Origin of the sequence: Pseudomonas sp. S3E12 (assembly GCF_001702295.1) — a bacterium.
Taxonomy (GTDB): domain Bacteria; phylum Pseudomonadota; class Gammaproteobacteria; order Pseudomonadales; family Pseudomonadaceae; genus Aquipseudomonas; species Aquipseudomonas marginalis.
This window is the reverse complement of the sequence record NZ_MBDT01000035.1, coordinates 1-230686: the sequence shown is the minus strand read 5'-3', so window position 1 is coordinate 230686 and position 230686 is coordinate 1. Positions and strand designations below refer to the sequence as shown.

Here is a 230686-nt window from a genome sequence, read left to right as displayed (position 1 = left end):
TTGACCCAGTAAGCCGAATCCAGCAGTTGGACCTTGGCGTCCTTGGGGCGGCCCTTGAGCGAGGTGACCAACTGATGGATGTCATCCGACGCGCAGACGCTTTCCAGCGCACTTTTTTCTGCCCGCGACAGCGACCAGAAATGCTTGCCCAGCGGGATCGTCGGCCGCACGTTGTCGATGCGCTCACGGGCCAGGCTTTTCCAGGTGCGCTCGACGGCGCTGCGCATCCCCGCCTTGACCTGGGACGGACGCGGCGGTACCTCGTCGGGCTTGTCCTTGAACGCCTGTTCATAGCCCACCATCATTTCTTCAAGCATGCGCGCGGTGGTCACGCCCGGCAGGTCCGAACCGCGCGCGGCGGTGGCCAGGGACAGCGCCAGGCGCACCAGGTCGTGGGCCGGGTTGCCGATCACGGCCTGGTCAAGGTCGCGGATATGCATATCGATGCGGCCCTTGTTGTCGCCGGTAGGCCCCAGGTTGCCCGCGTGGCAGTCGCCGCAGATCCAGATCGCCGGGCCTTGAGGCAGACGCCTGCCCATCTGGCTGTGCAGCCACTCGTAGAATTGCACGGTGCTGCCGCGCACATACGCGTGGGCGGAGCGTGCCATCTTCAAATTACGCAGTTGGGTGAGGTGTGGCATGCGAGCGGAGGGGCGCGGTGTTTTCATGGAATAACTCAGTGCAGGTGTAGCGGTAGAACGCCGGCCCCGAGCAAATGTTTCATTATGTTTCAGAAATAAACTCAAACACGCCCACTCTCCTCCAGCAACCACGCCTTGAAGGCCTGCATGGCCGAGGTCTCGGCCCGCGACTGCAGGCGCGTCAGCCAGTAGCTGCCGGTGCTGATGCCGACATCGAAGGGCTGGCGAATCACATCACTCTCCAGTTGCCGCGAGAACATCATCGCCGGCGCCAGCGCCACGCCGCTGCCTTGCAGTGCCGCCTCCATCATCGCCAGCGACGAGTCGAACACGATGCTGCGCGGCACCAGGGTGTCGGCGGGCAGCCCGGCGGCCTGAAGCCACAGGCTCCACTCATCCGCACGGTAGGAGCGCAGCAGCGTGTGTTTCAACAGGTCGGCCGGCGTTTGCAACTGCGCGGCGAGTGACGGCACACACAGTACCGTCAGCGGCGCTTCCAGCAACTCCAGCGCATCCGTGCCGTGCCAGGCACCGGCACCGAAACGGATCGCGTAATCCAGGCCTTCGGCAGCCACGTCGACGCGGTTGTTGTGGGTGGACAGGCGCAGGTCGATGAACGGGTAGCGGCTCTGGAAGTCCGCCAGACGTGGCAGCAGCCAGCCGACGGCAAAGGTGCCGACCGCGCCCACGGTGAGTACCTCGCGGTAATGCCCGCCCTCGAACTGACCCAAGGTGTGGGCAATACGGTCGAACGACTCGCGCACCACCGGCAGCAGGGTTTCGCCCTCGCGGGTGAGCATCAACCCGCGGGGCAGGCGCTTGAACAAGGTGACAGTGAGCTGCGCCTCCAGGCTCTTGACCTGATGGCTGACCGCCGCCTGGGTCACGCATAACTCGATGGCGGCGCGGGTAAAGCTCAAATGCCGGGCGGCCGCTTCGAAGGCGCGCAAGGCGTTCAACGGTAAGTGGGAGCGGAGCATATTGACCCCAATATTTCTAATGACTGCTGCGAGATATCATCGTTTGCCCAGGACCGGCGAACGGCCTACATTTGCCTCGCCCGCGCAGGCCCTTCATTCAATCGATCATTCTCATGGAAGCGTTATCATGCCCCAACATTTACTGTCTGGCGTGCGTAATTTCACCGCCCTCGCGGTGTTTATCGCCGCCGGCAACTGCCTGGCGGCCACCGACCTGCAGGCGGTGGTGGATGCCAATGTAAAACCGCTGATGCAGCAGCAGTCGATTAACGGCCTGGTGGTCGGCGTGGTGCGGGCCGGCAAGGCGCAATACTTTAACTACGGCGTCGCCGCCACCGACACTCGCCAGCCGGTCAGCGAAAACACCCTGTTCGAAGTGGGCTCGGTGAGCAAAACCTTCACCGCGACCCTGGCCGGTTACGCGGTAGCCCGCGGCAAACTCACGCTCTCGGATCCGGCCAGCCATTACCTGCCTGCACTGGGCGGCGGCAAGTTCGACCACATCAGCGTGCTCAACCTCGGCACCTACACCGCCGGCGGCTTGCCCCTGCAATTCCCCGCCAACGCGGATAACAGCCAGCGCATGATCAGCTACTTCCAGCAGTGGCAACCCGACTTCGCCCCTGGCACCCAGCGCCTGTATTCAAACCCGAGCCTGGGGTTGTTCGGCTACCTGGCGGCGCAGAGCCTCAAGCAGCCGTTCGATCAGGCGATGGAAAAGACCCTGTTGCCCGCGCTCGGGCTCAAGCACACCTTCATCAAGGTGCCGCAGAGCCAGATGAGCCTGTACGCCCAAGGCTATGGCAAAGATGGCAAACCGGTACGCGTCGGCCCCGGCGCCCTGGACAGCGAGGCCTACGGCATCAAGACCAGCGCTGCGGACTTGCTGAAGTACGTTGACGCGAACATGCACCCGGCGACGCTGGATAAAACCCTGCAGCAGGCGATCAGCGTGACTCACACGGGCTACTACAGCGTGGACGGCATGACCCAGGGCCTGGGTTGGGAAATGTACCCCTACCCCATCCCGCTCGATAGGTTGATGGCCGGCAACTCCACACCCATGGCAATGGAACCGCACACGGTCAACTGGCTGACCCCGCCCCAGGCGCCCCACGCCGACACCCTGGTGAACAAGACCGGCTCCACCAATGGGTTTGGCGCCTACGTGGCGTACGTGCCGAGCAAGGGAGTGGGCGTGGTGATATTGGCGAACAAGAACTACCCGAATGCCGAACGGGTAAAGGTCGCCCATGCAATCTTGAGTGCGCTGGACCACTAACGATGGAGGGGCCGGTGCGACGATTCGACTGGCCCCCTCCCACCTATTGACCCGCGCTACATCCCCAGCCAATGCGGCAAGGCCAGCGAGATAAACGGCAAGTACGTGACCATGATCAGGAACACCAACAGGATCATCAGCCACGGCAACGCCGCACGAATAGTCTGCCCCAGCGTCAACCCGGTCACCGCCGAGGTCACGAACAGGTTCAGCCCCACCGGTGGGTGCACCAGGCCGATTTCCATATTGACCACCATCACGATGCCCAGGTGAATCGGGTCGATGCCCAGCTTCATGGCGATCGGGAAGAAGATCGGCGCCAGGATCAGCACGATGGCCGAAGGCTCCATGAAACTGCCGGCGATCAGCAGTACCACGTTGACCATGATCAAAAAGCCAATCGGCGTCAGGCCCTCGGACAGCACCCAGGCGGTGATTTCCTGAGGGATCTGCTCGGTGGTCAGCACATGGGCGAAGAGCATGGCATTGGCGATGATAAACATCAGCATGATCGCCAGGCGCCCGGACTCCAGCAGCACCTTGGGGCAGTCGCGCAGCTTCATGTCCTTGTAGACGAACAACGCCACGAACGCCGAGTACACCGCCGCCACCGCCGCCGCTTCGGTGGGGGTGAACATGCCGCTGTAGATGCCGCCGAGGATGATCACCAGCAACAACAGGCCCCAGAAGGCGCGGCGCGCACAGCCCAGCCATTCACGAAACGTCGCCCGTGGCTGGGCCGGCAGCTTCTTGATGCGCGCGACGATGTAGATCGCCACCATCAGCATCAGGCCCAGCAGCAAGCCCGGGATCACCCCGGCCATGAACAGCTTGCCCACCGAGGTTTCCGTCGCCGCCGAGTACACCACCATCACGATCGACGGCGGAATCAGGATGCCCAGGGTGCCGGCGTTGCAGATGATCCCCGCGCCGAATTCCTTCGGATAACCGGAGCGCACCATGCCCGCCACCGCAATCGAACCCACCGCCGCCACCGTCGCCGGGGATGAGCCGGACAGCGCCGCAAACAGCATGCACGCCAACACCGCCGCAATCGCCAGGCCGCCACGGATATGCCCGACACAGGCGTTGGCAAAGTCGATCAGCCGCTGCGCCACGCCGCCGGTGGTCATGAACGCACCAGAGAGCAGGAAGAACGGGATCGCCAGGAAGGTATAGGCGTCGGAGGTTTCGAACAGCTTGATCGCCAGGGAACTGACCGAGTCCGGGCTGAACATCAGGATCGACACCGCGCCCGACAAACCCAGCGCGATGGCAATCGGCACGCCGAGGAACATGAACACGAACAACAACAGGAACAGACAGAGCACGGCCATCAGTGACGCTCCCCATGGCTGCCGGCCAACTTGCTGGCCTCACCGGCCTCGTCGGCCAGCCCCAACCCGACCTGACGGCGGGTAAAGATGCGGTAGAAAATTTCCAGGTAGCGGATAAACACCAGGGCAAAACCGATGGGCACGATGATCACGATGTCACCCACGTCGATGCCGAACTTATCGAGGTCTTCGGCGCCGATATGGGCGGTCATCACCGCGCTGACCCACTTGTAGCTGGCGACCATGAACAGCCCGGCATAGGCCAGGCAACACAGGCAGGCGAGCATGCCCAGCACGCGCTGCACCGGACGCCGGGTCAGCTTGACCAGCGCGTCCACCCCCAGGTGCCCGGCGGTGCGCACCCCATAGGAAATGCCGAAGAAAATCAGCCAGCCGAACATGGCCTTGGTCAGCGCAACGCTCCAGGTCATGTCCTGGGCCCAGGTCATGGTGCCGTCGCCCAGGGCGCTGAAGAAGTTGCTGCTGAAGGCCCACTTGTCGGCCAGGGCAAAGAACAGCGTGTAGATGTTGTTGAGCATGACGTAGACGAATGTCACCAGGGTCATGGCCGCCAGCAGGAAGGCAATAAAGCCTTCCTCCAGGTGCTCCCAGACGCGCCTTAGCGTTTGCATGGCAAAACCTCGCGAAAGCAAAATGAGATGTCAGGGCGGAAACCGGCCTTTACTGGTTGGCGGAATCCGCCGCCTTGATCAGATCAGCCCCGATCTCGCCTTCGAACTTCTGCCATACCGGGCGCATCGCGTCGCGCCACAACTGGCGTTGCTCGGGGGTCAGTTCGATGATTTCGCTGGTCCTGGCCTCGACGATCTTCTGCCTGGCCGACTGGTTCAGGGCTTCGGCCTGTTTGTTCACCTCGACGGTGACCTGCTCCAGGGTGCTGCGGATGTCGGGCGGCAGGCCGTTCCAGAACGTGGCATTGGTGATGACCATGTAGTCGATCAGGCCATGGTTGGATTCGGTGAAGTACTTCTGCACTTCGTTGACCTTCTGGCTTTCATAGTTCGACCAGGTGTTCTCGGTGCCATTCACGGTGCCGGTCTGCAAGCCCTGGTACACCTCGGCAAAGCTCATCTTGCGCGGGTTGGCGCGGATCGCCTTGAACTGTTCCTCCAGCACGCTGGAGGCCTGCACGCGGAATTTCAGGCCACGGGCGTCCTTGGGTTCATGCAGCGCCTTGTTGGCGGAGAGTTGCTTGAGGCCGTTGTGCCAATAGGCCAAGCCGAGGATGTTCTTGTTCTGCATCGAGGTCAGCAGTTGCTTGCCCTCGGCGGCCTGGAAGCGGTCGACGGCGGCCAGGTCGTTGAACAGGAACGGCAGGTCATAGATCTGCACTTGCCGGGTGTATTGCTCGAACTTGGCCAGGGACGGCGCCAGCATCTGCACGTCGCCCAGCAGCAGGGCTTCCATTTCCTTGCCGTCGCCGAACAGTGACGAGTTGGGGTACACCTCGACCTTGACCTTGCCGGGCAAGCGTTCTTCGGCGAGCTTCTTGAACAGCAACGCGCCCTGGCCCTTGGGGGTGTTTTCAGCGACCACGTGGGCGAACTTGATCACGATCGGGTCCGCCGCCTGGGCCAGGCCTGCGGCAAACAAGGTGGCGGCGCAGAACAGGGCCCGAGAAAGCTTGAGCATGGAAATCACCTTCTTATTGTTGTGTTGTAGGGCAAGGTGCCTGATATGACGCGTGTAGTGAATTTCGAATTTTTGATACCTGCGTTCGGCCACGCCGAACACCAACCTCAAGAAAAATGCAGTTCCCCCTCCCACCTTTGATTCGGTTCCGTCAGCTATGACTGTGCGAGCAACCGCTGCGCCCGCAACAAGACCGGCGCATCCACCATCTGCCCATCAATCTGATAAGCCCCCGCCCCATGCGCCCCGGCGTCCACCACACGCTGCGCCCAGGCCAGGTCTGCGGCGCTGGGCGCCAACGCTTCATGGATCACCGCCACCTGCCTGGGATGGATACACAACGCGCCGGCAAAGCCCATTTCATAGGCATGCCGGATCGAACGGCGCAGGCCGTCGGGGTCGTCGATGGCCGGGTGCACGCCATCCAGTGGCGCCACCAGGCCAGCCGCGCGGGAGTGCACGATCAGCGCCAGGCGTGCCTGGTCGAGGGCGAACTGCGCGGCCGGGGAGTTGCTGCTCAGGTTGAGGTCCAGTGCCAGGTCCAGGCCGCCGAATGACAGACGTTCGACCTGCGGCGCCTGGGCGATGTCGGCCAGCGCCAGCAAGCCGCGGGCGCTTTCGATAATCGGCCAGATCAGCTTGCCCGCCGTGGCGACCACCGCCACCTGGGCCGCGCTTTCCACTTTCGGCAGGAGTACACCCGCCACGTTGGCGTAGGCTTTGCAGAACGCCACATCGTCGAAATGCCCGGCATGTTCCGGCGCGTTGATGCGCACCCACACCCGGGCCTGCGGATGAGCTTGCAGAAACGCTGCGAGGTTATCCCGCGCCTGGCGCTTGAGCGGCTCTTCCACCGCGTCTTCGAAATCCACGATCACGGCGTCGGCGCCACTGGCCAGCGCCTTGGCAAAGCGTTCCGGTCGGCTGCCGGGAACAAACAGCGCAGAGCGCACAAGAGGATTTGGCATAACGGACTTCCTTATTAGATAACGCCGCGCGCACGCAGGCTGTCGATGGCATCGCCGGAGTAACCGAGCTGCTCGAGGATGCCCTGGCTGTGCTGCCCCAGCGCCGGCACGGCGTCCATGCGCGGGGTAAACGCCCCGTTGCGCGCCGGCGGCAGCAGCGACGGCAACGGCCCGGCAGGGCTTGCGACTTCACGCCAACTGTCGCGGGCCTTGAGCTGCGGGTGGTCCCACACGCCTTGCATATCGTTGACGCGGGCACTGGCGATCTGCGCGTCCTCCAGGCGCTGGATCACGGCCTCGGCATCCAGTTGGGCAAAGCTGTCGACGATGATCTGGCGCAGCGCCTCGCGGTTGGCCGAGCGCTTGAAGTTGGCGCTGAAGCGCTCATCCGTCGTCAGCCCAGGCGTGAGCAGCACCTTGTCGCAGAACGCCGCCCATTCGCGCTCATTCTGCAAACCGAGCATCACCGTGCCGCCGTCACCGGTGGGAAACGGCCCGTAGGGGTAGATGGTCGAGTGCGCCGCGCCGGCACGTGGGGGTGGAGGCGCACCGTCGAAGGCGTAGTACATCGGGTAGCCCATCCATTCCACCAGGCTTTCGAGCATGCTCACGTCGATGCGGCTGCCCTGCCCCGTCTTGCCGCGCAACAGCAGCGCGGAAAGGATGCCGCTGTAGGCGTACATGCCAGCGGAGATATCGGCGATGGAGCAACCGGCCTTGGCCATCTGCTCGTCACCTGGGCCACCGGTCACCGAGAGAAAGCCGCCCTCGCTCTGGATCAGCAGGTCATAGGCTTTCTTTTTCTCGTAGGGCCCGCCTTCGCCATAGCCGGAAATGTCGCAGACGATCAGCCGTGGAAAGCGTGCATGCAGCGCCTCGAACGACAGGCCCATGCGCGCCGCCGCGCCCGGTGCAAGGTTCTGCACCAGCACATCGGCCTCCGCCAGCAGGCTGTCGAGGATGGCGTCGGCTTCGTCCTGCTTGAGGTCCAGGGTGAGGCTTTCCTTGGAGCGGTTGGTCCACACGAAATGCGAGGCCAGGCCACGCACGCGCTCGTCGTAGCCACGGGCGAAGTCACCGGCACCGGGGCGTTCGATCTTGATCACGCGGGCGCCGAGGTCGGCCAGTTGACGGGTGCAAAAGGGCGCGGCGATCGCGTGTTCCAGGCTGACAACGGTGATGCCGTCCAGCGGTCGTGGGTCAGTCATGACAGTTCCTCAGAGCCAGTGGGCCATGGACGCGGCGTTGCGCACATCCCAGACCTTGGCGATCAATGTGTCGGCCTGGGCCGGTGTACGGGCGCTACTGAACCGGGCGAGGCGCTGGAATTTATCCGCCAGCTCTGCACGGCTCAGGGTGTTGCCCGGGTCGCCCTTGGGCTCGTCGATGGCGCCGTGCAGGGTGCGGCCGTCAACCGTGGTGACGGTGACACGGCCGAGCCAGCGCTGCGGGTAGGCGCCATCAACCTCGGGGTCGAGGGTCATGCTGACCCTGTCGCGAAAGGCGGCGACGGCGGGATCGGTCAACGCCGACTCATGGAACTCGGTGAGCCCGGCCTTGCCATGCACGGCGATCAACCCCAGCACGGTGCCCATGGAGAACTTGGCCTGATGCACGCTGGTCGGCACGCTTACCCGCCCCAGCACATCGATGGCGCCTTGGTGCACACGGGTTTCCACACCGGCGATATCGACGGCATCCAGGCCTTCGCGTTGCATCAACGCCAGCAACGCATCGGCGGCCGGATGGGTATGGCGGCACGACGCATGGAACTTAAACGAGGTCTCCAGCAGCGCCCAACGGCTACCAAGGCCAGCCGACAATTTGCTCGGTTCGGCATCCGTGGACATGCCCGCCGCCAGGCCCTGGTCGCCTTCGAGGATATTGCGCGCACCGGTCAAGCCATCCGCCGTCAGGTACGCGGCGAGCAAACCGTCCGCGGCCGCCTTGGCCGTGTGCAGTTGCTTGGAGTCGGCGGCATCGCGCAGGAACTCCCACAGCCCGGCGGCCTGGGTGCCGGCGCTGCCGAGCAGATGGATGAACTGGTCCTGATTGAAATCCAGCAACTTGCCCACCGCCACGGCCGCCGCCAGGGTGCCCACCGTGGCCGTGGTGTGGAAGATGCGGTAGTGGGAGCGCCCCATGAATTCGCCGATGCGGATTCCGGCTTCATAACCGGCTACCGAGGCCAGCAACAAGTCACGGCCGGATTTACCGAGGTCCTGGGCGGCGGCCAAGGCAGCGGGAAACACCACGGTGGCCGGGTGCAGCACCGAGCTGTTGTGCAGGTCATCCTGTTCCACCAGATGGGACGAGGCGCCGTTGACCAACGCGGCGAAGTACGCGCTGCTGCCGGTGCCATTGACGATCACCTGGGTCGGGCCGCTGCTCGGGCCCATCTTCTGCGCATAGCGCTCGAACAACGGGATCGGGTGCGCGCCCTGGCTGGCCAACGCGGACGCCAGCCAATCCAGGAACAGGTCTTCGGTGCGCGCCAGCACGGGTTCGGGCAATTGCTCGTAGGCCAGGTCGGCCAGGAACCGACACAGGGCTTGGGTATGGCTCATGGGCAGGCCCTCAGAAACTGCGTGGCAGCTCGAGCAGGTGCTCGGCCACGTAGGACAGGATCAGGTTGGTGGAGATCGGCGCCACCTGGTACAGGCGCGTCTCGCGGAATTTGCGCTCGACGTCGTACTCACAGGCAAAGCCAAAGCCGCCGTGGGTCTGCAGGCAGGCATTGGCCGCTTCCCAGGACGCCTTGGCCGCCAGGTACTTGGCCATGTTCGCGCTGGCGCCGGCATTCACACCGCTGTCGTATTCCGCACAGGCGCGCCAGCGCATCAGGTCGGCCGCTTCGACTTCGATATGGGCTTCGGCAATCGGAAACTGCACGCCCTGGTTCTGCCCGATGGGCCGGCCGAACACCACGCGGTCGCGGGCGTAGGCGCTGGCCTTGTCGATAAACCAGCGGCCGTCGCCGATGCATTCGGCAGCGATCAGGGTGCGTTCGGCATTGAGGCCGTCGAGGATGTATTTGAAGCCCTTGCCCTCCTCGCCGATCAAGCTATCGAGGGGCAGTTCAAGGTTGTCGAAGAACAACTCATTGGTCTCGTGGTTGACCATGTTCGCGATGGGCTGCACGGTCAGGCCGTTGCCGATGGCCTCACGCAGATCGACCAGGAAGATCGACATGCCTTCGGACTTTTTCTTCACCTCGGCCAACGGTGTGGTGCGCGCCAGCAGGATCATCAGGTCGGAATGCTGCACCCGCGAGATCCAGACTTTCTGGCCGTTGATCACGTATTTGTCGCCACGCTTGATCGCGGTGGTCTTGATCTTGGTGGTGTCGGTGCCGGTGGTGGGCTCGGTGACGGCCATGGATTGCAGGCGCAATTCGCCACTGGCGAGCTTGGGCAGGTAGAAGCGTTTTTGCGCTTCGCTGCCGTGACGCAACAGGGTGAACATGTTGTACATCTGCCCATGCACGGTGCCGGAGTTACCGCCGCAGCGGTTCACCTCCTCGAGGATCACCGAGGCTTCGGCCAGGCCCAGGCCGGAGCCGCCGTATTCCTCGGGAATCATCGCCGACAGCCAGCCGGCGTCGGTCAGCGCCTTGACGAAGGCTTCGGGGAAGCCCTTTTCTTCGTCGATCCGGCGCCAGTAGGCCGCGTCGAATGCGGCGCACAAGGCGCGCACGCCGTCGCGGATGGCATTGAGTGCTTCGTTGTCATTCGGGTTCATCTCACGGCTCTCCGCCTGTTGTTCTTGGCTTATTCGAAATGCACTTCAGCGGTTTGCGCCAGGCCATCGGTATTCCCGGCCCACAACGCCGCCACTCCGGTTTCACTGATGCGACCGCCCACGTCGAACGGCTGCGGCGCAATCAACGGGCGCACGCCGCGATAGGCAAAGCGGCGCACGCTGGCTTCGGGATGGGCGCGGCAAAACGAGCGCAGGCTCAAGGTCGCGATCAGCGGGCCATGCACCACCAGCCCGGCGTAGCCTTCGGTGCCGGTGACATAGGGGTAGTCGTAGTGAATGCGGTGACCGTTGAAGGTCACGGCGCTGTAGCGAAACAGCAGGGTCGGCGTGGGGTCGATGGTTTCCTGCCACTCACCCTGGGCCGGGGCCTCGCCGCTGCCCGGCTTGGGCGGCGTCGGCTCGCGGTAGACGATGTCCTGTTCTTCGCGGATCGCCAGGCGACCGTCCTGGGCATAGTCGTGGCGCACGGTGACAAACAACAGCGAGCCGCTGCGGCCGGTCTTTTCTTCGACCTGGGTGATGGTCGACACACGGGTTGCCGCCTCGCCGGCCCGCAGCGGGTGCAGGAACTCGATACGCCCGCCCGCCCACATGCGGTTGCGGTTATCCGCCGGCGGCAGGAAGCCGCCACGGGCCGGGTGGCCGTCGCCGCCCAGGGCACTTTCCGGCAGCGGGTCCTGGAAGAAGCACCACTGCCACAGCGGCGGCAGGTCCGCGCCCTGCTCGGGGACGGCTTCGCCAAAGGTGGCGGCAATGCGTTTGAGTAGGTTATGGCTCAGGTGGTCGTGGGCGGTTTCGCTTCGGCCGATCCAGTCAGTGGCGCTCATCAGGTACAGGTCCTCGGGCAGTGAGTGTCTGCCCCGGATCATGCAAGCGCCGGCCCGTTCTGAGAATTTGCATTTCAATAAACCAGCGTTCGGTTATGCTGAACACCGCATTCCAACCCGTACCGTTTGTGGCGAGGGCGCTTGCTCCCGCTGGACTGCGCAGCAGGCCTGGTTTTTTGCGGCCGCTTCGCGCCCCAACGGGAGCAAGCGCCCTCGCCACAGGTCTTCGCAAGCCTGGAGTTTTGCATGCACTTCGACCTGGCCGACCTGCGCCTGTTTATCCATATCGCCGAATCCCCCAGCCTCACCCAGGGCGCCAGGCGCGCGTTCCTCTCGCCGGCCGCCGCGAGTGCGCGGATCAAGGCGCTGGAAGGCCAGCTCGACACGCGCCTGCTGTACCGCGACAGCCGTGGCGTAGAGATCACCCCGGCGGGCGAACGGCTGCTGCACCATGCGCGGTTGATCATGCGCCAGGTGGATTACCTCAAGAGTGAGTTCACCCAATACGGTGTGGATTCCGCCGGGCATATCCGCATCTTCGCCAACACCACGGCGGTCACCGAGTTCCTCCCGGAGGTGCTGGCCGGTTTCCTGTCCCAGCGCCCTGGCGTGACCGTCGACCTGCAGGAGCGCTTATCCCGCGATATCGTGCGCGGCGTGCTGGATGGCACCAGTGACATGGGCATCATCGCCGGCCCCGTGGAGGCGGCCGGTTTGCAGGTGCTGCATTTCAGCACCGACACACTGGTGCTGATGGTGCCCGTCGGCCACGCCCTGGCCGATCAAGCCTCGGTCACCCTGGAACAGACCCTGGCCTATCAGCATATCGGCCTGCATGAAGGCAGCACCTTGCTCAGCTTCCTGCGTGAACACGTCGAGCGGTTGGGCAAGCAGTTGTCGCTGCGTATCCAGGTGTCGAGTTTCGAGGCGATTTGCCGGATGGTCGAAGCGGGCGTGGGCATCGGCATCATCCCCGAGTCCGCCGCCGTACGGCACAGCCGCACCATGCAACTGGTGGCGGTGACGCTGGATGAGCCGTGGGCGATTCGCGAGCGCAGTATTCTGGTCAGGGAGCTTGAGGCACTGCCCGGCACCATACGGGCATTGATTGCCACGTTGATGCCGGAAAGCACCTAAGCTCAGAAGTCACCTTGCCAGAGGAAACCTCCCATGCAGCTTGAAGGATCCTGCCACTGCGGCGCCGTGACGTTCAGCCTCACCAGCGCCCACCCGTACCCTTACCAGCGTTGCTATTGCTCGATCTGCCGCAAGACCCAGGGCGGCGGCGGTTATGCGATCAACCTGGCCGGGGATGCCAATAGCTTGCAAGTGCGCGGGCGCAAACAGATTTCGATCTACCACGCCCGGCTCAAACCCGAGGGCGCCAGCCGTGCCCATACGAGTAGCGCCGAGCGGCATTTCTGTTCGCAGTGTGGCACTGCGCTATGGCTGTTCAGCCCGGAGTGGCCGGAGCTGATCCACCCGTTTGCCTCGGCCATCGACACGCCGTTGCCAGTACCGCCGGCGCATACGCACCTGATGCTGGGCTCGAAGGCGCCGTGGGTCGAAGTCAGCGTGCGCAAAGGCGACCTGCAGTTTGAGGCATACCCCGAAGAATCCATCGCGCAGTGGCATGAACGCCATGGGCTCAGCCGTTAACAGTCTTTGACAGTTTCCCGACAAAGCTCGCAAAGATTGTTGGACGGCCCTTCCCTAGCATTCGAGCATCCAAACAGCCATTCGGGTGCTCCTCATGTTTCGCAGATTGCGCGGTATTCCGCTGCTGGGTTGCCTGCTGGGCAGCCTCGGTTGCCATGGGCAGCCGCCGGCACCGCCGCCCACTCAGAAGGGTGACTACGGCGCGATCATCCGCTACCTGCAAGCGCGCATTCCCCGGGCGATTGCCCAAGAGCATATCGCCGGCCTGTCGATTGCCCTGGTCAATGGCCAGGAGCTGATCTGGGCCCAGGGCTTCGGCCTGGCCGACAAGGCCCGGGGCGTGCCGGTCACGCCCAACACCGCGTTCCGTGCCGGTGGCATTTCCAAGCTGCTCACCGCCACGGCCGCGCTGCAATTGGTGGAACAACAACGGCTGGCGCTGGATGCGCCGATCCAGCAGACCCTGCGCGAGTTTTACGTGCGCTCGCGCTTTCATGACGACCAGGCCGCTGCCGACCGCGCTGTCACCCTGCGGCGTTTACTCAGCCACCAGTCCGGCCTGCCCAGTGAACACCTGCGTGACCTGCGCAGCACCTACGCCATGGGGCAGATGCCGATGCGCGTGTCGGGGGTTTGGCTGAGCAGCCCGCCAGGCTCGCAGGTGGCGTATTCCAACCTCGGTTATGCGCTGGTGGGCGCGGCCATCGAGCGCAGCAGCGGCAAAAGCTTTGAAGCCCAGTTGCAAAACAGCCTGCTCAAGCCGCTGGAAATGAACCAGTCGAGTTTTGTCGGCACCGCCAGCCAGCAGGCGTTCCGCGCCCTGGGCTATACGGACGGCGTTGCCAGTACCGATGCCCCGGTGCGCGACCTCGCCGCCAGCGGCCTGTGGGCCAGCCCGAAAGACCTCGCGCATTACGTGCATATGCTGTTCGCCCAAGGCGTCTACAAAGGCAACCGCGTGCTGGGCAGCGCTTCGATTGACGCGATGTTCACCCAGCAGAACACCGGCAATGCGCTGGACTTCGATTGCCAGATGGGCCTGGGCTGGTTCCTCGCCCCCTGCGGTGACGAACCCGTCGGCCCCGGTATACGCACCTACCAGCACAGCGGTGGCGGCGACGATTTTGCCGCGCAGTTGAGCCTGCTGCCCGACCAGCAACTGGCCGTGATCATCATGGCCAATGACAGCAACGCCGAAGACCTGGTGGCCGGCCTGGCCACCGACACCCTGCGCCTGCTGCTCCAGGCACAAACCGGCCACGCGGTCTGCGCCGACGATTGCCAGGCGCCGAGCCACGGCCTGAAACTGCGCCACGTGCCGGCCGCCATTGACCGCAGGCGCCTGGCCGGCTTCTACGCCACCGCCTGGGGCGTGTTCCGGATCAAGGATGACGATCAGCGGCTGTCGGGCGAGTTGGCCGGCTACACCTTCGAATTGTTGCGCGACGACGATGGCTGGTTGCGCGCGCAGAAGAAAGTGCTCGGCTTCTGGTTCAAGGACCTCGGCGAACTGGGTCGCGTGCAACTGGACGTGATCAGCGTGCAAGGCCGCCAGATGCTCACCGCCCGCAGCCACGGCCAGCGCGTGGCTATCGGTGAGCGCATCGAGCCGCCGCCCTTGCCCTCGGCCTGGGCCGACACCATCGGCACCTATCAAGTGCTCAACACCCATGAGCCGGACGCGCCCCTGAGCGGCATCAGCGTGCGCCTGGAAGACGGCTTCCTGGTGATCCGCGGCCAACTGCATGACGAACCGCTGACCGACTACATCCTGCTGCCCATCGACAACGCCCATGCCGTCCTCGCCGGTAACGGCTACGGCCTGGGCGATACGGTGAGCCGCCAGATCAACGGTCTCAGCGCTTCGGGCTACGCCTTCAAACGCACCCGCTCCCCTCATAACCCCTTGGTTTTCTAACCCCCATATGGAACCCTTTATGCGCTCAACCCCCCTGTACCTGTCGCTCTCCTCACTGTGCCTGCTGGCCGCTGCCGACCGCGCAATTGCCGAAGACTGGCAATACAGCCTCAAGGCCGGCATGGCCAACGTACCCCGCTACAGCGGCAGCGACGAACGCATGACCGCGCCGGTGCTGGGCGGCAAAGTCGTCAGCCCCTGGGGGATATTCCTCGACACCGACAAAGGCCTGGGCTGGGGCTATGAAGGCAACGCCTTGAGCTTCAGCACCTATATCGGTGCCAGCCATTCACGCAAGGACAAGAATCAAAGCCTGCACGCCGGCTCGAAGCGGCTCAAGGGCATGGGCGAGATCAAGGCCCGCCCGCAAGTGGGGGTGAGTGCCAGCTATAACCTGGGTGGCGTGATTGCCGGCGCGACCCTGGAACACGCGCTCAAGGAAGATGACCACAAAGACAGCGGCAAGGCGTTCACCCACCTGGAGCTGAGCCTGGGCACCACGCTCTACGACGGCCGCTACGGATCGGTCGATGCCAGCCTCAACAGTCACTTTGGTGACCGCAATTACCTGCAGACCTGGTACGGCGTGACCACCGGCCAGGCCGCGCAAAGTCGCTTCAAGGCCTACAAGGCCGGTGCGGGCAACATCAGCAATGGCATGAATCTGGTGTGGAGCCTGCCGATCGGCGAGCACACCCAGTTCTCGACCCTGCTGGATGTGCAATACCTGGCGGATGACGCGGGCAAGAGCCCGATTGTGGAGCGGCGCTTGCAGACCTCGGTGATGGGGGTGTTGGAATACACCTTTTGACCGGGTAAGCCCGTCAGAAAATGTGGGAGAGGGCTTGCCCCCTCCCACATTTGCCTCCCACTGTTCTCCGGGTACTTATTCGGCATACGCCCACGTCATGCGAAACGACGCCCCGCCCCACTCCGAATCCATTACGTGCACGTGCCCGCCATGCCACTGCGACACCCGTTGCACCAGCGCCAGGCCGAGGCCGAAGCCGCCGGTGCGGCGGTCGCGACTGGCATCCAGGCGCATGAAGGGCTGGAAGATCCTGGCCCGGCCTTCCTCAGGCACGCCGGGGCCGTCGTCACACACACGCACTTCGTAGCCCTCGCCGAACTTCACCAGCGACACCTCGACCCGGCGCTCGGCATAACGGATGGCATTGCGCAGCAGGTTGATCACGGCGCGGGCCATGAAGCGCGGTTCGATCTGGATAACGTCGACCTCGCAGGTGCGCAGCGACAACTGGATGCCGGCCGCCTCCGCCTCCAGCGCGACGCTGCCGATCACGCTGTCGAGCCAGCTGTGGGCCTCGATGCGCTCGCGGGTGACCTGAGTGGCGCCGCGCTCCAGGCTGGCGTAGGTGAGCAGCTCGGACACCATCTCCTCCAGCTCGCCGAGGTCGGCGTACATATCGGCGATCAATTCGCCCCGCTGGTGCGGGTCGGCCTGTTGCTTGAGTTGGTCGAGTTCGAACGATAACCGTGCAATCGGCGTACGCAGCTCGTGGGACACCGCATTGGTAAGTTCGCGCTGGTTGGCGATCAGGCTTTCGATGCGCTCGGCCATCTGGTTGAAGTGCCCGGCCAGCGCACGCACGGTGGAGCTGCGCGGCAGCAGGATGCGTGAGCCGAGGTCGTTGTCGCCGAAGCGCTGCGCGGCCAGGCGGATATGTTCCAGGTCGCGCCAGTGCGGGCGCACCCAGAAATACAGGACGATGGCCAGGCACAGCCCGAGAAAACCGTAGGCCCACAGGTATAACCATTTGGGCTCTTCCGGCAGCTTGATTTCCAGCAGTTGCGCGCCACCGTCGATGCCCGTGAGAAACTCCATGAAGTCGCCGCGCACCACCAGCAAGCCCTGCTCCAGAAGCTTTTGTTCGCGCTCGGTGAGGGCCTGGGCATCCTTTTGCACCAGCTTCAGGCGCAGGCCGTAGTGGGACTGCAACTCGGCCAGCCGGGCAGCGCGCTGCTCCACGGGCAATGGCCGCAGTTGCTCCACCAAACCGTATGCCGGGCCACGCATGGCTTCGCGGTTGTAGGTCTCGTTGGCTTCGGGGAGCAGTTCGTCGAAGGTGTAGTTGACCAGCCAGATCGCCCCCGCCAGGCCGATCGCCAGAATCACATACAGGCGCAGAAACAGGCGCAGCATCTAGACCTCCCACGCAAACGGATTGAACAGATAACCCTTGCCCCAGATGGTCTTGATGCACACCGGCTCACGGGGGTTGTCGTTGAGCTTGCCGCGCAGCTTGCTGATGTACACGTCGACGCTGCGGTTGAGGCCGTCGAAGGCGATGCCGCGCATGCGGTTGAGAATGTCGTCGCGGGAAAGAATCTTGCCTGCGCTGCTGGCCAGCAACCACAGCAGTTCGAACTCCATGGTGGTGAGGTCGATCTGCTCGTCCCCCAGGCTGACCACCCGGCAACTGCGGTCAATCGCCAAGCGGCCGAACGCGAGGGCGCCGCGCACCGTCGGCTCGGGCGCCTGGCGACGTTGCAGGGCGCGCAGGCGTGCGAGCAGTACCGGCGGCTTGATCGGCTTGATCACATAGTCGTCGGCACCCGACTCCAGGCCGAGAATGTGGTCCAGGTCGTCTTCCTTGGCAGTGAGGATCACAATGGGGGTATCGGACACCGTGCGGATTTCGCGGCACACATGCAGGCCACTCTGGCCCGGCAGCATCAGGTCGAGCACGACGATCTTGGGTTTGAAGTCGAGGAACGCCGCCAGGGCTTCATCGCCACGGTGCACCACGCGGACCTCAAAGCCATGCTGTGACAGAAAATGCGCGATCAGCCCTGCCAGCTTCTCGTCGTCCTCAACGAGCAGGACCTTGCCCAGACCCAGGTTTTCCATAAGTTCTCAGTGTGCAAAGGCGGATTGAAGAGCGGGCATTATAGGTGGCAAGCTGGGCAACTAAAGCAACTGGCCAGTGGGTGCCGACGAAGCTTCATGCTTTTAAGAGTTTTTAACAAATAGCCCGCACTTTTTAACGCCATCCACAGGGAGTTGTATGCGCAAGGATTACCTGGCGTTCTTCGTTTCGCTGTTCCTGTCGAGGCTGGCGGACCAGATTCTGTTGTTTATCGTGCCGCTGATCGTGTTCCAGACCACCCACAGCGTGTCCTGGGCCGGGCTGGCCTTCTTTGTCGAGTCACTGCCGCGCTATCTCGCGTTTCCGGTGTGCGGGGCGTTGTGCGACAAGTATTCGCCGGTGCGCATCCTGCATATCAGCCAGGTTTACCGGGCACTGGCCTGTGTGATGGCGGTGGCGTTGTATGGGATGTTCGACGGTATCTACTGGCTGGTGCTGCTGTCGGCGTTGTGCGGCGTGCTGACGACCCAGGGCATCATGGCCCGCGAAGTGCTGATGCCCCATGTCTTCCAGCAGTACAGCTATGCCAAGACCCTCTCCTACTCGCAGATCGCCGACCAGAGCGGCCTGGTGCTGGGGCCGCTGGTGGCCGCGCTGATGCTGGAGGTGTGGGCCTGGCACTGGGTGGTGCTGGGGATTGCCGGGCTGTTTGTGCTGGCAGACCTGGCGATGCTGGCCTGGCAGCGTAAAACCACGGCAAGCCTGGACACCCATCGGCAGCACCGGGACATCTGGCTGCAACCGCTGCGCATCGCCTTCGGGCATATTCGTAACCTGGCGGAACTGAAGCGGATCATTACCCTGGCGGTCGGTGTGAACCTGATCATCGGGGTGACGCTGGCCACCTCCGCCGCCATGGTCACCGGCCTGTACGCCGCCGACAAGGACACCTATGCCCTGCTGCAGGCAGCCGGCGCGGGGGTGACCATTGCCATCCTGTTTTACCTGGCGCGCGCCGCCCTGCCCTTGAAAGTGCTGGGCGGGCTGTCTTACTCGATGATCGGCGCCGGCGCGTTGATCATGGCGATCAGTCCCAACCTGTGGGCATACACCCTGGGCTTCCTGCTGGTCACCGGCTTCGACAAGATGTTCAACGTGTACCTGCGCAGCACCCGCCAGCGGGTCATTCCGGTGCAGGACTTCGGCAAGACCGTGGGCGTGATCACCTTGCTCAACAACCTGCCCCAGCCGCTGGCAGGCCTGGTGATTGCACTGCTGGCGGCGCCGTTAGGCACGCAAGCGGTGATCCTGCTGCTGACCGGGATCACCGCCTTGATCGGCGTGGCCGTGGCCTCAGGCTGGCACGCCACTGTGAAAGCGGAACTCGATATCGGGTGATTCGATCAGTTCCTGCTCGGCCGCCCTCACCCGCTCGATCACCTGGGCGATGTCCTTGGCGTCGCCGTACTGGTAGGCCAGCTTCAGGTAACCCTGGAAGTGCCGCGCCTCGCTTTTCAGCAGGCCGAAGTAGAACTTGCCGAGTTCTTCGTCCAAATGCGGCACCAGGGCTTCGAAACGCTCGCAACTGCGGGCTTCGATAAAGGCGCCGACCACCAGGGTATCCACCAGCTTGACGGGTTCGTGGCTGCGCACCACCTTGCGCAAACCGGAGGCATAGCGCCCGGCGTGCAGTTGGCGCAACTCGACCTTGCGCTTCTTGATCAGGCGCATGACTTGCTCGTGGTGCACCAGTTCTTCCCGGGCCAGCCGCGACATCATATTGATCAGGTCAACGTGGGCGTGGTACTTGGCGATCAGGCTCAGGGCGGTGCTGGCCGCTTTGAATTCGCAGTTCTTGTGGTCGATCAACAGGGTGTCCTGATCGGCCAGTGCGGCCTGCACCCAGGCGTCGGGGGTTCGGCAACCGAGGAATTCGTGGATTTCGGGCAGGTTCATCGGGCTCACGGGCAAAGGGTCACAAAAGGCCGCCGATTATACCCACCGCGCCGCAGACCACCAGCCACCGGCCTTGATGTGCATCAACATGACGTCTGGCGGGCAGCAACTATAGTTGTTCCACGCCCACCCTTTTGGAGATCCGATCATGCAAGCCATTCGCAGCATCCTGGTGGTCATCGAGCCCGCGCATTCGGAAAGCCTGGCCCTCAAGCGCGCCAAGCTGATCGCCGGGGTCACCGGCGCGCACCTGCACTTGCTGGTCTGCGACAAGAAACACGAGCATTCGGCGCTGTTGAGCCTGCTCAAGGCCGGTTTGCAGGAGGACGGTTACAGCGTGACCACCGAGCAGGCGTGGAATGAAAGCCTGCATGACACCATTATCGACGTGCAGCAGGCCGAAGGCTGTGGGCTGGTGATCAAGCAGCACTTTCCCGACAGCCCGCTCAAAAAGGCGCTGCTGACGCCGGCGGACTGGAAGCTGTTGCGCTTGTGCCCGACGCCGGTGTTGCTGGTCAAGACGTCCACACCGTGGGCGGGCGGGGTGATTCTGGCGGCGATTGATGTGGGCAACAACGACGGAGAACACCGCGAGCTGCATCACGCGATCATCGATCATGGCTTCGACATCGCCAGCCTGGCCAAGGCGCAGTTGCATGTGATCAGCGCCCATCCGTCGCCGATGTTGTCGGCGGCGGACCCGACGTTCCAGCTCAAGGAAACCATCGAGGCGCGTTATCGCGAGCAGTGCAAGGCGTTCCAGGCGGAATTCGATGTGGATGACGCGCACCTGCATGTCGAGGAGGGCCCGGCGGATGTATTGATCCCCCACCTGGCCCACACATTGAAAGCGGCCGTGACCATCATCGGCACCGTGGGGCGCACCGGCATTTCCGGGGCGTTGATCGGTAATACGGCGGAGGTGATCCTGGATGCGGTGGACAGTGATGTACTGGTGCTCAAGCCGCAGACGTTGATGGATCACCTGGAGGAACTGGCGACCAAGGCCTGACGCCGATCCCCCTCCCACATTGGGATGTGTGTTGTCAGTCAGCGAGCGCGTCTCTCAGGAACCCCGGGGCGATATAGCGCTGGTAATGGGCCTCGGAGAGGATAAAGAACTCACGGTCGATGGCATCGCGCAGTTCCGGCAAGGCCCAGTCGCGAAACTCCGGCAACAGCACCATGCCGTACGCCTCCAGGTTATTGATCACCCGCGCGCCGCGGGCAATCAGCTGGTACGCCCAGCAGTACTCGGACTGGTGCGGCACGAAACGGATCTTGCGTTGCTCCAGTTGGCCGCGCAGGGTCTTGGGGTCGAAAATCTCGAGCTTGCCGGCCATCACCTGCACCAACAGTTGCTCCAGCCGCAGCCAGACCGCACGTTTTTCTTCCTCGTTATAGCCATTCCACTGGATCACTTCGTGGTGGAAACGCTTGCAGCCACGGCACACGAGATCGCCGTAGACCGTGGAGCACAGGCCGACGCAAGGGGTCTTGATGGTTTGGTTGGACATGGGCAACGACACGCAAATCAGCGAAACAGTGCGCCATGTTAGCCCTTTGTCTAAGGTTGATCACCCAGCAAACTTGGTGATGCAACTTACCTTTCGAAATTTTTTGCCGTAGAATCATCCGGCCTTGTAAGGCGCCAATAATCCGCTGGAAGCTGTTTTCAAAGCGTCACGAGCACAGTCGTTCCTTCAGAACGGTGTTGGCGATGGTTATTACCCGGTAGGTAATGATCAGCGCCAACCCTCATCAGCTCCGTTCTGCAGGCGTAAAACTTTGAAAGCAGCTTCTGTAAGGAATGCCGGCAGCGCTGGCTTTGCGGCCCAAAAAGCCCCCGAGCGCATGCGTGCCGTTCATTTCTGGATGAGCGTCCCGTGGGACCACTGATGAGGGTAATAACTGTGCTTGAAGCCTACCGCAAACATATCGAAGAGCGTGCAGCACTGGGTATCGTTCCCCAGCCGCTTAATGCCGAACAAACCGCAGGCCTGGTTGAGCTGCTGAAGAATCCTCCGGCTGGCGAAGAAGAATTCCTCGTTGACCTGATCACCAACCGCATTCCACCGGGCGTTGACGAAGCTGCCTACGTCAAGGCCGGTTTCCTGTCTGCCCTGGCCAAGGGCGAAGCCACTTCCCCCCTGATCGACAAGAAACGCGCGGTTGAACTGCTCGGCACCATGCAGGGCGGCTACAACATCGTGACGTTGGTCGAGCTGCTGGACGACGCCGAGCTGGCGCCTGTCGCGGCTGCCCAACTCAAGCACACCCTGCTGATGTTCGATGCGTTCCACGACGTCGCCGAAAAAGCCCGCAACGGCAACGCGCACGCCAAAGCCGTGATCCAGTCCTGGGCTGACGGCGAGTGGTTCCGTAACCGCCCGACCCTGGCCGACAAGATCAGCCTGCGCGTGTTCAAGGTCACCGGCGAAACCAACACCGACGACCTGTCCCCTGCCCCGGACGCCTGGTCTCGCCCTGACATCCCGCTGCACGCCCTGGCCATGTTGAAAATGGCACGTGAAGGCATCGTACCGGACGAGCAAGGCAAGACCGGCCCGATGAAGCAGATCGAAGAAATGCGCGGCCAAGGCTTCCCGATCGCCTACGTCGGTGACGTGGTCGGTACCGGTTCTTCGCGTAAATCCGCGACCAACTCGGTGCTGTGGTTCTTCGGCGACGACGTTCCCTACGTGCCGAACAAGCGCGCTGGCGGCTTCTGCTTCGGCAGCAAGATCGCTCCAATCTTCTACAACACCATGGAAGATGCCGGCGCACTGCCAATCGAGTTCGACGTGACCAACATGAACATGGGCGACGTGATCGACCTGTACCCTCATGCTGGCAAAGTCTGCAAACACGGCACCGACGAAGTCCTGACCACCTTCGAAATGAAGACCCCGGTCCTGCTCGACGAAGTTCGCGCCGGCGGCCGTATCCCGCTGATCATCGGCCGTGGCCTGACCGACAAGGCGCGCGCCGAGCTGGGTCTGGGTCCTACCGACCTGTTCAAACTGCCTGAAGCACCGGTCGACACGGGCAAGGGTTTCACCCTGGCCCAGAAAATGGTCGGCAAGGCGTGCGGCCTGCCGGAAGGCAAAGGCGTTCGTCCAGGTACGTACTGCGAACCGAAGATGACCACCGTGGGTTCCCAGGACACCACCGGTCCGATGACCCGTGACGAACTGAAAGACCTGGCGTGCCTGGGCTTCTCGACCGATCTGGTGATGCAGTCCTTCTGCCACACCGCGGCCTATCCAAAGCCGATCGACGTGACCACCCACCACACCCTGCCTGACTTCATCATGACCCGTGGCGGTGTATCGCTGCGTCCAGGCGACGGCATCATCCACAGCTGGCTGAACCGCATGCTGCTGCCGGATACCGTCGGCACCGGCGGTGACTCCCACACCCGTTTCCCGATGGGCATCTCGTTCCCGGCCGGTTCCGGCCTGGTCGCGTTCGCCGCAGCCACCGGCGTCATGCCGCTGGACATGCCGGAATCGATCCTGGTGCGCTTCAAAGGCAAGATGAAACCTGGCATCACCCTGCGTGACCTGGTTCATGCCATTCCTTACTACGCGATCCAGGCTGGCCTGCTGACCGTAGAGAAGAAAGGCAAGAAAAACGCCTTCTCCGGCCGCATCCTGGAAATCGAAGGCCTGAACGACCTGACGCTGGAGCAGGCTTTCGAGCTCTCCGACGCCTCGGCCGAACGTTCGGCTGCCGGTTGCACCATCAAGCTGTCGAAAGAATCCGTCACCGAGTACCTGAACTCCAACATCACCCTGCTGCGCTGGATGATCGGCGAAGGCTACGGCGATGCCCGTACCCTGGAACGTCGTGCCCAAGCGATGGAAGCCTGGGTCGCCAACCCGGAACTGATGGAAGCCGATGCCGACGCGGAATACGCCGAAATCATCGAGATCGACCTGGCCGAAATCAACGAGCCGATCCTCTGCGCACCGAACGACCCGGACGATGCCCGTCTGCTGTCCAGCGTTGCCGGCGAGAAGATCGACGAAGTGTTCATCGGTTCGTGCATGACCAACATCGGTCACTTCCGTGCTGCTGGTAAGTTGCTGGAGCAGGTCAAGGGTCAGTTGCCAACTCGTCTGTGGCTGTCGCCGCCGACCAAGATGGACGCTCACCAGTTGACCGAAGAAGGCTACTACGGCATCTACGGCAAGGCTGGCGCGCGCATGGAAATGCCGGGCTGCTCGCTGTGCATGGGTAACCAGGCACGTGTAGAGCCGAACTCGACCGTGGTATCGACGTCGACCCGTAACTTCCCGAACCGCCTGGGTGACGGCGCGAACGTCTACCTGGCTTCGGCTGAGCTGGCGGCAGTCGCCTCCACCCTGGGTCGCCTGCCGACCGTCGAAGAGTACATGGGCTACGCAGCGAAACTGGACACCATGGCCAGTGACGTCTACCGCTACCTGAACTTCGACCAGATCGCCGAGTTCCGCAAAATCGCAGCAAGCGCCAACATCCCGGTGATTCAAGCTTAACGGTGTGTTGATGTAAAAGACGCCGCGTATCGCAAGGTACGCGGCGTTTTTTATGCCTGGAATACCAACACATTCAGTTGATCCCTTTGCTACTGACCCACCGCTATCGGGGGCAAGCCCCCTCCCACAGTTTTGACCGCGCCAAGCGACCTTATACCTTCAACCACACCACCGTCTGATCCTGAGAATGAGCTGACTGATGTACACCGATCCAAATGTGGGAGGGGGCTTGCCCCCGATGAGGGAGTGTCAGTTGACGCATCTGCCACTGACCCACCGCCATCGGGAGCAAGCCCCCTCCCACAGTTTCGACCGCGCCAGGCGACCTTATACCTTCAGCTGCGCCACCGTCTGATCCTGGGCCTGAGAATGAGCCGACTGATGTACATCGCTCCAAATGTGGGAGGGGGCTTGCCCCCGATGAGGGAGTGTCAGTTGACGCGTCTGCCACTGACCCACCGCCATCGGGGGCAAGCCCCCTCCCACAGTTTTGACCGCGCCAAGCGACCTTATACCTTCAACCACACCACCGTCTGATCCTGAGAATGAGCTGACTGATGTACACCGATCCAAATGTGGGAGGGGGCTTGCCCCCGATGAGGGAGTGTCAGTTGACGCATCTGCCACTGACCCACTGCTATCTGGAGCAAGCCCCACGCGTCACGCGTTGCCCACCTCAAGCGCCAGCTGCACCGCACCATCAACGCTCAAGCCACTGAGCAGCACATGGGGCGCCAACGCTTCCGGTAGCCCCTGCAACACCTCACGGGCCTCATGCCGCACACGGGCCAGTACCAGGCGCTTGCCCTCCCCGCGCACTTGGGCAAAAAACGCCGCCAGGGCTTCGATGCTGGTGCCGTCCAGGTCCGGGGATTCTTCCAGGCTCAACACCACCGCCTCGACCGGCGACCGGCGCATCAGGCGCAAGGCCGCGCCCAGGATGCGTTCGGCATTGGCAAAAAACAGCGCCTCGCTGGGCCGGACGATCAAGACCCCCGGCACGGCCAGGGCATCGGCATGGTGCTGGCGGTCGACAAAGTCATGGCTGTCACCCAGGCGCCCCAGTACCTGGATGTCGGCTGACGACATCTGGCGCAGCATCAACATCACGCTGATCGCGACCGCCACCAGCAAACCATCCAGCACACCGAGCACCAGCACTGCCGTTACGGCACAGATCACCAGCACGCGATCGCGCCGCCACAGGAAATAACGCCCCAGCGGCTGCACGCTCAAGCCTCGTCCCAGGGCATAGATGACGACGGCGGCCAGCACCGGCTCCGGCGTGAGCGCGACATAGGGCAGCACTGTCAGCACAATCAGCAAGATCACCAGCGCCGCGACAATCCCCGCCAGGCGCGAATAGGCGCCGGCCGCCTCGTTGGCCGACGTCGCCGAATACCCGGCACCGGCCGGCATGCCGTGGAACAACCCGGAAACCAGGTTGGCCGCGCCCAGCGCCAGCAGATCCCGGTTGGATGACACGCGGTCGCCATGCTTGAGCGCGAACGAACTGATAGAACCGTAGGACTCCGCGTACAGGATCATCACCAGCGCAAACGCCAATTCCCCCAGGCGCAGCCAGTCGGCAAACGGCAGCACCGGCAAATGCCCCAGCTCCAGGCGCAGGTCGATCATACCGATCTGCGCCACCCCGTAGGCCTGCAGGTCCAGGTACTGCCCGGCAACGATGCCGAGTACCACGACCACCAGGCCACCGGGCAGGCGCGGGAGGCGTGCGCACAGCCACAACACCAGCAACGCCAGCGCCGCCACCAGTGCCGCAGGCCAGTTCCAGCGCGGCAGCTGCTCCAGCAACTGCGGCAGAAAACGGATCAGGTTGTTATCGGTCAGGTGCACACCCACCACACCGGCCAATTGCTTGAGGATGATGGTCAGCGCCAGGCCGAAGGCGAAGCCACGCAATACCGGTTTGGCGATAAACGAGGTGACGCCGCCGAGCTTGAACAGTCCGGCCAACAGGAAAAACACCCCGGTGAGCAACACCAGCCCGAAGGCCAGGGAAAGCCTCAGCGCCGGCTCGTCACCCGCCAGGCTGGCCGTGGCCGCCGCCAACACGGCTGCCGACGACGAGGTGGCCGAGACAATCGCAAAACGGCTGCTGCCGAACAGGCCGTAGCACACCAGCCCGGCAAACAAGGCGATCACCCCGGCCTGGGGCGGCAGCGCGGCAATACTGGAATAGGCCACGGCCTCCGGCAGCAGCAAACCGGCAATGGATAAGCCGGCCAACAGGTCTTGGATGCGGTTCGACGGTACGGCAACGGGTGCATCGGTTTCAGTCTTCAATCGGCCCAACCCATCCTGGCAAAAAGCGTGGGTAAGCTTAGCCCTCATTGGTCGGCGACGGTTGCGCCGCGTCAGCTTTTGCGCAGGCAAAAAAAAGCCGATTCGCGGTGTGCGCGAATCGGCTTGCGGGCGTGAGCCCCGGGGTCAGGACAGCAGCGAGTAAATCAATGCGGTAATCGCCACCAGGCCCACCGCCGTGACAAACACGTTGGACGCCTGCCCACGGTACCTGGCCATGGCCGGCACCTTGCGGATCGCGTACATCGGCATCAGGAACAGGATCGACGCAATGATCGGCCCGCCCAGGGTCTCGATCATGCCAAGGATGCTGGGGTTCAGCGTGGCAACGATCCAGCACACCACCAGCATGAAGGCGGCGGTCATGCGGTCCAGGGTCTTGGCGGCCGGGCGGCGACCGCTTTTGAGCACCAGGCCCTTGAGGCCTTCGCTGGCGCCGATGTAGTGGCCCAGGAACGACTTGGCAATCGCCACGAACGCGATCAACGGCGCGGCAAACGCGATGGTCGGGTTGTTGAAGTGATTGGCCAGGTACGACAGGATCGACAGGTTCTGCTGTTTGGCTTCAGCCAGTTGCGCCGGCGACAGGGTCAGCACGCAACTGAACACGAAGAACAGCACCATCACCACCATCAACAGGTGCGCGCGGGACAGGATCTGCGAACTGCGCTCATCGGCGTGTTCGCCGTACTGGCGCTTCTGGTCGACCGCAAACGCCGAGATGATCGGCGAGTGGTTGAACGAAAACACCATCACCGGAATCGCCAGCCACAAGGTGTTGAGCAACGCCGACGGCGCCGGCACCACACTGGCGGTGCTGAGGATGCCGCCGTTCCAATGGGGGATCAGGTACACCGCGAGGAACAGCAAGGCGACGATAAACGGGTACACCATCAGGCTCATGGCCTTGACGATCACCTGTTCACCGCAACGCACCACCGCCAGCAGGCCGAGGATCAGCACAAACGCCAGCAACGCCCGTGGCGGCGGCATGATGTGCAACTGGTGCTCCATGAAGCTGCTGACCGTGTTAGTCAGGGCCACGCTGTAGATCAGCAGGATCGGGAAGATCGCGAAGAAGTACAGCAGCGTGATCAACGCACCGGCCTTGACGCCGAAATGCTCTTCGACCACATCAGTGATGTCGGAACCCGCACGACCGGAGAGTACGAAACGGGTCAGGCCTCGGTGGGCAAAGAACGTCATCGGGAACGCCAGCACCGCCAGGATCACCAAGGGCCAGAAGCCGCCCAGGCCGGCGTTGATCGGCAGGAACAAGGTGCCGGCGCCAATGGCGGTGCCGAACAGGCCAAGCATCCAGGTGGTGTCCTGGCGGCTCCAGCTTGAGAGGGTTGCAGGTGTCGTTGCATAGCGTTCGTCGACGCTATTGGCCTGATCATTCATCCGGTCGGATCTCCGCATTTACACGGCCGGGACGAGTCAGAAAAACCTGACAGGCAGCGCCCCGACCATAGAAGGGGCCGGATTGTCCGGGATTCTCGTGAATAAGCAAAGACTTAGCTGAGGAACGGTTATGCGGTGCAGAGGCTCAAGCGCGGCCCTGGGCAGTGGTTTCGGGGAGCTGCCGCGGGTTTCTCGAGTGGCTGCCAGGCGCCCTTGACGAGCGCGATCGGGGATTCTAACCAATAGACTTCCCATACTTTTAGAGAAGTCGCCTACAGCAAAACCAGAAACGCCTCATATCTAAATAAAAGTTTAACCACAACACCCTTGCAATTGTTACACAACCCTACATAGCCATTGAGCATTCGCCAAAAACCAACCTAACATCGCCCCGCTCCACTCGAAGAACAACATGCTTATTTAAAATAACAAGGATTCCAATATGCGAAGACTCACTGTTGTTTTTGCTGGTTTGTTGATAACGGGCCTACTCTGCTCGTCTGAAAGTTACGCCAGTCAAACCGCGTCTGAACCTGACGCTCAAGCACTGGCTTCCTCGCCTCAATGGCTGACCACCAAGGTTTATATCGAAGGCGAGCCGGACACCGACGTCAAGGCCAGCTACCCCGGCGTGGTCGGCATATCGATGTGGGACCCGCAGCGCAATCGCTATGAGTTCTTCTACACCGATACCGGCCGCTCGAAACACGCCGATGGCGGCGGCGGTTACTTCCTGGTCACCGGCGATAAAAAGACCCATATCCTGGTCCCTGACGTTGGCCCGACCAGAACCATTGTCAGAAGGCTCGAAAAACTCGACAGCAGCGAATTCACTTATTCCCGCGAAGTGCCGCGCGATATGGTCAGCAGTAACCCGCCCGTTCGAATTTATGTGGTACACGCCCCCTACACCGGCCCCATAAAGACAGTCATGTCGAACTGATTAAACATTCATGTTTAGTGATAAAACCGAATAATAAACAAGGCACCCGACAATGAATATGCGCAAACTGTTAATACCCGCACTGCTGGCCGCGACACTGTTACCCGGTGTAGCGACTGCGCAAACTTCAACAGCCCTTCCTGCAAAAAACGCTGCTGCCACAGCGGACAACGCCGTCATGTTGACCGTATTTCTTAAACACGATCAATCACGCCCGTTGAGCGAATTGAAACAACAACTGGCCAAGCAGGAATTTCACAAGGTGTTCCCGCCTGCCGGGGTGGAAGTGCTGAGTTGGAACATCACCATGGGTATCGGGCAGGTCGTCGTGCTGCGCCTGCCGGCGTCGCGCCTGGCGGAAGTCAACCTGGCGATCGAAAACACCGCATGGGGGGTCTACACCACGGAATTCTTCCCCACCTACAATTTCATGCCTATCGCTCAGGCCGAGCAGGAAAAGGCACGACGTAGCCCCCCGCAGTGATCTTCTGCTGGCAGCAGCGCCCCTGTTACGGCTGGGTCGCAACTTTTTCGGCACCTGATGCATTTGACAGCCTCGCCCCTGTCCCAGCATGATCGAGGCATGACCTTTTTCCAGCAGCTCCTCACCCGCACCACCACCACGACCGCTCCAGGCGGGTCGTGCGGTTGCCGTGGGTGCTCGAGCTAAACACCACCCAGATTCAACCCAAGGCCCCGCCAGCAATGGACGGGGCCTTTTTATTGCTCCGTCGACTGGCACTCACAAGGAGCAATACCATGGCTGATGCCCTGTTGATCATCGATATGCAAACCGGCTTGTACGATGGCCCCGACAAACCCTTTGAACGGGAGCGCGTGCTGGGCACCATCAACTCGTTGATCGGCCGCGCCCGTGAAGCCGGCGCGCCGATCCTGGTCGCCCGCCATACCGGCCCGGCGGGCTCGCCGATAGCTGCAGGCAGCCCGAATTGGCAACTGTGGCAAGGGCTGCACATAGACGAGACTCACGACCATCTGTTCGACAAAACCCGCCCCAGTTGCTTCCTGGGTACCGACCTGGCCCGACGACTGCGCGCCCTGGAGGTTAATCAACTGGTGATCGTCGGGATGAAAACCCAGTACTGCATCGACACCACCTGCCGCGTGGCGGTAGAGCTGGGCTTCTCGGTGATCGTGCCTGAAGACGCCCATACCTGCATGGACACCCCGGCGCTGAAGGCCGAGGCGATCATCGCGCATCACAATGCCACGCTGGCGGGGGCGTTTGGGCTGAGTGGGAAAGCGGCTGACGTCCGGTTCTGACCGGTACAGACGGTAGGAGCAAGCGTGCTTGCGCCTGCAGTCGTAGATTTTTTCTACCCGAGCAAAACGCGCCCTCCCGCAAATCCCGCATACTGATGCCCTCAAACCCTTCAGGAAGAGCCTTCCGATGACCACCACTGTTCTGGTTCTGGTTGAAACCATCAATGAATACCTGCAAATCATCGAGAGCAACGACTTTCATGTGATCCTGGCGCCCACACCCAGCGAGCGCGCCCAGGCGATCAAGACCCATGGCGGGCAGATCAAGGCCGTACTGACCCGTGGCCCGTTGGGCCTGTATGCCGAAGAAATCGCGGCCCTGCCGCTGCTGGAGATCATCTGCGTGATCGGCGCCGGTTATGAGCATGTCGACCTGCAGGCGGCGAGCAATCGGGGCATCGTGGTCACCAATGGCGCCGGGGTGAATGCGCCATCGGTGGCCGACCACGCCATGGCGCTGCTGTTGTCGCTGGTGCGCGGCATTCCCCAGACGGACGCAGCGGTACGCCGCAGCGAATGGCCCAAGGTCATGCGCCCGTCCCTGGGCGGCAAGCAATTGGGCATACTCGGGCTCGGCGCGGTGGGCCTGGAAATCGCCAAGCGCGCGGCCCTCGGCTTTGGCATGGAAGTGAGCTATCACAACCGCCAGCCGCGCGATGATGTGGACTACACCTACTGCGCCACGGCCGTGGAGCTGGCGCGCAGCTCGGATTTCCTGATCCTGGCCACGCCCGGCGGCGCCGGCACGCGCCACTTGATCGACCGCCACGCCCTGGACGCCCTCGGCCCGAACGGTTACCTGGTGAATATCGGCCGTGGCAGCGTGGTGGTCACCGCCGACCTGGTCACCGCCCTTGAACAACGCCGTATCGGGGGCGCGGCGCTGGACGTGTTCGACGATGAACCCAAGGTGCCGGATGCCCTCAAGCGCTTGAGCAATACCGTGCTCACGTCCCACGTGGCCGGCCTGTCTCCCGAGGCCGCCCACGACACCGTGCAGCGCGTGGCCGACAACCTGGTGGAATACTTTGCCGGCCGTCCGGTGCTCACCCCGGTTGTATTGCCCGCGCCCGAAAAATGACCGATCAGGCAGGCTGATCACCCTTCAACACGCTAACCTATTAAGCCGCCCCGACCTTGTCGCTGGGCGGTGGTGCGCATTAGATTAGGAAATAGTCCGACGCCTTTAGAATAAGCAGAAGGGATAAGCATGGCGCTTAACGACCAATCGACCCAGATTCGCCCAGGCGAAGAACTTGATGCCAACCTGATCGATCCCTACCTCAAGGCCCATATCCCTGGCCTGAGCGGCACGCCCACGATCAGCCAGTTCCCCGGCGGTGCATCCAACCTCACCTACCTGCTGGAATACCCCGGCCAGGAATTCGTGCTGCGCCGCCCGCCCTTTGGCCACAAGGCCAAGTCCGCCCACGACATGGGCCGCGAATACCGCATTCTCAACCAGCTCAAGGATGGCTTCCCGTATTGCCCCAAGGCCTATGTGCACTGCACCGACGTGTCGGTGATCGGCGCCGAGTTCTATGTGATGGAACGGGTCAACGGCATCATCCTGCGTTCCGACCTGCCCGCCGAACTGGGCCTGGATGCCACCCGGACCGAGGCGTTGTGCAAAAGCTTTATCGACAAGTTCGTCGAACTGCACCAGGTCGACTACCGCGCCTGCGGCCTGGCCGACCTGGGCAAGCCTGAGGGTTATGTGGCACGCCAGATTGGTGGCTGGAGCGACCGCTACGAAAAGGCTCTGACCCCCGACGCCCCCAACTGGGAAAAGGTACGTGCCTGGCTCAACGACAAGATGCCCGCCGACCATCCCACCTCGAGCATCGTGCATAACGACTACCGCTTCGATAACGTGATCCTCGACCCGCATAACCCGATGCAGATCATCGGCGTGCTGGATTGGGAACTGACCACCCTCGGCGACCCGCTGATGGACCTGGGCAACACCCTCGCCTACTGGATCGAAGCCGACGACCCGGCGCCGGTGCAACTGATGCGCCGCCAGCCGAGCAATGCCCCCGGCATGCTCACCCGCCGCCAGTTCGTGGATTACTACGCTGAGCGCGCCGGGATCCAGATCGACAATTTCGACTTCTACTACACCTACGGCCTGTTCCGCCTGGCCGGCATCGTGCAGCAGATCTACTACCGCTTCTTCCACGGCCAGACCCAGGACAAACGCTTTGCGCAGTTCATCCACATGAACAAGCTGCTGGAGCAGATGAGCCTGAATGTCATCGGTAAATCAGCCCTCTAAGGAATCGCTAATGTCCAAGACCCACCTGTTCGACCTCGACGGCAAGATTGCCTTTGTGTCCGGCGCCAGCCGTGGCATCGGTGAAGCCATCGCCAAGCTGCTGGCCCAGCAAGGCGCCCATGTGATCGTCTCGAGCCGCAAGCTCGAAGGCTGCCAGCATGTGGCGGACGCGATCATCGCCGACGGCGGCAAAGCCACGGCGATTGCCTGCCATATCGGTGAAATGGAGCAGATTACCCAGGTGTTTGCCGGCATCCGCGAGCAGTTCGGCCGCCTGGATATCCTGGTCAACAATGCCGCGACCAACCCGCAGTTCTGCAACGTGCTGGACACCGACCTCGGCGCCTTCCAGAAGACCGTTGACGTCAACATTCGCGGCTACTTCTTCATGTCGGTGGAAGCCGGCAAGCTGATGCGCGAGAACGGTGGCGGCAGCATCATCAACGTGGCGTCGATCAACGGCATTTCGCCAGGCGTGTTCCAGGGCATCTACTCGGTGACCAAGGCCGCCGTGATCAACATGACCAAGGTGTTCGCCAAGGAATGCGCCGAGTTCGGCATTCGTTGCAACGCCCTGTTGCCGGGCCTGACCGACACCAAGTTCGCCTCGGCGCTGGTGAAGAACGACGCGATCCTGAAAATAGCCCTGGCGCAGATCCCGCTCAAGCGCGTGGCCGACCCGAGCGAGATGGCCGGTGCGGTGCTGTACCTGGCCAGCGATGCGTCGAGCTACACCACCGGTGTGTCGCTGAATGTGGATGGCGGCTTCCTGTCCTGAACACGTGCCTGGGAGCAAGGGCGCTTGCTCCCAGGCATACCAGCACGGCTAGAAGTCCACGGGGCTCATGTCAATCTTGAACATGACAAGTTTGCCGTCCTTGGACGTCGCGCCTAATAACTTGAATAACTGGCCACGCCACAACGCGTCGGAAACGCGCCTGGCCGCCGGCGTATCGGGCTGGGATAACGCCAGCACTTGCCGCACCCAACTGTCGGTCATTTGACGTGAGCTTGTCGTCCCTCCCAGGCTGACGTTGGCAAGCTCGCCGGCGGAGGTATGACTGACATGCTTGGCTTCCAGAATGTAGATATCGCCTGCCGGGCCTTCAAACACCCGATCAAAGCCATTCTGTCCGCCTCCGTAGGTTCCGCCGGGAAGTACCGTATAGCCATCTTCCGTCAACCGGGCCTCATACATCGCTTCGTTCACTTCGCCCTTGCGCTTGTTGTCCCGGGCAGCGTCTTTTTCCCGCCACGTCTCAAGTAACGCCTCTTCGGCCAACGACCGTCTTCTATCGGGATAGTGCAGTTGCATGGTGCGGCTGATACGCGCCACATTGAAGTTTCCGTCTTTTGAGCACCTGACCGTGCCCAAACCTTGAAACCCATCGTATATCGGCATCCCCGGAGGCAATGGGCGGCGGTTTTCCAAGGCGCTGCAGATGGAAGCCAGACAGTCATACGGATAACCATTGCGCCAGATATAGGCATCGATCAGCCGGCCTTTTTGCGCGGTTGGCGCACTGCGGACAGTCGGCTCGCAAAACCCGACTATTTGCCGCAAGTAGCCCTGCATGTAGTGATAAACCCGCTGGTCGATACTGCTGTTGCGCAGATCGACTGCCCCCACACGCCCGGCATAACCTTTGATATTCCGCGCCGCTTGAAAAAGATTCGAGAGTTGATCCACTGCCAGCATCGGCACCCAGCTATCGGGCGCGCCCCCCATTTCAATAAAAATCCCTGCCCCGCCATGACCGCCTGCGTCCATCACCTTCCAACGCAGCCTTGCACTATCGAAGCTCACGGGGCAAAAACCTGTGTCCGCCGGCAAATAATGTCGGTTGTCGTTTAACCTGAACAGGCCTTCCGGTTCGATACGCCCGGCGTTTACCAGATTGCCTCCCGCCCCCACAGCAAACAGATGGGGTAGCGCATTCGGCACGGCACCTGATGGGTTGCCATAATTGGCCTCCATAAAATATTGCTCAGCCCCGATCATGAAGGCTCTCTTGCCCGGGAACGCCAGGGTGTTGGTGGGGGCCGGGCTCACCGGCAACGTGTAGAGCCCCAGGTCCCATACCGGATCAATACGCTGGGTCGCCGACAAGCTCACACTGCTCAGTGGGGCGGTCAGCGAGGAAGACGAAGCACTGTGGCTCAGTGACGACGCCGATGAGCTATGACTCAGGCTCGGGGAAGACGAGGACGAACTGGCCGCAGAGTGACTGCGCCAAGTGTTCGTCTGCGGCACCCGGTACAGTGCCGGGCCTTGTGGCAAGCGCGAATCCGGCGGTCTTTCACGCCATTCCCCGGTCTGCGGATCGCGCACCGCCAGAACGGTGGTGCCGTCGTCCAGGTTCAGGTAAGTGCGCGAATCATATTCACGCAACCCCGTAGCGGGATCAGGCGCCGGTATGGGGTCACCGAGGGCGGCGAAAATGGCATCTCGGGTGACCGCGGAAGGCGTGGGCAGATCGGTCATGCTCTGATAAGTCGCGCTCGGAACCGCTGCGGATGGTGTGTTGCGCACAGGTATCGCTTCAGGCGGCAGGGGCCCGCCGGCAAAATCAACCACAGGAAACGCAGTACGCGCACTGGGTGCCGCACCGCTGGGACGATCGACCGGACGCCCTGTAACCGGTGGCACGGAAGGGGAAGTAAATTGCTTCATAGAATGTCCTTGGACTATGTTGTTCAGCCACCCGTCAGAACCACCTCGGCTGCTGATGGGTTCAGGTTGAAACAGCCAGCTCCTCACTGGATAGCCGCCGATGCCTGTCAGCCTCCAGCCTCCAGCAATCCGCCATGACGTCGTAGTAAACGGTACCTTTTGTCCCATCGGCCATGCCGATGCCGGTCACGTTGATGGTTGGCGTAAACACGGAGGCTCTTTGCCGATGGTGACGCAAGGACTTCAACAGTTGCGCAATCGAACTATTGCCCGAGGCAGCGACCCTGGCCAGGTACACCTTGCCAAGGTCCAGCCTGACGTCGAAACGCCCGCCGTCCTTTGAATGAATCCGGATGTTTTCCAAGGGAACGTCGGGGTCGTCATACCAGGGGACCCGAATCGACACGCTGCCCACCTTGATGTGACCGGGGCTGACAACAATGCTGTCGAGCTGAATATCTTCCGCCAGCGCTGTACAAAAGAAGTCCCAGGTCGATGCATCGGACTCTTTACTCAGCGCCTGCGGTGTTGACAGCTCAACGATCGCCCATGACGTCAGATAGATTTCGTACATCCCGCCCCGTCCGCATAACACACAGGTTGCCAGGTGAGGGGCCGCGCCCAGGTGCACCCGTTGTGAGTGAGCGGTCAGATTCAGGCTTTTAGGCCTGCGCGGCCTCAAGAACGGGTAATGACCGTACCTCAGGTTCAGCGAAGCCATTGCGTCCTTGATTTTGTAACCCGGGCTGGCGAAATCACTGACGTAAGACTGCACCGGCGGTAATAGCCGGTACGAAACACCGTCGCGCATCACCACGACAAATTCAGCCTTCAACTTCAAGGCTGACGCCTGTAATGAACCGCCCACGCTCGTCCACGTCGCTGAGGGTTGCGCTGCGTATTCGTCCAGATACAGCGTGCGGCCATCAGCCCACTCAAACTTTATCTTCGCACCCGTGTAATCCAGGTAGTCGAAGTGGCTCTGGCGTCGCGTGGCCACATGATAGGTCGTATACACCCCTGCCAATTCTTGACTGTCATAGTCCACATACACACAGCATCGGCCCTGCTCCTGGCTTGCATGCGCATCAATGGCCGTCATCCCGTGGCCGCGGCTGACAAAGTAGCTGGACGTGCCTGCCGCCAAGGCAACCGACTGACCGGGTCCCAGAATAATCGGGGAGATCCTGGGCCCGGGAGGCGCCAGCACTTCCATGCTCACCTGCGGCTCCCCGGTCGGGTCCAACGTTTCAGGCAACAAGGGCGCTATTCGATAGCCGTCCTGGGTGAGAAAGCTGAAAAGCGCGTTGGCCAGGTGGCGTTTACCCTCTCGTAGCGTGTAGACATTTTCGATCCCGACACAAGGGCCCGGCAGTTCACCGTCCAGCCCCAGGGTAGACGCCACCTTCAGAGCGTTGCCCGAGATCCACCAGCGTTGAATCCGGCTGAAGGGCCAGTTGAGCATGATGAGGCTGCGCTGCTGGCCGTCCTCTTCGATAACCACGTCCTTGGCGCTCTCAAGAATCTCGAAGTAATCGGCACCTGGCCCGCCATTCACCCTGGCGCTGCCCCGCTGTATCAACAACAGGTCGTCTCCGGCCATTGCGTGGGCCTGGTCGTACTCCCCCTTCAGGACAATACGGTTGGCCTCGTTACTGCCGGTAATCACGCTGGAAGCGCCGGCAAGGGACGCAACATTTTCAATGCTCCACAACCCCATGCACTTGAGACCGTCGCGGCCATTGTCGGTCATCAACGTCACGCTGCCCGCCCCCAGGTTGACGTTGAAGCCTGCTGCACGCGGCCCCGGCGTCTCGCCGAGAAAGCTCAGGGTGTCAGCCCCGGTACCGCCCACCAACACCGAGATCGGCACCCGCCCTTCTGCGCCAGAAAAAGTATCCGGCGGTACCTCGAACATGAACTCGTCGTCCTGACTGCCGCCCACCAGGTGCTTGCGACCACCGCCATAGCGAAAGTGGTTCGGGCGATTCGGCACGCCCAACACCGAGTCATCCCCGCCACCCAGCAGCCAGAGCACACCTTTTTCGGGTCCCTTCGCCCCCCAGGTGGCCTCGGGCAATAGATCGACGGCCCCCTCCTTGCTCGCGTCGAAGTAGTCATCCACCTCATGGATGACCGGTTCACGCACCAGCGTGTGAGGGGACTCACCCGCCTGCTCATCCCATTGATGTTTCCAGTGCCGTATCGTCTGCAGGCGGACCTCGAACCTGCCATTGACGATGGCCTGCACACTGTTCTTCATCTCTGCGCCAAGCAATGCCCGGGCTTGGGCCTTGAGGCTTTCTGCGTAGGCAGTGCGCGCGCGGCTGGTCTTGTAGCGCTCGAGTACGCTGTCATCCAACTCCACACCGGCAAACGCGAACCAGCCAGTGCGCAGGCGCTCAAGGGTGCTCAGCTCGATGTAATCATCGATCTCATCCACCACTCGACACGCGGCATAAATCCGCGCGCCGACAATCAGCACCGCTGCGGCGATAAGGCCCACGGGCCCGGCCGCGCCGAAGCCCGCCAACGCCGAGACGCCCAGTGCAAGACTGAGGGTTGCGCTGACGAGACTGAAACCGGCCTCGACATAGAGATCCTGTGCCTGTTTACCTTCTGCTTTCAACGCTTTTGAAAGCGCAATGACCGCCTGGGCAATGTCAAAAGGCACGGTCAATACCGAGGCGATCAATCCGGCACCACGGCGCAGCAGCAACCCCGCGCGTGATGCGCAGAACCCGCGATAAACCGTATGGCCGGCGCTCATCATTTTCTGGCCGATACGCTCCAACGCCAACTCCAGGCCGAGGGACGCCACTTCTGCGGAAAAGGCGCCGCCCTCGAACAACAGCTCGCCCGTATCCCCCGTTCTGAGCGCTTCGCCTATGCCTCGAATGGCGCTGTAAAAACCGTAGAGCTGCAGCCCGGCTCCCAAGGTTTGCGCACTCCCGCTCCTGAGCTTATCGGCCCAGCCGGGCAGGTTTTCCATGGCACTCACGTCGTTGAGGTTGACGCTCTGTATCCGCCGCAGCAGTCGATCGAGTTTGACAATCGCCCCGTCCGAAGCATCCGGCGGGCTCAACATGACGGGCGCCCACTCCGAACGCAATGACGCCAGTTCAAACAGTGCGGTGGTGGCCTGGTCACAGCTTTCACCGCTGGCGGACGTCAGATACGCCTTAAGGTGCACGGCAGAAAACGTGATCTGATCGATCAATGCCTGATCAGCTTCCTTGACGCGATACCGCTCCACATCAAGTTCCCCGCCCTCCAGGCGCGCGCCCATGTTATCCAGGGCCATGCGGCCAACCGAGATTTCACCGATACCCATCGGCCCCCATGCTGCGTCCAGATCCATCAAGGTCTGTTGACGCAGCGGTAAGACCGACGCGCCGTCGTCCTGCAACTCTTCCATTACGGCACTCCAGTCACTGACGAAGCACGCTTCGTCGTTATCAACGCGAACACCCTGTGCGCGCACTGCGTCGATACTGAAGTGTTGAGGCATGAACCTGGGGTGCATAGGTAGAGCGCTGGTGAATATCCCGCTCAAGCATTCGGCGGTTGCTGGCGAAAACTCACCGCCAGGCGGTTCCAGGCACTGATGCTGGAGACCGCCATGGTCAGGTCCACCAGTTCCTGTTCGCTGAATTCCTCGCGCACGGCGCTGAAGAGTTCGTCCGAAACACTGGAAGTCGGCAGCATCGCCACCGATTCGCACCAGGCCAATGCCGCCTTCTCCCGCCGCGTAAAGAACGGCGAGTCACGCCATACGCACAGCGCGAACAAGCGTCGCTCCGTTTCGCCGCGCTGACGCGCCGCCATCGAATGCATATCGGTGCAAAAACCGCAGTGGTTGAGCTGCGAAACGCGGATCTTGATGAGTTCCAGCAACGGCCGCTCGATGGACAGGCCAAAGGTGTTCGCCTCCAGCAGCAACATGCCCTTGAGCGCTTGCGGTGACGCAGTGTAGTAGTCCAGACGGGATTCCATGGGCAGTTCTCGGGGGCAATGACCGTTCAGCCTAGAACTCTCACGGTGTAAGCCCTATAGCCAATCCGACGGTTTACCCAGGGACCATTTTGAGCGCGCCCCGCGAGCGAGTAACCTTGGCGCAGAGCGAAGACCCCGGGATGAAACATGGAACTGCACGTCGTCATCAATGGCCGCAAGGATCTGGCCGAACAGCTGTACCAGCAGTTGCGCGAGGCCATTGGCTCCGGGCGCCTGGCCGCCGGCGCGCAACTGCCGCCCAGCCGCTTGCTGGCCGAACAACTGGGGGTATCCCGCAAGACCGTATCCGACACCTACGCGACCCTGACCTACGAAGGCCTGCTGGTCGGCAAGACCGGCCGCGGCACCTTCGTCAACGCCCGTACGCCGCAGACCGAGCGCCTGCAAACCGCTACCGACCTGGCCTGCGCCGCCAACCTGGCGAAGTGGCAGTCACTGCCCTCGCCCATGCGCCACCCCACTCGCGACAGCACGTTGCGCTACGAATTTATCGGCGGCGCCACCAGCCGCAACCAGTTCCCCCAGGATGAATGGCGGCGCTGCACCCAGGACGCGTTGCGGCGCATCGCCCGGGACAGTGGATTCTACAGCCAGCCGGAAGGGTTGCCGGCCCTGCGCAGCGCCATCGCCGGGCATATCGCGTTTTCCCGTGGGGTCCAATGCCGCGACAGCGACATCGTGGTCACCAACGGCGCGCAGCAGGCCCTGGACCTCATCGCCCGCGTGGTGCTGGAACCGGGCAGCATCGTCGCCATGGAAGACCCCGGCTACAGCCCTGCGCGCCAGTTATTCATGGCGATGGGCGCGCGGGTCATCGGTGTTCCCGTCGATGAGCAAGGCATCCAGGTCGACCGGATCCCCGATGGCGCACGGCTGATCTACGTCACGCCCTCCCACCAGTTCCCCCTTGGCATGCCCATGAGCCTGCTACGTCGGAAAGCGCTGCTGGCGCGGGCCTTCGAGCTGGGTGCAATCATCATCGAGGACGACTACGACAGCGAGTTCCGCTACAAAGGCCGGCCCACCGACTCGCTGCAAAGCATGGACAGCCGTGGCGTGGTCACCTACGTCGGCACCTTCTCCAAAACCTTGTTGCCCGAACTGCGCCTGGGTTATGCGGTGCTGCCGCCGGCGATCTACGGCGCGGTGCTCAAGGCCAAGCAATTGACCGACCAGCACAGCTCCACGTTGCCGCAATGGGCGCTGGCCAAGTTCATCAGCGAAGGTTATTTGCTCAAGCATATTCGCCGCTGCCACACCGTGTACGCCGGGCGCCGCGAGCGCATTTTGCAGCGCCTGGCGGGCGACCTGTCGCCGTGGTTCGAAGCGGTGCCCACCGTCGCCGGGTTCCATATGGCGGCGTTGTGCAAAGTACCGGTGAATATCCCGTTGCTGATGGCATTGGCGCGCCAGGTGGAAGTCGGCCTGTACCCGCTGGACGTGTTCTTCCACGACACGCCGGTGCGTTCGGGCCTGATCATCGGGTTTGGGGCCATCGAGACCCTCGATATCGACCCGGCGCTGGACAAGGTGCGCGATATTCTCCAGCAGATTGGCTAGGGGGTTTTCCGAGGGATTGGTCATTGGTCCTGGCGCGTCGAGGCTCTAGCCTGTGCGCTGACACCTGACCTCGGAGACCATCGCCATGCCCGACCGTGCCTTCAACACTGTTCATGTCCGCGCAACTGCCGGGCGCTCCAGGGAACTGGGCGAGCGCCTGCGACAGATCGCCGAGCTCGTGCGCACCACCCCAGGCTGCCTCGATTACGCCGTACAGCGCAGCCCGGTGGATCCCGACCTCTGGACCGTCAATGGCTGCTGGGCCGGTGCCGAACCGCTCAACGCACACTTCGGGCTGCCAGCCCTGCAAGGCTTTATCGAGCTGGCCTCGGCAAACCTGGCGAGCCGCCTTGCGTTCGACCATTGATGGGATTGGCCTCCTGGTGCTGACCCCTCTTCCACACCAATCAGCCTCATCACCAATCAGCAGCATGGGTGAACCCCCCTCCCACCGTCAGCGGCTCACGGGCGCTTGAACTGGCGGCGCAGTTCTTCGATCTTTGGGCGGCACACACACCCATCAAGGTGATCATTGACCATCCCCATCGCCTGCATCAGCGCATACATCGTGGTCGGCCCGACGAACGTCCAGCCGCGTTTCTTCAAGGCCTTGGACAGGCGCACCGAGGCCGGCGAGGTGGGATTGCCCGTCCAGTAAGCCAGGTCCACCACTGCCGGGCGCTCTTCAGGGCCGGGTTCGAACGCCCACAACCACTGCGCCAGCGAGCCGGTTTCAGCCACCAGCTCGCACGCCCGGCGGGCGTTGTTGATGGTGGAAACGATCTTCGCCCGATTACGCACGATGCCCGGGTCCTGCATCAACCGCGCGATATCCGCCTCGCCGTACTGCGCCACCCGGCGAAAATCAAAACCGTCGAATGCAGCCCTGAACTGCTCGCGCTTGCGCAGGATGGTGATCCAGGCCATGCCGGCCTGGAAGCCTTCCAGGCAGATCTTCTCGTACAGCTGAACATCATCCGCCACCGGTACGCCCCACTCGTGGTCGTGATAACAGAGGTATTCCGGCGCGGCCGTGCGCCAGGTGCAGTGGGTCAGCCCGGTGTCGTCAGTGGTCAGTCCTGGTTTAGCCATCCATCACCTCATGTGCCAGGCCGCGGATGATAAGCGAAAAAATTTGCGCCCCGCCAACCGCTCAAGCATCAACCTTCGCGACCAACTGGTCAGACCGGGACCTGCCAACCGCCGAATTTTTACTTGTGATTTCAAAAATACCTGGCCTAGACTGGCGACGCACTGGACTTACCGGTATGACCACAAAAATTAAGCCCTGGAACCACCAGGGCACCGAATAGAGATCCCTCCCATGCTCAGATGGTGCTCGCGTTCGATTTTCCTGCAAGTCGTGATTGGCCTGATGCTCGGCATTGTGTGCGGCCTGGCCCTTCCCGAATTCTCCTCGCAACTCAAACCCCTGGGTGACGGCTTTATCAAGCTGATCAAGATGCTGATCGGCCTGATCGTGTTCTGCGTGGTGGTCAGTGGTATTTCCGGGGCCGGCGACTTGAAGAAGGTCGGGCGCATCGGCCTCAAGTCGGTGATCTACTTTGAAGTGCTCACCACCATCGCCCTGGTGATCGGCCTGGTCATGGCCTTCAGCACCGGGATCGGCACCGGCGCCAATATCCATCTGGAACAGCTCTCCTCCGCCGGCCTCAATGAACTGGCCGACAAGGGCCAGCACATCAAGGGCACCAGCCAGTTCCTGATGGACCTGATCCCCAACTCGGTGATCGGCGCCTTTGCCGACAACAATGTCCTGCAAGTGCTGCTGTTTTCGGTGCTGTTCGGCAGCGCCTTGAACCTGGTGGGCGAAGCGGCCTCCGGTATCACTCGGCTGATCAATGAACTGAGCCATGTGATTTTCCGCATCATGGGCATGATCGTGCGCCTGGCGCCCATCGGCGTGTTTGGTGCGATCGCCTTCACCACCAGTACCTACGGGCTGGACTCCCTGCAACACCTGGGCAGCCTGGTGGGCCTGTTCTACCTGACCTGCCTTGCCTTCGTCGCGCTGATCCTCGGCGTGGTAATGCGCCTGTCGGGCCTGCGCATGCTGCCGCTGCTCAAGTACCTGCGTGAAGAACTGCTGATCGTGATGGGCACCGCTTCCTCCGACGCGGTGCTGCCGCAGGTCATGCGCAAACTCGAACACCTGGGCATCGGCAGCTCCACCGTCGGCCTGGTGATTCCCACCGGGTACTCGTTCAACCTCGACGGTTTCTCGATCTACCTGACCCTGGCCATCGTGTTTATCGCCAATGCCACCGGCACGCCACTGTCGATGACCGATCTGCTGACCATCCTGCTGGTGTCGCTGATCACCTCCAAGGGCGCCCACGGGATTCCCGGCTCGGCCCTGGTGATCCTGGCGGCGACGCTCACGGCAATCCCGGCGATTCCAGTGGTCGGCCTGGTGCTGGTGTTGGCGGTGGACTGGTTCATGGGTATCGGTCGCGCCTTGACCAACCTGATCGGCAACTGCGTCGCTACCGTGGCCATTGCCCGTTGGGAAAAAGACATCGATATCCAACGCGCCAACAAGGTACTCGACGGCCAGCAAGGCTATGCCTTCCAGGCCAGGAAGCCGGTACCACCGGCGCACCAGGAATTTTAAAACGCTAAACGCTTTCCACTGTAGGAGCGAGCTTGCTCGCGAAGGTCGTCAACGATAACGCGGGCATTCTGGATGCACGCGGTGACTTGAAGTTTTTCGCGAGCAAGCTCGCTCCTACAGTGCAGGGATTATTCATTCTTAAGGAGCGCACGACGTGATCAGCACCTCAACCGTCGTCAATTCAGTCGTAGAAAAACTCCGCGCCGCACTCAAGCAAGGTCAGTGGCGCCGCGGCGAAATGCTCCCGGGCCAGCGCGAACTGGCCGAACAGCTGGGCATCAGCCGCCCCAGCCTGCGCGAAGCGGTGATCGTGCTCGAAACCCTCGGCCTGGTGCGCTCCATGCCCGGTAAAGGTGTGGTCGTGCTGGAAACCAGCGTCAGCGAACCACAATCGAGCGACGCCGTGGCCGATGCCAGCCTCGAAGACATCCTGCAACTGCGCTACACCCTCGAACCCTTTATCGTCGGCCTGGTAGCCCAGTCCATCAGCAGCAAGGAAGTCGGCCAATTGCGCCTGACCCTGATGGACATGCGCGAAGCCCTGGATGCCGGTGACGCCGAAGCCGGCATGAACGCCTACCTCGATTTTCACGAAGAACTGTTCGCGCTCACCGCCAACCCGATCTTCCAGAACGTGGTGCAGCAAACCAGCACCGCCCTCAAGCAAAGCGCCCAGGTACTGCGCAATTCCCCCGAGCACCTGGCGGAACGCCTGCAGGAAAATGAAGCGGTGGTACGCGCCATCCGCAACAAGAACAGCGCCCTGGCCAGTGCCGAGATGCGTCGGCACATCCTCCAGGAAGGCCTGCGCATGGGCATTCACTTGAACATTCCGGACGACCATCTCGGCAACTGATTTTTTGGAGACAGGCCATGACCGCCCACGCCCTGCAACGCGATCCGATCATTCCTGCCCTGCGCCTGGTGGCCGGTAAAAAGCCTTCGGTGGACGACATCTACCCACGGTTGTTCGACGCCATCCTCGAACAGCGCATCGCCCCGTCCAGCCGCTTTACCGAAGAAGGCCTGGGCGAAACCTTTGGCGTCAGCCGCAGCGTGATTCGTCGGGTGCTGGCCAAGTTGTCCCACCAGCAAGTGGTCATCCTGCGCCCCAACCAGCGCGCCCAGGTCGCAGCGCCGGATGCCCAGCAGACGCGGCAGATCCTCGAAGCGCGGCGCATGACCGAAATCACAGTGGTGCAATTGGCCTGCGCCCAGGCCACGCCCACGCAGATACGCCAGCTGCGCGAGCTGATAGCACGGGAACGCGACGGTATGGAACGCAACCAGCGTGGGCCGGCGATTCGGTTGTCCGGGGAGTTTCACCTGCAATTGGCGCAGATGGCGGGCAACGCGCCATTGGCGCAGTTCCTCAACAGCCTGGTGCCGTTGACGTCGCTGATCATTGCCCAATACGAAGCGAAAGCCTGCACGTATTGCGCGTGGCAGGAGCATGTGGCGATTGTGGATGCGATTGAGCAGCGGGATGTGACTGCTGCGGTGGGCTTGATGACCCGGCACCTGGATCACCTGGAAAGCAAATTACTGAAACACCACTGACCTTCAGATAAATGAAGATCCAAATGTGGGAGGGAGCAAGCCCCCCCACATTGGTTTTACCCAGGCATCAAGCCGGTTGCAGCACCGATTGACCACTCAACGCCAGGTCCAACAGTTCACGGTTTGCCACCGCGTACATAGCGTAGTCCGTGCCGACCGCAGCACGGATTTCCACCATCATTGCGACCCAACGATCAGCCATGTCCTTGTGCTGCTCAAGCCACAGGGCCACGCGGGCTTCCATGTCCTGTGGCGCGTCGGCCATTTGCAGGACGGAAATGGTGATCGCCCGCTGCTGCCAATCCACATCGTCGCGGAACGCTTCGCGGGCCTGGGCCTGCCAGTTGTTGGCCACGGGCAGATCGCTGATCTGCTGCAGGTACCACGGCAGGTCCAGGGCGCTGCCGACGGCGAAGTAAGCCTTGGCCACTTCGGCGGCGTCATGCCCAGTCACATCAGCGGCTTCGATGATCGGCAGCAAGGTGTACAGGTGGGTCGTGCCTGCAACCATGCGCGCCAGCAACTCCGGCACGCCAGCTTCGGTGTAGGCCTGGTAGCGGGTCTGCCAGCCTTCGCGGGTCGGACCTTCCAGCAGTTCGTCGAGCTTGAGGCCCAGCGCGGCCAGGTGCGGACCGAAGTGCGCGGTGTCACGGCCGGCGTCCTGCTCGTTGCGACGGCTGCGCAGGAACCAGCGCGTGGCACGACGGCCCAGGCGCATCAGCTCATCCATCAACTGCAATTGCACGTCAGCGGAGACCTGGTGGTCCAGGGCTTCGATCTGGCGGAACCAGTGCGGGAGGTGGAAGATGTCGCGCACGATCACATAGGCGCCGGCCACGTTCGCCGGGCTCATGCCGGTCGACTCCTTGAGTCGCTGCACAAAGGTGATGCCCATGTGGTTGACCAGGTCGTTGGCGATCTGGGTGCTGACGATCTCGCGCTTCAGACGATGGCGACGCATGGCTTCGCCGAACTTGGCCACCAGGCTCGGTGGGAACGCGGTCTCCATGTCGCGGGTCAGGTAGTCGTCATCCGGTACCAGCGACTTGAGCAGCGCTTCCTTGAGGTCGATCTTGCTATAGGAGATCAGCACCGATAGCTCCGGACGGGTCAGGCCCTTGCCGGTGGAAGCGCGCTCGGTGAGCTGCTCCTCGGTCGGCAGGTACTCGATGGCGCGGTCCAGCTTGCCACGGCCTTCCAGGTCGCTCATCAGGCGCTTGTACTCGGCGGCACGCTCGTAGGCACGGCGCGCGGCCAGGGACAGGGCCTGGGTCTGCTTGTAGTTGTTGCCCAACACCAGGCTGCCGACTTCGTCGGTCATGCTCGCCAGCAACTGGTTGCGTTGCTTGTCGGTCATGTCGCCGGCCTGCACCACTTCATTGAGCAGGATCTTGATGTTCACTTCGTGGTCGGAGCAGTCCACGCCACCGGCATTGTCGATGAAGTCGGTGTTGGAACCGCCGCCATTGAGGCCGAATTCCACACGGCCCAGCTGGGTCATGCCGAGGTTACCGCCCTCGCCGACCACCTTGCAGCGCAGCTCGTTGCCATTGACGCGCAGCGCGTCGTTGGCCTTGTCGCCTACATCGGCATGGCTTTCAGTGCTGGCCTTGACATAGGTACCGATACCACCGTTCCACAACAGGTCCACCGGCGCCTTGAGCAAGGCGTTCAGCAGTTCGGTCGGGGTCAGCTTGTCGGCCGAAATGTCGAAGCGTTCCTTCATCTGTGGCGAGATGGCAATGCTCTTCGCGCTGCGCGAGAAGATACCGCCGCCTTCGGACATGATGCTGGTGTCGTAGTCGGTCCAGGCCGAACGCGGCAGCTCGAACATGCGCTGGCGCTCGACGAAGCTGGTGGCCGGGTTCGGGTTCGGGTCGATGAAGATATGCAGGTGGTTGAAGGCCGCGACCAGTTGCAGCTTGTCGGACATCAACAGGCCGTTACCGAACACGTCGCCGGCCATATCGCCGACGCCCACCACGGTGATGCTGTCTTCCTGCACGTTGATGCCGCGCTCACGGAAGTGACGCTGCACACCGACCCACGCGCCCTTGGCGGTGATGCCCATTTTCTTGTGGTCGTAACCGGCGGAACCACCGGAGGCGAACGCGTCGCCCAGCCAGAAGCCGTAGTCGATGGCGATGCCGTTGGCGATGTCGGAGAAGGTCGCGGTGCCCTTGTCCGCTGCCACCACCAGGTACGGGTCATCGTCGTCATGACGCACGACGTTGGCCGGCGGCACCAGGGCGCCGTCCTTGAGGTTGTCGGTGATGTCCAACAGGCCGGAGATGAAGATGCGGTAGCAGGCGATGCCCTCGGCCGCGATCTCGTCACGACTGCCGCCCAGTGGCAGGCGACGCGGCAGGAAGCCGCCCTTGGCGCCCACCGGCACGATCACCGAGTTCTTCACTTGCTGGGCTTTGACCAGGCCGAGCACTTCGGTGCGGAAGTCCTCTTCACGGTCGGACCAGCGCAGGCCGCCACGGGCCACGTTGCCAAAGCGCAGGTGCACGCCTTCGACGCGGGGCGAGTAGACGAAGATTTCAAACTTCGGCACCGGCTTGGGCAGCTCGGGGATCGCGCGCGGGTCGAACTTGAAGCTGAAGTACGACTTGTTCTGGCCGTTGGCGTCGGTCTGGTAGAAGTTGGTGCGCAGGGTGGCCTTGATCAGGTCCAGGTAGCGCCGCAGGATGCGGTCTTCGTTAAGCACCTGGACGTCGTCCAGGGCCGTGAGGATCGCTTGTTCCAGGCGCTGCTGCTTGTCTTCCAGGTCATCGGCGGTGAGCTTGCGCGCCAGGTAGAAGCGGGTCTTGAACAACCGGGTCAACTCGCGGGCGATGTCGGTGTGGTTGTTCAGGGTGCTGGCGATGTAGCCAAGGTCGAAGCCCAGGCGGATCTGCTTCAGGTAACGGGCGTAGGCACGCAGCAGCGCGACGTCGCGCCATGGCAGGCCGGCGGTGAGTACCAGGCGGTTGAACGCATCGTTCTCGGCGTCGCCATGCACGATATGCACGAACGCGTCCTGCAGGGTGTCGTTGAGCTGCTGGATATCCAGGTTCACGCCTTCGGCGGCGATGAACGCGAAATCATGGATCCAGAATTCGCGGCCGTTGGCATGACGCAGGCGGTACGGGAACTCACCCAGCACGCGCAGGCCGAGGTTTTCCAGGATCGGCAATACGTCGGACAGCGCCAGCGGGGTATCCGCGTGGTAAAGCTTGCAATGCAGCTCGCGCTGGCCGGAGACCTGGCCCAGGGGCTGATAGAAGCTCATCACCAGCGGGTTGGCTTCGGTGAGACTGAGCAGGTGCTGCATGTCGACCACGGCCGAATGCGCAGCGAAACGCTCGCGGTAGCCGGCCGGGAAGCCTTTCGGGAAGTCCGCCAGCACGTTGGTGCCGTGGGCTTCGCCGAAGCTTTCCACAACGAGGCTGGAGTAGTCGTCCTGCCAGCTGCGGCAGGCCTGCACCACCTCTTTTTCCAGTTGCAGCGGGTCGATGTCCAGGCGGTTCTTCGGGTCGACCCGCAGAATCAGCTGCACGCGCGCCAGCACGGATTCGGAGAAGAAGGTCCAGAATTCGCAGTCCGAGGCTTTCAGGCGATCCATCAGCACTTGCTGGATCTTCTGGCGCACTTCGGTGGAATAGATGTCGCGCGGCACGTAGGCCAGGCAGTAGCAGAAACGGCCGTACGGGTCTTTGCGCAGGAACACGCGGATCTTGTTGCGTTCCTGGATCTGCACGATCGACATCACGGTGCTGAACAGCTCGTCGACCGGGGTCTGGAACAGGTCGTCACGGGGCAGTACTTCAACCACCTGGGCAAGCTCCTTGCCCAGGTGCGCCTTGGCCTGGAAGCCCGAGCGGCGTTCGATTTCCGCGACCTTGCGGCGGATATACGGGATGACGCGCACGCTTTCGCCGTACACCGACGAGGTGTAGAGGCCCATGAAGCGGCATTCCTTGATCACCTTGCCGTCGGCATCGATCTGGCGGATCGACACGTAGTCCGGATAAGCCGGGCGGTGAACGCGGCTTGGGTGCGCGGCCTTGGCGAACGACAGCACGGTCGGCTCGCGCAGGTACGACACGGCGTAGTCTTCGATGCGCAGGTCGTCGGCGGTCAGGCCGGCGCGCAGCAGTTTGGTCAGACCGAGGAACGAGCCGGCGTCATATTCGATATGACCGCCGTCCGCCTCGTCACGTACCACGAACTCTTCATAGCCGAGGAAGGTGAAGTGGTTGCCCACCAGCCATTCCAGGAAGTTCTTGATCTCGGCTTTTTCTTCGCCGTCGATGCCAAACGGGCTGGCGTCGATACCGTCGAGCAGCTCCTGGACCTTGGCCTTCATCGGTTCGAAATCGGCCACGGCCACGCGCACTTCGCCCAGCACCTGCTCAAGCTCTTTGCTCAGCACGTTGAGTTCGGCGGCGTTGGCGCAGCGGTCGATTTCCAGGTACATCAGCGATTCTTGCTCGATGCCTTCGCCCTGGGTGCCCTTGGGCAGGATTTCCAGCAACTCGCCCTTGCTGCCACGGCGCACGCTGAGCACGGTGGTCTGCAGGGTGTGGATGCTGTAGCCACGGCGGTTCAGCTCGGTGCGTACCGAGTCCACCAGGAATGGCAGGTCATGGTGCAGCACTTCGACCGCGGTGTGGGTCGATTGCCAGCCATGACGTTCGTAATCGGGGTTGTAGACCCGCACTTGCGGTTGGGTGTGATCAAAGCGCTCAAGCAGGCGCCAGGCAGACAGGGTGCAACCGGCCAGGTCGGAAAGGCGACGCTGGGTCAGTTCGTCCAGGGAAATGATGCCGAAGAATTGTTCAGCGAACAGCGCCACTTGTGGCAGTGCCTGTTCACTGATGTGCTGCGCCAGTGCCGCTTGCAGTTGATGCTGGAAGTCGGCCTTGCTGGCTGCGGTGAAGAACGCCATCTGTGGTACTCCGCTTGGGCTTGTTATTGATGGAAGCGTCGCGTGTTATCCCCTGGTGGGGAGACCGTCAGCTCTGTTCGCAGGTAACGAGTTAAGCACCATAAACGAATCAGAGTGACAGGTGGGTGAAGCTGGACAAGACAATGAGGTCACATACAACTTCCATAAGATGCGCACCTTGCCGGGTGACGGTACGACGGGCAGGTCAGGCGCCTGGCACGTGCACATCCGTTGCGCAGCTTAACGAGTGTGGGAAGCCGGGTGCTTGCGGTGCTGCGACATATTCGGTCATCGGTACGCAGGCTTGGGGTTGCGACTTGGGCAACCCGGAATTTCCGGGCAAAAAACCGGCTATTTTCCCACCCCCGAGTACCGAAAATGACCGGTATTGCCCGTCAGGTCATGCGCTGGGTCTGACACAGGAAGCAGCACAAAATTCGCCGCAATGGCACAATTGCCTACGCAACGCCCTACCTCAGACAGGATTCCCCATGCTGCAACTGAAAACCGACGCCCTGATGGCCACCCCGTGCGACGACGAAGAAGACAACATGGCCATGCTCTGCTGCCACGGCAGGAACGGCGAGATGTTCATGCTCACCCGCTACCCCGACGAAGACGAAGTGGAACTGACCTGGGACTACGAGCCGTCGACCCTGGATGGGCTGAAAGTCACCCTCAGCGACACGACATTGCGGATAGAGCTGGCGGCGGGCGATGCCGATGCACTGGGCGGCAAGGACCAATTGGAGATAACCCACGCCACCGCCGCAGCGGAGATGGCAGAAGTGGAACAAACCCTGCAGAACATTCTCAAGGGCACCGGCACTTTCATTCGCACCTGACACCGACAGCCTGAGCCCCTGACCACTCGTCGAGACTGTTATTTCTAACAGTTTCCGGGTCTGGGTTCTGAGCCTTAGCTCAATGGACAAACACTTCATTGACAGGGTATTCGAATGAGATCAATCAACTGCGGCCTTGGTGCGTTGCTGTTTCTGGCGATAACACCGTTACCTTTTTCCGCGAGCGCAGCAGCGCCCGGCTTTACAGACTTGATCGTCAGGATCAAAGCGTCTCCAGATAATCTCAGGCCCCCCAGCGCAGGCCTAAGCGAACTCCAGAAACTGGCGCCCAACCTGATTCCCGCGGTGCCACCCTCCAACTCGCAGACAACTGAAAGCCTGCAAGCCTTGCAACGGCATCGACTGGACCGCTACTTCGTCATCGACACGCGCCACCTTACGCGCCAGCAGGCGCAAGCACTACGCCTTCGAGTCAGGCAGATCCCTGGCGTGGAAACCGCAGAGTTCGAACCCATGATCGGCGATATGCGGGGTGATAACGGTACTCCCATCAAAGCACGGGCCGCCGACGATGTTCCCGATTACACTGACCGCCAGAACTACCTACAGGGGCGAGGCGCGGTCGCGCCCTACATGATCGGCGGGGTGAACGCCATCGAGGCGCGGGGAACCGAAGGTGGCGATGGTCAGGAAATGCGGGTTATTTCCGCCGAAATTGACCACTGGTCCTTCGAGCATGTAGACCTGCCACCGCCCTACACACAACTGCACTCGCCGACCCAACCGGCGCGCGTCGGCGCCCACGACACCGCCAGTGCCGGCATTATTGCATCCAGGGAAAACAGCTTTGGCACCACCGGCATCGTGCCGCATGCACAACTTGGCTACTTACAGTGGGGGGCCGTGCGACTCGGGGAAATGGCCCAGCGCCTGCAAGCCGGGGATGTCATGCAATTAGGCGTGCACTACCTGTACGGTGACAATGATTTCCCAGCCGATGTGTGCACCAAAGATTGCTATATGCCACTTGAAGACGACGACCTGGTGCGCGACACCATTGCGTATCTGACGGAAGAAAAAGGCGTGCACGTAGTGCTGGCAGCGGCCAATGGCAATATCAACCTGGACCACCCTTATTTCGACGGTCGCTACGATCGCAACCTTTTCGATTCAGGTTCCATTTATGCAGGTGCCGTCGACCCGGGGACGGGTTTGAGGGCAACCTTTTCCGAGTATGGCAGCCGCGTCGACCTGTTCAGCTGGGGAGGCAATGTCACCACCACCACCTGGAGCCGTGCCAACCCCACCAAAGGCTATACCCATACGTTCAGTGGCACCTCGTCAGCCAACCCCATCATCGCGGGCGTCGTCGCGTCGTTGCAAGGCGTCGCTCGGGCCAATGGCCTGGGCAATCTCCCACCCAAGGCATTGCGCGCACTCCTGGTCTCTACGGGGTATCCGCAAATCAACGGCAACCACACTGAAATAGGCGTGCAACCGGATCTGGATGCCGCGATCAAAAAAATGCTCGGTGATGGCAATGATCGCCCACCGACGGGGCGCCTTGCCCTCCCCGAATACGCCACCTCGGGCCAAACCTTCAGCGCTCGCGTGTATGCCGAGTCCCCCGCCCAAAAACCGCTGATGTATCGCTGGGAGGCACCAGATTTTATCCCACCGGCGGCGAGCACCGCTTCGTTGTATTTCCTTGCGCCGAATGTGACCGAAGACACCCCTGCCTCCATTACAGTGAAAGTGTCCGATGGCACTCATACCCTCGAGTTGACCGAGCCCATCACTATCACCCCCGCTGAAGCCTCGGGTTCCCCATCAACTGCCGACGGCCAGCGATGATTCAACCCGGGGGGCGTGCCTTCGCCTTCATCCCCCCGTTGCCGGGCGGCGGCGGGGGCAACCCCCGCTGCAATCTGCATAGCCTGCGTAAAAACCCCTTAGTCGCCACCCGGCCAATGCATTAAAGTATGGACCCCCGCTTCAGGTGCGCTGTACAGCACCCGGGCTCTTCTTTCCAGGAACCGTCATCGATGGAACATCGTGAAGCGCTGCTCGCGCTGCGAACCTTTCTTTCTACGCAGATTCTCGGCCAGGAAAAACTCATCGATCGCCTGCTGATCGCCCTGCTCGCCGACGGCCATATGCTGGTGGAAGGCGCGCCGGGCCTGGCCAAGACCAAGGCGATCAAAGAGCTGGCCGAAGGCATCGAAGCGCAGTTCCATCGTATCCAGTTCACCCCCGACCTGTTGCCCGCCGACATCACCGGCACCGAGATCTATCGCCCGGAAACCGGCAGCTTTGTGTTCCAGCAAGGGCCGATCTTCCACAACCTGGTGCTGGCGGACGAGATCAACCGCGCCCCGGCCAAGGTGCAATCTGCGCTGCTGGAGGCCATGGCCGAGCGCCAGGTCAGCGTCGGGCGCAGTACCTACGACCTGTCCCCGTTGTTTCTGGTGATGGCCACGCAAAACCCCATCGAGCAGGAAGGCACCTACCCGCTGCCGGAGGCACAGCTCGACCGTTTCCTGATGCACGTCAAGATCGGCTTCCCCGACGCGGCCGTCGAACGGCGCATCCTGCAACAGGCCCGTGGCGAAGCCCTCAACGGCGAAACCAAGCCCGAGCGCCGCGTCAGCCAGCAGGCGATCTTTGCCGCGCGCAAGGAAATCCTCGGCCTGTACATGGCCGATGCGGTGGAGGAATACCTGGTGCAACTGGTCATGGCCACCCGCACCCCGGCCAAGTTCGATCCCGAGATGGCCGAGTGGATCGCCTACGGCGCCAGCCCCCGTGGCTCCATCGCCCTGGATCGCTGCGCACGCGCCCATGCGTGGCTGGCCGGTCGCGACTTTGTCAGCCCGGAAGACATCCAGGCGGTGCTGTTCGACGTGCTGCGCCATCGCATCATCCTGTCGTTCGAAGCCGAAGCGGCCGGGATTGACCAGGACCGTGTGGTGCAACGCATTCTCGACGTCGTTGCCGTCGCTTGAAGTCGATGAACGCAAGCGATGGGGTGCGCGTCACGCTCAGCGAGCTGATCGAGATGCGCCACCGCGTGCGCGAAGTGCAGCTGTTTTCCACGCCAAGCCAGCGCAGCCCGCTGATCGGCCTGCACCACTCCAAGCTGCGCGGGCGCGGTGTGGACTTCGACCAGGTGCGCGTGTACCAGGCCGGCGACGACGTGCGCACCATCGACTGGCGCGTCACCGCGCGCACCCAGGAGCCGCACACCAAGCTGTTCCACGAAGAACGCGAACGGCCGATTTTCATCATGGTGGAGCAAAGCTGCCGGCTGTTTTTCGGCTCGGGGCAGATGTTCAAGTCAGTGCTCGCCGCTCAAGCCGCCAGCCTGATCGGCTGGGCCGCGTTGGGGCATAACGACCGCGTCGGCGGACTGGTGTTCGGCGACAACGAGCACTACGAAATCAAGCCGCGCCGCAGCAAGCAAAGCCTGCTGCAATTGCTCAACCGCCTGGTGCGCGTCAACCAGAGCCTGGACACCGAAAGCCGCCCGGAGGCCGACGCCCTGGGCATGGCCCTGCGCCGTGGCCGCGAAGTGCTGCGCCCCGGTAGCCTGGTAATCGTGATCTGCGACGAACGTGCCCTCACCGAGGGCGCCGAGCAGCAATTGAGCCTGCTGTCACGCCATTGCGACTTGCTGCTGTTGCCGATTTCCGACCCGCTGGACCACGCGCTCCCTGCCGCCGGGCTGCTGCGTTTTGCGCAGCGTGGGGCGCAATTGGAACTGGATACCCTGAATTTCGATTTGCGCCAGGCCTACAAGGCCCAGGCCGAAGCGCGCATCGCCCGCTGGGAACTGCTCGCGCAGAAACTGCGAATCCTGTTGATGCCCCTGAGCACCCAGAGCGAAATGGTCGAACAACTGCGCGAATACCTCAACCCGCAACGCCCGGTTAAAAAGCAATGAGCAGCCTCGACCAACTGCAACCGCTGATCGCCCCGCCGCCCATCGGCTTCTGGCCGCCCGCGCCGGGCTGGTGGCTGTTGCTGCTGGTCATCCCGCTGCTGGGTTGGGGGTTGTGGTCGCTGCGCCGCTTCTTGCCGACTCGACGCCCCCTGGCCCGCGCCGAACAACCGCTGGACCCACTGCGCATCGCCGCCCTGGCGGAATTGGCGCTGATGCCCAAACCCTACGATGGCGCGCCCGCCGGTGCCTGGCTGCAACAGCTCAATGGCCTGCTCAAGCGCCTGTGCCGCAACGACTATCCCTATAGCCAGAGCCATACCCTCAACGGCCGCAAATGGCTGGCATTCCTCGACAACCGTTGCCCGGCCGCCGGCCTCACGCGCTGGATGGTGCTGGTGGAGGGTGCCTACAAACCCGAATGCAAACTCGACGACAAGGCCATCGCCGGCCTGACCCAAGCGGTCGACACCTGGATTCGCAAACATGTTTGAGTTCGCCTGGCCATGGATCTTCGTCCTGTTGCCCTTGCCCTGGGTGATGCGGTTCATCCTGCCGGCGGCCGACAGCGGCGAGCCCGCCCTTAAAGTCAGCTACCTCGGCGATCTCGAAAGCCTGGCCCGCCGCCGCGCGCGGGTGAACCTGCCGGGCTGGCGCCAACAGGCGCCCTTCGTGGTGCTGTGGCTGCTGCTACTGAGCGCCGCTGCGCGCCCGGAATGGCTGGGCGAACCACTGCCGATTGCCGCCAGCGGCCGCGATTTGCTGGTGGCGGTGGACGTGTCCGGCTCCATGGACTTCCCCGACATGCACTGGCAGGACGAAGACGTCAGCCGCCTGAACCTGGTCAAGCACCTGCTCGGCGACTTCCTTGAAGGCCGCGAAGGCGACCGTGTGGGCCTGATCCTGTTCGGCAGCCAGGCCTACCTCCAGGCGCCGCTGACCTTTGACCGCCGCACCGTGCGCACCTGGCTGGATGAGGCGCGCATCGGCATCGCCGGCAAGAACACCGCCATTGGCGATGCCATAGGCCTGGCGCTGAAACGCCTGCGCCAGCGGCCTGCGCAAAGCCGCGTGCTGATCCTGGTCACCGATGGCGCCAACAACGCCGGGCAGATCAACCCACTGACCGCCGCGCGCCTGGCGGCCGAAGAAGGGGTGAAGATCTACCCCATCGGCATCGGCGCCGACCCCGAGCAAACCGGTTCCCTGGGCATCCTTGGCGTCAACCCGAGCCTGGACCTCGACGAGCCGGCACTCAGGGCGATTGCCGAGGCCACCGGCGGCCAATACTTCCGTGCCCGCGATGGCCAAGAGCTGGAAGCGATCAAGCAGACACTGGACAAACTCGAGCCTGTCGAACAACAACCGACCCAGGCGCGCCCGGCGCTAGCGCTGTACAGCGGACCGCTGGCCCTGGCGCTGATCCTGAGCATGTTGCTGGTGATCCAGGAACGCTGGCCGAACAACGCCCTGCAACGCGGGTTCAACAAACTGTCGAGCAAAGGGATCTTCCTGCAACAGCATCCGGAATGGCGCCAGCGCCTTAAACGCCTGCGTCTGCGGAGGCGTCGATGATCGCCCTGTGGCCACATTGGTTCCGACCCTGGTGGCTGTTGCTGCTGCCGCTGCTTGGCTGGTTGCTGTGGCAACTGTGGCACCGGCAAAAGCGCGCCGGGCGCTGGCAGATGATCCTGCCGCCGGCCTTTCACGCCGTGCTGCTCAGCGGTGGCAACGGGCGCGAAAGCAAATCGCCGTGGGTGTTGCTGGGCCTCGCCTGGCTGTTGGCCGTGCTGGCGTTGCTGGGTCCCAGCTGGCAACGGGTTGAACAAACCAGCCAGAAACCCTCCGACCCGTTGGTGGTACTGCTCGAACTGACCCCGGAAATGCTCGCCACCGACAGCCCGCCCAACCGCCTCGAACAGGCACGGCGCAAACTCTACGACTTGTTGCAGGCGCGCAGCGATGCGCAAACCGCCATCGTCGTCTATGCCGGCAGCGCGCACACCCTGGTGCCGCTGTCGGACGACCTGGCCACCAGCCGCAACCTGCTCGAGGCCCTGCGTCCCTCGATCATGCCGGAGTCCGGCCACCGTGCCGACCTGGCCGTGGAGAAAGCCCTGGACCTGCTCAAGCATGGCGGCCTGGGCCAGGGTCGCCTGCTGCTCGTCGGCTCTTCGCTGTCCAAACAGGAACGCCAGGGCATTCGCCTGCTGCTGCAGGGCAACCAGGCGCCGAGCCTGTCGATCCTGGGCATCGGCAGCCGTGAAGGCACGCCGGTGACCCAGGAAAGCGGCGAATTCCTCAAGGACGAACAAGGCGCGATCCTGGTACCGCGCCTCGACAGCCCGACGCTCAAGGCCTTCGCCAGCGAAATGGGCGGCCGCTACCGGGCCGCACGCCTGGACGATAAAGACCTGCGCCAGCTCGGCGTGCTGGACCCGCCCCAAGCCCTGCGCAACGATGGCCAGTTACTGCACCTCGACACCTGGGCCGACCAGGGTTACTGGCTGCTGCTGCCGCTGTTACTGCTGGCCGCCTGCGCCGGGCGCCGTGGCTGGTTGTTCTTTCTACCGCTGCTGCTGTTGGGCACGCCGCAACCCAGCTATGCCTTTGAATTCCAGGATCTGTGGCTGCGTCCGGACCAGCAAGGCCAATACCTGCTCAAGCAGAAACGCCCCGCCGAGGCCGCCGAGCACTTCCAGGACCCGCAGTGGCAAGGCGTCGCCCTGTACGCGGCCGGCAATTATGCCGAGGCCATCAAGCGGTTTGCCGAGGGCAATGACGCCTATTCCCACTACAATCGCGGCAACGCCCTGGCCAGGTCCGGTGAACTCGAAGCGGCCGTCGACGCCTACGAACAAGCCCTGGAAGCCCAACCCGACCTGCAACCGGCACTGAAAAACAAGGCCCTGGTAGAAGCCCTGATCCAGGAACAGGCAGAACCCGAGCCGCAAACGCCGGCAAAAAACGAGGATGACGAAACCACCCAACCCGGCCAAACTGCGCAACCGGGCGCCACTGGGCAAAATGCCACAGGTGGCGAGCAGTCGTCCCAGGGCCAGGGCGAAGCCGGCAGCGGCGATACCCAGGCCGGCACCCCGCCGCCAGCCGGTGGCAACGACGTGCCGGGCAGCGAGTTGGGCGATGAGCACACCACCACCCCGCCGCTGCTTGCTGCCGACGCCAACCTCGACGGTGAACACCGCCAGGCCCTGGAACAATGGCTGCAGGAGATCCCGGACAATCCCGGCGAACTGCTGCGACGCAAATTCTGGTACGAACAGCAACAGCATCAGGACAAGACTCGATGAGCCGCCGCACCACCCTTCTGCTTCTGCTCGCGTTGTCGGCAGGTCACGCCCAGGCGGCCAGCCTGGTCGCCAGCGTCGACCGCAACCGCCTCAATTCCGGGGAAACGGTGGAACTGACGGTGGAGTCCAGCGATGTCACCCAGTTCGGCAAGCCCGACCTGTCGCCCCTGGATGCGCAGTTCGAAGTCAGCGGCACGCGCCAGCTCAACCAACTCACCACGCTGGGCGGCGATAACCATGCGACCACCCGCTGGATCATTACCCTGCTGCCCAAGCAGAACGGCACGGTGGTGATTCCGCCGCTGCAAGTGGGCGAGTACACAACCCAGCCGATCAGCCTGCAAGTGCTGGAAACCACCAGCCAGGACACCAACGCCGAACTGGCCCCGGTGTTTGTCGAAGCCAACCTCGACCAGACCAGCGTCTATGTCCAGGCCCAGGCACTGTTGACCGTGCGCGTGTATCACTCGGTGTCGCTGTACGACGACAGCAGCTTGACGCCGTTGCAGATCCCCGATGCCCGTGTCGAACAGTTGGGCGAGTCGCGTACCTATGAAAAGGTCATCAACAGCATTCGCCATGGCGTGATCGAAACCCGCTACGCGATCTACCCGCAGCACAGCGGCACCCTGGAGATTCCCTCGCAGACATTCAGCGCCACGCTGGTGGAGTCGCGTCCGCCCCAGGAAAACACACTGCAGGGCACCAAGCCCGGCAAGCTGATCCATGTGAGTTCGGCGGCGCTGCCACTGGCGGTCAAACCCAAGCCCGCGCTGTACCCCGTCGATGCCCCCTGGCTGCCGGCTCGCAGCCTCACGCTCACCGAGAGCTGGAACCCGGAGCCGGAACATGTACAAGTCGGCGACTCTCTGACCCGCAGCCTGACCGTCAAGGCCGAGGGCCTGTCCAGCGCCCAACTGCCGGCCCTGCCCAGCACCGACATCAATGGCCTGCGCCGCTACCCGGACCAGCCGGTGCTCGGCAACCAGACCAGTGACCGTGGCCTGATCGGCAGTCGCGAAGACCGCGAGGCCCTGGTGCCCAACCGTGTCGGCGCCCTGGAACTGCCTGCCGTCGAGGTGGTGTGGTGGAACACCCACGAGGACCACCTGGAGCGCACCAGCCTGCCAGCCCGTAACCTGCAAGTGGCCAACAACCCCAGTCTGACGGTGGACACACCTGCCACGCCGACCATCATCACCGCACCGGACGACAGCCGCCTGTGGCTGTGGCAACTCAGCACACTGCTCCTGGCCTGCACCACCCTGCTGGGCTTCGGCCTGTGGTGGCGTGCCCGCTGGCAACCGGCGGTACTGCGTGCAGCGCAAACCGGCCCGAGCCCACGCACCTTGCTCGACGACCTCAAGCGCGCCACCCAGGCCAACGACCCCCAGGCCACCCGCCAGGCGCTGGATGCCTGGGCGCGGCAACAGCCGGAAACCCTGGCGGATATGGCGGCACGGTTTGTGCCGTTGTCGGATGCATTGGATGGGCTCAATGGCGCGCTGTACAGCGAGAGCGGCCAGTACTGGCTGGGCGAAGACCTGTGGCGCGCGATCAAGGCCATCCCGATGGCTGAGCGTGAGCAGGACCCGGCAACCGATACCACTAGCCTGCCGCCGCTATACCCCAAATAACCTGGATTCAGCCCACGCCACGCAACCCCGTGGGAGCGGGCTTGCCCACGAAGGCGGTCTGTCGGTAAAAATCTGCTGCATGTTGATGTGCATCGCCACGTGTCTGCGTGCGGGCATCGACAGGTGTCTTCCATTCATGACTGCCCACTCGTCGCTACTGTCAATTCTGACAGGTGCTGAATCGCATCTATTTGACGCTAAATCCTGTGTACGACCTGCCGCGCGCACTCGCCAGTACGGGTCATTTCGCTACTCACAGGACGCCTGATCATGGATCAAGAACAGCTCTCCAACCCGCGGCTGCCCGCCGTATGCCCGCCCTTACATCCTGAACCGGGGTCTGACGACATTTTCGACCTGGCCACCCCCGAATACCACGCACCCGTGCCGTTTTCCGAGCTCCCACTTTACATCCCCGGCATGACCACGCCTGTGGTCGGCTTCGACGGTGGGATCAACCTGGCCGCCCTGGACAACCATCGCGACGAGGGTCTGCTGTGCATCCTGTTGCCCTATCTGGACATGACGCAACTGGATTTCATCGAGCTGTTCTACCGCAATGTCATCACGCCCGTGGCGACTCACACGGTGACCAAGGAACAAGCCGACAAGGGCATACAGATCCCGTTGTACATCCCCCGTACGCGGTTTACAGACGGCCCCGTGGAACCGGTTTTTTTCCGGGTTACGCGAGTGCTCGGCGGAACGGAGGAGACTCGCCGCTTCAGGCTCAAAATCGACACTGTAGCGCCTGCCGGGCCGGATCCGATACCTAGCGAGCCGTGGCACTCCAACCTGGGCGCGCCCGAGCCGGATACCGACTTCGTCGATGAAACAGCAGCCGGTCTGGGAGTGAAGGTGGCAATTCCCTTCTACCCCCTCGACATCAACAGGCCCGCCAACACCTACCGCACGGTGCGGGACCGCATTCGCCTGAGCATTGGCGGATTTATCCTCAACCACCGGGTCACCGAAGGCGAGGCAGACGGCCGCGAGCCGATTGTAATCTGGGTGTATGCGGGCACCTGGGCGCAGATCGGCAGCGGCTCCCACGTCTGCGAGTACGAAGTCGTCGATGAGGTGGGTAACTATTCCCCAGGCTGGTCACCGGCGGTGCTGATCGAGGTCGAGCTGGATGACGGCGCCGAACCGCTGCTGCCTGAGTGCTACATCTACGAAGCACCTGCGGACGTCCTTGATGTGGACGAGCAGATGGGGGCAGACGCCACCATCGAAGTCTCCGTTCATCGCTTTGACTATGTGGTCGGCGATCTGATTCGGGTCAGGGCTATTGGCCGCAATGCGCAGGGGGTGAGCGTCACCACCTACTACGAACACCGCGTCACGGTTACCGGGCGCAATGCCCGCATCCCCTTCCCGTTCGAGGATTTTGCGCCACTGGTGGGCGGGCGTGTGCAATTGTCCTATGAGCGCATACGCGCTGGCGTTCCAAACCGGCGCTCGCACACGACTATCGTGCAGGTCACCGGCACACCGATCAACATCAGCTTGCCAGCACCTCGCGTGGACGAGGCGCCGGACGGCGCCACCCTGCCGCCGGAATCGGCATATGTCACCGTAAGAATTGACGAATACACAGGCCAGGACCCTTTCGACCTGGTCACCCTGTTCCTGGTTGGCGTGTATGCCAACGGTTCGCGGTATTACCGCGAGGTTTACAACGCGGCCGGTGAGGGGCCTATCACCTTCCGGTTGGTGAACGGGATCAACGGCGATATCGCCAAACTCGAAGGGGGTACCCTCAGGTTTTCTTATACCGTCACTAACGCCCAAGGAACTCGCCCCTCGCAGGATCTGCTGCTCGATATCGGATTACCCCAGGCCTCGTTGCCTGAACCATTCGTGGAACAGGCACCGCCTCCCGAGTATGTGTTCGATCCAGACCAGTCAAGCGGTGACGCACGCATCCTGGTCCGGGCACACACCGATATACAAGACGGCGACATCATCACCTTGTACTTCGAAGGTAGCGCCAGCGGCGGCAGTGCGCCCCCCATCATCTTCCAGGTATTGCCGCACTGGGTTGGCCGCGACGTGCCATTTACCGTCCAGCGCCAGTATGTTCTGGCCAATCTCAACGGATCGGCGCGTATTTACTACACCCTCACCCGTACGGGTGCACGCACGCGGTTATCCCATCCCGTCGTGATGAAAGTCGGTGCCATGCTGACCTTGGATGTACCTGAAGTGCTGGAAGCCACGAAGACAGGCCCGACGACTGCGCAGATGAATCCGTTGCATATCGATCAAACCGCGGTGTTCACCATCCGCGTGAGGTATGCGCCGATGCTTTATACCGATGACATCACCGTTTTCCTGTTCGGCAAGCCCGGTTTCGCGATACCGGCCATCAAACCGAAGCCGGGCGACCCGTCCTTGGGGTATGTTGATTTCTATGCCTCCGGCAGGAATATCGCAGCTCATCTGGGGCAGGTACTCAGAGTGGGCTATAGCGTCCACCGCCAGGGAGCCCTCACAAACTCCGAGATACTGGGCTTGCGGGTACTGGCGTTTGATGAGCTGACGCCCAATCCACTTCCCTTTCCAAGGATCAACGACATCGCTCCCGGCGGAACGCTGAACCTCAACACCATTGCCGGCGATGCGACCGCCGCCGTGGCCAAGTGGCCCCTGAGTGCGGCGGGCGATTGGGTGTGGCTGACCTGCAGCAGCGCAGGCGTAGATGACTTGAACCTGTTGACGGCACACCCGCTCACATCAACGGAGGCGGCGAATGGGCTGCATAACCTGCCAGTACTGCGCAGTTGGCTGGAGTCGATCCCCAACAACAGTCCCATCCATGTGACGTTCCAGGCAACATTCGATGGCACCCTGGATGCCGAGAGCATCGTCACCTTTCCGATCACGACATACACCGTTGTGCAACGGAGCAAGCTGTCGATGGAATGGCCTTTCACCACTGGCAGCTGGCACGGCTGGAGCCCAGATGGACAATACAGAGACACAAACAACATCGCCAATGAAGGCGTAGGGCTTGGGATTGGCTCATATACCGACGGGCCTTACAACTTTTCCGGGCCGGTCATCGCGTATACCGTCCAGGTACAAGCCAACAAGACCTATGACTTGAGCTTTTCACTGCGCGCCATACGAGCCACGGGCGCAAACGCAACCAATATCTATCTCACCGTCAATGGCAGCGCTATCGGCTCAGCCGTGAACACACAAAGACAAACGACCTGGCGCACCGGTACTGGCGTCTATACTGCGTCGACCACAGGGTCGGTAAGGCTTGGTCTATACAACACGATCGCCAGTGGCGACGGGAATGACTTCTACATCGGGCAAGTCACGATGAAGGAACGGTAACTAACTGAAACAACTGATCGTTCCCAGCTCGCCCGGGAACGATCAGCCCCCTCCTTCAGGTTTACAGGTAAACTCCCTCCTTTTTCACCTTCCCCACGGAGTTCGCCTTGCGTCTGTTTCACACCTCCGACTGGCACCTTGGCCAAAACCTCCACGGCCAGGAACGCGACTTCGAACACGCCTGCTTCCTCGAGTGGCTGCTGCGTCAGATCGCGGCCCAGCAACCCGATGTGCTGTTGATCGCCGGCGATATCTTCGACACGGTCAACCCGCCGCTCAAGGCCCAGGAACGGCTGTACGATTTCATCATCAGCGCCCACGAACAAACCCCCAAGCTGACCATTGTGATGATCGCCGGCAACCACGACTCCGGCTCGCGGATCGAGCTGCCCGCGCCGTTGATGCGGCGCCTGCGCACCCATGCGCTGGGCCGCGTGCTGTGGCTGGACGACGGCCAGCTGGACGCCGAACGCCTGCTGATTCCCCTGCCGGATGCCAAGGGCAAGGTCGCCGCGTGGTGCCTGGCGCTGCCGTTCCTGCGCCCGGCGGAAGTCACCGGTGCCCACCTGGGTGACGACTACCTGCACGGTATCGGCCAGGTCCATGAATGGCTGATCGCGGCGGCCAACGCCAAACGCAAGAAAGGCCAGGCGTTGATTGCCATCAGCCATGCACACATGGCCGGCGGTTCGGTATCGGAAGACTCCGAGCGCAGCCTGATCATCGGCAATGCCGAGGCGCTGCCGGCCAAACTGTTCGATAAAAGTGTCGGCTATGTTGCCCTCGGGCATTTGCACAAGCCGCAAAAGGTCAATGGCGAGGAGCGCATTCGCTACAGCGGCTCGCCGATACCGCTGTCATTTTCCGAAATTGGCTATAAGCACCAGATCCTCGACGTGACGTTCCAGGGGGAACGACTGGTCAGCGTCGAACCGCTGCTGATTCCCCGCTCGGTCAACCTGCAACGCCTGGAAGCCGCGCCCCTGGCCGACATCCTCAAGGCCCTGGCAGAGTTGCCCGACATCGACCTGCTCGCCGAAACCCAGCGTCACCCCTGGCTGGAAGTGCGCGTACGCCTCGACGAGCCGCAACCGGACCTGCGCCAACAGATCGAAACCGCCCTGCAAGGCAAGGCCGTGCGCCTGGTGCGCATCGCCGCCGAATACGCCGGCCAAGGCCGTCGAGACGACAGCAACGAAGACGCACTGATCGAACTCGACCAGCTCACGCCCCAGGAATTGTTCAGCCGTGCCTGGCAGGACAGCTACGGCAGTGAAGTAGATGAACAGACCTTGAAGGATTTCGCCGTGCTGCTCCAGGAAGTGCAACAGGCAGGTGAACAGCCATGAAGATTCTTGCCATCCGCCTGAAAAACCTCGCCTCCCTGGCCGGCCCGTTCGAGATCGACTTTACCGCCGAGCCCCTGGCCAGTGCCGGGCTGTTCGCGATTACCGGGCCGACCGGCGCCGGTAAAAGCACCCTGCTCGATGCCCTGTGCCTGGCGTTGTTTGGCGCCGTGCCACGCCTGGGCGATACCGGCCAGGCCAAGATGCCGGATGCCGACAGCGATATTTCCATCGGCGATCCACGCACCCTGATCCGTCGCGGCACCGGTGGCGGGTATGCCGAGGTGGATTTTGTCGGTGTCAGCGGCCGTCGCTACCGTGCGCGCTGGGAAGCCAATCGCGCCCGCGACAAGGCCAGCGGCAAGTTGCAGAACAGTCGGCAAAGCCTGATCGACCTGGACAGCGACCAACTGCTGGCCAGCCAGAAGACCGAATACAAGACCCAGCTGGAACTGGCCCTGGGCCTGAACTTCGAGCAGTTCACCCGCGCCGTGTTGCTGGCGCAAAGCGAGTTCAGCGCTTTTCTCAAGGCCAACGACAATGAGCGCAGTGAACTGCTGGAAAAGCTCACCGATACAGCGCTGTACACCCAGCTCGGCCGCCGCGCATTCGACAAGGCCAAGGAGGCCAAGGATACGCACAAACACCTGCAGGACCAGGCCACCGGCGTGGTGCCCCTGGCCCCCGAGGCGCGCGCCGAACTGGACCGGCAATTCGACGCGGCCCAGCAACAGCTCAAGACCCAACAGGCCCAACTCAAGCAATTGGAGTTGCAGCACACCTGGCTCAAGGAACTGCGCGAATGGCAGGACCGCCAGCGCAGTGCCACGGAGCAGCTCCAGCGTGCGCAAGCGGAGTGGGACAACCAGGCCACACAGCGCCAGGACCTGAGCCGCCTCGACCAACTGGCGCCGCAGCGCCATCAGTTTGCGCGCAGGGCTGAACTGCTCACCTTGCTGACGCCACTGGCCGCGCAGATTCAGCAGCACACCGAGCAACAGGCTGAACTGCAGACCCGCCAGGCGCAACTGCAACAACAGCAGACCGCCGCCCAGACCGCGCTGGTTGACGCACAGCAGCAACAAACTGCCGCCGCGCCCCTGCTACGCCAAGCCTTCGATGCGCAAAACACCCTCGCCCACCTGACCGAGAGCCTGGGCAAATTTGCGTCTGAAAAACAGTTGGCGCAAACCGCCTGCACTGAAGGTCAAGCCAACTTGAATGGCTTGCTCGACAAGCAAAAACAAGTCGACGAGCGCCTGCAACGCCTCGCCGCCGAACTGGAGCGCAGCAGCGCCCTCGCGCCGTTGGGCGATGCCTGGAACGCCTACCGCGATCGCTTGCAACAGTTGATGCTGATCGGTAATCGCCTGAAAAAAGGCCAGGCCGAACTGCCAGACCTTGAACAGCGTGCTACCAGCGCCGCAGAAAAATTTGCCCAGCAACGCGAAGCCCTCGACCTGCTGTATCAAGAAGCCGGCGCCGAACCCCATGCCGTGGCCGAACAGGTGCAACTGCTGGCCAGCCTGTTGCAGGACAATCGCAAGCAGCAGCGCGCCTTCGAAGACCTGTCACGCCTGTGGGACAGCCAGCAGCAGCTGGAACAGCAAGCCGTTGCCCTCACGCAAAAGCTCGCCGATGCCGCCCGGCAACGCGACCATCTGAACCAGACCGGCCTGCAAACCAAGGCCGAGCTGGCCGTGGCTGAACAGACCCTGACGGTGACCAAGCAACTCTTGGAGCGCCAGCGCCTGGCGCGCAGTGCCAGCGTCGAGGAATTGCGCGAACAATTGCAGGACGGCCAGCCCTGCCCGGTGTGCGGCAGCCATGAACACCCGTACCACCAGCCCGAAGCCCTGCTGCAGAGCCTCGGGCGCCACGACGACAACGAAGAGGCCACGGCGCAGAAAGCGGTCGATACCCTCAAGGAAAAACTCACCGAACTGCGCGGTGAAGTCGGCGGCCTGATCGCCCAGCAAAAAGAATTCCTGCAACAACAGGAACACCTGGTCACCCAACAGCAGGCGCTCCAGCCCAGCCTGGACGCGCACCCACTGGCGGCCTCGCTGTTCAATCAGGACGCAGCCAAACGCAGCCATTGGTTGGCCCAGCAACTCAGCCAACTGAGCCAAAGCATCACCCAGGACGAACAACGCCAGGGCGCCCTGCTCAACCTGCAGCAAAACGCCGGGCGCTTGCAGCAACAACTGCAAGCCGCCCAGGACGCCAGCCAGCAGGCGCGCCAATTGCTGGTGGACCAGCAACGCGAGCTGTCCAACGACCGCGAGCGTCTTGATGAAGAACTCAACGCCTTCGCCAGCCTGCTCCCCGCCGACACCCTGGAAGGCCTGCGCAGCGACCCGGCCGCGACCTTTATGCAGTTGGACCAGCAGGTCAGCCAACGCCTTGAACAACTGGGCCATCAGAAGGATGAGCTGGCCGAGCAGCAGGAACGCCACCAGGCCATCGAGAAAGAGCACACGCACCAGCAGCATCGCCAACAGCAACTCGAGGCCCTGAACCAACAATTTACCGAGCTGGCCGCGCAGCAACAGGCCGCCCAGGAAAAGCTCGGGGCCTTGCTGGGCGAGCACGCCAGCGCCGAACACTGGCAACAACAACTGGAACACGCCGTGGTGCAGGCACGCCAGAGCGAGACGGACGCCAACCAGCAGTTGCAGGACATCCGCAACCAACTGATCCAGTTGGCCGCCGACCTCAAGGCCCAGCAGGAGCGCGAGCACGCTTTCGAAGCCGAACAGCACAGCCTGGATGCCCGCACCACCGAATGGCGCGCCCTGCACCCCGAGCTGGACGACGACGGCCTGGCGCGTCTGCTGGCGTTCGATGACACACACATCGCCACGCTGCGCGAGCATCTGCACAGCAGCGAAAAAGCCGTCGAGCAAGCCAAGGTATTGCTGCAGGAACGCGAACAACGCCTCGCCGAACACCAGGCCCTGCACAACGGCAACCTGGACGCCGAACAACTCGACGGCGCCCTGGCTGCGCTCAATCAACACTTGGCCGACGGCGAAAAACACTGCGCCGAACTGCGCGCGCGTCAGTCCGAAGACCAGCGTCGCCAGGACGCCAACAGTGCCCTGGCCGAACAGATCGCCAAGGCCTATGACGAGTGGCAACGCTGGGCACGCCTCAACGCACTGATCGGCTCGGCCACCGGCGACACCTTCCGCAAGATCGCCCAGGCCTACAACCTCGACCTGCTGGTGCACCACGCCAACGTGCAACTGCGCCAACTGGTGCGCCGCTACCGTCTCAAGCGCGGCGGCAGCATGTTGGGCCTGCTGGTGATGGACACGGAAATGGGCGATGAACTGCGCTCGGTGCATTCGTTGTCCGGCGGCGAGACGTTCCTGGTGTCCCTGGCCTTGGCCCTGGGCCTGGCATCGATGGCCTCCAGCACCTTGAAAATCGAATCGCTGTTTATCGACGAAGGCTTTGGCAGCCTCGACCCCGAGTCCCTGCAATTGGCCATGGACGCCCTCGACGGCTTGCAGGCCCAGGGGCGCAAGGTGGCGGTGATCTCCCACGTGCAGGAAATGCACGAGCGCATCCCGGTGCAGATCCAGGTCAAGCGCCAGGGCAATGGCCTGAGCACCCTGGAGGTCAAGTGAGCTTGGCGCTTCTGTATTCGTTCCGGCGCTGCCCCTATGCGATGCGCGCACGCCTGGCGCTGCGCTACTCGGGGGTGGCGGTGCGGATTGTCGAGGTGAGCCTCAAGGCCAAGCCGGCGGAGATGCTGGCACTGTCGCCCAAGGGCACGGTGCCGGTGCTGGTGGTGGATGGCGCGGTGATCGACGAGAGCCTGGCGATCATGCAATGGGCCTTGACCCGGCACGACCCGGATAACTGGTTATTGCAGGGCGATCCGGCGGTACTTGAGCTGATCGCCGAGAACGATTCAACCTTCAAGCATCACTTGAATCGATACAAGTACCCCGAACGCTATCCCGAGCAGCCGATGGAACACTATCGAGCCGAAGGCGAGGTGTTCTTGCAGAAGCTCGAGGGGTTGCTGGCCCAGCGCGCCTATCTGCTGGCCGACCACCCTGGCCTGGCGGACATGGCGCTGGCGCCGTTTATACGGCAGTTTGCCCACGTGGACCGCGAATGGTTTGCCGGTACGCCGTACAAAGCGTTGCAACGCTGGTTGGAAGAATTCCTGCAATCGCCACTGTTTATCGGCGTGATGGCGAAGGCTTAGCCTTCGATCAGGCTCAACAACCGCTCCCGAGCGATCTCCGGTTCGCCGTCCGTCAATTGCACGGATGACAGGATCGGGGTGGAATAAAGGGCGAGGATAAGTGCGGCGAGTCGAAGTGCCATGCTGTCGATTCCATAAAAGAGCGCGTCAATATTTAAGCGTCAATTTAAACATATGGCAATGCGCCATTACCTCATTTTTACTTCGACAGATGCACAAACGCCAAACCACTCGAACGCGCGTTTACGTTCCAGTGGTTTGGCGTCTGCTTGTGTGCAGGGTCAATCAGCGCTCATTGCTGGGTCTTGTGATCCAGGGCGGCGTAGAAGTTGGCGCTTTGTTGCAGGTATTTCTGGGTGTAGGCGCTGGTGCTGGATTTTTTGCCGCTGACTTCCACGCTCGCGGCGGCAGGCAGGGCCACGGTAGCGGAAACGGCGGAGGCGGCGATGACGGAGAAGAGATTCAAGTTCATGTCGGTAACCCTTATGTTCGTTCGGTTGGGTGGCCGGGGAAGGCCTTGGAACCCAACTTACGCCCGAGGGTTGAACCTTAGAAATGCTTTGAAACAGTAGCCGCTATTAATACAATTAATACTAAGGGTCAGGCCCCGCATGGCGGGGCCTGTGGCTTATTGACGCACCAGGAACTTGAGGTCGCTGGGGGCATCGATCGGCAGTTTCTGCACGGTTTTACCCAGCAGGCCGGTCTTGGGGTCACGTTCGACCACCACGATTTCGTTGCTCTTCTGGTTGGCGATCAGCAGGAACTTGCCGCTCGGATCGAGGCTGAACTCCCGCGGGTGGTCGCCTTCGACGTTGCGGCGCTGCAGCTCCTTGAGGTGGGCGGTGGCCGGGTCCACGCCAAATACGATGATCTGGTTGGCGGTGCCGCGATTGCTCACGTACAGGAACTTGCCATCGCTGGAGGCGTGCAGTGCGGCGCCGGCCTTGTCGGATACCGGTTGGCCGGCGGCGAAGTCCACCAATTGCGTCTGACTGAGCTTGCCATCGGTGTAATCGAAGACCGCGATCTGGGCGCTCATCTCGGTGGTCAGCCAGGCATGCTTGCCATCGGCGCTGAACAACAGGTGACGCGGGCCGCTGCCCGGTGGCAGTGGCACAAAGGCCGGATCGGCCGGGGTCAGCGGCAGCTCGTGGTTGGCCTTGGGGTCGTAGCGATAGGCGAACAGCTTGTCCGCGCCCAGGTCCTGCACAAACACGTACTTGCCATCCGGCGACGACACCACCGAATGCACATGGTTGGAGGCCTGGCGCTCAGGGTTCACGCGACTGGCCGGGTGTGCGCTCAACTGCACCGGTGCCGACAGCTTGCCCTCGGCATCCACCGGCAGCACCGCCAGGCTGCCGCCCGGATCTTCCAGCACCGAATAGTTGGCGACAAACAGGTAGCGCCCATCCGCCGCGACGCTGGAATGGGTCGGCTCGTTGCCCAGGCTCTGCACCTGATTGACCAGGGTGAGCTGATGATTCTTCGGGTCGATGCGGTAGCTGCTGACGCGGCCGACCGGGTCTTGCTGGCCCGGGCCGTTTTCATTGACCACAAACAGGTGCTTCTGGTCTTTGGAGACGGTCAGCCACGAAGGGTTGGCGGACTTCGCCGCCAGTACCGGCTTGCCTTGGAACTGCCCGGTGCGGCTGTCGAATTGCAGGCGATAAATGCCTTCGCTGGAGCCGGCGGTGTAGCTGCCCACCAGCAACTCATAGGTGTCCGCCGGTGCAGCCTGCACCGACATCGCCCCCACACTGCCGGCCATCAGCAGCGGCCAGAATTTACGCATCATCATGCTCGTCTTCCTCGTCGTTATTGTTGCCGGTGAAGGCGGCCATGCACACCAGGCGGTGCTCGCCCGAATCACCGGTGAGGGTCCAGCTTTGCAAGGCATCATCAAAGGTCGCGGCCTGCACCTGTGCCAGGCTGAAGGACCAACGTTTCTCGGCCCGGCCGTCCATGCTCTTGATCAGCAGCTGTTGATCGTCGAGGCTGAAATCAAAGGCATGCAGCCCATCGATTTCGAGCATGTCGCTGGTGTGGAGTTCAGTAAGCAGGGAAGCGGCAGTCATCAGGCTCATTCATCGCTGGAAAAAACGCTGATGATAGGCCAATCCGGCCACGCCGTCGTGTCGCGATAGCGGGCTACCGCACGGCAGCGGCCGGCGCTTGCCATTCTGGGGGCGAACTCCCCCACAGAATGGAATCTCCTATGCCAGACACTTCAAACGCCCCGCCGGCGGGGCCGCTGTACTTCGCACACCGCAGCAACACCCCGGCCCTGGCGGTCGCCCAGCAGTTCGCCACACGCCCGACGTTACGCCAGGTGGTGGAACGGCACCTGCACGAACGCCTGCAGGAACAGTTCCCGGCGCTGCCCCTGGACGTGCCCACCCTCAAGCTGGCCACCCCCAACCAGCGGCGCGGCTGGGACCTCAGGCGCTTGACCGATGTGGTCCTCGAGCACCTGGGCAATGGTACGGCCCTGAACCTGACCCAGGTGGTCGACCAACGCCGCTGCTTCCTGTCCCAGCGCCCGCCCTCGCGCTTGACCTATGAGGCCAATGGTCCCCGCGAGCCGGACATGGCGGTGATCGAACGGCTGATCCTGGACCTGGCCTTCACCCTGCCCATCGCTTTTCAGCAAGCCCTGGCCACCTATTGGAACGGCGCTGCCGACACCGGCACCAGCCGCTGGCAATGGCTTGGCGATCTACTGGCGGACACCCTCAAAAGCAGCGCCAGCCTGCTGCCCGCCGGCACACCTCGGAACATGCTGGACAGCGTGACCCGCCAGCCTGACCGGCGTGAACGCCAGGCCGGGGCCAGTGGTTTGTGCATGCTTACTGCCTGGAAGCCTGTGTGATCCGACACGGCCGTGAAGCCCGCCTGCTGAGCAGCGACCTGCTGTTGGTGCAAGGCCACCAGGCCTTGCTGTGCCAGGCGTCGGGCAGCGTCGAGCCATTCGCCTCACTGGAGGTCTTCACCCAGGCCTGGGGCCAACGCCTGAGCCAGCGGTTGCAGGTCGACAAGGTGGTGGTCAGGCGCTACGAGCCCGATGGCAATCTCTTCGATACCCAGGCCGCCCTGTTGCTCAACCAGCAACTGGATGACCTCGAAGCCATCGCCCTGCCCGCCTCCGACGGCGTGCGCAGCCTGGAGCAGCGTTTTGCCCTGGCGACAGACCCCAGCGCCGTCTTTGTCGCTGCGCCGGCACCCGACCCGACACATCGGGACGCCATCCAGACGGCGTTGCCCGCCTGGCTGCAGAGCGCCAATGCCCAGCAGCGTTTCGCCTATCGCCAAGGGCTGTTGGAACAGGCAGGCTTGCAGCGCCAACAGGCCGGGGCGTCGTTCCTGGACGGGGTCGAGAGCCTGCCGGCCTTTGCCTCCCGCACCCTGCGCGAGCAGATGCGCCGCGACCACCCCGACTCCAGCGTGGAACCGGACAACCTGCGGCTGACTTTCCATGTCCCGGTGGGTGACTTGCACAGCGGCTACCTGGCACCGGTGACCCTGGGCCTGACCGAGCTGGCGATCAAGAACCTCGCCGCCGCGCCGCACGGCCGCATGACCTTGCAGGACACGTCCGGGGCCGCCCTCCCGGCCTGGCTGACCGAGGACTATATCCTCGGGGAAAAAGGCCTGTTCCACAGCACGCCCGGCCTGATCCGCCAAGTGGATATCGGCCGGCGCTACCCGCAACAACTGCGCGACCTGCTGCTGGGCGACAACCCGCAGGTGCGCCGGCGTGAGACGCTGTTCGGCCAGGCGCTGACCGTGCAACTGCCGCACCAGGCCCTGGAATTGGCGATTCGAGGGCAACAGGGCTTCAGCTTCCTGGGGTATCGCTACGTCAAGGCGGTGCTGCACGCCAGCGCGGCGGGGCGCGTGGTCGACACCCTCGACATCGTGATGCGCCCGCTGGCCTTCGCCCGCAAGCCCGCTGCCGTGCCGGATATCGTCGGCAACATGTTTATCATCGAACCCCGTGACATCGACGCCGGGCCGTCGATTCTCTATCGCCCGCTGTACTCTGACGCGTTGCAGCAATTCGCCAGCCGCGCGGCCCTGTTCGACGCCATCGCCCAGCCCGGTGCACTGCAAGACAGCGTGCTGGCCTGGATGAGCGACAAGGCCCGGCCGATCTACAGCCATGGCGGCTTCCGCAGCCCGCATATCCTGCGCTTCGGCCAGGGCGACGACACGGTGCAGTGGCCGGCGCCGCCGCCCGCGCAGTTGGTACAGGAGTTCAATGGCAGCGAAGTCGAGGGTTCCCTGGCGCAATGCCTGGCCACCGGCAACCTGACCCAGTACCTCTACGGCAGCAACGCCCGGGCGCTGGTGGACCTGGCGGACCGCGACGCGGTGTCCAATGCCGAAAGCCGTTGGGCGGTGTTGCTCGAGGGTGGCTGGCTGCTGTTCAACGCCCTGCTGTTGCCGCTGCTGCGCGGGCCGGCGCTGGTTGCAGGCTGGATGGTGCAACTGGCGGTCAGCCTGCGGCACGATATGGCCGCCCTGCACGGCGACGACGCCGCCGCCCGCGAGCTGGCCTGGGTCGACGTGCTGCTCAACATCGGCCTGATCCTGCTGCACATGGCCCCCCGGCAACACCCGACCCTCGAGTTACCCTCGGAGCCCGCCTTGCCGGCCACCCTCGCGGCCCTGCAGCGCCCGCCAGGCCTTGCGCCACTTCCGGTCACCCCAGTGGAACTGGGGCCGGTGGGCCTGCCCGCGGAGCCGCCGGCCGGCGACCGCACCCTGGTTGACTTTGTCCATTCCAACGCCCGCGACGCCAGCCGCCGGCGCCTGCTCGAAGCCCTGCGCGAACTGCATGTGCCATGGCCGGTGCCGGCCCCCGAGCCGCTGGACGCCGGTGTGTTCAAAGGGCTGTACCGCATCGACCAGCAATGGCATGCCTCGGTGGGCGGCCTGCTGTTTCGGGTAAACATCGCAGCGGACCTGGGTGAGGTGTGGCTGATCCATCCGCAAAAACCGCAGCATCCAGGCTTCGTGCTGGTGCGCAATGCCCAGGGCCAATGGGGCCTGGACCTGGGTCTGAAACTGCGCGGCGGCGGGCCGAAAAACCGCCTCAAGGCCAAGCTGGCGCACATCGACCAGCAGCGCACCCAAGCGTCGGAGGAGATCAATCGCATCAGTGATGAGGTCAGCGGCCTGATCAAACGCCTGCAGCCTATCGACCAGGTGCTGGATGCCGCCCGGCAGAAGTTCGAGCAGGCCCATAACGCCTTGGGTTTGGCCCGCACCCGCTTGCGCGGCGCACCTGACGACCCGGCGCGGGTGGCCGAGCACCTCGCCAGCGTCGCCCAGCGCTCCCGGGCCAGGGCCGGGTTCCAGGTGTTTCAGGAGCGCTTCGACGCGGCCGCCGCCGAGTTGCTGCAACAGCGGCGCGCCTTGATCGAGGCCTACGGGCGGATGAAAGCCGTGGACAGCCGCTTCGACTACGAAGGGCAGTGTGTGGAGCAATACCAGTCGATCCTGGCCACCGATGAAATTCGCGTCAGCCAGTTGTCGTCCCTGTACCTGGCCACGTTTGTGTCCGAGCAGGGCGAATCGCTGATCGAGCTGCAAGGCAGCGCCCAGGATGTGCAGGCGCTGCGCTATGTCAACGACCTGCTGGAAACCAACTTTGCCGTGTCCGAGCGCCATGCCCAGGCGATGATTGCCATCGAGGACACCCTGGAGGCGATGGCCGCACGTTTGAAAACCGGCGCGGCCCAGCGCCTGAATTACCTCAACGGGCATCCCAAGCGCCGGTTCTACAACCGCCTCAATGCCACCCTCGAATCCCTGGATGTGCTCACCGAGTTGAGCATCGACCAAACGATCCCGGCCACTACCCCGCAGGAGCACTATTTCCTCGCGCGCCATGAGCACCTGCAATCCTCCCTGTCTGCCCTGGAAGACTCCCACCTGGACCTGCTGACCACCGAAGGTTTCACTACGACCGAACGCAAGGAGGTGCTGACCAACCTGGTCAGGCATTACAACCGGCGCCTGCAGATTTACCAGAGCCTGCTGGAACTCGACTCGCCCCTGGCGCACCCACGCTACATGCCGCTGCTGATCGAGCGGTTGAACACCGTGCGCGACAGCGCCGAGGCCGACCTGGCGGCGCTGCTGCGCGAAGATGAATTCCTGCCGCCGCAACCGGGGGCCTTCAAACCGGTGCGGGTCGCGTCAAGAACCAAACGGGTGTTCAAGTCGCGGGACAAGGGCACCCTGGTGGGTGACCTGGAGCCGGCGCAGCGTGACCAGCCCTTCCCCACCATCGTGACCCGCAACCCCATTACCCAGCAGGTCAGCGGGCGTTTCATGGAGCATCCCAACGAGGGTTGGGTGGAAATTGTCGAGGCCAGGCCCAGCCGCCCCGCCGAGCCATCCCAGGCACCGGCGCTGTCCACACTGCGCGCCCAGGCGCAACGGTTGCAGGAAGAAGTGCCGGCCATCGAGCGCTCCATCGAATTCCAGAAACGCAAACTCAGCGACCCCACGCGTCGCGATGACCTCAACCCGCGTGACTGGCACGACATGCTCGCGCACCAGGCCGAGCGCCTCGACAGGGTCGCGACAGAATTGTCCAGCCACGCGGCCGACAAGCCGGACGTGCTCCAGACCGTCGAGCGCCTGCGCCTGCGCGCCGACGAGTTGCGCAGCCAAGGCCGCCAGCATTGCATCGAAGGCTACAAGGCCCAGCGCCCGCGCCAGGAAAACATCGAGTTCCTGCGCGCCCATGCCGCCGTCGACATCGGCCTGGTCCACGGGCCGCAACGCACCGCCGCCAAGGACTATGTGTCGGAGTTCGCCGTGCGCGAGAAAAACCGCCTCACGGTGCTGTGGTATGCGCACTTTCACTACAGCCAGGCCGACAGCCCGCCGGGCGCTTATACGGCGGCCCATCTCAAGCGCCCCGAACAGCGGTTTGTCACCCTCCGGGACCTGATCGCCCAGGCCGGGGCAGATAACCGAAGCATCGTGCGCGACCTGTACAACCCGATCACGGCACCGCTGGATCAGCGTCTGTTCCTGAGCCTGCTTCCCGCCTGAAACCCCGCTATGCATGGCATCGCATCGCCTGAAAGGATTTTTATGCAACTACCTGACCCTATTGCCCACGCCGTCAGTGCGCGCTTCACCCAGCGCCCGGCGCTGGAAACCGTGATCCGCGAGCAACTCGCCACGGCCATCGGCGACACGTACCCCAGCCTCAGCCTGGACCTGCGCCACACCCGCCTGGCCCGGCCACAACGCCGCGGCTGGCTGCTGCAGCCCTTTATGCCGGTGGTCCACGATGCCCTGGCCAGTGGTGCGCCATTGGATTTCAGCGAGGTCAACGGCTCGCCCTGGTACCTCTCGGACGAGCCGCCCAAACGCCTGAAACTGCCCGGCCTGACCGAGGAAAAACTCGACATGCAGGTCATCGCGAAGCGGGTCGGCGAACTGCCGCAAACGCTGCCCATCGCCCTGCAAAATGCGCTGGCGGCGTATTGGGACACCGGCCCCTGGCACTGGCTGGCCGGCGTCTTGCGGGACACCCTGCGCATCGGCGCCCTGGGCCAGGCCGGCCTGGACCAACCCGCCAGGGAAACCCTGGAACAATTGATCGACTGCCCTGACCGCGAGGCCCGCCTTGCGCGGCATGGCGTGAATGCGGTGTTTGCCTACGCCCTGCAAGCCACCCTCACCCACGCTGAACGCTCGGTCACACGGATGGGGCCGCAGCTGGCATTGATTCGCGCCGTCAACGGCAAGGTCTCGGTGGTGCTGTGTGACCCGCAGCGCACCGCCGAGGTTTTCCCGAGCATGGACGCCCTGATACAGGCCTGTGGGCAGCGACTGAGCCGCCAGTACCAGGTCGACGACATCCTGATTCAACGCTACGAGCCCGATGGCGATATCTTCGAGCACCAGGCGTCGATGATCCTCGATCGCCAGCTCGAAGACCTCGGCAACCTGCGCCTGCCCACCGGCCAGCCGTTCAGTACCTGGCAGGCGCTGTACGCCGAGATCACCGATCCGGGGCGGTTTTTCCGCGACACGCCCGCCGCCCCGCCCCAGGCCCTGGACACCCTGCGCCAGCACCTGCCGGCCTGGCTGCGCGACGCCGACGCCGACGACCAGGCCACGTATCGGCGCTACGCCCTCGCCATGGCCGGCGCCAAACGGCGCGCGGCGGGGCGTACGGCCTTCAGCCAGATCGATGACCTGCGCACCTACACCGTCAAGGCGTTGTTGCAGGCCTTGCAGCAGGATGCCGTGACCCTGGGCAGCTCGGCCCTCGCACCGCCCTCCGTCGGCGCCTTGCACCCCGATGACCTGCAACTGACCTTCACCATCGCCGCCGGCTACCCAGGCACCTCCGGGATCATCCGCCATGAACGCATGAGCTTGACCGACCTGGCCATCGACAACTTGTCCAGCCGCCCCAGCGGCAGCGTGACCCTCACCCACCGTCACGGCCTGCCATTGCCGGCGTGGCTGACCACCGACTACCTGATGGGAGCCGACGGCCCGGTGGCGCGCGTGGACATCGGCCAGCACTACCCGCGCCTGCTGGAAGCCCATTGGCTGGGTGAAAGCCCCGAGGCACGCCAGCGCGAAACCCTGTTCGCCGAACAACAGGCCGTGCAATTGCCGTTGCTGGCCCTCGAATTGGCCCTCAAGCAACAAGCCGGCCTGAGCGCCAAAGGCGTACGCCTGGTGGCTGCATTGATGGAGCCGGACGCCGCCAACCAGAAGGTCGACCAACAGCCGGTGGTGATCCGTCACCTGGCCCTGCTGTCGGCGCCCGGTGCCCATCCGGACACGGTCAGCGCCATGTACCTGATCGAGCCGCAGGACATCGGCGGCGGCCCCCATTTGTTGTATCGCCCGCTGTATGCCGAAGCGCTGCAGGAGTTTGCCAGCCGTGAGGCGCTGCTGGAGGCCATCGCCGAAACCGGGCCGCTGCAGGACAGCGTACTGACCTGGCTGAATGACAGGGCCCGGCCGATCTACGCCAATGGCGGGTTCCGCGAGCCCCACTCATTGCGCTTTGGCCAGGGCGACGAGTTTGCCCCCTTGCACAGGCCGGCCCCGGCCACGCTGGCCGCCGATGGCATCAATGACGAGTTGCAGCAGTGCCTGGTGACCGGGCGCCTGATGACGTACCTGTACAGTGATCACGCCCGGGCCCTGGTCGAACAGGCCAATCGCGAATCGGTGTCCAACAGCGAAAGCCGCTGGCAGGTGCTGCGCGAGGGCAGCAGCCTGTTGTTCGGCAACCTGTTGCTTCCGCTGCTGCGTGGGCCGGCCATGCTGACCGGCTGGCTGTGGGGCCTGATGGCCAGCCTGGGCGAGGACATTCCGGCGCTGGCCTCCGAAGACCCGCAAGCGCGCGAATTGGCCAGCGTCGACCTGCTGCTCAACCTGGGGTTGCTGTTGTTCGAAACCGTGCCCGTAGTCACCCCCGCGTCCCCCGAGCTGGCGGCCGGGCTCAAGGACCAAGCGTTGCCCCCGCCCCTGGCCCCGTGGATCGCCGAGCAGTGGCCGCAACCGCCCCCGCCCGCCATCCGCGAAGGCGCGGTTATCCTGCCCGGTGCGCTGGAGCGGGTGGACAACAGCGTGCTGGACTTGAGTTTTACCCAGGCTCGCCCGCGCCTGACCACGATCCAGCGCCGCCGCCTCGCCAGTTTCAGTACCCCTCGCCCAACGCCCCTGCCCCAGCCGGTGTTGAACGGGCCACGTCGGGGGCTCTACCCCGTCGAAAACAGCTGGTATGCCCTGGTGGAAGACGCGTGGCTGCAGGTTGCCCTGGAGCCAACGGGCGATATCCGTGTGGTGACGCCTGGCGACGCGCCCCAGAGCGGCCCCTACTTGCGCACTGACGGCCACGGGGTGTGGTCGGTTGACACCCGCCTGCGCCTGCGTGGCGGCATGCCGCCCAAACGGATTGCCGCCGAACGCCAGCGCCAGGCACAGCGCATCAGCGAACTGAAGAAGAGCTTCGAACAGTTCGTCCAGGCACAGGTGACCGTGCAGAGTCAGCTCGACGTGATCCTGGCGGTGATGACCAGAACCGCGGAGGACCCACGTTTCACCGAAGCGCAGCAAGCCGACAGTCGTAAACGATTCGATACCGCACTGCTGGAACAGACCCAGGCTTACCAGCAGCAACTGGACAGCCTGCCGGAACGCAGCAGGCTGGGGATTGCCCTGCCGCCCCGGTCGGTGGCGAGCCTGCTGGAAAACATTGTCAACAACGCGCGCAAACATGTGGTGGTGGCCGAAAAAGACCGCGCAGCGCTCTACCGCAACCACCCGCGCTTCACCACCAAGGGAGGCCGCCTGGCCGAAGCGGTGCTGACCGATTTCCCGGCCTACCGCCAGTTCATCCGCGCAATGATTGCCATCAATGAACGCTCGGCGTACTGGCTCGAACTGCGCGATCGCTACCTCGAGCAGTTGTTCAACCTCGGCACCGCCAGCGCGGAAGACTACATTCGCCTGACCGCGGAACGCCCGCAGGAAATCAGCGTGCTGGCCGTCAAGGACCTGCTGATGCGCAACTATGAGCTGATGACCCATAAACAGCCTGATCACCCTTTGGTGGGCGTGCTGATCGATATCCTTGAGCCGCTCCAGGAGCACTTGCGTACCCACAGTGACCTGAACGACCTGGAACTGTCGGCAGAGGAACGCGTCAACGTGCTGGAAAGCCTGGTGGAGCACTATGGTCGGGGGCTGGACTCGTTGCAGGGGGTTGGCATCGTCAACGCCGATGAGTTCGACGGCGACTATTTCGCCAAGCTGGTCAAGTTGGTGGAGGAGCTGTACCAGGAGGCCGCCAGGCAGCTGGCCAGTGAAATCAAGCCGCTTGCCCAACCCGCCCCGCGCCCGAGCCGGCGTAGCCCGACGGCGGTGGGCAGACCGCAGAAAAAGGTCATCCGCACCTCGAAAAAAGGCACTTTTATCGGCGAGGTCAAACCGCTGGGTACGCTAGAAACCGTGGAGGTTCGCTCGGAAGTCACGGGCGAGGTGCTGGGCACCTACTCGCAACGGGGCGAACAATGGATCGAGTTCAAGGAGTCGCCGCCCTCACCCACCGCGCCGACTGCCCGCAGCCTGAGCCTGGTCAGGGGAGAAGCGCGCAAACTGCTGGGCATGCTGGAAGAACACCTGAAACGCGGCGATCAATACAAGAAAATCTCCCGGCATCCAGAAGAGGTCCAGGAGGTGCTGCAGTATGAGTCGGTACGCTACGACAAGTTGGCGACCGAACTGCACCAGGCCATCCAGGCCCAATCGGCCGAGGCCCGCACGCTCGCGGACCAGAACCTGGAGCGTGACATGCGCCAGGCGGCGGCACGCCTGAGTGAGCGCGGCCTGGCCCTGCGTATTCAACTGTGCCTTGAGCTCCCCCCTACCCACGGCAGCCTGGAGTTCCTGATCGAGCAAAAGCGCGCGAACATGGCGCTGCTGGGCGAGCGTATCCAGCTGAGCGGTGAACGAAGGGACTTTGTCCAGGAATATGCGATCAACGACCAGGGTGGCTACCCCTTGTGGTACGCCCACTTCCACTATCCGGCAGCCGACACGCCCAAGCAGGCCTACACCGCCGCCCACCTGAAGACCCGCGAACAGCGCCGGGTCAGTTACTACTCGCAACTGGCCAGGGCCCAAAGCCCACAGGCCGTGGTGGATGTGCATCGCGGCTTGATCGGCAAGGCGCTGGCGCAGCGCTGGTTCCTGCCGCTGGCCCGCTGATAAGACTGTGGCAGGCCCGCTTGTTGTAGCGTGGGGACTTGCCACAATGCCAGGTAGGAGCGGGCTTGCTCGCGAAAAACGCCCAGGCAACGCGTTCATTCTCGATAACCGCGATGGCCCTGAGTGCTTCGCGAGCAAGCTCGCTCCTACCTGGAATTGGGACAAGCCCGCTCGCTGCTCTTTAGCCAGGCTCAGTGGGCAAACAACGAGTTACCCTTCTGCCCCGCCAGCTTCTCGGGCTTGATCAGGAAGCGTGCCAGCGCCGGCAGCAGCCACAGTGCACCGAACATGTTCCACAGCAGCATGAAGGTCAGCATCAGGCCCATGTCGGCCTGGAACTTGATGGCCGAGAAGATCCAGGTGCACACGCCGATCGCCAGGCACAGGCCGGTAAACAGCACGGCTTTACCGGTGGACTTGAGCGTCTGGTAATAGGCTTCCTGCAACGGCAAACCGGCACGCAGGAAACTTTCCAGGCGGCTGTAGATGTAGATGCCGTAGTCCACGCCGATCCCCACGCCCAGGGCCACCACCGGCAGGGTCGCGACCTTGACGCCGATGCCCATGAACGCCATCAGCGCATTGCCCAGCACCGAGGTCAGCACCAGCGGCAGCACGATGCACAGGGTTGCCGCCCAGGAACGGAAGGTGATCATGCACATGGTCGCCACGCACAGGTACACCAGGATCAGGATGGTCAGTTCCGACTCCTTGATCACCTCGTTGGTGGCCGCCTCGATCCCGGCGTTACCGGCGGCGAGGATGAATTCCAGGCCGTCCTTGTTGTTCTCCTTGGCGAAGTCCTGCACCGCATGCACCGCGCGGTCGAGGGTCTCGGCCTTGTGGTCGTTGAGGAACACCAGCACCGGCGCCAGGGAGCAATTGTTGTTGTACAGGCCATCGGCACGGGCGATGGAGTTGTTCAGCACATCAGGGTTACGCGACAGGGTTTCCCACTTGAGGTTGCCTTCGTTCATGCCCTTGATCATCTGCTTGGACACGGTCACCAGCGAGATCGCCGACTGCACGCCCTCGGTGTTCTGCATCTTCCACATCAACTGGTCGATGGGCGCCATGGCTTCATAGCGCGAGCAACCTTCGGCCTTGGTCTTGACCATCACCACCAGCACGTCGGAGCTGGTGGAGTAGTTGCTGATGATGAAGTTGTTGTCTTTGTTGTAGCGCGAGTCCGGGCGCAGCTCCGGCGCGCCCTGGTCGAGGTCGCCGATCTTCAGGTTCTGGCTGTACCAGAGGCCGCCGCCAAAGGCGACCAGCGCGAGCAGGACCGAGACCGGCGCGACTTTGGGGCTGGCGAATTTCGACAGCAGGCGCCAGAACGGATGTTCGCGGTGCGCGTCTTTCTTGCTCCGGGCGATGGCACGCTTGCTGATACCCGCATAGGAAATCGCCACCGGCAGCAGGATCAGGTTGGTGAACACGATCACCGCCACGCCGATGGACGCGCCGATGGCCAGTTCGCGGATCACGCCGATATCGATGATCAGCAGGGTAATGAAACCCACCGCATCCGCCAGGATCGCGATCATCCCCGGCAGGAACAGTTGCCGGAAGGTGCGCCGCGCGGCCGTCAAGGCGTTGTCCGCCTCGCTGGATTGCAGGGCGATACCGTTGATCTTCTGCACACCGTGGGAAATCCCGATGGCGAAGATCAGGAACGGCACCAGCATCGAGTACGGGTCCAGCCCGAAGCCGAAGAAGTGCATCAGGCCGAGTTGCCAGACCACCGCCACCAGGGTGGTGCTCAACACCGCGACGGTGCTGCGCAGGCAGTTGGTGAACCACAGCAATAGAACCAGGGTGATGACGAACGCAACGCCGAAGAACAGCACCACCATCACCAGGCCGTCGATCAGGTCGCCGACCTTCTTGGCGAAGCCGACGATGTGGATCTTGACGTTGGGGTTCTGGGCTTCGAACTTGTCGCGGATCTTGTCTTCGAGTTCATGGGAGAACTTGCGGTAATCCAGGGCCAGCAACTTGCCCTGGTCCTGCGGGTCCGGGTAGGACTCCAGCAGCGGGATGTCGACGATACTCGACTTGAAATCATTAGCCACCAGCCGTCCGACCTGGCCGGACTTGAGCACGTTGTTGCGCAGTTGATCGAGGCTTTGCGTCGAGCCGTTGTAGCTCTGCGGGATCACTTCACCGCCGGCGAAGCCTTCTTCGGTGACTTCGGTCCAGCGTACGCTTGGGCTCCACAGCGATTTAAGGCCCGAGCGGTCGACGCCGGAGATGTAGAACACCTCGTCGTTGATCTGGCGCAGGGTCTCCATGTATTCCTTGGTGAAGATGTCACCGTCCTTGGCCTCCACCGAGATACGCACCGTGTTGCCCAGGTTGGCCAGGTCGTTGCGGTGTTCCATCATCTTTTCGATGAAGGGGTGCTTGAGGGGGATCATCTTTTCAAAGCTGGTGGACGGGCGAATCAACGTCGCCTGCCAGAACAGGAAAATGCTCACCAACAGGCAGATCACGATGACTGCCGGGCGGTTATTGAAGATCAGGCGCTCAAGAAAAGTCGCTTTATCGTTGTGATGACTGCTCATGCGTTCCCCGCCTTCTTATTGTTTTGTCGGTTCGGCGCCAGTGGGTGTGGCGACGCGAACACCACCCTGCCCGACCAGAATCAAGTTGCCGTTGCCTGCTGCCGTGACGGCCGACAATGAAATACGGTCGGGGCGATTGAACACGCTGAAGGTCTGGCCGTCGTCATGGCTGACCACCACGCTGCCGCCATTGCCGACCACCACCAGCGAACCGTCTTCGAGCACGGTGGCCCCCGACAGGCCGAACTCCAGGGCACCGCGTGCGGCATTGAGTTCGACCTGTTCCCAGGTGCTGCCGAAATCCGTGGAGCGGTAAAGATTGCCGCGCAAGCCGTAGGCCAGCAGGGTTTGGGGTTGTGCGGTGCTGATCACGCCAAACAGCGAACCCTCGTAGGGGCCTTCGAGTTTTTCCCAGGTCTGGCCGTCGTCGCTGGAGCGGAACATGCTGCCCTGCTCGCCGACGATAAACAGGCCGGCGTCCTTGATCCGGGCGATGGCGTTGAGGTGGAACTGGTCTTCATTGTCGAGGCGGTCGCTGACGTCTTCCCAGGTCTTGCCGCCGTCGGTGGTTTCGATCAGCGCCCCGTAGGCGCCCACGGCCAGGCCGTGGTGGGCATCGTTGAACCACACATCGAGCAACGGCGCTTCACGCTTGAGGTCTTGATACTGCTGGGTCCAGGTGGCACCGCCGTCGGTGCTGGCGAGGATTTGCGCATCATGGCCGACCGCCCAGCCCTGTTTGTCATCGACGAAATACACCGCCGTGAGCAGTTGCCGGGTGGGGACCTTGGCTTGGGTCCAGGTGCTGCCCTGGTCATCGGAATAGAGGATGTGCCCGCGATCACCGACCGCCACCAGGCGCTTGCCGGCATGCACGACATCGATCATCAGGCCCTTGGCGGCCTTGGGGGATTCAATCGCAAAAGAGGTATCGCTGGCGGCCTGGACGACGGTCGGCATTGCGACAGTCCCAAACAGCGAGAGCGCTGCGGCCAGCAACGCAACCCTGCGTGCGGCGCGTGGGCGGCAAACAACCCAACCCATGACAGGCTCACTCATAGACCTTTCTCCCATTTATTATTGTTAGGTCGTCTCGCCTTCCCGGGCCCTGAAACCTGCAATCTAGAGCGCCTGGAGGAAGCAGGGGCCATCCTATCGGGCTTTCGAATCGTCTGACAATCGGTGCTACGTTATCTTTTGTTAACTGACGGCGTTTGGCCATGCCTGAATAGGCGGGTATTAGTCAGGCTGATTAATGAATTTTTATTCCATCTATTGAAATTTAGGAATTTTTATTCCATTAATAGCCCTCCTGAAAACAATAATCCAAAGGACCACGGCTATGCGTGAACTCGGAATCGGCTTGATCGGCACAGGCTTCATGGGCCGCGCCCACGCCCTGGCATTCAACAATGCCCGGACGGTATTTGAACTGCCGGTACACCTCAAGCTGGCCGCCCTGGCCGATGCCGACACCGAACGCGCCCAGCGCTGTGCCACGGCCTGGGGGTTTGCCCAGGCCCACGGCAACTGGCAGGCGCTGATCGACGACCCCGCCGTGGATGTGGTGGCCATCACCACGCCGAACCACCTGCACTTTCCCATGGCGATGGCGGCCATTGCAGCGGGCAAGGCGGTGTACTGCGAAAAACCCCTGGCGGTCAGCCTGGAGCAGGCCGATGCCATGCGCCAGGCCGCCCGCGAAGCCGGGGTGGTGACGCGGGTCGGCTACAACTACCAGCACAACCCGATGATCGGCCTGGCACGGCAACTGATTGCCGAGGGTGACCTCGGCGACATCATCAGCTTCCAGGGCGAGTTCAGCGAAGACTTCATGGCCGACCCGGCGTCACCGTGGTCGTGGCGCTGTGAAGTGGAGCATGCCGGTGGCGCCCTGGCAGACCTGGGCAGCCACTTGCTGTCGATGGCGCGTTACCTCGTGGGCGATGTGACCGGCGTGTGTGCCGACACCCAGACCGTTCACGCCCAACGCCCGGCCGTCAAAGGCAGCGCCGAGCAGAAAGCCATCGCCGTGGACGACCAGGTGCACGCCCTGCTGCGCTTTGCCAACGGCGCGCGCGGCACGGTGAGCAGCAGTTGGCTCAAGCACGGTTACAAGAACCACCTGAGTTTCGAGATCAGCGGCACCAAGGGCACCTTGGCGTTCGATCAGGAACGCTTGAATGAACTGCGCCTGTGCCGTGTCGGCCAGGACGGTTTCCAGCGTTTGCTGGCAGGTCCTGCCCTGCCCGGCTACGCGGCGTTCAGCCCGGCGGCGGGGCATCAACTGGGGTACAACGAGCTGAAGACCCTGGAGGTGCAGGAGTTGATCATGGCCGTGACGGGGCAAGGCGCGGATGGCACCGACTTTGAAGCGGCGTGGGAGGTGGAGCGGTTGGCGACGGCGATTCGTGTGGCTGCCCAGGAAGAACGCTGGGTCAAAGTGAACTCGCTCTGAAAATGTGGGAGGGGGCTTGCTCCCTCCCACATTTAGATCACCTACACACATTTAAATCAGCGCAAGGCTCGGCGCAGTACTTTACCCACAGTGGTCTTGGGCAACTCGGTACTGCGAAACTCCACATACCTGGGCACCTTGTAACCCGTCAGGTATTCGCGGCAATGGGCGAGGATCTGCTCCTGGGTCAGATTCGGGTCCTTGCGCACCACGATGATCTTGACCTTCTCCCCCGTCACGCCATCTTCCACCCCGATGGCCGCCACTTCACCGACTCCAGGGTGCAGCGCCACCACGTCTTCGATTTCATTGGGGTACACGTTGAAGCCCGAGACCAGGATCATGTCTTTCTTGCGGTCCACCAGGCGGATATAGCCGCGTTCATCCATCACGCCGATGTCACCGGTCGACAACCATCCCTCGGCGTCGAGCACTTCGGCGGTGGCGTCCGGACGTTTCCAGTAGCCCTGCATCACCTGCGGGCCGCGCACCTGCAGTTCGCCTTGCTCGCCGATATCGGCCAGCTCGCCGTCTTCACGCATAAACCGCACCCAGGTCGACGGTAAAGGAACACCGATGCTGCCGGTGAACTCCATTTCGCGCATGCGCGCAATGTCGATCGGGCTGATGCTCACCACCGGCGAGCATTCGGTGAGGCCGTAGCCTTCGATGATCGGCAGCCCGGTGACGTCCTTCCAGCGCTTGGCCACCGCCGTGTGCGTGGCCATGCCGCCGGCGATCACCATGCGCAGGTCGGAGAAGTCCCGGGCGCAGAACTCCTTATTCTCCAGCAAGCCGTTGAACAGCGTATTGACTCCGGCAATGCCATTGAAGCGCTCCTTGCGCAGGATCATCTGCACCCGCTTCACATCCCGCGGGTTGGCGATAAGGATGTTGCGCCCGCCCAGGCACATGAACATCAGGCAGTTCACCGTCAGGGAAAAGATGTGATACAGCGGCAGCAGGGTGACGTTGGTTTCCTGCTTGTCCTGGTCCAGCTGGTCGCCGACCCAGGCCTTGGCCTGCAACAGGTTGGCGATGATATTGCGATGGCTGAGCATCACGCCCTTGGCATCCCCGGTGGTGCCGCCGGTGTATTGCAGGAAGGCCAGGTCGTCGAGGTGCATGTCCACCGGGAAGTGGTTGAGCGCGCGGCCCTGTTTCAGCACCTGGTTGAAACGCACCGAGCCCCTCAGGTTGAACGCCGGCACCTGCTTTTGCACGCGACGCAGGATGAAGTTCATCGCCGCCCCCTTGAAGCTGCCGAGCAGGTCGCCGATGGCGGCCACCACCACGCGCTTGACGCTGCTGCCGGCGATGACTTTTTCCAGGGTGTGGGCGAAGTTTTCGAAGATCACCACGGTTTCGGCGCCGCTGTCCTTGAGCAAGTGCTTGAGCTCATGGGCGGTGTACAACGGGTTGACATTGACCACCACCGCGCCGGCCAGGATCGTGCCCAGCAGGCAGATCGGGTACTGCAGGCAGTTGGGCATCATCAACGCCACGCGGTCGCCCTTCTGTACACCCTGGCCCTGCAGCCAGGCGGCGAACGCAATGCCTTGCACCTGCCAGTCGGCGTAGGTCATCTCGGTGCCGATGCTGACGTAGGCGACCCGCTCGCGAAATTTCTCCAGGTGCTCCAGGAACACCTCGCGCAACGACGGGTAGTCCTCGATACCGGCATCGATGTCCGCCGGGACGCCGGGCAGGTAAGCGTTCAACCAGACCCGTTCGGTGTGTTCCAGGCTGATAGCGTTCATGGCGGTCTCCTTATTGTTGTTTTTGATGGGGCTATTTTTCGACGATAGCGGTAATACCCAGCCCGCCCGCCGCGCAGATGGAAATCAGACCGCGACCGCCGCCCCGCTCGTGAATGGTCTTGGCCAGCGCCGCCAATTGCCGGCCACCGGTGGCGGCAAACGGGTGGCCGCAGCCGAGAGAACCGCCGTTGACGTTCATTTTGGCGCGGTCGATGGCCCCCAGCGGCGCCTCCAGGCCGAGCCGTTCGCGGCAGTAATCGGCGTCTTCCCAGGCCTTGAGCGTGCACAGCACCTGGGCGGCAAACGCTTCGTGGATCTCGAAGAAATCGAAGTCGGCGAAACTCAGCCCTTCGCGCTTGAGCATGCGCGGTACGGCGTAGGCCGGAGCCATCAGCAGGCCTTCGCTGCCGTCGACAAAATTCACCGCCGCCGTCTCGCCCGTGCGCAGGTAGGCCAACACCGGCCAGCCATGGGCCGCCGCCCAGTCTTCGCTGGCCAGCAGCACCACCGAGGCACCATCCGTCAGTGGCGTGGAGTTGCCCGCCGTGAGGGTACCGTGCTGGCGGTCGTAGGCCGGGGACAGGCCGGCGAGTTTCTCCAGGCTGGCGTCGGCGCGCAGGTTGTTGTCCCGCGCCAGGCCGCGATGGGGGCTGATCAGGTCGTCGAAGAAACCGCGCTGATACGCGGCATCCAGGCGCTGGTGGCTGGTGAGGGCCAACTCGTCCTGGGCCAGGCGCTTGATCTGCCAGCGTTGGGCCATGGCTTCGCAATGTTCGCCCATGGACAAGCCGGTACGCGGCTCGCCATTGCGCGGCAACAGCGGCTTGAACAACATCGACGGACGCACCTTCAGCAGTGCCTTCACCTTGTCGCCCATGCCCTTGGCGCGGTTGGCCGCGAGCAAGGTGTGGCGCAGGGATTCATTGATGCCGATGGGCGCGTCGGAGGTGGTGTCGGCGCCACCGGCGATGCCCACGTCGATCTGGCCGAGGGCGATTTTATTCGCCACCAGCAAGGCCGCTTCCAGGCCGGTGCCGCAGGCTTGCTGCACATCGTAGGCCGGGGTCTGCGGGGATAAGGTGGTCGACAGCAGCGATTCACGCGCCAGGTTGAAATCCCGTGAATGCTTGATCACCGCGCCGGCGGCAAACTCGCCCAGGCGCTGGCCGTGCAGGTTGTAACGGTCGACCAGGCCTTGCAGCGCCGCCACCAGCAGGTCCTGGTTGCTGTCGTGGGCGTACACCGTGTTGGAACGGGCAAACGGAATGCGGTTGCCGCCGATGATCGCCACGCGGCGGGTCGGGGCCGGGTTGAAGCTGTAGTCACTCATGTAGGGCTCTCATTCCAGACAAATAGCCCGCGCATATGCGGTTTGTCGCCAGCGAAATTGCGCACTTCGAATTCGCGCCGCGGGCCGCTCACGGGGTGTTGCCACAGGGCGACCTGGCCGGGCAGGAAGATCGGCAGCTTGAAGTCGCAATGGGCTTCGGCCTGATCCAGGCCACCGGGGGGTTGTTGAGCGGCCAATGCGCGGCCAAGGGTCCACATGCCATGGGCAATGGCGCGGCGAAAGCCAAAGAGCCTGGCGCCGATCAGTGAGGTGTGGATCGGGTTGAAGTCCCCCGAGACCTTGGCGAAGCGCCGCCCCAGATCGGCGGGCAACACCCAGCGCTGGGTGCGCAACAGGCCCTCCTCCTGCAACGCCAGCGCGTCTTCCCACGGCTCGCCGACGGGATTTTTCACCTCGCGGCGCAGGTACAGGCTGTCGCTTTCCCACACCAAGGTGCCGTTGCTGTAGGCGCGGGTGGCGATGCTCAGCGCCTGGCCCTTGGCATGGGCCACCCAGCATTCGCAAAAGACTTCCAGGCGCAACGCCTGGCCTTCATGCAGGCGCTGGTGCTGCCGGATGCGGTTGGCCAGGTGCACCATGCCGCTGGCCGGGTACGGAAAACTCGGACGGGTCAGCAGCATCAGGTGCAGCGGGAACGCCAGCACATGGGGGTAGGACAGCGGCACACCCTGTTCGCGGCGAAACCCACAGGCACGGCCATAGGCGGCGATACCGCTGGCGGACAATTCCACCGCCGAGCGCACCAGGCGCTCCTTGGGCAACGGCGGTGCGCCGTCGAGCTTGGGTTTGCGCAGGCCACGCACGCCGTCCAGCAGCAGGCGCGTGCGCGATGGCGGAGGGTCGATGATCTGCGTCACGTAGTCCATGGCTCAGGCTCCCAGCAGGCTTTGGCCGCACACGCGCACGACCTGGCCGTTGACCCCACCCGACGCCGGGTGCGCCAGCCAGGCAATGGTTTCGGCCACATCGATCGGCTGCCCGCCTTGGGACATCGAGTTCATGCGCCGCCCGGCCTCGCGAATCATCAAAGGGATTTTGGCGGTCATCTGGGTCTCGATAAATCCAGGTGCCACCGCATTCACCGTCACCTGTTGCACCGCCGCACGCGGGGCCAGGCCTTGCACCAGGCCGATCACGCCGGCCTTGGAGGTGGCGTAGTTGCTTTGCCCGAGGTTGCCGGCAATACCGGAGATCGACGACACGCACACGATACGCCCACCCGGATTCAGGCCCTGGCTGTCCAACAAGGCATTGCTCAGCTGCAACGGTGCTTCGAGGTTGACCGCCAGCACGCTGCGCCAGGCCGCTTCAGGCATCTTGGCGATGGTCTTGTCGCGGGTGATCCCGGCGTTGTGCACCACCACATCGAAGGCACCGTATTGGTCGACATGGGCATGCAACTGGGCAGCGGCGTCCGCTGCCGTGATGTCCAACGGCAGCGCCGAACCGTCCACACTCGCGGCCGCCTGTTGCAGCGAGTCCTGGGCCTGAGGGACGTCCACGCAGACCACATGGGCGCCCTCGCGGGCCAGGACCTGGACGATGGCCAGGCCAATGCCTCGGGAAGCGCCGGTGACCAGCGCACGTCGGCCGGCGAAGGGTTTGTCCCAATTGACGGCGACCTGCCCATCCACCGGTTTTTCCAGGCGCACCACCTGCCCCGACACATAGGCCGAGCGCCGCGACAGGAAGAAACGCAGGCTGCTGTCCAGTGCGTCTTCCGCTCCCGGCGCCACGTACAGCAACTGCACGGTGATCGCCCGACGCAACTCCTTGGCCAATGAACGCACCAAGCCTTCGAGCGCACGCTGGGCGATGGCCTGGGGCAACTCGGTGCAGTGTTCCGGCGCGGTGCCCAGCACCACAACGCGGCCGTGTTGGCCCAGGCGTCTAGCGTTGGCATGGAAGAACTCATAGAGCTCGTCCAGTTGTTGCAGGCCGGTTATGCCGCTGGCATCGAACACTGCGCCCTGCACCTTGACCGTGGACGGCGCCTTGAGCGTCGCCGGGGTGGCGGTGACCGTGTCGGTGGCGCTGAACACCTGTTGCACCTGCGCAGCCAGGCGCCCTGCCCCGGCGACAATCACCGGGTTGGCCAGGCCTGGCTGGCCGCTGCGATGGCGCTGCAACGGCACGGGCTGGGGCAAGCCTACCACCTGGGCCAGGCGACGGCCCCAGGGGGAATTGACGAACGATAGGTAGCTGTCACTCATATCAGCATTCACTCACAACACATTCTGACCTTGTAAACCCGATCCATGTCGGAGGGGGCAAGCCCTAATGCCAGTCATGTAGGAGCGAGCTTGCTCGCGAAGAAACTCAGGGCCACCACGTTTCTCCAGAATGAACGCGTTGCTTAGACGTTCTTCGCGAGCAAGCTCGCTCCTACATGACTGGCATTGAACCCATCCCCCTCCCACATTGACCGCGTTTGTCCTAGTTGACCGGGGCGTTTTCACCTTGGGCGGTTCGGCGTTTGGGCGCTGGCTCCAACGCCTGCCTGCGCTGCTGCAACGCCTCCAGCAAACCGAAGTCCTGGGGGAAGTCATCCACTTGGATAGCGTGGTCGGCGTATTCCACATAGCGCGCCAGCAAGGCATCTTCGTCGTCGCTGATCAGGTCCAGCGCCCGCGCCTTGACGCGCCAGGCGGTGAAGGCCGTGGCGGCGATCGGCATCGGTTCGAGCAGGCCTTGCCTGATGGCCGGCTTGAGTCGGGCGTCGATCAACTCCACCTGCGGCAACAGGCGGAAGCCCAATTCGCCGTAGGCCAGCTTGTCGATTTCCGGACGTGGAATGTAGGAGTTGGCCAGCAGACGGTCGCGGGTTTCGCCGGGGGTCTGCACCACATCGGCCACCTGGGCCAGCAGGCGATCCGAGGGTTTGTGCAGGGGAATGCCGAACGGGAACGTCAAGCCACGCAGCACCGCCGCCGCCGCGGTGGAGGGGTAGTTGTCCAGCACTTCGGCAAGGGCCTCATGGGCACGCAGCAATGCGTCCTGTGCCGCCCAATGCACCAGCGGCAGGTCTGCCTGGGGCCGGCCGTCATCCTCGAAGCGCTTGAGCACGCAGGACAGGATGTACAGCTGCGACAGAATATCGCCCAAACGCCCGGTGATACTTTCCTTGCGCTTGAGGGCACCGCCCAGCACGCCCATGGAAATATCCGAGATCAGCGCCAGCACCACCGACAGACGATTGGCCTGGCGATAGTAGGACGCCAGCGCCGGGTCGGTCTTGGCCGGTGCGGAAATCAGACGCCCGCCGGTCAGGGCATGCACCGCCGCACGTACGGTGTTGGCCAATACAAAGCTCACATGACCGAACATCGCGCTATCAAAATCTTCCAGCGCCTGGCGCCGGTCCGGGTTGCGCGCCGCTTCCATTTCGCGGAACACATAGGGATGGCAACGAATGAGGCCCTGGCCAAAGATGATCAGGCAGCGCGTCATGATGTTCGCGCCTTCCACCGTGATGGCGATGGGGCTTTGCTGATAGGCACGGGCCAGGAAGTTATTCGGGCCCATGCAGATGCCCTTGCCGGCGACGATGTCCATGCCGTCATTGACGATCATCCGCGCGCGTTCGGTGACGTGGTACTTGGCGATGGCCGAGATCACCGAGGGCTTCTCACCGGCATCCAATGAAGCCACCGAGACCTTGCGCACCGCATCGCAGGCATACAGGTGCCCGGCCATGCGCGCCAGCGGCGCCTGCACCCCTTCGAACTTGCCGATGGGCAAGCCAAACTGTTTGCGCATCGCCGCGTAGGCCGTGGTGCCGCGCACCGCGACCTTGCCCAGGCCGACGTTGGCCGATGGCAGGGAAATCGCGCGGCCGGCGGCCAGGCATTCCATCAGCATGCGCCAGCCGTTGCCGACTTGCTCGCGGCCGCCGATGACCCATTCCAGCGGGATGAACACGTCCTTGCCGGTGGTCGGCCCGTTCTGGAATACGGCGTTGAGCGGCCAGTGCCGGCGACCACTGTTTACGCCGGGATGGGAGGTGGGGATCAGGGCACAGGTGATGCCGAGAGAGCCTTTCGGCCCCAGCAATCCGTCCGGATCTTCCGCGCGAAACGCCAGACCGAGCACCGTGGCGATCGGTCCCAGGGTGATATAGCGCTTGTCCCAGGTCACACGGAAACCCAGTACTTCCTGGCCTTCATGGGTGCCTTTGCAGACGATGCCCACATCGGGAATCGCCCCGGCATCGGAGCCGGCATACGGGCTGGTCAGGGCAAAGCACGGGATGTCTTCGCCCCGGGCCAAGCGTGGCAGGTAGTAATTGCGCTGGGCGTCGGTGCCGTAATGCAGCAGCAGTTCGGCCGGGCCCAGGGAGTTGGGCACCATCACCGAAATCGCCGCCGCCGAGCAGCGCGTCGACAGTTTCATCACCACTTGGGAATGGGCGTAGTGGGAGAAGCCTTTGCCGCCGTACTGCTTGGGAATGATCATGCCAAGGAAGCCGGCGTCCTTGGTGTACTGCCAGCCTTCGGGGGACATGTCCTGCCAGACCTGGGTGGTTTCCCAGTCGTTGGCGATATCGCACAGGGTTTCCACTTCATTGTCGAGAAAGGCTTGCTCCTCGGCGCTCAGGCTCGCCGGGGCCGCTTGCAGCAGGCGCTGCCAATCGGGCTTGCCGCTGAACAGCTCAGCGTCCCACCACACGGTGCCGGACTCGATGGCGGCGCGTTCGGTGTCGGACATCGCCGGCATGATCGTACGAAACAGATTGAGGGCCTTGCCGGTCAACAGCGCGCGGCGCAGCGGTTTGAGGCTCATCAACAACGCCGGCAATACCACCAGCACGGCCGCGACGGTGGCGCCGAAAGCCGCCACCCCATTGAACAGGTAACCCGCTGTCAGCCAGATCAGGCCAGCGCCCAACCACAGGGTGGCGGCAGCTTGTCGATACGCCAGGGCAATCGCGGCTGCGACACCTACCAATAACCAGATAACCATGGGGATACCTCTACTCGATTCAGGGCGTGGTTTACGTGCGAAAGGTCGGATCGACCTGCGGCGTAAAACCACACTACAAACTTGGAAAGACAAATTCAAATTTTGTTTTGAAATTTTTATTTAATGCCTGGGCGAAAAAATAGCGGCTGAATGAATCAGCCTGGAATGCCAATACTCAAGGAACTGTCGACGTGGAATGAGGGTGAAGGCATCAAGATGCGCTTGGTGCCTTTTCCATCACCCTCTATGAAATATCAGAACGCGTAGGTGGCCGACACGCTCACCACATCGCCCGACGACTCCGCCTTGCCATTCAGGCTTGCGCCACCCAGGCGATCGACGTTTTGAGTCTTGAGCTTGACCTCTTGCACGAACTGGTGGGAATAGGCCAGGTCAAGACTGAGGCCCTTGATTGCTTTCACATCGTAACCAGCCCCCAACGACAGGAATGTACGGTCGCCATCCGGGATTCGTGGGTCGCGGGTCGAATTGCGTGTAGGTGTCTGGTCAAGGGCTACACCTGCACGCAAGGTCAACTCATCGGTCAAGCGGTAGTCACCGCCGAGAGAGTACATCCAGGTGTTCTTGTAGTTGTAGGGAATGGACACAATGGTGGTGCCACCGGACTCGAGCGTCAGGTCTTTGAAAGAGGACCACTCAGTCCAGGTCACACTGGCCCCCATCGTGAAGCGATCGTTGAACTGGTGTACCCAGTCCAGGCCGGCCGTGGCAGGAATGTCCAGTTGGACACTGGCATGGGCGCCGTCCGGTGCCAGCTCTAACCCTGGATAAGCGGTATTCACCAACGTACCGCTACCGCCAAACGGACTTGGCTGGGTCATCAGGTTGTAGGAAAACTGATCGGCGTAAATATTATATTTGCCGGTCATCTTGTTCTTGATCTTGGCGTGGTAATTCAAGCCAAGGGTGTCTCGCTCCGTGGGTTTCCAAACAATGCCGGTAAACCAGCCCGCGGAAATGTTGTCGACCTTCACACGCATCAAGGCATTGCCGACATCAGATGGAAAATTGATCCCGCCCAGCACGGAATCGGACACCGCGGCGGCAGACAACAAGTCCACGTTTTGGCTGACGAAGCCCTTGCTGTGTTGCACGATCACGCCACCGCCGATAGAAAATTGATCATTCACCTTAAAGGACAGGGATCCGGTCAATCCTACGGTTTCAATTTTGGTGTCCACTGCAAAGTCGCGCAGTTTCGAGTCCTGATCCCAAGTGGAGCGCATACCTTGCGGCACAACCTGGCTCAGGCCGAAAGCGAACCGATCCCCCAGGGGCATGACCATGAAACCGGTTGGCAACCAGGCAGTGAACCCGCCTTGACCGCCGTCGTTGTTATTCACCGTGGTCGATGCGACGTCGGGAAAACCATTGGCGTCCAAGGGCGTATTGGAAATCGGGTTGCCTGCATAATCAGAGGCGTCACCTTTGTACTTGATCTTGATGCGGGCGTAGTCGACGGTAAATTGCGCCACGTTGTGTTCGACAAACGCCATGGCCGCCGGGTTGTTGTATGCGGAACTGGGATCGTTCTTGAACAACGAGCCACCGGCAAATGCCCGGCCCCAACCGGGTGCACCGTAGGTCGGAGTTGAAAAACCGCCGGCCTGTGCAGGCGCGTTCACCATCGCCCCGCCTATCAGTGCCAGCCCCAGCAAAACCTGCACGTGTTGTTTCTTATTATTCATGCGGCACTCCTTATTGTTATTTCTCTGAGCCGGCCCCACCGGTTCGTTTTGCTTCCGGCAGTTCACAAACTGGCGCCCGATCGAGGCGCCAGTCTTTCAACAGGTGATCAGCCCGGTGTGTCAGTTACCCATCAAGGCACGATGGTAAATGTCGGGCTTGGGGTAACGCTCAGGCTCACCACGGTGCAGCTGCCGCTCAGGGTCTGGTTGGAGGCGGTCAGTACACCACCGCTGTAGCCCACGGTGATGGTGGACGGACCGCAATTGGACGCCGGATACAGAACCGACGCGGCGATGGTGTAACCGACGTTGCTGACCGAGCCCGCAGCGGCACCGGTGGCGGTCAAGGTCCATGGCAGACCGGTGATTTTCGGCAGCGCACAAAGACCACCGCCGGTCACCGCCACACCGGTGATTTTTGCCACACCGCTGGCATCGACGTTCCCGGTAAAAGTTGCGCCGCAGTTAACAGTGGCCTGGAACGACGATGGCGACTTCACCGAAATGGTGCCTGGCGCAGTGAAGCTCGAGTTCACCGGGGTGATGCTATAGGCATTGGCCATCGAAGCAGCACCCATGCAAACAGCCAAAGCAGACAACGATACGAGGGTTTTCAAGCTTTTCATTGTTTTTCCTCACATGTTATGGCGAGTCATTTCGCCAGGGGGTAATGGCCATGAACGAGAGGTCACGGTGAAACTGCAGAACTTCCCTTTCCAGCCAAATTTCAATTCAATTACCGCAGCACGCTATTCAACAACTTTGAAGTTCGGCGGCATCTTGATCGACACCGTCTTGATCTTGCAGTCTTCGCCAATCGGTACATTGGCGGCTTCCAACTTGCCGGTGGCGTTATCCCAGGTGCCATCGGCGGTAGAAGGCCCGCACTTGCCGCCCAGGCCGAAGGCGTGAACATCCACACTGATCTTCGACATGGAACCGCTCCTGGTATCTTTGGCGACCAGGATCCACGGCAAGTTGATGGCTTCGACCCGGCTGCACTTGAGGCCGCCGTCGAATTCGACTTTGTCGACATTGACCGAGGAACCGTCCGCAGCGACCTTGCCGGCCACCTTGATGGTGCAATCGGCGCTGATCAGCGCGCCTTTGGAGAAGCTGATCGGGCCCTGGGCGGTAAAGGCGCTGCCCGCCGGTTCGATACGCGCGGCCTGGGCCTGGTGATAGGCGATCAGGCCCAGCACGGCCAATACGATATGGGTGGTGAACTTGGCAGGTATTTGCATGGTGTACGTCCTTCCCTTTAATTATTGTTGTTCGGGTCAAAGCACTTTCTCGGGGCGATAAAATCCTGCGCGGCAATCAGGCCCCGAGCACACGACAACACTCAGTGTTACTTCAGATCAAAACGGCTTGGCACTGCCGCTGTACTTCTCCAGGTACTTCAAACGCTGTGAAGGTTGAAGATTGGTCAGGGTGATATCCCCGGCATAATGATTAAGCACTCGATGATCCATGCGCCGCCGCCACAAGTACGGTACATACGCCCAGACAATCATGCTCGCGTAACCATAAGGCAGTTGCGGCGACTCATCGAAATGACGCAACGACTGATAACTGCGCGTCGGGTTGGCGTGGTGATCGGAGTGCCGCTGCAGTTGGAACAGAAAGATATTGGTGACAATTCGATTACTGTTCCAGGAGTGCCGAGGCGAACACCGTTCATAACGACCGTTGGGCAACTTCTGGCGTTTAAGGCCGTAGTGCTCCACATAGTTCACCACTTCCAGTAACGAGAAGCCGTAGATGCCCTGGATAACCAGGAACGGAATCACCGCAGCCCCCAGCCAGGCAATCATCGCCCCCCACAACACCACGCTGTACATCCAGGCACTCAGCACAGCGTTTTTCCAATGCCAGGCCGGCAGGCCGAGTTTGCGCAGGCGCTCGCGCTCCAGGTTCCAGGCCGAGCGAGCACTGAACCACACCGAGCGTGGCAGGAAAGCCCAGAAACTCTCACCCAGCCGCGAGCTGGCCGGGTCTTCCGGCGTGGCGACGCGCACGTGATGGCCGCGGTTGTGCTCGGTATAAAAGTGCCCGTAAAACGTCGGCGCCAGGGTGACCTTGGCGAGGAACACTTCCAGGGTATTGGGCTTGTGCCCCAATTCATGGGCCGTGTTGATCGCGATACCGGTGGCAGCCCCCGTGGACATGGCCATTCCCAGGTAGGTAAACCAGCTTGGTTGACCATGCAGTTGCGCACGCTCAGTGATGTAACCGGCGGCGTGGGCCAACCAGCTGGAAGGTTCAAGGTTGGCGGTGGCGTGCAGCAGGCCGCCCCGGATGATCCAGTCGATGCCGCCGGCGGCCAGCCAACCGGTAATCACCACCGACGAGATGACGAACAGCACGCCGGTGTAGACGATCCAGCGGTAGTAGCGTTGGGATTCCAGGTGGTTGACGGCGGATTCGGGCGGGTTGCTGATGTCTTCGCCGAGCAGCCCGTCGATCAGGGGGATCAGGCCAAAGATCACCAGTACACCGACCCACCACAGTTGCTGGATACCAGTGGCAATGGCGAGTGCGCCGGACAACAGAGGGGTGGCCAATGGCAGGATGCCCAACCACCACAGGTGGCGCTTGCCGTCGGTCCAAATGCTTGGCGCTGCCAGAGTCTGGTTCATGGCAGCCTCCTTGGCAGGCAGGCGGTAAACAGGTTCAGGGAGCGCTGGATGCTCCGGGAAATCAACCATGCGATAAAAGACGTTTTTTTCATTTTTATTCGCTCTTAGGCATTTCAAAAATCATTTCAAAATAAATATTGAAATATTTTTTTTAAATAAATAGCGCGGAATCGTTAGGTCGTCAACTACTTTTTCGAGGCCTTTTTTACGTGACTGGACAGTCTGTTTTTCAGCTGTTTGGTCAGGTCTCTAGGGCAGGCATTTGCGACGCTCGACCCGGCGATGAGGGCCACGATTATTTGTTCGCCAAGGCAAAGGGCGGATGCAGGACCGTGGCCGTTTCCACCGGGCGCACGCGCTTGGCCACGTGCAACACGGCCTCGACCACCCGCGCCGTGGCGGTGATCGGCAGCATGTGGCCGCGCCCTTCCACCACTTGCAGCTTGAGGCCGGGCACTTTATCGGCGAGGGCCTGGCCATGCCGGCGAAAGTCCAGCACCTTGTCCCGCGCGCCATAGATCAGGCCGATGGGCAGGGTCAGTTGGGGATAGCGCTTGACCATCCCGGGCAGGCAGTCGTTGACCAGCGCAATCTCGCTGGAGGCAGCGTAAAAGTTGTCGGGGCGCATCCCCAGCAAGCCGCCGCCCCGGGTGGCGAAATCCTCGGGAGCGGCGTCCGGCGCAAACACGCCCTTGACCACCGAACGTCGAGTCAACAGGCCCATGGGCACGGTGAGGGTATTGGCCACAAAGCGTCGCAACCAGGCCGGTCGCACCGCCAGCGACCAGAACACCAGCGGCAACCTGGGTTGGGGATGGGTCAACGGTGCCACCAGCACCAGGCCCGATACAGCCTCAGGATGATCAAGGGCCAGGGCCAGGGAAATCGCCCCGCCGAGGGAATGGCCGAGCACCAAGGGTTTGTCCAGGCCAAGCTGGTTGATGAAGGCCGCGACTTGCCGCGCCTGGGCCGGCAAGTCCGCAGCGGTGCCGGTATGACGCGTGGAATAACCCGACCCGGGACGGTCGAGGGTGATCACCCGAAAGTGCTCACGCAACTGGCCGGACAAGGCATAGGTCAGGTTGCGACTGCTGCCCATCAGCCCGTGGATCATCACCAGCGGTGGTCCCTTGCCCTCTTCCACATAATGAAAGCGCTCGCCATTCACCTCCACGAAGCGCCCGTTGATCGGAACGGCGGCTTCGATGCGCCGTGTCATCCAGGCGCTGAAACTCCATAGCACCGCACTCGCCCCCACCAGCACACCTGCAGCAATCACCCATTGCACAGCCATAGCTCGTCCTCAGCTTCCCTGTGACCGGCGACCTGACCGGAATTGATCAAGGCCTCGGCCAACGTCCACACCCTGGACCTGAACGGCGTGCGTACCACGCTCGTCCGTCGGACAAGTCGCACATAAGGCACAAGGTCCTAGCGTAGGCGCTATTTTCAGGTAGATTATTTAAAATCTTTTTTAAAATAATTAATTCAATTTTTCTTTGCAATGGTGTTCTATCTAAAAGACACAACAAAAACAGGAGCACATCCGATGCCCATGAAGGACCGCCTATGAATGCCCACAGTGATTCCATCGACATCGCCATCATCGGTTCGGGTTTTGCCGGCCTGTGCATGGCGATCAAGCTCAAGGAAGCGGGGTTCACCGACTTCTTTATCGCCGAGCAGGCCGACACCCTCGGCGGCACCTGGCGGGACAACCATTACCCAGGTTGCGCCTGCGATGTGCAGTCCCATGTGTATTCGTTTTCCTTTGCGCCCAACCCGGACTGGACACGTCAGTTCGCGCCGCAAGCGGAAATCCGCGCCTACCTGGAACACTGCGCGGTGCGCTTCGGATTGACGCCCTACCTGCGTTTCGGCATGGGCCTGAAGCGCGCGGTGTTCGATGAACAACTACAACGCTGGCAGTTGAGTTTCAGCGATGGCCGCCACGTCAGTGCGCGGGTGCTGGTGTCGGGCATGGGCGCCCTGGCACGCCCGGCGCTGCCGGAGATTCCGGGGCTGGAAACCTTCAAGGGCAAGCGCTTCCACTCCCAGCAGTGGGATCACGCATACGCCTTGAAAGGCAAGCGCGTGGCGGTGATCGGCACGGGGGCCAGTGCCATCCAGTTCGTGCCGCAGATTGCGCCGCAGGTGGCGCACCTGGATCTGTTCCAGCGCACTCCACCGTGGATCATGCCCAAGCCGGATCGCGGGATTTCAGCGTTCGAACGCTGGCTGTTCAAGCACCTGCCTGTTACCCAGCGCCTGGTGCGTGGCGCCTTCTACTGGGCACTGGAAGGCCGTGTGCTGGGCTTTGCGCTGCATCCGCGGCTGATGAAAATGGTGCAGAAAGTCGCCCTGCGCCACCTTCGCAAACAAGTGCCGCGCCCTTCCCTGCGCAAGGCCCTGACGCCGGACTACACCATCGGCTGCAAGCGTGTGCTGATCTCCAATGACTACTACCCGGCGCTGTCGCGCAGCAATGTCGAGGTGGTGACCGACAAAATCCTGCGTATCGAAGCCGACGGTGTGATCACCGCCGACGGTATCAAGCACCCGGCCGACTGCCTGATTTTCGGCACCGGTTTCCAGGCCACCGACCCGCTGCCCCGGGACTGCATCATCGGTCGCGACGGTGTGGACCTGATGGACACCTGGCGCGACGGTGCACACGCCTATAAGGGCACCACGGTGCCGGGCTATCCCAACCTGTTTCTGATCATCGGGCCCAACACCGGCCTGGGCCATAACTCGATGATCCTGATGATCGAGGCGCAGGTGACCTACATCCTCGACGCGCTCAGGCAGATGCAGCGCCATCGCATCGCCACGGTGGACGTCAAACCGACGGTGGAACAGGCCTACAACCGTCAATTGCAAGACCAACTCAAGCGCACCATCTGGAACACCGGCGGTTGCCAGAGCTGGTACCTGGACCCACGTACCGGCAAGAACACCACCCTGTGGCCCGCTTCGACATGGCGCTTCAAGCGGGTCACCCGGCAGTTCGCACTCAAGGACTATGCGGTCGACCTGTTGCCCCTCGCTGCGCCGCCCCGTCCGGCCACGGCGCCCCACTCCACCGCAGAAGGCAGCCTCTCATGAAGTCATTCAACGGCCGCGTAGCGGCGATTACCGGCGCGGCATCCGGCATGGGCCGTGCATTGGCCCTGGCACTCGCGCGCGAAGGTTGCCACCTGGCACTGGCGGACAAAAACGCCCAGGGCCTGGAGCAGACCCTGGCACTGATCAAGACCTCGACCCTGGCGCCGGTGACAATTACCACCCAGGTGCTGGATGTGTCCGACCGCCCGGCCATGGAGGCTTGGGCGGCGCGCTGCGTGGCCGAGCATGGCCAGGTCAACCTGGTGTTCAACAACGCCGGCGTGGCCCTGTCGAGTACGGTCGAAGGCGTGGACTACGCCGACCTGGAGTGGATCGTCGGCATCAACTTCTGGGGCGTAGTCCACGGCACCAAGGCGTTCCTGCCGCACCTCAAGGCCAGTGGCGACGGCCATGTGATCAACACGTCCAGCGTGTTCGGCCTGTTTGCCCAGCCCGGCATGAGCGGTTACAACGCGACCAAATTCGCCGTGCGCGGCTTTACCGAAGCCCTGCGCCAGGAGCTGGACCTGCAACGCTGCGGCGTCTCGGCCACCTGCGTGCACCCCGGCGGCATCCGCACCGATATCTGCCGCAGCAGCCGCATCGACGCGAACATGACCGGTTTCCTGATCCACAGCGAACAGCAGGCCCGCGCCGACTTCGAAAAACTCTTCATCACCGATGCCGACCAGGCCGCCAAGGTGATCCTGCAAGGCGTGCGCAACAACAAGCGTCGCGTGCTGATTGGCCGCGATGCGTATTTCCTCGACCTGCTCGCCCGTTGCCTGCCGGCCGCCTATCAAGCGCTGGTGGTGCTGGCCACCAAGCGCATGGCCCCCAAGCAACGCAGGCCAGTGTTTGAAACCAACGACAAGCCCCGTCTCTGAACAGGAGCACGAATCATGTTGCCGATCCGCCGCGACCTCCACTTTGCCCTGCCCGCCGAACGCATCACCGACTGGCACGAACAGGGCCCGTTCATCACGCATTTCTTCAATGCCTTGTCGCTGCTGTTCCCCCAGGGCGAGCTGTTTTTCATGGACAGCGTGCGCCACTACCGCCAACGCATCGACGACCCGGCGCTAAAGAAACAGATCCAGGGATTTATCGGCCAGGAGGCCATGCACAGCCGCGAACATGTGGCCTATAACGACCTGATGCAAGCAGCCGGGCTTCCGGCGCACACCCTGGACCGTCGGCTTAAGTTCATCCTCGACCTGCAGAAAAAACATTTCCCGCCCGCCTTCAACCTGGCGATCACCATTGCCCTGGAGCATTACACGGCGATGCTCGCGGAGATCCTGCTGAGCGATCCGTCACGCTTTGGCGATTCGCTCAAGGGTTACCAACAGATGTGGTATTGGCACGCCCTGGAAGAAACCGAACACAAAGCCGTGGCCTTTGATGTGTGGAACACGGTGATCGAGCCTGGCCCCAAACGCTACCTGCTGCGCACGGGCGCCATGCTCACCACCACGGTGTTTTTTTGGCTGGTGGTGCTGGATTTTCATCTGCGTCTGTTGATTGCCGACCGCAAGGCGGGTGGGCATCTCAAAGGCTTCTGGCGCATGTTGAAATTTCTTTATGGCCCCAAGGGCGTCTTCCCACGCATGCTGCGGCCGTGGTTGCACTATTTCAAACCCGGCTTTCACCCCTGGGATCACGACAACCGTGCACGCCTGACGGGTATCGATAGCTTGGTCGAGGAGATCGAACAAACCCAACGCGGCTACTAGCCCTGCGCCATGGCCACCCGTTGGCGCACAAAGCTTTCCAGCTGGTCTCCCGGCAGTGCCTTGCTGAAATACCAGCCCTGGATAATCAGCTCGTCGCCGGTGTTCAAGAAGGCCAACTGCTCGGCGGTCTCCACGCCCTCCACCACCACGCCCAGGTTCAGCGCTTCGCAGAAACGCAGCATGCCAGTCAGGACCTGGGCGCCCTTGGGATCGTGCTGCGCCACCACGAAACTGCGGTCGATCTTGATGAAGTCCACCGGGAACTGGTGCAGGTAACTCAAGGCCGAAAACCCGGTGCCAAAATCATCGATATAGACCTTGGCGCCGATGGCCTGCAACTTCTGGATGTTCTGGCGCGTGGCCGGGATATCACTGACCAGTGCATCTTCGGTGATCTCCACCGACACCTGGCCGTGGGCCTGGGCGAGGATCGCCACCAGGCGCTCGCCGTAGGCGGCGTCGGTCAGGGTGGCGCTGGAAATATTGATCGTCATCGGCAGGGTAAAGCCGAGTTTCTGCCATTTCTGGTACTGGCGAATCGCCTGGGATGCCACCCACATATCCACGTCCGGCATCAACCGCGCCTGGGCCAGCCATTGCAGGAACTCCCAAGGCGAATGCACCGTACCGTGGGCGTCGCGGGCACGCATCAGCGCTTCGCAACCGGTGCACAGCCCGGTGCGGGTCGAGACCTGCGGTTGGTATTCAAGATAGAACTCATAGTCGCTGATCTGCTGGATGCGGCTCAGTTCATTGGCCTGGCGCAACTGGATCCGGTGCGACGCCAGCACGGGGTCAAGCTCGCGCAGCCGACCTTTTTCTTCCAGGCCGTGAAAGGTCATGTCCAGGGACTTGAGGTACACCGTACCGCCTTCGGCGGGCTGGCGATGGATCGCGCGCACATAGGGCGCATACACCAGCGTGCCCAGGCCCAGTAACCCCAGTTGCAGCACCACCGCCGCCAGGTCGCCATGGGTACTGAGGTAGGCATTGAGCAGTATCGGTGCGGTGAACGGTACACTGGCGACCGCCGGCGACACCCAACCCACCTGCACCACCGTCAACGCCACCATGGCATTGACGGCGGGCACTAACAGAAACGGTAGGAACAAGCGCGGGTTGAGAATGATCGGCAAGCCGAACAGCAGCACCTCGCTGACGTTGAACAGCGAGAGCGGCAAACTCGCCATCGCCACCAGGCGCATGGACTGGCTCTTGGAAAACAGCAGGATCGCCAGCAGCAGGCACAACGCACCGCCCGAGCCGCCGATAAAAGCAAAGCTGCCCAGCAGGCCGCTGTTCAATACATACCTGATCGGCTCGCCCGCCGCCGACGCTGCGCTATTGAGCACCACGGCCTGGTCCAGTACATCGAACAGCGGCTGCATGGCGTACACACCGTGGATTCCGAAAAACCACAGCAATGAGTTCATCAGGGTCACGAACAAACCGCTGCCATAGGGCGACTCCAGGGCATCCAGTACCTGAGGCCCCTGAAGCTGCGCCACATACGGAACCTGCAACAGCGAGGACAACACAGCCACGAGCAACAGGGCCGTGATGAGGCCTGGCACCACCATATTGATCGTGCCCCTGAGGTTGTGCCCCACCAGGTCCTCGTTGACCAGGCGGGTCCAACGGAAACGGTGCAGCCAGGCAATGGCCGGCACATTGAGCAACGGTGAGGCGATAGCGATGAACAGCACGAACGTCGCCGAGGCCCGAGGGTATTCGCGCAGGATAAACGTCGCCACCACCACATGGGCCAGGCACAGGAATGCCACCGGCAGTTGTGGCAGGCGGTGCTGGATAGCCAGCATGTAACCGATGGAAGCGGCGACCAGCAGCGGGATCACTGAGCTGATCTGGTTGTGCAGCCCGGCCAGGAATGTCACCACCTGTGGGGCGAAGCCCAGTGCTCGGGCGCACTCGGACAGGATCAGAAACCCTGCCGACACCAGCAGGCAGGGCAGGATCCACAGCAGCCCTTCACGGATCGCACGCAATGACTCGGTACTGGCCAAGGCCGCCAGGCGCTGAGTAAGGAAAAGTTTGAATAGCGTTTGCGCCATGCCCCATCCCTCTGCCATCGCTCTCTGCCCCCAAGGGGCAGGCCCAAAAACCCTTGTCACGCTACACGCCCTGATGCCGTGAGCGAAAGACTTTTGCCACACTACCCGTCATTATTCCAAATCAATTTAGGCCCTTGTGGACGATCGGCGCCCCGACGCCGAGAACCTGCCGAGGGCTCCGATACCGTTCCCTTTCAGGAGTAAACCTTTGACCCCACCTGGCGATAACCACCAGCGCGCCCTGGATAGATTCCTGAGCGAACATCCGGACGTGGCTCTTGAACTCAACACCCTCAACCCGCTTGCGGCCCAAGCCAAGGGCGAAACCCTGGCGCAGTACCGCGATGAACGCCTGCATGAAGCCTTCGAAGCCGAAGCCGAGCGCCAGGGCCTGTTTGCCTGGGAATTGACCCTCAAGCTGACTGCGGACTCCCGCGAAGCCTTTGAGGCCCAGCGTCTTGAAGTGCATAAGGAAGTGGCGCAGATGGCCGGCCTGAGCTGGGCCGAGTACTGTCAATTGCATGACTTGCCCGGCTGAAACCCCAATGGCAGGCACCAGTACCGCCGCCGGCCATCCAGTGCCTCGCGCAACTCGGCGACGGAAACGCTGCGCCGCTGCGGATCCATGGCCAACGCTGAGTGCAGCGCCGACCAGCAATGCCTGGGCAATCGGCGCGGCCGCGGCAGTGGTCGATCGGGCTGGCGCTCACCCAGGCGCTGGCCCTGGGCCAATTCATAGATCACGCAGGCCGCACCATACAAATCGGCGCCCGCTGACAAGCCCCCACCCGCCATCAGTTCCGGCGCTGCATACGCGGGCGTCCAGGCGTTCAAACGGCTGCGGTTCAAGCCCGGCAGCCCGGCTGTCTGCTGCACTTTCGACCGGCCCAGGCCGAAATCGAACAAACGCACTCCCTGCTCACCCACGATGATATTGGCGGGCTTCACATCGCCATGGAGAATGCCCTGCTGGTGGGTGTACGCCAGCGCGTCCAACAGCTGCAAGGCCATGGGCTGCAGTTCCTGCCAGGGCACTCCTTGTGGACATTCCATCAGCAGCCGATCGAGGGTCATGCCGTGCAGCAACTCCATGGTGAAGAATGCCACCTGGTGCAGCGTGTCGACTTCGAAGGAAAACACCCGCACCACATGCTCATGCCGCAAGCGGCGTGTGAGGGCAAACTCGCTGTACAGCAGTACAGGGGCGTCAGGGCACGCGGAAAATGTTTCGTCCAAGCGTTTCAGGGCCACGCTGGAGGCGGGCTCACCGAACGTCTCATGCAGCAGGTCCCGGGCGCGATAGACCACTCCCATGCCGCCTGTGCCCAGCTTGCGTTCAAGCTGATAGCGCCCGGCAAGCAAGTTCGGCGAGCTTGCCTCCTCGCTCATGGCTGGATCACGACGGCCGTAAGGTCATCCCGCGCCGGCCCGCGTAACACGTCGTTGAACAATCGCTCCACCACCCGCCATGGTGTGCCTACGCTCATGGCGCTGCCCAGCTCGCCATGGCTGAGCCCCTGGTACAGGCCGTCGCTGCACAACAAAAATACATCCCCGGGTTGAGTACTGAGCTCCAGTACCTCCAGACTCAGTGCCTGTCGGGCGCCGATCGCACGGGTCAAGGCCCTCGCGCCCGGATAGACCCGAGCCTGTTCCAGGCTCAACTGCTGCGTATCCATCAGTTGCTGCAACACGGTATGGTCACGGGACAGCTGGTACAGCCGCTGCCCGCGCCACAGATAGCAACGGCTGTCGCCCACCCAAATGCAGGCCGCACGCTGGTCTTCGAGCAACAGTGCAACCACGGTACTGCCCATGATGCCCGCCGGACCGTCAGTCGGCGCCTGCCCCAGTTGGCTGTCGAGCCCGCGCAGGCAGCGCCGGACGGCCTCGACACGCTGATCAAAACTGCCCTGATCCGGCAGCGATGCAAGACTGCTGATTACCCATCGGCTGGCCACATCCCCGGCCTGATGGCCTCCCATTCCATCGGCGACCGCCCAGCACCCACGCTGGGGGCAATCGAGGAACGCATCCTCGTTGCGCGAACGCAACTTGCCTTGAACCGTGCGCCCGGCGCTGCGCCAGGTGTGCGCCGTGTTCACAGTTGCTCCGGCAGGCGGAAGGTGCGCCATGCCGCCATCTGGAACGGGCTCGGGTTGCGCTGGCTGGTGAGCAGGTAATTGGCGCGCAGCCCGGCCAGGTCGGCCTTGAGAATGTGCGCATCCCTGCCATTTGCCGGCTCACTCTGCATCAGGTCGAAGAAGCGGAACAACGACCACTCGCCGCTGTTTTTTTCGATCCCCAGCGGTCGCTCGGTACCCCGTTCCAGCACCAGGCTGCTGCGGCTGCCAGGCGTCTCGCCTGGCCAGTGGAAGGCCATAGGCACAATCGGCCCATGACGGTATTCCAAGTGTTGGTCACCCACTCGCAGGATCGCCCGGCTGACGGCTTGATCGAGACTGTAGGGCGCCAAGGTGAATCGAACGGCCCATTCACCCTGTTCCTCGGTGAAAAAGCCTTGCCGAATCATCTGGGCCCTGGCCAGTTGGTCCAACAGCGAGCGCGATATCGGCAGGCTGCGACCGTCCAGGCCCCGCAGTCGATACCGGTTGCCATCAGCGCTGATAAAAGGCCGCAGGTACGTTTCATAAAAGCGCGCCATGGAACCTCGAGGTTTAAAAAACGTCTGGAAATCGCCCAGGGCAACGTCACTGGTAGCATGCGCATTGAACGGGTAGCGACGCTGGATGGCCCTGGCGTAAAAACCATAGAGCTCGCTTTGGTAACGCTGGTTCACGTAGACATAGGTGCCATCGAGCAGATGACGCCAGGCGTGGTCGGCAATGTCTTCGAGCCAGCCCTTGAGCGGCAGCGGCAAGCGGGCGGCGGCATTACGCAGGTTGGCCAGAAGAGGCTGCTGCCCTTCCATGCGCTGCTTGACCCATGTAAACGCTGCCTGCTCCGGGGAACTCTCCCGGCTCAGCGACGACAATTGCAGGTGTAATTCATCGAGCAGCCGCAATGCCTGGGTCAGTTCAGCACCCGGGTTCTGTTCTTCATCAAGTAGCAGGTGCAGTGGTTCGAAGCGGCGCTGCAACGCACGCCGGGCCGTGTCAGGCAGCATCTGGCCCTGTAACGGTTTGACCAACGCACCGGACACCGTTGCACTTGACTCGCCGGCCTGCTGGCTCAGCGCCTCGACCCGATCATGGATCGATAACAGCCGGGTGTTTTCGCGAACCTGCTGCAACAGGCGCATCAACGCCGACTGGGCGGATATCAGGCTCGCCAGTTGGTCGGCGCTGTGCCGCAAACTGTCACTTTCCTGCAGGCGGACACGACCGAGGGCGTCACTCCAGGCATCGGCGTACTCACTCAAATAACGCTGTTCCAGTGCCTGCAGCAACCGGCGCATATCCATGGCGCTGAGGTCGGTACCTTCCCCAAGCACCCAGTTATCCTGGGCAATGGCATTGACCAGCGCAGGGCCCTGCTTTTCGAAATACTGCTGGTACCTTTTGGTGTAGAAACCGGGTATGGGCGGCTCAAGGTTGGCGAACACGCCGCCATCGGCCAGTCGCAGAGGCTCCAGGCTGCGGGCTTGTTCACGCAGTGCACGGTAGACCACCTCTGCCAGCGACTCGCCGCGTAATGCCTGGCGGGCCTGGGCCACCAGTGTATCGTTCAACGGGGCTGCGAACGGTTGCTCCAGTAATCGCCCAAGGTGTTCGTTCAAACGCGTCTGCGTCGAAGTGTCCCCCGCATAACGCGCAGACCAATGGCCTGCCATGTACTCCGCCAACCACGCGTTATCACGCCGTTCGCGCAGGTTGAGCATCAGGTACGCCCGCAAGCTGTCCAGCAACCGCTCGCGCTCGCCAAGGCTGGCCTGCACCTGTTCTTCAAGCAGGGTTGCCACGTGCGGCAGTAACTGATGGCGCAGGCTCTCGTGATAGGCATCGGTCAATAACGGACGACTCACCTGCCCTTGATACAAGCCGGCTCGATCAACCCAGCGGACCTCAGTGACAGGTGGAAACACGCGGGTCGCTGCCAGACGACTGTCCAGCAGCGCCAGCAATGCCCGGCTCTCGTCCGCATCAGCTTGGGCAGGCGCCGGCGTGTTCAGCGCCTGCAACTGCATCAGACGCTGATGATTGAATGAATAACTGTGCCCCCATAACCACCCCGCCATACCGATGACCAGCGCCGTGGCCAGCGCCAGCCCTCCTTGGCGTCGATGCAGGCGGCGGCGCTCGGGGGTATGCAGCCCGGCAAGATCGGCCTCGGCGAAGATCACCCGGCGGAACAAGCCCTGGACAAACTGCGAGCGCGTATCGCCCACGTTCGCACACGTCAGGTAGAACCCTCGCAGGCCATTGATACGCTGATAACGCTGAGCGGAAAAAGCCGTCTCGACAAACAGGCCCAAGCGGTCGCCCAGGCGTGCGACCTGCCGAGGAAAATCCAGCATGCGATCGCGGCGCTCGCCGCTACGCTCCTGATGCAAGCGCGGGATCAGCTCCGCCCCCAGGCGTTGGAGCAGCGCCTCGAAGGCCTCGCGCACCTGGGCAATGTCGGATCCGGACGTGCCCGCCACCAGGTGCCCGCCCAATATGTCTTCCGTGCCGTCGCCCTGCTGCGCATCAAAAAACTCGGCGAACCCTGGCAAACGGTCGGCCCGGGTCAACACCAGATAAACCGGCACATCCACATGCAGCGTCTGCTGGATGTCCTGCAAGCGAGTATGGACATGACGCGCGTGGAGTTCCAGGTCATGCTCATTGCCCCCCCAAAGCGTATCCACCGACAACGTCACCACAACGCCGTTGAGCGGGCGAGCCCGACGGCGCGACCTGAGCAGACCGAGCAGCGTCGACCATCCCGCCGCATCCACCGTACGGTCAGGCTGGTCCAGATAACGTCCGGCAGTCTCCAGCAGCACGGCGTCATCGGCGAAGTACCAGTCGCAGTAGGCCGTTGCACCTGGTATTGGCGACTCGGCCCGATCGAGTGGGAACTGCAATCCATTGGCGGCCAGCAGATGGGTCTTGCCACTGCCTTGCTGGCCGATCAACAGGTACCAGGGCAGCGCATTGCGCCAACGCTCACTGCGCTCACCGTAGCGGCGGGAGGTTTTCAGGGTTTGCAGCGCCTCCTTGAATCGCCCGCGTACCTGACTTTGCTCATCGTGGATCAGCCCCTGGCGCTGATGATGCGCCTGGTGTTCCGGCTGGTTGAGCCGCGTGGCGCGCCGTGCGCCTACCACCACCATTGCCAGTCCCCACAGTAGGAACAGGCCACAGATGGTCAGCAAGCGAGCCGTCGCGCTTTGCCAGAACCGATGGTCATCCACTGCCAGCAATGGTCCGAAAAACCACACCAGCAATGCGCTGGACAGCACCAGCAACAGGCTCCATAACCAAATCTTGCGCAGCAGCGTGCCCGCGCCCTTGAAGAATGCGTTCATTCATTGCTCCCAGCGTTACAAGGGCGTCCGAGCCTGGTCCGACGCCAACGATTGAAAAGGTTGCAGCACCGTCATGCGCTCCGTGCCCAGCACCCAGGCAAACCCTGAGTACATCGCCAGCAAACAGGCCAGTCCAACAGCAATGAGCCACTTGGCACAGAGCATGCGCACCGGCACGGCGCGGACTTTGCCTGCCACCGATGGCGCGGCCATCGAGAGCCGATCGCCCCGCACATGCCTGATCTGCCGGTACAGCGCGTCGCGTACCCCTTCCAGCTGAGCACCTCCCCGCTCCATCACGCGGTATTGGCCTTCGAACCCCAGTGACAGGCACAGGTACATCAGCTCCAGCATGGCCACGTGCTTGACAGGGTCACGGGACAATCGCTCCAGCAGCAGGAAAAACTTCTCGCCGCCAAAGGTTTCGTTGTGAAAGCGACTTAACAGGCTTGACCTGGACCAGTCGCTGCAACGGCCCCACGCGGTGGTGACCACCGCCTCGTCAATGACGCTGCACAGCACATAGCGCGCCGACATCACCTGACCCTCCTCACCCCCCAGGTGCAGGGCGTGCGCTTCAAACGTCGTGATGCCCGAAGACAACCGGTCGTTGAGGGTCTGCAGGCTCTCACGGCCGGAGCTGCCCTTGAGCTGCACCACCTGCGACAACAGGTCCCAAGCCGCCGCCACCAGGATGTTGGGGCCCACAGTCAGACTCTGCGCGCTGTGCAGCCGGGCGGTATAGATCATCCTGTCCTCCAGCTGCTCGAAACGCGGCGGCGATGGGAAATCCGTCACCGCCCCCTGCGCCGGACCGCGTCCCTCGCGATCAAGCAAGACGGTTTTTTCGTCCTGCGGGTATTCACTGTCCATCCTCATAGGGTTCAGTTCCTGATAGCCCAGAAGTTGAGTTCCAGCTCGGTAAACTCGCCGCTGGCATGCAGGGCGAATCCACCTGACTGCTCCAACTGCGCGATGTCCTGGGCGCTGAGCTCGAGCATGAAATAGGTCTTGCCCGCGTGGAACGGAATCTGTCGCGGCGCTACGGGCAACGGTTTGATCCTGATACCGGTGAGATGCAGGTTGACCAACTCGCGGATGCGCTCCACAGGTCCAATCTTGAGATGCGCCGGCAGCCGGTGACGCAGCGTTTCCGAATCACACTGGGCGGTTGCCGCCAGGATGAACGTCGCCGTCCCCAGCAACTTGAGGTCACTCACCGGGCATACCAGCACACCGTACTGACGGGGTTGCAGCGTCAACTCAATGGCATGCTGCTCCAGCACCATCGACAGCACCGCGCGCAGGCGCTCCATCAATCCGCGAAAGCTCGCGCCTTGATCACCATGCTGGTAACGCACCTCCAATTGGGCGCGCTTGCTGTCGGTGGCGAACGTGGCCAATTCCCCAAGGATCGACAGCAGCTCGCGATACAACGTTTCCGGGCGCACCTGGGCCTGGCTCATAAAGTGGCGCAACATCAATTCAGCGCGATTGATCAGTTGCAGCATCAGAAGATCGCCCACCTGCGCACCGGCCGACGCGCCATTACCTTGGATGCGCGCGGCAATCGCGTCTCCACGGCTGGCCAACAGACTGATGACCTCCTTGACGCACGACGACACATACCCGGAACCCTGCAAAAAGATGAACGTCGGCACAAAATCGGTATCCAGTCGCACGCCGCCTTCACGGGTGCAGTCCAGCACCTGAGCGACCTGCAGCTTCACATGGAACGGATCACCGGAATGCTCCCCCAGCATCAGGCGCAGGTCCGGACGCGCACAGCTGATCTGGCAACGGGCATCGACACCGGCATTGGAGTCCCCGATCTCCATTTCACAGGCAACATAGCGCGCCAGGATTTCGTGTTGCTCCGACCTGCGCACTTCAATCTGATTGTCGGTAACCAGCGGCAACGCCAGGTACACGGCTTGCCGACCGACGTTGGCAGGCACTTGCAATACCAGAGGTTCCATCGCGCCATTGAGTTCGAACAGGCTACCGTCCGGCAATAGGCCGCTGGCCTGGTTGACGACCACCTTGCCCAGGTTGAGGTACTGCACATCGATGTCCAGGGTCAGGAACCCCCAGGCGTCGCTGCCCAGCAAGCGCGTTCGGTTGAGCTGCTGATGATAGTAGCGGTCGCTGTGCTGCAAGTGCTGGGGCCGCAGCAACATGCCTTCCTGCCAGATAACGTTATGAATGTGCATCTCAATCCTCCGTCCGACCGGTCTGCGGGGCGGCCATGCGAATACCGTTCTGGTCCAGCATTATTCTGGCCCGCGTCCGTTGCTGGGGGGCAACAGGCAGCACCAGTCGCCATTGCACATGGGGCAGGTCGCGATAGGCCGCCAGTACGCCGACATAGCGGCTTTGGGGCTCGACACTGAGTTTGAGCATCAACCGTTCACCGGGCCGCAGCTCCAGCTCTTCGCTGCTGACCCAGTCCTTGGGCAGGGCCTGCTCGGCCCGTCCATAGAGGCTGAAAAAGTCGGCATTCTCGAATGCCACGGGGTGCCGCAGCGCAAGCAAATGCACCACCACCGGTGAAGGACGGCCATGAAGGTCGGGGTTGACCTCGTCACTGGCCATCAACGCCAGGTCCAGCTTGGTCAAGGTCGAAAAGGGTGAAACGCTGCTGCAGCCGGTCAACATGCCCAGTGCCAGCAGTGTTGATGCAACGGTGGTTAGATACATGAACGTCATCCCGGGTAAGCCGCATGCAGGCTGGAGACCAGGCGCACCTGCTCTTCGTAGGCCTTGCAAAAGTCGTTGCGTAATAATTGATCGCCCAACGACGCCTCGTCGGTCAGCCGTCGGTAATAGCGCTGGTACGCCCGCCAATGAGCGCCATCGGTGAGGAGCCTGGGCGGCTTGCCCTCGCGTTCGAAGCACAGCAGCAGATGACCTGGAGCAAAGGCCGCCAGCGCGCTGCGAACGACGGCACCGCAGGCCACCACCAAGGCCAACTGATGAATCTGCAGGTCCCGGCAGGCGTGGGCCACCGCCCGTTCGGGCGGCAGATGCCCCAACTCACCGTCCCCCAACAGCGCCGTCAAGGCCGCCTGGGCGTCTGGACAATCCACCAAGGGGTTCTGCCGCATAAGCGCCGGGGAGGTCCAACCCAGGTGCACCTCACTGCTCAACTCGTCGCGAGTTCGCAGGCTTTGCTGCAAACCTTCGATGGCTTGCCTGAACAACCCGGCCACCTTGATCGCAAGGGCCTCGCGACCCGACGTATCGAGCGCACCCACCTCCATGCCCAACGCCTCGCCGAACTGCGCCCAGAACGTCTCAGGGACTGCGGATGCAGCCACAACGGGCTGCGCAGGTACTACGTCACTGACAGGCTCAGCCCATTGCGGTACGACCAGGTGGTCCTGGTCCACGGTTCCCGGAGAGAACGCTTGGGCGGTCGATTCCGTCAACGTGTTCAATGCCTCCAGCTCTTGCGACGACTCGCCGCGTCGTTGTTCGCGATCCAGTGCCTGAATCGGGTCCAGCCCCAGGAAAGCATCGTCTGGAATCACCTCGCTCCGCCCGAGCGGCGGTCGTTGATGCTCGATCAGTCGGGCACGAATTTCCAACGCCCCCAGTTGGTATACGTCTGCATCACTGATCTGCCGCGCGTGCCCCTTGCGCAAGCGCTCCAGGCTGCCGGATACGCCGATACCGTTGCTGCTGATATCCGTCAAAAAGTAATGGCCGCCGCGAAAACTGACCAAGCCATGGTGGCTGGATATCAAGCGTGCGGTGTCGGGGATGACCCAGTCACACGCCGTCCCACGGCCGATCACACCGCCGACACCATCAAAGGTTTTACGGGCTGGCGGCTCGCCACTGGCGGAGCACACTTCAAGCACTAACTGCATGGCAAGGCTCCCCTGTTCAATGGCCACGACGGCTCGCCTGGGGGTCACCCAGTGGACGGTAGTCAGCATCGTCAAAGACATAATTGGCGTTACAGCCACCCAGCAAACACAGCACAAGCGCCACGGCTTGCCACGGACGAAGAGGCATCAGGAATCTCCCATGAAAGTAAGGTGTCCACGCATACGCTATTCAGCATTCCTCTCGAACATCGCCAACCGGGATCTTCAAGCGTGCCAGGCGGTAGAGCAGCGTGCGTCGTGCGACACCCAACTCCCGCGCGGTACGGGTACGATTGCCACGGTTCTTGTGCAGGCAATCAATCAGGAACACCCGCTCCACTCGCTCCAGGCGTTGACGCAACGTTGCATCGACAGCATCGTTGGCGGGTGCCGGTGACAGGGGCAGGTGCGCCGGCAGGATCACACCGTCGTCACAGAGCAGTACCGCGCGCTCCACCAGGCATTTGAGTTCTCGCACATTGCCGGGGAAGCCATGGCTGGACAGTTGATCCAACGCCGCACTTGACCAGGCCACCGCTACGCGACCCAGCGCAACGCAGGCCTTTTGCGCAAAATGCCGAGCCAACAGCAACGCATCGCCATCACGCTCACGCAAGGCCGGTAACTCAATGGGAAACTGCGCGAGCCGGTAATACAGGTCCTCGCGAAAGCTGCCCTGGGCGACCATCGCGGGAAGATCACGGTGCGTCGCGGCAATAATGCGTACATCGACCTTATGGGCCGTACTGGCACCCAATGGGCGAATCTCGCCCTCCTGTAAAACCCGCAATAACTTGGCCTGCAACGACAACGGCATATCGCCGATTTCATCGAGTAACAATGTGCCGCCATGAGCGGTGTCGAACAAACCGGTGTAGTTGCGTTCAGCCCCCGTGAACGCCCCCTTGCGATAGCCGAACAGTTCGCTTTCCAGCAACCCTTCGGGAAAGGCTGCACAATTTTGCACCACGAAGGCTTTACCACTGCGTGGGCCGGCGGTATGGATGGCGCGCGCCACCACCTCTTTGCCGGTACCGGTCTCGCCATGCAGCAGCACGGTGTAGGGCGTATTCAGCACCTTGCCGATCAAGCGGCACGTTTCATCCATGGCCTTGCTGTTGCCGATCAATCCGAACCTGGCACAGGATCCCGGCGTGCGACACGTAGGCGGCGTGACATTCACCCCAGGACTCAGACGCTGCATCAGTGCAAGCTGCCTCAAGGCAAAGCTGCCCAGTTGAGTCAATGAGCGGGTGTAGTGCTCCAATTGTTTCGGACGCCGGCTGGCGCACAGCAACACGCCCGCGAGAGTCTTGTGCCGACCGAACAACGGCATGCACGTCAACGATTGCCAAGGCGTCGCCATCGCCGGAAGGAACCGGCTTTCATAGACGCTGTTTTCCAGGTCCTCAAGACTCAAGGCTGTGCGCTGACTGAGCACATACTGCAACAGCTGCTCATGTTGGAAATCCACGCCTGAAGCCAGCTCGCCGGATGGCAGCTCCTCTGGCAAATGCTGGGCAATCAGTGCAAGCCGACCCGTCGCCTCGTCGCGCCAATACAACTGGCTGAGTTCGCACTGGCTCAATTGGGCTACCGCCGCGGCACACAGGTCCGGCAAGGTTGTCGCGTCACCATCGATCCCCAGGCGGGTGAACCAACCCAGCATCGCGTCGGCGTACCCCGAGAGATGGGGCAACCGGTTGAAAGCATCTTCCGTCATTGGCTGACCTCACAGACAGGACAACCGCTGCCATCCAGGCCGGCATGCACCCGGGACAGCGATTCGCCCCCGGCCATGGCCTCCAGCAAACGATCCGTCACCTGCGCCAGCAAGTGTGCGTCGATCCATTGATCGATAGAGCGGGCACCGCTGTCACCGTCAGCGCAACGCTCGGCGACACAGGCAACCAGTTCGGGCGTATAGCTGAAGGTGAGCTTGCGCAGTTGCAGCCTTTGCCCCAGATGTTCCAGCTTGAGCCTTGCCAGGTCATGCAGGACTTCGCCCGTGATCGGGTAATACGGCACGACATGCATTCGCGCCAGTAAGGCAGGCTTGAAGTGCTTGCGCAGCAACGGACGAATGGCTTCTTGCAGGACCGCCTCAGCAGGTCGCCGGTCACCTGCGCATAATTGACCGATGCACTCGCTGCCCAGGTTGGAGGTCATCAGGATCAGCGTGTTGCGAAAATCGATTTCCCGCCCTTCCCCGTCATTGGCCAGTCCCCTGTCGAAAATCTGATAGAACAGGTTCACTACTTCCGGATCAGCCTTCTCGACCTCGTCCAGCAGCACGACCGAATACGGGCGTTGGCGCACGGCCTCCGTCAACACGCCGCCCTCGCCAAAACCGATATAACCGGGTGGAGCGCCAATCAGCCGGGAAAGGGAATGCTTTTCCTGGAACTCCGACATGTTAAGGGTGGTGACAAAACGCCGACCGCCGTACAGCAGGTCACCGAGGGCCAGGGCCGTCTCGGTCTTGCCCACACCACTTGGGCCAACCAGCAGGAATACGCCGACCGGGGCATCCGCCTTATTGAGCCCGGTGGCAGCCGCGCGCAGGTTGCGTTCAAGTATCTGCACGGCGTGCTCCTGACCGAGGATGCGCGAACGCAATGCATCGGCAAAGCCCAACACCCTTTCACTGCTTTCCAGGGCCAGTCGTTCGACAGGAATACCCGTCCAGGCGCTGACGACCTGTGCCACCAGACGTGGACAAACCTCAAGGCCGGCCAATGGCTGGCCGTTTTGTTGCGCGTGCAGTACCTGGCGCTGTTGGGCCAAGGCATGTTCAAGGGTGTCGGTGTTCTGCCCTGCACCACGAGCAGCGTCCAATTGCTGGCGCAGCGCGAGCACCTGCTGCGCCGATGCCCGCTGTTCCAACCAGTGTTGCTCCAGATGTTCACGCTCGCGCTCCACGGTCTCCAGGCGCAGGTTCAACGCGTGCAAGGCCTGCTCGTCCACCGGCAGCCCGGCGTCCCTGTCGCGATTCAACGCCTGGCGCTGTCGCGCGCCTTCCGCCTGCTCGGCGTAAAGGCGTTGCAATGCCTCGGGCGCCGTCTCCCAGCTGGTTCTCATGCGGGCGCAGGCGGTGTCCAGCACATCCACCGCCTTGTCGGGCAACTGCCGCCCAGCCAGGTAGCGCGCGCTCATGTGGGCTGCCGTGACAATGGCATCATCCCGCACATACACGCCATGGCTGCGCTCATACGCCGGAACCAGGCCGCGCAGGATCGAAACCGCCTGTTCAACACTGGGTTCGCCGACCTGCACGGGCTGGAAACGCCGCGCCAATGCCGGGTCTTTTTCGAAGTACTTCTTATATTCCGACCACGTGGTGGCGGCGATGGTACGCAACTCGCCACGGGCCAGGGCGGGCTTGAGCAGATTGGCAGCATCGGACCCACCTGCCTGGGCGCCTGCGCCCACCAGTGTATGCGCCTCGTCGATAAACAGGATCACCGGGGTTGGCGAGGCGTTGACTTCATCGATCACGCCTTTGAGGCGCCGTTCGAATTCCCCCTTGATCCCGGTGCCGGCCTGGAGCAGGCCCATATCCAGGGTCAACACCTGTACGTGTTTGAGCGGCTCCGGCACCTCTGCGCTGGCGATACGCAGGGCAAGCCCTTCAACCACAGCGGTTTTACCCACCCCGGCTTCGCCAACCAGGATTGGATTGTTCTTGCGCCTGCGCACGAGTATGTCGATCAATTGGCGGATTTCGGCATCGCGACAAAACACCGGGTCGATACCGCCCTCCCGGGCCTGGCGGGTCAAGTCATGGGTAAAACGCGCCAGCAACGCATCGCCGCCCGGCACAGGGTCGAGTTCAGGCACCTGGCTCAACAAATAACTGCACACACGCTGTGCATCCAACCGACTCAGTACCGCCTGATAACCACTGTCGGCATGTTGTAACGGGTAACGCAACAGCGCCAGTAACAGAGCGCCGTGATCAACGTCCGCCTGCCGAAGCTCCAGGCGGGCCACCATCAGGGCGTGCTGCAGCCATTGCACCAGGGCCTGGGCAAACACCGGATTACACGAGGCATTCGTGCCAGCTTTGGGGTGCAGGGCCGCCTGCAGTTCGCCTGGCTCGACACCTGCATCCACCAACGCCCTTACCAGAGTACCGTGGGGGTATTCCAGCAGGGTCAACAGCAGGTCCTCCACCAACACTTCCCTGCCGCCGCGGGTCACGCAACGTTCCGCCGAGCGCTCAAGGTCTCGGCGCGCCTGGGGAGTTAATTTCTGGATAAGTTGCTGCAGGTCCACATTCTTCATAATCATTCATCCCTAATCAGCGTTGCTGGCCACAATGACCACACCGTCGGCACACCCATGGGCCAGCCAAGTGGTCCAGCCGAGGCGGCAGACGTTGTGTTCGCCGAGGTGCAACGGCCTAATCTCCTCCTTGAGCAGTACCAGACGCAGGTCATAGGCCAGAGGGTCGCGCACCGTCAGCCGTAGCAATGCGCACAACAACGGGTAGTCCACACCCGTGGGTAGAAACTCATGGAAACGCTGCCAGCCCAGGTCCTGCACATGCACCCTGAACTTGCCGCTGCAGTCGGTGACCCGACAACCCAGCACCTGGTCATGACCGAGCACACTGTTGGTAGCACCCAGCCGATTCTGCTGGGGGACGGCAATGACCACCGAGCGTTCCACCCACTGCTCGACGAACAAGCGGGTGTGCTTGAAGTAGTAACGCAGCACCGTCTCGATCAAGGCTGCCGAATGGGCCCGCAGGCTGAGCAACCCCAGGTAGGGTAATAGCCGTTTGCAGTTCAATTGGGCAGTCGCGCGCAGGTGATGGCCCTTCAACCCGATCAGGGCAAACATCTGCTCGGAAAAGACATCCCGGGCGCCAGCCTGGAAACACGCCCGGTAGCGGTACTTGCGCCAGATCGGCAGCATCAGCCGCTGCAACCGATGATGAAACAGGTCGAGAAAGTCCCGGGTAGCCTGACCTCCCGCACCGTCAACAATCGCCTGCTCGCCATAAAATGCCGGCAATGGCGAACCTGAGCCGCACAGCCCCAGCACGTTGAGGCAAAGACGCGCGCGCAATTGACCGTGTTCAACAAAAAACTCCACCCGTTCAATATCATGACCGGGGAAACCAAGACCTGGGTTGGCTTGAAACTCCAACTGGTCATACAGCGCGTCGTCATCCAGCATCGGATGAGCATCGCGTAAACGCCTGATCACCTGCAAAACCGCCTGGAACAGCGAGTATTCGCGGATGACGCTGGACAGTGCCGTCAAAGCAGGGGCTGCTGGCCCATCCGGGGTGGCCATAGGTACACGTCTCCTTGTGTGCTGATGACTCGCAATTCGTGATAGGTATTAAGGCTGGCGTAAAGCGCGAAGAATTCGTTGAGCACCGACGCGAACACAAACACCTCGCCCTGGCCAAGAAAACCTTGTGGATCAATCGTCAGGTCGATTCGTAAGCCCCTGACCGGCAAGCCACGGTGCAGTCGGTCAACAGCCGAGTGCCTGATGGATCGCATTGCGCCAAGCTTTCGCTCACTGACTTTCTGCGCCTGTCGGTCGTGGTAGCGCGGCAGGTCGTAGGTTTCGAGGATGACCTGCAAGGCATTGATGTCGCTCAATGACAGGTAGTTGAGCGACATGTTGCTGATGAGCCGCCAGAGAAAATCCTGCTCCAGGGGCGGCGAAAAACTCGCGGTCGGCGTGCAGATATTACGAAACGACAACCCTTCCGGTGTCTGCTCGCAAGCCTGGTTGATCTCCCCGATCTGAAGCAGCCGAGGCAGGTCGTGGTTGGTACACGTCAGCTCGACCGACAGGGTTTCCGGGCCAAGCTCCGGTGCATTGGAAAAACCTAGCCAGGTATCGAGGCCCGCGTGCTGTGCCGATGCATGTTGGCGAATGCTGTAGCTGGCGGAGGCCGCCGACAGTGCGTTATCGCTGTCATGCTCGAAGGATTCGAACGGTACGTAGGTCCGATATCCCGACCCGCCGGGACGCCAACCGGTGACACTGTCCACGGAAAATACACAGGCGTTTTCCCGTGAGTATTCCCCCGGTATCACCAGGTATTCGTCCTGCTTGCCGTCCAGGCGGATCGGTACGGCGTCATGTTTGAACAAATTGGCGATGGGCGTGCAGTACAGCTTCACGTTGTCCAGGGTGGGGTGATGGGGCTCACGCCATGGGTTGCGCAGTTTGAAACGCAGCACCACTGCACGCACCTGCTTGAGCAACTCATGGGGCAAACCGTGCAGTACATCCAGCCCCACCACGTCGACAAACAGGTACTTGTCAGGAAAGGCGAAGTACTCCTGCAAATGACGATATCCATGAAAGGTATTCATTGGATACGGAATCAACGCCTGCTCCTCGCTGAATCCCACGGGACGTACCGGGTCGGCGCCCAATCGCAACGAGAGGGGTTGCCCATCCTCGCCAATGACCGGCAGGCCATCGCGGCCCAAAGGTAGCAACTCGATACCCTCGAGATGACGCAACAGGCTCAGGTACAACCCTTGGCCGATGTAGCGGTCACCCGCCAGGTGCAGGCGTAGTTGATCGAACGTCCATTCACTGAAGTTGCCCTCGGCACTCATGCCCAGGCGCAGGCTCAACAGCGCATCTTCACCCTGGACGCTGTAATCCAGGGCGCTCAGTTGCAGCGGCAGGACTTGGGTGGCGTAACAGGTACGGAAGCGGCAACGCTCGCCCTTGACGGCGGCACTTTCGACCGGGGTATCCCGCGCGACCATCACCCCAGGGCCGACGTGCTTCAACGGATCAAACTGCAAGATGCTGAACGCGGGCATCGGCCGCATGTAGTTGGGCCATAGCAAATGCATCAAGGAATGAGTCAGCTCAGGCAGCTCATCATCCAGTTTCTGGCGCAAGCGACCGGTGAGAAACGCGAAGCCCTCCAGCAAACGCTCCACGTCCGGGTCCTGGCCAGGGTCGGCAAGAAACGGCGCGAGCGCAGGGTTGCGTTCAGAGAAACGCCGCCCGAGTTGGCGCAACGCACTCAGCTCGCTCTGGTAATAGCGATTAAAGGACATCCGGCAAAACCTCAACCCGTCCGGGCTCGCAGAGTCGTGCAACGAACACCACAGGCTGCTTGACACCCGCCGCCATCAGCGTGGCCTCAATGGAGAACGCCTGGGCCAGAGGGTCGTGATCGCGCGGCAATGCCGTAACCCGCACCTGCTTCAATCGTGGCTCGTAGGCCCGTATGAATCGCTCTATCAACAAGCGCGACTGGCTTAATGACTCATGCAGGCTCTGGTTCATGTCATTAAGATCGGGCAAGCCGTAGTCCGGTAATGTCTGAACACTGCCCGCACGGATACTGAGCATTTTCCCCAGGTGACTGGCAATGGACGTCACGCCACAGGCATGTACGGCCGCCGGGCGTTCGAGGCGCTCGAAAAGGCTATGTTTGTGGGGCATTCCCTGACCTTCTTTCATTCTTTGTCGAGCTTGCCAACCAGAGACAGGGTGAAGTCCGCCCCCATGTACTTGAAGTGCGGTCGCACACTCAGTTTGACGCGGTACCAGCCAGGCTCGCCCTCTACGTCACTGACAACGATGCGCGCCGCTCGCAACGGGCGCCGCCCACGCACTTCGGCGCTGGGGTTTTCCTGGTCGGCGACGTACTGGCGAATCCACTTGTTGAGCTCCAGCTCGAGGTCTGTGCGCTCTTTCCACGAACCCAGCTGTTCACGCTGCAATACCTTCAGGTAGTGGGCCAGCCGGTTGACAACCATCATGTAGGGCAACTGGGTCCCCAGGCGATAGTTCAGCTCCGCGTCCTTGCCCTCTGCGCTGATGCCGAACTGTTTGGGTTTCTGCACCGAACTGGCGGAAAAAAACGCGGCATTGTCACTGCCCTTGCGCATCGTCAAGGCAATGAAGCCCTCTTGCGCAAGTTCATATTCGCGGCGATCGGACACCAGCACTTCGGTGGGAATCTTGGTTTCGATTTCGCCCATGCTTTGGAAGTGGTGCAACGGCAAGTCTTCCACGGCCCCTCCGCTCTGCGGACCGATGATGTTCGGGCACCAGCGGAACCGCGCGAAGCTTTCGGTCAGGCGTGTGGCGAAGGCATAGGCGGTATTGCCCCACAGGTAATGCTCGTGGCTGCTCACCACGTTTTCCTGGTAGGCAAAGGTCTTGACCGGGCACTCAAGGGGATCATAGGGCGTACGGAGCAGGAAGCGCGGGACGGTCAGGCCGATATAACGCGCATCTTCGCTCTGGCGAAAGCTTTGCCATTTGACAAATTGCGGCCCTTCGAAATGGTCCTTGAGATCCTTGAGGTCAGGCAGTCCTGTGAAGCTTTCCAGCCCGAAGAACGCCGGCCCAGCTGCTGCGATGAAAGGCGCGTGCGCCATGCACGCGACGCTGGCAGCGTATTGCATCAGTTTCACATCGGGCGCGCTGGGGGACAGAAAGTAATTGGCAATGATCGCGCCCACGGGCTGACCACCAAATTGACCGTACTCAGCGCTGTAGACATGTTTGTACAACCCGGATTGAGTCACTTCCGGTGAATCTTCGAAATCCTCCAGCAAATCTTGCCGGGAGACGTTCAACAGTTCGATCTTGATGTTTTCACGAAAATTGGTGCGGTCGACCAGCAATTGCAAACCTTTCCAGGAAGCTTCCAGGGCCTGGAACTCCGGATGGTGCAGGATTTCATCCATTTGCTGGCTGAGCTTCATATCGATCTCGGCAATCATTCGGTCGACCAGGCGCTTCTTGACGGGCTCGCCGTGGTTCTGTGGTTTGATCAACTCCTCGATAAAGGCCGAGACACCCCGCTTGGCAATGGCATAGGCCTCGTCATCCGCACTCAGCAGTGTTTGGGCAATGATGTTGTCGAGGATGCTGTAATCCTCACTGGTGTGTTCCGGTATCGGATTCTGTCGGGTGGTCATGCGGTCAGTGTCCTTTTACTGAAATGTCAGGCGGTGTGGTCGCTCAGCTCCAACTCGGCCAATACCCGGGCGCGGGACTCGTCATCCGCCAGGGCGTGCTCAATGGCTTTGCGAAAGCTTGGTGTATTGCCCAGCGGCCCTTTGAGCGCCATGAGTGCTTCACGCAATGCCATCAGCTTGTGCAATTCGGGTATCTGCTCCACCAGGTTCGCGGGATTGAAGTCCTTCATGGCATTGATCCGCACCTCAATGGCCAGCTCCTCGACTTCAGCACACTCCTGCAGGCGATTGGGTACGTTCAGCGTCAGGCTTAATGCTTGCTTGGCCAGCACTTCATCAAGGGTGTTCTTGTCGATGGCAATGGGCTTGCGGTCTTCAAGCTTGCGTACATCCTCACGCTGGGTGAAGTCACCCAGCACCAGCAGCTTCAACGGCAGTTCAACTTCATCCTGCGCACCGCCGATGGCAGGCTTGAAGGTGATATTGATACGTTCCCTGGGCGCTACCGAACCTTCTTTGGCCATCGTGTTTCTCCTTTTCCAAGTGGCTCGAAAGCCTATTCAAGTACCGCTTCAAGATCGAAGAGGCACAGCCTGCGATGGGTGTCTTCCTTACGCTCGCGTACGGCCTGGTTTTGTGGCAACACGTCACAGCAACGGTGCAGCAACTGGATGACTTGCAAGGCCAACTCCGGCTCCCAGTGCTCCAGGCCCCTGCGTTGCAGCTCGTTGTCGAGGTGTTCGAGCTGGATCTTCGCCAACTCGTGTTTGCCCGCCTGCCCGCACAGGCGCGCCTGGGCAAGTCGCCAATGAAAACGGGCACGATCGCTATGAGCCGCATGCATGCCTTGCTTGAGTTCATGGACGGCCGCCTTGAGCCCGTCCTGGCGCAGCCGCAGCCGTGCCACTTGCAAGGCCACCTCCCAAGGCTCGGCGTCGGCATCCGCCACGGTCGGTGATTCGGGCCATTGCAGATGACGCGCAACCTGCTGCGCGATCCAGTCACGCGTGGGACCGTCGGCAAAAGGAGCGCCATCGTGAAAACGAAACTCGGGCAGGTGGGGCAGGCGCTGCAGCAACAGGGCGAAGTTCACTTCCAGCTCAGTCATGGCCAGGTCGGCCTGCAGGGCTTCCAGGCACTGCCAGACCATGTACAACCCGTCGAACCAGAACAGCGCACCGGCGAGGCTGGCCTCGAGCTCGAGCATCAAGTCGGTGTAATGACCTTGGGCAAGCCGCTCCTGGTAACGCTTGAGCTTGTCGGGTGCAGGCCCGCGCAAGGTGGTGATCCGTTCGCTGTCAGCGTCCGGGTAGCTGACGAGGGTCAGCCAGGTTAGCGCCCGGTTCAGACGCAGCGCGCGCAGGTCGGTGGCGTTCTGGCGTAACCACCAGGCACACAGAGGACGGGCCTGATCCTGTAAGGCGCGCAGCAACTTGTGGGCATCTTTCTCGGTGCTCACCACGACCTCGGCATTCTGCAACAGGGTGGTCACCTGCTTGACCTGCTCCTGCGCGGCAACACCGCCCAGGGTCGCGACCGGAGAATCGCCTTGCGCAGCACGCTCCAACCGCTGGGCCAGTTGCCTGCGAATCGGCAGGAACGGCGACGCGCTATCTTCAAGGCGCTCGACACAACACTCATCGAGACACACCAGATGTTCAAGCACGGATTCGAACAAGGGCTGCTGGTCCTGCAGCGACAGGCTTTGCGCGAAGAGGGGCTCGAGGCGCCCCGCCAGCCAACTGAAGGCTGCGCCACGAGTACGCGGTTTTTCGGGATAGACCGCGGACCAATGATGCACACAGAGATAGCGCAATAACCCAAGGCCGGCCAACAGTCCTGGAAAGGACTTCTGTTGATGCAATGCCCAGGTCAGCCAGACGACAATCCGCAGATCCTTGGATTGTTGACGCAACAGGTATTCACCGGTTTCCAGGACCTTCTGCCAGTCGGTCTGGACGCCCCCATGAATGGATTGCGCCTTGCCCAATTCGAACTCCAGAATTTCATACTCACTTGAATAGCGCATATCGCTGCCGGCAAAACTCGTCAGCGTGCAGGGCGACCGTGCAAGTTCAAGGTAGTCGTTATAAAGTTTTTCTGAATAAGACATTCGGCACAATTACCCAAAACAAAAAAGTCAGAGCATTAATATTTAAACCATCTATCAAATCGCCATCTAACCTTCGCCCCACCGCTGCAAAGTTCGTAAACCTTAGCCATGCAAACAGCATTCAACAAGCAGAGCCCCAACACTTAAGCCGTTTCCTACAACCACCATAATTCGAGGCCTGCGCAGGGTTTTGCGCAGTTAAACCTTCATCTGGCCCCGAGCATCTTTGCCTAGCCCAATACCAACAACCCCAATTCCATGAGCAACTAAATGCGCACTTATGCGCAACGTATTCTGCATATATTCGATTAAATCACCCTCCCCCGAGCAAAAAGCCGCTCCGTTAACCGCTGACGCCAGTGTTTTTATTGAGCCTGATACTTTCGGGCACGCTTCTTGTTAATGAGAGTTGCCCGACCGGCACCATGACCGGTTGGAACAACTCATCAATCAGGCAAGGAAACCCGTCATGCCAACACCCGCGTATCTTTCCATCACCGGTGTCAAACAAGGTTTGATTACGGCAGGCACATTTACCCAGGACTCGGTAGGCAACATTTATCAGGAAGGTCATGAAGACCAGATTCTGGTCCAGGCCTTTGCTCATCAAGTAATCATCCCCCGCGATCCGCAGTCGGGTCAGCCGACAGGCCAGAGGGTCCATAAGCCGCTGATGATCAGCAAGGTCTTCGATAAGTCATCGCCCTTGCTGTTCAGCGCATTGACCAGCGGTGAAGAGGTCAAATGCCGACTGGAGTGGTTCCGCACATCATCGGCCGGCACCCAGGAGCACTACTTCACGATAGAACTGGAGGGCGCGACGCTCGTGGACATCCAGTCCCGCATGCCCAATTGCCAGGACCCGGACAATGCCCACTTCACTCACCTTGAGGATGTGTACTTCACCTATCGCAAGATCGTGTGGACCCACGAAGTGTCGGGCACATCCGGATCGGATGACTGGCGCAGCCCGGTAGCGGGCTAAGTCGGACCTGAGCAGGAACGGGAGCCAGGGACGGCACCGTTTCTGCCAGGCAACTACACCATCGCCAAGGGATGCTTGCGCTTGGGTGCGCCGAACACCCGATCAATGGCATCCAGGTCGTGCTCATCGAGCACCACCTTGGCGGCGGCCGCATTGAGCCGTACATGCTCCGGGGTGACCGCCTTGGGAATGGCGATCACACCGTCCTGGCGCAGCACCCAGGCCAAGGCAACCTGGGCGGGCGTGACCTCGTGGCGGCGGGCGATCTGCTTGAGGGTCTGGCTGGACAGCAACGCCCCACCCTGGGCAATCGGGCAGTACGCCATCAGCGGCAAATGGTGTTGTTGCCACCAGGGCAACAGGTCGAATTCGATCCCGCGCTCTTCGATGTTGTACAGCACCTGATTGGTCGCGCAGGCCGGGGATGCGAGCTCCTGCAGGTCGGCCACATCGAAATTGGAGACACCCCAGCGGCCGATCTTGCCCGCCTCACGCAGGCGCTCGAACGCTTCGACGGTTTCTTCAAGGGGGTACTGGCCGCGCCAATGCAGCAGATACAGATCAATGTAGTCCGTGCCCAGGCGCCGGAGGCTGGCTTCACACGCACGGGGCACGCCCTTTTGGCTGGCGTTGTGCGGGTAGACCTTGCTCACCAGGAACACCTGGTCGCGCCTGCCGCTGATGGCTTCGCCGACGACTTCCTCGGCGCCACCCTCGCCATACATCTCGGCGGTGTCGATGAGGGTCATGCCCTCGTCGATCCCCAGTTGCAATGCCGCGACTTCAGCGCGGCGCCGGTCCGGGTCTTCGCCCATGCGCCAGGTTCCCTGGCCGATGACAGGGACGGGAACGCCCGCCAGATCAATGGTGCGCATGACAACCTCCTGATGAGTTCGCGAATTAACAGTGTGGCATTGACCGGACAAAAGGGTTCAATCGAAGTATGGTTGCCCTTTGCCAAGTCGCCAGGAAGGACCTGCAATGCTGTTTGTCGTGATGCTCGGGGGCAAGCACCCACGGGCAAGAATTGAAGTGCACGATGTGGTGTTCGCCGTAGCAGACACCCTGGAAGGCACCTATCCGCAATTGCGCGAGGGCTGGTTTGGCACCCCCAAGGGGGTGCATATTGATTCGTGGATGGCGGTGGATGGCGTCGACGGCTGGAAAGTCGAACTCAGCCACCTGGCCCCCGCTGCCGACGCCCATCACCTGTACTTCATCAACCTTGGCGGTTATGAAACCAATAGCTTTGGCGAGGCCCACCACTACCTGCTGGTGGTGGCCCGCAACAAACGGGAGGCGACCAGCAAGGGCAAGCAACAGGTGCTGCGCCACTGGTCCCAGGCCCACACCGACGGCGTGATGGATATCGACGACTGCCTGCCCATCGACCTGGTAGACGGCCGCTACCTGCACCTGGTGCAAGGCACCCATCGGCCGATCATTCAGCAGAACGACTATATCGTCTTGAATTGATGGAGGCTTATTCGACCTGACATCAGATAACTCCGACAACGTCAGACGTAACACTGCTTTTGCTTTTGCTTTTGCTGTGGCTGTGGCTGTGGCTTTTGCTCTTGATCTCAGGCGCCCCGTCAAACACGCTGGCCGAACGCAGGCTTGAATCCGTGGGTAACCCGGCAGGACGCCGGGTTAGCCGTCCTGGGCCAGGGATGGCCCATGACGGCGGCCCACGGATTCAAGCCTGCGTTCGGGCACACCGAGCCTAGGCGAGGTGCCGAGTGTTGGGGCGAGGACCTTTTGCTTACTTTTGGGTCCCTCCAAAAGTGAGCCGCTGTAAGAGCGGAACCATAGGTGGCCGTTACCGCAGCAACGGATATGTACTCGGTCTGATCCAACATCCTGGTCGGCTGTCAGGCCGCCATCGGGAGCAAGTCGAATCGTCGCACCGCCCCTCCCACATTTGATCTCCATACATCAGGTAGATACTAGTCTGCTCTGGATCTCACTCCATTACCGCAGCAACCGATATGCACTCGATCTAATCCAACATCCTGGTCGGCTGTCAGGCCGCCATCGGGAGCAAGTCGAATCGTCGCACCGCCCTTCCCACATGTGATCTCTATGCATCAGGTAGATACCAGCCTGCTCTGGGTCTCACTCCATCACGCCAATACCCAAGCTCAGCGCCCCAACCTGACCCCCAGCGGAACTTTGCCAGGAAATAACCGCCTGAATCCGGTACGCTCACCGTTTTTACTCAAGGAGTTAATCCCCATGGCCAAAGCCACCGCCCGTCACATCCTCGTTGCCACCGAAGACAAGTGCAACGAACTCAAGGCCCAAATCGAAGGCGGCGCCGATTTCGCAGAAATCGCCAAAGCCAACTCCAGCTGCCCATCCAGCCGCCAGGGCGGTGACTTGGGTTCGTTCGGTCCAGGCCAGATGGTCAAGGAATTCGACACCGTCGTCTTCAGCGCCCCGGTCAACACCGTGCAAGGCCCGGTAAAAACCCAGTTCGGCTACCACCTGCTGGAAGTCACCAGCCGCCAGGACTGATCCCGTCCGCGCTGCTGCTTGAAACAACGGCCCGCCTCTTGGTGGGCCGTTGTGCATGTGACGACTGGCGACGCTGATGCCGTTAGCGTACAAATCCTTATTCTTCTCCACCCGGCGTTCAAGGCTGACAATGCGATTGGCTTTTTCCAGACTGTTCAGTACCTCCCTGGCCCTGCTGCTGGCCAGCAGCGCCGTGATCGCGGCGCCCCAACCGTCCATGACCGTGTACGGCGAACCGGCCAAGTATCCCGCCGGTTTCAGCCATTTCGACTACGCCAACCCCAACGCCCCCAAGGGCGGCAGCCTGCGGCGCTCGGCGCTGGAGATCGGGCGTTTCGACCATGTGCTGCCGTATATCGACAAAGGCATCGGCGTCTCCCAGGTCGACGGCTGGCTGTATGCGCCCCTGGCCCTGCGTTCCCTGGATGAGCCCTATACGGTGTATGGCCTGGTGGCCGAGAAGATGGAACGCGCGGAGGACGGCCTGTCCCTGCGCTTCTTCCTCAACCCCAAGGCGCGCTTTGCCGATGGCAAGCCGATCACCGCCGAAGACGTGCGCTACAGCTTCAACCTGCTGATGACCCAAGGCAGCCTGCGCTTTCGCACGCTGTTCGCCGACGTCAAGCACGTCGAAGTCGAAGGCCCGCGCCAGGTACGTTTTGATTTCTCCAGCAATGAAAACCGCACCCTGCCCCTGGATGTCGCCACCCTGCCGGTGTTTCCCGAGCACTGGTGGAAAACCCGCGACTTCGCCAACGGCGGTGGCTACGAAGCCCCACTGGGCAGTGGCCCGTACAAGGTCGGCAAGATCGACTCGGGCAGCACCATCACCTTTACCCGCGACCCCGACTGGTGGGGCAAGGATCTGCCCGTCAGCCGCGGCCTGTACAACTTCGATCACCTGAGCCTGGAGTACTTCGGCGACACCGAAGTGGCCCGCCAGGTACTGCGCGGTGGCGCCTACGACTTCAACCGAGAGTTTTCCGCCACCGGCTATTCCATCGGCTACAACGGCCCGGCCCTGGACGATGGCCGCCTGCAACGCGCGCACCTGGCCAAGGACATGCCGCAACCGGCCCAGGGTTATGTGTTCAATGTGCAAAAACCAATGTTCAAGGACCGTCGCGTGCGCCAGGCCCTGGCCATGCTGTGGGACTTCGAATGGGCCAACCGGCAGATGATGCGCAACCTGTACATCCGCCAGCAAAGCTACTTCTCCAACAGCCCGTTGGCCGCCACCCAGCTGCCCACCCCGGAAGAACTGGCGATTCTCGAACCCTTGCGCGGGCAGATTCCCGGCGAGGTATTCACCCAGGTGTTCAAGGCCCCGGTCACCGATGGCAGCGGCATGATCCGCGACAAACAGTTGCAAGCCCTGGCGCTGCTGGAAGAAGCCGGCTGGAAGCCAGACGGCGACAAACTGGTCAACGCCGAGGGCGAGCCGCTGGAGTTCACCTTCCTCAATGCCCAGAACGGCCTGGAGCGCCTGCTGTTGCCGTACAAACGCAACCTCGCACAGATCGGCATTACCTTGAACATCCGCCGCATCGACTCTTCGCAATACGTCAACCGCCTGATGGCTCGCGACTACGACATGATCGTCACCGGCTTCCCGGTCACCACCTCGCCCGGCATGGAGCTGTACAACTACTTCGGCTCGAGCGCCGCATTCGATCCGGGCGCCAACAACTACATGGTGCTCAAGGACCCGGCCGTCGACAGCCTGATCAAGGGCCTGGTCAAGGCCGACACCCAGGCGCAGATGCTTACCTATGCCCATGCCTTGGACCGGGTGCTGCAATGGAATTACCTGTGGATCCCCAATTACTACCCGCCCGGCACCTCCGCCGCGTGGTGGAACCGCTTCGGCCGTCCGGCCATCGAGGCCAGGAATGATGAAGCCCTGGAAACCTGGTGGGAAATCAGCCCTACCCCGCTGACCAATGAACAAATGAATGCCGAGTTGAAAAAACGCGCAGGAGCTCGCTGATGTTTGCCTATATCGTGCGGCGCCTGCTGCTGATCATCCCGACGCTGGTGATCATCCTGCTGGTCAACTTCGTGATCGTCCAGGCTGCCCCCGGCGGGCCGGTGGAACAAGCCATCGCCCACTTGCAGGGCATCGGCAGCGGCGCGGTCGGCGGCTCATCCGGCGACGGTGTCAGCAGCGGCTCCCGTGCCAGCCGTGGCCTGGACCCGAAACTGATCAAGGACATCGAAAAACAATACGGCTTCGACAAGCCCGCGCCGGAACGCCTGTGGCTGATGCTCAAGAGCTACGCCCAGCTGGATTTCGGCAACAGCTTCTTTCGCGGCGCCACCGTGATCGACCTGATCCTGGAAAAAATGCCGGTGACCATTTCCCTCGGCCTGTGGGCCACGCTGATCACCTACCTGGTGTCGATCCCCCTGGGCATTCGCAAGGCGGTGCGCCATGGCAGCAGTTTTGATGTGTGGAGCAGCACCGCCATTGTGATTGGCTACGCGATGCCGGCGTTCCTGTTCGCGATGTTCCTGATCGTGGTGTTCGCCGGAGGCACGTCATTGAACTGGTTCCCGGTGCGCGGGCTGGTCTCGGAAAACTTTGCCGAGCTGAGCACCGTGGGCAAGATCGCCGACTACTTCTGGCACCTGGTGCTGCCGGTCAGCGCGCTGGTAATCGGCGGCTTCGCCACCCTGACCATCCTGACCAAAAACTCGTTCCTCAATGAAATCACGCGCCAGTACGTAGTGACCGCCCGCGCCAAGGGCCTGAGCGAACGGCGGGTGCTGTACGGCCACGTGTTTCGCAACGCCATGCTGCTGGTGATCTCGGGGATTCCCCAGGCGTTCATCAGTGTGTTCTTTGCCGGTTCGCTGTTGATCGAGGTGATTTTTTCCCTCGATGGCCTCGGCCGCATGAGCTACGAAGCGGCCGTGTCCCGGGACTACCCGGTGGTGTTTGGCTCGCTGTTCATCTTCACCTTGTTTGGCCTGCTGATAAAACTGATCGGCGACCTCTGCTACACCCTGGTGGACCCGCGTATCGACTTCGCCGCGAGGAACGCCTGATGCTTAACCTGTCTCCCGTGGCCCGTCGACGTTTCGAACGCTTCAAGAAAAACCGTCGCGGCTGGTGGTCGCTGTGGCTGTTTATCGGGCTGTTTATCCTGACCCTGGGCGGCGAATTGATCGCCAACGACAAGCCCTTGGTACTCAGCTACAAGAACGAGCTGTATTTCCCGGCATTCAAGCGCTACACCGAGCAGCAGTTCGGCGGGCAACTGCCGTTCCAGGCCGATTACCGCAGTGACTACGTGCAAAAGCTGATCAAGCAGGACGGCGGCTGGATGATGTTCCCGCCCATCCCGTTCAGCGACGACACGCCTAACTACGAACTGACCCGCCCGGCCCCCAGCCCGCCCTCGACGGTTAACTGGCTGGGTACCGATGACCAGTCGCGGGATGTGCTGGCGCGGGTGATCTTCGGTGCGCGGGTGTCGATCCTGTTTGCCCTGGCACTCACCGCGATCAGCGCCGCCATCGGCATCGCCGCCGGGGCCTTGCAGGGCTATTACGGCGGCTGGGTGGATCTGCTCGGCCAACGCATCCTTGAAGTGTGGTCCGGGCTGCCGGTGCTGTACCTGCTGATCATCCTGTCGGGGTTTGTCGAGCCGAACTTCTGGTGGTTGCTGGGGATCATGGCGCTGTTTTCCTGGCTGGCCCTGGTGGATGTGGTGCGCGCCGAGTTCCTGCGCGGGCGCAACCTGGAGTACGTCAAGGCCGCACGGGCCCTGGGCCTGAGCGACGGCAAGATCATTCGCCGGCATATCCTGCCCAACGCCATGACCGCCACCTTGAGCTACCTGCCGTTTATCCTCACCGGGGCGATTTCCACCCTGAGCGCCCTGGATTTCCTCGGTTTCGGCATGCCTGCGGGCAGTGCGTCACTGGGCGAGCTGATTGCCCAGGGCAAGCAGAACCTGCAAGCGCCGTGGCTGGGCCTGACGGCGTTTTTCACCTTGGCACTGATCCTGTCGCTGCTGGTCTTTATCGGCGAGGCACTACGTGATGCCTTCGACCCACGCTCATGAGTGACTGCGTATGAACCTGATCGAAATCCGCGACCTCAGCGTCGCCTTCAGCGGCCAGACCGTGGTACGCAACCTGAACCTGGATGTACGCCCCGGCGAGTGCCTGGCGCTGGTGGGTGAGTCCGGCTCCGGCAAGTCGGTGACCGCCCATTCGATTCTGCAACTGCTGCCCGAAGCCGGTACTGAAACCCGTGGCTCCGTGAAATATCGCGGCCAGGAACTGGTCGGCGCCTCGGCGTCGACCTTGCAGAAACTGCGCGGCAACCGCATTGCGATGATCTTCCAGGAGCCAATGACCTCCCTCAACCCGCTGCACAGCATCGAAAAACAGATCGGCGAAACCTTGCTGCTGCACAAGGGCCTGGGCGGCAAGGCGGCGCAGGCGCGCATCCTCGAGTTGCTGCAGTTGGTGGGTATCCAGAAACCCCAGGAACGCCTCAAGGCCTATCCGCACCAACTCTCCGGCGGCCAGCGCCAACGGGTGATGATCGCCATGGCCCTGGCCTGTGAGCCGGAACTGCTGATCGCCGACGAGCCCACCACCGCCCTCGACGTGACCGTGCAGCGCAAGATCCTGCTGCTGCTCAAGTCCCTGCAACACCGCCTGGGCATGTCGCTGCTGCTGATCAGCCATGACCTCAACCTGGTGCGCAGCATTGCCCAGCGGGTGTGCGTGATGCGTGCCGGCGAGATTGTCGAGCAGGCCGACTGCGAGACGTTGTTCACGGCCCCCCAACACCCCTACAGCCGCCTGCTGCTGGACGCCGAGCCGTCCGGCGATGTGCTGTGCAGCGAGCCACGGGAGACCGTACTGGACGTGCACGACCTGAGCGTGCAATTCCCCCTGGGCGGCGGTCTGTTCCGGCGCAAGACCTACCTGTGCGCGGTGGATGGCATCAGCCTCAGCGTGCAGCGCGGCAAGACCCTGGGGATTGTCGGCGAGTCCGGTTCGGGCAAGTCGACCCTCGGCCAGGCGATCCTGCGCCTGCTGGATTCCACCGGCAGCATCCGCTTCCAGGGCGAGGCCCTCGACCCGCTCAACCACAAGCAGATGCGCCCGTGGCGCAAGCAGATGCAAGTGGTCTTCCAGGACCCCTACGGCAGCCTCAGCCCACGCATGTCGGTGCAGCAGATCATCAGCGAAGGCCTGGAGGTGCATGCGCCGTGCAGCCTGGCCGAGCGCGATGCGCAAGTGATCCAGGTGCTCAAGGACGTGGGCCTCGACCCCGCCAGCCGCCATCGCTTCCCCCATGAATTCTCCGGCGGCCAGCGCCAACGCATCGCCATCGCCCGCGCGCTGGTGCTCAAGCCGGCGCTGATGCTGCTGGATGAACCGACCTCGGCACTGGACCGTACGGTGCAGAAGCAGGTCGTAGCGTTGCTGCGTGAATTGCAGGAAAAGTACGGCCTGACCTACCTGTTTATCAGCCATGACCTCGCCGTGGTGCGCGCCATGGCCCATGACATGATCGTGATCAAGGACGGCAAGGTGGTCGAGCGCGGACCGAGCCATGACGTTTTCGAAGCGCCGCAGCATTCCTACACCAAGGAGCTTCTGGCAGCGGCGCACATCCCCTTGTAGGAGCGAGGGGGACGCCTAGTTCTTACTCGCGAAAAACCTGGGGGCGCCGCGTATATTCCGGACACACTGTCATCGTTAACGTTTTTCGCGAGCAAGCTCGCTCCTACAGGATTCTGCACGCATGAGTACCAGCCTCAAGGACTACCAACAGGTTCGCGGCCTGGCGATCCAGTCGCTGTTCGAGATCATCGAGCAGTCCAGCGAAGGCACGGTGATTGTCGACCGCGACGCCAATATCGTCTGGATGAATGAACGCTACGCCAAGCGCTTCGGCCTCAAGAGTGCCGATGAAGCCATCGGACAGCCGTGCGAGCGGGTGATTTCCAACAGCCTGTTGCGCCAGGTAGTGCGCACCGACCGGCCGATTCTGCTGGACATCCAGGACACCCCCAAAGGCCCGTTGGTGGTGATGCGCCTGCCGATCCACAACGATGCCGGTGCCGTGATTGGCGCGATTGGTTTTGCCTTGTTCGATGAACTGCGCAACCTGTCGCCGCTGATCGAACGTTACCTGAGCATGCAGCAGGAACTGGCCTCCACCCGCTCGTTACTGCGCTCACGCCAGAGCAAGTACAACTTCGCGCACTTTATCGGCACCAGCGCCGCCAGCCTGGAAGTCAAACGCCGTGCACGGCGCAGCGCAAGCGCCGAGTCGCCGGTGCTGTTGCTCGGTGAGACTGGCACCGGCAAGGAACTGCTCGCCCAGGCGATCCACGGCGCCTCACCGCGTGCGCACAAAGCCTTTGTCAGCATCAACAGTGCGGCGATTCCCCATGACCTGCTGGAAGCCGAATTCTTCGGCACCGCGCCGGGCGCCTTTACCGGTGCCGATCGCAAGGGCCGCCCGGGCAAGTTCCAGATTGCCCAGGGCGGCACGCTGTTCCTCGATGAAATCGGCGATATGCCGCTGCCGCTGCAAAGCAAGCTGCTGCGGGTGTTGCAGGAAAAGGAATTCGAACCAGTGGGTTCCAACGAAATGCTGCACAGCGATGTGCGGGTGATCGCGGCCACCTCCATGGACCTGGAAGCGGCGATCAAGCGCGGCGAGTTCCGTGCGGACCTGTATTACCGCCTGAACGTATTGCCGATCCAGGTGCCGCCGCTGCGTGAGCGGCTGGAGGACATTCCGGCGCTGAGCGAAGCGATCCTCGAGGAACTGCGCAGCCAGCATGAACTGGACCGCGAAGCCCTGGCGCTGTTGGCACAGCATGCGTGGCCGGGGAACATCCGCGAACTGCGCAACGTGCTGGAGCGCGCGGCGTTGCTGAGCGATGACTTGGTGTTGAACGCTGGGGACATTCGTGCAGCGATTGGCACGGTCAGCCCGGTGACGCGCGGCGCGGTGGACACGGCTGAGGGTGAGACGTTTGCGGCGGCGCGGGAGCGGGTTGATCGGCAGGTGATTGCGGCGGCGCTCGAGGCGTGTGGTGGGAATGTGGTGGAGGCGGCCAGGCGATTGGGGCTGGGTCGGTCGACGTTGTACAAGAAGATGGTAGCACTGGGAATCGCCTAGTCTCAAAATAGAGACAAAATTCTCCATAAAAAGACAACCCATGTGGGAGGGGGCTTGCTCCCGATAGCGGTGCATCAGTCAACACATGTGCTGGCTGATGCACCGCTATCGGGAGCAAGCCCCCTCCCACATTTGATCTTCATTTGTCTCCAAATAGAGACAGGATTCAAAAACACTCCAAAGAAATTAAAAAATATCCATATATTTCAATAACTTGAAAACATGGCACACATCTCGCTATAGCCCTCCCACTGCTTCACCCACAACAATAACAATCCGATGGAGACACACCATGAGTGTGATCATTGCCCTGGCAGCGCTCGCGTTGCTGATGCTGGCTGCCTACCGTGGCTATAGCGTTATCCTGTTTGCCCCCATCGCCGCCCTCGGCGCCGTGCTGCTCACCGACCCCTCCGCCGTCGCCCCTGCCTTTACCGGGGTGTTCATGGAGAAAATGGTCGGCTTTATCAAACTGTATTTCCCGGTGTTCCTGCTCGGTGCGGTGTTCGGCAAGCTGATCGAGCTGTCGGGCTTCTCGCGTTCTATCGTGGCGGCGGCGATCCGTTTGCTCGGCACGCGCCAGGCGATGCTGGTGATCGTGCTGGTCTGCGCCCTGCTCACCTACGGCGGCGTGTCGCTGTTTGTGGTGGTGTTTGCGGTGTACCCGTTTGCGGCAGAGATGTTCCGCCAGAGCAATATCCCCAAGCGCCTGATCCCGGCGACCATCGCCCTCGGTGCATTCTCGTTCACCATGGACGCCCTGCCCGGCACGCCGCAGATCCAGAACATCATCCCCAGCACCTTCTTCAACACCACCGCCTGGGCGGCGCCGTGGCTGGGGCTGATCGGCACGATTTTCGTGTTCTGCGCCGGCATGCTCTACCTGGCACGCCAGCGCAACAAGGCCCAGCGCGCGGGTGAAGGCTACGGCACCGAGCTGCGCAACGAGCCTGAGACCGCCGAGAACATTGCCCTGCCCAACCCGTGGATCGCGCTGTCGCCGCTGATCCTGGTGGGCGTGATGAACCTGCTGTTCACCCACTGGATCCCGCAGTGGTACGGCAAGACCCACAGCCTCAGCCTGCCAGGCATGAGCGCACCGGTGACCACCGAAATCGCCAAGCTCACCGCGATCTGGGCGGTGCAGGCGGCGTTGCTGGTGGGCATCATCATGGTGCTGGTATTTGGCTGGTCGGCGATCAAAAGTAAGCTCGCCGACGGCAGCAAAAGCGCGGTCAGCGGCGCATTGCTGGCGGCGATGAACACCGCTTCCGAATATGGCTTCGGCGCGGTGATCGCTTCGCTGCCGGGCTTCCTGGTGCTGGCGGACTGGCTCAAGGGCATCCCCAACCCGCTGGTCAACGAAGCGATTACCGTGACCCTGCTGGCCGGTATCACCGGCTCCGCGTCCGGTGGCATGAGCATCGCCCTGGCGGCCATGTCCGAGAGCTTTATTGCGGCGGCCCATGCGGCCAATATTCCCCTTGAAGTGCTGCACCGGGTCGCGGCCATGGCCAGCGGCGGCATGGACACCCTGCCCCACAACGGCGCGGTGATCACCCTGCTGGCGGTGACCGGCCTGACCCACCGCGAAGCCTACAAGGACATTTTCGGCATCACGATCATCAAGACCCTCGCGGTGTTCGTGGTGATCGGTACTTTCTACGCCACCGGCATTGTGTGAGGTTTTCATGACGAGATTGAACGGCAAGACCGCCCTGGTCACCGGTTCCACCAGCGGCATCGGCCTGGGTATCGCCCTGAGCCTGGCCAAGGCCGGTGCCAACCTGATCCTCAACGGCTTCGGCGACGCCAGCGCGGTGGTCGCCCAGGTGCAGGCGTTTGGCGGCAAGGTCGGCCACCACCCGGCGGACGTCAGCGACCCGGCGCAGATTGCCGACATGCTGACCTACGCCGAGCGTGAGTTCGGCGGTGTCGACATCCTGGTCAACAACGCCGGCATCCAGCATGTGGCGGCGGTGGAGGACTTCCCGGTGGAACGCTGGGACGCGATCATCGCGATCAACCTGTCCTCGGTGTTCCACAGCACGCGCTTGAGCCTGCCGGGCATGAAGGCCAAGGGCTGGGGGCGTATCGTCAACATCGCCTCGGTGCACGGCCAGGTCGGCTCGGTGGGCAAGGCCGCGTATGTGGCAGCCAAGCACGGCGTGATCGGCTTGACCAAGGTGGTGGGCCTGGAGACCGCCACCAGCAACGTGACCTGCAACGCGATCTGCCCCGGCTGGGTGCTGACGCCGCTGGTGCAGAAGCAGATTGATGATCGCGTGGCCAACGGCGTCGATCCGCAGCAGGCGCAACATGATCTGCTGGCGGAGAAACAGCCGTCCCTGGAGTTCGTGACGCCGTCGCAGCTGGGTGAGCTGGTGCTGTTCTTGTGCAGCGAGGCCGGGGCCCAGGTACGGGGGGCGGCGTGGAACATTGATGGCGGCTGGCTGGCCCAATAAGGCCAGACACATTAGAACTCTATAGTTTGGAAAACCTGCAGAAGAACAAGAGACCGTGCTGATGTCCGAAATCCTCTGGCAACCTTCCCCCGAACGCATCCGCACCACGCGGATGGACCAGTTCCGGCGCTTTATCAATGATCGCCACGGCGTGCAGCTCAGCGACTATCCGGCCCTGCACCAGTGGAGCATCGACCAGCGCCCGGACTTCTGGCAGGCGATCGTCACGTTCTTCGATGTGCAGTTTCGCAGCCCGCCCAGTGCAGTGCTCATCGAAGACGTCGAGATGCCCAGCGCCCAGTGGTTTCCCGGCGCGACCCTGAATTTTGCCGAACACCTGCTGCGCCGACGCGACGATCACCCGGCGGTGGTGGCGATCAGCGAGGACGGCCAGCGCGAACAACTGACCTACGCCGAACTGGCCGCCCACGTCGCCGGCCTGCAGGACAGCCTGCGGGCGGCCGGTGTCGGCAGGGGGGACCGGGTCGCCGCGTGCATGCCCAATACCTGGCAAACCCTGGTCGGTATGCTTGCCACCACCAGCCTGGGCGCGATCTGGTCGTGCTCCTCGCCAGACTTCGGCACCCAAGGCGTCATCGACCGCTTCGGCCAGATCGAGCCCAAGGTGCTGATCACCTGCGCCGGCTACCGCTATGCCGGTAAAACCATCGATCAAAGCGTCAAGCTCAATGAAATCCTCGAACGCCTGCCGTCCCTGGAACAATTGATCATCGTCCCGTATGCACGGCCCCAGGCCTGCGTCGAGGACTATCAGACCCAGGCCCGCGTCGCCCTGTGGAACGACTTCTACCAACCCGGCGGCGCGCCTGAATTCGTCGCGGTGCCGTTCGACCATCCGCTGTATATCCTTTATTCCAGCGGCACCACCGGCGTGCCCAAATGCATCATCCACGGCACCGGCGGCGTGCTGCTCACCCACCTCAAGGAACACGGCCTGCACGCGGATATCTCCCGCGAGGACTGCCTGTTCTACTACACCACCTGCGGCTGGATGATGTGGAACTGGCTGGTTTCGGTGCTGGCCATCGGCGCCACGGCGGTGCTGTATGACGGCTCGCCGTTTCACCCTGGCCCGGAACGCTTGATCGACCTGATCGACGCGGAAAAGATCAGCGTGTTCGGCACCAGCCCCAAATTCCTCGCCACCCTGGAAAAGGCCGGGCTGCAACCGCGCCTGAGCCACGACCTCGGCAGCCTCAAGGGCCTTATTTCCACCGGCTCGCCCTTGTCGCCCCAGAGCTACGACTACGTGTACCGCGAGATCAAGGCCGAGTTGTGCCTGTCCTCGATGTCCGGTGGCACCGATATCGTCTCCTGCTTTGTGATCGGCAATCCGGTGTTGCCGGTGCGGCGCGGGGAAATGCAATGCAAGAGCCTGGCGATGGCCATCGAGGTGTGGGACGACCAGGGCCAACCGTTGGTCGGGGAAAAAGGCGAACTGGTGTGCACCCGGCATTTCCCGGCAATGCCCATCGGCTTGTGGAACGACCCGCACCAGAAGAAGCTGCGCGCCTCGTATTTCAGCCAGTTTCCGGGCGTGTGGGCCCAGGGCGACTACGCCGAGCTACGCCCCAACGGCAGCCTGCTGATTCACGGCCGCTCCGACGCAGTGCTCAACCCCGGCGGCGTGCGCATCGGCACTGCGGAGATTTATCGCCAGGTGGAAAAAGTCCCGCAGGTGCTGGAAAGCCTGGCCATCGGCCAACGCTGGCAGGACGATGTGCGCGTGGTGTTGTTTGTGCGCCTGGATGACGGCATCGAACTGGATGAGGCCCTGGCGCAACAGATCCGCCAGGTGATCCGCGCCAACACCACGCCGCGCCATGTGCCGGCGAAGATCCTCGCCGTCAGCGATATCCCCCGCACCATCAGCGGCAAGATCGTCGAACTGGCGGTGCGCAACGTGGTGCACGGCGAGCCGGTGAAGAATACCGACGCACTGGCCAACCCGCAGGCCCTGGAGCAATTCCGCAACCGCCCCGAACTGGCGGAAAGATGAAAGGTTTCAGCCCTGCCGCACTCATTTGAAGACAAACCCTCAATGCATGCTATTTTTCGAGGGTAGTCACCCATCGGTGTCCCACGGGATAATGGGTGTTGTCATTTTTCAAAGCGTTACGCTCAGGGCTTTTTATGAAGGAAACAACCACCGGCAGCGAAGCCGCTGCATTGATTGCGCGGCTGGACTGGGCGCACAGCCCCCTCGGTGAGGCCAATGATTGGCCGCAAAGCCTGCGCACAGCCGTGGACATTGTCATCCACTCACCGATGCCGATGCTCCTGCTGTGGGGCAGCCAACTCACCCAGCTCTACAACGACGGCTTCGCCCTGCTGGCGGGCAATAAACACCCGGACGCCATGGGCCAGCCGGCGCACCAGACCTGGCCGGAACTCGAAAGCTTCACTGCGCCGATCTACGACGCCGTGCTGACCGGCCAGGTGCGCACCTTCAGCGAGCAGCGTTTTGTCCTGCAACGCAACAATCGCGACACCGAAATCTGGCTGGACCTGACCTACAGCCCGATCCGCGATGAAAGCGCCAATGTGGCCGGCATCCTGGTCACGGCCATCGAAACCAACGAACGGCGCAAGGCCCAGCACAACACCGAACAACGCCTGCAACTGGCCCTGGCCGCCACCGATGCGGTGGGCACCTGGGACTGGGACATTGGCGAAGACCGCTTTATCGCCGACGCGCACTTCGCCTACCTGCACGGGGTTGATCCAAGCGACGCCAGCCGGTTGCCGATCAGCGACTACCTGCAAGGCGTACACCCCGAAGACCGCGGCATGGTGGCGCGCAGCATCAAGCATTGCATCACCTTCGGCACTGAATACGCCGAGGAATATCGCCTGCAACAGGCCGACGGCCAGGTGCGCTGGGTGTTCGCCCGGGGCCGTTGCTACAAGGATCATCAAGGCCGCCCCGCGCGCTTCCTCGGCGCGGCACTGGACCTCACCGAGCGCAAAAACACCGAGCAGGCCCTGCGCCAGAGCCAGACCGAACTGCAGTTGATCATCAACGCCATGCCGGTGCTGATCAGTTACGTCGACCACGAGCAGCGTTTTCGCCTGAACAACAGTGCCTACCTCGACTGGTACGGCCTGACGCCCCAGGAGCTGTACGGCAAGACCATCCGCGAGGTGCTCGGCGACGATGTGTACGCCGGGCGCGAGGACAAGATCGCCGCTGCGCTCAGGGGCAAGGCCTGCAGTTTCATGACCGTCACCCCCCATCGCGATGGCCGCCCGCGCCATGCGTTGATGAAATACCTGCCGCGCTTCAGCAATGACGGCTCGGTGAACGGTTTCTACATCTTTGTCATCGATGAAACCGAACGCAAACTCACCGAAGAAGCCCTGCGCCACCTCAACGAGAACCTTGAGGAGCGCGTGGCCCAGCGCACCCAGGCGCTGGCCGAAGCCAACGAACGCCTGCAAAACGAGATGTTCGAGCGCGAGCGCGCCGAAGATGCCCTGCGCCATGCGCAGAAGATGGAAGCGGTGGGCCAGCTCACCGGCGGTATCGCCCACGATTTCAATAATATGCTCACCGGCATCATCGGCAGCCTGGACCTGATGCAGCGCTACATCGCCGCCGGGCGCAGCGACGAGATCGGCCGCTTTACCGACGCCGCCGTGTCCTCGGCCCATCGCGCGGCCGCCCTCACCCACCGCCTGCTGGCGTTTTCGCGGCGCCAGTCGCTGGACCTTCGCCCGCTGGATCCGAACCAACTGGTAGCGTCCCTGGAGGAGCTGTTCCAGCGCACCAAGGGCGCGCATATCACGCTCAAGGTGCAACTGGGCCGCGACATCTGGCCGGTCAACACCGACGCCAGCCAACTGGAAAACGCCCTGCTCAACCTGGTGATCAACGCACGCGACGCCATGCCCGATGGCGGCGAACTGCTGATCGAAACCGCCAACAGTTACCTGGACGGCACCGATATCACCACCCTCGAACCGGTCAGGGCCGGCGACTACGTGATGCTCGGCGTGTGTGACAACGGCAGCGGCATGGCGCCGAAGATTCTCGCCAAGGCGTTTGACCCGTTCTTCACCACCAAGCCCATCGGCCAGGGCACTGGCCTGGGGCTGTCGATGATCTATGGGTTTGCCCAGCAGTCCGGTGGCCACGTGACCATCCAGAGCGAACCGGGCCACGGCACTTGCGTGCGCCTGTATCTGCCGCGCCTGCACGGCACTTCCCTGGAAAGCAGCCAGCCCGCCCATCTGGGCGAAGTCCCGCTGGCCCTTGCCGGCGAAGCGGTGGTGGTGGTCGAGGATGACCCGGCGGTGCGCATGCTGGTGGTCAATGTGCTCGACGAGTTGGGCTATACCGCGCACCAGGCGGCGGATGCCCGTGCGGCGCTGCCGTTGCTGGAGTCGGATTTGCGCGTGGACCTGCTGGTGACCGACGTCGGCCTGCCCGGCATGAACGGCCGCCAACTGGCGGAGATCGCCCGCCAGCATCGGCCGGGGCTCAAGGTGCTGTTCATGACCGGCTACGCGGAGAAAGCCGCCGAACGCCAGGGCTTCCTGGAGGACGGCATGGACATGGTCGCCAAGCCGTTTTCCATCGACCTGCTGGCGACCAAAATCCGCAGCATGATCAGCATCGATGATTCAGTTCAGGCATAATCGCGCGCCGTCGCACACCTGGTAGAGACCGATGAAAGCCCAAGCCCGCCATATCCTGGTGAAAACCAGCGAAGAAGCCGAACAGCTCAAGCAGCGCATTGCCAAGGGCGAAGCCTTTGATGTGCTGGCCAGGAAGTACTCCACGTGCCCCTCCGGCAAGCGCGGCGGCGACTTGGGTGAAGTGCGGCCGGGGCAGATGGTCGGGGTGATCGATGCGGTGATCTTCAAGAAACCGGTGAAGGTGGTGCACGGGCCGATCAAGAGCAAGTTCGGGTATCACCTGGTGCAGGTGTTTTACCGGGATTGAGGCTTTGGCTTAAGGCCGCTATCGTGGGCAAGCCCCCTCCCACAGGGGGTTTGCTCCCGATCCGCCGCAGGCGGCCATTCACCTACTCCCTGGGGATCAGCGCACCCGGCACCTGGATAACCCGGCTCGCCAATCGATGCCCGGCCAACGCCGCCTCCTGGGGCGAACCGCCCTTGAGCCGACTGGCCAGGTACGCCGCACTGAACGAATCCCCCGCCGCCGTGGTGTCCACCACCTTCTCTACCTTCAGCGCCGGCACGGCAAGGCGCTCACCGTCGCAACGGATCAAACACGCATCCGCACCGCGCTTGAGCACCACTTCCGCAATCGCCGGGTACGCCGCGAACACCTGTTCGCTGTCGGCATAACCAAACAGCGCGCGTTCGTCATCCTCGGTCAGCAAGGCAATATCCACCTCGGCCAGTACGCTGCGATAAGCCTCGCGGGCAACGCCCACCGTGGCCCAGAGTCGCGGCCGGTAGTTGTTGTCGAACACCACTGCACCGCCACGTCGGCGGGTTTCGATCAGGACTTCGAGCAGGCGCTGGCGCCCGACTTCACCCAGCACCGCCAGGGTAATGCCGCTGAAATACACCACGTTGTAGTCCGGCAATGACGCCAAGATCGGGGCAGCCGCCGGCGTGGTAAAGCAGTCGCGCACGGCCGCTTCGTTGCGCCAGTAGAGGAATTTGCGCTCGCCGTTGGCATCGGTCTGGATGCAGTACAAGCCGGGCAAACGTCCGGGCAGGCGCTGGACCCGCTCCAGCCCCAGGCCTTCTTCGGCCCAGTGCGCACACATGGCGTCGCTGAAGCTGTCATCGCCCAAGGCGGTGACATAGTCCACCGTACCGATATCCCCCAGCTCACGGCGCAGGTACACCGCCGCGTTCAGGGTGTCGCCGCCGAAGCTCTGTTGCAGGCTGCCGTCGGCGCGGTGTTGCAATTCGATCATGCATTCGCCGATCAGGGCGATGCGGGGGTGGGTGGTGGTCATGGCTTTACACTCAGAAACGGGTTTCCAGGGACTCGATCACCCGCAACTGCTCATCCACCAGGCAGCCGACCTGCCACTTGTCGAAGGTCAGGCAAGGGTGCGAGGTGCCGAAGGAAATGATGTCGCCGATGCGCAGCTCGACACCTGCCGCGACGGTCATGAACGCGTGCTGGTCCATCACGGCGGTGACGGTGCAGGCGCTCACATCATCGCCTTCCGCCGGCAGGATCCCGGCGCGATAGCGTTTAAGCGGCACCGGCAAACCGGCGTCGTAGGCCACGTCGCGCTTGCCCAGGGCGATCACCGCAAACCCCGGCTCAGGCAACGATTGCACATGGGCCCAGACTTCCAGGGCCGGACGCAGGCCTTCCTGGAGGTCGCCGCGACGGTCGAGCACGCAGCACTGCGCCTCTTTGTAGATGCCATGGTCGTGGGCCACATAGCTGCCGGGGCGCAATACGCTGAGGAAACGGCCGGCGGCGTTTTGGGTTTCGAAGGACTCGGCGATCAGGTCGTACCAGGCCGACCCCGACGCCGTGATAATAGGCTTGGGCAGGTCGAAGGCCCCATTGTTTTGCAGGTCCACGGCCAGGCGCACCAGGCTCGCGGCGAAGTCGCGGATGCCACTGATGGCGTGCTCGCCGTGGATCACCCCTTCGTAGCCTTCGATACCGGTGAGGGCCAGGGCCGGTTGGGCCTTGATCGCCTTGGCCAGGTCGCGCACTTCCTGCTCGCTGCGACAACCGCAACGGCCGCCGACCACGCCGTATTCGATCATCACGTTCAGGCGCAGGCCACGGGCGGCGAAGAACAGGCCCAGGTCGGCGACATTGTCCGGGTGGTCAACCATGCAGTGGAAGTCAAAATCCTTGTCGGCCAGCAGATCGGCGATCAACGCCATGTTCGGTGCGCCCACCAACTGGTTGGCCATCAGCACCCGGCGCACGCCACCGGCATAGGCGGCGCGGGTCTGCACCGCGTTGGCCAGGGTGATGCCCCAGGCGCCTGCGGCAAGCTGGCGCTGGAACAACGCCGGCATCATGCTGGTCTTGCCGTGGGGCGCCAGTTCCGCGCCGCTGTTGCTGACGAAATCCTGCATCCAGCGAATGTTGTGTTCCAGGGCGTCGCGGTGCAGCACCAGGGCGGGCAGGCTGACGTCACGGACCAGGTAGGCACCGACGGCGGCGGCGCCCTTTTCAACGGCATTGATGGCTGACATGGAAAACTCCTATTCGTTGATGCGACGGGCCAGGTTGTTGGCGCTGTCGATCAACACCCGGCGATAGTCGTTGTAGTTTTTGCTCGCATCGGCCCGAGGGGCGACGATGCACAGCGTCGCAATGCTGACGCCCTGCGCGTCCCGGACCGGGGCGGCAAAGCAGTGGGTAAAGGTGTCGGCCACACTGTCGAAGGAAAAGAACCCATCGAGGGTGGCCTGGCGGATTTGCGCGAGGAAGGTCTCCAGCGGCAGGCGCTGGCCGTCCGGCAGGATAAAGTCGTCGTGGTCGATCAGGTCGATGATCTGCTGGTCGCTCAAATGCCCCAGCAACAGGCGCCCGGAGGCGGTCCATGGGATCGGCGCGTCTTCACCGATGTCCGAGGAAATACGGAAATGCCGCTCGCCTTCGCGCATCAGCGCCACCGTGTATTTGCGCCCGTTGAGCAGGCACATCTGCGCGGTTTCGTGGGTTTGGCTGACGATCTCCTGCAAGGCGTGATCGGCCTCGCGGGTCAGGTCGAAATGGCGCAGGTGCGCCTGGCCGAGGAAGTACAACTGACGGCCGAGGTAGACGTGACCGTCCTTGCCCACGGTTTCGAGGATGCGCCGCTCCAACAGGGAGGCGACCAGTTCGTAGACCGTGGATTTGGGGCTGCCGATGCCGCTGGCAATATCATTCGGGCGCAGGGGCTGGCCGATTTCCTTGAGAAAATCGAGGATATCGAATGCACGGTCCAGGCCTTTGGCGCGGCGTTTGATGGTGTCTTCGGTCATGGCGATATCAGTCCGGTCGAAATGGTAGGGCTGGCGCAGGTCCACTGTGGGAGGGGGCAAGCCCCCTCCCACATTTGATCTCTGGTGGGCTTAAGAGTGGGGCAATTTAGCCCTTTTTCTTGTAGGCCACGCAATCAATCTCGACCTTGCAGTCCACCATCATGTTGGCCTGCACACAGGCCCGCGCCGGGGCGTGTTCCGGGGTGAAGTATTCGCCGAAGACCTTGTTGAAACTCCAGAAGTCACGCGGGTCTTCCAGCCACACGCCGACCCGCACCACGTCTTTCAACTCGTAGCCGGCTTCTTCGAGGATCGCTACCACGTTGCGCATGGTCTGCCGGGTTTGCTCGATGATCCCGCCGGTGATGATTTCGCCGTCCACCGCAGGCACTTGGCCCGAGACGTACAGCCAACCGTCCGCTTCCACCGCGCGGGCGAAGGGACGCGGCTGGCCACCGCCGGCCGTACTGCCGGCTCCGTAACGAGTGATGCTCATAAAACGATGCTCCTGATTAAAAACGAATGTTCTTGAGAAATTCCGCCAGGCGCGGCGATTGCGGCCGCTCGAAGATGTCCTTCGACGAGCCCTGCTCTTCAATCCGGCCCTGGTTCATGAAGACGATCTTGTCCGAGACTTCATAGGCAAAGCGCATTTCGTGGGTGACCAGCAACATGGTCATGCCCTCTTCCGCCAGGCCCTTGATCACACTGAGCACCTCGCCCACCAATTCCGGGTCGAGGGCCGAAGTGACTTCGTCGAAGAGCATCAGGCTCGGGTTCATGGCAATGGCACGGGCTATCGCCACACGCTGTTGCTGGCCGCCGGACAGCTGGCCGGGAAAGTGATCGCGGCGCTGCAGAAGTCCTACACGGTCCAACCATTTTTCCGCGAGTGCCACCGCCTCGTCCTTAGGCATTTTCTTAACTTTCAACAGGCCGAGGGTGACGTTCTGCAACGCGCTCAGATGGGGAAACAGGTTGAACTGCTGGAACGCCATGCCGGTCATCGCCCGGTGCTGGGCAATCACGCGTTCGGGGTGACGCACGCGCTTGCCGCCGATGTCGCTGTAGCCGATGGACTCGCCATCCAGGGTGATCTGCCCGCCCTGGAACTCTTCGAGCAGATTGACGCAACGCAGCAAGGTGGTCTTGCCCGAGCCGCTGGAGCCGATCAACGTCACCACGTTGCCGCGTTCCATGGACAGGTCGACGCCCTTGAGCACTTCGACCTCACCGTATTGTTTACGCAGGCCGCGGATGTCCAGCAGCGGCTCGGTTGTTTGAGGTTGGTTCATGGCAAGGCCACCCGCTTTTCAATGTAGCGCCCGAATAACTCGATGGCGTAGTTGATGACAAAGAACAGAAACCCGGCGAACAGGTAGAACTCCAGGGTCATGAAGGTACGCGCGATCACTTGCTGGGTACTCAACAGCAATTCGGCCACGCCGATCACCGAGAGCAAGGTCGAGGCCTTGACGATTTCCGTCGAGGAATTGACCCAGGTCGGCAGGATCTGCCGCAGCGCCTGGGGCAGCAGCACATAGGCCAGGGATTGCCGGAATGTCAGGCCAATCGCCTTGCCCGCTTCCAGTTGCCCACGGGGAATGGCTTGCAGTGCACCGCGCACGATTTCCGACACGTGGGAGCCGCAGAACAGTGTGAGCCCGACGGCGCCGGCCTGGAACGCGGTGATTTTCCAGCCGAGCGCCGGCAGCATGTAGAAACACGCCAACACCAGCACAAACACCGGCGTGCCACGGATCAGGTCGACATACAGGCGAAACGGTGCGCGCATCCAGAATTTGCCGTAGGTCAGGATCAACCCGGCGACGATACCGATCAGCGTGCCAAAGATAATCGCCAGCGCCGACACCGCGACACTGGCCTGAAACCCCGCCCAGAGCGTATCCCGGGCGATCCACAACTCATGCAGCCAGCTGGGGGACTCGTACATGGACACCCTCCTTAACGACGGATCGCCAGACGCTGCTCCAGGTAACGGAGCAGCATGGCAATGAGGTAACAGGCCGCCACGTAGAGCGCGGTCGTGACCAGCCAGGTTTCAATCACCCGGTAGCTTTCGACGTTGATCTTGCGGGCGTAATAGGTCAGCTCGGGCACTGCGATGGCGGCGGCCAGGGACGTGTCCTTGAACAGCGAAATGAAGTTGTTCGACAGCGCCGGCAATACATTGCGCAGCATCACCGGCACGGTGATATACGCACGGATCCGCCATTCGCCGAGGCCGATGGCCAGTCCGGCTTCGCGCAAGCCCTTGGGAATATTCAACAGCCCGGCGCGGAATACTTCGGTCAGGTAGGCACCGGCGTACAGCGACAGGGTGATGATGAACGACGGGATCTTGTCCAGGCGGATACCCAGGCTGGGCAACGCAAAGTAGATCAACAGGATCAGCACCAGGATCGGCGTATTGCGGATCACCGTCACATACACCGAGGCCAGGATTCGCAACGCGCGGTGTCTGGACAGCATGGCAAACGCCATCAACAGGCCGATCACGCAGCCGATGGCGATCGACAGCAATGCCAGTTGCAGGCCCAGGCCGAGCCCCGCCAGCAAGGTGTCGAAATCGCGCCACACGGCGGCAAAGTTCAACTGATAGTTCATGGTCAGCAGTACCTGATGGGGGCGCCGTTGGCGGCGCCCCGGTTTTCACGAATCACTTGAACTCGACGGGAAAGCCGATGGCAGGTTCCGGCAGGTCCACACCGAACCACTGCTTGAACGACGCCTTGTAGGTGGGGAATTCCACACCGGTCATGGCTTCATGCAGCGCAGTGTTGACGAAGTTCAGCCAGTCCTGGTCGCCACGCTTGACCGCACACGCGTAGGTCTGCGGGCTCCAGGCGTAGGCCGGGCTGCGGTAGCGGCCGGGGTTCTGCACCATCAGGTACTTGACCGAGGACTGGTCGGTGGCGGCGGCATCGGCGCGACCGGAGTTCACCGCCTGGTACATCAGGTCGACGCTGTCGTACTGGTCGACCTTGGCCTTGGGCAGCGCCTGGTGCACCAGTTCTTCGGCATACACGTTCTGCAGCACCGCCACGGTGACGCCATCGCCCGCTGCCTGCAGGTCTTCGATTTCCTTGTACTTGCTGTTGTTCGGCAGCAGCAGGCCCACGCCTTCGCGGTAGTACGGCAGCGTGAACGCCACTTGCTGGGCACGGCTGGCGGTGACGGTGATGAACTGGCAGCTCATGTCGACCTTATCGGTCAGCAGGTTGGGAATGCGTGCGTCGGACGACTGCACCACAAACTCGACCTTACTCGGGTCGTTGAACAACCCCTTGGCCACCATGCGGCCGATGTCGATATCAAACCCCTGCAACTTGCCATCCGCTCCCTGGAAGTGCCACGGCGCATTGGTACTGCCTGTACCCACGATCAGGTGCCCACGCTTGAGCACATCATCGAGCTTGCTGTCCGCCGCCTGCACGATGCCTGCGAGGGAAGCCGATGCGGCGAAGAGAAAAACACACGCTTTGAACACGGAAGGTCGGTGATGCATGACAAGCACTCCAGGAGTTGTGTATTCCGCTATACCGGAACTTAGTATGTAACAACGGAATAGACAGCAGAAAGTGTGCCACACGCACCCGCAGAAAAACATGCCTGGGATAAAGGCTTGTTAAATCAGATAGATAAATATTTCTGGGAGACAAGGCGCTACGCCAGCACCTGCAATCACTTTGCTACCCAGGGCCCCATAAGGCGGTGACAGGTCTCGGCGGACGCACTGCAACAGCGTTACCGCGCACCGTTGCAGTGCGCGTGCAGCGTGGAAAAATTCCCACGCTGGACTAGCCTTGGCACATCCCTGCCGACAAGGACCCTGCCCTGATGAAGTCATGTCTTACCCTGGTGGTGCTCACCTTGCTGGCAGCCGGCAACGCGTCGGCCAGCAACGACCGCCGCGACTGCAAGGAAGAACTGCGCAGGCTCAAGGAAGCCTTCGACACCAACTACACCAGCCAGAACCACCACGACTACCGCCGGGCCAAGGCCTCCCGGGACAATGAGGAATACCGCAAGTGCGCAAACCAGGCGCGCAAGGCCCGGGAACGTGTGGAGCGTGAGGCAGACCTGTGAAGGTTGACAGTAGACGACAGCGACCTACCGACCTAGCGTTGGCACACACCAGCGCTGTCCGGGAGGAACACTGTCATGGGGTACACCAACGGTACCATCGCCAATGCCGAGGACTATCAACGGGTGCTCAGCACTTCACACCCGGTGTTCATGTTGTTTGTCTCGCTGCATTGCGCTGCCTGCGCAGGCTCGGCACCTTTGTTTAAACGGATCGCCGGAAAATACCCGTCCGTGGTCAGCCTGATACTGGACTGCGCGCGCACCCCAAGGCACCCGGAAGTCACGGGCACCCCCACGCTATTGGTCTTTCGCGACGGCGCCTTGAAGGAAAAAATCAAGAGCTTCGGTCCAAAGGCCGAGCAACCATTGTTCTTAGAGAACACCTTCAATCACTATGCCCTTGGCCACGATGTAAAAGCACCTGTGTCACCCGCCGCTCCTCCACCGCAGCCACCGTCAGGCGCCAGCCCTCATGCTCCAGGTCATCGCCCACCACCGGCAGGCGGTCGAGCAGGCTCATTACCAGACCGGCCAGGGTCTGATAATCCTCGGTCGCGACGGCCTTGAAGCCGGTACGCTGACGAATCTGGGTGAGATTCAGGGCGCCATTGGCACGAAAACCCGCGCCCTCCTCGACAATATCCGGCCCTTCGATCTCACTGGCATCCGGCAACTCACCGGCAATGGATTCAAGAATGTCGGTCATGCTCAGTACGCCCATGAAGTCACCGAATTCGTTGATCACGAAGGCGATATGGGTGGATTCCTGGCGCATCTGCTCCAGGGCGTTGAGGATCGAAAAGCTCTCCAGCAGGTTGATCGCCCGACGTGCGAGATGCTCCAGGTTCGGCTCGTTGCCGGCCAGGTATTCCTTGAGCAATTCCTTCTTGTGCACAAAGCCCAGCGGCTCATCCACCGCGCCATTGCGGATCAACGGCAGGCGCGAATAGGACGAATGCATCAGCTTCAAGCGAATCGTGTCGGGGTCGTCCGCCAGGTCGATAAAGTCGACGTTGGCCCGCGGCGTCATCAAGCTGCGAATCGGCCGCTCGGCCAGTTGCAGCACACCGCTGATCATCACCCGCTCGCGTCGGTCGAACAGCGGCCCCTGGGCGGCATCCGTCTCGCCCAACAGGTCAGCCACCTCTTCACCCACTTCCTCCACCGCCAGGCTGCGACCGCCGAGCAAGCGCATCACCGCATGGGCCGTGCGTTCACGCACCGGCAACACGCCCTGGGCCGACTTCTTGCGACGCGCGCGGGCAATCTGGTTGAACACCTCGATCAGGATCGAGAAACCAATCGCTGCGTACAGGTAGCCCTTGGGAATATGGAAACCCAGGCCTTCGGCGGTCAGGGCGAAACCGATCATCATCAGGAAGCCCAGGCACAGCATGATCACCGTCGGGTGGGCGTTGACGAAGCGTGTGAGCGGCTTGCTCGCGACGATCATCAGACCGATGGAAATGATCACCGCGATCATCATCACCGCCAACTCATCCACCATACCCACGGCCGTGATCACCGCATCCAGGGAGAACACCGCGTCGAGCACCACGATCTGCGCCACAATCGGCCAGAACATCGCGTATGCCACATTGCCGGTGCGCTGGGCCACATGGCCTTCCAGGCGTTCGTGCAATTCCATGGTGGCCTTGAACAACAGGAACACACCGCCGAACAGCATGATCAGGTCACGGCCGGAGAAGCTCTTGTCGAACACCTCGAACAGCGGCTGGGTCAGGGTCACCAACCAGGAAATACTCGCCAGCAGGCCCAGGCGCATCAGCAACGCCAGGGACAACCCGATCAAGCGCGCACGGTCGCGCTGCTCCGGCGGCAGCTTGTCGGCCAGGATTGCAATAAACACCAGGTTGTCGATGCCCAGCACCAGTTCCAGCACAATCAAGGTCAACAGGCCGAGCCAGGCCGTTGGATCCGCTAACCATTCCATTTATACAAATCTCTCTACAGGTTTCAGAATGCCGGGCACGGCAAGGCGCGGTCAGTGGACCGGGACAAGGCTGGCAGTCGGAATACGAGGTGTTTCAGCGGGAACAGCGGCAGCGGATGTCTTGGGGAAAGACGACTGGGAGGCTCCAAGAGGATGTTCATGCAGGTCCTGAAATAACAAAAGGACTTGAATCCTACAGGCGAAATACAAATTCCCTACAACGCAAAACTATTACAAAACCTGTCTTCGAACCCCACACAAAATCATGTGGGAAGGGGCTTGCCCCCGATGAGCATGGGTATCTGCACAACTTTTAAGATCCTGCCAAATCTCTGTGGTGAGCGGGCTTGTCTGCCGGGCGTCCGGCATTGAGCCAACGCTGTGTAGATACCTATGCCCAGATAAGGGCGTGTCAGGTTTTACGGGTTGCATCGTCCAGCGCCAGGATGGTGTGGGCATTCGTCACCGTCGTCGCCAGGGTATTGATCACCCCCGACCGCAACGCCCCCAACGTCGCCGCCGCCTTGGTGTTCTCACTGGCAATCGCCACCACGTCCGGGATGCGGAACAACTCCTGCACCGTCAGCCCGATCACTCGCCCCTGGATCGCGTTGACTGCCGGCTGGCCGTGGATGTCGATGAAGTCATAGCCCATCATGTCGCCCACGGTACCGGACAGGCGTGCCTGGGCGATCTCCTGGGGCGAGAACCAGCCCATGCGCACCATATTGCTGTTCTCGCTCATGTCGCCGATGCCGATCAGCGCCATGTCAGCCCGCCGCGCACGGTCGAGGGTCGAGCGCACCGTGTCATTGTTGATCAACACTCCGCGCAACTCCGGGTTGGCCACCAGGGCCGGGGCGTACAGGCTTTCACTCTCGCCGCCAAAGCGCAGGGCCAGGCGCCGGCAGATATGGTCGGGGTTCATGTATTCGCCAGCCTTGAGCGAACCGCCAATGGCGCAGACAAATGTGCAGTTGCGCGTCACCGGCAGGAACACGTTATCGGCCACGGCGCCGACGTTGCGGCCCATGCCCACGGCGACGATCATGCCGTCGCTCAAGGTCTTGTTCAGGTAGTTGGCCACCAGGCTGGCGACGGCCGAGCGCTGGGTATCGGGGTCGCTGTGGTCGACCGCGATCAACGCGCGATCCAGCTTGAAGCGCGCCACCAAGGCCTGTTCCAGCTCGTTGTTCATCGCCGGATGCTGCAAGACGCGCACCTCGACAATGCCTTCATCCCGCGCGCGCTTGAGCAATCGGCTGACTTTGGCCCGGGACAGGTCGAAGCGCTTGGCGATGGCTTCCTGAGTGACGTTCTCGAGGTAATAGAGCATCGCCACTTCGGTCATCTGATCAATATCGCTGGCCATGCGCTGGGTACTGTCACTCATGGGGACGGGCTTCCGTTTCGGCGTCAAAGGCGCATTCTCCCGACTCTTGCCCTGCTACGTCCACTATTGATGCCCATCGCGCTCGATCGCATTGATGCGCTCGACCTTGGCCCCGGAACGGGCCGCCTCGAACTCCGACTCCAGGAACGACTTGACGATGCTTTTCGCCAGTTCGGCGCCGATCACCCGCGCGCCGATAGAGAGGATCTGCGCATCGTTGCTCTTGCGCGCCCGCTCTGCCGAGTACGTGTCATGGGCCTGGGCCGCGCGAATCCCGAGCACCTTGTTGGCCGAGATCGCCATGCCGATCCCCGTGCCGCACACCAGCACGCCCAGGCGCTGCTGCCCGGCGTTGATGGCGGTGGCCACGGCCAGGGCGATGTCCGGGTACAACACCGGCGCGGTGGAATGGGTGCCGAAGTCGGTCACCGGATAGCCCAGCGCCTCGATATGGCGCTTTAACAGCTCCTTGAGCTCAAAACCCGCTTCATCGCATCCGATAGCCACCGGGAAAGGTGTGTTCATGGTGTCTGGCTCCGCTGCCGTGAGGGTGCTTACGACTGATCAATTGATCACTCAATGAAATTTCTCTCATTCATTTCGCAGGCGTTACCCCTCTTCTGTCAAGCGAGATTTAACTGACCTGTCAGTCAAAGCGCTCTAAAAAAGGGTAATTGGCGAAAAAGATCAGAATCACCGCATTTACATGAAAGAGATTGACTGATCAGAATTTCATTTGATACACATATGATCACAGCGAAACATGACTGTGCGACCTAATAAGAATTCACAGCACGAGGACACGCCGATGGCCACGCCATTACTGCTCCAGGCTGAACACGTCGCCAAGGCTTACGCGGGGATCCCTGCCCTGCGTGACGGGCGCCTCTCTCTACGGGCCGGCAGCGTCCACGCCCTGTGCGGCGGCAACGGAGCAGGCAAGTCGACTTTCCTGAGCATCCTGATGGGCATCACCCCGCGTGATGCCGGCAGCATTCTGCTCAACGGCACCGCCGTACAGTTCAATCGCCCCAGCGAAGCCCTCGCGGCGGGGATCGCGATGATCACCCAGGAACTGGAACCGATCCCCTATATGACCGTCGCCGAAAACATCTGGCTGGGCCGCGAACCGCGCCGCGCCGGCTGCATCGTCGACAACAAGGCCTTGAACCGCCGCACCCGCGAGCTGCTGGAAAGCCTGGAATTCGAGGTGGACGCCAGCAGCCCCATGCACCGCCTGAGCGTGGCGCAGATCCAGCTGGTGGAAATCGCCAAGGCGTTCAGCCATGACTGCCAGGTGATGATCATGGACGAGCCAACGTCGGCCATTGGCGAGCGCGAAGCCGAAACCCTGTTCAAGGCGATTCGCCGCCTCACCGCGCGGGGCGCCGGCATCGTCTATGTATCGCACCGCTTGAGCGAACTGGCGCAGATCGCCGATGACTACAGCATCTTCCGCGACGGCGCCTTTGTGGAAAGCGGACGCATGGCCGATATCGACCGCGACCACCTGGTGCGCGGCATCGTTGGCCAGGAACTGACCCGCATCGACCACAAGGTCGGCCGCGAATGCGCCGCCGACACCTGCCTGCAAGTCGACAACCTCAGCCGCGCCGGCGAGTTCCACGACATCAGCCTGCAACTGCGCCAGGGTGAAATCCTCGGCATCTACGGCCTGATGGGCTCGGGGCGCAGTGAATTCCTCAACTGCATCTATGGCCTGACCGTGGCCGACTCCGGCAGCGTCACCCTGCAAGGCAAGCCCATGCCCGTGGGCCTGCCCAAGGCGACCATCAATGCCGGCATGTCGCTGGTCACCGAAGACCGCAAGGACAGCGGCCTGGTGCTCACCGGCAGCATTCTTTCCAACATTGCGCTGTCGGCCTACAAGCGCCTGTCGAGCTGGTCGCTGATCAATGCGCGCAAGGAAACCCAACTGGCCCAGGACATGGTCAAGCGCCTGCAGATCAAAACCACCTCACTGGAACTGCCGGTGGCGTCCATGAGCGGCGGCAACCAACAGAAAGTGGTGCTCGCCAAATGCCTGTCGACCGAACCGGTGTGCCTGCTCTGCGATGAGCCGACCCGGGGTATCGATGAGGGCGCCAAGCAGGAGATCTACCACCTGCTGGATCAATTCGTGCGCGCCGGTGGCGCCGCCATCGTGGTGTCGTCGGAAGCCCCGGAACTGTTGCACCTGAGTGACCGCATCGCCGTCTTCAAGGGCGGCCGCCTGGTGACCATCAGCACCGACACCGCCCTTTCCCAGGAAGCCCTGTTGAGTCTTGCCTCATGAACGCCAAAACCATTGCCGCCCCTATCACCACCGCACCGCGCAACCGCCTGCGCCTGTCCCTCGACCGCTTCGGCCTGCCGCTGGTGTTTATCCTGCTGTGCGTGGTGATGGCGTTTTCCAGCGAGTACTTCATGACCTGGCGCAACTGGATGGACATCCTGCGCCAGACCTCCATCAACGGCATCCTCGCGGTGGGCATGACCTACGTGATCCTGACCAAGGGCATCGACCTCTCCGTCGGTTCGATCCTGGCCTTTGCCGGATTGTGCAGCGCCATGGTCGCGACCCAGGGCTACGGGCTGCTGGCGGCGGTGAGTGCGGGGATGTTTGCCGGGGCGATGCTCGGCGTGGTCAACGGCTTTATGGTCGCCAACCTGTCGATCCCACCGTTCGTGGCCACCCTCGGCATGCTCAGCATTGCCCGCGGCATGACCTTCATCCTCAACGACGGCAGCCCGATCACCGACCTGCCCGACGCCTACCTGGCCCTGGGCATCGGCAAGATCGGCCCGATTGGCGTGCCGATCATCATCTTTGCGGTGGTCGCGCTGATCTTCTGGATGGTGCTGCGCTACACCACCTACGGCCGCTACGTGTACGCGGTGGGCGGCAATGAAAAAAGCGCGCGCACCTCCGGGATCGGCGTGCGCAAGGTGATGTTTTCGGTGTACGTGGTGTCCGGCCTGCTCGCCGGGTTGGCCGGCGTGGTGCTGTCGGCACGCACCACCTCCGCCCTGCCCCAGGCCGGGGTGTCCTATGAGCTGGACGCGATTGCCGCCGTGGTGATCGGCGGCACCAGCCTGTCGGGCGGTACCGGCAGCATCGTCGGCACGCTGTTCGGCGCGTTGTTGATCGGCGTGATCAACAACGGCCTGAACCTGCTCGGCGTGTCCTCCTATTACCAGCAGGTCGCCAAGGGCCTGATCATCGTGTTTGCAGTACTGATCGACGTGTGGCGCAAGAAAAAACGCTAGAGAACGACCACTACAACAATAACCGGAGTTCCCCCCATGAAACTTGGTACCACCCTGGCCGCCGCGGCGGCTCTCTCCCTGCTCGCCGGCAGTATCGCAATGGCCGCCGATGGCAAGACCTACAAGGTCGGCGCGGCCGTCTACGGCCTCAAGGGCCAATTCATGCAGAACTGGGTCCGCGAGCTCAAGGAACACCCGGCGGTCAAGGATGGCACCGTGCAGTTGACCGTGTTCGACGGCAACTACGACGCCCTGACCCAGAACAACCAGATCGAAAACATGGTGACCCAGCGCTACGACGCGATCCTGTTCGTGCCGATCGACACCAAGGCCGGCGTCGGCACGGTCAAGCAAGCCATGAGCAACGACGTGGTGGTTATCGCCTCCAACACCAAGGTCGCCGACGCCTCGGTGCCCTACGTCGGTAACGATGATGTGGAAGGTGGCCGCCTGCAGGCCCAGGCCATGGTCGACAAGCTCAACGGCAAGGGCAACGTGGTGATCATCCAGGGCCCGATTGGCCAGTCGGCGCAGATCGACCGCGAGAAAGGCGAGCTGGAAGTGCTGGGCAAGCACCCTGGCATCAAGATCATCGAGAAGAAGACCGCCAACTGGGACCGCGCCCAGGCGCTGGCGCTGACTGAAGACTGGTTGAACGCCCACCCCAAAGGCATCAACGGCGTGATCGCGCAGAACGACGACATGGCCCTCGGCGCCGTACAGGCCCTCAAATCCCACGGCCTGACCTCCAAGGATGTACCCGTCACGTCCATCGACGGCATGCCGGACGCGATCCAGGCGGCGAAAAAAGACGAAGTCACCACCTTCCTCCAGGACGCCCAGGCCCAGTCCCAGGGCGCACTGGACGTGGCGTTGCGCGCACTGGCCGGCAAGGACTACAAGCCGCAGTCGGTGATCTGGGAGCGCTATGCCAAGGACGTGAAATGGGGCGATGGCACGGCCAAGACCTACATCCTGCCGTGGGTGCCCGTCACTAACGCCAACGCCGATGCGCTGTACAAACAGGTCAGTGGCGGTAAGTAGTCATTGGCTTGAAATACAGTCAAGTGTGGGAGGGGGCAAGCCCCCTCCCACATGAGATCTTCACTGTTTTCGAAAATGGAGTCATGTAAATGTCTGGATTCTGGAACCAAGCCTTCGACCTCAACGGCCGTTGCGCGGTGATCACCGGCGGCGCCGCCGGTATCGGCCTGGCCTGTGCCAGCCTGCTGGTGGAGCGCGGCGCTCGCGTGGCTTTGCTCGACCGCGACCCGGCGGTGGTTGAAGTGGCGGCAGGCCTGGGTGCCGGGCATCTGGGCATTGCCGTCGACCTCAGCCGGATCAACCAGGTGCAACACACCATCGACCAGGTCTTCGCACACTTCCAACGCCTGGACTACCTGATCAACAGCGCCGGCGTGGCCCTGCTGGACAAGGCCGTCGATGTCAGCGAAAGCGCCTGGGACACCACCCTGGACATCAACCTCAAGGCCAGCTTTTTCGTGGCCCAGGCCTGCGCGCGGCACATGCTCGCCCAGGGCAGCGGGCGCATCGTCAACCTCGCGTCCCAGGCCGCGGTGATCGGCCTCGACCGCCACGTCGCCTACTGCGCCAGCAAGGCGGCCATCGTCGGCATGACCAAGGTATTGGCCATGGAATGGGCGCCGCACATTAACGTCAACGCCATCTCCCCCACCATCGTCGAGACCGCGCTGGGCAAGAAGGCCTGGGCCGGTGAAGTCGGCGAACGGGCCAAATTGCAGATCCCGGCGGGCCGCTTTGCGCAGCCGGAGGAAATCGCCGGGCTGGCGCTGTACCTGCTCAGCGATGCTGCGCAGATGATCACCGGCGCCAACCTGGTGATCGACGGCGGCTACAGCATTCAGTAATTCATTTATCTGTCGTGAGGTTTTGTCATGTCCACTGTCACCGAACGCACACCCGAACAACTCTTGCCGGTCATCCCGAAAACCATGCAGGCCGTGGTCTGCCATGGCCCGGAAGACTATCGCCTGGAAACCGTCGACGTGCCCGCGCCCGGCCCCGATGAGATCCTCACCAAGGTCGAGTTGTGCGGCATTTGCATGGGCGACATCAAGACCTATCGCGGCGCGCCGTCGTTCTGGGGCGATGCCGAGCAACCGCGCTACGTCAAGCCGCCGATGATCCCCGGCCATGAGTTCGTGTGTCGCGTGGTGGCCCTGGGCCCGGGCGCGGAAAAGCGCGGCGTGAAGGTCGGTGACCGGGTGATCTCGGAGCAGATCGTGCCGTGCTGGGGCTGTCGCTTCTGCAACCACGGCCAGTACTGGATGTGCCAGAAACACGACCTCTATGGCTTCCAGAACAATGTGCAGGGTGCCATGGCCCAGTACATGATCTTCACCAAGGAAGGCATCATTCACAAAGTGCCGGAATCCATCGCCCCCGACGAAGCGATCCTGATCGAACCCCTGGCCTGCTCACTGCATGCGGCGGAACGCGCCAACGTCGACCATGACGACGTCGTGGTGGTCGCCGGCGCCGGTACCCTGGGCCTGGGCATCATCGGCGCCGTACGCCTGCGCAACCCGAAAAAACTCATCGTGCTCGACATGAAACCCGAACGCGCCGCCCTCGCCCTGCGCATGGGCGCCGACGAAGTGTGGAACCCGGCCGAAGTGGACGTACTGGCCAACATCCGCGCGATCACCGACGGCTATGGCTGCGACATCTATATCGAGGCCACCGGGCACCACAAGGCGGTGAACCAGGGTCTGGCGATGCTGCGCAAGCTGGGGCGCTTCGTGGAGTTCAGCGTGTTCAACGACGAGGCCACGGTGGACTGGTCGATCATCGGCGACCGCAAGGAGCTGGACATCCTCGGCTCGCACCTGGGGCCTTACATGTACCCGCGGGCCATCGACTTTATCGGCAACCGCAAGATCGATATGCGCGATGTAGTCACCCACAAGTTCGCCCTGGCGGACTTCAAGGAAGCGTTTGCGGTGATGGAGCGTGGCGACAAGTCGCTCAAGGTTGTACTCGAACCCTAGGAATACACAACCGCTTTACTGCAGGAGCCGAGCTTGCTCGCGAAGGTCGACAACGATAACGCGGGGCTTCTGGGTAAACGCGATGTCTTCACGCTTTTCGCGAGCAAGCTCGCCCCTACAAAAAGAACACAGGAACCCGCGTTATGAATCGAGTCATCAACGATCCGGACCAAGTGGTCGAGGACATGCTGCGCGGCATCCTGGTCGCGCACCCCGAACTGCGCCAGTACGAAAGCAACCCACGGGTGATCGTCAAGGCCAGGCCTTCCGGGCCAGGGCGTGTCGGCATTGTCACGGGGGGCGGCTCCGGCCATGAGCCGGCCTTTCTCGGCTATGTCGGCCCCGGCCTGGTCGACGCGGTGGCCGTCGGTGAGATTTTCTCCTCGCCCACCGCCAAGAGCTTTTTCGACGCCTTCCGCGCCGCCGACCATGGCGCCGGCGTGGCCTGCCTGTACGGCAACTATGCCGGTGACAATATGAACGTGAAGCTGGCGATGAAAATGGCCGCCAGCAAAGACATGCGCATCCGCACCGTGGTCGCCAACGACGACGTGGCCTCCGCGCCCAAGGCCGAGATCGCCAAGCGTCGCGGCGTGGCCGGGGAAATCTTCATGTGGAAGATCGGCGGTGCCGCCGCCGCCCAGCACTACGACCTCGACGGCGTGATTCGCGTCGCGCAGAAAACCGTCGACCACTGCCGCTCGATTGGCATCGGCCTCACGCCCTGCACCATTGCCGCCGTGGGCAAGCCCAACTTCCAGATCCCCGACGGCCAAATGGAACTGGGCATCGGCCATCACGGCGAACCGGGCATTGAGGTCATCCCCATTGAGTCCGCCGCCGCCATGGCCGAGCGCATGCTCGCGCCGATCCTCGCCGACCGTGACTTCAGCCAGGATGACAGCGTGGTGGTGCTGGTCTCCGGTCTTGGCGCCACGCCGGTGATGGAGCTGTATATTTTCTACGCCGAGGTGGAACGCCAACTCAACGCCAAGGGCCTGAAGATTCACCGCTGCTACGTCGGCAACTACTTCACCTCCCTGGAAATGATGGGCGTGACCCTGACCCTGCTCGGCCTCGACGCGGAGCTGAAAACCCTGATCGACCAACCCTGCCGCTCCATCGGCATGACCCAGGCGGACTGAACCATGAGCCAGCATTTTTCCAGCCACCACGGCAGCGCCATCGTCACCGACCTGGTTAGCGTGATCGTGGCCAACCGTGAATACCTCAGCGAAGTCGACGGCGCAATTGGCGACGGCGACCATGGCATCAACATGGCCAAGGGCTTCGCCCATTGCGGGCGCATGATCGAAGGTCGCCAACTGCCCCTCGCCGAAGCCCTGGATGAGCTGACCCTGAGCCTGATGGAAGGCATCGGCGGCTCCATGGGGCCGTTGTATGGCAGCCTGTTTATCGGCATGGCCGACGAAGTGCGCGGCCGTGACGACATCGACGCAGCCACCTTCGCCCACCTGTTGCGCGGCGGCCTGACCTCGCTGCAGGACATCACCGAAGCGGGCGTGGGCGACAAGTGCCTGATGGACACATTGATCCCGGCGGTGGAAGCCTTCGAGCGCGCGCACGCCTCGGGGGCGTCCTTCAGCGATGCACTGGAGGCAATGAAAACCGCCGCCTCCCAGGGGCGCGACTCCACCAAGGACCTGGTGGCGAAGATCGGCCGCGCCAGTCGCCTGGGCGAGCGCTCACTGGGCGTGCTGGATGCGGGGGCGGTGTCGTGCTGCCTGATCCTTACGCGCCTGGCGGATTCGGTGCAGCCGCGCCTGAGTGCTTGACCTGCTGGATATACCGCGCCACCGCCGGCGCTTTCTCGAAGCGCCGGTGAATCAGCGACAGCCACGAGGACGCGTCGCAGCCCTGAATGCTGCGATACACCACGCCCGGCAACTGCACATGCCCGACCATTGACGCGGGCACCACCGCCACGCCCTGCCCCATCGACACCAGCGCCACCACCGCGACCAGCCCGCCCGGCTGTGGCCCCAGGCGCGGGGCATAACCGCCTTGCGCGGCGACATGCAGGGTGCCGCTGATTTGCTCCGGCAGGATAAATGTCTCGTTTTGCAGGTGTTCGCAGCCAATGGCCGCGAGCCCCAGCAGCCAGGAGTCCTGGGGCAGCGCCAGGACAAAACCTTCGCCGTCCAGGCGCACCGCCTCCACCCCCTCGGGCAAGGTCATCGGCGAGCGGATATAGCCGATGTCGTAGCGCCCGTCCGCCACCGCACTCGGCAACGTGGCCATGGCGCATTCGCGCACCGTCACGCTGACGTCGGGAAATGCCTGGCCGAACGCACGCATCTGCCGCTGCAACAGCCCGGCGTACAGTGCCGAGGCGACGTAACCCAATTCGATATGACCGATCTCGCCACGCCCGGCGCGCTGGGCATGGTGCTGGGCGAATTCGAACTGGCGCACGGTGGCTTCGGCCTCGACCAGCAAGGCGGCGCCGGCTTCAGTGAGGCTGACTTCGCGTTGCCGGCGGATAAACAAGCGCGTGCCCAGGCTGGTTTCCATGTCCTGGATCTGCCGGCTCAGGGTCGGCGGCGCAATGCCCAATTGCTCGGCGGCACGGGTGAAGTTGCGCTGCCGGGCCACGGCGAGGAAGTAGCGGAAATGGCGGATATCCATAACAGGATTAGCTCAAAGGTAATGAAGTGCTCCACAGCGGCTAACAATACCAGCAGTTGCCAGGGATAAGCTCGAAGCTCCTCAACACTGCAGAGCCCTTGTGATGTCCGTCAACTGCATCCCCCCTATTGCCTGCAAGGTAATCCAATCATGAGCCGGGTCAGCCCACGCCTGACGTTGCTGACCGCGTCCGGTGTCTGCTCGCTGATCGTGCTCGACACCAATATCGTCGCCGTGACCCTGCCGAGCATCGCTCGCGACCTGGGGGCGAACTTTGCCGATATCGAGTGGGTGGTGAGCGCCTATATGCTGGCGTTTGCCGCCTTGCTCCTGCCGGCCGGGAGCCTGGCCGATCGGTTCGGACGCAAGAAATCCCTGGTCTGGGGCCTGAGTATTTTTATCCTCGCCTCCCTTGGCTGCGGGGCGGCGCCGAGTGCGTTGTGGCTGGACATCGCCCGCGCGGTCAAGGGCGTCGGTGCAGCGTTATTGCTCACGTCAGCCCTGGCCTCCATTGGCCACACCTTCCACGATGAAGTCGAGCGGGCCAAGGCCTGGGCGTTCTGGGGCGCCTGCATGGGCGTGGCGATGACGGCCGCGCCGACCCTGGGCGGCGTGATCACCGAGTACCTGGGCTGGCGCTGGATTTTCTACCTCAACCTGCCCGTGGGCGTGGCGCTGATGAGCCTGGTGCTGCACGCGATTGCGGAATCCCGCGATAGCCAATCCGCCCGCCTCGACCCGTGGGGCAGCCTGGCCTTCAGCGCGAGCCTGTTGTGCCTGATCTGGGGCCTGATCGAGGCCAACCGTATCGGCTGGGATAACCCGCTGACCTATGCGCGCCTGATCGGCGGTGCGGTGTTGCTGGGTGTATTTGTAGGGGTCGAACGTGTGCAGCAGCGGCCCATGGTGGACCTGCAACTGTTTCGCCACCCGCGTTTTATCGGCGCCTTGCTCGGGATGTTTGCCTACGCTGGCTGCGCCCAAGTGATGATGACGCTGCTGCCGTTCTATCTGCAGAACGGCCTGGGTTTCTCCGCGATTGCCTCGGGCCTGGGCATGCTGCCGTTCGCCCTGACCATGCTGGTCTGCCCCCGGATCGGCGCGCGGCTGGCGGGGCGCTTCGCACCGGCAACGATGATGGCGGCCGGGTTGACCCTGGTGGGCTGCGGCAACCTGCTGAGTGCCTGGGCGGTGAGTATCGGCGGCTATCTGCCCTTCGCCCTGGCGATTGCCGTCACCGGTGCCGGTGCGGGTTTGCTCAATGGCGATACCCAGAAAAACATCATGGCCTGCGTGCCACGGGACCGTGCGGGGATGGCGTCGGGCATGAGCACCACCATGCGGTTCAGCGCGATCATGTTGGCGATTGGCGTGTATGGCGCACTGCTGAGCAGCCACAGCGAGCATGTGTTGCGCGCACGTATCGACACGCAATGGCAGGCGCAGGTGGCGGGGATTGCTTCACGGGTGGTGGCCGGGGACATGCCGGCGGCAATGAGCTTGTTGCCGGAGCCGGCACGGGCGATGGTGCAACCGCTGGCGCGGCAGGCGTTTGTGGACGGGTTCAGCGGGGTGTTGTGGGTGGCAGGGTTATTGGGATTGCTCGGAGCGCTGGTGGTGGGGAGGCTGATGCGCAAGCCCCCTCCCACACCGAACTAATGTGGGAGGGGGCTTGCCCTAATACCAGTCAGTTAAGGAGGAACACTGTAACTGTGGCGAGCGGGCGGTGCGACGATTCGACAAGCCCGCTCACCACAACAGCCCTATCTGCCGGGCGTTCAGCGTTGAGCCAACGTTGTGTAGATACCTATGCCCCTATGAGGGTGTGTCAGTAAATGCAACTGTGTCTGACCCACCGCCATCGGGGGCAAGCCCCCTCCCACAGGTATTAGCTATCCCCCAAAGGGGCTTACCAGAAGCGTTGCTGGGTCAGGCGGCTCCACCAGGTCAGCAGCACCCGGTCGACCGAGCCGCTGGCCGCCAGGCCCACCCGTTCCTGCAGGCTTTTACGCTCGGCATAGTGCAGGTGGAACACTTCGGCGGTCTTGGCCTTGGTGGCCAGGTATTCGTCGCTGGTTTGCAGTTCGTCGACCAGTTGCTTATCCAGCGCGGCAACACCCAGCCACACCTCTCCGGTCGCTACGTCGTCAATCGCCAGCTGTGGGCGATAACGCGAGACGAAGTTCTTGAACAACTGATGGGTGATGTCCAGGTCTTCCTGGAACTTCTCGCGGCCCTTCTCGGTGTTTTCGCCAAACACCGTGAGGGTGCGCTTGTACTCGCCGGCGGTCAGTACTTCAAAGTCGATGTCGTGCTTTTTCAGCAGGCGGTTGACGTTGGGTAACTGCGCCACCACGCCAATGGAGCCGAGGATGGCAAACGGTGCGCTGATGATCTTCTCGCCGATGCACGCCATCATGTAGCCGCCGCTGGCCGCGACCTTGTCGATGCACACGGTCAACGGCACGCCCGCCTGACGGATACGCGCCAATTGCGACGACGCCAGGCCGTAGCTGTGGACCATGCCGCCGCCGCTTTCCAGGCGCAGCACCACTTCGTCCTTGGGCGTGGCCAGGCTCAGCAGCGCGGTGATTTCATGGCGCAGGCTCTCGGTGGCCGAGGCCTTGATGTCGCCGTCGAAATCCAGCACGAACACCCGTGGCTTGGCCTCGGGCTTCTTCTTGCCGTTCTTCTTTTCGGCTTTGCTTTCGGACTTGCGCAGGGCCTTGAGCTGCTCCTTGTCGAGCAGGCTCGACTCCAGGCGCTCACGCAGGCCCTTATAGAAGTCATTGAGCTTGCTGACCTGCAGTTGGCCGGCGGCCTTGCGACGCCCTTTGCTGCGCAGTGCCGCGAAGCTGATCAAGACCACCAGAATAGCGACCACCAGGGTGACGGTCTTCGCCAGAAAGCTCGCGTATTCAGCCAAAAAATCCATGTGTCTCCTTAACAATGCACGGCGCCAGGCGCGGATTGCCCAAGCATACCGACGGGATCGCCGGGCGACCAGTGCTCAAACCGCCAGCAGGAACGCGCTCCAACGAGCTTTTAAAACAAGCGTATGTTTTTTCATTGACAGCACCCTGGCATCCTCATAACCTCGCCAGACTTTCAACGTACCGGGAAAACGGACGTGGGCAGCATCTATTTGATTCGACATGGCCAGGCCTCCTTCGGTGCAGACGACTATGACGTGCTGTCGCCCGTCGGCGTGGAACAAGCGCAAGTGCTCGGCCGCCACCTGGCGGATATGGGCCTGGTGTTCGACCGCTGCATCGCCGGCGACCTGCGCCGCCAGCAGCACACCGCCACTGCCGCCTTCGATCAATACAGCGCCCTCGGCCTGCCGGTACCTGCATTGGAAACCGACAGCGCCTTCAACGAATTCGACGCCGACGCAATCATCCGCGCCCTGCTCCCCGACCTGCTCGGCAGCGAACCCGACGCCCTGGACATCCTGCGCAACGCTGCGCAAAACCGCAGCGAATTCCAACGCATTTTCGCCCTGATCATCGAACGCTGGCTGGCCGGCACCTATGACCCACCGGGACTGGAGAGCTGGCTGGGGTTCGTCGAGCGCGTCCAGGGTGGCCTGCAACGCATTCTTGAAGCGGCGGACAACACGCAGAAGATCGCGGTGTTCACCTCCGGCGGCACCATCACCGCCCTGCTCCACCTGATTACCCGGATGCCTGCCGCCCAGGCCTTCGAACTGAACTGGCAAATTGTTAACACCTCGCTCAACCAGCTGAAATTCCGCGGTCGCGAGGTGGCACTGGCTTCCTTCAACAGTCACACCCACTTGCAACTGTTGAAGGCGCCGCAACTCATCACCTTCCGATGAAGTGCGGCCAACCGTGACCCCAAGGTCACTGGACTCACCATAAAAGGATCGAAACCATGACTGACGTAGCTAAAGCCGTAGAAGCAATGAAAGCCAAATTCAACCCAAGCGCTGCCGAAGGCTTGGACCTGGTGTTCGGTTTCCGTATCGACGACACCAAGAACTTTTCCCTGGTGGTCAAAGACAAGACCTGTGAACTGCTGGAAGGCGAAAACCCGGACGCCCAAGTGACCCTGGTCATGGACAGCGAGACCCTTGAGGGCATCGTCGACGGCTCCACAGACGGCATGCAGGCCTTCATGGGCGGCAAGCTGCGCACCGAAGGCGACATGATGCTGGCCATGAAGCTGAGCGAACTGTTCCCTTCCTGATTCACGGGCAACCCTGAATCTCTGTGGGAGGGGGCAAGCCCCTCCCACATTTGATCTACGGTGGTATTCAGATCCTGGGCTGTAGCAGCAACGCCACCAACGCACTCCATCCGGTCTGGTGCGAAGCCCCCAACCCCCGCCCCGTCTCGCCATGGAAATACTCATGGAACAACACCAGGTCACGACTGGCCGGGTCCGCCTCCAACTGCGCATACCCCGCCATCGACGGTCGTGAACCGTTTTCATCCCGCAGAAACAGGCGGGTCAAGCGCTGGCTGAGGCTGTCGGCCACGTCCTCCAGGGATGCCAGATACCCGCTGCCCGTGGGGTATTCCACCGAAAAGTTGTCCGCGTAGTAGCGGTGAAATTCCCGCAGCGATTCGATCAGCATGTAGTTCACCGGCATCCACAAGGGCCCGCGCCAATTGGAGTTGCCGCCGTACAGGCGCGAGTCGGATTCACCCGGCTGGTAACGGGCGCACAGGGTGTCGCCATTCATCTTCAGCGCCAGTGGCTGCTCGGCGAACGCCTTGGACAGGGAGCGCACGCCAAAGGCCGAGAGGAATTCGTCGTCATCGAGCATGCGCCGAAGCAAATCCTTGGTGCGCTCGCCACGCAACAGCGCCAACAACAGGCGATTGCCCTGGCCCGGTTCGTTCCAGCGCGACACCAGTTTGGCCAGGTCCGGCCGGTGATGCATGAAACCCAACAACCGTTCACGCAACCCTTCCAGCCCCTCGTGTTCGCGCTGCTCCAGCACCAGCACGGCAAACAACGGCATCAGGCCGACAATGGAGCGCAGGCGCACCGGCTCGTTCTGGCCGTCGGGACGGTGCAGTACGTCGTAGAAGAACAGGTCCTGCTCGTCCCACAGGCCTTCGGCGCTGTCGTCAACACGGTTGATGGCGCCGGCGATGTACAGGAAGTGCTCGAAAAACTTCACGGCAATATCGACGTACACGACATTGCGTTTGGCCAGCTCGAGGCCGATGCGCATCAAGTCCAGCGCATACGCCGCCACCCAGGCGGTGCCGTCGGCCTGATCGAGCTGATACCCCGGCGGCAACGCGGCCGAGCGGTCGAACAAGGCGATATTGTCCAGCCCCAGGAAGCCGCCCTGGAACAGGTTGCGACCCTCGGCGTCCTTGCGGTTGACCCACCAGGAAAAATTCAGCAGCAGCTTGTGGAAGATCCGCTCGAGGAAATCCAGGTCGCCCACACCGGTCAGCGCCTTGTCCTGCTGGTACACGCGCCAGCTGGCCCAGGCATGCACCGGTGGGTTGGCGTCGTCGAAGCGCCATTCATAGGCCGGCAGTTGGCCGTTGGGGTGCATGAAGCGGTCCTTCACCAGCAACAACAACTGTTGCTTGGCATACCCCGGATCGATCAGGGCAAACGCCACCGCCTGGAAGCCCTGGTCCCAGGAGGCGTACCACGGGTATTCCCAGGTGTCGGGCATGGACAGGATGTCGAAGTTGGACAGGTGCCGCCAATGGGTATTGCGGATATGCAGGCGCTCGGGCGGTGGCGCGGGCTGGGCGGGGTCGCCGTCGAGCCACTGGTTCACATCGAAATAGTAGAGCTGCTTGGACCACAGCAAGCCGGCCAGGGCCTGGCGCTGCACATTGCGCGCGTCGTCATCGGCAATGCCTTGCTGCAAGGCGGCGTAGAAGTCATCGGCCTCCTGGCGCCGCTGTTCAAACAGTTTGCGCGCGTTGACCTCGGGCGCGTCCACGGGCGCAAGGCGCAGGTAAAGGCTTTTGCTTTGCAGGCCCGCCAGTTCAAGGATAAAGCGTGCGGCAACCTTGGTACCGGTGTCGCGACGAATCGCAGCGTCCAGCCCTTCAACCACATAATCGTTGATCCCGTCCTTGAACGGCCCCGGCGCCGGTTGCCCGCCCAGTCGCGGGAAGTTGCTCTCGTTTTCACAGAACAGCCATTCCACACTCTCCTGCCCCCAGGCGCTGAGGCGCAGATCGGGCAGTGCATGATGACGGGCCAGCACGTGTTCGCCGTCCAGCCTCAACTGCGGCTTGGGCGCATCCGAGGTCCAGCTCCAGTCATTGCGCGCCCACAGCTGCGGCAGCACCTGCAGGCGCGTCGGCTGCTGCGAGCGGTTGTGCACGGTGACGCGCATGAAAATATCGTCGGGCTGGTGCTTGGCGTATTCGATGCTGACGTCGCAGTAATGGTTGTCTTCGAACACGCCGGTATCAAGGATCTCGTACTCGGCATCGCCCAGCCCGCGCCGGGCGTTTTCGGCGATCAGGTCGGCGTAGGGAAAGGCCGCATGGGGGTATTTGTAGAGCATGCGCATATAGGCATGGCTGGGCACACCGTCGACGAAAAAGTACAGTTCCTTGACGTCTTCACCGTGGTTGCCCTCGGCGTTATTCAGGCCGAACAGGCGCTCCTTGAGGATCGCGTCGCGCTCGTTCCACAGGGCCAGGCCCAGGCACCAGCGTTGCGCCTTGTCGCTGAAACCGGCCAGGCCATCCTCGCCCCATCGATAGGCGCGGCTGCGCGCATGTTCATGGGGGAAGTAAGCCCAGGCATCGCCGTCAGCGCTGTAGTCTTCGCGCACCGTGCCCCATTGGCGTTCGCTCAGATAGGGGCCCCACTCGCGCCAACGCTCGGCCTCCGGCGTCGCCAGGCGTTGGCCTTCAATCGTGTCCAGTATTCGGGTGTCGGGTGTGGCCGTCATCGGGTCCTCCATCGCCTACCAGGTGAGGAGCAGTGTAGAGCCCAATGACGCCCGGGTGCACATGAAGACTTAGAAGATGGCGTAGGTGTAGTTGAAGATCAGGCGGGTCTGGTCCTGGTCGGCGGTGCCGGTGTTTTTGCCGTGATAGGTGCCGGTACGCAAGGTGGTACCGAAGCCTTTCAGAGGACCGGCCTGCACCACGTAGTCCAGGCGGAAGTCGGTTTCGTTTTCTTTCTGGTCAGGGCCACCGGCGACCTTCGACTTGATATCCGTACCGTCCAGGTAGGCCACGGACGCTTTCAGGCCCGGCACGTAGGCCTTGAAGTCATACGCATACTGCCCGAAGTTGACCTGCTCGCCCGCCCGGGAGAACTGGCCCACCACCGCATCGGTGAACAGGTAGAAGTCGCTGCCGCCGGCGCCTTGGGCGTGGGGATCGGCAAGGCTGCCCTGGTTGACCCAGACAAAACCACCATCGTCACCCACGCCAATGTGGCCAAGCATCAAGCTGCTGCCACCCAGTTGGTAGGTGAACGCGGCACTGTAGGTTTTGTTGTCCACTTCGTTGGCGTGCTTGGCGTAGCCGCCGTTGTTGTTGAATTGGTAGCCACTCTCGCCATTCTTGCCGTCGCTGCTGCTGTCGAAGTAACGCAGGTCGGTCTTGAACGACTGGTCGTTGCCCAGGGGCAGCACGTGGACCAAGCCGACGTAGTTCTGTTTGTAGAAGTCCTGCAACTGGGCGTAGTAGTACTGCAACGTCAGGTTTTTTGCGATGGCGTTGTCGGACGAACCAAACGGCTTGTAGTCCACCCCACCGAATTTGAAGCTGTCGCTGTCGCGCGTACCGCCGGCCACGCTCAAGCCCGTGGAGTTGCTGGAGGCACGGCCTTCGGCGCGGTTCAGCTCGCCGCCGGTGAAGGTGACGTTGGGAATATCGTTGGAGGTGAGGATGCCGCCGTCAAAGGTTTGCGGCGCCACGCGGCTGTCGTTGGAGACCAGGATCGGCAGCACCGGCGCCAGGCCACCACCGACATGCAACTCGGTCTGGGAAATGCGGAACTTCACGTTACCGGCCGCGCGACCGAAGGAGTCGGCCGGCTCGGTGCCGTTGTTTTTGGTCGGGAAGAAGCTGTTGCCATTACCCGCCAGGCCCGGGCCCGCAGTGTGACCATCGCCGCCGTCCAGGCGCAGGGCGCCGAAGGCCATCACGTCGAAACCCAGGCCAACGGTGCCTTGGGTGAAGCCGGATTTGTAGTCGAAACGCAGTGCGGTAGCAGCTTCGCGCAAGTCGTTGTTGGTGCCCGAGCGGTTATCTGCGCTGTAGTACATGGTCCGCGAACTGACGGACGCATGGCTGTCTTCGAGAAAGCCGCTGTGGCCATTGCCCGTGCCCAGCGCGCCGAGCCCGAAGTCATCAGCGTAAGCCTGTTGTGCAAGAACGGCGGCGGTGATCGACAGCGCCAGTGTAGAAATTTTCATTAACTGCGGCCCCTGAATGTTTTTTTATCGTGTTTGGCGTGCAAACCCACTGTCGGCTCTGCAAACGTGACGATTCTTTCATGCCGGCCAGGGCGGACCTCGTGAAGCTTTCTTTAGAAAAGGGCCTGGAAAATGAAATTTCCCTACCGCCGTTTTTTGTCATATTCACGTCATTTCATTCATTTGCAGAATGAAGTCCAGAGGATTCTTCGTTTGCACGCCCGCCCACAGCCCAACAAAATCCAGGTATCGGCCGCGCCCATCAGCATCGTGATCAGGAATTTTTCTATGCACAGCACCGCACATGTCAGCCCCGACGAGATCCGCAAGGGCTTTTCCAAGGCCATGTCCGACATGTACCGAGATGAAGTTCCGCTGTATGGCGCACTGATGGAGCTGGTCGCCGCCACCAACGCCCGCGTACTCGCCAGCGAACCGGACCTGGCGCAACAGCTGCAACGCACCGGTGAGATCCAGCGCCTGGACATGGAACGCCATGGCGCCATCCGCCTCGGCACCGCGGCGGAACTGGCGACCATCGGCCGCCTGTTCGCGGTGATGGGCATGCAGCCGGTGGGTTACTACGACCTGACCCCCGCCGGCGTGCCGGTGCATTCCACGGCGTTCCGCGCCGTGCACGAAAGCGCGCTGCAAACCAGCCCGTTTCGCGTGTTTACCTCGCTGCTGCGCCTGGAGCTGATCGAAAACCCCGACCTGCGCGGGTTTGCCGAAACCGCCCTGGCCAAGCGCTCGATATTCACCCCCCGCGCCCTGGCGCTGATCGAACAAGCGGAGAAGGACGGTGGCCTCAACGCTGCGGATGCCGATGAGTTTGTGCGCCAGGCCCTGGAAACCTTCCGCTGGCACCACACCGCGACCGTTACCGCCGCGCAGTACCAGCAACTCAGCGACCAGCACCGCCTGATCGCTGACGTGGTGGCCTTCAAGGGCCCGCACATCAACCACCTGACCCCGCGCACCCTGGACATCGACCAGGTCCAGGTCGCCATGCCCGGCAAGGGCATCACCCCCAAGGCCGTGATCGAAGGCCCGCCTCGCCGCCAGTGCCCGATCCTGCTGCGCCAGACCAGCTTCAAGGCCCTCGACGAACCCATCGCCTTCACCGATGCCCAGGGCAGCCACAGCGCGCGCTTCGGCGAAATCGAACAGCGTGGCGTGGCGCTGACGCCTAAAGGCCGTGCGCTGTACGACCACCTGCTGAATGCCGCGCGCGACGAACTGGGTGCCTTCCCCAACGAGGGCAACGCCGCGCGCTACATGCAGTTGATGGAGCAGCACTTCCAGGCCTTCCCGGATAACCACGGGCAGATGCGTGAGCAGGATCTGGCCTACTTCCGCTACTTCGCCACGGAGAAAGGCCTGGCGGCACGCGGCCAGGCCGACCAACCGCGCACACTGGAGGCACTGGTCGCCGCCGGCCATGTGGCCGTCGAACCCTTGGTGTATGAGGATTTCCTGCCGGTGAGTGCGGCGGGGATTTTCCAGTCGAACCTGGGGGATGGGGCGCAGAGTCACTACGCGGCCAATTCGAACCAGGCCGAATTCGAGAAGGCCCTGGGGCGCACGACTGTCGATGAATTGAAGGTGTATGGCGAGACGCAGCAGCGCTCCATAGATGAATGCACTCGGGCACTGCTGGTGTAGAAACGGAAAGAGCCCACCCGGCTCACCGGCGCAATCCTTGCGCCGCAACAGTCCCCAGGGCCGGGCGGGATCATAGGCAGTGGCGTGAATGATGCCCCTAAGACAATCCTGAATAAATATGCCGTGCTTTTTGTAGGAGCGAGCTTGCTCGCGAAAAACTTGAGAACGCCGCGTTAAATCAGAAGAGCTGCGTAATCGTTGACGCTCTTCGCGAGCAAGCTCGCTCCTACCGGTGGGTCAAGATTTTCATTTAACCCAATCGCCCCACAATCTCGTCCTTGACCAACAGGCGTTTCTTCTTCAGCTTCTCCACCTCCTCATCGCTGGCCTTGGCCGATTCCGCCTTCAGCACCTCCCCGTCGGCCGCATCGTATTGAGTGAGCAGCGAGTCCAGGCGTTTGTCGTTCGCCCTGCGTTCGTGAACGGCTTCCTTGCTCAACCCCAAGTCCTGATACAGGTCGTGTTTCACTGGCATGGCGTACCTCCGCAAGTTGATCAATGGCTTACCCCCTTGAAGCTAGCCCATTCCAGCCGGTCTTGTCATGTTCAGGGTCAATCCATCCCCGTTCGTCGCGGCGCGGGCATTGGGATCAAACCTTTGCCACCCCCCGCCCTCCACTGTAAATCGCCACCCGAGGGAGAACGGTTTCATGACTCATGCTGCCACCGCTGTCGACACCCAATGCATCAACACCCTGCGCACCCTGGCCATGGACGCCGTGCAGAAGGCCAACTCCGGCCACCCCGGCACGCCCATGGGCCTGGCGCCGGTGGGGTATACGCTGTGGAGCCGCTTCCTGCGTTACCACCCCGAGCATCCCGACTGGCCCAACCGTGACCGCTTTGTGTTGTCGGTGGGGCATGCGTCGATGCTGCTGTATTCGCTGCTGCACCTGGCCGGTGTGGTCGAGATCGATGCCCACGGCAAACGTTCGGGGCAACCGGCGATCAGCCTGGACGATATCAAGCAGTTCCGACAGATGAGTTCCAAGACCCCCGGCCACCCCGAGTACCGCATGACCACCGGTGTGGAAACCACCACCGGGCCGCTGGGCCAGGGCTGCGCCAACAGCGTCGGCATGGCCATGGCCGAGCGCTGGCTAGGCAAGCGTTTCAACCGCGACGGCCAGGTGCTGTTCGACTACAACGTCTACACCCTGTGCGGCGACGGCGACATGATGGAGGGCATCAGCAGTGAAGCCGCGTCCATGGCCGGGCACTTGAAGCTGGATAACCTGTGCTGGATCTACGACAACAACACCATCAGCATTGAAGGCCACACCGAGCTGGCCTTCAGCGAAGACGTGATCAAGCGCTTCCAGGCCTATGGCTGGCACACCGTGCACGTCACCGATGCCAATGACCTGCAGGCCTTGAGCGAAGCGCTGAACACCTTCAAGGGCAACACCGGCGCGCCGACCCTGATCGTGGTCGACAGCGTGATCGGCTACGGTTCGCCACACAAACACAACACCGCCGCCGCCCATGGCGAGCCGTTGGGCGATGAAGAGATCCGCCTGACCAAGGCTGCGTATGGCTGGCCGCAGGACTCCAGCTTCCTGGTCCCCGACGAGGCCCGCACGGTGTTGCGTGACGCCCTGCTGGAGCGCAGCCAGCCGTTATATGACGCCTGGCAGCACAGCCTGGCGCAGCTGCAGCAGCACGAGCCGCAACTGGCCGAAGAGCTGCGCCGCATGCGTGCCGGCGAAATGCCGGAGCATTGGCAGGATGACCTGCCCGGTTTCGACCCCGACGCCAAGGGCGTGGCCAGCCGTGCTGCCGGAGGCGAAGTGCTGAATGCGTTGGCCCAGCACATCCCCTGGCTGCTCGGCGGCTCGGCGGACCTGTCGCCCTCGACCAAGACCAACCTGACCTTCGACGGCGCCGGGCGCTTCAGCGCAGATGACTACAGCGGGCGCAACCTGCACTTCGGCATCCGCGAACACGCCATGGGCGCGATTGCCAATGGCATGGCGCTGTCCTACCTGCGGCCGTACACCTCGACATTCCTGGTGTTCAGCGACTACATGAAGCCGCCGATCCGCTTGGCCGCGATCATGGAGCTGCCGGTGGTGTTCGTGTTCACCCATGACTCGATTGGCGTGGGCGAAGATGGGCCGACCCACCAGCCCATCGAACACCTGACCCAACTGCGCGCCACGCCGGGGCTGCTGACCCTGCGCCCCGGCGACGCGAATGAAACCCTGGAAGTGTGGAAGGTCGCACTGGCGCAGACCCACCGGCCAAGTTGCGTGATACTGTCCCGCCAGCCACTGCCGACGCTGGATCGTACCCAGTACGCGGCGGCGTCGGGGGCGGCCAAGGGCGCCTATGTGCTGGCGAAGGCGGATGATCCTCAGGTGATTCTGCTGGCGAGCGGCAGTGAAGTCAGCCTGGCGGTCGCGGCGTATGAGCAGTTGAAAAGCGAAGGGATTGCCGCGCAGGTGGTTTCAATGCCCAGCTGGGAACTGTTCGAAGACCAGGACCAAGCCTACCGCGACAGCGTGTTACCGCCGGCAGTGAAGGCACGGGTAGTGGTGGAACAGGCCGGCCCCTTGGGCTGGGACCGCTATGTCGGCCAGACCGGCGCCAAGGTGGTGATGAACAGCTTCGGCGCATCGGCGCCGCTGGCGAAGTTGCAGGAGCAGTTCGGGTTTACGGTTGAGAATGTGGTGAAGCAGGCCAGGGCACAGATCAACCTGACCTAACGCTGAGCAAAATGTGGGAGGGGGCTTGCCCCCGATGGCGGTGGCTCAGTCAAATTATTAGCGACTGACACTCCCTCATCGGGAGCAAGCCCCCTCCCACATTTGGACAACATCGCTTGTTAGAACAGCTCTCGGGCCAGGAATGGCGCGGTGCGGCTGGTTTTGTTTTTGGCCACCTTCTGCGGTGTCCCGCTGGCAACCACCTTGCCGCCCAGGTCCCCGGCTCCCGGTCCGATGTCGATCACCCAGTCACTCTGGGCCACCACGCGCATTTCATGTTCCACCACGACCACCGTATGCCCCCCATCCACCAGTTGATTGAGCTGGCTTAGCAGGCGGTCGACGTCCCGTGGGTGCAGCCCGGTGGTGGGTTCGTCCAGCACATACAACGTCGCGCCCCGGGCATTGCGTTGCAGCTCGGTGGCCAGTTTGATGCGTTGCGCTTCGCCGCCGGACAGTTCCGTCGCCGGCTGCCCAAGGCGCAGGTAACCCAGGCCGATATCCCGCAGCACGTGCAGTGAACGCAGTACCCCAGGTTGTTCGGCGAACACCTCCACCGCTTGTTCCACGGTCAGCCCCAGCACCTGGGCGATGCTCAGGCCTTGCCATTTGACGGCCAGGGTTTCAGGGTTGTAGCGCGCGCCGTGGCAGGTCGGGCACGGTGCGTAGACGCTGGGCATGAACAGCAATTCGACGCTGACAAAGCCCTCGCCTTCGCAGTTCGGGCAACGGCCCTTGGCGACGTTGAAGGAGAACTGCCCAGCGTCGTAATCGCGCTTCTTCGCCGCTGGCGTGGCGGCGAACAACTTGCGCACGTTGTCGAACAAACCGGTGTAGGTCGCCAGGTTGGAACGCGGGGTGCGGCCGATGGGTTTCTGGTCCACCTGCACCAGGCGGCGGATGTGCTCCAGGCCGGCACTGATGCGCCCGCCGCTGATTTGCGGGGCGTCGTCTTCCAGGCTCGGCTCTTCGTCGTTTTCCACCCGGCTGCCGAGGCCGCTGCCCACCAGTTCCAGCAGCGCCTGGCTGACCAGGCTGGACTTGCCCGAGCCGGAAATACCGGTGACCGCCGTAAAGCAACCCAACGGGACATCCACGCTCAGGTCCTTGAGGTTATTGCGCGTCACGCCTTCCAGGCTCAGCCAGCCGCTGGGTTCACGGCGCGCCGGGTTCCCAGGGCGCTTGTCGGCGAACAGATAGGCCCGGGTCTGCGACGCCTCAACGTCCGCCAGACCGGCCGGTGGCCCGCTGTACAGCACGTGCCCGCCATGCTCGCCGGCGGCCGGGCCCACATCGATCAGCCAGTCGGCGCGGCGCATGGTTTCCAGGTCATGTTCCACTACAAACAACGAATTGCCCGCCGCTTTCAAACGTTCGAGCGCGCTGAACAACGCTTCGCCATCCGCCGGGTGCAGGCCTGCCGAAGGTTCATCCAGCACATAGATCACCCCGAACAATTGCGAACCCAATTGCGTGGCCAAGCGCAGGCGCTGCAACTCCCCGGACGACAGGGTCGGCGTGCTGCGCTCCAGGGACAGATAGCCCAACCCCAATTCGATCAAGGTACTGACCCGCTCCAGCAGATCCTCGGCGATGCGCTGGGCCGCCAGGCGTTTTTCCACCGACAGCTTCATCTTGTCCTGCCCCGCCGCCACCGGCCGCAACAACGTGGCCAATTGCGTCAATGACAGTTGCGACAACTCGCCAATGTCCACCCCGGCAAACTTCACCGACAGCGCCGCCCGGGTCAGCCGCTTGCCCTCGCACAACGGGCAGGCGCTGCCCTGCATGAACTGCGACACGCGCTTCTTCATCAGCGCGCTTTGGGTGTGGGTGAAGGTGTGCAAAATGTAGCGCCGCGCGCCGCTGAACGTGCCCTGGTAGCTTGGCTCCAGCTTACGTTTCAGTGCATCGCGGGTTTGCGCCGGGGTGAAACCGGCATACACCGGTACGGTGGGGGTTTCTTCGGTGAACAGGATCCAGTCGCGCTGCTTTTTCGGCAGGTCGCGCCAGGGAACATCCACGTCATAGCCCAGGGTCACGAGAATGTCGCGCAGGTTCTGGCCCTGCCACGCCAGGGGCCAGGACGCCACTGCGCGCTGGCGGATGGTCAGGGACGGATCGGGCACCATCAGCGCCTCGGTCACTTCATACACACGGCCCAGGCCATGGCATTGCGGGCACGCGCCCTGGGGCAGGTTCGGCGAAAAGTCCTCGGCATACAGCATCGCCTGTCCCGGCGGGTAGCTGCCGGCACGCGAATACAGCATGCGGATCAGGCTCGACAGGGTGGTCACACTGCCCACTGAGGAACGCGCACTCGGCGTGCCGCGCTGCTGCTGCAACGCCACGGCGGGCGGCAGGCCTTCGATGCTGTCGACATCGGGCACGCCGACCTGATCGATCAGGCGCCGTGCATAGGGCGCCACCGATTCGAAATAGCGGCGCTGGGCCTCGGCATACACCGTGGAAAACGCCAGGGACGATTTGCCCGAGCCGGAGACGCCGGTAAACACCACCAGGGCATCCCGGGGAATGTCCACGTCGACGTTCTTCAGGTTGTGTTCACGGGCGCCGCGCACCTTTACGAATCCAAGGTGCTGGGCAGTGATCGGAGGCATGTTGCGCTGTGACGTCATGAACAACCTTGTCTGGCGGTGAGCACGCTGCGCAACCGTTGCGTCAGGGCCTCGGGGCTGTAGGGTTTGCTCAGCAAGTGAATGTCAGCGCTGAGCAGGTGATTGCTGGAGAGGATGTCGCGGGTGTGCCCTGAGGTGAACAGCACCGCCACCGGCGGCGTCTGGACGCGGGCCCACTCGGCCAGGTCAGTGCTTTTGATACGGCCGGGCATCACCACATCGGTGAAGATCAGGTCGGGCCGCACGCCGTCCTGCAAGGCTTGCATCGCGCGGTCGCCGTCTTCGGCGGTCAACACCGTGTAGCCTGCCTGTTCGAGCAGGTCCACCACGGTCACCCGCACATCCTCGTTGTCCTCCACCACCAGGATGGTCTCCTGGCCCATGTCGTGGGGCACGGGTTCTGGGTGAGTCTCCTGGACTTCTTCGCCCAGGCTGCGCGGAAAGTACATTTGCACCACGGTGCCCTTGCCCTCCTCGCTCCACACGTCCACATGCCCACCGCTCTGGCGGACAAAACCAAACACCATGCTCAAGCCAAGGCCGGTGCCGTGGCCATCGCGCTTGGTGGTGAAAAACGGCTCGAACACCCGCGACAGGATCGCCGCCGGCATGCCCACGCCAATGTCGGTGACGGCCAGGCGCACATACTCGCCTGGCTTGATGCTTTTGCCGCGGCAATCCTTGGGGTTGAGGATGATGTTTTCGCCGGTGATGCGAATCACGCCTTCGCCTTTCATGGCGTCGCGGGCGTTGATCGCCAGGTTGAGCAGCGCATTTTCCAGCTGGTTGCGATCGACGTTGATGCACCAGGAATCCTGGGGCAGCTGCACGTCGATATGAATGGTTTCACCCAACGCACGTTGCAGCAGTTCGCCCAGCCCGGCGTAGATGCGCTGCGGGTTATACACGGCCGGTGACAACGGTTGGCGCCGGGCAAAGGCCAGCAGCTGCGAGGACAGTTTGGCGCCCCGCTCCACCGCGGCGATGGCCGCCGTGACCCGCCGTTGCACCTGGGCATTCTCCGGTTCATGGCGGGCCAGCAGGTGCAGGTTGCCGGCGATCACTTGCAACAGGTTATTGAAGTCATGGGCCACGCCACCGGTCAGGCCACCAATGGCTTCGAGCTTTTGCGACTGGCGCAGTTGGTCTTCGGCGGCGGAACGCGCCTGGACTTCGGCGGCCACCCGTTGCTCCAGGTTATGGGTCAATTCCTGGCGCACACGTTCGGAATGCACATGGGCGGTGGTCTCCACCACAATCGCCAGCACACCGGCCGGTTGCTGGTTATCCCCGGCGACGGGGCTGTAATAGAGATCCAGCCACACCGTTTCCGGCTGGCCGTTGCGCAGCAGTACCAGGTCTTTGTTGTTGAACGACAAGGTGCCGCCGGCCAGGCAGGTGTCCACCACATGGCGGTTGAAGTCGGCGACTTCCGGCCAGCCCAGCTCCACCGGCGTGCCGAGCAAATAAGGATGGCGGCCACCGGCAAACACCGAATAGCTGTCGTTGTAGATCATGTGCCCCGCCGGCCCCCAGAGCATCACCATGGGCACGGGGGATGCCAGCATCATCTGCACGGTACAGGCGAGGCTGGTGGACCAGCGATCAAGGGGGCCCAGGTCGGTGGTGGACCAGTCAAATGCGCGAATGCGCTGGGCCATTTCGCCGGCCCAACCTTCACAGCCGTGGGGGTCGGATAAGAATTGCATCGTTCGGCTCTGCGCAGAGAAAGGACGGTCGCAAAATTTGGAGCGTATCAAGGGGCGATGGTTTCATTTTGTATAAATTAGGGGCTAATCACCGCCAACGCTACCCGCCTCAGTGAAAATCCCGGCTGCGCACCGTGATGCCGTCCAGCAGCGGCGTCAGGTCGGTCAGGCGCCCAGCGATCAGGTGCCGCACCTCGCCCACCGCCTCCCAACGCCCGTCCACCTTGAGCAGGCGCGAACCCACCAAGGCCTGGCGCTGGCGTTCGGCCAGGTCGCGCCAGACCACCACGTTGAGGTTGCCGAATTCATCTTCGAGGGTGACAAAGGTCACGCCACTGGCCGTGCCGGGACGCTGGCGACCGGTCACCAGCCCGGCGACGCTGACAGTGCGCCCATGCTCCACCGCCTGCAGTTCATTCGAGCTGCGGCAACGCCGCTTACGCAACTCGGCGCGCAGCAGCGCCAATGGGTGCGGGCCAAGGGTGGTGCCAAGCATGGCGTAGTCGGCGTGCAGATCCTCGCCCACCGTCGGTTTCGGCAGTTCCACCCGCGCCTCATCGGGGCTGGGCAGGCCGGCGAACAAGCCAAGCTGCTTATGCACCCCTGCCACGGCCCAGCGCGCCGTATGCCGGTTGCCGGCCAGGGCACGCAAGGCCCCGGCATCCGCCAGCAACGCCTGGGTGCGCGCATCCAGCCCGGCGCGGGCGTCCAGATCGGCAATATCCCTGAACGCCCGGCGCTGACGTGCGGCTTCGATGCGCCGCCCATCCTCTTCGCGAAACCCCGAGATCATGCGCAACCCCATGCGAATCGCCGGCTGCTGGCCATCAATGGGTTCCAGGCTGCAATCCCAGTCGCTGGCCTGCACATCCACCGGGCGGATCTGCAAGCGATGGCGCCGCGCATCCTGCAGGATCTGGTCCGGGCTGTAGAACCCCATGGGCCAGCTGTTGATCAACGCACAGGCGAAGGCCGCCGGCTCATGGCACTTGAGCCAGCAACTGGCGTAGGTCAGCAAGGCAAAACTGGCGGCGTGGGACTCGGGGAAACCATAGCTGCCGAAGCCCTTGATCTGTTCGAAGATCTGCGCGGCAAAAGCCTCGGTGTAGCCGTTTTTCAACATGCCGGTGCGCAGGCGTGCTTGATGCGGCTCCAGGCCACCGTGGCGTTTCCAGGCGGCCATGGAACGGCGCAACTGGTCGGCCTCGCCGGGGCTGTAGTCGGCGGCGACCATGGCGATCTGCATCACCTGTTCCTGGAACAGCGGGATGCCCAGGGTGCGTTTGAGCACCGCCTTCAGCTCCGGCGACGGATAGGTAGCAGGTTCTTCTTTGTTACGCCGGCGCAGATAGGGATGCACCATGCCACCCTGGATCGGCCCGGGGCGCACGATGGCCACCTCGATCACCAGGTCGTAGAATTTTTGCGGCCGCAATCTGGGCAGCATCGACATCTGCGCCCGCGACTCGATCTGGAACACGCCAATGGTGTCGGCCTTACTGATCATCGCGTAGGTGGCCGGATCTTCCTTGGGGATCGTCGCTAGCGACAGGTCACGGCCACGATGGCGGCGCAGCAGATCGAAACAGCGGCGGATCGCGCTGAGCATGCCCAGGGCGAGGATATCCACCTTGAGCAGGCCCACGGCATCGAGGTCGTCCTTGTCCCACTGGATGATGGTGCGCTCGGCCATGGCGGCGTTTTCCACCGGCACCAGGGTATCCAGCGGGTATTCGGAAATCACGAAGCCCCCGGGGTGCTGGGACAAGTGCCGGGGAAAACCGATCAGTTGCTGGGTGAGCGTCAGCACACGGCGCAGGATCGGGCTGTCCGGGTCGAAGCCGCCTTCGCGCAGGCGTTCCAGGGGCGGCGCATCGTCACTCCAGCGCCCGCAGCATTCGGCCAGCGCGTTGATCTGGTCCGGCGGCAAGCCGAGGGCCTTGGCCACATCGCGCACCGCACCGGCGGCGTGGTAACTGCTGACCACCGCCGTCAGCGCCGCGCGGGTACGGCCATAGCGCTGGAACACGTACTGCAGCACTTCTTCGCGACGTTCGTGCTCGAAGTCGACATCGATGTCCGGCGGCTCGTTGCGCTCCTCTGACAGGAAGCGCTCGAACAACGTACTCGTCAGGCTCGGGTCGATCTCGGTGATGCCCAGGGAAAAACACACCGCCGAGTTGGCTGCCGAACCCCGGCCCTGGCACAGGATCGACCGGCTGCGGGCGAAGCGCACGATGTCGTGCACCGTGAGGAAGTAGCTTTCGTAACCCAGTTTGCTGATCAGTGTCAGCTCGTGATGGATCTGCTGCAACGTCTTGGCATCGACCCCGTGGGGCCAGCGCCGGGCGATGCCTTCGTCGGTGACGGCGCGCAACCAGGATTCGGCATCGTGGCCCTCGGGCACCAGCTCGCGCGGGTAGTGATAGCGCAACTGGCCAAGATCGAAGTGACAGCGCTGGGCGATGGCCAGGGTTTCGTCGAGCAGCGCCTGCGGGTACAGCGTGGCCAGGGCGTCGAGGCTGCGCAGATGCCGCTCGCCGTTGGGGTGCAGGCGCGTGCCGGCGTCGGCCACCGGCACGTGATGGCGGATCGCGGTCATGGTGTCTTGCAGGGCGCGGCGGCCACGGGCATGCATATGCACATCGCCGCAGGCCACCGCCGGAATCTGCAGGCTGGCGGCCAGGTGCAGGCGTTGCTCCAGATGCCGCGCATCGTCCTGGCCGCAGTGCAGGTGCACCGCCAGCCACAGGCGTTCGACGAAGGTACGACGCAGCCATTGGATGGAGGCCTGGGTGTCGCTGTCTTCGGCAATCCATAGCGCCAAGAGGCCGTTGAGGGGTCGGTCGAAGTCTTCTTGCAGCAGGCGATAACCGCCCTTTTCAGCGCGGCGGCGGGCCAGGGTAATCAGACGGCACAGGTGCTGGTAGCCGCTGAGGTCCTGCACCAGCAGCACCAGTTTCGGGCCATTCTCGATGCGCACTTCGCTGCCGATAATCAGCGGCAAATCCACCGCCTTCGCGGCCTGCCAGGCCCGCACAATGCCGGACAACGTGCATTCATCGGTGATCGCCAGGGCGCTGTAGCCCTGGCGCTTGGCCCGTTCGAACAACTCCAGGGCGCTGGAGGCGCCGCGCTGGAAGCTGAAGTTGGACAGGCAGTGCAGCTCGGCATAACTCATGGCCACCGCCGCCTGTAGGAGCGAGCTTGCTCGCGAAGCGCGTTAACGATGACGCGGGAGCCCTGGGTCATCGCGGTGCCCTTGCGTTTTTCGCGAGCAAGCTCGCTCCTACAGAGGCCGGTTGCAGCCTCATGCGAACCAGCCTTGCAGCCATAGCCCGTCGTTTTGCCCCACGCTGCGATAGGCCCAGCCTTGCTGGCCGGCGCGGGTCTGGATCAGGTAGTAGTCGCGGCGAATATCGGCACCGTCCCACCAGCCGGATTCGATGCGCTCCGGGCCCATGAGGATCTGCACGCCCTGCTCGGCCAGCAAGGTCGGTTCGTCAAGCAACCAACCGGGACGCCGCACCTTGCTCAAGGTGGCGCAGGGGCTTTTATCCGCCGCCATTTGCCAGGCGCATTCGGGCCGATGGTCGGCATGGAAGCGCAGGCCTTGCACCGCCTCATCCCCCAGGCGTGCACGCAGGCGTTCGCGCAGTTGTTCCCACGGCAGGGTCTGTTGCGGGCGATCGTCGAACAGGTCCTGGCGTTGCGGCACGAACACCGGCAGGTCCTGGGCCACCAGGCGAAAACCGCGCACCGGCGAGGTGACTTGCACGTGCTCCAGGCGCCCACGGGCCAGTTCGAACAGCATCGCCGGCTCACGCTCGGCGCTCAGCAGGCCGACCTTGATCACACTGTCCGGTGCATCGGCATGTTCCAGGTGCAGGTCGAAACGCTGCACGCCACTGTCACGGCCGCAGAGGAACGCCGAGAGGTCGCCGGTCAAACGGCGCAGGGGGAATAACAAGGCCTGGTGGGATTGCACATCGAAATTCAGCTCGATGCGCACATCGAACTGGTCCGGCGGCTGATAGAACGCCAGGGCCAATGGCCGCTGCCCGGTCAAGGCATCGAGGTGCTTGAGCAGGCTGGCGTCAAAGCGCCTCGCCAGGGTGTGCCGAGGCAACGCCTGCACTTGGGCCAGGGTACGCAGGCCCATGCGCGACAACGCGGTAGCCGCCTGCGGGTCGAGGCCGGCGCGGTCGATGGGCAATGGCGCCAGGGCCTGGAGCAACCCCTCCTCATCGGCCACGGCCAGGCCATCGTAGAGATTGGCCAGCACCCGCGCCGCCGCCGGGTTGGGGGCGGCGACGATACGATGACGAAAGCCCAGCTCGGTCAACTCCTGACGCAGGCGTGCCTCGAACCGAGGCCAGGGCCCGAACAGGCCCAGGCTCGATTCGATCTCGAACAGCAAGGCACGCGGGTAATACACACTGACCTGGGAGCTGAAACGGTAGGCCCAGGCGGCGAGGAACTGCTGCCAGCGCTCGATCTCCACGGGGTCGTATTCGGCACTGGCAAAGGTCTTGGCCAGGGCATGGGCGGCCGTCAGCGATTGCCCCGGGCGCAGGCCCAATGCGCGGGCGGCGTCATTGACGGTTTGCAGCACGCGCCGCTGCGGCGTACCGGCCAGCAGCGCCAGGGGTTGGTCGGGCTCGGGGTGCAGGCGCTGCACCCCGTCCAGCGCCAATTGCGGGAAGACAATACACACCCAGCGCATGGCAACCTCAGTGCCCCGCCAGTGCAATCGGCGTCGGATGAGCCAAGCCACCCCGGCACTTGAGCACCCGCACCCGGGCAGGTTTGGCCTCGACGGCCAGGCGCAGGGCGGCGGGCGAAGGGTTGATCGCTTCACTCAAGGCGCGCCAGGCAAACGCCAGGGTCTGCCCGGTTTCCGCGGCCACCTGCAAGCGACGCAAGGCGCGGTCATCCGCCTTGCGCGGCCAGCACAGCACCGCGCCGCAACTGCCGGAGCGCAGGCATTGTTCCACCGCCCACAGCACATCGCGCGCCTCGGCCTGGACCACCGACAGCTGGCGCAAATCCACCCCGGCGTTCTGCCAGGCGTGGGGGTACGGGGTGTAGGGCGGCGCCACCAGCACAATGCGCTCCCCCGCCGCCGATAATCGCGCCAGGGTCGGCAGCACCAGTTGCAGTTCGCCGATACCGTCCCTGGCCATCAGGATTTCGCTCAAGGCCGACTCCGGCCAGCCGCCCGTGGGCAGCACCGCATCCAGCGCCGCCAGCCCCGTAGGCTGCACGCTGGCCGGAGGCGCCACAGGCCGGCCTTTCCAGACGCGGCCGCCATTGAACAGCGTATCCAGTGCAACCACGGCGCCCATCAGCCTTGCCTCACCAAGCCGCAGAACACCCCTTCGATGGCCAGGTCCTGGTCGGGGCCTACCACGATAGGTTCGTACGCGGGGTTGCGCGGCAGCAGACGCACACGCTCGCCACTGCGTTCGAAACGCTTGATGGTGACTTCGCCGTCCAGGCGCGCCACCACAATCTGCCCGCTCAAGGCTTCGGCACTGCGGCGTACGCCCACCAGATCGCCGTCGAGGATGCCGTCTTCAATCATCGAATCGCCTTGCACCCGCAACAGATAATCCGGGGTTTTCGCGAAAGTGGCGGGGTCGAGTTGCAGGCGGCTGTGCACGTCGGCATCCGCGCCGATGGGCCGGCCGGCTGCCACTCGGCCGAGCACCGGGACATCCAGCCACTCCAGGCGCGGGGGCTGGTTGAGCAAACGAATGCCGCGCGCCTGGTTGGGGTTGACCTCGATGAAGCCGGCTTCGGCCAGGGCCACGACGTGCTTGCGCGCGACGCTGCGGGAGGCAAAGCCGAACGCCTCGGCGATCTCGGCGAGGCTGGGGGGTTGGCCTTGCTGCGCGATACGGTCGCGGATGAAGGTTAGGATGGCGGTGCGGCGGGGGGTCAGGGTCGTCATGGAGTACATTTGTACTCCTCTGGGAAATTTCTTACAAGAGCCGGTAGTCGGAGTTGGGGGGGGATGCAGATCAAACTGAGGGAGGCCCAGAAGCCGCCAAGCTCATCCCCCTCCCGCCATATGCTGCGCAATCCTGCCCCTCAACCACCGCTCCGCCGGGTCATTGTCATGCACCCCGCTCCACACCATCGACAACTCCGCCGCGTCGATCGCAAACGGCGGATCCTCTGCCCGCAGCGCCGTGCCCTCGGTCAACGCACACGCCGCATAGTCGGGCACCGTGGCAATAATCTGCGTACCGGCCAGCAGCGCCCGCAAGCCACTGAACTGCGGTACCGCCAGCACCACCCGCCGGGCACGGCCGATACGCGCCAGGTCCAGGTCGATGTTGCCGCTCAAGTCCCCGGAGAACGACACCATCGCATGGGGCCGCTCGCAGTACTCATCCAGGGTGAGCGGCGCCAACCCGTCATCCCCGCGCAGCACCTTGCAGGGAATGTCCCGCAGTTTCCTGCGCTTGGCATTCGCCGGCAGTTCAGTGGTGTAGCTCACGCCCACCGAGATCTCGCCACTGGCCAGTAACGCGGACATCAGCAGGTAATTGGCGCGGCGTACCACCACGATAATGCCCGGGGCTTCTTCGCGCAGTTGGCTGAGCAACGGCGGGAACAGGCCGAACTCGGCGTCGTCGGACAGACCGATGCGGAACACCGCACAGCTGGTGGAAGGGTCGAAATCCTTGGCGCGGCTGACTGCGCCTGAAATGGTGTCCATGGCCGGTTGCAGCTCCTTGAGTATCGCCACGGCGCGTGGCGTGGGCTCCATGCCCCGGCCGTTGCGCAGCAGCAACGGGTCGTCGAACAAATCTCGCAGCCGGCCCAATGCCGCACTCACCGCCGGTTGGCCCATGAAGAGCTTTTCGGCGACCCGGGTCAGGTTCTTCTCGAACATCAGCGCTTCGAAAATCACCAACAGGTTCATGTCGACGCGGCGCAGGTCATTGCGGTTCATGACGGTATCCAAACAGTTAGCAGGCTGCCAGCTAAGCAGGTAAGACGCCGCCTGGATTGCATGCCTGTGCTGTCTTTTTCGTGACCGAACCTGGCGAAATTAACAACGATTAACTCGCCAGCCAGACGGTGCGGCGCCAAAAATGAGCCGGTCTACACTGCATCCATTCACCGGGAACGCTCCCATCGACTGCGGATATTCGTCATGGCCCGACCTGCGTATTGTGCTCCTCGCTTATCCGCCACCGGCGGCCTGTGCCCCCGGCGCGAGCGAATCGCCAAGCAATTGATCCTCGCCAACCTCGGTGAAAGCCTGGCGATTGCCGACCTGGCCCAGGCCTGCGCCCTGTCGCGCAGCCATTTTTCCCGCGCGTTCAAGTGCACCACCGGGCTGTCGCCCCAGGAATGGATACGCCAGCAACGCATCCAGCGGGCCAAGGAGCTGATCACCGGTTCCTCCTTGAGCCTCACGCAAATCAGCCTGGAGTGCGGGTTTTGCGACCAGGCGCATTTCTGCCATATGTTCACGCGCAGCGAGGGCGTCAACCCGATGACCTGGCGAAATCACCAACTGCGTCACAAGCCTCGGGAGATCGCTGCCTAGTGGTCGGCACGCACCTGGAATATGCTGGCCGCTTACTTTTCCCAGAGCATGGCCACCCATGAGTGACCCACGCGACCAGGCCGTGCATTTCGGTCCTTACCGCATCCACCCGCGCCAGCGCCTGGTGCTGGAGGCCGGTCGCCCATTGCGCTTGGGACGGCGAGCCGTGGACATCCTGCTGATCCTGCTAGAGCAGGCCGGCACGGTGGTGAGCAAGCAGGAACTGATCGCCCGGGTCTGGCCCAAGAGCGTGGTGGAAGACGGCAACCTGCGGGTGCATATGGCGGCGCTGCGCAAGGCCCTGGGCGATGGCCAGGCCGGGCAGCGCTATATCGTTACGGTGGCCCAGCGTGGCTACAGTTTTGTGGCGCCACTGAGCATCGAGCCGATGAGCCTACCGACCGAAGGCGCCCCCCAACGCCCGAGCCACAACCTGCCGCTGCGACGCACGCGCATGCTTGGCCGCCAGGCCCTGATCGACAGCCTGGTACAGCAGCTGCCCGAGCAACGCTTTATCACCCTGACCGGCGCCGGCGGCATCGGCAAGACCACCGTCGCGTTGCGCGTTGCGGAATTGTTGATCGGACATTACCGCGACGGTATTCGCCTGCTGGACCTGGCACCTCTCAGCGCGCCGTCGATGATCCTGCCCAATCTCGCCGCGCTCCTCGACCTCACCCACACCGAGCATGAACCGTTGCCCGTGTTTGCACGCCGCCTGCAGGAGCACCAGTTGCTGCTGGTGATCGACAACTGCGAACACCTGCTGGACGACATCGCGCTGATCAGCGAGGCCCTGCTGCGCCACGCGCCCCAATTGCACATCCTCGCCACCAGCCGCGAAGCCTTGCGCGCCGAGGGCGAGTCGGTGCAGCGCCTGGAACCCCTGGCCTGCCCGCCCGCCACCGGTAACCGCGCCCAGGCCCTGGGTTATCCGGCCCTGCAACTGCTGATCGAGCGGGCCATGTCCCATCAGGACAGCTTCGAACTGAGCGAAGCCGAACTGCCCCTGGCCATTGATATCTGCCAACGCCTGGACGGCATCCCCCTGGCAATCGAGTTGGTGGCCGCACAGATCGAGCGCTTCGGGCTGCCCGGCCTGCTGGTGCAGATGGAAGACAACTTTCGCCTGCTCACCCGTGGCCGACGCAGCGCCCTGCCCCGCCATCAAACCTTGCGTGCCACCCTGGACTGGAGCTTCGAATTGCTCACCGGCTGCGAGCAAATCTGCCTGCGTCGCCTGGCGGTGTTCCGCGGTGGTTTCAGCCTGGCCAGTGCAGCGGCGGTAATCGCCGGGCAACAGGTTGCACCGGCCGAGGTGCTGGGTTCGATCACCCAGCTGGTGGCGAAATCCCTGCTCACGGTGGAGGCCGGGGATGACGAGGTGGTCTACCGCCTGCTGGACATCACCCGCACCTATGCCCTGGAAAAACTCAGCGTCGCCAATGAACTCGATGCCACCCGTGAACACCACGCCAAGCGCTGCCTGGTGCTGATGAACCAGGCGCAGGACGATTGGGAACAGACCGCCACCCAAACCTGGATCGACCGCTATGCCCCGCTGCGCGAAGACATTCGTGCCGCCCTCGACTGGGGCCTGGGCGACCAGGGTGCGCACCTGCTGGGCATTCGTCTCACCGTCAGCGCCATGCCGTTGTGGCAGGAGCTGTCGCTGCTGCGCGAACACGGCCTGTACGTGGGCAAGGCCCTGGCGCGACTGGGGCAATCGAGCACGCCGAGCCCGCACTTGAACATGGCCTTGCAGTTGGCCTTCGGCAGTTTTTCCTATCACACCCAGGGCGGTACGCCGCAGACCATCGAAGCCTTTGCCCTTGCGCGGCGCCTGGCCGAAGCCGACAGCAACCTGGTTGGCCAACTGCGCGCGGTGTCGGGGCAAATGGCGGTCAGCCTGTGCGGCGGCAACTACCGCGAGGCCCTGGAGCAAAGCCTGCATTTCGACCGGTTGGGGCCGCAGGCCGAGCCGTTGCTGGCCCTCAGCGCCCAACGCCTGAGGGTGCTGGCGCAGCACTTCGCCGGCAACCAGGTGCTGGCGCAGCAGAATGCCGAACAGGTGATCCAGCGCATGGCCCAGAGCGGCCATCTCAACCGGTTTACCCACGGCTTTGGCGTGCAGTACGACCAGAGCGTGGCCTCGTTGACCATCCTCGCGCGCATCCTGTGGCTGCGCGGTTTTCCCGAGCGTGCGTGGCGCACCGCCAGCCAGGCGCTGGAGCTGGCGTTGCAGATCAACCACGGCACGTCGATTTGCTACACCCTGGCCCTGGCCGGGGTGGTCATCGCCCATTGCAACGGCGACACCCTCACGGCCCGCGACCGTTTGGACCTCCTCCTGCAACAGGCGCAAAAGCATTCGGTGCAGTTGTTCCACACCTGGGCGCAATGCTACGAAGGCACGGCGCAGATCGCCGATATGCAGGGATTGGGGCTGGTCGCAGACATCCTGGTGACCTTCAACGCCCGTGCAGTGGATGAGGCCTTGTTCGAACGCGCCCGGAGCGGTGCGGCCGGCTGGTGCAGCCCGGAAATCCTGCGCGTGCGCGCCGAGGCCATGGCCGATCCCCAAGGGGCTGAGGCGCTGCTGCTCGAAGCCCTGGAGTTGGCACACCAGCAAGGCGCGCTGGCCTGGGAGCTGCGCTGTGCAGACTCGTTGGCGCGGCTGTGGCAACAGCAGGGTCGTGTGCAGGCCGCCCGCGACCTGCTGGGTTCGGTCTACGCGCGATTCAGCGAAGGCTTCGCCACCCAGGATCTAGTCCGCGTACGCCGCCTGCTCGACGAGCTGCAGGACAAACGGCCGGCCTGAGAACGTCCCCAGGTAATGCCCATAGCCCTGCTGCAAACGCGCCACCTGCTGCGGGTTGCGCAGGAGTGCCAGGCCATAGCTGCGCGTGCTGTTGAGCAGACGATAGCGTGGATAACCCGGACCGGGTTCGAGGCTCAACAGCGAGGTGCCGACCAGCCGCCCGAGCAGGTACGACAAATCGGCGTGCTCCAGCTCGGTGCCGGCCACCAGCTTACCCAGGGTGGGCAAGGTCACGGCCATCTTGAACAGGCTCAGTTGCAGGAACAGCCAGCGCTCCGGCAGGCTCAGGCGCTCGTAGGTCCAGTCCAGGGCGGCGGTCAGGGATTGATGGCGCTCCACCGCAGTGCGGCGGCCCCGGGTCAGTACCTGCACTCCACTGTGCAACTGCGCCTGTAGACCGCGCACGCCCAGCGCGTCCACTTGGGCGGCCGCCAGTTCAAGGGCCAGGGGAATACCGTCGAGGCGCCGGCAGATGTCCCGCAACGGCGCCAGGTCCTGTCGGCGCAACACAAAGCCCTGTTGGCCGGCACACGCCCGGGCGACGAACAGTTGCACGGCGGGGAACGCCATCGCCTGTTCAACACTGCCCAGCGCCGACGGTGCCGGTACGCCCAGCGGGGGGACGCGCAGCACCCATTCGCCTGGGGCCTGTAACGCTTCGCGACTGCTGACCAGCACGCTGACCTGGGGCGCATTTTCGCGCAGCGCCCACAAAAGATGGCGACAGGCACCGAGCAGCAGGTCGGCACCGTCGAGTACCAGCAGCAATTGCCGGGAGACCAACTGGCGGCACAACTCAGTGACACTCCCGCTGGGTTCCAGGTGCAGGATCGTGGCCAGGTGGCGCAGCATCATCAGCGGCGCCTCCACCGTGGCCAGGTCGACCCACCACACACCGTCGCGGTAGCGCGGCAACACGCGCTCGGCCAGGGCCAGGGCCAAGGTGCTCTTGCCCACGCCGGCGCAACCGGTCAGGGTCATCAGGCGCTGCCCGGACACACGCCGCACCAGCACGCCCAGCAGTTCATCGCGACCGATCAGCGGGCTGAGCCGGGGGGCAAGGTTATGCCGGGGCAGCACCGCGGCAGCCGCGACCCGCACGGGGGCGGCGAAGCAGTAACCGCGCTGGGGGTCGTTGATAATCAAGCGTTGCCCGTCAAGGGCACGGCGCAGTGCAGCGATGTGCACCCGCAGGTTGTTCTCTTCCACCACGCTGCACGGCCAGACCCGCTCGATCAGGGTGGCCTTGCTGATAAATTGCCCTGGCGACTCCAGCAGCACCGCCAGAATATCCAATGCCCGCCCGCCCAGCGGCACCGGCCAACCCGCCTTGCTCACCAGTCGCTGCTGCCGATGAAAGGCATAGTCACCGAAGCGCACCGTGCTATCCGCGTCAATCGCCTGAGGCATATTCATGTCTGCAATCGCGCTGGAACACCCGGTCTTGGGCTTCCGCGCATCCTTTTCCATGGGCTCGACGTTATCTTGCCAGCTACCCGTGACAGGGCAATGCTGGCACGGGGAGCGATACGGACAATCGGGTGCGCGAGACGGACATCCTGTCGTTAACTGAACTGCTGGCGATATTGGGTCGGGTTGAGGCCGAGTTTTTCACTGAATAGAAAGCGCATGTGCCGCACGCTGCCGAAGCCTGCGTGGAACGCCACGGTCTTGAGCGGCAGGTCGGTGGTTTCCAGCAGTTGCCGGGCGCGGTCGATGCGCGCGCCCTGCAGGAAGGCCATGGGCGTCATCTGTACGTCCTTGGCGAACAACCGGGCAAAGTGGCGCGGGCTCATGCCGGCCAGTTCGGCCATGGACTCGATGGTGAAGGGCTGGTCCAGATGGGCGAGCACATGGTTCTGCACGCGGGTGATCGCGGTTTCCTGGGGTGCCACGGACGCGGTCATCGGGCTGAACTGGGCCTGGCCGCCCTGGCGCTTCATCACCACCAGCAGCACCTTGGCCACATCCACCGCCACTTGCTTGCCATGGTCCTGGGCGACGATCGACAGCGCCAGGTCGATACCGGCGGTGACCCCGCCCGAGGTAATCAACCGCCCGTCCTGCAGGTAGATGCGATCCGTCTCGACGATGGCCTTGGGGAAGGCCTTGATCAGGCGCTCGGTGTAGTGCCAGTGGGTGGTCACGCGGCGTTCGTCGAGCAGCCCGGCGTGGCCCAGCACAAAGGCGCCGGTGCAGATCGAGCCGAAGCGCCGCGCCCGTGGCGCCGCCGCCTTGAGCCAGGGCAGCAGCGCCGGATGGCATTCGTTATAGGCACCCGGGCCACCGGGCACCAGCAGCAGGTCATAAGCCGCCTGGGCCTGGTCCAGCAGCAGGTCGGCCTGGACCAGCACCCCATTGGAGGCGCGCAACGGCCCGGGCTCGGTACCCAGGGTGAGGATCTGGTAATGCTCCGCCGCCGGCAGGTAGCGGTTGGCAATGGAAAACACTTCGAGCGGCCCGGCCATGTCAAGCAGGAGGAAGTCCGGGAACAGCGCCATGGCCACGGTTTTCATACGGGAAGCATCCATCGAGGGTAAGAAAGCGAAAGGCATTATGGCATGCCCTTCACTGTCAATCTCAAGGAGACAGTTATTCAGATTTCATCTTCTTAATGAATATTTCGGTTACCAGTAACCTTCTTCTCAACGCAAGCGCCCTGCATCTCGCAGCCCGCGCTCACTTGAGGACACCACCATGCTGACCCTTCGCAAAGCTTCCGAACGCGGCGCCGCCAATCACGGTTGGTTGAAGTCGTTCCACACCTTCTCGTTCGCCAACTATTGGAACCCCGATGAACAGGGTTTTTCCGACCTGCTGGTGATCAACGACGACCGCGTCGCGGCCGGCAAAGGCTTCGGCCAGCACCCGCACCGCGACATGGAGATTTTCTCCTATGTGCTTGAAGGCGCCCTGGAACACAAGGACACCTTGGGCACCGGTTCGGTGATCCGCCCCGGCGATGTGCAACTGATGAGCGCCGGCAGCGGCGTAGCCCACAGCGAGTTCAACCACAGCCAGACCCGTGGCGTGCACTTCCTGCAAATCTGGATCGTACCCGCCGTGGCCGGTGCCGAACCGCGCTATCAACAGGAGCACTTCAGCGCGGCGCAGAAACAAGGGCGCCTGCAACTGATCATCTCGCCGGACGGCAGCGACGGCTCCCTGACCGTGCGCCAGGACGCCCGGGTGTACGCCGGGCTGTTCAACGGCGACGAAGCCGCGACCCTCGACCTGCCGCCGGATCGCCACGTGTATATCCATGTGGCTCGGGGCAGCGTGGACATCAACGGCCAGCGCTTGCAGGAAGGCGACGGTGCCCGAGTGCGCGATGAGCGGCAAATCCGCCTGAGCCAGGGCCAGGATGCCGAGGTGCTGGTGTTCGACCTGCGCCCCCAGGAACGGCCACAGATGCCGTGACCGGCGCGGCGATGGCCCTTTGAAACGGGCCATCGCTGGCATCGATAGTCACCATCAGCCCAATGAAGTTCTCTTAAAAAATGCAACGCGTAACATCAAACCCATACCCGGCAACACCCAACTAAAACACTTGGAGCACATCCTCATGAAACGCCAAATCTTGCTTAGCCTCGCTTTCTCGGTACTCGCTGCAAACGCATTTGCCCACCCTGTCGTTGCTGAAGGCGGCGCGGATCGCCTGATCGAAAGTCGTGTTGCCGAAGGCGGGGCTGACCGTCTGCAAGGCAATCGTGTAGCCGAAGGCGGTGCCGATCACTTGCAGGAACGTGGGCTGGCCGAAGGCGGTGCCGACCGTCTGCAGGAACGTGGTCTGGCCGAAGGCGGTGCCGACCGTCTGCAGGAGCGTGGCCTGGCCGAAGGCGGTGCCGACCGTCTGCAGGAGCGTGGCCTGGCCGAAGGCGGTGCCGACCGTCTGCAGGAACGTGGCCTGGCCGAAGGCGGTGCCGACCGTCTGCAGGAGCGTGGCCTGGCCGAAGGCGGTGCCGATCGCCTGCTGGACAACCACGCTTGATACCGCAGCGTTTGCGAGATCCCCAAACCGGCCTGATCAGCCGGTTTTTTTTCGTCTGCATTATCAGAGAAGTCACCGAATTGCGCTTTCCTGCGCAAATAAGTCATTTACGGACCTACCATGGCCGACTCCAGGTCCTTAAAGTGCTGCCACTGAGCAATTGACGGGCGTACTTATGAATCTCTGGTTGCGTTTGCTGTACATGCTCTGCCGCCGCCCATGGCGAACCCCCGCCCACGGCCTGGCCACCACGGTGGTGCGCATGCGGGTGTGGCCCCTGGACCTGGATATCAACCGGCATGTCACCAATGGCCGGTACTTTTCACTGGCGGATGTCGCGCGCATGGATTTCGTCTTGCGTACCGGTGCCTTTCGCGTCGCACTGCGCCACAAGGCCCTGCCCATCGTGGGCGACACCTGGGGCAAGTTTCGACGGGAGTTGAAGCTGTTCGAGGTGTTCGAGGTGCACACCCGCATGCTGGGCTGGGACGCGAAGTGGAGCCTGATGGAACACCGTTTTATCAGTCGCGGTCGCGTAGTCGGCGTGGTGGTGATGCGTGGGCTGTTCCGCTCGGCCAAGGGCACTTTGCCTCCGGGTGAGTTCGTGCGGGAACTGGGTCTGGACGAGGCATCACCGCCGATGCCGCAATGGTTGATCGACTGGGCGCAGAGTTGCGATGACATGAGCGTGCAGTTGCGGGAAGAGGAATTGACCTGAGGATGCCAGCGTCCCAGCCCCTGTTAGCGCCGCATAAATGGGCAAGGCTTAAACCCCGCCCCGCTCAAAAAATCGTTAGGGCTAAAATACTTACCGCGCATTACAAATTTGCACTAGCCTATGTGTAAGTTCAGGTAAAGATCCTCGAAACAACCGCCTCCCCCCTCGCTTCGCCATCAAAAATAACGTGATGAATGTTAAAATTTGTCACGTTTGAGCGTATTCAATTCGATTAGTATCTAAATGCTAGCGGCGATTGAACTGATGGCCTTGCATGCCAGAAAAGGGAGTAGGTGATGCATTTTTCCAATGTCCTCGCTATTGCACGGACCCCATCGAAGTCGGAGGACTTTCGGGCGCTGATAGTTCGCACTGTACCGAATGATTTAAAAATCGATACACGATGCTACGGGCAACTAACCGAGTCCCTGGAAAGTCATAAGCATTACCGCGCCATTATTATAGAAATTGATACACCCTCTGCCAGCAATCAGACCCTGGACATTATCAGAAAGACCCGCAGCGATAATCCGGGCTGCACGATATTCGTTGTCGTGACCTTTGCCTCCACACTGAGCAAGACAAAATATTATCTGGCCGGTGCTGACTATTGCATCAAAGCGCTGGAAACCTCACCCGAAAAAGAACTAAGCCTGTTTGATGCTTTTTTGAGTGAAAGCGCTCGACTGAAACGTTGTGGCCTGGTGCTGGATCAGGATCGCATGTGCATCTATGGCGACGGTAAAAAGCTGGAAATATCCTTCGTCGAGATGAAAGTTCTCGAAGCCCTTATTCAGAACAGACTGCTGAGTCACAATGAAATTGCGGCGGTCATGGGGCTTAACACCAAGTACTACGACTCCAGGGCACTGGAAAAGTCTATCAGTCGACTGCGCAGTAAGATCAAGGCGCACTACGGCGACAATATCATCCAGAACATCCGCGGCTACGGCTACAAACTCAGCAGCGGTCTTATTTGCGCCAGCCATTTCCAACGTTCCAGGGAGCGGTCGGACCGTGAATAACGAGCAACTATCACCCGCATACACGGTGGACTTCACACTGGCCCGGCAGGCCATCGTCGAGCGTACGCATGCTCTATGGGGCAGCGAAATCAGCGTAGTGGGCAGCGGCCACCGCGAGCAACTCGAGGTTGCTTACCGTGAGGCGCTGCAACGCAGCCACCCACGCCACAAAGCCCTCCAGCAGGTGGGCCACCGGCTTGTGAATATAGATCAGGCTGCCTTGATGAAGGAGCCTCTGGTCAAGGACATCATTGCAGCCGCCCACCTCCTGAAAACCCACGGCCAGACCTTGACACTCAGCCTCCATAACCCGCTGGGCGCACTCCCGGATCCTGCAGAGCGCCGAGGCATGGTGCGCCAACTGTATAAGCTCAAAGACCAGGGTTGTATCAAGCTGGCCTACAGTGGCTACACACTCGATACAACACGTGGCGACCTGTTGATCGAGCTGGACCTCTACGACTACATAAAAATGCCTTTCCCCGACTCCGCCCTCCGGCTGAGCCTGAACACGCGGTCGGGCCTGTTCGATCGGCTCTACGACCACATGCTTGAGCTGATCAATGCCACGGGGGTGCGTTTCATTGCCGACCATGTCGAGTTTTGCGACAGCGCAATGTTGGCTAAAAACCTGCCATTCAAATACTTTCAGGGCGGGTATTACGCCCCAGCTGATCGCTTATAAAAACCTGCCTCTCACTGATCTCGGTGGACACTATGAGCTCCCTCAAGAAATACGCCTTCACTCCGACACTCCCGGCTATCGCACTGCAGGACTTCACCCCCAGTGCAGAAACGTTCCACTACGATTTGAACGCGCTGGCGACGCACTCCATCACCTTGCTCTCACACCCTTTTAACGCCGCGCGGCAAGAAGCAAGAATGCCTACACCCAAGACTGCCGACGACCCGGGGGATCCCCACTCTCGTTCCATGGACATCGGCCTGGAAAGAACTCAACTGTATCCCCAGGATTTCTGGTTACTTACCCAGCATGACCGAACGCTGGTCAAAGGCGGCCTGCGCATTTCGCTGACCGCCATTGAGTCGGCCTTGATTAAAAAGATGCTGAACCACGAAGACCGTGTGGTCAGCAAAGAAGAACTGATCCGTAATATCGGGCGCGAGCCGGAATACTATCGCGGCTTGGAGATGTGCTTGAGTCGCCTGCAGGAAAAGTTCAAGCGGGCCAACGAAGGCGAACGTTTATTTCGCGCCGTCAGAAATCGCGGTTATTGCCTGACACAGAAAATCAAGAAGCCATTAGAGCCGACCCAAGCGCGCCGCTAAAATAATAAATACATCAGACCTTATCACGCACCCTGCCTACTACCACCCTCTTCTACCTGCCTTTTTATAACATCAGCGCCATAACAACATCCTTGCGACCTTGTTATAAGTCGTCAGCCACTGCCCCCCGCCGTTCATTACTATCCAAGGGTACGCGCGTGCGCGTGCCCGCCTGTTGATTAAACCCTGCCACCACGTGCGTGGTCACCACCGGGAGCAGAACTATGTTGAACAATACTAGAATGCATCGCAACCTGACCCCCAAGGGTTTAACGTTTTGGGGCCAGTGGACATTGGCATCGGGATTGGTGGTTACAGCGTTATTCATGTTGGTCTTTTTAAAGACCGGCCAACTTGAATACAACTACCGAGCGCTGGCCGCATTTACCATATTGGCATCCCTTCCGGCGTATAGCCTGTGTGACGTCTACAGTAAAAAAGATGACTACGGCGTGGGCCTGGGACGACTGTTCATGGGCTGGCTGCTGACCGTCGCAATAGTGTTTATCGTGGGCATGGCGTGCAATGCAAGTTCATTATTTCCTTGGGAAACCTTATTACTCTGGGCGGCAATCAGTTATCCGTTACTGGCCCTGTGCTATATCCCTTTACATAGCCTGTCCCGGTATTACCACCGCCAACTTCACGAGCGCCAAAAGTCATTGATCGTGGGTACCGGCAAGCTTGCCGTGGACCTGGCCAGAACCCTCTCCCGTCAAAAGCGTTCGCCCCTGGTGGGGCTCGTCGGCAACCCTGCCGGCGCCGCGGAGGGTGCGCAATCGCAGATCCTGGGCGAGCTGCCGCAACTGCCCCAATTGATCCGGCAACACGGTATCCGTCGGCTCTACATCACCCATTCATTGCAGGACGCCACCCACATTGAGGCGTTGTACCTCAACCTGCTGGAGATCAGCGTGGATGTAATCTGGGTGCCCGACCTCAATAACATGCTGCTGCTCAACCATTGCGTGGCCGAAGTGGATGGGCTGCCGGCGATCTACCTCAACGAAAGCCCGCTGACCAGCCGTCCCACCGCGGCGCTGAGCAAGTCGCTGCTGGACAAGAGCCTGGCTGCTCTGGCGATCATCGTGCTGAGCCCGTTGCTGCTGCTGGTCGCTCTGCTGATCAAGCTCACCTCCCCCGGCCCGGTGATCTTCAAGCAGGACCGCCACGGCTGGAATGGCGAGGTGATCAAGGTGTGGAAATTCCGCTCCATGCGTGTGCATGACGACCATGAGGTACGCCAGGCCAGTCGCAACGATTCACGCATTACGCCGGTGGGCCGGTTTATCCGGCGCACCTCCATCGACGAATTGCCGCAGCTGTTCAACGTGCTGCAAGGCCACATGGCACTGGTCGGCCCACGCCCCCATGCGATTGCACACAACGACTACTACTCGGGGAAAATCCGCGCCTACATGGCCCGCCACCGGATCAAACCCGGCATCACCGGCCTGGCACAGGTCAATGGCTGCCGGGGCGAGACCGAGACCCTGGAGAAGATGCAACAGCGCGTCGACATCGACCTGCGCTACATCAACACCTGGTCGCTGTGGCTGGACATCAAGATCCTGCTGAAGACGCCGTTTACGCTGCTGTCCAAGGACATCTACTGATAGCCGGCAATCAATACAGTTCAAATGTGGGAGGGGCTGCGTGGCAGCCCCAAAACCAGGCCCAGAGGAGTGCCTGATACACCGCATTCGTCTTCATCAGGGGCGCTTCGCCCCCCTACGCGGGACAAGCCCGCTCACCACAAAGGTCCCAGTTTGCTGCGCGACAACGCTAGGTCTATTCAGTGATCTTGTCGATGTTCTTGTAGAACAGCTCACTGTCGCGCCCATCGGTCATCGAATGCAGTGAGTAGGCGCGGTTCAAGCGTGCGCCGCCATCGCGGGTCAGCGGCGCCCATACCAGGTTGGCGCGCCGCATCGTCGACAGGCTCATCAACTCATCGAACGGAATGGACAGGTACAGGCCTTTGTCGAAGCTGCCTTCGCCGTACTCTGCGCTGGATGCAGTGGTGCGGGTGATCCACGCGCCAATCCGCACACCATTGTTGAATTCCCGCGACAGGTCCAGGGTCGCGCCCCAGTCCCTGGCCAGGTAGCGCCCCACACTCAAGGCGCCCTGAATGTTGAACGGCAGATCGGTATAGCCGGTGATATGCCCGGTGACGGTGCGGTAATTGCGCAAGCTGAAATCCTGCTCGAAACCGCGCTGGCGCACGTAGTTCAGGTCGGCCCCCAACGCCCAGCGCTGGCCCATCGGACGGTACAGCACTTCACTGCCGACACCGGCGTACATCGACTCCAGCAAACCACCGTAGACCATGCCGTAGAGGTCCTGGTCCAACTGCTGCGCATGGTTGAGCTGGAAGGTCGGCAGGGTCACATCGGAGGTGGTCATGTACCGGCGCAGGTCGGTCCGCACCCGGGGCAAGCCACTGGGCGCATCGTAGGTAAATCCGTCGTAGTTGTTCAGCAGGTTGACGCTGAGCAGGCCGCTCCACCAGGTAGTGCGGGTGAAACGATACTCGCCGTCAAGGTCGGCGGACACCTGGTAGAGCAAGCCATCCGGCCCGCCGACGTTCTGCTTGTAGCCCAGCCCCACACCATAGGTGAAGGGTTTGGGTGGCTGGGTGTACAGCACTGTCTGGCTGCGGTTGCTGGCGCGATTGACCTCGACCTGGCGATGCAGGTTCTGCAGGTCCTCGCGGTGGCTGACCACCTCGCGAAAGGTCTCGCGCGGCACGCTGGTTTCTTCGATCGGCATGGCGTAGCGCTCGCTCACCAGGGTGAACCAATCGATCTGGTCATTCACGCTGTTATCGAGAATCCGACTGGCGCGGCCCACCGCCTTGGCGCTGTAGAAATAGCGCTGCTGTTCGCCGTACACCAACAACTCCGGCCCGCGCTGGGTAATGCGCTGCACATTGTAGCCGGCATTGTCATGCAGGCGCCGGGATACGGCGGCCCAATCCACCTGGTCCATCGGCGTGGTCGGGGCCTTGGCAGGCAACTTGGGGGCCGGCGGGTCGTAGGTTTTTACCGGGGCCTTGCGGCTGACGAAATTGGTGTGCAGGGTGATGCCGAACATGGCGGTGTTGCCACGTTCCCAGGCGGCACTCACATCGATGGAGTCGGCCAGCTTGTAGACCAGGCCGAGGTTGATGGGCGAGTCCTGGCGCTGGTTGTTGTCGCGGGGTTCGTTCTGATAGTCGTTGCCCTCGTATTCCAGCTTGAGGCTCAGCGGTGCCCAGGGTGTCTGATAGGCAATCCCGCCGAACAACGCGGGCCGGCCGCGAAAGTAGCCGTTGGAAAAACTGCCGGAGCCTTCGGCGGTGGGCCGCTGGTTGAAACGATCATCCAAGGCGCCCAACGGGTTGCCGAAATCACCGCGACTGCCCAGGTACCCCCAGGCGATGCCGGCACTGAAATCCACGTCACCGTAGCGTTTGTTGGCCACCAGGTACTCGCTGGAAAACAACCCGGTGCCACCCAGGTCCATGAACCCCAGCGCCACCTCGGGCAGCCAGTGGCTTTCCTGATACAGGCGCACTTTGGCGTCGACCGCCTTGTCCTTATAGCTCTGGCCGCCGCTGAAGGACTCGGCGCCATAGGGGCGGTTGGTGATCGCAGTGTAGCGAAAGGTGCCCTCCAGCCAGTCCAGGGGTTGCGCCGAAAAACTGTAGCGGCTGTAGGGTTCGGTGCGGTTGGCATTCACGCTGAGTTCGCCGGCGGGCGCCATGCGGGCGGTGGGGGTTTGCAGCAGCCCGACGCCGCCGAAATCGCTTTGGGTGTAACGGGGATCGCCATGGGTGACGCCACAGGGCACCAGCAGCACGGCTGCAATACATAATTTCAAGGCGTGACCTCGGCCAGGGGTTGGGTGGCAAGAAACTCGGCCAGTTGCTGATTGAGCTCAGGGGTGGGCGGGTCCAGGTCGTCGCTGCGGATCGGCACCAGCAACGTACTGCCCGGCGCGGGAGGCGTGCCCTCCTCGCGATTCCATGCCGCGATACCCAGGCGCGTGACATGGCCGTCGGGCTGGATCAGCCACAGGTAATCGCGGTCCGCTTCCGCCAGGGCCGGACAGGCGTGGAGGTAATCGAGGGGCCGCTGCAGCGCCTGGAATGCCAACGTGCAGGCCGCGGCGACGGCCCCCACGACACGCACGCTGTCCGGCCTCGGCGGATAAACCAGGCGGTCGCCCTCACTGACCAGCGGGTTCGGCGCAAAGCCGACTTCCACCGCCACCGGATCCAGCATCGCCTGTTGGCGGCCGGTCACCGGCAAGGCCTGCACCTGTTGATAGAGCCGAGCCGCCACATGCGCGCGACCTTCGCGACCGGCCGCCAACGCCGCACGCTGCAGGGTTTGCAGGTCAAACAGCACACCGGCCTTGAGCCGTGCCTGCTGTGCCAGCAAGGGTTGGCGCAGCCAGGCCGCACCGAGCCAATAGCCCTGGGCATCCGGTTGCGACGCCGTGATCACATCCAGCAAGCGCGCCTCGGGCGCCAAGGGGATCGGCCCCGGATTGCGCACCTCGCCACTGACGGTCATCGCCGCCTGGGACACACTGGCGCCACTGCACAACAGCACCAGCGCGGCCAATTTTCGCAGCATCATGGGGCATCCTTGCGAGTCGGTTGCAGCTGAGTAATGGTGAGCGTCAGGTCGGGCGTCAGGTGCTGCTCGCTCTGCACGATAAAACCGTCGGTGGGGTCGACCCAGTAACGGTTACGCGCGTGAAAGCCGGGGGCCTCGATGTCTTCATCCACCCGCAGCAAGGCATAGGATTTGTCGAGAATCTCGACGCTCTCCAGCCCATGGCGCGTCATGCGGCTGTTGACCGTAACGCCCAGGCGATAGCCGTCCACCACGTCGATCTGGCGCGTGCTGCGATAGCCGTCCGGGACACGATGCAACCCTTGCTGGAACGGTGACCGGCCCTGCCAGCGCGTGCCATCCAGGTCAGTGCCCAGGCCCACCGTGCGCACCACCAGACCATCGCGCAGTAGCAGCACCTGTTTGCCGGACGCCACCCAGAACTGCAGGTCGTCACGCTGGCGGATCAACGCCATTACCCCTGCGCCGGACACCGTGGTGACCTTGATCTGGGGGAACGGCACCGCATCCACCTGGGCCTGGCTCAACACCAGCGGCGGCGGGCCGCCGACGGCAGCCTTGAAGGTATCCAGCGAGGCCTGCATCAGCGGATTGCAGCCAGCCAACAGCCACGCCAACCCCGCGTACGTACCGATTTTCAGACTGTTCACGCAGGTACCACCCTATCGGCTGCTGGCTTCGCTCAGGTTGTTCTGGGTGGATGCACCAATGCCGATGATCGACGCGGACGGCACCAGTTGGCTGATAAAGCGGTTCCAGCGCGTGATATTCGCCGGGCCGACAAACACCACGTCCTGGGGCTGCACATCAAAACGCGTGGCCAGGGCCATGGCCGAAGGGGAGCCGGCTTCCAGCTGGAACACCTTGGCCGGTTCCACATCAATGTTCTGCGCGCCGCGAATCACGTAGATGGCATCGGCGTTGGAGGTGTTCTGGTTGACCCCGCCCACTGAACCCAGCACGTCGGAGAGGTTCATGCTGCGGGTCTTGAAACTCAGCGCGCGGGGTTGCATCACCTCGCCCATCACGTAGATGCGCTTGCGGTCGTTGTAGGCCAGGTACAGCTGGTCGCCGTCCTTCAGGTAAATGTCATTCAGGCGCGACTGCTCAAGGTTGAGCGTGTCGAGGTCCAGGGTGTAGCGCTTGCCGCCACGGGTGAGGGTGAGGTTCGACAGGTCGGCGTTGATCGGGTCGATCCCGGCGGCGCCAAGGGCCTCGCTGACGTTCATGGCAATGGTGGTCAGGGGCACCGGCCCGGCCTTGATCACCGCGCCGCTGATCACCACTTTCTGGCTGGCAAAACGCAACACGCTGACATCCACCTGGGGGCTGTCGATGTACTGGCGCAGCTTGTCGGTGATCTCGCTGCGCAGCGCTTCAATGCTGCGACCCTTGGCAACCACCTCGCCGACGTAGGGGTAAAACAGGTTGCCCTCGGGGCTGACCAGGCGACCGTTGGCATCGATCTGCTGCTGCGGGCCGGACGGCGCGGTAAGTTCGGGGTGATCCCACACCGTGATATACAACGCATCATTGGCGCCGATCAAATACGGCCCGGGTTTATAACTCAATAGTTCTGCGGGGATGGAATAAGGCACATGACTTGCCGCGTCCATGGCCAATAACTTTGGGGTAATCGGAATTAAATCCACGCGACTGTTTTCAGGCCCGCCCTCTTCGGTCAGGGAGGCCGTGTCCATAGATTGACCCGGGGCAAACATGCAGCCTTGCAATAATGCAGCGGCCACGGCTGCAATAGAAAAAATACGCATCATAGTGCTAGGACACTCGCGATAGACGACAAGAAAAAAAGACCACTTGGGCGGGGATTCCAAGCGGTCTTAAAAGCGGAAGGTGTACGACTAGTTGCTGGTACCCGTAGTGCCGGTGGTGCCGGTAGTACCCGTGGTGGTGCCGCCATTGGAGCTGCCGCCGCTGTTGGAAACAGCGGCAACACCGGCAACCAGGGCAGCGCCGACCAACAACGATTGCCCCACCGTAACGGTTCCGGCCACTGTGGTATCAAGCCCCAACGGTAACTCGTCGGCCATCGCCGAAGTACTCAAGACACTGAGTACCAGAATAGCCAGTGATTTTCTCATTTCAGACTCCTTATCATCAGTGAGCAGGCAAACCGATAGTGCCATTCAACTAAACAGCACACCAGACAGATAATATTCAACCGACTTAGTTGAAAATAACGTTTTCCCGGCAAGCCCCGGCCTTCAATGCATTGCGCCCGGCGAAGTTATTAAAAACGTTATTAATTGTCGGAAAACCTCAGGCCCTGCCGTACTTGTCTTCGAAGCGCACAATATCGTCTTCGCCCAGATAAGAGCCCGACTGCACTTCGATCAACTCCAGCGGGATCACCCCCGGGTTTTCCAGGGCGTGCACCTGGCCGATAGGGATATAGGTCGACTGGTTTTCCGACACCAGGTAAGTCTGTTCGCCATTGGTCACCCGCGCCGTACCGCTGACCACGATCCAGTGCTCGGCGCGGTGGTGGTGCATCTGCACCGACAACTTGGCCCCCGGCTTCACCGTGATGCGCTTGACCTGATAGCGCTGGCCATTGTCCACCGAGTCGTACATGCCCCATGGCCGATACACCTCGCGGTGGTTGAGATGCTCATGGCGCCCGGCCTGCTTGAGCAGGTCGACGATGGCCTTGACCTGCTGCACCTGGTCCTTGTGGGCCACCAATACCGCGTCCTTGGTCTCGACAATGATCAGGTCCTGCACCCCAACCGTGGCCACCAGCCGACTGTCGGCGTGGACGTAGGTGTCTCGGGTGTCCAGGCTCAGCCCGTCGCCGCGTATCACATTGCCGCTGGCATCTTTTTCGCTGGCCTCCCACAGCGCCGACCACGAGCCGATATCACTCCAGCCGGCCTGCAACGGCACCATCACCGCGTCATGGGTGTTTTCCATCACCGCGTAATCGATGGAATCGTCCGGGCACGCGGCAAAGGTCGCGGCATGCACGCGGGTGAAGGGTTGATCCTGGCTGCCGCCTTCCAGCGCCACGCGACAGGCCTCGAGGATAGCCGGCTGGAAGCGTTCCAGCTCCTCCAGGTAACGACTGGCGCGGAACATGAACATGCCGCTGTTCCAGTAATACCCGCCGCTGGCCAGGTACGCCGCAGCGGTGGCGGCGTCCGGCTTCTCCACAAAGCGCTTGACCCGATAACCGCCCTCGCCCGCCGCCGCGCCTTGTTCGATATAGCCGTAGCCGGTATGGGCACTGGTGGGCGTGATGCCGAAGGTCACCAACTTGCCTTCACGGGCCAGCGGCAGCGCCACTTCCAGGCTGGCATGAAACGCCGGGACGTCTTCGATCAAATGGTCTGCCGCCAGCACCAGCAGGATCGGGTCCTGGTGCTCGGCCAGCGCCTTGCACGCCGCCAGCGCGATGGCCGGCGCCGTGTTGCGCCCCACCGGCTCCAACAGGATGCTGGCCTGCTCCATGCCCAACTGGCGCAATTGCTCGGCCACCAGGAAGCGATGCTGCTCATTGCAGATCAACTGCGGCAGCGCGACGTTGGCGCCTTCCAGCCGCGTGATGGTCTGCTGCAGCATCGACAGGTGCGCGTCGGTCAGGCGCAGGAACTGCTTGGGGTTCAGTTGCCGCGAAAGCGGCCACAGGCGCGACCCCGAACCGCCTGCCATGATCACCGGTAACAACATGAGAGCGTCCTCGGGAGAGAGAGTCAGAAATAGGCGCGAGTGTGTTCGTGCACCCGCGGGCTGATGCGCAGTTCGTCCTCGGACCACCAGCGGTAATGCTGGTGTTGCTCCGTGGGCGGCTGCAGGGTCTGGCCTTCCGCCAGGTCCAGGCAATAGCCGAGCACCACGTAATGGGTGTCCGGCCCGGCCCCGGCGTTGGCGAACACACTGTCGTCGTAGAAGTGCTCGTACACCCCCAGCAGCCGCGCCTCGGCGCGCTCGAACGGCTGTCCCAGTTCGTCGCGGGTGATGCGCCGGAAGGCGTTGTCGAGGTGTTCGTTTTTCTGGATACGCCCGCCGGGCACGAACCAGAAACCATAGGCCGGCCGATTGACGCGCAGGCCCAACAGGACCTCGCCACGGGCGTTTCTCACCACCAGGTCGATCGCCACCAGCGGCGTCGATGCCACGACCGTATTGAAGGTCGGTAAATCAAGCCACATACCCATCAGACCTGTGCCATAAAGCGTTGCAGAATACGTTCCTTGTCGAGGAACTCCTTGGCGTAGTTCAGCGCCACCTCGTTGCGCGCGGGCAATGCCAGTGCCCGCTCGATCCCGATGTTCAGCGCGGCGACAGACTCCGGTTCAGCCAACAACGCAATGCCGGGGTGTTCCTCGCACAGGCGGCCGAGGGTGGTGCCGGGGTCGGCGGTGATGATGGCGTGGCCGCCCACCGCGAGGATATTGGTCAGTTTGGAAGGCAGCACCGCGTCCGCCACCCCGCGCTTCTGGATCACCAGGTGCACGTCGGCCGAGGCCAGCAGCACCGGCAGATCCTCGTAGGGCTGCAACGGCGCAAACAGCACGTTGCGCAGGCCATCGCGCTGTACACGCTCGAGCAAGCGGGCCTTGCCGGTGCCCTGGCCGACGATCAGGAACACCAACTCCGGGCGATCGGCATAGGCCTGGGCGGCGTCGAGGATCAGTTCCAGGCCCTGCTTCTCGCCGATATTGCCGGCGTACAACAACACCCTTTGGCCCGGCGCCACACCCAGGCGCTGCAGCAGCCCGGGGCTGCGGGGCACCTGGCGAAAGCGGGCGGTTTCCGACCAATTGGGAAAGAACAGCAGGCGCTTGCCGTTCACGCCTTTGCCCCGGGCCTTGTCGAGCATGCCGCTGGAAATCGTCGAGACCCGGTCAAAACGCCGCAACAGCCAGCGCTCAAGCCCAAACGCCAGGCGCCGCACAAGGGAGCCGCCACCGATGCCGAGGCCGAACATCGCGTCCACTTCGTAGTCCTGGATATGCAGCACCGAGCGCGCGCCACTGAGCTTGGCCAACAACAGTGCCTGGGGCGCACAAAACAACGTGGGCACCACCAGGATCACCAGGTCCGGTTTCCAGCGCCACTGCCCCATGACCGCCAAAAACGAACTGGCGGAAAAGCTCATCAGGTGCAGCAGGCGCGTCAACGCCGTGGGCTGGCGTGGCACATACAGCGGGCAGCGAATCACCGTCACGCCGTCGTCCTGCTCGGTGCGAAAGCGCCACGGCGAATAGCCCTCGCCCACTTGCCACTGCGGGTAATACGGCGGCGCCGTCACCACTCGCACCTCATGGCCCTGGCCTGCCAGCCAGCGCGCCTGTTCACCGCTGTACTTGCCGATGCCGGTGAGCTCCGGGCTGTAGTTGATGCCGTACAGGAGGATCTTCATCAGTGGCCCCGAGGCTGTTCGAGGGCCGCGAGGTAGGCGTTGTAGGCGTCGCGCAGGCCCTCTTCCAACGGCACATAGGCTTCCCAGCCGAGGGCGTTGATCCGGCTCACATCCAGCAGCTTGCGCGGTGCGCCGTCGGGCTTGCTGGCGTCGAAGCGCAACTGCCCCTTGAAGCCGGTGACCCGCACCAGCGCCTGGGCCAGTTCGGCGATGGTGCAATCCACCCCGGTGCCGACGTTCAAATGCGAACGCATCGGCTGGGTCTGCTCGCGGTAGCGTTCCTGGCTGAGCTCCATCACATGCACGCTGGCCGCCGCCATGTCATCCACATGCAGGAACTCGCGCCGTGGTTTGCCACTGCCCCAGATCACCACTTCCTCATCGCCGCGCTGCGTCGCCTCATGGAAGCGCCGCAGCAAGGCGGCGATCACATGGCTGTTCTGCGGGTGGTAGTTGTCGCCCGGCCCGTACAGGTTGGTGGGCATCACGCTGCGGTAATCGCGGCCATGCTGGCGGTTGTAGCTTTCGCACAGCTTGATCCCGGCGATCTTGGCCACCGCGTAGGGTTCGTTGGTGGGTTCCAGCGCGCCGTCGAGCAACACCGCTTCGATCATCGGTTGCGGGGCATGCACCGGGTAGATGCAGGACGAGCCGAGGAACAACAGTTTCTCCACGCCATGGCTGTGGGCGGCGTGGATCACGTTGGCCTGGATCATCAGGTTCTGGTAGATGAAATCGGCCGGGTACGTTGCGTTGGCGTGAATCCCGCCGACCTTGGCGGCCGCCAGGTACACCTGGTCCACTCGGTGCCGGGCGAAGTACGCCTGCACTGCCGCCGGGTCGAGCAGGTCCAGTTCGTCACGGCCGGCGGTAAGCAACTGCGTGTAGCCCAAGGCCCACAGGCGCCGCACGATGGCCGAGCCGACCATGCCGCGATGGCCGGCCACGAAGATCCGCGCATCAAAGTCACGTGCCATGCTCAGTTCTCCACGGCAATCGGTGCGTCATGCCCGTGCAGGCGCAACAAGGCGTGGCGCTGGGCGACCTTGAGGTCTTCGCGGACCATCTCCGCGCACATTTCCTGGGCGCTGATTTCCGGCACCCAGCCGAGCAGGCGCTTGGCCTTGGACGGGTCGCCCAACAGCGTCTCGACTTCCGCCGGGCGGAAGTAACGCGGGTCGACGCGCACAATCACATCGCCCACCAGGATGCCCGGCGCCAGGTCGCCGTCGATCCGCTCGACCACCGCCACCTCTTCCACGCCCTCGCCGACAAAGCGCAGATGCAGCCCCAGTTCCGCCGCCGACCAGCGAATAAAGTCGCGCACCGAATACTGCACACCGGTGGCGATGACAAAGTCCTCGGGGTGTTCCTGTTGCAGCATCATCCACTGCATGCGCACGTAGTCCTTGGCGTGGCCCCAGTCGCGCAGTGCATCCATGTTGCCCATGTACAGGCACTGTTCCAGGCCCAGGGCGATGTTGCTCAGGGCGCGGGTGATCTTGCGGGTCACGAAGGTTTCACCGCGACGCGGCGACTCGTGGTTGAACAGGATGCCGTTGCACGCATACAGCCCATAGGCTTCGCGGAAGTTCACGGTGATCCAGTAGGCGTACAGCTTGGCCACCGCATAGGGCGAGCGCGGGTAGAACGGCGTGGTTTCCTTCTGCGGGGTTTCCTGCACCAGCCCGTACAGCTCGGAGGTCGAGGCCTGGTAGAAGCGGGTCTTCTTTTCCAGGCCCAGCAGGCGGATCGCCTCGAGGATGCGCAAGGTGCCGAGGGCATCCACATCGGCGGTGTATTCCGGCGAATCGAAGCTCACCGCCACATGGGATTGGGCGCCGAGGTTGTAGATTTCATCGGGCTGGATCTGCTGGATGATACGCGTCAGGTTCGACGAATCCGCCAGGTCGCCATAGTGCAGGATCAGGTTTTTACGCAGGGCCTGGGGGTCCTGGTAAATATGATCGATGCGCTGGGTATTGAACGACGAAGAACGGCGCTTGAGGCCGTGCACGGTATAGCCTTTTTCCAGCAGCAGCTCGGCCAGGTACGAGCCATCCTGACCGGTGATCCCGGTAATAAGCGCGACTTTATTCATGTCTGTCTCCCAATTGATAGGCGAGCGAAGGCCGACACCCAAACTTGGGTGTTTGTTAAAAACGCTCAGTTACTTCGGTGTGGGCAGGTTCAAGTTATGTCCGGTCAACTTTGAGAGTTCCCGGACAATGGCTTCCTTATCGTTTAAGTGCGCAATCGCGGTTTCCAGTTCGAGCACTTTGGCGCCCACCAGAAAGCGGTACCAATAGCCCTGGAGCAGGTGATAGACCAGGCCGCTGCGGCCATCGAGAAACCCCAGCTGGATGATGTAGCGCCACAGGAAATACGCGGTGGAACTGAGGGTGAACGGCACGCGGTTGTACACGCGGTTCTTGACCAGGCGCTTGGCCTTGGCCTGGAACGAACTCTGCCCGGCATGCAGTTCATCGCGTATCGCAAACAGCCCCAGCCGCGCGTTAAGCACTTCAATCGCTTCGCGGGTGGCGTACTGGTTGTGCTTGTGGGTGAAGAAGGTCAAGTCATGCAGGTTATGGTCGGCAAACCCGCCGTCGAGGGTGATGGTGCGGCCCTCGGCGACCGAGATGTGCTCGTCCATCCAACGGTCCTCCATGCGCCCCTGGCCGGTGCGCCACAGCCGCAGCATCTTCAACGGGTAACGGCCGCCATGGCGCACCCAGCGCCCCATGAAGATATGCTTGCGCTTGAAGTTGATGCCGGTGATGTCGCGGGCCAGGGTCGGCAGCCGGGTATTGATCGCGGCGGCAAGGTCGGCCTCGATGATTTCGTCGGCGTCCAGGCGCATCGTCCAGTTGCCGGTAATCGGCAGGTGATCCAGCGCCCACTGGAACTGCTTGGCCTGGTTGACGAAGGCATGCTGCACCACCAGCGCGCCATGGCGCCGGGCGATGTCGCAGGTGTCGTCGGTGGAAAACGAATCGACCACCAGCACTTCGTCGCTGAAGGCCCGTACCGACTCGATGGCCCGGGCGATATGCAGGCTTTCGTTGTAGGTGAGGATGATCACACTGACGGTTTCGCGCTTCATATCAGCCACCGTGCATCTGCAGGACTTCGGTGGTGAGCCGGCGCGGTGAACGCGCGGCCCGGAAGTGGCTTTCCAGGGGCAGCCCCACGGCGATCATCATGATCAACCGCTCGCTGGCCGGGATGGCGCCGATGCCACGGATCTTCTTTTCCACCGAATTGAGGATCGCCAGGTTCAGCGGGCACGCGCCCAGGCCATTGGCGTGGCAGGCCAGCAGCAGGCCCATGGAAAACAACGCACCGTCGACGTAAAGCTGGTTGCGCTGCCCGGCGCCGCCCCAGGCGGTGACTTCGGACGTGACCACAAACAGGTTGTCCACCGACTGCGCAAACCCGCGCGAGCCGCCTTGCAGCTCCAGCAGCTGCGCGATCACCGCGCGGTCCTGATACACATGCACCCGCGACGACTGCCGGTTGCATTGCGAGGGTGACGACTGCGCCAATTCCACCAGGGACGTCAGCAGGCCACTGTCGATCTTGCCGGCCTGGAACATGCGGCAACTGGAGCGCGATTGCAGGAACGCCTTGGCATCCAGACCGCCGTTGCCCAGCCACGGCGCCGCACGCTTGATACCACCGCTGCCGGCGGTGCCGTCGCGCTTGAGGTGCTCCACATAGGCATCCAGGTAAAACACGAAGTCGTCGCTGATGCCGAGGGTGCGGTGCAGCTCGAGGTAGCCTTGGAACGCGCCGAGGGCCATCTCCACCGGCAGCGCCGAATACGTGCGGTCGTATTCGTTGAGCATATGGATGATGCCGTTGATCTTGTCCTTGCCGAACAGCGGCTTGGGTTCCTTGAGGGACAGGCCCTTTTCCACGGTGTGGGTTTCGATGAGGATTTTGTAGAACAGCTTCTTGTTGCGGCTTTCCAGCGGCGAGTAGCCGTTGTGGCGAATAAACGTGAGCATGTCGCGAAAGAACTCGCTGACGAAATACATCAACTTCCATGCCTTATCCATCATGGGTTTCACCTGTTTCATAGTGCGATGTCTCTCGTTTTGAGGGGGCGGCACGGCGCACCGACGCAAATCATCCAGGCCGGCTGGCTGGCCGTGACCACCGAGCGCGCGCCGACCACGCAGCCCTCCTCCAACACGCAACCGGGGTGGATAAAGGCCTCAGCGGCGACCCACACGTGGTCCTTGATCACAATCTCGCGAGTCACCAGGGGCCGCAGCAGGCTGCGGGTGTCGTGGCTGCCGGTGCACAGGAAGCTGCGCTGGCTGATGGTGACTTTGGAGCCCAGGGTGATTTTGGCCATGGCGTACACATCGACCCCATCGCCGATGGCGGTGTAGTCGCCGATCTCCAGGTTCCACGGCGCCCAGATGCTGCACGTGGGCGCGATGCGGCAGCCCACGCCGACCTTGGCGCCAAAGCAGCGCAGCAACCAACGCCGCCAGTTGTGCAGCATCCAGCGCGGCGTGGGACGAAACAGCAGCTGGTAGACGATGCCCCACAACAGCCGGCGTGCCTTGTTGCTGCGCGGCAGGGTGTCGACGTACTTGAGTTGCGCGAAGTCGCTCATGACCGGATCGCCGCCAGTTGTTCCAACAGGTAGCGCTCGCCCACCTGTTGCAGGGCCTGGCGCCGGGCCCGCACCGCCACCCAGTCGATGGGCGCCGCGATCAAGGCGTGCACCTGGTCGGCATCGTCTGCCGGCAGGAAGCGTTGCGACAGCTCCAGCTTCTCCAGCAGGTTGCGCACACGGGCGTTTAGCGAGGCCTTGTTGCCCGGCAACCCCACGGCGATAAACGGCTTCTCGAAAATGATCGCGAACACCGTGGCGTGGAAGGAGTTGGTCACCACGTAGGCGCTCTCCTTGAGCAACTTGAGCCAATCCTGCGGGCCCACCTGCACGGTCTCGCCGATCTGCCGCCAGCGCCGGTGCGCGTTGTACGGCGAGACAATCGGCCCGGCCACCTGCCGCGACAGCGCCTGGGCCACTTCGCGCACGCCCACGCCGGTGCGCAGCGCATAGCAGAACACGTGGCCGGTACGGGTCTGGGTGGACGTGGCGAGCAGCGCCGAATAGTCGCGGTGCAGCAGCGTCGGGTCCGGCACGCACTGGGCAGCCAGCCCCGAGACCTGTTGCACGATGCTCACCCCGCTCTCCTCGCGCACACTGATCGCCGACAGTTGCTTGAGCAGGCCCTCGGCTTCGGCGTGGTACTGCGGCTCCAGGTATTCCTTGCCGAAACTTGCGGCGTAGGAGATGCGCCGGATCGCCTTGTCGCAGTCGAAGGCCAGGAAGTACGCCGGGTCGAGGCCGGTCTGGCCCGAGGGGTTCCAGATCTGGTCGCTGCCGGCCACCAGCAACTGCTGGCCGGCCACCGCCTGGTGGAGCTGGTGGGCGTGGGCGTAACGCGGCGCCTGGATATTCAGGAAGCGCGTCTTGAACGCCTCGAACTGGCGCGACTGGGCATTCGGCCCCAGCACCCGGGTTTTCAACGCCAGGGTCTTGAGGTACAGGGCCTTGAGGTTGGCCTTGAGCTGGCGCGGGTTGAACAGCTGGCGGATCTCGCTGCCATCCTCCACGTAGGCCGGGTGGTAGTTGATCAGGCTTACCTGCAAGCCCTGTTGCTGCAACCAGCGCTGCAAGGCATAGGCTTGCAGCACCGCGCCGAAGTTTTCGCTGAAGTGGTACGTCAGTATCCCGGCCCTGATGGGGCTAGCAGGTGCGTTCATGATCCAGCCTGTTTCAGTAAGTAATTGGGGTAAACCGCCTGGCGTGCAGGCGCAGCCTTGTTGAGCAGGCCGATGAACATCGACCACACCAGCAGGTAGCTGCCATCGAAGGTGGTGAAGAACTGGTAGCTGGTCTTGAACGAGAAAATCAGCAGGATCGCCACCACGGCCAGGGATACCGGGCTGCGCGGCAACCCGCTGAACAGCAGGCAAAACAGCGCCACGCCGAGCACTCCCAGCTTGGCGGTCACGCCCCAGTAGCCGTTCTCGATATCGAACTTGGAGTTCTCGAACCAGCGCTCGTCATTGGTGGGCACGCCGGGGGTCAATTGCTTGGCCAGGCCATTGCCCAGGAACACCGTGGCGGGGTTGTCGAGAAACGATTCCTTGGCATGGGCGATCTCGAACGCACGGGTCACGTCCTCGCCCTTCTCCTCGAACAGGTACGTGGCAAAGCGCGACACCGCCAAGGGGCTGGCATAGAACGTCAGCGTGCCCAGCGCGCCGATGGCCACCACCAGCACCGCCAACGACTTGAGCTTGCGCTGGGTAATCGCCGACAACAGGATCATCACCGCCATCGCCGCGAGGATGGTCTTGGACCCGGCTGCCAGCAACGTGACCGCGAGGATCAGCATCAAGCCGACCCTGCGCTGGCAACAGGCATAGAAAAACAGCAGCACCGCCGAGCTGGTGGGGAACAACATGATCCGCCCGACTTCGTCGCTGGACTTGGACGCGGCGTTGGTCAGGTCGATGCCCACGCCATACAGGCTGACCTGCAGCAACTGGCCAAGGGCGAAGATGTAGATGATGCGTTCGAGGATGCGCCGGTAGTTGACGCTATGGGCCAGCGCGATTTTTTCCACATTGGCCAACACATAGCTGTACCCGGCCAGCAGCAGCACAAAATAGAAAAACGGAATGCCGGAACGCAGGAACTGGTACAGCGAGATGTTCGCCCCACTGCTCACCAATACCTGCAACACACTGGACGCAACCACCAGCGCCAGCAATGGCAGCGCGCGGGTAAAGCCGCGCGCCGCGTACACCACGAACGGCAGCAACAGCAGCAGCGCCAAGGGTTGCGAGAGGTTGTTGCTCAGCGCCAGGGGCAAGGCGAAGAACGTCAGCGGCAAGTAGAGGGTCAGGCGCGCCTGGGACAGCATCATGGGCCGACCTCCCCCACGCGAATCACCCGCAGGTACACCAACACCACCAGTTCCGGCAGCGACAGCAACAGCGACGCGCCCAGCAGCGGATCGATGCGCTCCTTGCATGCCAGCCACAGCAGCAAGGCCATCACGCTGCTTACGGCATAGATCACTGAGGTGAGGGTGTGGCGATTGGTGGAAATCAGCATCGCTGCGAGGATGAACCAGGCCACATTCAAAATCGTATGGGAGCCGATCAGCGCCAATGACAAGCGATCGACCTGCACCAGACCATGGCTCCACAGCAGGATGACCTGCGGCCCGGCCCAGATCCCGGCGGCATACACCAGCAGGCACAGGCCCAGTACCAGGGAGCTGGCGCGCTGGGTAAAGCGTCGCGCCTGTTCGAACTCGCCGCGCCCGGCCAGCCGCGAGATCTCCGGGGTCAGGGCGTTGCTGCAGGTGATGCCCAACTGGATGATCAGGCGCATCAGGGTGCGCGCCATGGTGTAACCCACCACCACCGCCGGGCCGGCGATCTGGTTGAGCACTTGCAGGCCGCCTTGCAGGGTGATCGCCTGCGCCAGCGGGATCGCCGCGCTGCCCAGCGCCGGTTTCCAGATACCACGGAACTCGGTCCAGGACGCCGACGCCAGCCCCAGCAGCGGCCAGGGTGAAATCCGCCGCACAAACAGGGTCACCAGCACCAGGAACAGCACCTGGCTGAAAAACATGCCCTGGGCCAATTGCAGTTCGGAGCCACCCAGCAGCAATACGACGATGGACAGCACAATGTCCAGGGTCCTGCGGTTGGCCATGATGAAGACGCCGCCGACGGTTCTGTCGATGGTGCGAAACCAGGCGTCGATCGGCCCACCCAGCAAGCGCGTGCACAGGTAGCCGGACATGAACAGCACCACCAGGCCGGCCTGCTCGGCGGTCAAGGTCTTGAGCCCGAGCAGTGACACCCAGTCGAGCCACTGGCCCAAGGTCAGGGCGAATACCAGCACCAGCGCGACCACCGCCAGGGTAAAGGCCAGCGCGGTCTGCACACTGCGCCGCGCCCCCGGCACATCGCCCTGGCTCGCACGCAGCGTGGCGCTGGTGGCCGACGCCTGGGCCACCCCCAGGTCCAGCAGGCTGAGCATCGACGGAATACCGGTGAGCACCAGCCAATCGGCATAGCGCCCGGTGCCCCAGGCGTGCAGGAAGAACGGCACCAGCACCAGTTGCGCCGCCAGCGTCACCAGTTGGGTGTAGCCGTAGCTCAACACGTTGAGGCGAAACCGTCGCGACAACGAGCGCGGCATTTCAAGCACTTTGCTCATGGTCATCAGGCCTTGTCGGACTGATAGGCGTAGCTGTAGTAACCGTAGTCGCCATAGCCGTAGCTGGCGGACCGGCGTTTTTCCACACCATTGAAGATCGCACCCTTGAGCTCGATGCCGTTCTGATGGAAGCGGCGCAGGGTCAACTCGATCTCCTTCGCCGAGTTCACGCCAAAACGGGTGACCATCAGGCTGGTGCCGGCCTGGCGCCCGACAATCGCGGCATCGGTCACCGCCAGCAAGGGCGGCGTGTCGATGATCACCAGGTCATAGCGCTCGCTGACTTCCGCCAGCAACGCGGCGAAGTTGGGGTGCATCAGCAGTTCCGATGGGTTGGGCGGGATCTGCCCACGACCGATAAAGTCGAAGCGCTCCACGGCAGTCGGGTGAATCGCTTCCTGCAGATCACAGCGCTTGGCGAGCAGGTCAGACAACCCCGCCTCCACCGCCTTGCCAAGCATCTTGTGCAAGTAGCCCTTGCGCATGTCGGCATCGATCAGCAGCACGCGCTGGCCCGACTGCGCGACAATCGCCGCCAGGTTGGCCGAGACAAACGTCTTGCCCACCTCGGGGCTCGGGCCGGTGATCATCAGGCGGTTGTTCTTGGCTTCGAGCATGGCGAAGTGCAGGCTGGTACGCAGGCTGCGCATGGCTTCCATCACCAGGTCATGGGGGTGATTGACCGCCAGCAGCGACGGTGCGCCGGAGCGGCCCTTGGCGGCGTTGGTTTCCTCGGCCTTTTGCAACAGGCTGAAGGGGATCGAGGCGTACACCGGCAGGCCGAGTTTCTCGATCTCATCCGGGCTTTCCAGGCCACGGTTGAGCAGGCTGCGCACCAGCACGATACCCACCGAGAGCATGCCGCCGAGCAGCATCGCCAGCAGCACCACGATGACCTTGCGCGGCGCCACAGGCTTGGCCAGGTTGACATCGGCACTGTCGATCAAACGCACGTTGCCCACGGTGCCGGCGCGCATTACGTCGAGCTCCTGGGAGCGGTTGAGCAACTGGGTGTAGATCTCGGTGCCCACTTGCACGTCGCGGGTCAGGCTGAGCAATTCCTGCTGGGTCGTGGGCAAGCCTTCGACGCGCTTGGTCATCTGCGCCTGCTTGGCATTGAGTTCCGCCAGCTTGGCGATCAAGGCGCGATAAGCCGGGTGCTGGGGGGTGAACTTGCGGTCCATCTCGGCCTGTTGCAGCTTGAGTTCGGAGATGCCGGTGTCCAGGGCCACCACCTGGTCGAGCACGGCCTTGGCTTCGAGGCTGATGTCGATGGATTTGCTGCGGGTCTGGAAGCGGTTCAAGGCGTTCTCGGCCTTCTCCAGGTCGCGACGCACCTGGGGCAACTGGTCATTGAGGAACGACAGGCTCTGCGCCGCCTCGGCCGAGGTGCGGTCGACGTTCTGTTTCACATACAGGTTGGAGATTTCATTCAGCGTCCGCACCGCCAGGGCCGGGCGCGTGCTCTCCAGGGACAGGCTGATGATGCCCGACTCCTTGCCGCGTTCGATCACGGTGAGCAGGTCCTGGTAGTCGGCCACCGCGTCCAGGCGCGGCTTGCGCACGATCTTGAAATGCGCGCCCGGATTGGCCCGCAGCTCCTTGACCAGCACCTCGACGCCGTCGGCGGCAAACGGCACGCCGACGCTTCCTGCGGCGATCTCGACGCCGTCCTCATCAAATAACGTGTAGGCCTGGGCCTCGCCGGCCACCAGTACCAGGGTGGTCCCGAGCAACGCCGTCGGCAGGTTCAAACTGCTCAGCGCCAGGGCCTCGCCCCCTGCCGACCAGCGGCTGAAACCGAACAGCGGCGGCGCAATATCGCCCTTGTGTTCAGGCGCATAACGCCGCGCGAGGAAGCCACCGATCAACGGAAAATGCTGCGGCGTGATAGTGATGTCCAACGCCAGGGTATCGACGGTCTTGCCAATGATGGTGCGCGACTTGATCAGCTCGATCTCGGTCACCGCCGGCGATTCCTTGCCCAGCAGGCTGCTGACGTCGGAGAAACCGAGCATGTCGTTCTTCTTCGGTTCCACTTGGATCAACGCATTCGCCTGGAACACCGGCGCCGCCAGAATCGCGTAGGCGGCACCGATCAGCATGCAGGTGCCGGTGATCCCGGCGATCAGCCATTTGTGATCGATCAGGGTGCCAAGCATGCCGAGCACATCGATCTCGTCACGGTGAGGGCTTTCAGGGGAAGCGTTCTGGGGTGAATACATAAATCGCGTCTTCGTCCTTGCAATCGTTTAAAGAGGGAGCGTCAGCGCGCCAGGCGCTGGGCCCAGGCCTGTGCGGCCTGTTCGATCAAGGCATAGGCCTGCACAAAGGCGGGCTTGCCCTGGCGATAGGGGTCGGTGATCTCTCGATCGTGCTGCCACTTGCCCAACAGGAAGACCTTGCCCCGCGCCTCGGGAGCGAGGCCGAGCACGCCGTCGATGTGCCGTTGTTCCATCACCAGGATCAGGTCGGCCTCACTCACGGCTTCAACGCTGAGTTGCCGCGCCTTGTGTGCCCGGGGAACGTGCCCATGCTCCTGCAGCACTTGCCCGGCCGTCGGTTCCAGCGGATGGTCACGCAGCGCCGCCAAGCCCGCCGAACTCACCGTGATTCCGGAGGACGTCAGTGCGGCCCCCAGCAAGTGTTCCGCCGTGGGGCTGCGGCAGATGTTGCCGATGCACACAATCAATATCTTTTTGAACAAGGCAACCTCCCACGCACCGCACACTTATTCTTCGGCAAAAGGGACGACCTTATTTAATCAGTTGCAACTAACGACCGACTAATTATGACCACAGCCTACAAACCGAGACCATCTATCGCGCAAGACAAAAAATAACAATCCCGGCATTAACCGACTAAAACTAACATTCCGGTATTTTTGTACCGTCCCATAATAAAGTGCGATTTGAATGCACCAGACAGGGGACGGCCATGAACACGTCAAAGTTATTGGTAGAGCGTATTGGCCTATTTCCTTCTTCGGGAAATATTCAAGTGGAAGTGCATGATTCATCCCATGTCGTCGAACGCCTGCAGGTGTTGTATGCCGATAACTCACTGGACAGCGACGCGTCCGGTGCCGGGTTTTCCATGGTGTTCGCCGACTGGCGCTTCAAGTTGCAGGTCAGTGACCCGTTGTCGGTATGCCTGTGCGTGGAAAGTCGCGGCGACAGCCAGTTCATGCAGGTCAAGACGGCCGAACTGCTGGCCAATATCTGCGGCACCGAGGAGCGGCCATGAGCCTGTGGGCGGGCTTGAGACGCGGCTATGCGTTGCGCAGGCTGACGGGGATGTTCGAGGGGTTTGCCGAACCGGTGCAGGGCGCGCAGTACCAGCGCAACACCCGGGCCATCGGCCATTGGCTGGACCTATTGCGCGGCAGCTCCCCCCAGCAGATCACCCATGCGCTGTTCCAGCAGATGAAACGCGCGCGGCGCCGTGGCAATGCGCAACGGTTCAACGCGCAGACGACCCTGCTGGCGCTGATGGTGGAAAGCAACCTGGCGCTGGACCTGGCGACCTACTCGGCCTTCCTGTGCGCGGTTTCCAGGCGCCAGGCAGGCTCCTGATGGGGCTGGTCGGCACCTGAGAGGGTCACTGCGACGCGGTTGAGCAGCCACTCCGCGTTGTACTTGGGCACCAGCCCACAGACCAGCAAAAACACCAGCCCGCCGCCGATGAACACGGGGGATACCTTGATGGGCGCGGCATCAATACGCCACAAAAATACACTGGCTGCTGTCGCACCCAGTGCGGCACCGGCCAGGGCTTCATTCAGCGGATGTATATAAGGCGCGACACAATAAGCACTGAACCCGATACTTATCACTACCCCCACCAACGCCGCCGGCCAGCGCCAGGCCAGGTTAAACTGGCGAGCCAGCAAACTCGTTGCCACCGTGACCATCAAACTGGTGTTCATGGCATGGCCACTTATTACAGCAATATCCAAGTGCTGGGACGATAAGCCCCAGCCTTTAAACAGCAACTTGCTGGCCGCCACAATCGAATAAGTCGTACCTACGGTTATTATCCAGGCCCGCAGTGCCCACGGCGCGGAATACCTTAACCAGACAGCAATCACCAGTGCGGCCGGAATCATGACGGTAATGCCGCCATATTGCGCAAGTTCTGCCCGCATCACTGCTTAACCTTCGAGGTGCCGTTTTCGGCGCTCATCAGACCTCAGGCCCAAAAAAAACACAACGTTATCTAGGGTCAGCAACGCGCTCAAAATGCAATTTACTGATCACCAAACATACATATGATTCTATATTTTAATAATTAGGTTAGAACCAAACGGCATTTTACAGCGGCTGTCGCGGCCCCTACCGTGGACGAGCATGACCGACCCCCTGCCCGGCGGAGGTATTCACCCCTACTCGACAAGGACAGACCATGAGCATTGAATTCATCGGCTATATCGGCGGTCACCACGCTTCCGAGATCCACCCACGCAGCGGCCCTACCCTGCAACCGGACTACGTGGAAACCGTGGCCCGCGCCCACGAAGACGCCGGCTTCGACCGCGCGCTGGTGGCGTTCCATTCCAACAGCCCGGACAGCACGCTGATCGCCGCCCATGCCGCCAGCGTGACGAAAAAACTGCAGTTCCTGATTGCCCACCGTCCGGGCTTCGCCCAACCCACCCTGGCCGCCCGCCAGTTCGCCACCCTCGATGTGTTCAATGGCGGGCGCACCGCCGTGCATATCATCACCGGCGGCGACGACCGCGAACTGCGCGCCGATGGCAGCCATATCGGCAAGGACGAACGCTACGCGCGCACCGATGAATACCTGAGCGTGGTCCGCCAGGAATGGACCAGCGATCAGCCCTTCGACTTTGCCGGCACCTACTACCAGGTCGAAGGCGCGCACTCCGCGGTGAAGTCGCCGCAGCAGCCGCATATCCCGCTGTACTTTGGCGGCTCTTCCAAGGCCGCGATTGAAGTGGCAGGCAAGCATGCCGATGTGTATGCGCTGTGGGGCGAAACCTATGAGCAGGTACGCGAGATCGTGACCCAGGTGCGCGCCGAGGCTGCCAAGCATGGGCGCACGATTCGCTTCAGCCTGTCGCTGCGACCGATCCTCGCCGCAACCGAAGAACAGGCATGGGCGCGTGCCGACAGCATCCTGCAACAGGCCACCGAGTTGGCAGAGAAGAATGGCTTTGTGCGGCGTGAACCGCCGAATGAAGGCTCGCGCCGGTTGCTGGCGGCGGCAGCCCAAGGCTCGCGACTGGACAAGCGTTTGTGGACGGGGATTGCGGGGTTGCTGGGCGCGCAGGGCAACTCCACCTCGTTGGTGGGGACCGCCGAACAGGTGGCAGAGGCATTGGTCGATTATTACGACCTCGGCATCACCACCTTCCTGATCCGTGGGTTTGATCCGCTCAATGATGCGATCGACTATGGCAAGCGGTTGATCCCCCTCACCCGCCAGCTGATTGCTGAACGCGAGCAGGCCAAACAGGTCGCGTAAGCAAGAACACCACAAAACCCATGTGGGAGGGGGTGTAAGCCCCCTCCCACATTTTGATTTTCACCTGGTTCGAAATCAGTTCTTGTAGTCGGTATCAGTCCGCTCCAACTGCCGAATCAGCGCATTCCAATGCCGCGCCACCCCCGGTCCTTCGCCACTGGCAAACACCTTGGCCTGTTGTTCGACTTTCGCCACCACTTCGGCCGGCGGGAAGATCAACTCCGCATTCCCCGCCGCCTGCGCCGCCACCTGGATATTGCACGCGCGCTCCAACTGTTGCAGCTGCGCAAACGCATGTTCAACGCTGACGCCGGCGGTCAACAAGCCATGGTTACGCAGGATCATCACGCTCTTGTCGCCCAGGTCCGCCACCAGCCGCTCGCGTTCGTCCAGGTCGAGGGCCACGCCTTCATACCCGTGGTACGCCACGCGCCCGGAAAAACCAATGGAATGCTGGGAGATCGGCAGCAGGCCGTCTTTCTGCGCCGACACCGCAATGCCGTCGCGGGTGTGGGTGTGCAGCACCGCCTGCAGGTCATGGCGTGCGCCGTGGATCGCGCTGTGGATCACATAACCGGCGTAGTTGATGCCCAGGCCGGTAGGGTCATCGACGATAGTGCCGTCGAGGTCGACCTTGACCAGGTTGGACGCGCTGATTTCATCAAACAACAGCCCGAAGGCGTTGATCAGAAAATGCTCCTCCGGCCCCGGTACACGGGCGGAGAAGTGGGTATAGATATGGTCGGTCCACTTGTACAAGGCGGCCAGGCGATAAGCGGCGGCCAGTTTGACGCGCACCTCCCACTCTTGCGGGGTAACGCGCTGGCGAACATTGCTGGTGAGGTTGGTGATCGAGGTGACGCTGCTCATGGCAAAACTTCCTGGATGGCCTTAAGGACTTCCAGGCAAGCCTAGGGGATGGCCAAAAATAATAAAAAGCACATTTTAATCTAAGCTAATTATTATTTTTTTTCATATAACCAACACCAACAACACAAGGCAAATGTGGGAGGGGCAAGCCCCTCCCACATGGATCAGGCTGCGTCGCGAACTTTATGCAGCGACGCCGCCACCCGCTTGCCAAACGCATCCACCGGCCCCTGCAGGTTGCCCAGGAAGTGCGGATAGATCAGCCACAGGTCCATCACCGGCTTGAAATCCTTGAGCGGCATCACCGCCAGCTGCTCACGGTGCGCACTGCGTTCCAGCAACGGCCGTGGCACCAGGCCCAAGCCCAGGCCGTCGGCCACCAGGCCCAGTTGCAGTTCGGTGCCGAAGGTCTCCAGGTTGACCCGCAGGGCCAGGCCCTGATCGGACAAGGTGCGCTGCAAGCCGGCGCGGAAGCCGCAGCCGTCCGGGTTGAGGACCCAGCCGTTCTGGTACACATCGGCCAGCTTGCACGGTTTCTTCGGCAGTTGGGCCTTGGCGCAGACCACCACCAGTTCCATCTTGCCGATGGACTCGCCGACGATGTTGTCCGGGAAAATCTTGCCTGCCGGGAACAGCGCCGCCGCCGCATCCAGTTCGCCGCGTTCGATCTTGCCCACCAACTGGCTGCCCCAGCCGGTGGCGACCTGGGCACGCAAATCGGGGTATTCGCTACGCAGATGCTTGAGCGCGTCCAGCAGCACCACATCGCCGATGGTCTGCGGCACACCCAGGCGCAACAGGCCGGTGGGCGGTGCGTCGGTGGCCACGAGTTCGCGCAGGGCGTCCATCTCGCGCAGGATCAGCCGGCACTGCTCATAGACGCGGGTGCCGATCAACGTCGGCTTGAGGGGTTTGGTGTTGCGGTCGAACAGCTCCACGCCCAGCGCCTGCTCGAAGTTCTGCACGCGGCGGGTAATGGCCGGCTGGGTCAATTGCAACGACTCGGCGGCATGGCTGATGGACTGGCAACGAATCACTTCGACAAAGGCATCGATATCGTCAATTTTCATTTGGGCCGCACATAGAGAACAGTCATTAAGATGTGTGTGAAGCATAGTTGCAGGAACGTGGCGTGAATAGCCCGTGCTGCAATCGATAACGTCTAACGCTATTCAGACGGGTTCTAAATTACCTTCAGCTATAAGCTAATCATTAAAAAATAGCATATTAACTATAAACATTATGCTTAGATAACCCCATCCCTGCGACCACACGATGGAAGTGCCATGACCCAGGCCCGACACCCCGAGAGACTCAGAGCCTTCATAGGCGCCCTGGCGGAACTGATCGACGGCAATCCACGGGAAGGCGACCTGTTGCACCGTGGCGGCAAGCTACTGGCGCAACTGGTCAGCCATGACGACTGGCTCCCCGATGAGTTTGCCCAACCCGACCCCGAGCGCTACCAGCAGTTCTTGCTGCATGCCGATTCGCGCCAGCGTTTCAGCATCGTCAGCTTTGTCTGGGGGCCGGGGCAACGCACGCCGATCCACGACCATCGGGTGTGGGGGCTGATCGGCATGCTGCGTGGTGCAGAGTTTTCCCAAGGCTTCGAACGCGCGCCCGACGGCAGCCTGGTGGCCGAAGGCCAGCCGATTCAACTGGTGCCGGGCCAGGTCGAAGCGGTGTCGCCCAAGGTCGGCGACATCCACCAGGTGAGCAACGCCCACAGCGACCAGGTGTCGATCAGCATTCATGTGTACGGCGCCAATATCGGCGCGGTGCGCCGTGCGGTGTACCAGCCCGACGGCAGCGAGAAACTGTTTATCTCCGGTTATTCCAACGCCTTCCTCCCGAATATCTGGGATTTGTCCAAAGAAAAGAGCCCTGCCCTATGACCACCGTATCGACCCGTAGCTTTGCCCGGATTCGCCAGGCCCTGTTGGACCGTGAAGAAGTCGCCCTGGTGGACGTGCGCGAAGAAGCGCCGTTTGCCGAATCCCACCCGCTGTTCGCGGCGAATATCCCGCTGTCCAAGCTGGAACTGGAGGTGTACTCGCGCATTCCACACCGCGATACCCAGGTCACCGTCTACGACAACGGTGAAGGCCTGGCCGCCCGTGCCGCCGAGCGCCTGGTTGCGCTGGGCTATACCCAGGTCAGCCTGCTGGAAGGTGGCCTGGACGGTTGGCGCCAGGCCGGTGGCGAGCTGTTTATCGATGTGAACGTGCCGAGCAAGGCCTTTGGCGAGCTGGTGGAAAGCGAGCGCCACACGCCGTCCCTCGCCGCTGAAGAAGTGCAGGCGCTGCTCGACAGCCAGGCCGATGTGGTGGTGCTCGACGCCCGCCGTTTCGACGAATACCAGACCATGAGCATCCCCACCGGCATCAGCGTACCCGGTGCCGAGTTGGTGTTGCGCGCGCGCGAACTGGCGCCCGACCCGGCCACCCGCATCATCGTCAACTGCGCCGGGCGTACCCGCAGCATTATCGGCACCCAGTCGCTGATCAATGCCGGCGTGGCCAACCCGGTGTCTGCACTGCGCAATGGCACCATCGGCTGGACCCTGGCCGGGCAGAAGCTCGCCCACGGCCAGTCGCGGCGCTTTGCCCCGACGTCGGAAGAACACCGCCAGATCGCCGCCGTCGATGCCCGCCGTGTCGCCGACAAGGCCCGCGTCGGCCGCGCCACCCTGGCCGACCTGCAAGCCTGGCAGCAAGACGCTGCGCGCACCACCTACCTGTTCGATGTGCGCACCCCGGAAGAATTCGAAGCTGGCCACCTGCCCGGCGCACGCTCCACACCGGGCGGCCAGCTGGTACAGGAAACCGACCATGTCGCCAGCGTGCGCGGGGCACGCCTGGTCCTGGTGGACGACGATGGCGTGCGGGCGAATATGTCTGCGTCCTGGCTGGCCCAACTGGGCTGGGAGGTGCATGTGCTGGATGACCTGCAGGCAGCGCATTTCAGCGCGAAAGGCGCCTGGGTCGCCCCGGTGCCCGCGCCGCCCCAGGCCGAACTGATCAGCCCGCACACCCTCGCCGAATGGCTCACCCATGGCGACACCGTGGTGCTGGATTTCACCGCCAGCGCCAACTACGTCAAGCGCCATATACCCGGTGCCTGGTGGGCGTTGCGTGCGCAACTGCCCGAGGCCCTGGCCAAGATACCCGCCGCCCAGCGTTATGTGCTGACCTGCGGCAGCAGCCAACTGGCGCGCCTGGCGGTGGCCGAAGTCGAAGCGATCACCGGCAAGCAAGTGTTCCTGCTGCAAGACGGCACCGCCGCCTGGATCAACGCGCAACTGCCACTGGAAGAAGGCGAAACCCACCTGGCCTCGCCGCGTATCGACCGCTACCGCCGGCCGTACGAAGGCACCGACAACCCCAGGGAGGCCATGCAGGCTTATCTGGATTGGGAGTTCGGTCTGGTGGAGCAACTGGCCCGCGATGGGACCCATGGGTTCTATGTGATCTGATCACTTTTTTGCAGGTCCAGCACAGATCTCTGTGGGAGGGGGCTTGCCCCCGATTGAGGTGTGTCAGTCAGTACATCTGATACTGATAGACCGCAATCGGGGGCAAGCCCCCTCCCACATGGGCCGCATCTACTTCAACACCAATAAATGAAATTAAAGAATAATTAATTCGAAAATAATCAATTATTTTAATAATTACCATATAACCAAAAAGACCTTCACAGCAGGTTTTTATGGGCATAACGTGAACTCCTCACCGACCCCTTCTCCAGGCGGAGGTAGCCGAACCCTTTATCGATCTGCCTGGAGCCTGCATCCCATGGTCTTTTCCACTCCGTTCAAACGCCTGCTCCTGGGCACCGCCCTGGCCCTTGGCCTGGCCACCGGCGCCCACGCCGCCGACCTGCAACCGCTGCGGGTGGCCAATCAGAAATCGACGATCAAGACGCTGCTGGAAGTCTCCGGCGAAACGAAAAACGTGCCCTATGAAATCCAGTGGTCGGAATTCCCGTCCGCCTCGCCCCTGGGCGAAGCCTTGAATGCCGGTGCCGTGGATATCGGTGCCCTGGGCGATGCGCCCTACGTGTTTGCCCTTGGCGCCGGCGCTTCGCTCAAGGTGGTCAGCATCATCCACGCCGAAGGGCGTAACACCACCGCCCTGCTGGTGCCCAAGGATTCGCCGATCAAGACGGTGGCCGACCTCAAGGGCAAGAAAATCGTCACCGGCCGCGGCTCCATCGGCCACTACCTGGCGATCAAGGCCCTGGCCACCGCCGGCCTGACCACCCAGGATGTGCAGTTCATTTTCCTGCTGCCCAGCGAGTCGCGCCTGGTGCTGGATAACGGCACCGTCGACGCCTGGTCGACCTGGGACCCCTACACCACCGTGGTCACCTCACAAAGCCAGGCGCGGATCCTGGCCAGCGGCAACACGCTGTTGAGCAACCACCTGTACCTCGCCGCCACCGGCCAGGCCATCGCCGACAAGCGCACGCAGCTGGACGACTTTGTCGCCCGCGTCGACCGCGCCTACGCCTGGGCCAATACCCACCCCGACGAGTACGCCGCCGCCCAGGCCAAAATCACCGGGCTGCCGCTGGCCGTGCATGTGGCCGTGGCCAAGGAAACCCGCCTGAGCCCGGTGCTGATTGACGACAGCGTGATCAGTGGCCTGCAGGCCACCGCCGACACCTACCAGCAAGAAGGCCTGCTGCCCCGGCACATCGACGTGTCCCAGGGCTTCGACACGAGCTTTAACGCCAAGCGCGCCCCCAACAACCAAGCATCACGCTGAAGGAGCAGAACATGAGCACGCCACATCCATTGAAACCCCGCCATTTGAAATTAGGCGCCATGGTCCACGGTGTCGGACACGGCTGGGGCGAATGGCGCCATCCCCAGGCGCAACCGAATGCCAGTACGAATTTCGGCTTCTACAAGCAGCAGACCGAACTCGCCGAAGCGGCCAAGTTCGACTTCGTGTTCATCGCCGACAGCCTGCACATCCACGCCAAGTCCAGCCCGCATTACCTCAACCGTTTCGAACCGCTGACCATCCTCTCGGCCCTGGCCGCGTTGACCACGCATATCGGCCTGGTGGCCACCGTGACCGTCAGCTACACCGAGCCCTACCAGGTGGCGCGCCAGTTCGCGTCCCTGGACCATATCAGCGGCGGGCGCGCCGGCTGGAACGTGGTGACCTCGTGGCTCAGCGGCACCGCCGACAACTTCGGTAAAGCCGAGCACCCACCCCACGCCGTGCGCTACCGCATCGCCAAGGAACACCTGAACACGGTCAAGGGCCTGTGGGATTCCTGGGAAGACGACGCCTTTGCCTACAACAAGCAAAGCGGTGAATTCTTTACCCCGGGCAAGCTGCATGCGCTGAACCACAAAGGCGAGTTTTTCTCGGTCAAAGGCCCGCTGAACATTGCACGCTCGCGCCAGGGCCAGCCGGTGATTTTCCAGGCGGGCACCTCCGAAGACGGGCGTAACTTTGCGGCGCAGAACGCCGACGCCATCTTTGTGCATGTGGAGAGCATCGAAGAAGGCCTGGCCTACACCCAGGACCTCAAGCGCCGCGCCAAGGGCTTTGGCCGCGACGCCGACAGCCTGTCGATTCTGCCGGGCATCCGCCCGATTGTCGGCCGCGACGAGGCCGAAGTGGAAAGCCGCTATCAACAGGCGGTGGAGCTGGTCACCGTGGAAGACGCCATCGTCGCCCTCGGCCGCCCGTTCAACGACCATGACTTCAGCCAGTACCCGCTGGACGCGCCCTTCCCGGAACTCGGCGACCTGGGCGCCAACAGCCAGAAAGGCGGCTCCGACCGTATCAAGCAACTGGCCAGGGACGAAGGCCTGACCCTGCGCGAAGTGGCGCTGCGTTTCTCGCGGCCCAAGCGTGATTTTGTCGGCACCCCGGAGCAAGTCGCCGACGCGATCCAGACCTGGTTCGAACGCGGTGCCAGCGATGGTTTCATCATCAACTCGGTGCTGCCGGACGGCTTGCAGTACTTCACCGAACTGGTGGTGCCGGTGCTGCAACAGCGTGGCCTGTTCCGTAGCGAATACACGGGGCACACCCTGCGCGACAACCTTGGCCTGGACGTGCCGGCCAACCGTTACAGCGTGATCGAAGCCCGCGAAAAGGCCCAGGCCTGAACACTATCCCCTGTGGGAAGGGGCTTGCTCCCGATTGCGGTAGGCCTGTCACAGATGGATTGACTGACACACCGCAATCGGGAGCAAGTCGAATCGTCGCACCGCCCCTCCCACATTCTTGACCGAGCACATACTGATGACTCAATCGTCTCTACGCACTGTGAACGTTGTCGATTTCGACGCCCTGCTCGAATACTTGAGCGCCGAGCTGGCCGGCACCGCGCACCTGTATGACGAGAGCGGCGCCTTCCCCCATGCCAACTTCCAGCGGCTGCACGACCACGGCCTGGTCGCCCTCACCGTGCCCAAGGCCCTCGGCGGCGGTGGAGCCAGCCTGCCCCAGGCGCGCAAGGCGATCAGTGCGATTGCCAAGGGCGAACCGTCCACCGCACTGATCCTGGTGATGCAATACCTGCAACATAACCGCCTGCAAGACAGCAAGACCTGGCCGCCCCACCTGCGTACCCGAGTGGCCGAGGACGCGGTGCGCGACGGTGCATTGATCAATGCCCTGCGCGTCGAACCCGACCTCGGCACCCCGGCCCGTGGCGGGCTGCCGGCGACGACTGCCGTGCGCACTGCCGAGGGCTGGCGCATCAGCGGGCGTAAGATCTACTCCACCGGCAGCCATGGTCTGAGCTGGTTCAGCGTATGGGCGCGCAGCGATGACGCCGACCCGCTGGTGGGCGCCTGGCTGGTGCCCAAGGACAGCCCCGGCGTAAGCATCATCGACACCTGGGACCACCTCGGCATGCGCGCCACCTGCAGCCATGAAGTGGTGCTCGACAATGTGCTGGTGCCACTGGACCACGCCGTCAGCGTCAGCCCCTGGAGCGCGCCGCAACCGGAACTGGATGCCGAGGGTTTCCTGTGGATGTCGGTGCTGCTGTCCTCGGTGTATGACGCTGTGGCCCAGGCTGCGCGGGACTGGCTGGTGAACTGGCTGGAAGAGCGCCAGCCATCCAATCTCGGTGCGGCGTTGTCGACATTACCGCGTTTCCAGGAAACCGTCGGCCATATCGACACCCTGCTCTTCGCCAACCGCAGCCTGCTCGACGCCGCCGCCGACGGCCACACTCCGGCCGCCAACGCCGCGCAGTTGAAGTACCTGGTCACCCACAACGCCATCCGTGCCGTGGAGCTGGCCATCGAGGCCTCCGGCAACCCTGGCCTGTCGCGCCATAGCCCGCTGCAACGCCACTACCGCGATGTGCTGTGCAGTCGCGTGCATACTCCGCAGAACGATGCGGTGCTGCAGGGCGTCGGTAAAGCCGTGTTCGCCCAACGCCAGAAGGAGCGCACATGAGCCAGGTGATCATTGCCAGCCAACTGGGCGAAGACTACAACGAGGTGATCCGAGCGCGCGTCACCGCGATCCACCCCGGAGCACAGGTCATCGGCGTGCCGGAGGGCGTACCCAGCGACCTGCCGCCCCAGGCGAATATCCTGCTGCTGCGCCCGATCAACGTGCGCGGCTACACCGCCCCGGACACCCCGCCACCGGGCTGGCCCTACGGCGCGCAATGGGTGCACCTGGTCTCATCGGGCATCGACTTCTACCCGCAATGGCTGTTCAACGGCCCGCCGGTGACCACCTCCCGAGGCAGCGCCGCCGACAACCTGGCCGAGTTCGCCCTGGCAGCGATCTTTGCCGCCTCCAAGCATTTGCCGGACATCTGGGTGAAGGACTCGCAATGGAATTTCACCGCCCTGCGCCCCCTCAAGGGCACCACCCTGGGCATTCTCGGCTTTGGCGCGATTGGTGAAAGCCTGGCGCAAAAAGCCCTGGGCCTGGGCATCAAGGTGGTCGCGCTGCGTCAGAGCCAGGCACCGTTCGGCGCCGGCGTGGACGCCGCCCAGGACATCCACGACCTGTTCGCCCGCGCCGACCACCTGGTGGTGGCCGCGCCACTGACCGACGCCACGCGGCATATCATCAACCGCGATGTGCTGGGCAGCGCCAGGCCGGGCCTGCACCTGATCAACATCGCACGTGGGGGCCTGCTCGATCAGGAGGCGTTGCTGGAGGCGCTGGACAACGGCCAGATCGGCCTGGCATCGCTCGACGTGACCGAGCCGGAGCCCTTGCCGGACGGGCACCCGTTGTACAGCCACCCACGGGTACGGTTGTCGCCCCATACGTCGGCGATTTCGACCAATAGCCGCAACGAGATTGCCGATACGTTCTTGGCGAATCTGGAGCGCTACGTTTCAGGGATCGCACTGGCGAATCTGGCTAACGCCTGACGCCGTTCAAAAATGTCGGAGGGGCGGTGCGACGATTCGACTTGCTCCCGTGGCGGCCTTCGGGCCGACCATGTCGTTGGAGTTGAGCGAGTACATATCCGTTGCTGCGGTAACGGCGGCTTAGGGTTCCGCCCTTACGGCGGGTCACTTTTGGAAAAGAGCCCCAAAAGTAACCAAAAGGGCTCTTGCCCCACCACTCGGTACCTCGCCTAGGCTCGGTATGCCCGAACGTAGGCTTGAATCCGTGGGCCGCCGTCATGGGCCATCCATGGCCCAGGACGGCTAACCCGGCGTCCTGCCGGGTTACCCACGGATTCAAGCCTGCGTTCGGCCAGCATGTTTGACGGGGCGCCTAGGATCAAAAGCAGAGCAAAAGCAGAGCAAAAGCAGGCTGAGGTCTGCCTGCTGGATGGAGATCCAAATGTGGGAGGGGGCTTGCCCCCGATGAGGGTGGGTCAGTGATACTTGGGTTGACTGACTCACCGCTATCGGGGGCAAGCCCC

185 protein-coding genes and 2 pseudogenes (1 of these 187 cut by a window edge) are annotated in these 230686 nt (G+C 62.5%); 85 read left to right on the top strand and 102 right to left on the bottom strand.

The window, feature by feature from the left end; all coding sequences use genetic code 11:
- Together BB029_RS30215 and BB029_RS30210 are read right to left on the bottom strand one after the other, a co-directional pair.
- Positions 1-668 carry the 5' portion of a DUF2252 family protein gene (locus BB029_RS30215; protein ID WP_065942059.1) on the bottom strand. It extends 517 nt beyond the left edge of the window, so the window shows 668 of its 1185 coding nt (coding positions 1-668); its start codon is at positions 666-668; its stop codon lies beyond the left edge, outside the window.
- Between the two features lie 74 nt (positions 669-742).
- Positions 743-1621 (bottom strand): LysR family transcriptional regulator, encoded by an 879-nt coding sequence (locus tag BB029_RS30210; protein ID WP_065942058.1) that lies wholly within the window; start codon positions 1619-1621, stop codon positions 743-745.
- Positions 1622-1748: 127 nt separating this feature from the next.
- On the opposite strand from BB029_RS30210, the gene ampC reads away from it, so the two are divergent.
- Positions 1749-2903, top strand: coding sequence for a class C beta-lactamase (ampC, locus tag BB029_RS30205; RefSeq protein ID WP_065942057.1), 1155 nt, complete (start codon positions 1749-1751; stop codon positions 2901-2903).
- Between the two features lie 56 nt (positions 2904-2959).
- Here the strand turns inward: ampC and dctM are convergent, their stop codons facing one another.
- The 8 genes from dctM to BB029_RS30165 all read right to left on the bottom strand — a co-directional run bounded on the left by dctM (position 2960) and on the right by BB029_RS30165 (position 11450).
- Positions 2960-4240: a C4-dicarboxylate TRAP transporter large permease protein DctM gene (gene dctM, locus BB029_RS30200; protein ID WP_065942056.1), complete on the bottom strand. Its 1281-nt coding sequence runs from the start codon at positions 4238-4240 to the stop codon at positions 2960-2962.
- Positions 4240-4872 carry a TRAP transporter small permease gene (locus BB029_RS30195; RefSeq protein ID WP_027608529.1) on the bottom strand — a complete coding sequence of 211 codons (633 nt, stop codon included), beginning with the start codon at positions 4870-4872 and terminating at the stop codon, positions 4240-4242. Before BB029_RS30195 ends, dctM begins: the two co-directional genes overlap by 1 nt.
- Before the next feature lie 49 nt (positions 4873-4921).
- Positions 4922-5893 (bottom strand): TRAP transporter substrate-binding protein, encoded by a 972-nt coding sequence (locus BB029_RS30190; protein ID WP_065942127.1) that lies wholly within the window; start codon positions 5891-5893, stop codon positions 4922-4924.
- Between the two features lie 155 nt (positions 5894-6048).
- Positions 6049-6861, bottom strand: coding sequence for a CoA ester lyase (locus BB029_RS30185; RefSeq protein WP_065942055.1), 813 nt, complete (start codon positions 6859-6861; stop codon positions 6049-6051).
- A 14-nt stretch (positions 6862-6875) separates the two neighbouring features.
- On the bottom strand, positions 6876-8069 hold the full coding sequence (locus BB029_RS30180; RefSeq protein WP_065942054.1) for a CaiB/BaiF CoA-transferase family protein: 1194 nt from the start codon (positions 8067-8069) through the stop codon (positions 6876-6878).
- Between the two features lie 9 nt (positions 8070-8078).
- On the bottom strand, positions 8079-9428 hold the full coding sequence (locus BB029_RS30175) for an MmgE/PrpD family protein (RefSeq protein WP_065942053.1): 1350 nt from the start codon (positions 9426-9428) through the stop codon (positions 8079-8081).
- Between the two features lie 10 nt (positions 9429-9438).
- Positions 9439-10602 carry an acyl-CoA dehydrogenase family protein gene (locus tag BB029_RS30170; protein WP_065942052.1) on the bottom strand — a complete coding sequence of 388 codons (1164 nt, stop codon included), beginning with the start codon at positions 10600-10602 and terminating at the stop codon, positions 9439-9441.
- Between the two features lie 29 nt (positions 10603-10631).
- The gene (locus tag BB029_RS30165; protein ID WP_065942126.1) at positions 10632-11450 is read right to left on the bottom strand and encodes a MaoC family dehydratase N-terminal domain-containing protein; all 819 of its coding nucleotides are present in this window, start codon (positions 11448-11450) and stop codon (positions 10632-10634) included.
- A gap of 246 nt (positions 11451-11696) precedes the next feature.
- Between BB029_RS30165 and BB029_RS30160 the strand changes: the two genes are divergently transcribed.
- The 4 genes from BB029_RS30160 (at position 11697) to BB029_RS30145 (ending at position 15838) form a co-directional block, all read left to right on the top strand.
- Positions 11697-12587 (top strand): LysR family transcriptional regulator, encoded by an 891-nt coding sequence (locus tag BB029_RS30160; RefSeq protein WP_065942051.1) that lies wholly within the window; start codon positions 11697-11699, stop codon positions 12585-12587.
- A gap of 33 nt (positions 12588-12620) precedes the next feature.
- Positions 12621-13109, top strand: a complete 489-nt coding sequence (locus tag BB029_RS30155; RefSeq protein ID WP_065942050.1) for a GFA family protein — start codon at positions 12621-12623, stop codon at positions 13107-13109.
- Between the two features lie 94 nt (positions 13110-13203).
- The gene (locus tag BB029_RS30150; protein ID WP_065942049.1) at positions 13204-15027 is read left to right on the top strand and encodes a serine hydrolase; all 1824 of its coding nucleotides are present in this window, start codon (positions 13204-13206) and stop codon (positions 15025-15027) included.
- Positions 15028-15046: 19 nt separating this feature from the next.
- Positions 15047-15838 (top strand): MipA/OmpV family protein, encoded by a 792-nt coding sequence (locus BB029_RS30145; RefSeq protein ID WP_065942048.1) that lies wholly within the window; start codon positions 15047-15049, stop codon positions 15836-15838.
- A gap of 75 nt (positions 15839-15913) precedes the next feature.
- Here BB029_RS30145 and BB029_RS30140 read toward each other — a convergent pair whose 3' ends face one another.
- Both BB029_RS30140 and BB029_RS30135 read right to left on the bottom strand, forming a co-directional pair.
- Positions 15914-17191, bottom strand: a complete 1278-nt coding sequence (locus tag BB029_RS30140) for an ATP-binding protein (RefSeq protein WP_065942047.1) — start codon at positions 17189-17191, stop codon at positions 15914-15916.
- Positions 17192-17899 (bottom strand): response regulator, encoded by a 708-nt coding sequence (locus BB029_RS30135; protein WP_065928008.1) that lies wholly within the window; start codon positions 17897-17899, stop codon positions 17192-17194.
- 157 nt (positions 17900-18056) lie between these two features.
- Here BB029_RS30135 and BB029_RS30130 point away from each other — a divergent pair, with 157 nt between their 5' ends.
- Positions 18057-19256 carry an MFS transporter gene (locus BB029_RS30130; protein ID WP_065942046.1) on the top strand — a complete coding sequence of 400 codons (1200 nt, stop codon included), beginning with the start codon at positions 18057-18059 and terminating at the stop codon, positions 19254-19256.
- Here the strand turns inward: BB029_RS30130 and BB029_RS30125 are convergent.
- On the bottom strand, positions 19212-19814 hold the full coding sequence (locus BB029_RS30125) for a tRNA-(ms[2]io[6]A)-hydroxylase (RefSeq protein WP_027608547.1): 603 nt from the start codon (positions 19812-19814) through the stop codon (positions 19212-19214). The genes BB029_RS30130 and BB029_RS30125 overlap by 45 nt on opposite strands.
- 148 nt (positions 19815-19962) lie before the next feature.
- Between BB029_RS30125 and BB029_RS30120 the strand changes: the two genes are divergently transcribed.
- On the top strand, positions 19963-20826 hold the full coding sequence (locus BB029_RS30120) for a universal stress protein (protein WP_027608548.1): 864 nt from the start codon (positions 19963-19965) through the stop codon (positions 20824-20826).
- A 34-nt stretch (positions 20827-20860) separates the two neighbouring features.
- Here BB029_RS30120 and BB029_RS30115 read toward each other — a convergent pair whose 3' ends face one another.
- The gene (locus tag BB029_RS30115; protein WP_065928006.1) at positions 20861-21331 is read right to left on the bottom strand and encodes a DUF1289 domain-containing protein; all 471 of its coding nucleotides are present in this window, start codon (positions 21329-21331) and stop codon (positions 20861-20863) included.
- 396 nt (positions 21332-21727) lie between these two features.
- Between BB029_RS30115 and acnB the strand changes: the two genes are divergently transcribed.
- Complete coding sequence (gene acnB, locus BB029_RS30110) at positions 21728-24337, top strand: bifunctional aconitate hydratase 2/2-methylisocitrate dehydratase (protein ID WP_065942045.1); 2610 nt, start codon at positions 21728-21730, stop codon at positions 24335-24337.
- A 660-nt stretch (positions 24338-24997) separates the two neighbouring features.
- Here acnB and BB029_RS30105 read toward each other — a convergent pair.
- Both BB029_RS30105 and BB029_RS30100 read right to left on the bottom strand, forming a co-directional pair.
- A complete protein-coding gene (locus BB029_RS30105) occupies positions 24998-26647 on the bottom strand; it encodes a SulP family inorganic anion transporter (protein WP_065942044.1) in 1650 nt (549 codons plus the stop codon).
- 144 nt (positions 26648-26791) lie between these two features.
- Positions 26792-28069 (bottom strand): serine/threonine transporter, encoded by a 1278-nt coding sequence (locus BB029_RS30100; RefSeq protein WP_027608552.1) that lies wholly within the window; start codon positions 28067-28069, stop codon positions 26792-26794.
- 442 nt (positions 28070-28511) lie between these two features.
- Between BB029_RS30100 and BB029_RS30095 the strand changes: the two genes are divergently transcribed.
- The 6 genes from BB029_RS30095 to BB029_RS30070 all read left to right on the top strand — a co-directional run bounded on the left by BB029_RS30095 (position 28512) and on the right by BB029_RS30070 (position 33352).
- Entirely contained in the window at positions 28512-29012 is a 501-nt protein-coding gene (locus BB029_RS30095; RefSeq protein ID WP_065942043.1) for a DUF4822 domain-containing protein, read from the top strand.
- Positions 29013-29064: 52 nt separating this feature from the next.
- Positions 29065-29496 (top strand): hypothetical protein, encoded by a 432-nt coding sequence (locus tag BB029_RS30090; RefSeq protein ID WP_065942042.1) that lies wholly within the window; start codon positions 29065-29067, stop codon positions 29494-29496.
- A gap of 275 nt (positions 29497-29771) precedes the next feature.
- The gene (locus BB029_RS30085; protein WP_065942041.1) at positions 29772-30296 is read left to right on the top strand and encodes a cysteine hydrolase family protein; all 525 of its coding nucleotides are present in this window, start codon (positions 29772-29774) and stop codon (positions 30294-30296) included.
- Positions 30297-30423: 127 nt separating this feature from the next.
- Positions 30424-31377 carry a 2-hydroxyacid dehydrogenase gene (locus tag BB029_RS30080; protein ID WP_027608556.1) on the top strand — a complete coding sequence of 318 codons (954 nt, stop codon included), beginning with the start codon at positions 30424-30426 and terminating at the stop codon, positions 31375-31377.
- A 129-nt stretch (positions 31378-31506) separates the two neighbouring features.
- Complete coding sequence (locus BB029_RS30075) at positions 31507-32574, top strand: phosphotransferase family protein (protein WP_065942040.1); 1068 nt, start codon at positions 31507-31509, stop codon at positions 32572-32574.
- A 10-nt stretch (positions 32575-32584) separates the two neighbouring features.
- Positions 32585-33352: an SDR family oxidoreductase gene (locus tag BB029_RS30070; protein ID WP_065942039.1), complete on the top strand. Its 768-nt coding sequence runs from the start codon at positions 32585-32587 to the stop codon at positions 33350-33352.
- A 48-nt stretch (positions 33353-33400) separates the two neighbouring features.
- Here the strand turns inward: BB029_RS30070 and BB029_RS30065 are convergent, their stop codons facing one another.
- From BB029_RS30065 to BB029_RS30055, 3 genes are all read right to left on the bottom strand, one after another.
- Positions 33401-35248, bottom strand: a complete 1848-nt coding sequence (locus BB029_RS30065; RefSeq protein WP_168166850.1) for a hypothetical protein — start codon at positions 35246-35248, stop codon at positions 33401-33403.
- A gap of 61 nt (positions 35249-35309) precedes the next feature.
- Complete coding sequence (locus tag BB029_RS30060) at positions 35310-38666, bottom strand: calcium-binding protein (RefSeq protein ID WP_141696606.1); 3357 nt, start codon at positions 38664-38666, stop codon at positions 35310-35312.
- A gap of 134 nt (positions 38667-38800) precedes the next feature.
- Entirely contained in the window at positions 38801-39244 is a 444-nt protein-coding gene (locus BB029_RS30055) for a carboxymuconolactone decarboxylase family protein (protein WP_065942036.1), read from the bottom strand.
- Positions 39245-39391: 147 nt separating this feature from the next.
- Between BB029_RS30055 and BB029_RS30050 the strand changes: the two genes are divergently transcribed.
- Both BB029_RS30050 and BB029_RS30045 read left to right on the top strand, forming a co-directional pair.
- Positions 39392-40825: a PLP-dependent aminotransferase family protein gene (locus BB029_RS30050; protein WP_065942035.1), complete on the top strand. Its 1434-nt coding sequence runs from the start codon at positions 39392-39394 to the stop codon at positions 40823-40825.
- Positions 40826-40910: 85 nt separating this feature from the next.
- Positions 40911-41192 (top strand): putative quinol monooxygenase, encoded by a 282-nt coding sequence (locus BB029_RS30045; protein WP_065942034.1) that lies wholly within the window; start codon positions 40911-40913, stop codon positions 41190-41192.
- A gap of 95 nt (positions 41193-41287) precedes the next feature.
- Here BB029_RS30045 and BB029_RS30040 read toward each other — a convergent pair whose 3' ends face one another.
- On the bottom strand, positions 41288-41917 hold the full coding sequence (locus tag BB029_RS30040; RefSeq protein ID WP_065942033.1) for a DNA-3-methyladenine glycosylase I: 630 nt from the start codon (positions 41915-41917) through the stop codon (positions 41288-41290).
- A gap of 217 nt (positions 41918-42134) precedes the next feature.
- Here BB029_RS30040 and BB029_RS30035 point away from each other — a divergent pair, with 217 nt between their 5' ends.
- From BB029_RS30035 to BB029_RS30025, 4 genes and pseudogenes are all read left to right on the top strand, one after another.
- Positions 42135-43460, top strand: coding sequence for a C4-dicarboxylate transporter DctA (locus tag BB029_RS30035; RefSeq protein WP_174557022.1), 1326 nt, complete (start codon positions 42135-42137; stop codon positions 43458-43460).
- Positions 43461-43492: 32 nt separating this feature from the next.
- Positions 43493-43582, top strand: a pseudogene (locus BB029_RS33985) (outer membrane lipoprotein carrier protein LolA); the annotation flags it as partial.
- A gap of 32 nt (positions 43583-43614) precedes the next feature.
- Positions 43615-44316: a FadR/GntR family transcriptional regulator gene (locus BB029_RS30030; RefSeq protein ID WP_027608565.1), complete on the top strand. Its 702-nt coding sequence runs from the start codon at positions 43615-43617 to the stop codon at positions 44314-44316.
- A 17-nt stretch (positions 44317-44333) separates the two neighbouring features.
- The gene (locus BB029_RS30025; RefSeq protein WP_065942031.1) at positions 44334-45020 is read left to right on the top strand and encodes a GntR family transcriptional regulator; all 687 of its coding nucleotides are present in this window, start codon (positions 44334-44336) and stop codon (positions 45018-45020) included.
- A gap of 67 nt (positions 45021-45087) precedes the next feature.
- Here the strand turns inward: BB029_RS30025 and BB029_RS30020 are convergent, their stop codons facing one another.
- Complete coding sequence (locus tag BB029_RS30020; RefSeq protein WP_065942030.1) at positions 45088-49956, bottom strand: NAD-glutamate dehydrogenase; 4869 nt, start codon at positions 49954-49956, stop codon at positions 45088-45090.
- A gap of 491 nt (positions 49957-50447) precedes the next feature.
- Here BB029_RS30020 and BB029_RS30015 point away from each other — a divergent pair, with 491 nt between their 5' ends.
- The 12 genes from BB029_RS30015 (at position 50448) to BB029_RS29960 (ending at position 68575) form a co-directional block, all read left to right on the top strand.
- A complete protein-coding gene (locus BB029_RS30015) occupies positions 50448-50801 on the top strand; it encodes a hypothetical protein (protein WP_065942029.1) in 354 nt (117 codons plus the stop codon).
- 114 nt (positions 50802-50915) lie between these two features.
- Entirely contained in the window at positions 50916-52616 is a 1701-nt protein-coding gene (locus BB029_RS30010; RefSeq protein WP_083236518.1) for a S8 family serine peptidase, read from the top strand.
- A 191-nt stretch (positions 52617-52807) separates the two neighbouring features.
- Positions 52808-53767, top strand: a complete 960-nt coding sequence (locus tag BB029_RS30005) for a MoxR family ATPase (RefSeq protein ID WP_003174327.1) — start codon at positions 52808-52810, stop codon at positions 53765-53767.
- Positions 53768-53772: 5 nt separating this feature from the next.
- Positions 53773-54705 carry a DUF58 domain-containing protein gene (locus tag BB029_RS30000; protein WP_027608569.1) on the top strand — a complete coding sequence of 311 codons (933 nt, stop codon included), beginning with the start codon at positions 53773-53775 and terminating at the stop codon, positions 54703-54705.
- Complete coding sequence (locus tag BB029_RS29995; protein ID WP_065927988.1) at positions 54702-55196, top strand: DUF4381 domain-containing protein; 495 nt, start codon at positions 54702-54704, stop codon at positions 55194-55196. Before BB029_RS30000 ends, BB029_RS29995 begins: the two co-directional genes overlap by 4 nt.
- Complete coding sequence (locus BB029_RS29990; protein ID WP_065942027.1) at positions 55189-56277, top strand: VWA domain-containing protein; 1089 nt, start codon at positions 55189-55191, stop codon at positions 56275-56277. Before BB029_RS29995 ends, BB029_RS29990 begins: the two co-directional genes overlap by 8 nt.
- Complete coding sequence (locus BB029_RS29985) at positions 56274-58013, top strand: tetratricopeptide repeat protein (protein ID WP_065942026.1); 1740 nt, start codon at positions 56274-56276, stop codon at positions 58011-58013. The genes BB029_RS29990 and BB029_RS29985 overlap by 4 nt, the downstream gene beginning before the upstream one ends.
- Complete coding sequence (locus BB029_RS29980; RefSeq protein WP_065942025.1) at positions 58010-59650, top strand: BatD family protein; 1641 nt, start codon at positions 58010-58012, stop codon at positions 59648-59650. Before BB029_RS29985 ends, BB029_RS29980 begins: the two co-directional genes overlap by 4 nt.
- A 270-nt stretch (positions 59651-59920) precedes the next feature.
- Positions 59921-63001, top strand: coding sequence for a hypothetical protein (locus BB029_RS29975; protein WP_065942024.1), 3081 nt, complete (start codon positions 59921-59923; stop codon positions 62999-63001).
- A gap of 107 nt (positions 63002-63108) precedes the next feature.
- Complete coding sequence (locus tag BB029_RS29970; protein WP_065942023.1) at positions 63109-64350, top strand: exonuclease SbcCD subunit D C-terminal domain-containing protein; 1242 nt, start codon at positions 63109-63111, stop codon at positions 64348-64350.
- Positions 64347-67985, top strand: coding sequence for an AAA family ATPase (locus BB029_RS29965; protein ID WP_065942022.1), 3639 nt, complete (start codon positions 64347-64349; stop codon positions 67983-67985). Before BB029_RS29970 ends, BB029_RS29965 begins: the two co-directional genes overlap by 4 nt.
- A complete protein-coding gene (locus BB029_RS29960) occupies positions 67982-68575 on the top strand; it encodes a glutathione S-transferase (protein ID WP_065942021.1) in 594 nt (197 codons plus the stop codon). The genes BB029_RS29965 and BB029_RS29960 overlap by 4 nt, the downstream gene beginning before the upstream one ends.
- Here the strand turns inward: BB029_RS29960 and BB029_RS33980 are convergent.
- From BB029_RS33980 to BB029_RS29945, 4 genes are all read right to left on the bottom strand, one after another.
- Positions 68572-68697 carry a hypothetical protein gene (locus BB029_RS33980; protein WP_256097795.1) on the bottom strand — a complete coding sequence of 42 codons (126 nt, stop codon included), beginning with the start codon at positions 68695-68697 and terminating at the stop codon, positions 68572-68574. The two genes, BB029_RS29960 and BB029_RS33980, sit on opposite strands and share 4 nt — an antisense overlap.
- 170 nt (positions 68698-68867) lie before the next feature.
- Positions 68868-69047, bottom strand: a complete 180-nt coding sequence (locus BB029_RS29955; RefSeq protein ID WP_027608577.1) for a hypothetical protein — start codon at positions 69045-69047, stop codon at positions 68868-68870.
- Positions 69048-69203: 156 nt separating this feature from the next.
- The gene (locus BB029_RS29950; RefSeq protein ID WP_065942020.1) at positions 69204-70379 is read right to left on the bottom strand and encodes a lactonase family protein; all 1176 of its coding nucleotides are present in this window, start codon (positions 70377-70379) and stop codon (positions 69204-69206) included.
- The gene (locus BB029_RS29945; protein WP_065942019.1) at positions 70366-70656 is read right to left on the bottom strand and encodes a DUF5629 family protein; all 291 of its coding nucleotides are present in this window, start codon (positions 70654-70656) and stop codon (positions 70366-70368) included. The genes BB029_RS29950 and BB029_RS29945 overlap by 14 nt, the downstream gene beginning before the upstream one ends.
- Positions 70657-70796: 140 nt before the next feature.
- Between BB029_RS29945 and BB029_RS29940 the strand changes: the two genes are divergently transcribed.
- Genes BB029_RS29940 through BB029_RS29930 form a run of 3 tightly spaced genes read left to right on the top strand, consistent with a single transcriptional unit; the run spans position 70797 to position 80350 of the window.
- Entirely contained in the window at positions 70797-71450 is a 654-nt protein-coding gene (locus BB029_RS29940; protein ID WP_065942018.1) for a hypothetical protein, read from the top strand.
- Positions 71447-75652, top strand: a complete 4206-nt coding sequence (locus tag BB029_RS29935; RefSeq protein WP_065942017.1) for a hypothetical protein — start codon at positions 71447-71449, stop codon at positions 75650-75652. Before BB029_RS29940 ends, BB029_RS29935 begins: the two co-directional genes overlap by 4 nt.
- A 42-nt stretch (positions 75653-75694) precedes the next feature.
- The gene (locus BB029_RS29930) at positions 75695-80350 is read left to right on the top strand and encodes a hypothetical protein (protein ID WP_065942016.1); all 4656 of its coding nucleotides are present in this window, start codon (positions 75695-75697) and stop codon (positions 80348-80350) included.
- Between the two features lie 191 nt (positions 80351-80541).
- Here the strand turns inward: BB029_RS29930 and BB029_RS29925 are convergent, their stop codons facing one another.
- Both BB029_RS29925 and BB029_RS29920 read right to left on the bottom strand, forming a co-directional pair.
- On the bottom strand, positions 80542-82917 hold the full coding sequence (locus BB029_RS29925; RefSeq protein ID WP_065942015.1) for an RND family transporter: 2376 nt from the start codon (positions 82915-82917) through the stop codon (positions 80542-80544).
- A gap of 15 nt (positions 82918-82932) precedes the next feature.
- Positions 82933-83961 carry a YCF48-related protein gene (locus BB029_RS29920; RefSeq protein WP_174557021.1) on the bottom strand — a complete coding sequence of 343 codons (1029 nt, stop codon included), beginning with the start codon at positions 83959-83961 and terminating at the stop codon, positions 82933-82935.
- Positions 83962-84259: 298 nt separating this feature from the next.
- Between BB029_RS29920 and BB029_RS29915 the strand changes: the two genes are divergently transcribed.
- Positions 84260-85375: a Gfo/Idh/MocA family protein gene (locus BB029_RS29915; RefSeq protein ID WP_065942013.1), complete on the top strand. Its 1116-nt coding sequence runs from the start codon at positions 84260-84262 to the stop codon at positions 85373-85375.
- Between the two features lie 56 nt (positions 85376-85431).
- Here BB029_RS29915 and BB029_RS29910 read toward each other — a convergent pair whose 3' ends face one another.
- The 10 genes from BB029_RS29910 to BB029_RS29865 all read right to left on the bottom strand — a co-directional run bounded on the left by BB029_RS29910 (position 85432) and on the right by BB029_RS29865 (position 99093).
- Positions 85432-87135: an AMP-binding protein gene (locus BB029_RS29910; protein ID WP_065942012.1), complete on the bottom strand. Its 1704-nt coding sequence runs from the start codon at positions 87133-87135 to the stop codon at positions 85432-85434.
- Positions 87136-87166: 31 nt separating this feature from the next.
- Complete coding sequence (locus tag BB029_RS29905; protein ID WP_065942011.1) at positions 87167-88465, bottom strand: acetyl-CoA C-acetyltransferase; 1299 nt, start codon at positions 88463-88465, stop codon at positions 87167-87169.
- Complete coding sequence (locus tag BB029_RS29900; RefSeq protein WP_065942010.1) at positions 88462-89352, bottom strand: MaoC/PaaZ C-terminal domain-containing protein; 891 nt, start codon at positions 89350-89352, stop codon at positions 88462-88464. The genes BB029_RS29905 and BB029_RS29900 overlap by 4 nt, the downstream gene beginning before the upstream one ends.
- A 3-nt stretch (positions 89353-89355) precedes the next feature.
- Entirely contained in the window at positions 89356-90699 is a 1344-nt protein-coding gene (locus BB029_RS29895; protein WP_065942009.1) for a 3-oxoacyl-ACP reductase, read from the bottom strand.
- Between the two features lie 223 nt (positions 90700-90922).
- Entirely contained in the window at positions 90923-93448 is a 2526-nt protein-coding gene (locus BB029_RS29890; RefSeq protein WP_065942008.1) for an acyl-CoA dehydrogenase, read from the bottom strand.
- 254 nt (positions 93449-93702) lie between these two features.
- A complete protein-coding gene (locus BB029_RS29885) occupies positions 93703-95157 on the bottom strand; it encodes an outer membrane protein transport protein (protein ID WP_065942007.1) in 1455 nt (484 codons plus the stop codon).
- A gap of 131 nt (positions 95158-95288) precedes the next feature.
- Entirely contained in the window at positions 95289-95783 is a 495-nt protein-coding gene (gene praB / locus BB029_RS29880; RefSeq protein WP_027608591.1) for an alkane oxidation protein activator PraB, read from the bottom strand.
- Between the two features lie 123 nt (positions 95784-95906).
- Positions 95907-96401, bottom strand: coding sequence for an alkane oxidation protein activator PraA (gene praA, locus BB029_RS29875; protein WP_065942006.1), 495 nt, complete (start codon positions 96399-96401; stop codon positions 95907-95909).
- 117 nt (positions 96402-96518) lie between these two features.
- Positions 96519-97799: an alkane 1-monooxygenase gene (locus BB029_RS29870; protein WP_065942005.1), complete on the bottom strand. Its 1281-nt coding sequence runs from the start codon at positions 97797-97799 to the stop codon at positions 96519-96521.
- A 295-nt stretch (positions 97800-98094) separates the two neighbouring features.
- Positions 98095-99093 (bottom strand): alpha/beta fold hydrolase, encoded by a 999-nt coding sequence (locus tag BB029_RS29865; protein ID WP_065942004.1) that lies wholly within the window; start codon positions 99091-99093, stop codon positions 98095-98097.
- A 275-nt stretch (positions 99094-99368) separates the two neighbouring features.
- Here BB029_RS29865 and BB029_RS29860 point away from each other — a divergent pair, with 275 nt between their 5' ends.
- From BB029_RS29860 to BB029_RS29850, 3 genes are read left to right on the top strand one after another with little or no spacing between them, the layout of a single operon-like run.
- On the top strand, positions 99369-100907 hold the full coding sequence (locus BB029_RS29860) for an NAD(P)/FAD-dependent oxidoreductase (protein ID WP_065942003.1): 1539 nt from the start codon (positions 99369-99371) through the stop codon (positions 100905-100907).
- Positions 100904-101794: an SDR family oxidoreductase gene (locus tag BB029_RS29855; protein WP_065942002.1), complete on the top strand. Its 891-nt coding sequence runs from the start codon at positions 100904-100906 to the stop codon at positions 101792-101794. Before BB029_RS29860 ends, BB029_RS29855 begins: the two co-directional genes overlap by 4 nt.
- A gap of 15 nt (positions 101795-101809) precedes the next feature.
- On the top strand, positions 101810-102643 hold the full coding sequence (locus BB029_RS29850) for a metal-dependent hydrolase (RefSeq protein WP_065942001.1): 834 nt from the start codon (positions 101810-101812) through the stop codon (positions 102641-102643).
- On the opposite strand, the gene BB029_RS29845 is transcribed toward BB029_RS29850, so the two are convergent.
- Entirely contained in the window at positions 102640-104715 is a 2076-nt protein-coding gene (locus tag BB029_RS29845; RefSeq protein ID WP_065942000.1) for an EAL domain-containing protein, read from the bottom strand. The genes BB029_RS29850 and BB029_RS29845 overlap by 4 nt on opposite strands.
- Before the next feature lie 208 nt (positions 104716-104923).
- Between BB029_RS29845 and BB029_RS29840 the strand changes: the two genes are divergently transcribed.
- A complete protein-coding gene (locus BB029_RS29840; protein WP_065941999.1) occupies positions 104924-105253 on the top strand; it encodes a DUF6388 family protein in 330 nt (109 codons plus the stop codon).
- On the opposite strand, the gene BB029_RS29835 is transcribed toward BB029_RS29840, so the two are convergent.
- The 16 genes from BB029_RS29835 to tssA are packed head-to-tail and all read right to left on the bottom strand — an operon-like array spanning position 105229 to position 125115.
- Positions 105229-106104 carry a serine/threonine-protein kinase gene (locus BB029_RS29835; protein WP_065941998.1) on the bottom strand — a complete coding sequence of 292 codons (876 nt, stop codon included), beginning with the start codon at positions 106102-106104 and terminating at the stop codon, positions 105229-105231. The two genes, BB029_RS29840 and BB029_RS29835, sit on opposite strands and share 25 nt — an antisense overlap.
- The gene (locus tag BB029_RS29830; protein ID WP_065941997.1) at positions 106101-106850 is read right to left on the bottom strand and encodes a PP2C family serine/threonine-protein phosphatase; all 750 of its coding nucleotides are present in this window, start codon (positions 106848-106850) and stop codon (positions 106101-106103) included. Before BB029_RS29830 ends, BB029_RS29835 begins: the two co-directional genes overlap by 4 nt.
- Positions 106817-110188 carry a type VI secretion system membrane subunit TssM gene (tssM, locus tag BB029_RS29825; RefSeq protein ID WP_065941996.1) on the bottom strand — a complete coding sequence of 1124 codons (3372 nt, stop codon included), beginning with the start codon at positions 110186-110188 and terminating at the stop codon, positions 106817-106819. The genes BB029_RS29830 and tssM overlap by 34 nt, the downstream gene beginning before the upstream one ends.
- Positions 110189-110203: 15 nt before the next feature.
- Positions 110204-111067, bottom strand: a complete 864-nt coding sequence (gene icmH / locus BB029_RS29820; protein ID WP_174557018.1) for a type IVB secretion system protein IcmH/DotU — start codon at positions 111065-111067, stop codon at positions 110204-110206.
- Between the two features lie 5 nt (positions 111068-111072).
- Positions 111073-112401, bottom strand: coding sequence for a type VI secretion system baseplate subunit TssK (gene tssK, locus BB029_RS29815; RefSeq protein ID WP_065941994.1), 1329 nt, complete (start codon positions 112399-112401; stop codon positions 111073-111075).
- A gap of 1 nt (position 112402) precedes the next feature.
- Positions 112403-112888, bottom strand: coding sequence for a type VI secretion system lipoprotein TssJ (tssJ, locus tag BB029_RS29810; RefSeq protein WP_065942124.1), 486 nt, complete (start codon positions 112886-112888; stop codon positions 112403-112405).
- Between the two features lie 5 nt (positions 112889-112893).
- On the bottom strand, positions 112894-114063 hold the full coding sequence (tagH, locus tag BB029_RS29805; protein ID WP_065942125.1) for a type VI secretion system-associated FHA domain protein TagH: 1170 nt from the start codon (positions 114061-114063) through the stop codon (positions 112894-112896).
- Between the two features lie 16 nt (positions 114064-114079).
- Entirely contained in the window at positions 114080-114211 is a 132-nt protein-coding gene (locus tag BB029_RS32640; RefSeq protein WP_083236517.1) for a type VI secretion protein, read from the bottom strand.
- Positions 114212-114253: 42 nt separating this feature from the next.
- A complete protein-coding gene (locus tag BB029_RS29800) occupies positions 114254-115786 on the bottom strand; it encodes a sigma-54-dependent Fis family transcriptional regulator (RefSeq protein WP_065941993.1) in 1533 nt (510 codons plus the stop codon).
- Positions 115783-118350, bottom strand: coding sequence for a type VI secretion system ATPase TssH (gene tssH / locus BB029_RS29795; RefSeq protein WP_065941992.1), 2568 nt, complete (start codon positions 118348-118350; stop codon positions 115783-115785). Before tssH ends, BB029_RS29800 begins: the two co-directional genes overlap by 4 nt.
- Before the next feature lie 12 nt (positions 118351-118362).
- Entirely contained in the window at positions 118363-119370 is a 1008-nt protein-coding gene (gene tssG, locus BB029_RS29790; protein WP_065941991.1) for a type VI secretion system baseplate subunit TssG, read from the bottom strand.
- A complete protein-coding gene (tssF, locus tag BB029_RS29785; protein ID WP_065941990.1) occupies positions 119334-121121 on the bottom strand; it encodes a type VI secretion system baseplate subunit TssF in 1788 nt (595 codons plus the stop codon). The genes tssG and tssF overlap by 37 nt, the downstream gene beginning before the upstream one ends.
- Positions 121111-121512, bottom strand: coding sequence for a type VI secretion system baseplate subunit TssE (gene tssE, locus BB029_RS29780; RefSeq protein ID WP_065941989.1), 402 nt, complete (start codon positions 121510-121512; stop codon positions 121111-121113). The genes tssF and tssE overlap by 11 nt, the downstream gene beginning before the upstream one ends.
- Before the next feature lie 14 nt (positions 121513-121526).
- On the bottom strand, positions 121527-123002 hold the full coding sequence (gene tssC / locus BB029_RS29775; protein WP_065941988.1) for a type VI secretion system contractile sheath large subunit: 1476 nt from the start codon (positions 123000-123002) through the stop codon (positions 121527-121529).
- Between the two features lie 26 nt (positions 123003-123028).
- Positions 123029-123526 carry a type VI secretion system contractile sheath small subunit gene (gene tssB, locus BB029_RS29770; RefSeq protein ID WP_065941987.1) on the bottom strand — a complete coding sequence of 166 codons (498 nt, stop codon included), beginning with the start codon at positions 123524-123526 and terminating at the stop codon, positions 123029-123031.
- A 32-nt stretch (positions 123527-123558) separates the two neighbouring features.
- Positions 123559-125115: a type VI secretion system protein TssA gene (gene tssA, locus BB029_RS29765; protein WP_065941986.1), complete on the bottom strand. Its 1557-nt coding sequence runs from the start codon at positions 125113-125115 to the stop codon at positions 123559-123561.
- A gap of 469 nt (positions 125116-125584) precedes the next feature.
- On the opposite strand from tssA, the gene BB029_RS29760 reads away from it, so the two are divergent.
- Complete coding sequence (locus BB029_RS29760; RefSeq protein ID WP_048729440.1) at positions 125585-126100, top strand: Hcp family type VI secretion system effector; 516 nt, start codon at positions 125585-125587, stop codon at positions 126098-126100.
- A 53-nt stretch (positions 126101-126153) separates the two neighbouring features.
- On the opposite strand, the gene BB029_RS29755 is transcribed toward BB029_RS29760, so the two are convergent.
- The gene (locus tag BB029_RS29755; RefSeq protein ID WP_027608616.1) at positions 126154-126975 is read right to left on the bottom strand and encodes an aldo/keto reductase; all 822 of its coding nucleotides are present in this window, start codon (positions 126973-126975) and stop codon (positions 126154-126156) included.
- A 106-nt stretch (positions 126976-127081) separates the two neighbouring features.
- Here BB029_RS29755 and BB029_RS29750 point away from each other — a divergent pair, with 106 nt between their 5' ends.
- The 12 genes from BB029_RS29750 to BB029_RS29695 all read left to right on the top strand — a co-directional run bounded on the left by BB029_RS29750 (position 127082) and on the right by BB029_RS29695 (position 143222).
- Positions 127082-127576: a DUF1543 domain-containing protein gene (locus BB029_RS29750; protein WP_065941985.1), complete on the top strand. Its 495-nt coding sequence runs from the start codon at positions 127082-127084 to the stop codon at positions 127574-127576.
- A 762-nt stretch (positions 127577-128338) separates the two neighbouring features.
- On the top strand, positions 128339-128620 hold the full coding sequence (locus BB029_RS29745; RefSeq protein WP_044274278.1) for a peptidylprolyl isomerase: 282 nt from the start codon (positions 128339-128341) through the stop codon (positions 128618-128620).
- A 130-nt stretch (positions 128621-128750) separates the two neighbouring features.
- The gene (locus BB029_RS29740) at positions 128751-130610 is read left to right on the top strand and encodes an extracellular solute-binding protein (RefSeq protein ID WP_065941984.1); all 1860 of its coding nucleotides are present in this window, start codon (positions 128751-128753) and stop codon (positions 130608-130610) included.
- The gene (locus BB029_RS29735) at positions 130610-131671 is read left to right on the top strand and encodes a microcin C ABC transporter permease YejB (protein ID WP_065941983.1); all 1062 of its coding nucleotides are present in this window, start codon (positions 130610-130612) and stop codon (positions 131669-131671) included. Before BB029_RS29740 ends, BB029_RS29735 begins: the two co-directional genes overlap by 1 nt.
- Positions 131671-132693 carry an ABC transporter permease gene (locus BB029_RS29730; protein ID WP_065941982.1) on the top strand — a complete coding sequence of 341 codons (1023 nt, stop codon included), beginning with the start codon at positions 131671-131673 and terminating at the stop codon, positions 132691-132693. The genes BB029_RS29735 and BB029_RS29730 overlap by 1 nt, the downstream gene beginning before the upstream one ends.
- 10 nt (positions 132694-132703) lie before the next feature.
- A complete protein-coding gene (locus BB029_RS29725; protein ID WP_065941981.1) occupies positions 132704-134275 on the top strand; it encodes an ABC transporter ATP-binding protein in 1572 nt (523 codons plus the stop codon).
- A 121-nt stretch (positions 134276-134396) separates the two neighbouring features.
- Positions 134397-135788, top strand: coding sequence for a sigma-54-dependent Fis family transcriptional regulator (locus BB029_RS29720; RefSeq protein WP_065941980.1), 1392 nt, complete (start codon positions 134397-134399; stop codon positions 135786-135788).
- 292 nt (positions 135789-136080) lie between these two features.
- The gene (locus BB029_RS29715; RefSeq protein ID WP_065927160.1) at positions 136081-137472 is read left to right on the top strand and encodes a GntP family permease; all 1392 of its coding nucleotides are present in this window, start codon (positions 136081-136083) and stop codon (positions 137470-137472) included.
- Positions 137473-137479: 7 nt separating this feature from the next.
- Positions 137480-138253 carry a 3-hydroxybutyrate dehydrogenase gene (locus tag BB029_RS29710; RefSeq protein ID WP_027608624.1) on the top strand — a complete coding sequence of 258 codons (774 nt, stop codon included), beginning with the start codon at positions 137480-137482 and terminating at the stop codon, positions 138251-138253.
- 61 nt (positions 138254-138314) lie between these two features.
- The gene (locus BB029_RS29705; RefSeq protein ID WP_065941979.1) at positions 138315-140273 is read left to right on the top strand and encodes an acetoacetate--CoA ligase; all 1959 of its coding nucleotides are present in this window, start codon (positions 138315-138317) and stop codon (positions 140271-140273) included.
- A gap of 134 nt (positions 140274-140407) precedes the next feature.
- A complete protein-coding gene (locus BB029_RS29700) occupies positions 140408-142915 on the top strand; it encodes a PAS domain-containing protein (protein ID WP_065941978.1) in 2508 nt (835 codons plus the stop codon).
- Between the two features lie 31 nt (positions 142916-142946).
- The gene (locus tag BB029_RS29695) at positions 142947-143222 is read left to right on the top strand and encodes a peptidylprolyl isomerase (protein ID WP_065941977.1); all 276 of its coding nucleotides are present in this window, start codon (positions 142947-142949) and stop codon (positions 143220-143222) included.
- A gap of 82 nt (positions 143223-143304) precedes the next feature.
- Here the strand turns inward: BB029_RS29695 and BB029_RS29690 are convergent, their stop codons facing one another.
- From BB029_RS29690 to BB029_RS29655, 8 genes are all read right to left on the bottom strand, one after another.
- Entirely contained in the window at positions 143305-144216 is a 912-nt protein-coding gene (locus tag BB029_RS29690) for a sugar kinase (RefSeq protein ID WP_065941976.1), read from the bottom strand.
- A gap of 10 nt (positions 144217-144226) precedes the next feature.
- Positions 144227-145435, bottom strand: a complete 1209-nt coding sequence (locus BB029_RS29685; protein WP_065941975.1) for an amino acid deaminase — start codon at positions 145433-145435, stop codon at positions 144227-144229.
- 9 nt (positions 145436-145444) lie between these two features.
- On the bottom strand, positions 145445-146209 hold the full coding sequence (locus tag BB029_RS29680) for an IclR family transcriptional regulator (RefSeq protein ID WP_065942123.1): 765 nt from the start codon (positions 146207-146209) through the stop codon (positions 145445-145447).
- A 106-nt stretch (positions 146210-146315) separates the two neighbouring features.
- A complete protein-coding gene (locus BB029_RS29675; RefSeq protein ID WP_010210958.1) occupies positions 146316-146705 on the bottom strand; it encodes a RidA family protein in 390 nt (129 codons plus the stop codon).
- Positions 146706-146721: 16 nt separating this feature from the next.
- Positions 146722-147504 carry an amino acid ABC transporter ATP-binding protein gene (locus BB029_RS29670; RefSeq protein ID WP_065941974.1) on the bottom strand — a complete coding sequence of 261 codons (783 nt, stop codon included), beginning with the start codon at positions 147502-147504 and terminating at the stop codon, positions 146722-146724.
- On the bottom strand, positions 147501-148163 hold the full coding sequence (locus tag BB029_RS29665) for an amino acid ABC transporter permease (RefSeq protein WP_065941973.1): 663 nt from the start codon (positions 148161-148163) through the stop codon (positions 147501-147503). The genes BB029_RS29670 and BB029_RS29665 overlap by 4 nt, the downstream gene beginning before the upstream one ends.
- A gap of 11 nt (positions 148164-148174) precedes the next feature.
- Positions 148175-148837 (bottom strand): amino acid ABC transporter permease, encoded by a 663-nt coding sequence (locus tag BB029_RS29660; protein WP_027608632.1) that lies wholly within the window; start codon positions 148835-148837, stop codon positions 148175-148177.
- Between the two features lie 52 nt (positions 148838-148889).
- The gene (locus BB029_RS29655) at positions 148890-149738 is read right to left on the bottom strand and encodes a transporter substrate-binding domain-containing protein (protein ID WP_065941972.1); all 849 of its coding nucleotides are present in this window, start codon (positions 149736-149738) and stop codon (positions 148890-148892) included.
- A 332-nt stretch (positions 149739-150070) separates the two neighbouring features.
- On the opposite strand from BB029_RS29655, the gene BB029_RS29650 reads away from it, so the two are divergent.
- Complete coding sequence (locus tag BB029_RS29650; RefSeq protein WP_027608634.1) at positions 150071-150319, top strand: hypothetical protein; 249 nt, start codon at positions 150071-150073, stop codon at positions 150317-150319.
- A gap of 75 nt (positions 150320-150394) precedes the next feature.
- Positions 150395-150649: pseudogene (locus BB029_RS32630) on the top strand (thioredoxin family protein); the annotation flags it as partial.
- Between the two features lie 55 nt (positions 150650-150704).
- Here the strand turns inward: BB029_RS32630 and BB029_RS29645 are convergent.
- The 3 genes from BB029_RS29645 to rpiB all read right to left on the bottom strand — a co-directional run bounded on the left by BB029_RS29645 (position 150705) and on the right by rpiB (position 154191).
- Positions 150705-152273 (bottom strand): TerC family protein, encoded by a 1569-nt coding sequence (locus BB029_RS29645; RefSeq protein ID WP_065941971.1) that lies wholly within the window; start codon positions 152271-152273, stop codon positions 150705-150707.
- 412 nt (positions 152274-152685) lie between these two features.
- Positions 152686-153666, bottom strand: coding sequence for a sugar-binding transcriptional regulator (locus tag BB029_RS29640; RefSeq protein ID WP_027608636.1), 981 nt, complete (start codon positions 153664-153666; stop codon positions 152686-152688).
- A gap of 63 nt (positions 153667-153729) precedes the next feature.
- Positions 153730-154191, bottom strand: coding sequence for a ribose 5-phosphate isomerase B (rpiB, locus tag BB029_RS29635; protein WP_016969738.1), 462 nt, complete (start codon positions 154189-154191; stop codon positions 153730-153732).
- Between the two features lie 283 nt (positions 154192-154474).
- On the opposite strand from rpiB, the gene BB029_RS29630 reads away from it, so the two are divergent.
- The 7 genes from BB029_RS29630 to dhaL all read left to right on the top strand — a co-directional run bounded on the left by BB029_RS29630 (position 154475) and on the right by dhaL (position 161764).
- Positions 154475-155962, top strand: coding sequence for a sugar ABC transporter ATP-binding protein (locus BB029_RS29630; RefSeq protein WP_065941970.1), 1488 nt, complete (start codon positions 154475-154477; stop codon positions 155960-155962).
- Positions 155959-156936, top strand: coding sequence for an ABC transporter permease (locus BB029_RS29625; protein WP_027608638.1), 978 nt, complete (start codon positions 155959-155961; stop codon positions 156934-156936). The genes BB029_RS29630 and BB029_RS29625 overlap by 4 nt, the downstream gene beginning before the upstream one ends.
- A 36-nt stretch (positions 156937-156972) precedes the next feature.
- Entirely contained in the window at positions 156973-157980 is a 1008-nt protein-coding gene (locus BB029_RS29620; RefSeq protein WP_027608639.1) for a substrate-binding domain-containing protein, read from the top strand.
- Between the two features lie 89 nt (positions 157981-158069).
- Positions 158070-158825 (top strand): SDR family oxidoreductase, encoded by a 756-nt coding sequence (locus BB029_RS29615; RefSeq protein WP_065941969.1) that lies wholly within the window; start codon positions 158070-158072, stop codon positions 158823-158825.
- A gap of 27 nt (positions 158826-158852) precedes the next feature.
- On the top strand, positions 158853-159968 hold the full coding sequence (locus tag BB029_RS29610; protein ID WP_065941968.1) for an alcohol dehydrogenase catalytic domain-containing protein: 1116 nt from the start codon (positions 158853-158855) through the stop codon (positions 159966-159968).
- Positions 159969-160111: 143 nt separating this feature from the next.
- Positions 160112-161113, top strand: coding sequence for a dihydroxyacetone kinase subunit DhaK (locus BB029_RS29605; RefSeq protein ID WP_065941967.1), 1002 nt, complete (start codon positions 160112-160114; stop codon positions 161111-161113).
- Positions 161114-161116: 3 nt separating this feature from the next.
- A complete protein-coding gene (gene dhaL, locus BB029_RS29600; RefSeq protein WP_065941966.1) occupies positions 161117-161764 on the top strand; it encodes a dihydroxyacetone kinase subunit DhaL in 648 nt (215 codons plus the stop codon).
- On the opposite strand, the gene BB029_RS29595 is transcribed toward dhaL, so the two are convergent.
- Positions 161721-162617 carry a LysR substrate-binding domain-containing protein gene (locus BB029_RS29595; protein ID WP_027608644.1) on the bottom strand — a complete coding sequence of 299 codons (897 nt, stop codon included), beginning with the start codon at positions 162615-162617 and terminating at the stop codon, positions 161721-161723. The two genes, dhaL and BB029_RS29595, sit on opposite strands and share 44 nt — an antisense overlap.
- A 150-nt stretch (positions 162618-162767) precedes the next feature.
- Here BB029_RS29595 and BB029_RS29590 point away from each other — a divergent pair, with 150 nt between their 5' ends.
- Positions 162768-164276, top strand: a complete 1509-nt coding sequence (locus BB029_RS29590; RefSeq protein WP_065941965.1) for an MFS transporter — start codon at positions 162768-162770, stop codon at positions 164274-164276.
- Between the two features lie 250 nt (positions 164277-164526).
- Here the strand turns inward: BB029_RS29590 and sohB are convergent, their stop codons facing one another.
- Complete coding sequence (gene sohB, locus BB029_RS29585; protein WP_027608646.1) at positions 164527-165552, bottom strand: protease SohB; 1026 nt, start codon at positions 165550-165552, stop codon at positions 164527-164529.
- A gap of 195 nt (positions 165553-165747) precedes the next feature.
- On the opposite strand from sohB, the gene BB029_RS29580 reads away from it, so the two are divergent.
- Both BB029_RS29580 and BB029_RS29575 read left to right on the top strand, forming a co-directional pair.
- Positions 165748-166458 carry a histidine phosphatase family protein gene (locus BB029_RS29580; RefSeq protein ID WP_065941964.1) on the top strand — a complete coding sequence of 237 codons (711 nt, stop codon included), beginning with the start codon at positions 165748-165750 and terminating at the stop codon, positions 166456-166458.
- A 56-nt stretch (positions 166459-166514) separates the two neighbouring features.
- Positions 166515-166829, top strand: coding sequence for an SCP2 sterol-binding domain-containing protein (locus BB029_RS29575; RefSeq protein WP_065927178.1), 315 nt, complete (start codon positions 166515-166517; stop codon positions 166827-166829).
- A 67-nt stretch (positions 166830-166896) separates the two neighbouring features.
- Here BB029_RS29575 and BB029_RS29570 read toward each other — a convergent pair whose 3' ends face one another.
- Both BB029_RS29570 and BB029_RS29565 read right to left on the bottom strand, forming a co-directional pair.
- On the bottom strand, positions 166897-169533 hold the full coding sequence (locus BB029_RS29570; RefSeq protein ID WP_065941963.1) for a glucosidase: 2637 nt from the start codon (positions 169531-169533) through the stop codon (positions 166897-166899).
- Between the two features lie 69 nt (positions 169534-169602).
- Positions 169603-171012 (bottom strand): OprD family outer membrane porin, encoded by a 1410-nt coding sequence (locus BB029_RS29565; RefSeq protein WP_065941962.1) that lies wholly within the window; start codon positions 171010-171012, stop codon positions 169603-169605.
- Positions 171013-171300: 288 nt separating this feature from the next.
- Here BB029_RS29565 and BB029_RS29560 point away from each other — a divergent pair, with 288 nt between their 5' ends.
- Entirely contained in the window at positions 171301-172677 is a 1377-nt protein-coding gene (locus BB029_RS29560) for a VOC family protein (RefSeq protein ID WP_065941961.1), read from the top strand.
- 250 nt (positions 172678-172927) lie between these two features.
- On the opposite strand, the gene BB029_RS29555 is transcribed toward BB029_RS29560, so the two are convergent.
- Positions 172928-173152 carry a DUF465 domain-containing protein gene (locus tag BB029_RS29555; protein WP_065941960.1) on the bottom strand — a complete coding sequence of 75 codons (225 nt, stop codon included), beginning with the start codon at positions 173150-173152 and terminating at the stop codon, positions 172928-172930.
- 175 nt (positions 173153-173327) lie between these two features.
- On the opposite strand from BB029_RS29555, the gene tkt reads away from it, so the two are divergent.
- The gene (gene tkt / locus BB029_RS29550) at positions 173328-175385 is read left to right on the top strand and encodes a transketolase (RefSeq protein ID WP_065941959.1); all 2058 of its coding nucleotides are present in this window, start codon (positions 173328-173330) and stop codon (positions 175383-175385) included.
- 119 nt (positions 175386-175504) lie between these two features.
- Here the strand turns inward: tkt and uvrA are convergent, their stop codons facing one another.
- The 7 genes from uvrA to BB029_RS29515 form a co-directional block, all read right to left on the bottom strand.
- Positions 175505-178024, bottom strand: a complete 2520-nt coding sequence (gene uvrA / locus BB029_RS29545; RefSeq protein WP_065941958.1) for an excinuclease ABC subunit UvrA — start codon at positions 178022-178024, stop codon at positions 175505-175507.
- A complete protein-coding gene (locus BB029_RS29540; protein ID WP_065941957.1) occupies positions 178021-179733 on the bottom strand; it encodes an ATP-binding protein in 1713 nt (570 codons plus the stop codon). The genes uvrA and BB029_RS29540 overlap by 4 nt, the downstream gene beginning before the upstream one ends.
- 109 nt (positions 179734-179842) lie before the next feature.
- Positions 179843-182914, bottom strand: coding sequence for an error-prone DNA polymerase (locus tag BB029_RS29535; protein WP_065941956.1), 3072 nt, complete (start codon positions 182912-182914; stop codon positions 179843-179845).
- A gap of 129 nt (positions 182915-183043) precedes the next feature.
- Positions 183044-184459: a DNA polymerase Y family protein gene (locus BB029_RS29530; RefSeq protein ID WP_065941955.1), complete on the bottom strand. Its 1416-nt coding sequence runs from the start codon at positions 184457-184459 to the stop codon at positions 183044-183046.
- 7 nt (positions 184460-184466) lie between these two features.
- Complete coding sequence (gene imuA / locus BB029_RS29525) at positions 184467-185081, bottom strand: translesion DNA synthesis-associated protein ImuA (RefSeq protein ID WP_065941954.1); 615 nt, start codon at positions 185079-185081, stop codon at positions 184467-184469.
- Entirely contained in the window at positions 185081-185698 is a 618-nt protein-coding gene (gene lexA / locus BB029_RS29520) for a transcriptional repressor LexA (protein WP_065941953.1), read from the bottom strand. The genes imuA and lexA overlap by 1 nt, the downstream gene beginning before the upstream one ends.
- Before the next feature lie 93 nt (positions 185699-185791).
- A complete protein-coding gene (locus tag BB029_RS29515; protein WP_065941952.1) occupies positions 185792-186700 on the bottom strand; it encodes a LysR family transcriptional regulator in 909 nt (302 codons plus the stop codon).
- 204 nt (positions 186701-186904) lie between these two features.
- On the opposite strand from BB029_RS29515, the gene BB029_RS29510 reads away from it, so the two are divergent.
- Together BB029_RS29510 and BB029_RS29505 are read left to right on the top strand one after the other, a co-directional pair.
- Positions 186905-187303 carry a helix-turn-helix domain-containing protein gene (locus BB029_RS29510; RefSeq protein ID WP_027608661.1) on the top strand — a complete coding sequence of 133 codons (399 nt, stop codon included), beginning with the start codon at positions 186905-186907 and terminating at the stop codon, positions 187301-187303.
- 58 nt (positions 187304-187361) lie between these two features.
- On the top strand, positions 187362-190124 hold the full coding sequence (locus tag BB029_RS29505; protein ID WP_065941951.1) for a winged helix-turn-helix domain-containing protein: 2763 nt from the start codon (positions 187362-187364) through the stop codon (positions 190122-190124).
- Here the strand turns inward: BB029_RS29505 and BB029_RS29500 are convergent.
- Positions 190071-191594 (bottom strand): winged helix-turn-helix domain-containing protein, encoded by a 1524-nt coding sequence (locus tag BB029_RS29500; RefSeq protein WP_065941950.1) that lies wholly within the window; start codon positions 191592-191594, stop codon positions 190071-190073. The genes BB029_RS29505 and BB029_RS29500 overlap by 54 nt on opposite strands.
- A gap of 95 nt (positions 191595-191689) precedes the next feature.
- Positions 191690-192640: a GlxA family transcriptional regulator gene (locus tag BB029_RS29495; RefSeq protein WP_065941949.1), complete on the bottom strand. Its 951-nt coding sequence runs from the start codon at positions 192638-192640 to the stop codon at positions 191690-191692.
- Positions 192641-192821: 181 nt separating this feature from the next.
- On the opposite strand from BB029_RS29495, the gene BB029_RS29490 reads away from it, so the two are divergent.
- The 7 genes from BB029_RS29490 (at position 192822) to BB029_RS29460 (ending at position 198764) form a co-directional block, all read left to right on the top strand.
- A complete protein-coding gene (locus BB029_RS29490; RefSeq protein WP_027608665.1) occupies positions 192822-193544 on the top strand; it encodes a pirin family protein in 723 nt (240 codons plus the stop codon).
- Positions 193545-193689: 145 nt separating this feature from the next.
- On the top strand, positions 193690-194115 hold the full coding sequence (locus BB029_RS29485; RefSeq protein ID WP_065941948.1) for a hypothetical protein: 426 nt from the start codon (positions 193690-193692) through the stop codon (positions 194113-194115).
- Between the two features lie 175 nt (positions 194116-194290).
- Positions 194291-194833, top strand: a complete 543-nt coding sequence (locus tag BB029_RS29480) for a thioesterase family protein (protein ID WP_065941947.1) — start codon at positions 194291-194293, stop codon at positions 194831-194833.
- 296 nt (positions 194834-195129) lie between these two features.
- Positions 195130-195858: a winged helix-turn-helix domain-containing protein gene (locus tag BB029_RS29475; RefSeq protein WP_065941946.1), complete on the top strand. Its 729-nt coding sequence runs from the start codon at positions 195130-195132 to the stop codon at positions 195856-195858.
- Positions 195851-196543, top strand: coding sequence for a hypothetical protein (locus BB029_RS29470; protein WP_065941945.1), 693 nt, complete (start codon positions 195851-195853; stop codon positions 196541-196543). Before BB029_RS29475 ends, BB029_RS29470 begins: the two co-directional genes overlap by 8 nt.
- Before the next feature lie 32 nt (positions 196544-196575).
- On the top strand, positions 196576-197148 hold the full coding sequence (locus BB029_RS29465; protein ID WP_065941944.1) for a winged helix-turn-helix domain-containing protein: 573 nt from the start codon (positions 196576-196578) through the stop codon (positions 197146-197148).
- A 224-nt stretch (positions 197149-197372) separates the two neighbouring features.
- Positions 197373-198764 carry an undecaprenyl-phosphate glucose phosphotransferase gene (locus tag BB029_RS29460; RefSeq protein ID WP_065941943.1) on the top strand — a complete coding sequence of 464 codons (1392 nt, stop codon included), beginning with the start codon at positions 197373-197375 and terminating at the stop codon, positions 198762-198764.
- Positions 198765-198939: 175 nt separating this feature from the next.
- Here the strand turns inward: BB029_RS29460 and BB029_RS29455 are convergent, their stop codons facing one another.
- From BB029_RS29455 to BB029_RS29370, 18 genes are all read right to left on the bottom strand, one after another.
- Positions 198940-201015, bottom strand: coding sequence for a YjbH domain-containing protein (locus tag BB029_RS29455; RefSeq protein ID WP_065941942.1), 2076 nt, complete (start codon positions 201013-201015; stop codon positions 198940-198942).
- Entirely contained in the window at positions 201012-201779 is a 768-nt protein-coding gene (locus BB029_RS29450; protein ID WP_065941941.1) for a capsule biosynthesis GfcC family protein, read from the bottom strand. Before BB029_RS29450 ends, BB029_RS29455 begins: the two co-directional genes overlap by 4 nt.
- Positions 201776-202429, bottom strand: a complete 654-nt coding sequence (locus tag BB029_RS29445) for a YjbF family lipoprotein (protein ID WP_253490825.1) — start codon at positions 202427-202429, stop codon at positions 201776-201778. The genes BB029_RS29450 and BB029_RS29445 overlap by 4 nt, the downstream gene beginning before the upstream one ends.
- 12 nt (positions 202430-202441) lie before the next feature.
- Positions 202442-203554, bottom strand: coding sequence for a polysaccharide biosynthesis/export family protein (locus BB029_RS29440; RefSeq protein ID WP_083236516.1), 1113 nt, complete (start codon positions 203552-203554; stop codon positions 202442-202444).
- Between the two features lie 87 nt (positions 203555-203641).
- Positions 203642-203881: a hypothetical protein gene (locus BB029_RS29435; RefSeq protein ID WP_065941939.1), complete on the bottom strand. Its 240-nt coding sequence runs from the start codon at positions 203879-203881 to the stop codon at positions 203642-203644.
- Between the two features lie 178 nt (positions 203882-204059).
- The gene (locus BB029_RS29430) at positions 204060-205469 is read right to left on the bottom strand and encodes a mannose-1-phosphate guanylyltransferase/mannose-6-phosphate isomerase (RefSeq protein WP_065941938.1); all 1410 of its coding nucleotides are present in this window, start codon (positions 205467-205469) and stop codon (positions 204060-204062) included.
- Between the two features lie 23 nt (positions 205470-205492).
- Complete coding sequence (locus BB029_RS29425) at positions 205493-205951, bottom strand: GDP-mannose mannosyl hydrolase (RefSeq protein ID WP_065942121.1); 459 nt, start codon at positions 205949-205951, stop codon at positions 205493-205495.
- A gap of 5 nt (positions 205952-205956) precedes the next feature.
- Complete coding sequence (locus BB029_RS29420) at positions 205957-207165, bottom strand: glycosyltransferase WbuB (protein ID WP_065941937.1); 1209 nt, start codon at positions 207163-207165, stop codon at positions 205957-205959.
- Entirely contained in the window at positions 207165-208142 is a 978-nt protein-coding gene (locus tag BB029_RS29415; RefSeq protein WP_065925164.1) for a GDP-L-fucose synthase, read from the bottom strand. The genes BB029_RS29420 and BB029_RS29415 overlap by 1 nt, the downstream gene beginning before the upstream one ends.
- Positions 208143-208144: 2 nt before the next feature.
- Entirely contained in the window at positions 208145-209266 is a 1122-nt protein-coding gene (gene gmd, locus BB029_RS29410; protein WP_027608681.1) for a GDP-mannose 4,6-dehydratase, read from the bottom strand.
- 69 nt (positions 209267-209335) lie between these two features.
- On the bottom strand, positions 209336-210271 hold the full coding sequence (locus tag BB029_RS29405) for a glycosyltransferase family 2 protein (RefSeq protein ID WP_027608682.1): 936 nt from the start codon (positions 210269-210271) through the stop codon (positions 209336-209338).
- Between the two features lies 1 nt (position 210272).
- On the bottom strand, positions 210273-211232 hold the full coding sequence (locus BB029_RS29400; protein WP_159440249.1) for a nitroreductase family protein: 960 nt from the start codon (positions 211230-211232) through the stop codon (positions 210273-210275).
- Between the two features lie 14 nt (positions 211233-211246).
- Entirely contained in the window at positions 211247-211798 is a 552-nt protein-coding gene (locus BB029_RS29395) for an acetyltransferase (protein ID WP_027608684.1), read from the bottom strand.
- Positions 211795-212958, bottom strand: coding sequence for a polysaccharide pyruvyl transferase family protein (locus BB029_RS29390; protein WP_065941936.1), 1164 nt, complete (start codon positions 212956-212958; stop codon positions 211795-211797). Before BB029_RS29390 ends, BB029_RS29395 begins: the two co-directional genes overlap by 4 nt.
- Positions 212955-214130, bottom strand: coding sequence for an O-antigen ligase family protein (locus tag BB029_RS29385; RefSeq protein ID WP_065941935.1), 1176 nt, complete (start codon positions 214128-214130; stop codon positions 212955-212957). Before BB029_RS29385 ends, BB029_RS29390 begins: the two co-directional genes overlap by 4 nt.
- Positions 214127-215440, bottom strand: a complete 1314-nt coding sequence (locus BB029_RS29380) for a lipopolysaccharide biosynthesis protein (RefSeq protein WP_065941934.1) — start codon at positions 215438-215440, stop codon at positions 214127-214129. The genes BB029_RS29385 and BB029_RS29380 overlap by 4 nt, the downstream gene beginning before the upstream one ends.
- 5 nt (positions 215441-215445) lie before the next feature.
- A complete protein-coding gene (locus BB029_RS29375; RefSeq protein WP_065941933.1) occupies positions 215446-217665 on the bottom strand; it encodes a polysaccharide biosynthesis tyrosine autokinase in 2220 nt (739 codons plus the stop codon).
- 41 nt (positions 217666-217706) lie between these two features.
- Positions 217707-218147 carry a low molecular weight protein-tyrosine-phosphatase gene (locus tag BB029_RS29370; RefSeq protein WP_065941932.1) on the bottom strand — a complete coding sequence of 147 codons (441 nt, stop codon included), beginning with the start codon at positions 218145-218147 and terminating at the stop codon, positions 217707-217709.
- A gap of 230 nt (positions 218148-218377) precedes the next feature.
- Here BB029_RS29370 and BB029_RS33970 point away from each other — a divergent pair, with 230 nt between their 5' ends.
- Both BB029_RS33970 and BB029_RS29360 read left to right on the top strand, forming a co-directional pair.
- Entirely contained in the window at positions 218378-218686 is a 309-nt protein-coding gene (locus tag BB029_RS33970; RefSeq protein ID WP_223841602.1) for a phosphomannomutase, read from the top strand.
- Positions 218683-219015, top strand: coding sequence for a hypothetical protein (locus tag BB029_RS29360; RefSeq protein WP_065925155.1), 333 nt, complete (start codon positions 218683-218685; stop codon positions 219013-219015). Before BB029_RS33970 ends, BB029_RS29360 begins: the two co-directional genes overlap by 4 nt.
- Here BB029_RS29360 and BB029_RS29355 read toward each other — a convergent pair.
- Positions 218967-219587, bottom strand: coding sequence for a hypothetical protein (locus BB029_RS29355; RefSeq protein ID WP_371914643.1), 621 nt, complete (start codon positions 219585-219587; stop codon positions 218967-218969). The two genes, BB029_RS29360 and BB029_RS29355, sit on opposite strands and share 49 nt — an antisense overlap.
- A gap of 257 nt (positions 219588-219844) precedes the next feature.
- Between BB029_RS29355 and BB029_RS29350 the strand changes: the two genes are divergently transcribed.
- Positions 219845-220927: an LLM class flavin-dependent oxidoreductase gene (locus tag BB029_RS29350; protein WP_065941930.1), complete on the top strand. Its 1083-nt coding sequence runs from the start codon at positions 219845-219847 to the stop codon at positions 220925-220927.
- A gap of 75 nt (positions 220928-221002) precedes the next feature.
- Here BB029_RS29350 and BB029_RS29345 read toward each other — a convergent pair whose 3' ends face one another.
- On the bottom strand, positions 221003-221797 hold the full coding sequence (locus BB029_RS29345; RefSeq protein ID WP_027608693.1) for a class II aldolase/adducin family protein: 795 nt from the start codon (positions 221795-221797) through the stop codon (positions 221003-221005).
- 164 nt (positions 221798-221961) lie between these two features.
- Positions 221962-222867, bottom strand: a complete 906-nt coding sequence (locus BB029_RS29340) for a LysR family transcriptional regulator (RefSeq protein ID WP_027608694.1) — start codon at positions 222865-222867, stop codon at positions 221962-221964.
- Positions 222868-223083: 216 nt separating this feature from the next.
- On the opposite strand from BB029_RS29340, the gene BB029_RS29335 reads away from it, so the two are divergent.
- Complete coding sequence (locus BB029_RS29335; protein WP_065941929.1) at positions 223084-223695, top strand: cysteine dioxygenase; 612 nt, start codon at positions 223084-223086, stop codon at positions 223693-223695.
- Positions 223692-225275, top strand: coding sequence for a rhodanese homology domain-containing protein (locus BB029_RS29330; protein WP_065941928.1), 1584 nt, complete (start codon positions 223692-223694; stop codon positions 225273-225275). The genes BB029_RS29335 and BB029_RS29330 overlap by 4 nt, the downstream gene beginning before the upstream one ends.
- Before the next feature lie 67 nt (positions 225276-225342).
- Here BB029_RS29330 and BB029_RS33450 read toward each other — a convergent pair whose 3' ends face one another.
- Positions 225343-225516, bottom strand: coding sequence for a hypothetical protein (locus tag BB029_RS33450; protein ID WP_168166849.1), 174 nt, complete (start codon positions 225514-225516; stop codon positions 225343-225345).
- Between the two features lie 78 nt (positions 225517-225594).
- On the opposite strand from BB029_RS33450, the gene BB029_RS29325 reads away from it, so the two are divergent.
- The 4 genes from BB029_RS29325 to BB029_RS29310 all read left to right on the top strand — a co-directional run bounded on the left by BB029_RS29325 (position 225595) and on the right by BB029_RS29310 (position 230183).
- Positions 225595-226569: an ABC transporter substrate-binding protein gene (locus tag BB029_RS29325; RefSeq protein ID WP_065941927.1), complete on the top strand. Its 975-nt coding sequence runs from the start codon at positions 225595-225597 to the stop codon at positions 226567-226569.
- Positions 226570-226580: 11 nt separating this feature from the next.
- Complete coding sequence (locus tag BB029_RS29320) at positions 226581-227936, top strand: LLM class flavin-dependent oxidoreductase (RefSeq protein ID WP_065941926.1); 1356 nt, start codon at positions 226581-226583, stop codon at positions 227934-227936.
- Positions 227937-228072: 136 nt separating this feature from the next.
- On the top strand, positions 228073-229242 hold the full coding sequence (locus BB029_RS29315; RefSeq protein ID WP_065941925.1) for an acyl-CoA dehydrogenase family protein: 1170 nt from the start codon (positions 228073-228075) through the stop codon (positions 229240-229242).
- Entirely contained in the window at positions 229239-230183 is a 945-nt protein-coding gene (locus BB029_RS29310) for a D-isomer specific 2-hydroxyacid dehydrogenase family protein (protein WP_065941924.1), read from the top strand. Before BB029_RS29315 ends, BB029_RS29310 begins: the two co-directional genes overlap by 4 nt.
- The last annotated feature ends 503 nt before the right edge of the window (positions 230184-230686 follow it).

Bases quoted from the DNA above. Each gene is read 5' to 3' on its own strand.
- BB029_RS30185 (WP_065942055.1), bottom strand. From the start codon at position 6,861: ATGCCAAATCCTCTTGTGCGCTCTGCGCTGTTTGTTCCCGGCAGCCGA.
- BB029_RS29385 (WP_065941935.1), bottom strand. From the start codon at position 214,130: ATGATGCTGTCCCAGGCGCGCCTGACCCTCTACTTGCCGCTGACGTTC.
- BB029_RS29750 (WP_065941985.1), top strand. From the start codon at position 127,082: ATGCTGTTTGTCGTGATGCTCGGGGGCAAGCACCCACGGGCAAGAATT.
- BB029_RS30025 (WP_065942031.1), top strand. From the start codon at position 44,334: ATGACCGCCCACGCCCTGCAACGCGATCCGATCATTCCTGCCCTGCGC.
- BB029_RS30100 (WP_027608552.1), bottom strand. From the start codon at position 28,069: ATGAATGATCAGGCCAATAGCGTCGACGAACGCTATGCAACGACACCT.
- BB029_RS29885 (WP_065942007.1), bottom strand. From the start codon at position 95,157: ATGAATAATAAGAAACAACACGTGCAGGTTTTGCTGGGGCTGGCACTG.
- BB029_RS30175 (WP_065942053.1), bottom strand. From the start codon at position 9,428: ATGAGCCATACCCAAGCCCTGTGTCGGTTCCTGGCCGACCTGGCCTAC.
- BB029_RS29990 (WP_065942027.1), top strand. From the start codon at position 55,189: ATGTTTGAGTTCGCCTGGCCATGGATCTTCGTCCTGTTGCCCTTGCCC.
- BB029_RS33970 (WP_223841602.1), top strand. From the start codon at position 218,378: ATGAACACGTCAAAGTTATTGGTAGAGCGTATTGGCCTATTTCCTTCT.
- BB029_RS30040 (WP_065942033.1), bottom strand. From the start codon at position 41,917: ATGGCTAAACCAGGACTGACCACTGACGACACCGGGCTGACCCACTGC.
- sohB (WP_027608646.1), bottom strand. From the start codon at position 165,552: ATGGATTTTTTGGCTGAATACGCGAGCTTTCTGGCGAAGACCGTCACC.
- BB029_RS29995 (WP_065927988.1), top strand. From the start codon at position 54,702: ATGAGCAGCCTCGACCAACTGCAACCGCTGATCGCCCCGCCGCCCATC.
- BB029_RS29510 (WP_027608661.1), top strand. From the start codon at position 186,905: ATGGCCCGACCTGCGTATTGTGCTCCTCGCTTATCCGCCACCGGCGGC.
- BB029_RS29685 (WP_065941975.1), bottom strand. From the start codon at position 145,435: ATGTCAGCCATCAATGCCGTTGAAAAGGGCGCCGCCGCCGTCGGTGCC.
- BB029_RS29720 (WP_065941980.1), top strand. From the start codon at position 134,397: ATGAGTACCAGCCTCAAGGACTACCAACAGGTTCGCGGCCTGGCGATC.
- BB029_RS29930 (WP_065942016.1), top strand. From the start codon at position 75,695: ATGCAACTACCTGACCCTATTGCCCACGCCGTCAGTGCGCGCTTCACC.
- BB029_RS29345 (WP_027608693.1), bottom strand. From the start codon at position 221,797: ATGAGCAGCGTCACCTCGATCACCAACCTCACCAGCAATGTTCGCCAG.
- BB029_RS30010 (WP_083236518.1), top strand. From the start codon at position 50,916: ATGAGATCAATCAACTGCGGCCTTGGTGCGTTGCTGTTTCTGGCGATA.
- BB029_RS30055 (WP_065942036.1), bottom strand. From the start codon at position 39,244: ATGGAATCCCGTCTGGACTACTACACTGCGTCACCGCAAGCGCTCAAG.
- BB029_RS29835 (WP_065941998.1), bottom strand. From the start codon at position 106,104: ATGAGCGAGGAGGCAAGCTCGCCGAACTTGCTTGCCGGGCGCTATCAG.
- BB029_RS29500 (WP_065941950.1), bottom strand. From the start codon at position 191,594: ATGGAAAAGGATGCGCGGAAGCCCAAGACCGGGTGTTCCAGCGCGATT.
- BB029_RS30020 (WP_065942030.1), bottom strand. From the start codon at position 49,956: ATGGCGTTCTTCACCGCAGCCAGCAAGGCCGACTTCCAGCATCAACTG.
- rpiB (WP_016969738.1), bottom strand. From the start codon at position 154,191: ATGAACACACCTTTCCCGGTGGCTATCGGATGCGATGAAGCGGGTTTT.
- BB029_RS29745 (WP_044274278.1), top strand. From the start codon at position 128,339: ATGGCCAAAGCCACCGCCCGTCACATCCTCGTTGCCACCGAAGACAAG.
- BB029_RS29490 (WP_027608665.1), top strand. From the start codon at position 192,822: ATGCTGACCCTTCGCAAAGCTTCCGAACGCGGCGCCGCCAATCACGGT.
- BB029_RS29690 (WP_065941976.1), bottom strand. From the start codon at position 144,216: ATGACCACCACCCACCCCCGCATCGCCCTGATCGGCGAATGCATGATC.
- BB029_RS29415 (WP_065925164.1), bottom strand. From the start codon at position 208,142: ATGGCACGTGACTTTGATGCGCGGATCTTCGTGGCCGGCCATCGCGGC.
- BB029_RS30150 (WP_065942049.1), top strand. From the start codon at position 13,204: ATGTTTCGCAGATTGCGCGGTATTCCGCTGCTGGGTTGCCTGCTGGGC.
- BB029_RS29450 (WP_065941941.1), bottom strand. From the start codon at position 201,779: ATGATGCTGCGAAAATTGGCCGCGCTGGTGCTGTTGTGCAGTGGCGCC.
- tssE (WP_065941989.1), bottom strand. From the start codon at position 121,512: ATGCCCCACAAACATAGCCTTTTCGAGCGCCTCGAACGCCCGGCGGCC.
- BB029_RS29860 (WP_065942003.1), top strand. From the start codon at position 99,369: ATGAATGCCCACAGTGATTCCATCGACATCGCCATCATCGGTTCGGGT.
- BB029_RS29400 (WP_159440249.1), bottom strand. From the start codon at position 211,232: ATGATGGATAAGGCATGGAAGTTGATGTATTTCGTCAGCGAGTTCTTT.
- BB029_RS29755 (WP_027608616.1), bottom strand. From the start codon at position 126,975: ATGCGCACCATTGATCTGGCGGGCGTTCCCGTCCCTGTCATCGGCCAG.
- BB029_RS29315 (WP_065941925.1), top strand. From the start codon at position 228,073: ATGACTCAATCGTCTCTACGCACTGTGAACGTTGTCGATTTCGACGCC.
- uvrA (WP_065941958.1), bottom strand. From the start codon at position 178,024: ATGACGTCACAGCGCAACATGCCTCCGATCACTGCCCAGCACCTTGGA.
- ampC (WP_065942057.1), top strand. From the start codon at position 1,749: ATGCCCCAACATTTACTGTCTGGCGTGCGTAATTTCACCGCCCTCGCG.
- BB029_RS29615 (WP_065941969.1), top strand. From the start codon at position 158,070: ATGTCTGGATTCTGGAACCAAGCCTTCGACCTCAACGGCCGTTGCGCG.
- BB029_RS29920 (WP_174557021.1), bottom strand. From the start codon at position 83,961: ATGGGTTGGGTTGTTTGCCGCCCACGCGCCGCACGCAGGGTTGCGTTG.
- BB029_RS30140 (WP_065942047.1), bottom strand. From the start codon at position 17,191: ATGCTGCGCCTGTTTCTGCGCCTGTATGTGATTCTGGCGATCGGCCTG.
- praB (WP_027608591.1), bottom strand. From the start codon at position 95,783: ATGAAAAGCTTGAAAACCCTCGTATCGTTGTCTGCTTTGGCTGTTTGC.
- BB029_RS29435 (WP_065941939.1), bottom strand. From the start codon at position 203,881: ATGAGAAAATCACTGGCTATTCTGGTACTCAGTGTCTTGAGTACTTCG.
- BB029_RS29670 (WP_065941974.1), bottom strand. From the start codon at position 147,504: ATGAACCAACCTCAAACAACCGAGCCGCTGCTGGACATCCGCGGCCTG.
- BB029_RS30080 (WP_027608556.1), top strand. From the start codon at position 30,424: ATGACCACCACTGTTCTGGTTCTGGTTGAAACCATCAATGAATACCTG.
- BB029_RS29380 (WP_065941934.1), bottom strand. From the start codon at position 215,440: ATGAGCAAAGTGCTTGAAATGCCGCGCTCGTTGTCGCGACGGTTTCGC.
- BB029_RS30145 (WP_065942048.1), top strand. From the start codon at position 15,047: ATGCGCTCAACCCCCCTGTACCTGTCGCTCTCCTCACTGTGCCTGCTG.
- BB029_RS29625 (WP_027608638.1), top strand. From the start codon at position 155,959: ATGAACGCCAAAACCATTGCCGCCCCTATCACCACCGCACCGCGCAAC.
- lexA (WP_065941953.1), bottom strand. From the start codon at position 185,698: ATGTACTCCATGACGACCCTGACCCCCCGCCGCACCGCCATCCTAACC.
- BB029_RS29350 (WP_065941930.1), top strand. From the start codon at position 219,845: ATGAGCATTGAATTCATCGGCTATATCGGCGGTCACCACGCTTCCGAG.
- BB029_RS33450 (WP_168166849.1), bottom strand. From the start codon at position 225,516: ATGCCCATAAAAACCTGCTGTGAAGGTCTTTTTGGTTATATGGTAATT.
- BB029_RS29610 (WP_065941968.1), top strand. From the start codon at position 158,853: ATGTCCACTGTCACCGAACGCACACCCGAACAACTCTTGCCGGTCATC.
- BB029_RS29740 (WP_065941984.1), top strand. From the start codon at position 128,751: ATGCGATTGGCTTTTTCCAGACTGTTCAGTACCTCCCTGGCCCTGCTG.
- BB029_RS29530 (WP_065941955.1), bottom strand. From the start codon at position 184,459: ATGCGCTGGGTGTGTATTGTCTTCCCGCAATTGGCGCTGGACGGGGTG.
- BB029_RS29910 (WP_065942012.1), bottom strand. From the start codon at position 87,135: ATGAACGCTATCAGCCTGGAACACACCGAACGGGTCTGGTTGAACGCT.
- BB029_RS29870 (WP_065942005.1), bottom strand. From the start codon at position 97,799: ATGAACCAGACTCTGGCAGCGCCAAGCATTTGGACCGACGGCAAGCGC.
- BB029_RS29480 (WP_065941947.1), top strand. From the start codon at position 194,291: ATGAATCTCTGGTTGCGTTTGCTGTACATGCTCTGCCGCCGCCCATGG.
- BB029_RS29425 (WP_065942121.1), bottom strand. From the start codon at position 205,951: ATGTGGCTTGATTTACCGACCTTCAATACGGTCGTGGCATCGACGCCG.
- BB029_RS29375 (WP_065941933.1), bottom strand. From the start codon at position 217,665: ATGTATTCACCCCAGAACGCTTCCCCTGAAAGCCCTCACCGTGACGAG.
- BB029_RS29855 (WP_065942002.1), top strand. From the start codon at position 100,904: ATGAAGTCATTCAACGGCCGCGTAGCGGCGATTACCGGCGCGGCATCC.
- BB029_RS29845 (WP_065942000.1), bottom strand. From the start codon at position 104,715: ATGGCGCAAACGCTATTCAAACTTTTCCTTACTCAGCGCCTGGCGGCC.
- BB029_RS29540 (WP_065941957.1), bottom strand. From the start codon at position 179,733: ATGCAATTCTTATCCGACCCCCACGGCTGTGAAGGTTGGGCCGGCGAA.
- BB029_RS30180 (WP_065942054.1), bottom strand. From the start codon at position 8,069: ATGACTGACCCACGACCGCTGGACGGCATCACCGTTGTCAGCCTGGAA.
- BB029_RS30170 (WP_065942052.1), bottom strand. From the start codon at position 10,602: ATGAACCCGAATGACAACGAAGCACTCAATGCCATCCGCGACGGCGTG.
- BB029_RS29900 (WP_065942010.1), bottom strand. From the start codon at position 89,352: ATGGACTACGTGACGCAGATCATCGACCCTCCGCCATCGCGCACGCGC.
- tagH (WP_065942125.1), bottom strand. From the start codon at position 114,063: ATGCAGTTAGTGCTTGAAGTGTGCTCCGCCAGTGGCGAGCCGCCAGCC.
- BB029_RS30000 (WP_027608569.1), top strand. From the start codon at position 53,773: ATGAACGCAAGCGATGGGGTGCGCGTCACGCTCAGCGAGCTGATCGAG.
- BB029_RS29925 (WP_065942015.1), bottom strand. From the start codon at position 82,917: ATGAGCAGTCATCACAACGATAAAGCGACTTTTCTTGAGCGCCTGATC.
- BB029_RS30095 (WP_065942043.1), top strand. From the start codon at position 28,512: ATGCGAAGACTCACTGTTGTTTTTGCTGGTTTGTTGATAACGGGCCTA.
- tssG (WP_065941991.1), bottom strand. From the start codon at position 119,370: ATGGCCACCCCGGATGGGCCAGCAGCCCCTGCTTTGACGGCACTGTCC.
- BB029_RS33980 (WP_256097795.1), bottom strand. From the start codon at position 68,697: ATGGCACTTCGACTCGCCGCACTTATCCTCGCCCTTTATTCCACCCCG.
- BB029_RS30160 (WP_065942051.1), top strand. From the start codon at position 11,697: ATGCACTTCGACCTGGCCGACCTGCGCCTGTTTATCCATATCGCCGAA.
- BB029_RS30045 (WP_065942034.1), top strand. From the start codon at position 40,911: ATGCCCGACCGTGCCTTCAACACTGTTCATGTCCGCGCAACTGCCGGG.
- BB029_RS30085 (WP_065942041.1), top strand. From the start codon at position 29,772: ATGGCTGATGCCCTGTTGATCATCGATATGCAAACCGGCTTGTACGAT.
- tkt (WP_065941959.1), top strand. From the start codon at position 173,328: ATGACTCATGCTGCCACCGCTGTCGACACCCAATGCATCAACACCCTG.
- BB029_RS29320 (WP_065941926.1), top strand. From the start codon at position 226,581: ATGAGCACGCCACATCCATTGAAACCCCGCCATTTGAAATTAGGCGCC.
- BB029_RS29980 (WP_065942025.1), top strand. From the start codon at position 58,010: ATGAGCCGCCGCACCACCCTTCTGCTTCTGCTCGCGTTGTCGGCAGGT.
- BB029_RS29605 (WP_065941967.1), top strand. From the start codon at position 160,112: ATGAATCGAGTCATCAACGATCCGGACCAAGTGGTCGAGGACATGCTG.
- BB029_RS30190 (WP_065942127.1), bottom strand. From the start codon at position 5,893: ATGCTCAAGCTTTCTCGGGCCCTGTTCTGCGCCGCCACCTTGTTTGCC.
- BB029_RS29650 (WP_027608634.1), top strand. From the start codon at position 150,071: ATGAAGTCATGTCTTACCCTGGTGGTGCTCACCTTGCTGGCAGCCGGC.
- BB029_RS29335 (WP_065941929.1), top strand. From the start codon at position 223,084: ATGACCCAGGCCCGACACCCCGAGAGACTCAGAGCCTTCATAGGCGCC.
- BB029_RS29395 (WP_027608684.1), bottom strand. From the start codon at position 211,798: ATGAGCGACTTCGCGCAACTCAAGTACGTCGACACCCTGCCGCGCAGC.
- BB029_RS30115 (WP_065928006.1), bottom strand. From the start codon at position 21,331: ATGTCCAACCAAACCATCAAGACCCCTTGCGTCGGCCTGTGCTCCACG.
- BB029_RS29465 (WP_065941944.1), top strand. From the start codon at position 196,576: ATGAGCTCCCTCAAGAAATACGCCTTCACTCCGACACTCCCGGCTATC.
- BB029_RS30135 (WP_065928008.1), bottom strand. From the start codon at position 17,899: ATGGAAAACCTGGGTCTGGGCAAGGTCCTGCTCGTTGAGGACGACGAG.
- icmH (WP_174557018.1), bottom strand. From the start codon at position 111,067: ATGAGGATGGACAGTGAATACCCGCAGGACGAAAAAACCGTCTTGCTT.
- tssF (WP_065941990.1), bottom strand. From the start codon at position 121,121: ATGTCCTTTAATCGCTATTACCAGAGCGAGCTGAGTGCGTTGCGCCAA.
- imuA (WP_065941954.1), bottom strand. From the start codon at position 185,081: ATGGGCGCCGTGGTTGCACTGGATACGCTGTTCAATGGCGGCCGCGTC.
- BB029_RS30155 (WP_065942050.1), top strand. From the start codon at position 12,621: ATGCAGCTTGAAGGATCCTGCCACTGCGGCGCCGTGACGTTCAGCCTC.
- BB029_RS29595 (WP_027608644.1), bottom strand. From the start codon at position 162,617: ATGGATATCCGCCATTTCCGCTACTTCCTCGCCGTGGCCCGGCAGCGC.
- BB029_RS29535 (WP_065941956.1), bottom strand. From the start codon at position 182,914: ATGAGTTATGCCGAGCTGCACTGCCTGTCCAACTTCAGCTTCCAGCGC.
- BB029_RS29660 (WP_027608632.1), bottom strand. From the start codon at position 148,837: ATGAACTATCAGTTGAACTTTGCCGCCGTGTGGCGCGATTTCGACACC.
- BB029_RS29905 (WP_065942011.1), bottom strand. From the start codon at position 88,465: ATGAGTGACTACAGCTTCAACCCGGCCCCGACCCGCCGCGTGGCGATC.
- BB029_RS29420 (WP_065941937.1), bottom strand. From the start codon at position 207,165: ATGAAGATCCTCCTGTACGGCATCAACTACAGCCCGGAGCTCACCGGC.
- BB029_RS29340 (WP_027608694.1), bottom strand. From the start codon at position 222,867: ATGAAAATTGACGATATCGATGCCTTTGTCGAAGTGATTCGTTGCCAG.
- BB029_RS30075 (WP_065942040.1), top strand. From the start codon at position 31,507: ATGGCGCTTAACGACCAATCGACCCAGATTCGCCCAGGCGAAGAACTT.
- BB029_RS29865 (WP_065942004.1), bottom strand. From the start codon at position 99,093: ATGGCTGTGCAATGGGTGATTGCTGCAGGTGTGCTGGTGGGGGCGAGT.
- BB029_RS29570 (WP_065941963.1), bottom strand. From the start codon at position 169,533: ATGACGGCCACACCCGACACCCGAATACTGGACACGATTGAAGGCCAA.
- BB029_RS29330 (WP_065941928.1), top strand. From the start codon at position 223,692: ATGACCACCGTATCGACCCGTAGCTTTGCCCGGATTCGCCAGGCCCTG.
- BB029_RS29430 (WP_065941938.1), bottom strand. From the start codon at position 205,469: ATGTTGTTACCGGTGATCATGGCAGGCGGTTCGGGGTCGCGCCTGTGG.
- BB029_RS29355 (WP_371914643.1), bottom strand. From the start codon at position 219,587: ATGCGGGCAGAACTTGCGCAATATGGCGGCATTACCGTCATGATTCCG.
- BB029_RS29555 (WP_065941960.1), bottom strand. From the start codon at position 173,152: ATGCCAGTGAAACACGACCTGTATCAGGACTTGGGGTTGAGCAAGGAA.
- BB029_RS29800 (WP_065941993.1), bottom strand. From the start codon at position 115,786: ATGACGGAAGATGCTTTCAACCGGTTGCCCCATCTCTCGGGGTACGCC.
- BB029_RS29360 (WP_065925155.1), top strand. From the start codon at position 218,683: ATGAGCCTGTGGGCGGGCTTGAGACGCGGCTATGCGTTGCGCAGGCTG.
- BB029_RS29645 (WP_065941971.1), bottom strand. From the start codon at position 152,273: ATGGAATGGTTAGCGGATCCAACGGCCTGGCTCGGCCTGTTGACCTTG.
- BB029_RS29715 (WP_065927160.1), top strand. From the start codon at position 136,081: ATGAGTGTGATCATTGCCCTGGCAGCGCTCGCGTTGCTGATGCTGGCT.
- BB029_RS29515 (WP_065941952.1), bottom strand. From the start codon at position 186,700: ATGAACCGCAATGACCTGCGCCGCGTCGACATGAACCTGTTGGTGATT.
- BB029_RS29575 (WP_065927178.1), top strand. From the start codon at position 166,515: ATGACTGACGTAGCTAAAGCCGTAGAAGCAATGAAAGCCAAATTCAAC.
- BB029_RS29405 (WP_027608682.1), bottom strand. From the start codon at position 210,271: ATGAAGCGCGAAACCGTCAGTGTGATCATCCTCACCTACAACGAAAGC.
- BB029_RS29485 (WP_065941948.1), top strand. From the start codon at position 193,690: ATGAAACGCCAAATCTTGCTTAGCCTCGCTTTCTCGGTACTCGCTGCA.
- tssJ (WP_065942124.1), bottom strand. From the start codon at position 112,888: ATGTATCTAACCACCGTTGCATCAACACTGCTGGCACTGGGCATGTTG.
- tssH (WP_065941992.1), bottom strand. From the start codon at position 118,350: ATGAAGAATGTGGACCTGCAGCAACTTATCCAGAAATTAACTCCCCAG.
- BB029_RS29310 (WP_065941924.1), top strand. From the start codon at position 229,239: ATGAGCCAGGTGATCATTGCCAGCCAACTGGGCGAAGACTACAACGAG.
- BB029_RS29945 (WP_065942019.1), bottom strand. From the start codon at position 70,656: ATGACTGCCGCTTCCCTGCTTACTGAACTCCACACCAGCGACATGCTC.
- BB029_RS29915 (WP_065942013.1), top strand. From the start codon at position 84,260: ATGCGTGAACTCGGAATCGGCTTGATCGGCACAGGCTTCATGGGCCGC.
- BB029_RS29475 (WP_065941946.1), top strand. From the start codon at position 195,130: ATGCATTTTTCCAATGTCCTCGCTATTGCACGGACCCCATCGAAGTCG.
- BB029_RS29695 (WP_065941977.1), top strand. From the start codon at position 142,947: ATGAAAGCCCAAGCCCGCCATATCCTGGTGAAAACCAGCGAAGAAGCC.
- BB029_RS29655 (WP_065941972.1), bottom strand. From the start codon at position 149,738: ATGCATCACCGACCTTCCGTGTTCAAAGCGTGTGTTTTTCTCTTCGCC.
- BB029_RS30065 (WP_168166850.1), bottom strand. From the start codon at position 35,248: ATGAAGCAATTTACTTCCCCTTCCGTGCCACCGGTTACAGGGCGTCCG.
- praA (WP_065942006.1), bottom strand. From the start codon at position 96,401: ATGCAAATACCTGCCAAGTTCACCACCCATATCGTATTGGCCGTGCTG.
- BB029_RS30165 (WP_065942126.1), bottom strand. From the start codon at position 11,450: ATGAGCGCCACTGACTGGATCGGCCGAAGCGAAACCGCCCACGACCAC.
- BB029_RS29725 (WP_065941981.1), top strand. From the start codon at position 132,704: ATGAACCTGATCGAAATCCGCGACCTCAGCGTCGCCTTCAGCGGCCAG.
- BB029_RS29710 (WP_027608624.1), top strand. From the start codon at position 137,480: ATGACGAGATTGAACGGCAAGACCGCCCTGGTCACCGGTTCCACCAGC.
- BB029_RS30195 (WP_027608529.1), bottom strand. From the start codon at position 4,872: ATGCAAACGCTAAGGCGCGTCTGGGAGCACCTGGAGGAAGGCTTTATT.
- dctM (WP_065942056.1), bottom strand. From the start codon at position 4,240: ATGGCCGTGCTCTGTCTGTTCCTGTTGTTGTTCGTGTTCATGTTCCTC.
- BB029_RS29460 (WP_065941943.1), top strand. From the start codon at position 197,373: ATGTTGAACAATACTAGAATGCATCGCAACCTGACCCCCAAGGGTTTA.
- BB029_RS29730 (WP_065941982.1), top strand. From the start codon at position 131,671: ATGCTTAACCTGTCTCCCGTGGCCCGTCGACGTTTCGAACGCTTCAAG.
- BB029_RS29325 (WP_065941927.1), top strand. From the start codon at position 225,595: ATGGTCTTTTCCACTCCGTTCAAACGCCTGCTCCTGGGCACCGCCCTG.
- BB029_RS29590 (WP_065941965.1), top strand. From the start codon at position 162,768: ATGAGCCGGGTCAGCCCACGCCTGACGTTGCTGACCGCGTCCGGTGTC.
- BB029_RS29830 (WP_065941997.1), bottom strand. From the start codon at position 106,850: ATGGCGCACCTTCCGCCTGCCGGAGCAACTGTGAACACGGCGCACACC.
- BB029_RS29565 (WP_065941962.1), bottom strand. From the start codon at position 171,012: ATGAAAATTTCTACACTGGCGCTGTCGATCACCGCCGCCGTTCTTGCA.
- BB029_RS30070 (WP_065942039.1), top strand. From the start codon at position 32,585: ATGTCCAAGACCCACCTGTTCGACCTCGACGGCAAGATTGCCTTTGTG.
- BB029_RS30120 (WP_027608548.1), top strand. From the start codon at position 19,963: ATGCAAGCCATTCGCAGCATCCTGGTGGTCATCGAGCCCGCGCATTCG.
- BB029_RS29505 (WP_065941951.1), top strand. From the start codon at position 187,362: ATGAGTGACCCACGCGACCAGGCCGTGCATTTCGGTCCTTACCGCATC.
- BB029_RS29495 (WP_065941949.1), bottom strand. From the start codon at position 192,640: ATGAAAACCGTGGCCATGGCGCTGTTCCCGGACTTCCTCCTGCTTGAC.
- BB029_RS29985 (WP_065942026.1), top strand. From the start codon at position 56,274: ATGATCGCCCTGTGGCCACATTGGTTCCGACCCTGGTGGCTGTTGCTG.
- BB029_RS29560 (WP_065941961.1), top strand. From the start codon at position 171,301: ATGCACAGCACCGCACATGTCAGCCCCGACGAGATCCGCAAGGGCTTT.
- tssB (WP_065941987.1), bottom strand. From the start codon at position 123,526: ATGGCCAAAGAAGGTTCGGTAGCGCCCAGGGAACGTATCAATATCACC.
- tssM (WP_065941996.1), bottom strand. From the start codon at position 110,188: ATGAACGCATTCTTCAAGGGCGCGGGCACGCTGCTGCGCAAGATTTGG.
- tssK (WP_065941994.1), bottom strand. From the start codon at position 112,401: ATGCACATTCATAACGTTATCTGGCAGGAAGGCATGTTGCTGCGGCCC.
- BB029_RS29675 (WP_010210958.1), bottom strand. From the start codon at position 146,705: ATGAGCATCACTCGTTACGGAGCCGGCAGTACGGCCGGCGGTGGCCAG.
- dhaL (WP_065941966.1), top strand. From the start codon at position 161,117: ATGAGCCAGCATTTTTCCAGCCACCACGGCAGCGCCATCGTCACCGAC.
- BB029_RS29950 (WP_065942020.1), bottom strand. From the start codon at position 70,379: ATGATGATGCGTAAATTCTGGCCGCTGCTGATGGCCGGCAGTGTGGGG.
- BB029_RS29705 (WP_065941979.1), top strand. From the start codon at position 138,315: ATGTCCGAAATCCTCTGGCAACCTTCCCCCGAACGCATCCGCACCACG.
- BB029_RS29640 (WP_027608636.1), bottom strand. From the start codon at position 153,666: ATGAGTGACAGTACCCAGCGCATGGCCAGCGATATTGATCAGATGACC.
- BB029_RS29390 (WP_065941936.1), bottom strand. From the start codon at position 212,958: ATGAACGCACCTGCTAGCCCCATCAGGGCCGGGATACTGACGTACCAC.
- BB029_RS29955 (WP_027608577.1), bottom strand. From the start codon at position 69,047: ATGAACTTGAATCTCTTCTCCGTCATCGCCGCCTCCGCCGTTTCCGCT.
- BB029_RS29680 (WP_065942123.1), bottom strand. From the start codon at position 146,209: ATGACCGAAGACACCATCAAACGCCGCGCCAAAGGCCTGGACCGTGCA.
- BB029_RS29665 (WP_065941973.1), bottom strand. From the start codon at position 148,163: ATGTACGAGTCCCCCAGCTGGCTGCATGAGTTGTGGATCGCCCGGGAT.
- BB029_RS29975 (WP_065942024.1), top strand. From the start codon at position 59,921: ATGGATCAAGAACAGCTCTCCAACCCGCGGCTGCCCGCCGTATGCCCG.
- BB029_RS29620 (WP_027608639.1), top strand. From the start codon at position 156,973: ATGAAACTTGGTACCACCCTGGCCGCCGCGGCGGCTCTCTCCCTGCTC.
- BB029_RS29895 (WP_065942009.1), bottom strand. From the start codon at position 90,699: ATGAGTGACAGCTACCTATCGTTCGTCAATTCCCCCTGGGGCCGTCGC.
- BB029_RS29700 (WP_065941978.1), top strand. From the start codon at position 140,408: ATGAAGGAAACAACCACCGGCAGCGAAGCCGCTGCATTGATTGCGCGG.
- BB029_RS30005 (WP_003174327.1), top strand. From the start codon at position 52,808: ATGGAACATCGTGAAGCGCTGCTCGCGCTGCGAACCTTTCTTTCTACG.
- BB029_RS29735 (WP_065941983.1), top strand. From the start codon at position 130,610: ATGTTTGCCTATATCGTGCGGCGCCTGCTGCTGATCATCCCGACGCTG.
- BB029_RS29850 (WP_065942001.1), top strand. From the start codon at position 101,810: ATGTTGCCGATCCGCCGCGACCTCCACTTTGCCCTGCCCGCCGAACGC.
- tssC (WP_065941988.1), bottom strand. From the start codon at position 123,002: ATGACCACCCGACAGAATCCGATACCGGAACACACCAGTGAGGATTAC.
- BB029_RS30060 (WP_141696606.1), bottom strand. From the start codon at position 38,666: ATGGAAGAGTTGCAGGACGACGGCGCGTCGGTCTTACCGCTGCGTCAA.
- BB029_RS30050 (WP_065942035.1), top strand. From the start codon at position 39,392: ATGGAACTGCACGTCGTCATCAATGGCCGCAAGGATCTGGCCGAACAG.
- BB029_RS29940 (WP_065942018.1), top strand. From the start codon at position 70,797: ATGCCAGACACTTCAAACGCCCCGCCGGCGGGGCCGCTGTACTTCGCA.
- BB029_RS30015 (WP_065942029.1), top strand. From the start codon at position 50,448: ATGCTGCAACTGAAAACCGACGCCCTGATGGCCACCCCGTGCGACGAC.
- BB029_RS30125 (WP_027608547.1), bottom strand. From the start codon at position 19,814: ATGAACCTGCCCGAAATCCACGAATTCCTCGGTTGCCGAACCCCCGAC.
- BB029_RS30130 (WP_065942046.1), top strand. From the start codon at position 18,057: ATGCGCAAGGATTACCTGGCGTTCTTCGTTTCGCTGTTCCTGTCGAGG.
- BB029_RS29440 (WP_083236516.1), bottom strand. From the start codon at position 203,554: ATGATGCGTATTTTTTCTATTGCAGCCGTGGCCGCTGCATTATTGCAA.
- BB029_RS30210 (WP_065942058.1), bottom strand. From the start codon at position 1,621: ATGCTCCGCTCCCACTTACCGTTGAACGCCTTGCGCGCCTTCGAAGCG.
- gmd (WP_027608681.1), bottom strand. From the start codon at position 209,266: ATGAATAAAGTCGCGCTTATTACCGGGATCACCGGTCAGGATGGCTCG.
- BB029_RS29630 (WP_065941970.1), top strand. From the start codon at position 154,475: ATGGCCACGCCATTACTGCTCCAGGCTGAACACGTCGCCAAGGCTTAC.
- BB029_RS32640 (WP_083236517.1), bottom strand. From the start codon at position 114,211: ATGCCTCTTCGTCCGTGGCAAGCCGTGGCGCTTGTGCTGTGTTTGCTG.
- BB029_RS30090 (WP_065942042.1), top strand. From the start codon at position 29,065: ATGAATATGCGCAAACTGTTAATACCCGCACTGCTGGCCGCGACACTG.
- BB029_RS29965 (WP_065942022.1), top strand. From the start codon at position 64,347: ATGAAGATTCTTGCCATCCGCCTGAAAAACCTCGCCTCCCTGGCCGGC.
- BB029_RS29760 (WP_048729440.1), top strand. From the start codon at position 125,585: ATGCCAACACCCGCGTATCTTTCCATCACCGGTGTCAAACAAGGTTTG.
- BB029_RS29890 (WP_065942008.1), bottom strand. From the start codon at position 93,448: ATGGTTATCTGGTTATTGGTAGGTGTCGCAGCCGCGATTGCCCTGGCG.
- tssA (WP_065941986.1), bottom strand. From the start codon at position 125,115: ATGTCTTATTCAGAAAAACTTTATAACGACTACCTTGAACTTGCACGG.